Annotated in this window: 197 protein-coding genes and 1 tRNA gene (1 of these 198 cut by a window edge); 94 read left to right on the top strand and 104 right to left on the bottom strand. The window is 63.8% G+C overall.

The features are described 5' to 3' along the window. Positions 1–224: 224 nt before the first annotated feature. On the top strand, positions 225–1,097 hold the full coding sequence (locus tag V6M89_RS03720) for a serine hydrolase (RefSeq protein WP_332851905.1): 873 nt from the start codon (positions 225–227) through the stop codon (positions 1,095–1,097). 27 nt (positions 1,098–1,124) lie between these two features. On the opposite strand, the gene V6M89_RS03725 is transcribed toward V6M89_RS03720, so the two are convergent. The 5 genes from V6M89_RS03725 to V6M89_RS03745 form a co-directional block, all read right to left on the bottom strand. Continuing rightward, on the bottom strand, positions 1,125–1,955 hold the full coding sequence (locus tag V6M89_RS03725; protein WP_332851906.1) for an SDR family NAD(P)-dependent oxidoreductase: 831 nt from the start codon (positions 1,953–1,955) through the stop codon (positions 1,125–1,127). Between the two features lie 80 nt (positions 1,956–2,035). Then, positions 2,036–4,012, bottom strand: a complete 1,977-nt coding sequence (gene recD, locus V6M89_RS03730; protein WP_332851907.1) for an exodeoxyribonuclease V subunit alpha — start codon at positions 4,010–4,012, stop codon at positions 2,036–2,038. Then, positions 4,002–7,769 carry an exodeoxyribonuclease V subunit beta gene (gene recB / locus V6M89_RS03735; RefSeq protein ID WP_332851908.1) on the bottom strand — a complete coding sequence of 1,256 codons (3,768 nt, stop codon included), beginning with the start codon at positions 7,767–7,769 and terminating at the stop codon, positions 4,002–4,004. Before recB ends, recD begins: the two co-directional genes overlap by 11 nt. After that, on the bottom strand, positions 7,766–11,191 hold the full coding sequence (recC, locus tag V6M89_RS03740; protein WP_332851909.1) for an exodeoxyribonuclease V subunit gamma: 3,426 nt from the start codon (positions 11,189–11,191) through the stop codon (positions 7,766–7,768). Before recC ends, recB begins: the two co-directional genes overlap by 4 nt. A 36-nt stretch (positions 11,192–11,227) precedes the next feature. Beyond that, complete coding sequence (locus tag V6M89_RS03745; protein ID WP_332851910.1) at positions 11,228–14,377, bottom strand: CHASE domain-containing protein; 3,150 nt, start codon at positions 14,375–14,377, stop codon at positions 11,228–11,230. A 195-nt stretch (positions 14,378–14,572) separates the two neighbouring features. Between V6M89_RS03745 and V6M89_RS03750 the strand changes: the two genes are divergently transcribed. The 4 genes from V6M89_RS03750 (at position 14,573) to V6M89_RS03765 (ending at position 24,103) form a co-directional block, all read left to right on the top strand. Next, positions 14,573–16,174: a CehA/McbA family metallohydrolase gene (locus V6M89_RS03750; RefSeq protein ID WP_332851911.1), complete on the top strand. Its 1,602-nt coding sequence runs from the start codon at positions 14,573–14,575 to the stop codon at positions 16,172–16,174. Positions 16,175–16,342: 168 nt separating this feature from the next. Further along, positions 16,343–18,235: a putative bifunctional diguanylate cyclase/phosphodiesterase gene (locus V6M89_RS03755; RefSeq protein ID WP_332851912.1), complete on the top strand. Its 1,893-nt coding sequence runs from the start codon at positions 16,343–16,345 to the stop codon at positions 18,233–18,235. A 4-nt stretch (positions 18,236–18,239) separates the two neighbouring features. Next, entirely contained in the window at positions 18,240–23,144 is a 4,905-nt protein-coding gene (locus tag V6M89_RS03760) for a hybrid sensor histidine kinase/response regulator (RefSeq protein WP_332851913.1), read from the top strand. Between the two features lie 8 nt (positions 23,145–23,152). After that, positions 23,153–24,103, top strand: a complete 951-nt coding sequence (locus V6M89_RS03765; protein WP_332851914.1) for a CheR family methyltransferase — start codon at positions 23,153–23,155, stop codon at positions 24,101–24,103. 93 nt (positions 24,104–24,196) lie between these two features. Here V6M89_RS03765 and V6M89_RS03770 read toward each other — a convergent pair whose 3' ends face one another. Next, positions 24,197–24,823: a glutathione S-transferase family protein gene (locus V6M89_RS03770; RefSeq protein WP_332851915.1), complete on the bottom strand. Its 627-nt coding sequence runs from the start codon at positions 24,821–24,823 to the stop codon at positions 24,197–24,199. A 130-nt stretch (positions 24,824–24,953) separates the two neighbouring features. Here V6M89_RS03770 and V6M89_RS03775 point away from each other — a divergent pair, with 130 nt between their 5' ends. From V6M89_RS03775 to V6M89_RS03790, 4 genes are all read left to right on the top strand, one after another. Next, the gene (locus V6M89_RS03775; RefSeq protein ID WP_332851916.1) at positions 24,954–27,620 is read left to right on the top strand and encodes a M1 family metallopeptidase; all 2,667 of its coding nucleotides are present in this window, start codon (positions 24,954–24,956) and stop codon (positions 27,618–27,620) included. A gap of 406 nt (positions 27,621–28,026) precedes the next feature. After that, complete coding sequence (locus V6M89_RS03780; protein ID WP_332851917.1) at positions 28,027–28,701, top strand: YceI family protein; 675 nt, start codon at positions 28,027–28,029, stop codon at positions 28,699–28,701. 114 nt (positions 28,702–28,815) lie between these two features. Beyond that, the gene (locus tag V6M89_RS03785; RefSeq protein ID WP_332851918.1) at positions 28,816–29,388 is read left to right on the top strand and encodes an FxDxF family PEP-CTERM protein; all 573 of its coding nucleotides are present in this window, start codon (positions 28,816–28,818) and stop codon (positions 29,386–29,388) included. 343 nt (positions 29,389–29,731) lie between these two features. Continuing rightward, complete coding sequence (locus tag V6M89_RS03790) at positions 29,732–30,064, top strand: hypothetical protein (protein ID WP_332851919.1); 333 nt, start codon at positions 29,732–29,734, stop codon at positions 30,062–30,064. A gap of 103 nt (positions 30,065–30,167) precedes the next feature. On the opposite strand, the gene V6M89_RS03795 is transcribed toward V6M89_RS03790, so the two are convergent. The 11 genes from V6M89_RS03795 to V6M89_RS03845 all read right to left on the bottom strand — a co-directional run bounded on the left by V6M89_RS03795 (position 30,168) and on the right by V6M89_RS03845 (position 37,352). Then, a complete protein-coding gene (locus tag V6M89_RS03795) occupies positions 30,168–30,626 on the bottom strand; it encodes a hypothetical protein (RefSeq protein WP_332851920.1) in 459 nt (152 codons plus the stop codon). 51 nt (positions 30,627–30,677) lie between these two features. Further along, positions 30,678–31,127 (bottom strand): hypothetical protein, encoded by a 450-nt coding sequence (locus tag V6M89_RS03800; RefSeq protein ID WP_332851921.1) that lies wholly within the window; start codon positions 31,125–31,127, stop codon positions 30,678–30,680. Positions 31,128–31,188: 61 nt separating this feature from the next. Further along, positions 31,189–31,458 carry a hypothetical protein gene (locus tag V6M89_RS03805; RefSeq protein WP_332851922.1) on the bottom strand — a complete coding sequence of 90 codons (270 nt, stop codon included), beginning with the start codon at positions 31,456–31,458 and terminating at the stop codon, positions 31,189–31,191. 93 nt (positions 31,459–31,551) lie between these two features. Continuing rightward, the gene (locus tag V6M89_RS03810) at positions 31,552–31,836 is read right to left on the bottom strand and encodes a hypothetical protein (RefSeq protein ID WP_332851923.1); all 285 of its coding nucleotides are present in this window, start codon (positions 31,834–31,836) and stop codon (positions 31,552–31,554) included. 308 nt (positions 31,837–32,144) lie between these two features. After that, on the bottom strand, positions 32,145–33,182 hold the full coding sequence (locus V6M89_RS03815; RefSeq protein WP_332851924.1) for an IS110 family transposase: 1,038 nt from the start codon (positions 33,180–33,182) through the stop codon (positions 32,145–32,147). A gap of 439 nt (positions 33,183–33,621) precedes the next feature. Beyond that, positions 33,622–34,056 (bottom strand): hypothetical protein, encoded by a 435-nt coding sequence (locus tag V6M89_RS03820; RefSeq protein WP_332851925.1) that lies wholly within the window; start codon positions 34,054–34,056, stop codon positions 33,622–33,624. 50 nt (positions 34,057–34,106) lie between these two features. Then, positions 34,107–34,394, bottom strand: a complete 288-nt coding sequence (locus V6M89_RS03825) for a hypothetical protein (protein WP_332851926.1) — start codon at positions 34,392–34,394, stop codon at positions 34,107–34,109. A 947-nt stretch (positions 34,395–35,341) separates the two neighbouring features. Beyond that, complete coding sequence (locus V6M89_RS03830; RefSeq protein WP_332851927.1) at positions 35,342–35,683, bottom strand: hypothetical protein; 342 nt, start codon at positions 35,681–35,683, stop codon at positions 35,342–35,344. Between the two features lie 239 nt (positions 35,684–35,922). Then, entirely contained in the window at positions 35,923–36,312 is a 390-nt protein-coding gene (locus V6M89_RS03835) for an ExbD/TolR family protein (protein ID WP_332851928.1), read from the bottom strand. 15 nt (positions 36,313–36,327) lie between these two features. Next, the gene (locus V6M89_RS03840; RefSeq protein WP_332851929.1) at positions 36,328–36,504 is read right to left on the bottom strand and encodes a hypothetical protein; all 177 of its coding nucleotides are present in this window, start codon (positions 36,502–36,504) and stop codon (positions 36,328–36,330) included. A gap of 218 nt (positions 36,505–36,722) precedes the next feature. Next, entirely contained in the window at positions 36,723–37,352 is a 630-nt protein-coding gene (locus V6M89_RS03845; RefSeq protein ID WP_332851930.1) for a LysE family translocator, read from the bottom strand. Positions 37,353–37,530: 178 nt separating this feature from the next. Between V6M89_RS03845 and V6M89_RS03850 the strand changes: the two genes are divergently transcribed. Then, positions 37,531–40,395 carry a hybrid sensor histidine kinase/response regulator gene (locus V6M89_RS03850; RefSeq protein ID WP_332851931.1) on the top strand — a complete coding sequence of 955 codons (2,865 nt, stop codon included), beginning with the start codon at positions 37,531–37,533 and terminating at the stop codon, positions 40,393–40,395. A 62-nt stretch (positions 40,396–40,457) separates the two neighbouring features. Further along, positions 40,458–41,117 (top strand): class I SAM-dependent methyltransferase, encoded by a 660-nt coding sequence (locus tag V6M89_RS03855; RefSeq protein ID WP_332851932.1) that lies wholly within the window; start codon positions 40,458–40,460, stop codon positions 41,115–41,117. An 18-nt stretch (positions 41,118–41,135) separates the two neighbouring features. Here V6M89_RS03855 and V6M89_RS03860 read toward each other — a convergent pair whose 3' ends face one another. Then, entirely contained in the window at positions 41,136–44,261 is a 3,126-nt protein-coding gene (locus tag V6M89_RS03860) for an NAD(P)-binding protein (RefSeq protein ID WP_332851933.1), read from the bottom strand. Positions 44,262–44,382: 121 nt separating this feature from the next. Between V6M89_RS03860 and V6M89_RS03865 the strand changes: the two genes are divergently transcribed. Next, positions 44,383–45,024: a phosphohydrolase gene (locus V6M89_RS03865; protein WP_332851934.1), complete on the top strand. Its 642-nt coding sequence runs from the start codon at positions 44,383–44,385 to the stop codon at positions 45,022–45,024. 289 nt (positions 45,025–45,313) lie between these two features. Further along, positions 45,314–45,718, top strand: coding sequence for a hypothetical protein (locus tag V6M89_RS03870; protein WP_332851935.1), 405 nt, complete (start codon positions 45,314–45,316; stop codon positions 45,716–45,718). 59 nt (positions 45,719–45,777) lie between these two features. Here the strand turns inward: V6M89_RS03870 and V6M89_RS03875 are convergent, their stop codons facing one another. Next, on the bottom strand, positions 45,778–47,220 hold the full coding sequence (locus tag V6M89_RS03875; RefSeq protein ID WP_332851936.1) for a pectate lyase family protein: 1,443 nt from the start codon (positions 47,218–47,220) through the stop codon (positions 45,778–45,780). A gap of 339 nt (positions 47,221–47,559) precedes the next feature. On the opposite strand from V6M89_RS03875, the gene V6M89_RS03880 reads away from it, so the two are divergent. Next, the gene (locus V6M89_RS03880; RefSeq protein ID WP_332851937.1) at positions 47,560–47,733 is read left to right on the top strand and encodes a hypothetical protein; all 174 of its coding nucleotides are present in this window, start codon (positions 47,560–47,562) and stop codon (positions 47,731–47,733) included. Positions 47,734–47,851: 118 nt separating this feature from the next. Further along, entirely contained in the window at positions 47,852–48,754 is a 903-nt protein-coding gene (locus V6M89_RS03885; protein ID WP_332851938.1) for a PAS domain-containing protein, read from the top strand. A gap of 264 nt (positions 48,755–49,018) precedes the next feature. Here the strand turns inward: V6M89_RS03885 and V6M89_RS03890 are convergent, their stop codons facing one another. After that, a complete protein-coding gene (locus V6M89_RS03890; protein WP_229211323.1) occupies positions 49,019–49,210 on the bottom strand; it encodes a hypothetical protein in 192 nt (63 codons plus the stop codon). A gap of 166 nt (positions 49,211–49,376) precedes the next feature. On the opposite strand from V6M89_RS03890, the gene V6M89_RS03895 reads away from it, so the two are divergent. Further along, a complete protein-coding gene (locus V6M89_RS03895; protein ID WP_332851939.1) occupies positions 49,377–49,955 on the top strand; it encodes a chromate transporter in 579 nt (192 codons plus the stop codon). Next, positions 49,952–50,539, top strand: a complete 588-nt coding sequence (locus V6M89_RS03900; protein WP_332851940.1) for a chromate transporter — start codon at positions 49,952–49,954, stop codon at positions 50,537–50,539. The genes V6M89_RS03895 and V6M89_RS03900 overlap by 4 nt, the downstream gene beginning before the upstream one ends. 50 nt (positions 50,540–50,589) lie before the next feature. Here the strand turns inward: V6M89_RS03900 and V6M89_RS03905 are convergent, their stop codons facing one another. The 7 genes from V6M89_RS03905 to ssuE form a co-directional block, all read right to left on the bottom strand. After that, entirely contained in the window at positions 50,590–52,362 is a 1,773-nt protein-coding gene (locus V6M89_RS03905; RefSeq protein WP_332851941.1) for an amidohydrolase, read from the bottom strand. 95 nt (positions 52,363–52,457) lie between these two features. Continuing rightward, complete coding sequence (locus V6M89_RS03910; RefSeq protein WP_332851942.1) at positions 52,458–53,024, bottom strand: YceI family protein; 567 nt, start codon at positions 53,022–53,024, stop codon at positions 52,458–52,460. 266 nt (positions 53,025–53,290) lie between these two features. Further along, the gene (locus V6M89_RS03915; protein WP_332851943.1) at positions 53,291–54,100 is read right to left on the bottom strand and encodes an ATP-binding cassette domain-containing protein; all 810 of its coding nucleotides are present in this window, start codon (positions 54,098–54,100) and stop codon (positions 53,291–53,293) included. A 13-nt stretch (positions 54,101–54,113) separates the two neighbouring features. Beyond that, entirely contained in the window at positions 54,114–54,884 is a 771-nt protein-coding gene (gene ssuC / locus V6M89_RS03920) for an aliphatic sulfonate ABC transporter permease SsuC (protein ID WP_332851944.1), read from the bottom strand. Between the two features lies 1 nt (position 54,885). Beyond that, on the bottom strand, positions 54,886–56,028 hold the full coding sequence (gene ssuD / locus V6M89_RS03925) for an FMNH2-dependent alkanesulfonate monooxygenase (RefSeq protein WP_332852183.1): 1,143 nt from the start codon (positions 56,026–56,028) through the stop codon (positions 54,886–54,888). A gap of 16 nt (positions 56,029–56,044) precedes the next feature. Further along, positions 56,045–57,001 (bottom strand): sulfonate ABC transporter substrate-binding protein, encoded by a 957-nt coding sequence (locus V6M89_RS03930; RefSeq protein ID WP_332851945.1) that lies wholly within the window; start codon positions 56,999–57,001, stop codon positions 56,045–56,047. 22 nt (positions 57,002–57,023) lie between these two features. Next, a complete protein-coding gene (gene ssuE / locus V6M89_RS03935) occupies positions 57,024–57,611 on the bottom strand; it encodes an NADPH-dependent FMN reductase (RefSeq protein ID WP_332851946.1) in 588 nt (195 codons plus the stop codon). Between the two features lie 223 nt (positions 57,612–57,834). On the opposite strand from ssuE, the gene V6M89_RS03940 reads away from it, so the two are divergent. Genes V6M89_RS03940 through V6M89_RS03950 form a run of 3 tightly spaced genes read left to right on the top strand, consistent with a single transcriptional unit; the run spans position 57,835 to position 60,183 of the window. Beyond that, positions 57,835–58,650, top strand: coding sequence for a methionine ABC transporter ATP-binding protein (locus tag V6M89_RS03940; protein WP_332851947.1), 816 nt, complete (start codon positions 57,835–57,837; stop codon positions 58,648–58,650). Then, complete coding sequence (locus V6M89_RS03945; RefSeq protein ID WP_332851948.1) at positions 58,643–59,323, top strand: methionine ABC transporter permease; 681 nt, start codon at positions 58,643–58,645, stop codon at positions 59,321–59,323. The genes V6M89_RS03940 and V6M89_RS03945 overlap by 8 nt, the downstream gene beginning before the upstream one ends. Before the next feature lie 14 nt (positions 59,324–59,337). After that, positions 59,338–60,183, top strand: coding sequence for a MetQ/NlpA family ABC transporter substrate-binding protein (locus tag V6M89_RS03950; RefSeq protein WP_332851949.1), 846 nt, complete (start codon positions 59,338–59,340; stop codon positions 60,181–60,183). A 40-nt stretch (positions 60,184–60,223) separates the two neighbouring features. On the opposite strand, the gene yghU is transcribed toward V6M89_RS03950, so the two are convergent. Further along, positions 60,224–61,066 (bottom strand): glutathione-dependent disulfide-bond oxidoreductase, encoded by an 843-nt coding sequence (gene yghU, locus V6M89_RS03955; RefSeq protein WP_332851950.1) that lies wholly within the window; start codon positions 61,064–61,066, stop codon positions 60,224–60,226. Between the two features lie 36 nt (positions 61,067–61,102). Then, the gene (gene epsC, locus V6M89_RS03960) at positions 61,103–62,026 is read right to left on the bottom strand and encodes a serine O-acetyltransferase EpsC (protein WP_332851951.1); all 924 of its coding nucleotides are present in this window, start codon (positions 62,024–62,026) and stop codon (positions 61,103–61,105) included. 150 nt (positions 62,027–62,176) lie between these two features. Here epsC and V6M89_RS03965 point away from each other — a divergent pair, with 150 nt between their 5' ends. After that, entirely contained in the window at positions 62,177–63,361 is a 1,185-nt protein-coding gene (locus V6M89_RS03965) for a multidrug effflux MFS transporter (protein WP_332851952.1), read from the top strand. Between the two features lie 14 nt (positions 63,362–63,375). Here V6M89_RS03965 and V6M89_RS03970 read toward each other — a convergent pair whose 3' ends face one another. After that, on the bottom strand, positions 63,376–63,645 hold the full coding sequence (locus V6M89_RS03970) for a hypothetical protein (protein WP_332851953.1): 270 nt from the start codon (positions 63,643–63,645) through the stop codon (positions 63,376–63,378). A gap of 73 nt (positions 63,646–63,718) precedes the next feature. Here V6M89_RS03970 and pdxR point away from each other — a divergent pair, with 73 nt between their 5' ends. Both pdxR and V6M89_RS03980 read left to right on the top strand, forming a co-directional pair. Further along, a complete protein-coding gene (gene pdxR, locus V6M89_RS03975) occupies positions 63,719–65,152 on the top strand; it encodes a MocR-like pyridoxine biosynthesis transcription factor PdxR (RefSeq protein WP_332851954.1) in 1,434 nt (477 codons plus the stop codon). Positions 65,153–65,206: 54 nt separating this feature from the next. Then, positions 65,207–65,662 (top strand): RrF2 family transcriptional regulator, encoded by a 456-nt coding sequence (locus V6M89_RS03980; protein ID WP_332851955.1) that lies wholly within the window; start codon positions 65,207–65,209, stop codon positions 65,660–65,662. Between the two features lie 2 nt (positions 65,663–65,664). Here V6M89_RS03980 and V6M89_RS03985 read toward each other — a convergent pair whose 3' ends face one another. Continuing rightward, positions 65,665–66,327 carry a GntR family transcriptional regulator gene (locus V6M89_RS03985; RefSeq protein ID WP_332851956.1) on the bottom strand — a complete coding sequence of 221 codons (663 nt, stop codon included), beginning with the start codon at positions 66,325–66,327 and terminating at the stop codon, positions 65,665–65,667. Between the two features lie 145 nt (positions 66,328–66,472). On the opposite strand from V6M89_RS03985, the gene V6M89_RS03990 reads away from it, so the two are divergent. From V6M89_RS03990 to V6M89_RS04035, 10 genes are read left to right on the top strand one after another with little or no spacing between them, the layout of a single operon-like run. Then, entirely contained in the window at positions 66,473–67,489 is a 1,017-nt protein-coding gene (locus V6M89_RS03990) for a TRAP transporter substrate-binding protein (protein WP_332851957.1), read from the top strand. Next, a complete protein-coding gene (locus V6M89_RS03995) occupies positions 67,486–68,043 on the top strand; it encodes a TRAP transporter small permease (RefSeq protein WP_332851958.1) in 558 nt (185 codons plus the stop codon). The genes V6M89_RS03990 and V6M89_RS03995 overlap by 4 nt, the downstream gene beginning before the upstream one ends. After that, a complete protein-coding gene (locus V6M89_RS04000) occupies positions 68,040–69,389 on the top strand; it encodes a TRAP transporter large permease (protein WP_332851959.1) in 1,350 nt (449 codons plus the stop codon). The genes V6M89_RS03995 and V6M89_RS04000 overlap by 4 nt, the downstream gene beginning before the upstream one ends. Next, positions 69,390–71,042: a malonate decarboxylase subunit alpha gene (mdcA, locus tag V6M89_RS04005; protein WP_332851960.1), complete on the top strand. Its 1,653-nt coding sequence runs from the start codon at positions 69,390–69,392 to the stop codon at positions 71,040–71,042. Between the two features lie 11 nt (positions 71,043–71,053). Next, positions 71,054–71,365 (top strand): malonate decarboxylase acyl carrier protein, encoded by a 312-nt coding sequence (mdcC, locus tag V6M89_RS04010; RefSeq protein ID WP_332851961.1) that lies wholly within the window; start codon positions 71,054–71,056, stop codon positions 71,363–71,365. Further along, positions 71,365–72,267 carry a biotin-independent malonate decarboxylase subunit beta gene (locus V6M89_RS04015; RefSeq protein WP_332851962.1) on the top strand — a complete coding sequence of 301 codons (903 nt, stop codon included), beginning with the start codon at positions 71,365–71,367 and terminating at the stop codon, positions 72,265–72,267. The genes mdcC and V6M89_RS04015 overlap by 1 nt, the downstream gene beginning before the upstream one ends. Position 72,268: 1 nt before the next feature. Continuing rightward, complete coding sequence (mdcE, locus tag V6M89_RS04020; protein ID WP_332851963.1) at positions 72,269–72,985, top strand: biotin-independent malonate decarboxylase subunit gamma; 717 nt, start codon at positions 72,269–72,271, stop codon at positions 72,983–72,985. Between the two features lie 10 nt (positions 72,986–72,995). Beyond that, positions 72,996–73,676: a malonate decarboxylase holo-[acyl-carrier-protein] synthase gene (gene mdcG, locus V6M89_RS04025; RefSeq protein ID WP_332851964.1), complete on the top strand. Its 681-nt coding sequence runs from the start codon at positions 72,996–72,998 to the stop codon at positions 73,674–73,676. Next, entirely contained in the window at positions 73,676–74,647 is a 972-nt protein-coding gene (gene mdcB, locus V6M89_RS04030; protein WP_332851965.1) for a triphosphoribosyl-dephospho-CoA synthase MdcB, read from the top strand. The genes mdcG and mdcB overlap by 1 nt, the downstream gene beginning before the upstream one ends. Then, positions 74,644–75,570 (top strand): acyltransferase domain-containing protein, encoded by a 927-nt coding sequence (locus V6M89_RS04035; RefSeq protein WP_332851966.1) that lies wholly within the window; start codon positions 74,644–74,646, stop codon positions 75,568–75,570. Before mdcB ends, V6M89_RS04035 begins: the two co-directional genes overlap by 4 nt. A gap of 26 nt (positions 75,571–75,596) precedes the next feature. Here the strand turns inward: V6M89_RS04035 and trxC are convergent, their stop codons facing one another. The 6 genes from trxC to V6M89_RS04065 all read right to left on the bottom strand — a co-directional run bounded on the left by trxC (position 75,597) and on the right by V6M89_RS04065 (position 82,121). After that, entirely contained in the window at positions 75,597–76,058 is a 462-nt protein-coding gene (gene trxC, locus V6M89_RS04040) for a thioredoxin TrxC (protein WP_332851967.1), read from the bottom strand. 121 nt (positions 76,059–76,179) lie between these two features. Continuing rightward, the gene (locus V6M89_RS04045) at positions 76,180–76,773 is read right to left on the bottom strand and encodes a phasin family protein (RefSeq protein ID WP_332851968.1); all 594 of its coding nucleotides are present in this window, start codon (positions 76,771–76,773) and stop codon (positions 76,180–76,182) included. A gap of 226 nt (positions 76,774–76,999) precedes the next feature. Continuing rightward, positions 77,000–78,574, bottom strand: coding sequence for an ABC transporter permease (locus V6M89_RS04050; protein WP_332851969.1), 1,575 nt, complete (start codon positions 78,572–78,574; stop codon positions 77,000–77,002). Continuing rightward, entirely contained in the window at positions 78,571–79,440 is an 870-nt protein-coding gene (locus tag V6M89_RS04055) for an ABC transporter ATP-binding protein (protein ID WP_332851970.1), read from the bottom strand. Before V6M89_RS04055 ends, V6M89_RS04050 begins: the two co-directional genes overlap by 4 nt. Before the next feature lie 86 nt (positions 79,441–79,526). Continuing rightward, positions 79,527–81,161 (bottom strand): OFA family MFS transporter, encoded by a 1,635-nt coding sequence (locus V6M89_RS04060; protein WP_332851971.1) that lies wholly within the window; start codon positions 81,159–81,161, stop codon positions 79,527–79,529. Positions 81,162–81,251: 90 nt separating this feature from the next. Next, positions 81,252–82,121, bottom strand: coding sequence for a substrate-binding periplasmic protein (locus V6M89_RS04065; RefSeq protein WP_332851972.1), 870 nt, complete (start codon positions 82,119–82,121; stop codon positions 81,252–81,254). 141 nt (positions 82,122–82,262) lie between these two features. Between V6M89_RS04065 and V6M89_RS04070 the strand changes: the two genes are divergently transcribed. The 9 genes from V6M89_RS04070 (at position 82,263) to V6M89_RS04110 (ending at position 90,374) form a co-directional block, all read left to right on the top strand. Beyond that, a complete protein-coding gene (locus V6M89_RS04070; protein ID WP_332851973.1) occupies positions 82,263–82,589 on the top strand; it encodes a flagellar basal body rod C-terminal domain-containing protein in 327 nt (108 codons plus the stop codon). A 49-nt stretch (positions 82,590–82,638) separates the two neighbouring features. After that, positions 82,639–83,793, top strand: a complete 1,155-nt coding sequence (locus V6M89_RS04075; RefSeq protein WP_332851974.1) for an acyl-CoA dehydrogenase family protein — start codon at positions 82,639–82,641, stop codon at positions 83,791–83,793. Continuing rightward, positions 83,793–85,358 (top strand): class I adenylate-forming enzyme family protein, encoded by a 1,566-nt coding sequence (locus V6M89_RS04080; protein ID WP_332851975.1) that lies wholly within the window; start codon positions 83,793–83,795, stop codon positions 85,356–85,358. The genes V6M89_RS04075 and V6M89_RS04080 overlap by 1 nt, the downstream gene beginning before the upstream one ends. A gap of 17 nt (positions 85,359–85,375) precedes the next feature. Continuing rightward, positions 85,376–86,530 carry an ABC transporter substrate-binding protein gene (locus tag V6M89_RS04085; protein ID WP_332851976.1) on the top strand — a complete coding sequence of 385 codons (1,155 nt, stop codon included), beginning with the start codon at positions 85,376–85,378 and terminating at the stop codon, positions 86,528–86,530. Between the two features lie 6 nt (positions 86,531–86,536). Further along, positions 86,537–87,409, top strand: a complete 873-nt coding sequence (locus V6M89_RS04090; RefSeq protein WP_332851977.1) for a branched-chain amino acid ABC transporter permease — start codon at positions 86,537–86,539, stop codon at positions 87,407–87,409. 128 nt (positions 87,410–87,537) lie between these two features. Next, positions 87,538–88,440 carry a branched-chain amino acid ABC transporter permease gene (locus tag V6M89_RS04095; RefSeq protein WP_332852184.1) on the top strand — a complete coding sequence of 301 codons (903 nt, stop codon included), beginning with the start codon at positions 87,538–87,540 and terminating at the stop codon, positions 88,438–88,440. Further along, positions 88,433–89,146, top strand: a complete 714-nt coding sequence (locus V6M89_RS04100; protein WP_332851978.1) for an ABC transporter ATP-binding protein — start codon at positions 88,433–88,435, stop codon at positions 89,144–89,146. The genes V6M89_RS04095 and V6M89_RS04100 overlap by 8 nt, the downstream gene beginning before the upstream one ends. Continuing rightward, entirely contained in the window at positions 89,139–89,840 is a 702-nt protein-coding gene (locus V6M89_RS04105) for an ABC transporter ATP-binding protein (protein ID WP_332851979.1), read from the top strand. Before V6M89_RS04100 ends, V6M89_RS04105 begins: the two co-directional genes overlap by 8 nt. Positions 89,841–89,873: 33 nt before the next feature. Next, positions 89,874–90,374, top strand: coding sequence for a hypothetical protein (locus V6M89_RS04110; RefSeq protein WP_332851980.1), 501 nt, complete (start codon positions 89,874–89,876; stop codon positions 90,372–90,374). 43 nt (positions 90,375–90,417) lie between these two features. Here V6M89_RS04110 and V6M89_RS04115 read toward each other — a convergent pair whose 3' ends face one another. Together V6M89_RS04115 and V6M89_RS04120 are read right to left on the bottom strand one after the other, a co-directional pair. Beyond that, entirely contained in the window at positions 90,418–90,819 is a 402-nt protein-coding gene (locus V6M89_RS04115) for a hypothetical protein (protein ID WP_332851981.1), read from the bottom strand. A gap of 143 nt (positions 90,820–90,962) precedes the next feature. Continuing rightward, complete coding sequence (locus tag V6M89_RS04120) at positions 90,963–91,550, bottom strand: MarR family winged helix-turn-helix transcriptional regulator (RefSeq protein WP_332851982.1); 588 nt, start codon at positions 91,548–91,550, stop codon at positions 90,963–90,965. Here V6M89_RS04120 and V6M89_RS04125 point away from each other — a divergent pair. Continuing rightward, positions 91,549–92,739 carry a serine hydrolase domain-containing protein gene (locus V6M89_RS04125; RefSeq protein ID WP_332851983.1) on the top strand — a complete coding sequence of 397 codons (1,191 nt, stop codon included), beginning with the start codon at positions 91,549–91,551 and terminating at the stop codon, positions 92,737–92,739. The two genes, V6M89_RS04120 and V6M89_RS04125, sit on opposite strands and share 2 nt — an antisense overlap. Before the next feature lie 16 nt (positions 92,740–92,755). Here V6M89_RS04125 and V6M89_RS04130 read toward each other — a convergent pair whose 3' ends face one another. Next, positions 92,756–93,727 (bottom strand): Lnb N-terminal periplasmic domain-containing protein, encoded by a 972-nt coding sequence (locus V6M89_RS04130; protein WP_332851984.1) that lies wholly within the window; start codon positions 93,725–93,727, stop codon positions 92,756–92,758. Between the two features lie 224 nt (positions 93,728–93,951). Here V6M89_RS04130 and V6M89_RS04135 point away from each other — a divergent pair, with 224 nt between their 5' ends. The 3 genes from V6M89_RS04135 (at position 93,952) to V6M89_RS04145 (ending at position 96,757) form a co-directional block, all read left to right on the top strand. Further along, positions 93,952–94,878, top strand: coding sequence for a LysR family transcriptional regulator (locus V6M89_RS04135; RefSeq protein WP_332851985.1), 927 nt, complete (start codon positions 93,952–93,954; stop codon positions 94,876–94,878). 108 nt (positions 94,879–94,986) lie between these two features. After that, entirely contained in the window at positions 94,987–95,964 is a 978-nt protein-coding gene (locus V6M89_RS04140; protein WP_332851986.1) for a gamma-glutamyl-gamma-aminobutyrate hydrolase family protein, read from the top strand. Positions 95,965–96,028: 64 nt separating this feature from the next. Beyond that, positions 96,029–96,757: a transporter substrate-binding domain-containing protein gene (locus V6M89_RS04145; RefSeq protein WP_332851987.1), complete on the top strand. Its 729-nt coding sequence runs from the start codon at positions 96,029–96,031 to the stop codon at positions 96,755–96,757. A 76-nt stretch (positions 96,758–96,833) separates the two neighbouring features. Here V6M89_RS04145 and V6M89_RS04150 read toward each other — a convergent pair whose 3' ends face one another. After that, positions 96,834–97,952, bottom strand: a complete 1,119-nt coding sequence (locus V6M89_RS04150; RefSeq protein ID WP_332851988.1) for a YbdK family carboxylate-amine ligase — start codon at positions 97,950–97,952, stop codon at positions 96,834–96,836. Between the two features lies 1 nt (position 97,953). Continuing rightward, entirely contained in the window at positions 97,954–99,141 is a 1,188-nt protein-coding gene (locus tag V6M89_RS04155) for a cation:proton antiporter (RefSeq protein ID WP_332851989.1), read from the bottom strand. 85 nt (positions 99,142–99,226) lie between these two features. Between V6M89_RS04155 and fghA the strand changes: the two genes are divergently transcribed. Then, a complete protein-coding gene (fghA, locus tag V6M89_RS04160; RefSeq protein WP_332851990.1) occupies positions 99,227–100,072 on the top strand; it encodes an S-formylglutathione hydrolase in 846 nt (281 codons plus the stop codon). On the opposite strand, the gene V6M89_RS04165 is transcribed toward fghA, so the two are convergent. The 3 genes from V6M89_RS04165 to V6M89_RS04175 all read right to left on the bottom strand — a co-directional run bounded on the left by V6M89_RS04165 (position 100,073) and on the right by V6M89_RS04175 (position 101,956). Further along, positions 100,073–100,654, bottom strand: a complete 582-nt coding sequence (locus V6M89_RS04165; protein ID WP_332851991.1) for a DJ-1/PfpI family protein — start codon at positions 100,652–100,654, stop codon at positions 100,073–100,075. A 91-nt stretch (positions 100,655–100,745) separates the two neighbouring features. Further along, the gene (locus tag V6M89_RS04170) at positions 100,746–101,708 is read right to left on the bottom strand and encodes a chemotaxis protein (RefSeq protein ID WP_332851992.1); all 963 of its coding nucleotides are present in this window, start codon (positions 101,706–101,708) and stop codon (positions 100,746–100,748) included. Between the two features lie 172 nt (positions 101,709–101,880). After that, positions 101,881–101,956: transfer RNA gene (locus tag V6M89_RS04175), tRNA-Gly, on the bottom strand. A 115-nt stretch (positions 101,957–102,071) separates the two neighbouring features. Between V6M89_RS04175 and V6M89_RS04180 the strand changes: the two genes are divergently transcribed. The 4 genes from V6M89_RS04180 to V6M89_RS04195 all read left to right on the top strand — a co-directional run bounded on the left by V6M89_RS04180 (position 102,072) and on the right by V6M89_RS04195 (position 106,906). Further along, a complete protein-coding gene (locus tag V6M89_RS04180) occupies positions 102,072–103,706 on the top strand; it encodes a Na+/H+ antiporter (RefSeq protein ID WP_332851993.1) in 1,635 nt (544 codons plus the stop codon). A 49-nt stretch (positions 103,707–103,755) separates the two neighbouring features. Beyond that, positions 103,756–104,832, top strand: coding sequence for a sensor histidine kinase (locus V6M89_RS04185; protein ID WP_332851994.1), 1,077 nt, complete (start codon positions 103,756–103,758; stop codon positions 104,830–104,832). Further along, positions 104,820–105,587, top strand: coding sequence for a LytR/AlgR family response regulator transcription factor (locus tag V6M89_RS04190; RefSeq protein WP_332851995.1), 768 nt, complete (start codon positions 104,820–104,822; stop codon positions 105,585–105,587). Before V6M89_RS04185 ends, V6M89_RS04190 begins: the two co-directional genes overlap by 13 nt. A gap of 98 nt (positions 105,588–105,685) precedes the next feature. Next, positions 105,686–106,906, top strand: a complete 1,221-nt coding sequence (locus V6M89_RS04195; protein ID WP_332851996.1) for an acyltransferase family protein — start codon at positions 105,686–105,688, stop codon at positions 106,904–106,906. Here the strand turns inward: V6M89_RS04195 and V6M89_RS04200 are convergent. After that, positions 106,842–109,256: a penicillin acylase family protein gene (locus V6M89_RS04200; protein WP_332851997.1), complete on the bottom strand. Its 2,415-nt coding sequence runs from the start codon at positions 109,254–109,256 to the stop codon at positions 106,842–106,844. The two genes, V6M89_RS04195 and V6M89_RS04200, sit on opposite strands and share 65 nt — an antisense overlap. An 80-nt stretch (positions 109,257–109,336) precedes the next feature. Continuing rightward, a complete protein-coding gene (locus tag V6M89_RS04205) occupies positions 109,337–110,275 on the bottom strand; it encodes a bifunctional helix-turn-helix transcriptional regulator/GNAT family N-acetyltransferase (protein ID WP_332851998.1) in 939 nt (312 codons plus the stop codon). A gap of 123 nt (positions 110,276–110,398) precedes the next feature. Between V6M89_RS04205 and V6M89_RS04210 the strand changes: the two genes are divergently transcribed. Together V6M89_RS04210 and V6M89_RS04215 are read left to right on the top strand one after the other, a co-directional pair. Beyond that, entirely contained in the window at positions 110,399–110,902 is a 504-nt protein-coding gene (locus V6M89_RS04210; RefSeq protein ID WP_332851999.1) for a GAF domain-containing protein, read from the top strand. Further along, on the top strand, positions 110,895–111,311 hold the full coding sequence (locus tag V6M89_RS04215; RefSeq protein WP_332852000.1) for a response regulator: 417 nt from the start codon (positions 110,895–110,897) through the stop codon (positions 111,309–111,311). The genes V6M89_RS04210 and V6M89_RS04215 overlap by 8 nt, the downstream gene beginning before the upstream one ends. Here the strand turns inward: V6M89_RS04215 and V6M89_RS04220 are convergent. The 20 genes from V6M89_RS04220 to V6M89_RS04315 form a co-directional block, all read right to left on the bottom strand. Next, entirely contained in the window at positions 111,308–112,246 is a 939-nt protein-coding gene (locus V6M89_RS04220) for a LysR family transcriptional regulator (RefSeq protein WP_116988447.1), read from the bottom strand. The two genes, V6M89_RS04215 and V6M89_RS04220, sit on opposite strands and share 4 nt — an antisense overlap. A gap of 56 nt (positions 112,247–112,302) precedes the next feature. Then, on the bottom strand, positions 112,303–113,265 hold the full coding sequence (locus tag V6M89_RS04225) for a glycoside hydrolase family 43 protein (protein WP_332852001.1): 963 nt from the start codon (positions 113,263–113,265) through the stop codon (positions 112,303–112,305). 12 nt (positions 113,266–113,277) lie between these two features. Continuing rightward, positions 113,278–114,267, bottom strand: coding sequence for a galactofuranose ABC transporter, permease protein YjfF (yjfF, locus tag V6M89_RS04230; protein ID WP_332852002.1), 990 nt, complete (start codon positions 114,265–114,267; stop codon positions 113,278–113,280). Next, positions 114,264–115,295: an ABC transporter permease gene (locus tag V6M89_RS04235; protein ID WP_332852185.1), complete on the bottom strand. Its 1,032-nt coding sequence runs from the start codon at positions 115,293–115,295 to the stop codon at positions 114,264–114,266. The genes yjfF and V6M89_RS04235 overlap by 4 nt, the downstream gene beginning before the upstream one ends. A gap of 106 nt (positions 115,296–115,401) precedes the next feature. Further along, entirely contained in the window at positions 115,402–116,943 is a 1,542-nt protein-coding gene (locus V6M89_RS04240; RefSeq protein WP_332852003.1) for a sugar ABC transporter ATP-binding protein, read from the bottom strand. Positions 116,944–116,947: 4 nt separating this feature from the next. Then, positions 116,948–117,910, bottom strand: a complete 963-nt coding sequence (locus V6M89_RS04245) for an ABC transporter substrate-binding protein (protein WP_332852004.1) — start codon at positions 117,908–117,910, stop codon at positions 116,948–116,950. 107 nt (positions 117,911–118,017) lie between these two features. Then, positions 118,018–120,372: a glycoside hydrolase family 127 protein gene (locus V6M89_RS04250; protein WP_332852005.1), complete on the bottom strand. Its 2,355-nt coding sequence runs from the start codon at positions 120,370–120,372 to the stop codon at positions 118,018–118,020. After that, positions 120,369–121,379 (bottom strand): arabinan endo-1,5-alpha-L-arabinosidase, encoded by a 1,011-nt coding sequence (locus tag V6M89_RS04255; protein WP_332852006.1) that lies wholly within the window; start codon positions 121,377–121,379, stop codon positions 120,369–120,371. The genes V6M89_RS04250 and V6M89_RS04255 overlap by 4 nt, the downstream gene beginning before the upstream one ends. Position 121,380: 1 nt before the next feature. After that, a complete protein-coding gene (locus V6M89_RS04260) occupies positions 121,381–122,943 on the bottom strand; it encodes a glycoside hydrolase family 43 protein (RefSeq protein WP_332852007.1) in 1,563 nt (520 codons plus the stop codon). Positions 122,944–122,947: 4 nt separating this feature from the next. Beyond that, positions 122,948–124,495 carry an alpha-N-arabinofuranosidase gene (locus V6M89_RS04265; protein WP_332852008.1) on the bottom strand — a complete coding sequence of 516 codons (1,548 nt, stop codon included), beginning with the start codon at positions 124,493–124,495 and terminating at the stop codon, positions 122,948–122,950. 13 nt (positions 124,496–124,508) lie between these two features. Then, entirely contained in the window at positions 124,509–126,431 is a 1,923-nt protein-coding gene (locus V6M89_RS04270) for a glycoside hydrolase family 97 protein (protein WP_332852009.1), read from the bottom strand. Positions 126,432–126,577: 146 nt separating this feature from the next. Beyond that, complete coding sequence (locus V6M89_RS04275; RefSeq protein WP_332852010.1) at positions 126,578–127,345, bottom strand: SDR family NAD(P)-dependent oxidoreductase; 768 nt, start codon at positions 127,343–127,345, stop codon at positions 126,578–126,580. 20 nt (positions 127,346–127,365) lie between these two features. After that, on the bottom strand, positions 127,366–128,934 hold the full coding sequence (locus V6M89_RS04280) for an aldehyde dehydrogenase (NADP(+)) (RefSeq protein WP_332852011.1): 1,569 nt from the start codon (positions 128,932–128,934) through the stop codon (positions 127,366–127,368). Continuing rightward, complete coding sequence (gene araD1, locus V6M89_RS04285; protein WP_332852012.1) at positions 128,931–129,923, bottom strand: AraD1 family protein; 993 nt, start codon at positions 129,921–129,923, stop codon at positions 128,931–128,933. The genes V6M89_RS04280 and araD1 overlap by 4 nt, the downstream gene beginning before the upstream one ends. Before the next feature lie 115 nt (positions 129,924–130,038). Further along, positions 130,039–131,781: an IlvD/Edd family dehydratase gene (locus tag V6M89_RS04290; protein WP_332852013.1), complete on the bottom strand. Its 1,743-nt coding sequence runs from the start codon at positions 131,779–131,781 to the stop codon at positions 130,039–130,041. A gap of 128 nt (positions 131,782–131,909) precedes the next feature. Next, on the bottom strand, positions 131,910–132,956 hold the full coding sequence (locus V6M89_RS04295; protein ID WP_332852014.1) for an aldose epimerase family protein: 1,047 nt from the start codon (positions 132,954–132,956) through the stop codon (positions 131,910–131,912). A gap of 94 nt (positions 132,957–133,050) precedes the next feature. Further along, complete coding sequence (locus V6M89_RS04300) at positions 133,051–133,998, bottom strand: glycoside hydrolase family 43 protein (RefSeq protein ID WP_332852015.1); 948 nt, start codon at positions 133,996–133,998, stop codon at positions 133,051–133,053. 19 nt (positions 133,999–134,017) lie between these two features. Then, positions 134,018–135,373, bottom strand: a complete 1,356-nt coding sequence (locus V6M89_RS04305; protein WP_332852016.1) for an MFS transporter — start codon at positions 135,371–135,373, stop codon at positions 134,018–134,020. An 82-nt stretch (positions 135,374–135,455) separates the two neighbouring features. Next, positions 135,456–138,341, bottom strand: coding sequence for a TonB-dependent receptor (locus V6M89_RS04310; RefSeq protein ID WP_332852017.1), 2,886 nt, complete (start codon positions 138,339–138,341; stop codon positions 135,456–135,458). A gap of 184 nt (positions 138,342–138,525) precedes the next feature. After that, positions 138,526–140,028: an AMP nucleosidase gene (locus V6M89_RS04315; protein ID WP_332852018.1), complete on the bottom strand. Its 1,503-nt coding sequence runs from the start codon at positions 140,026–140,028 to the stop codon at positions 138,526–138,528. A gap of 137 nt (positions 140,029–140,165) precedes the next feature. On the opposite strand from V6M89_RS04315, the gene V6M89_RS04320 reads away from it, so the two are divergent. From V6M89_RS04320 to V6M89_RS04330, 3 genes are read left to right on the top strand one after another with little or no spacing between them, the layout of a single operon-like run. Then, the gene (locus V6M89_RS04320; protein ID WP_332852019.1) at positions 140,166–144,188 is read left to right on the top strand and encodes a Pls/PosA family non-ribosomal peptide synthetase; all 4,023 of its coding nucleotides are present in this window, start codon (positions 140,166–140,168) and stop codon (positions 144,186–144,188) included. Beyond that, the gene (locus V6M89_RS04325) at positions 144,155–144,769 is read left to right on the top strand and encodes a 4'-phosphopantetheinyl transferase family protein (RefSeq protein ID WP_332852020.1); all 615 of its coding nucleotides are present in this window, start codon (positions 144,155–144,157) and stop codon (positions 144,767–144,769) included. Before V6M89_RS04320 ends, V6M89_RS04325 begins: the two co-directional genes overlap by 34 nt. Then, positions 144,766–145,485, top strand: a complete 720-nt coding sequence (locus tag V6M89_RS04330; protein ID WP_332852021.1) for a polysaccharide deacetylase family protein — start codon at positions 144,766–144,768, stop codon at positions 145,483–145,485. Before V6M89_RS04325 ends, V6M89_RS04330 begins: the two co-directional genes overlap by 4 nt. Here V6M89_RS04330 and V6M89_RS04335 read toward each other — a convergent pair. Next, positions 145,482–146,006, bottom strand: coding sequence for a hypothetical protein (locus V6M89_RS04335; RefSeq protein WP_332852022.1), 525 nt, complete (start codon positions 146,004–146,006; stop codon positions 145,482–145,484). The genes V6M89_RS04330 and V6M89_RS04335 overlap by 4 nt on opposite strands. Positions 146,007–146,035: 29 nt before the next feature. Beyond that, a complete protein-coding gene (gene bla, locus V6M89_RS04340; RefSeq protein WP_332852023.1) occupies positions 146,036–146,923 on the bottom strand; it encodes a class A beta-lactamase in 888 nt (295 codons plus the stop codon). Positions 146,924–147,029: 106 nt separating this feature from the next. Here bla and V6M89_RS04345 point away from each other — a divergent pair, with 106 nt between their 5' ends. Further along, a complete protein-coding gene (locus V6M89_RS04345) occupies positions 147,030–148,559 on the top strand; it encodes an FAD-dependent monooxygenase (protein ID WP_332852024.1) in 1,530 nt (509 codons plus the stop codon). Positions 148,560–148,625: 66 nt separating this feature from the next. Further along, positions 148,626–150,485 (top strand): DUF885 domain-containing protein, encoded by a 1,860-nt coding sequence (locus tag V6M89_RS04350; RefSeq protein ID WP_332852025.1) that lies wholly within the window; start codon positions 148,626–148,628, stop codon positions 150,483–150,485. 27 nt (positions 150,486–150,512) lie between these two features. On the opposite strand, the gene V6M89_RS04355 is transcribed toward V6M89_RS04350, so the two are convergent. Together V6M89_RS04355 and V6M89_RS04360 are read right to left on the bottom strand one after the other, a co-directional pair. After that, positions 150,513–151,376, bottom strand: coding sequence for a hypothetical protein (locus tag V6M89_RS04355; protein ID WP_332852026.1), 864 nt, complete (start codon positions 151,374–151,376; stop codon positions 150,513–150,515). Further along, positions 151,373–152,104 (bottom strand): class I SAM-dependent methyltransferase, encoded by a 732-nt coding sequence (locus tag V6M89_RS04360; protein WP_332852027.1) that lies wholly within the window; start codon positions 152,102–152,104, stop codon positions 151,373–151,375. The genes V6M89_RS04355 and V6M89_RS04360 overlap by 4 nt, the downstream gene beginning before the upstream one ends. 76 nt (positions 152,105–152,180) lie before the next feature. Between V6M89_RS04360 and V6M89_RS04365 the strand changes: the two genes are divergently transcribed. Next, positions 152,181–152,774, top strand: coding sequence for a YdeI/OmpD-associated family protein (locus V6M89_RS04365; protein WP_332852028.1), 594 nt, complete (start codon positions 152,181–152,183; stop codon positions 152,772–152,774). Here the strand turns inward: V6M89_RS04365 and V6M89_RS04370 are convergent. After that, positions 152,771–154,324, bottom strand: coding sequence for an Lcl domain-containing protein (locus tag V6M89_RS04370; protein WP_332852029.1), 1,554 nt, complete (start codon positions 154,322–154,324; stop codon positions 152,771–152,773). The two genes, V6M89_RS04365 and V6M89_RS04370, sit on opposite strands and share 4 nt — an antisense overlap. A gap of 74 nt (positions 154,325–154,398) precedes the next feature. Between V6M89_RS04370 and V6M89_RS04375 the strand changes: the two genes are divergently transcribed. Both V6M89_RS04375 and V6M89_RS04380 read left to right on the top strand, forming a co-directional pair. Then, positions 154,399–155,670 carry a D-amino acid dehydrogenase gene (locus V6M89_RS04375; protein WP_332852030.1) on the top strand — a complete coding sequence of 424 codons (1,272 nt, stop codon included), beginning with the start codon at positions 154,399–154,401 and terminating at the stop codon, positions 155,668–155,670. A gap of 41 nt (positions 155,671–155,711) precedes the next feature. Then, positions 155,712–156,641: a tetratricopeptide repeat protein gene (locus V6M89_RS04380; protein ID WP_332852031.1), complete on the top strand. Its 930-nt coding sequence runs from the start codon at positions 155,712–155,714 to the stop codon at positions 156,639–156,641. A gap of 19 nt (positions 156,642–156,660) precedes the next feature. Here V6M89_RS04380 and V6M89_RS04385 read toward each other — a convergent pair whose 3' ends face one another. Continuing rightward, complete coding sequence (locus V6M89_RS04385) at positions 156,661–157,632, bottom strand: LysR family transcriptional regulator (protein ID WP_332852032.1); 972 nt, start codon at positions 157,630–157,632, stop codon at positions 156,661–156,663. A gap of 111 nt (positions 157,633–157,743) precedes the next feature. Here V6M89_RS04385 and V6M89_RS04390 point away from each other — a divergent pair, with 111 nt between their 5' ends. Beyond that, positions 157,744–158,697 (top strand): MBL fold metallo-hydrolase, encoded by a 954-nt coding sequence (locus V6M89_RS04390; RefSeq protein WP_332852033.1) that lies wholly within the window; start codon positions 157,744–157,746, stop codon positions 158,695–158,697. A 10-nt stretch (positions 158,698–158,707) separates the two neighbouring features. Next, entirely contained in the window at positions 158,708–159,346 is a 639-nt protein-coding gene (locus V6M89_RS04395; protein WP_332852034.1) for a response regulator transcription factor, read from the top strand. On the opposite strand, the gene V6M89_RS04400 is transcribed toward V6M89_RS04395, so the two are convergent. The 4 genes from V6M89_RS04400 to V6M89_RS04415 are packed head-to-tail and all read right to left on the bottom strand — an operon-like array spanning position 159,343 to position 162,609. Continuing rightward, complete coding sequence (locus V6M89_RS04400) at positions 159,343–159,999, bottom strand: YoaK family protein (RefSeq protein ID WP_332852035.1); 657 nt, start codon at positions 159,997–159,999, stop codon at positions 159,343–159,345. The genes V6M89_RS04395 and V6M89_RS04400 overlap by 4 nt on opposite strands. Then, positions 159,999–160,412, bottom strand: a complete 414-nt coding sequence (locus V6M89_RS04405) for a DoxX family protein (RefSeq protein ID WP_332852036.1) — start codon at positions 160,410–160,412, stop codon at positions 159,999–160,001. The genes V6M89_RS04400 and V6M89_RS04405 overlap by 1 nt, the downstream gene beginning before the upstream one ends. After that, positions 160,412–162,340 carry an amidohydrolase gene (locus V6M89_RS04410; RefSeq protein WP_332852186.1) on the bottom strand — a complete coding sequence of 643 codons (1,929 nt, stop codon included), beginning with the start codon at positions 162,338–162,340 and terminating at the stop codon, positions 160,412–160,414. Before V6M89_RS04410 ends, V6M89_RS04405 begins: the two co-directional genes overlap by 1 nt. Continuing rightward, entirely contained in the window at positions 162,340–162,609 is a 270-nt protein-coding gene (locus V6M89_RS04415; RefSeq protein ID WP_332852037.1) for a DUF1427 family protein, read from the bottom strand. The genes V6M89_RS04410 and V6M89_RS04415 overlap by 1 nt, the downstream gene beginning before the upstream one ends. Positions 162,610–162,849: 240 nt before the next feature. Here V6M89_RS04415 and V6M89_RS04420 point away from each other — a divergent pair, with 240 nt between their 5' ends. The 13 genes from V6M89_RS04420 (at position 162,850) to V6M89_RS04480 (ending at position 176,176) form a co-directional block, all read left to right on the top strand. Next, positions 162,850–163,527: a response regulator transcription factor gene (locus V6M89_RS04420; protein WP_332852038.1), complete on the top strand. Its 678-nt coding sequence runs from the start codon at positions 162,850–162,852 to the stop codon at positions 163,525–163,527. A 118-nt stretch (positions 163,528–163,645) separates the two neighbouring features. Further along, positions 163,646–163,915 carry a hypothetical protein gene (locus V6M89_RS04425; protein ID WP_332852039.1) on the top strand — a complete coding sequence of 90 codons (270 nt, stop codon included), beginning with the start codon at positions 163,646–163,648 and terminating at the stop codon, positions 163,913–163,915. A 132-nt stretch (positions 163,916–164,047) separates the two neighbouring features. Then, positions 164,048–166,198, top strand: coding sequence for a TonB-dependent receptor (locus tag V6M89_RS04430; RefSeq protein ID WP_332852040.1), 2,151 nt, complete (start codon positions 164,048–164,050; stop codon positions 166,196–166,198). Positions 166,199–166,249: 51 nt separating this feature from the next. Beyond that, positions 166,250–166,903, top strand: coding sequence for a MarR family winged helix-turn-helix transcriptional regulator (locus V6M89_RS04435; protein ID WP_332852041.1), 654 nt, complete (start codon positions 166,250–166,252; stop codon positions 166,901–166,903). 76 nt (positions 166,904–166,979) lie between these two features. Next, positions 166,980–167,522 (top strand): carboxymuconolactone decarboxylase family protein, encoded by a 543-nt coding sequence (locus V6M89_RS04440; RefSeq protein WP_332852042.1) that lies wholly within the window; start codon positions 166,980–166,982, stop codon positions 167,520–167,522. A 9-nt stretch (positions 167,523–167,531) separates the two neighbouring features. Then, positions 167,532–168,044 carry a redoxin domain-containing protein gene (locus V6M89_RS04445; RefSeq protein WP_332852043.1) on the top strand — a complete coding sequence of 171 codons (513 nt, stop codon included), beginning with the start codon at positions 167,532–167,534 and terminating at the stop codon, positions 168,042–168,044. A gap of 69 nt (positions 168,045–168,113) precedes the next feature. Beyond that, the gene (gene rhlP, locus V6M89_RS04450) at positions 168,114–168,944 is read left to right on the top strand and encodes a rhombotarget lipoprotein (RefSeq protein ID WP_332852044.1); all 831 of its coding nucleotides are present in this window, start codon (positions 168,114–168,116) and stop codon (positions 168,942–168,944) included. Next, entirely contained in the window at positions 168,937–169,470 is a 534-nt protein-coding gene (gene rrtA, locus V6M89_RS04455; protein WP_332852045.1) for a rhombosortase, read from the top strand. Before rhlP ends, rrtA begins: the two co-directional genes overlap by 8 nt. A gap of 117 nt (positions 169,471–169,587) precedes the next feature. Beyond that, positions 169,588–170,808: a sterol desaturase family protein gene (locus tag V6M89_RS04460; protein ID WP_332852046.1), complete on the top strand. Its 1,221-nt coding sequence runs from the start codon at positions 169,588–169,590 to the stop codon at positions 170,806–170,808. Next, positions 170,805–173,201, top strand: a complete 2,397-nt coding sequence (locus V6M89_RS04465) for a TonB-dependent receptor (RefSeq protein WP_332852047.1) — start codon at positions 170,805–170,807, stop codon at positions 173,199–173,201. The genes V6M89_RS04460 and V6M89_RS04465 overlap by 4 nt, the downstream gene beginning before the upstream one ends. Then, positions 173,202–174,605, top strand: a complete 1,404-nt coding sequence (locus V6M89_RS04470; protein WP_332852048.1) for a serine hydrolase domain-containing protein — start codon at positions 173,202–173,204, stop codon at positions 174,603–174,605. Next, the gene (locus V6M89_RS04475; protein ID WP_332852049.1) at positions 174,602–175,537 is read left to right on the top strand and encodes a MaoC/PaaZ C-terminal domain-containing protein; all 936 of its coding nucleotides are present in this window, start codon (positions 174,602–174,604) and stop codon (positions 175,535–175,537) included. The genes V6M89_RS04470 and V6M89_RS04475 overlap by 4 nt, the downstream gene beginning before the upstream one ends. A gap of 63 nt (positions 175,538–175,600) precedes the next feature. Further along, positions 175,601–176,176 carry an NnrU family protein gene (locus tag V6M89_RS04480; protein WP_332852187.1) on the top strand — a complete coding sequence of 192 codons (576 nt, stop codon included), beginning with the start codon at positions 175,601–175,603 and terminating at the stop codon, positions 176,174–176,176. A gap of 4 nt (positions 176,177–176,180) precedes the next feature. Here the strand turns inward: V6M89_RS04480 and V6M89_RS04485 are convergent, their stop codons facing one another. After that, positions 176,181–176,588, bottom strand: a complete 408-nt coding sequence (locus V6M89_RS04485; RefSeq protein WP_332852050.1) for a hypothetical protein — start codon at positions 176,586–176,588, stop codon at positions 176,181–176,183. Positions 176,589–176,685: 97 nt separating this feature from the next. On the opposite strand from V6M89_RS04485, the gene V6M89_RS04490 reads away from it, so the two are divergent. Continuing rightward, positions 176,686–178,221: a class I SAM-dependent methyltransferase gene (locus V6M89_RS04490; RefSeq protein ID WP_332852051.1), complete on the top strand. Its 1,536-nt coding sequence runs from the start codon at positions 176,686–176,688 to the stop codon at positions 178,219–178,221. Here V6M89_RS04490 and V6M89_RS04495 read toward each other — a convergent pair. The 6 genes from V6M89_RS04495 to V6M89_RS04520 form a co-directional block, all read right to left on the bottom strand. Continuing rightward, a complete protein-coding gene (locus V6M89_RS04495) occupies positions 178,198–179,244 on the bottom strand; it encodes a GGDEF domain-containing protein (protein WP_332852052.1) in 1,047 nt (348 codons plus the stop codon). The two genes, V6M89_RS04490 and V6M89_RS04495, sit on opposite strands and share 24 nt — an antisense overlap. A gap of 11 nt (positions 179,245–179,255) precedes the next feature. Beyond that, positions 179,256–182,348 carry an efflux RND transporter permease subunit gene (locus tag V6M89_RS04500; RefSeq protein ID WP_332852053.1) on the bottom strand — a complete coding sequence of 1,031 codons (3,093 nt, stop codon included), beginning with the start codon at positions 182,346–182,348 and terminating at the stop codon, positions 179,256–179,258. A gap of 13 nt (positions 182,349–182,361) precedes the next feature. Next, positions 182,362–183,507 carry an efflux RND transporter periplasmic adaptor subunit gene (locus tag V6M89_RS04505; protein WP_332852054.1) on the bottom strand — a complete coding sequence of 382 codons (1,146 nt, stop codon included), beginning with the start codon at positions 183,505–183,507 and terminating at the stop codon, positions 182,362–182,364. Between the two features lie 42 nt (positions 183,508–183,549). Then, positions 183,550–185,088, bottom strand: a complete 1,539-nt coding sequence (locus V6M89_RS04510) for an efflux transporter outer membrane subunit (protein WP_332852055.1) — start codon at positions 185,086–185,088, stop codon at positions 183,550–183,552. A gap of 192 nt (positions 185,089–185,280) precedes the next feature. Next, a complete protein-coding gene (locus tag V6M89_RS04515; protein ID WP_332852056.1) occupies positions 185,281–185,895 on the bottom strand; it encodes an EF-hand domain-containing protein in 615 nt (204 codons plus the stop codon). A 167-nt stretch (positions 185,896–186,062) separates the two neighbouring features. Beyond that, positions 186,063–187,628, bottom strand: coding sequence for a S53 family peptidase (locus tag V6M89_RS04520; protein ID WP_332852057.1), 1,566 nt, complete (start codon positions 187,626–187,628; stop codon positions 186,063–186,065). 140 nt (positions 187,629–187,768) lie between these two features. Between V6M89_RS04520 and V6M89_RS04525 the strand changes: the two genes are divergently transcribed. The 10 genes from V6M89_RS04525 to V6M89_RS04570 all read left to right on the top strand — a co-directional run bounded on the left by V6M89_RS04525 (position 187,769) and on the right by V6M89_RS04570 (position 202,499). After that, positions 187,769–188,329, top strand: a complete 561-nt coding sequence (locus V6M89_RS04525) for a helix-turn-helix domain-containing protein (RefSeq protein WP_332852058.1) — start codon at positions 187,769–187,771, stop codon at positions 188,327–188,329. After that, entirely contained in the window at positions 188,317–188,835 is a 519-nt protein-coding gene (locus tag V6M89_RS04530) for a GNAT family N-acetyltransferase (protein ID WP_332852059.1), read from the top strand. Before V6M89_RS04525 ends, V6M89_RS04530 begins: the two co-directional genes overlap by 13 nt. Before the next feature lie 230 nt (positions 188,836–189,065). After that, on the top strand, positions 189,066–189,659 hold the full coding sequence (locus V6M89_RS04535) for a VPLPA-CTERM sorting domain-containing protein (protein ID WP_332852060.1): 594 nt from the start codon (positions 189,066–189,068) through the stop codon (positions 189,657–189,659). A 28-nt stretch (positions 189,660–189,687) separates the two neighbouring features. Further along, positions 189,688–193,239 carry a pectinesterase family protein gene (locus V6M89_RS04540; RefSeq protein WP_332852061.1) on the top strand — a complete coding sequence of 1,184 codons (3,552 nt, stop codon included), beginning with the start codon at positions 189,688–189,690 and terminating at the stop codon, positions 193,237–193,239. Between the two features lie 97 nt (positions 193,240–193,336). After that, complete coding sequence (locus V6M89_RS04545) at positions 193,337–195,016, top strand: alkaline phosphatase family protein (RefSeq protein WP_332852062.1); 1,680 nt, start codon at positions 193,337–193,339, stop codon at positions 195,014–195,016. Positions 195,017–195,104: 88 nt separating this feature from the next. Further along, complete coding sequence (locus tag V6M89_RS04550) at positions 195,105–195,824, top strand: PEP-CTERM sorting domain-containing protein (RefSeq protein ID WP_332852063.1); 720 nt, start codon at positions 195,105–195,107, stop codon at positions 195,822–195,824. A 154-nt stretch (positions 195,825–195,978) separates the two neighbouring features. After that, the gene (locus V6M89_RS04555; RefSeq protein ID WP_332852064.1) at positions 195,979–197,499 is read left to right on the top strand and encodes a carboxylesterase/lipase family protein; all 1,521 of its coding nucleotides are present in this window, start codon (positions 195,979–195,981) and stop codon (positions 197,497–197,499) included. 113 nt (positions 197,500–197,612) lie between these two features. Then, positions 197,613–199,982: a M1 family metallopeptidase gene (locus V6M89_RS04560; protein ID WP_332852065.1), complete on the top strand. Its 2,370-nt coding sequence runs from the start codon at positions 197,613–197,615 to the stop codon at positions 199,980–199,982. Then, positions 199,979–200,473, top strand: a complete 495-nt coding sequence (locus V6M89_RS04565) for a DUF6702 family protein (RefSeq protein WP_332852066.1) — start codon at positions 199,979–199,981, stop codon at positions 200,471–200,473. Before V6M89_RS04560 ends, V6M89_RS04565 begins: the two co-directional genes overlap by 4 nt. Continuing rightward, positions 200,415–202,499, top strand: a complete 2,085-nt coding sequence (locus tag V6M89_RS04570) for a TonB-dependent receptor (RefSeq protein WP_332852067.1) — start codon at positions 200,415–200,417, stop codon at positions 202,497–202,499. Before V6M89_RS04565 ends, V6M89_RS04570 begins: the two co-directional genes overlap by 59 nt. Here the strand turns inward: V6M89_RS04570 and V6M89_RS04575 are convergent. The 7 genes from V6M89_RS04575 to V6M89_RS04605 all read right to left on the bottom strand — a co-directional run bounded on the left by V6M89_RS04575 (position 202,496) and on the right by V6M89_RS04605 (position 211,085). After that, a complete protein-coding gene (locus V6M89_RS04575) occupies positions 202,496–203,518 on the bottom strand; it encodes an aldo/keto reductase (RefSeq protein WP_332852068.1) in 1,023 nt (340 codons plus the stop codon). The genes V6M89_RS04570 and V6M89_RS04575 overlap by 4 nt on opposite strands. A 116-nt stretch (positions 203,519–203,634) precedes the next feature. Further along, positions 203,635–205,350: a methyl-accepting chemotaxis protein gene (locus V6M89_RS04580; RefSeq protein ID WP_332852069.1), complete on the bottom strand. Its 1,716-nt coding sequence runs from the start codon at positions 205,348–205,350 to the stop codon at positions 203,635–203,637. A 153-nt stretch (positions 205,351–205,503) separates the two neighbouring features. Continuing rightward, positions 205,504–206,292, bottom strand: a complete 789-nt coding sequence (locus V6M89_RS04585; protein ID WP_332852070.1) for a phosphate/phosphite/phosphonate ABC transporter substrate-binding protein — start codon at positions 206,290–206,292, stop codon at positions 205,504–205,506. Further along, entirely contained in the window at positions 206,289–207,266 is a 978-nt protein-coding gene (locus V6M89_RS04590; protein ID WP_332852071.1) for a fatty acid desaturase, read from the bottom strand. Before V6M89_RS04590 ends, V6M89_RS04585 begins: the two co-directional genes overlap by 4 nt. Before the next feature lie 9 nt (positions 207,267–207,275). After that, positions 207,276–209,564, bottom strand: a complete 2,289-nt coding sequence (locus V6M89_RS04595) for a TonB-dependent receptor (RefSeq protein ID WP_332852072.1) — start codon at positions 209,562–209,564, stop codon at positions 207,276–207,278. Between the two features lie 357 nt (positions 209,565–209,921). Continuing rightward, on the bottom strand, positions 209,922–210,668 hold the full coding sequence (locus V6M89_RS04600; protein WP_332852073.1) for a Crp/Fnr family transcriptional regulator: 747 nt from the start codon (positions 210,666–210,668) through the stop codon (positions 209,922–209,924). Positions 210,669–210,842: 174 nt separating this feature from the next. Continuing rightward, a complete protein-coding gene (locus V6M89_RS04605) occupies positions 210,843–211,085 on the bottom strand; it encodes a hypothetical protein (RefSeq protein WP_116988369.1) in 243 nt (80 codons plus the stop codon). A 222-nt stretch (positions 211,086–211,307) separates the two neighbouring features. Between V6M89_RS04605 and V6M89_RS04610 the strand changes: the two genes are divergently transcribed. Next, positions 211,308–212,354, top strand: a complete 1,047-nt coding sequence (locus V6M89_RS04610; RefSeq protein ID WP_332852074.1) for a PEP-CTERM sorting domain-containing protein — start codon at positions 211,308–211,310, stop codon at positions 212,352–212,354. On the opposite strand, the gene V6M89_RS04615 is transcribed toward V6M89_RS04610, so the two are convergent. From V6M89_RS04615 to V6M89_RS04630, 4 genes are all read right to left on the bottom strand, one after another. Then, entirely contained in the window at positions 212,351–213,547 is a 1,197-nt protein-coding gene (locus V6M89_RS04615; RefSeq protein WP_332852075.1) for a glycosyltransferase, read from the bottom strand. The two genes, V6M89_RS04610 and V6M89_RS04615, sit on opposite strands and share 4 nt — an antisense overlap. Positions 213,548–213,619: 72 nt before the next feature. Then, on the bottom strand, positions 213,620–214,306 hold the full coding sequence (locus V6M89_RS04620; protein ID WP_332852076.1) for a hydrolase: 687 nt from the start codon (positions 214,304–214,306) through the stop codon (positions 213,620–213,622). 111 nt (positions 214,307–214,417) lie between these two features. Further along, on the bottom strand, positions 214,418–215,149 hold the full coding sequence (locus V6M89_RS04625) for a PEP-CTERM sorting domain-containing protein (protein WP_332852077.1): 732 nt from the start codon (positions 215,147–215,149) through the stop codon (positions 214,418–214,420). A 129-nt stretch (positions 215,150–215,278) separates the two neighbouring features. Beyond that, positions 215,279–216,250, bottom strand: a complete 972-nt coding sequence (locus tag V6M89_RS04630; protein WP_332852078.1) for an alpha/beta hydrolase — start codon at positions 216,248–216,250, stop codon at positions 215,279–215,281. Between the two features lie 143 nt (positions 216,251–216,393). On the opposite strand from V6M89_RS04630, the gene V6M89_RS04635 reads away from it, so the two are divergent. Beyond that, entirely contained in the window at positions 216,394–216,855 is a 462-nt protein-coding gene (locus tag V6M89_RS04635) for a cache domain-containing protein (RefSeq protein ID WP_332852079.1), read from the top strand. Between the two features lie 4 nt (positions 216,856–216,859). Here V6M89_RS04635 and V6M89_RS04640 read toward each other — a convergent pair whose 3' ends face one another. The 4 genes from V6M89_RS04640 to V6M89_RS04655 all read right to left on the bottom strand — a co-directional run bounded on the left by V6M89_RS04640 (position 216,860) and on the right by V6M89_RS04655 (position 219,923). After that, the gene (locus V6M89_RS04640; RefSeq protein ID WP_332852080.1) at positions 216,860–217,240 is read right to left on the bottom strand and encodes a GFA family protein; all 381 of its coding nucleotides are present in this window, start codon (positions 217,238–217,240) and stop codon (positions 216,860–216,862) included. 59 nt (positions 217,241–217,299) lie between these two features. After that, entirely contained in the window at positions 217,300–217,665 is a 366-nt protein-coding gene (locus V6M89_RS04645; RefSeq protein WP_332852081.1) for a hypothetical protein, read from the bottom strand. Positions 217,666–217,822: 157 nt separating this feature from the next. Next, positions 217,823–219,244: an ATP-binding protein gene (locus V6M89_RS04650; RefSeq protein ID WP_332852082.1), complete on the bottom strand. Its 1,422-nt coding sequence runs from the start codon at positions 219,242–219,244 to the stop codon at positions 217,823–217,825. Further along, positions 219,234–219,923, bottom strand: coding sequence for a response regulator transcription factor (locus V6M89_RS04655; RefSeq protein ID WP_332852083.1), 690 nt, complete (start codon positions 219,921–219,923; stop codon positions 219,234–219,236). Before V6M89_RS04655 ends, V6M89_RS04650 begins: the two co-directional genes overlap by 11 nt. A 159-nt stretch (positions 219,924–220,082) precedes the next feature. On the opposite strand from V6M89_RS04655, the gene V6M89_RS04660 reads away from it, so the two are divergent. The 3 genes from V6M89_RS04660 to V6M89_RS04670 are packed head-to-tail and all read left to right on the top strand — an operon-like array spanning position 220,083 to position 225,598. Further along, on the top strand, positions 220,083–221,204 hold the full coding sequence (locus V6M89_RS04660; RefSeq protein WP_332852084.1) for an efflux RND transporter periplasmic adaptor subunit: 1,122 nt from the start codon (positions 220,083–220,085) through the stop codon (positions 221,202–221,204). Further along, positions 221,197–224,316, top strand: a complete 3,120-nt coding sequence (locus V6M89_RS04665; protein WP_332852085.1) for an efflux RND transporter permease subunit — start codon at positions 221,197–221,199, stop codon at positions 224,314–224,316. Before V6M89_RS04660 ends, V6M89_RS04665 begins: the two co-directional genes overlap by 8 nt. Beyond that, positions 224,306–225,598 (top strand): TolC family protein, encoded by a 1,293-nt coding sequence (locus V6M89_RS04670; RefSeq protein ID WP_332852086.1) that lies wholly within the window; start codon positions 224,306–224,308, stop codon positions 225,596–225,598. The genes V6M89_RS04665 and V6M89_RS04670 overlap by 11 nt, the downstream gene beginning before the upstream one ends. 7 nt (positions 225,599–225,605) lie before the next feature. Here V6M89_RS04670 and V6M89_RS04675 read toward each other — a convergent pair whose 3' ends face one another. Both V6M89_RS04675 and V6M89_RS04680 read right to left on the bottom strand, forming a co-directional pair. Further along, on the bottom strand, positions 225,606–226,448 hold the full coding sequence (locus tag V6M89_RS04675; protein ID WP_332852087.1) for an alpha/beta hydrolase: 843 nt from the start codon (positions 226,446–226,448) through the stop codon (positions 225,606–225,608). 11 nt (positions 226,449–226,459) lie between these two features. Continuing rightward, positions 226,460–226,876, bottom strand: a complete 417-nt coding sequence (locus V6M89_RS04680; protein WP_332852088.1) for a MerR family transcriptional regulator — start codon at positions 226,874–226,876, stop codon at positions 226,460–226,462. 138 nt (positions 226,877–227,014) lie between these two features. Between V6M89_RS04680 and V6M89_RS04685 the strand changes: the two genes are divergently transcribed. Then, positions 227,015–227,785 (top strand): SDR family NAD(P)-dependent oxidoreductase, encoded by a 771-nt coding sequence (locus tag V6M89_RS04685; RefSeq protein ID WP_442881950.1) that lies wholly within the window; start codon positions 227,015–227,017, stop codon positions 227,783–227,785. An 11-nt stretch (positions 227,786–227,796) separates the two neighbouring features. Here the strand turns inward: V6M89_RS04685 and V6M89_RS04690 are convergent, their stop codons facing one another. From V6M89_RS04690 to V6M89_RS04700, 3 genes are all read right to left on the bottom strand, one after another. Further along, positions 227,797–228,804 (bottom strand): NADP-dependent oxidoreductase, encoded by a 1,008-nt coding sequence (locus tag V6M89_RS04690; protein ID WP_332852089.1) that lies wholly within the window; start codon positions 228,802–228,804, stop codon positions 227,797–227,799. A gap of 29 nt (positions 228,805–228,833) precedes the next feature. Further along, entirely contained in the window at positions 228,834–229,640 is an 807-nt protein-coding gene (locus tag V6M89_RS04695; RefSeq protein WP_332852090.1) for an oxidoreductase, read from the bottom strand. A 79-nt stretch (positions 229,641–229,719) separates the two neighbouring features. Continuing rightward, a complete protein-coding gene (locus V6M89_RS04700) occupies positions 229,720–230,328 on the bottom strand; it encodes a TetR/AcrR family transcriptional regulator (protein WP_442881948.1) in 609 nt (202 codons plus the stop codon). Positions 230,329–230,407: 79 nt separating this feature from the next. Between V6M89_RS04700 and V6M89_RS04705 the strand changes: the two genes are divergently transcribed. After that, on the top strand, positions 230,408–230,686 hold the 5' portion of the coding sequence (locus V6M89_RS04705) for an ArsR/SmtB family transcription factor (RefSeq protein WP_332852091.1). 159 nt of this gene lie beyond the right edge of the window; the window shows 279 of its 438 coding nt (coding positions 1–279); it begins with the start codon at positions 230,408–230,410; its stop codon lies off the right edge, out of view.

Here is a 230,686-nt window from a genome sequence, read left to right on the forward strand (position 1 = left end):
CCCCATTTGAGCATGAGTTCGGCTTGACTAGCCGAACTCATGCTCAAATGGGGGACCTGACCCCGGATTGAAATAAATAGAATCGTGGAGTTACATTCAATAGACGAGAAACCACTTTAATGTTATCTTCTATCCTCAGGAAATATTGCCGCATAGCTAGACTAGTTTTGCGCCGCGTCAACTTCTGACGCCCGATACACTCCTCACTCCCAAGAATACCTAACATGCTCAAGAAAATTGTTGCTGTATTGCTGAGTTCGTTTACTGCGGCTGCGCTCGCGGTGCCGCTCGGCTCGCAGTCGGTGCTGGTCGTCGAAGACGGCACCGGCAAAGTGCTGCTCGAAAAAAATTCCAACGTTCAAGTACCGATCGCCTCGCTGACCAAGCTGATGACCGCGATGGTGGTGCTCGATTCCAAGGCGGACATGGATGCCCCCATCAGCATCGATAAAACCGACGTGGATATGCTCAAGCACAGCACCTCGCGGGTGCCGGTCGGCGCCGAACTGGCCCGCCGCGATGCGCTGCAACTTGCATTGATGTCATCAGATAACCGCGCCGCCGCGTCGCTGGCCCGCACCTATCCAGGCGGCCCTGACGCGTTCAAACTGGCGGTCAACGCCAAGATCAAGGCGCTGGGCCTGACCCAGACCGTGATCGAAGAACCGACCGGCCTGTCGCCGAACAACCGCTCGACCGCGACCGACCTGGTCAAGATGGCAACCGCCGCCTCCGCCTATCCGGACATCCGCCGCATCACCACCGACACCAAGGACATCATCAACATCAAGGGTCGCCAGGTGGAGTACCACAACACCAACCGCCTGGTCGGCGCCAAGGGCTGGGATGTCGGCCTGTCGAAGACCGGCTACACCGAGGAAGCCGGCCGCTGCCTGATCATGCGCTTCAAGTCGGCCGGCAAGAACGCCACCCTGGTGCTGCTCAATGCCAAGGCCAACTCGGCCCGTCTGATGGACGCGTTCAACATCCGCCGCTTCGTTGCCGGCCCGGACGGCGAGCCGAAAGTCATGAAGGCCTCGGTCACCCGCCACAAGAAAGCCGCCAAAACGGCCAAGCGCCACCGCCGCGCGGCATAAACGCCGGCGGCGGCCAGCGCCGCCATGTCAGAACCCCGTCAAGCCGCCGGTGCACATCAGCGTCTGGCCGCTGACGTAATCGGACTCGGGAATGCACAGCATGTACACTGCGCCGGCAGCCTCCTCGGGCGAGCCGCCGCGGCCCAGCGGAATGCTGCGCTCCAGCGTATCGAGCAGGTCGGCGTTGAGGCCGACCTTGATGTCGCGGCCGTCGATATTGGCGGTGGCGGCCTCGGCGGTGCTCGACGTCAGGCGCGTCTTGATGAAGCCGAAGGCCACGCAGTTGACCGTCACGCTCATGCGTCCCCATTCCTTGGCCAGCGTCTGCGTCATGCCGACGATGCCGGCCTTGGCCGCCGCATAGTTGGCCTGGCCCGGGTTGCCGAACAGGCCGGCCACCGACGAGATGTTCACCACCTTGCGCACCACGCGGCGGCCGGCCTCGGCTTCGGCCTTGCTGTAGCCGCGTATCACCGGCTGCGCCGCGCGCAGGATGCGGAACGGCGCCGTCAGGTGCACGTCCATCATCGCCTGCCACTGGTCGTCGCCCATTTTCTGGATCACGTTGTCCCAGGTGTAACCGGCGTTGTTGACAATGATGTCGAGCCCGTTGAATTCGCTGACGGCGGTGCCGATGAAGCGCTCGGCAAAGTCGGCCGCGACCACGCTGCCGACACAGGCGACCGCCTGGCCGCCCGCCGCGCGGATCGCCGCGACCGTCTCCTGCGCCGGCACCTCGTCGAGATCGTTGACAACGATGCGCGCGCCTTCGCCGGCCAGTTTGAGAGCGATCGCGCGGCCGATGCCGCGTCCCGATCCGGTGATCAGCGCGACTTTGCCGTCTAGTTTGGATGTCATGGTGGTTCTCCTCGGTGATTGATGTAATGGGGTCGAATGATACGCTGCAGCGCCGCTACTACAACGGCGCGGACTGTAGGCTAGTTTCCCAGCAAGCCCCGCAAGCCGCTGGCGCGCTGGGTGCGCTGGGCGATGGCGTCGAGCAGCACCTGGCCGTTCGGCGTCAGCAGCGTGAAGTAGTCGCGCGCGCGCGTGATGCCGGTATAAATCAGCTCGCGCGCCAGCATGCCGCCGCCGTCCTTCGGCAGCACCAGCACCGTATGCTGGAACTCCGAACCCTGCGACTTATGCACCGTCATCGCGAACGCGGTCTCGACATTCCTGAGCCGCGTCGCCAGCACGCTGCGCACCTGTTCACCGTCCGAGAAGTAGACGCGCAAGGCGCCGGGACGCGCCGGGTCCGGCAAGGTCAGGCCGATATCGCCGTTGAACACGCCGGTGCCGTAATCGTTGCGGGTGACCATGACCGGCCGGCCGACATACCACTCGCCGCTCCGGCGCAGCAGGCCGGCCGCTTGCAAGCGCTGTTCGATCACGTCGTTCAAGCCGGCCACACCCCACTCGCCGTCGCGCACCGCGCACAGGATGCGGAAGGTTTCAAAGCTGGTCAGCACCGACTTCACCCAGGCCAGATAGCCGAGGTCGTCGCCGTCCGGGCCGCCGGCCTTGATCATTTTCAGGTAAGCCTGGTAGCCGCCGGCAGCGCCGGCCCGGCCTGCCAGCGCCAATTGCAGCAACTCGGACGGCTGCGCCGGATCGATCCAGGCCACCTTGCCATCCTCGCTGTTGCGCAACACCTGGACCGAGGTGGCGGCGTCCCCGGCGTTGACGGCCAGCGCCAACTGGCCGATCGGCCCGCCGAAGCGGCGGCTCTCACGCAGCATCACGGTCTGCTGGGCGATGGGTCCGCCATCGCCGGCGTAGCTGTCGGGAATCTGCTGGCCGGTGCTGGCTTGCACATACGACAGCGTTTCCGCATCGTAGGCTCCGGCCTCGGCGTCGTGGCACAGGTCGCCCAGCACGGCGCCCGCCTCCACCGACGCCAGCTGGTCCTTGTCGCCCAGCAGGATCAAGGTCGCCGTCGGCGGCAGCGCCGCCAGCAGCGCCGCCATCATTTCCAGGTGGATCATCGACGCCTCGTCGACGATCAACACGTCGACCTCCAGCTGATTGCCGGCGTTGTGCTGGAAGGCGCGCGTGTCGGGCCGCGCTCCGAGCAGGCTGTGCAACGTGCGCGCCGCGCCCATGCGGGCCGCCAGTTCGCGCAGCCGCAGCGCCGGGCCGACCTTTTCCGCCAGGTCGTCCAGCGCCGAATCGATCGATTGCTTGAGCCGGGCGGCGGCCTTGCCGGTCGGTGCGGCCAGCGCCACCCGCAAGCCGGACTGGCGCTCGCCGGCCGTGGCGAACAGCAAGGCCAGCAGGCGCGCCACAGTGTAGGTCTTGCCGGTGCCGGGACCGCCGGTGATGATGCCCAGCTTGCCGCGCATGGCGACCGCGCAGGCGATTTTCTGCCAGTCGGTGGCGCCGCCGCGCGGCGCGTGCGGGAACAGGATGTCCAGCCAGTGACGCACGTCGGCGGTGGCGGCCTCGGCATCGAGGGCGATCAGGCCGCCCAGCGCGCGGCCGCGCACGGCTTCCGCGACCAGTGTTTCGTCGCGCCAATAGCGGCGCAGGTAGAGGCGTTCGCCGTCCAGCACCAGCGGTTGTTGGAAATCCAGGTCGCCCACCGGCAAGACCTGGTCGCAGCCAGCCAACAGCGCGCGCCAGGCGTCGGCGTTCCTCGGCCAGGCGCCGGCCGTATCACGCAGCGCGCGCCATTCGTCGCTGGTCCAGCCCAGTTGGACGGAGAGGTCATCCTGCAACTCATCGAGCATCAGGCAACTGTGACCGCGTCCTTCAAGTTCGGATAGCAGCACGCACACCGCCATCAATTGCGGCGAGCTGGCGCCCACCGAGGCAATGAAGCGCGCAAATGCCCCGCTCAGGCGGCGCAGCTGGCCGTTCTCGGTCAAGGCGTCGACCTGATCGAACAGGGCGGCGGACGTTTCAATACTCATGCGGTGCCTCCGCTTGCGCTACGCCGGACTCATCCAGCAACCGATCCAGCCCGGCCAGCAGCTCAGGATCGGGTTCTATCAGGTAACAACCGCGCGTTTGCTGGTTCGCAATACCGCGCAGGAACAGGAAAATCGCGCCGCCCAGGTGCTCGGCCGGATCGTACTGGTCGCCCAGGCGGCTTTGCAGCAGCCGATGCAGCGCCAGCATGTAGATCGCGCCCTGGATGTCGTAGCGATGCTCGGCCATCGCCGCCACCAGCGCCGGCTGGTGATAGGCGGCGTCGCCCGCGCCGAGCGCGTTCGATTTATAGTCCAGCACCCAGAACCGGCCTTCGTGCTCGAACACCAGGTCGGCGAAGCCTTTCAGCATGCCATGCAGCTGACGTTCCGGCAGCGCCGGCCGCGCCACGCCACCCAGCAGATGCGTCGCGCACAGGCTGTCCAACGCACCGGTGCTGAGGCGCTCGCTGGGGAACCAGAACTCCATCTCCGGCAGCGGCGATTCAATCGCGCTCAATGGCGCGCCCAGGTACGGCAAGCTGGTGCCGGCGATCTCGCGCAGCCACGCCAGCGTATCCTCCAGGCGATTGCCCCAACCGGCACGCTCCACCCGCCGCGTCAGGCGCGATTCGAAGTTTTCGTGATCGACGACGGCAAAGCCCTCCTGCCCCATCCACTCCAGCTGCTCGTGCAGGAAGTTACCCGGCACCGAGCCGCGCGGGAAGCGATGCCACGGCGCGTCTTCCACGCGGTTCGACAGCGCGATCGACGGCATGCCGGCGCCTTCCAGCAGGTTCTCCTGCAAGCCGTCGCGCGGCACCGGCAAGGACGATGCGCCGCTGCCGATGGTGCCGGTCGGGCCGGTGCGCCGCGCCAGCGAACTGAAACTACCCACCGACCAATCGCGCTCGAAGCGGCCGGTGTAAAGCTGCGGTTCCAGCAACGGCGGGCGTTGTTCGATGCGGCTCAGGCGCGTGAACTGCTGCATCGCCATCTCCAGCGTCTCGATGCTGATGCCGTCGCAGCCTTTGCAAGCGTGGCCCCAGCGTTCCATCATCAGGTCCGACGGCAGCGCTTCACCGCCGGTCAGCAGATAACCCAGCGCCGATTCGTGCAGCGTGTTGTCGCCCGCCTTGCGCGCGGCCAGCGCCGTCACGCCCAGCCACAGGAAGTGGCGCGCACGCGTCAGCGCCACGTACAACAGGCGCAAGTCCTCCTGCAGGCGCGCGCGTTCGACCAGTTCCATCGCGGTGTCGGTCAGCGCCATGTCGATCTGGCGCACGCCCTCCTCGTCGCTGAATTCGAAGAAGCTGCGGTTGCGCCGCTCCACCTTGCGCGCCGTGACGGCGAACGGCAGGTACACCAGCGGATACTCCAGGCCCTTCGATTTGTGGACGGTGACGACCTTCACCAGCTCCGCATCGCTTTCCAGGCGCAGCACGCGTTCGTCGCCGGCGCCCTCGCCGCCTTCGATCTGCTCGGCGAGCCAGCGTATCAACGCCTGCTCGCCATCGAGCTGACGGCTGGCCGATTGCAGCAGCTCAGCGAGGTGCAGCAAGTTGGTCAAGCGCCGCTCGCCGCCCGGCTGCTGGAGCAAAGTCGCCGGCAATTTCAGCTCGTGGATGAAGCGGCGCAGCATCGCCAGCACGCCCTGCCGCTGCCATACGATGTGCAGCGCTTTCAATTGTTCGACGCGCGCTTCCCACGCCAGTTCGTCCGACGACAGCTGCGCCAGTTCCGCCAGCGGCAGGCCGGTGGTGCGGGTGGCGAAGGCTGCGCGCGCCAGGCCGCCGTCCAGTGGACTCGCGACGGCCGACAACCAGCGCAGCACATCGGCCGCTTCCTCGCTGTCGGTAACGGAATCCTTGTCCGACAAATACACGCTGGCGACCTGGCGCCGTTGCAGCGCGCGGCGTATGGCCGCAGCCTCCTTGCGGTCGCGCACCAGCACGGCGATGTCGGCCGGTTGCAGGCGCACGAAGCCTTTCGGGCCTGCGAAGCCCGCGTTCTCGTCGTTGAGCTGCGCGACAATATGCTCGGCGCAGTGCCAGGCAAAGAACTCGCGGTAGCTGTCCGCTTTCAGATCCTGCGTGGCGCTGCATGCGATGACCAGCGCCGGCACGTCGCCCGCCGCGTTGACCATGCGCTCGCCGCGTCCCTTGGCGCCGACCGCTTCGAACGGCAGCGGATTCACGCGCGTGCCGGGATCGCGGAAGCGGAAGGCGCCGCGTCCGAAGCCGCCTTCCGCAGGCTGGCCTTCGGCGTACATGAACAGGTGATTGACGGCGTCCACCACCGGCTTGGTCGAACGGTAGTTGGTGCCCAGCTGGTAGTGGCGGCCGGTGGTGGCCATGCGCGCGGACAGGTAGCTGTGGATGTCGGCTCCACGGAAGCCGTAGATCGACTGTTTCGGATCGCCGATCAGGAACAGGCCTGTCTCGGCATCGTTGTCCGCCACGCGGTACAGCAGGTTGAAGATCTGGTACTGGTTGGGCGCCGTGTCCTGGAATTCGTCGACCATCGCCACCGGATACTGGTCGGTGATGCGCTTGCGCAGTGCGGCGGCGTTCTCGCCTTGCAGCGCGGCGTTCAGGCGGTCCAGCATGTCGGCGAAGCCGAACTGGCGGCTGCGCTTTTTCAGCTCGGCCATGCGGCCGGCGACGGCGCCCGCCGCATGGCGGTACAACGCGTGCGACAGCGGTTCGATGTCGTCCAGCGCCCGCTTCAGCGGTTCGATGGCGTCGAAGTCGTCGGGGATCGTGGTGCTGTAGCCTTTTGAAAAAGCGTCTTCAAGGCCGTGCGGTGTCAGGCGCTTCCAGGCGGTGTCCGAGATGTCGGGCATGACCATGGCGGGATCTTGCGCCCAGGCGCGCAGGCCGTTGAACCACGCCACCAGCGAATCGGCCCGCATCTTGTTGCCGTTGAAGCATTTGGGCGACAGCACCCGCTCCGTGGCGATCCATTGTTCCATGCGGTTGGCGCGATCCACCCAACCGGCCTTCAGGGCCGCCAGCTGCACCTGCTGCTCGCGCTGGACGGCGGCGATCAGCTCGGCCAGCGATCCGGCGGTGGCGCCCGACACGCTGTGGTCTCCGATGATGTCGGCGCGCTTGACCAGCTCCCGTATCGACTTCTTCAACGCGCCCACGTCGCCCCAGCATGACAGCAGCGCATCCAGCGATACGGCGTTGAGCGGATAAACCTGCTGCCGCCAGTAGTCATGCGCTGCGTCTTCGAACAAGGCTTGCTCGTCGCTGACCAGTTCCTCGTCAAACAGGCTGCCGCTGTCGAAGGCGTGCTCGCGCAGCATGCGCTGGCACCAGGCGTCGATGGTGAAGATCGCCGCCTCGTCCATCGTCTCCGCCGCCAGCATCAGGCGGTGCGCGGCTTGCTGCTGCTCGCCGTGGCTTGGGTAGGATTCGAGGATGGCGTCCAGATAATCGTCGCGCACCACGCCGCTGCCGGCGCCCAGGCCCATCGCCGAGTAACCTCGGAAGTAGGCCGCCGCCTCCACCAGCCGTTCACGCACGCGGTTCGACAGCTCGCGCGTAGCGGCGCGGGTGAAGGTCATCACCAGGATATCGGCCGGCAGCAAGGGCCGGCGATAGGCGTTGTCGCCGCCGTGGCCCAGCACCAGCCGCACGTACAGCGCGGCGATGGTCCAGGTTTTACCGGTGCCGGCGCTGGCCTCGATCAGGCGTGAGCCGTGCAGCGGGAAGCTCAGGGGTTCCAGCGAATTAGCGGCGTTTGTGCTCATGCTGCGTCCTTGCCGCTTTGGTCATCAATGACGTCTATCGTGATGGATTGTTCAAGCCAGTCGGCCAGCGGTCCGTAAAGCGCTTGCGAGACGTCGGCAAAATCCGGTTCGGCGCTGAGCGCCGCAAAGTCCGGCCACAGGCGGGCCAGGCACAGGTCGTCGCTCTCGCCGGAGATCTCGAAACCGCCGTCGTACACATCGCGCGGATCGCCTTCCTGCGCCAGCGCCAGGGCGGTCTTGCAGGCGGTCGGCAAGGGGCGGTTCATGCCGTCGCGCCACAGGCAGACCAGCTCCCGCAAGGCTTCCAGCGCTTCGGCCTGCGCCAGCGGTTTCATGGTGACGATGGCGTCGCGCGCCACCAGGAAGCCCGCGACCGGCATGCCGGCCGCCGCCACCGCCAACTGGCGCAGCCACATGGCGATCAATTTGTCGCCGCGCGGCTTGCCCTGCTTGTCCGTGACCTTGGACGACATCTGCGCCAGCCATACGGTTTCGCTGCCGTTGCTGCGCAGCTGGTCGATCCAGTCGTCAACCTGCACGCCGGCCAGCTGGAGGCTCAGCGCCACCTTCGCCGCCGGCAGCTCGTAGCGCTCGCGCAGCGTCAGCCAGGCGCAGCGCACCGGCACCAGCGCCTGCACCAGCTGGTGTTGGTACTGCTGGCCGATCAGCCCTATCGGCAGCACGCCTTCGCGGGCCAGGCGTTCGGCGCGTTCGGTCATCTTGTCGTAGACCTGGTGGAGCTCTTCCGCCTCGGCGCCGTCGTCCAGCATGGTGTCTTCGAGCAGATAGCGTTCCAGCGCGTTCAGCGAGAACGGCTCCTCGTCCTCGCCCACCAGCGCGGCGTCGCCGAACATCACGCCGAGGCGCTGGCGGAAAAAGAAGCGCACCGGCTGGCGCATGAAATTGGTCAGCGTCGACAGCTTGAGGCGGTACTTGTCGTCGATCTCGTATGGCGGCAGCTCGGTGACGGCGGCATCGCCGGCCTCCTCGCCGTGCGCCTCGCGCCATTCGCGCGCGTAGGTCAGCAGGCCGCCGTCCTCGAAGTAGCGGCGGCTGAACGGCTGCAAGGCGTGCTCCGTGGTGCGCGCGTGAGGATCCAACCGCCAGCCGTTGACCAGGTAATCCCGCAGCTGCGACACCAGCACCGACGGCGGCTGCTCGCTGTTGTCGCGCACATTGCGTCCGACCCAGCTGATGTACAGCTTGTCGCGCGCGGCCAGCAGCGCTTCCAACATCAGGTAGCGGTCGTCGTCGCGGCGCGAACGGTCGCCCGGACGGGCCATGCCCGGCTGCGCCAGCAGGTCGAAATCGGCCTTGGGCGCACGGCGCGGGAAGTCGCCGTCGTTCATGCCCAGCAGACAGACCACGCGGAACGGCACCGCGCGCATCGGCATCAGCGTACAGAAAGTCACGCCGCCGGAGACGAATTGGTGATTCAGCGTCGGCTCGTCGAGTAGGCCCAGCCACGCTTCGCGCAGCACGGCCAGCGGCACGGCTTCATCGTACTGCGCGCCTTCGCAGGTCTCCAGCCAGTTGTTGAGCGCATCGTCCAGATGCGCCAGCGTCAGGCGGTCGCCCTCCTCGCCCGCTTTGAAGAAGGCCACCAGCAGCGCGCGCGCCTGCACGCCCCACTCGGCCGGCGAATGCGATTGCGCCAGCACGGCGCGCCAGTGCAGCAGTGCTTCGACCATCTGCGCCAGCGATCCGGCCAGCGCCGCATCCAGGCCGCCCACTTCGCCATACGCCTCGATGCCGGCAAAAGCCGCATCCTCGCCGCTGGCGTAGCCGAGCAGCATGCGGCGCACGCCGAACAACCAGGAGTTCTGCTCGCCCGCCGCGCCCAGACCCAAGCCGGCGCGGTGTTCGGTATCCAGTCCCCAGCGCACGCCGGCGCCTTCGATCCACAAGCCCAGCGTCGGCAGGTCATCTTCTTTCAAACCGAAACGCGCGGCCAGCGCCGGCACGTCCAGCAGGTCGCGCACCTCGCTCTGGCGGCAGCGCTGCTGCGGCAATCGCAGCAGCCATTCCAGCGCCACCAGCAGCGGATTGACGCTGCGGTCGTTGACGTCGCCGATTTCAAACGGAATGTAGCGCGGATCGCTGCGGCGGTGCTGCGCGAACACCGCGTGGATGGCGGCTGTGAAGGTGTCGATGTCCGGCACCATCACCACCACGTCGCGCGGACGCAGGCCGCTGCCGTCGGCGAACATGGCCAGCAGCTGGTCGTGCAGCACCTCCACCTCGCGCTGCACGCTGTGGGTGACGTGGAATTCGATGGAGCGATCGTCGTCCGGCGGCGGGATCTGCGGATGTTCGGACAGCGGCAGCAGATCGCGGATGGCGGCCTGCACCTGCGAAAGCAACGGGCTATCTCGCCCCGCTCCCTCGCCATCGCTGAACAAATCGATGCGCAGTGGCGCAACATCGTCGTTTTCAGCGGCTGCGGCGGCCGAGGCTTCGTCGAATTCGTCCAGCATGCGGATGAAGTCACGGCCCTGACGCCCCCAGCTGGCCAGCAGCGGATGGCTGTGCGCATGCAGCTCTTCCAGCGGAATCGCGCCCAGGTCCTGGCCATTGCGCAGCTGCTGACGGCGATGTGCGCTGCGCAGCAGCTCGCGGCCTTCGATGATGTCGCCCCAATAGAACTGGCATGGATTGGGCACCGCCAGCAGCACCTGCGTGTAGCGCGACAGCGAAGCGAGGGCCTGCAAGCTTTGATACGGCAGAGCCGAGACGCCGAAGATCACGATGCGGCGCGGCAGGCGGCCCAGCGGCTCCTCGCCGGCGGCGCTGGCGCGCACGAATTCGGTGTGAACGGTGGCGCGGCCCAGCTCCCGCTCATGCGGTTCGACGTCGGCGATCACCGCCCGCCACAACTGGCCTTGCCAGCGCTGGTCTTCCGGCAGCGGATGCGCTTCGTTGCGGGCGTTGCGCAGCTGGTCGCGCCCCTGGGCCCAGTCGTCCAGCCAGTCGGCGCGATAGACCTGGTATTGATCGAACAAGTCGGCCAGGCGCTCGGCCAGTTGCAGCCGGCGTTCGGCCTCGCCGTCGGCCAGGAAATGGCGCAGCGGCGTGAACACGGGATCGGCCAGCAAGGTGGGCAGCAGGCGCATCAGGCGCCAGGTCAGCGGGCCTTTGTCGAAGGCGGAGCGCACCGGCACGCGTTCGCGCCCCAGCATGCCGCGATAGGTTTCCCACAAAAAGCGCGCCGGCAGCGCCACCCGCGTGGCGGCGCAGACCCGCATTTCCTCGGCCAGCGCGATCTTCAGCCATTCGGCCACGCCGTTCGACTGCACCAGGATGGTTTCCGATTCGAGCGCCCCCAGCGGATGATTGCGCAGCCATTGGAACACCGCCGCGCGCAGCTGCTCCATTTGATTACCGTGCAAAATCAGCAGGCCGGGGGTGATGCTCGAATGCATAGGGCTCTTCGTGGGAATAGAGCCCGTATTATCGCTCTAGCCGGGGTCGTAGGCCAGCAGTTCCTGCTCCATGCGCTCGTTCAGCAGCGCCAGCATGGCATGCAGTTTTTGCACCAGTTGCCGGGCGTTGGCGCAATCGGCGTCGTGACGCACGTTTTCCAGCGCCAGGCACAGGTTCCCGAAACGCATAGCGCCCACCGCGCGGGCCGAGGATTTGATGCGGTGCCCCAGTTCGGACAGGTGCGCCAGGTCTTCCTGCGCCAGCGCCGCGTCGACTTCACGCAAGCCTTCGCGGGCCGAGTCCAGGAACAGCAAAGCGTATTTGCGCATCTTGTCGGCCTTGCCGCCGAAGGTCTGGGCCAGTGCGGCGACATCGAGCAGCTCCGCCTCATCGAGCGCAGGAGCCGGCGCCCCGGCGCTCGCCGGTATCGACGGCGCAGCCGCTTCAACCCGCGCCGCAGGCTGCTCCACACCCGGCGCCATCGCCCGCACCTGTCCTTGCAGCGGCGCGGACGCGCCATCGGCCATGGTGAAGTACGACGGCGGAGGCGGCGCCAGCGGCCGCGCGAAGCTGGCCGTGCGCGCCCGTTGGCTCATCCACTTGGACAGCATATTGAACAGCACATTGGGCGCGATCGGCTTGGTGACAAATTCATCCATGCCCGCGCCCAGGCAGCGCTCCTGGTCGTCGCGGCCGGCGTTGGCGGTCATCGCGATGATCAGCGTGGCCGACAATTTCGGATGGGCGCGGATCAGGCGCGTGGTCTCGTAGCCGTCCATCACCGGCATCTGCACGTCCATCAGCACGCAATCGAAGCGTTCCTTGAGCAGCAGGTCGATCGCCTCCTTGCCGTTGTTGGCCACGCAGACGGTGGCGCCGGCATCCTCCAGCAGCTCCTGGCCCACCTGCTGGCTGAAGATATTGTCCTCGACCAGCAGGATGGAGGCGCCGCGTATGCTGTCCAGCACATCCGGCTGCACCGACTCGTCGCTCGGTTGCAGCATGCTGACGCCCTTGGCCAGCCGCGCCGTGAACCAGAAGATGCTGCCGGCGCCGGGATGGCTGTCGACGCCGACGCCGCCGCCCATCAGCTCCGCCAGCTGCTTGCTGATGACCAGCCCCAGGCCGGTGCCGCCGTAGCGGCGCGTGGTCGAGGTATCGGCCTGGTGGAAGGACTGGAACAGCTGCTCCAGCTGGTCCGGCGACATGCCGATGCCGTGGTCCTCCACTTCGAAGCGCACCAGGATATGGCCGTCGCGCTCCTCCAGCGGCCGCGCGCGCACATACACCTTGCCGTTTTCCGAGAACTTGATGGCGTTGCTGGTGAAGTTCAGCAGCACCTGCTCCAGCCGCAACGGATCGCCGCGCAGCTGCTGCGACAGTCCCGGCCAGATCTCGTACACCAGCTCCAGTCCCTTGGCAGCCGCGCTCTCGCCCAGCTGGCTGGACATATTGGACAGCAGCGAATCAAGCGAAAAGTCCAGCACCTCCAGGTCCATCTTGCCCGCTTCGATCTTGGAGAAGTCCAGGATGTCGTTGATGATGCCCAGCAGGTGCTGGCCCGAATGGTAGATCTTTTGCAGGTAGTCGCGCTGCTTCGGATGCGTGACCGATTTCAGCGCCAGGTGGGCCATGCCGATGATACTGTTCATCGGCGTGCGGATCTCGTGGCTCATATTGGACAGGAAATCGCTCTTGGCCTGGTTGGCGGTGTCGGCTTCCTCCTTCAATTGATGCAGCTCGGTGACGTCGGTCGACAGGCCGATGACGGCCGTGACGGCGCGGTCTATCTCCACCGGCACCTTGACGGTCCACAGATGCTGCACCACGCCGTCCCGGCCGACATACTTGGTCTCGCCGGAACGCTTGACGTTATCGGCGAACACTGGCCGCTCCTGCGCCCATGCGGCGTCGGCGACGGCGGTCGGCATCAGTTCGCGATCGAGCTTGCCGACGATCTGCTCCACCGGCAATCCCATCGAGTCGGCCATCTTGGCGTTGACGTAGATGTAGCGGCGCTTCTGGTCCTTCATGTAGACGTGGGCGTCGACGTTGTTGAGCACCGTGTCGAGCAGCACGCCCTGCTTCAGCGCGCGCCGGCGCGAGGAGTACAGCACGAAGAAGTAACTGTACAGCAGCATGGTGCCTGCAAGGCCGGTCAGGCCGGCGACCCACGGGAAATACAGATCGAAGCGCGTCAGCAGCTCGGATTTCCTGACCTGGAACTGCGCCTTCCACAAGCTGCCGTTGAAATCGATCGGCAGCACCGACTCGAAATACTCGCTGCGCGCGCCCATCGGAATGGGCGGCGCCTTCAACGAGCCGTTATCGTTGAACAGCAGGCGGTCGGTCTTCTCGATCACCAGGCGGCGCTGCTCGATTTCCTTGCTGCCGTCTGCATACAGCATCAGGTGCACCTGGCGCACCGTCATCTCGTCGATGGCGCCCTGCACCAGCTTGGACACGCTGAAACCAATGCCGACCGAGCCCAGATAGGCGGCGCGCCGCCCCGCCACATCGGCCACCGGCATATCGCGGCGATAGACCGGCAGGCGGATGCCCAGGCCGATGTGCGGCGACGGTTGCTGGATCACGATCGGCTGGCCGGAAGCGCTGACCTGGCCGCTGTCGCGCGAGGCCGCCACCAGTTTGTCGACCAGCGGATTGGCGACCACGTCGACGCCCATCTTCTCGTCCATCATCGACGCCGGCTCCAGATAGGTCAGCACGGCGTAGTGCGCGCGCCGGCCCGGCGGCTTGATGTCGAAGTTCGGATAGCCCTGCGGCGACATGCTGCGGTCCGCGCGCACGCGGGCGACGAAGGCGTCGCGCTGCGCGTCGGCAACCAGCGGCGCCCAGGTCACCGCTTCGATGGCCGGGAAATGACGCGGAATTTCCAGGCTGGCCACGTACTGGTGAAATTGCAGGCGTGTCAAATCATCGCTGGTCTGGAACAGCGCCACCAGGCCGTGCGTCAGATCGGAATACGATTTGATGCGGGCCGAAATTCCGTACTGCGTGCTGCGCGCCAGGTTCTCGAAGCGCTGGTTGGCATCGTCGTCGACGGTCTTGGCAGCGGTACCATACAGGGCCGCGCCGACGGCCAACGCCAACGCGCCGCCAGCCAGCCAGAACAACAGGCGGGGACTGCGGACCGCTTCCGTCGCGTTACCCGATTTGAGCATTCGCCATCACTTTAGGTCTATAAATTTGCGGAAAATTTTGCATCACAGCAGCATACTATTAATGCCGCTTGGGAACCAGTGAAACAATTGGAGAGAATTCACCAATTTTTCATGCAAAATTCAAGGGAACCATATGCTATAAGGCGCGCTCTAAAGATGAGGTTGGCAATTTTCCGGCACTGCGGGAGACTCATCATGCGCGCACCATCCATGATAGCGGTATTTTTCTCAAGCATCGTCTGCATGCCGATAACGGGTCATGCGACGACTGTTGACCATCACGAATTTGAAGCCTGGCTGGAAGCACCTTTCCACGCCGATACACACGGCGCCCGCACTTTGGCGTTGCACTTTTCCGCGCCGGACCAGCAACCGGGCGACACCCTGCACTGGCGCCTGACCCTGCTGGCGCCGGACGGCCGCACCTTGCGCAGCTGGCGCGGCGCGCATCCCATGGCCGAGCCCACCCACGATGTGGCGCTGCGCTGGCGCGCGCCGTCAACGCTGCGCCACGGCATCTACCGCCTGCGCCTGGACGCCAGCGCGGGCGCAGGCCCCACTGTCGAGCAAAGCTGGAACGTGATGGTCGGCAAAAGCCCAGCGCCTATGGCATCCCTGCTGGCGCCGACAGCGGTGGACACCTTCCCCTACGCGGTCTACCTCGGCAATCTGCACAGCCAGACCAATCACAGCGATGGCGGCGGCGCGCTGGACCATTGCACCGGCGCGCAAGCGCCACAGAGCGCCGCGCTCGGCCCCACGGACGCCTATGCCTACGCCCAACAGCACGGCCTGGATTTCCTGATGACTTCCGAACACAACCATATGTACGACGGTTCGGACGGCACCAACAATGCCGCCGATTCGGCCGCCGCCAGGGCGCTGTACCGGAGCGGACTGCAAGCGGCCGCCGCGTGGAACCAGGCGCATCCGCGCTTTGTCGCCATCTACGGCCAGGAATGGGGCGTCATCAACCACGGCGGCCACCTCAACATCGTCAACAGCGAGGAACTGCTGGGCTGGGAACGCAACGCCCTCGGCGAGCTGCTCGCCGATACGGAAAGTCCAAAAGGCGACTACGCCTTTTTGTACAAATTGATGCGGGAACGCGGCTGGATGGGCCAGTTCAACCATCCGCAGGGCGACCAGTTCGCCATCCTGGGCAAGCCGCTGGCCTGGAACGCCGACGGCGACCAGGCCATGGTGTTGTGCGAAGTGATGAACAGCAGCGCCTTCTCGACCCGCAGCGACGAGACGGAAACCCATCTGAGCAACTACGAAACGGCCTGCAACAAGCTGCTGGAGGCGGGCTACCATGTCGCCTTCAGCAGCGACCAGGACAACCATTGCGCCAACTGGGGCGCGTCCTACAGCAACCGCACCGGGGTGCTGATGCCGCCCGACACGCCGCTGGACGGCCCCAACCTGCTCGCCGCGCTGCGCGAACGTCGCGTATTTGCCACGATGGATAAAAACGCCAGGCTGATGCTGACCGCCAACGGCCACCTGATGGGCGAACGCTTCGTCAATCGCGGCAAGCTGACATTGCAGGCGAATTACGCCAGCACGAGCGGGCGCGGGGCCGCCGCCGTCGCCATCTTCCACGGGGTGCCCGGTCGAAACGGCACGGTCGCCGTGCTCAGCAACAAAGCCCGCAGCGTCGTCAAACCCGCCGCCGGCGAGCATTTTTATTACGCCAGGGTGACCCAGGACGACGGAAAAATGCTGTGGAGCGCGCCGATCTGGGTCAGCCAGCAGGGCAGCAATCGTGCGCGGCAGAATATTGAATTACGATAATATTTTTGCTGGTAAAAAATTTCTGCATGGCGATTGTCATATTGATAAAATGCTGTTTTAACCATCGTATGGTTAAGCGCAATTTTGCTTGACTCCCGGACATACAAGAGTATCTTTTACCTTCCAGACACAGTGCGACAGCCCGATACCTCAACCGTTCAGCCAGCCGTGCCTATCCCAAAAGTCCTCCTCGTAAATGACGATCCGGCGAGCCTGTATGCGCTGGAAAGCCTGCTGTCCGAGGCCGCCGACCAACATGTGTACGAGCTGTTGACGGCGGGTTCCGGCAAGGAAGCCTTGCGCCAGGTGCTGCGGCACGAATTCGCCGTGATCCTGCTCGACGTCAGCATGCCCGGCATGGACGGCTTCGAAACCGCCGAAGCCATCCACTCCCACCCGCGTTCGGCGGGCGTGCCGATCATCTTCATCACCGCGCACTATGCGGACGAGATCAACCGCCTCAAGGCCTATCAAAAAGGCGCGGCCGATTACCTGTTCACTCCGGTGATACCGCAGATCCTGCAGGCCAAGGTGGCGGTATTCGTCGAGATGACGAAGAAGAATATCCAGCTGCGCAAAAAGAGCGAACAGCTGGCGCGCCTGAACCAGGACCTGCGGGTGCAGCGCCTGCAAGACCTGGAGCGCATCAACGCCGAGCTGGAACAGGAAATCAAAGACCGCAAGCAGGCCGAGTTGCGCGCCCACGAGCTGTCCACCCGCGACGCGCTGACCAACCTGGTCAACCGCCGCGCGCTGATCCAGCAGCTGGAGCATGCGGTGGCCACCTCGGACCGCAGCGGCACCGGCTTCGCGCTGCTGTTCCTCGACCTCGACAAATTCAAGCATATCAACGACAGTTACGGCCACGAAGCGGGCGACGAGCTGCTGCGCCAGGTCTCGGCGCGGCTGACGGCGGCGGTGCGCGTGGCCGACGTGGTGGCGCGGCTGGGCGGCGACGAGTTCGTGGTGCTGATCGAAGGCCGGGCGGCGGCGGCCAACGCCGCGCGCGTGGCGCGCAAGATCGAACTGGCGTGCGCCCTGCCCTTCGACATCGCCGGCCACCGACTGAAGACGGCGGCCAGCATCGGCATCGCTATCTATCCACAGGACGGCAACAACGCGCAGACGTTGATGAAGAACGCCGACACCGCCATGTACCACGCCAAGCAGAACGACGCCGGCCCGGTGCAGTTCTTCCACGAAGAGCTCAACGTGCGCGAGCGCGAACGCGGCCAATGGGCGCTGGAACTGCGTAAAGGACTGGCCGCCGGCGAGCTGGAACTGCGCTACCAGCCGCAGATCGACATCGCCAGCGGCCGCACCATCGGCGCCGAGGCCCAGCTGTATTGGCGCCATCCCGACAAGGGCGAACTGGAAGCGGTGCAATTCCTGCCGCACGTGCAGGATCGCGGACTGCTGGACCGCGTCGACGTCTGGGTGATCGGACAGGCCTGTGCGCAAGCGGCCCTGTGGCAGAAGGTCGCCGCGGCCGGCTCCCGTCCACGCGGCAGCGCGCCGCTGTGCATATGGATCAACCTGGCCACGCCACAGCTCAATACCGACCTGCTGCAAACGCTGCTGCCGGCGATGCGCAAACAGCATCTGGCGCCGGGCAGCATCGGCGTGGAATTGAACGAAAAGCTGCTGCAAGGTCCGGCCGAGCCGCTGACCCAGTTGCTGCGGCAATTACAGTCCGGCGGCGTACGCGCCGCGCTGGACGACTTTGGCAGCGCGCGCTCTTCGCTGGCGGCCTGCAAGCGCTGGCAGCTCAACGCGCTGAAGATAGACCGCAGCTTCATCCACGCGATCGGCAACGACGAAGGCGGCACCGACATCGTCGCCGCCGTCATCCACCTGGCGCGCGCGCTGGCCATGCGGGTCGTGGCGATGGGCGTCGACCAGAAAGCGCAGCTCGACGTGCTGCGCGCGCTGGGTTGCGACAGCTGCCAAGGCGAACTGTATTTCCCGCCGCTGACCGCCGCGGAACTGATTGAACACACCGGCGCCAAACCAACAGCGTCCACCACCAAATCCCACTCCCTCCTAAACGACGAGGAATAAGCCGATGAACGATATGACCGACATGGGCGAGCAGATCGACGCCAAGCGACTGCTGTCGACCCTGATGGCGCTGAAAAAAGGCGATTTCACGGCGCGCATGCCGTCCGACTGGACCGGCATGGCGGGCAAGATCGCCGACACCCTGAACGAAATCATCGAGACCAAGGAAAAAATGGTGCAGGTGGTGACGGACGTGAGCCGTGTGGTGGGCCGCGAAGGCCGGCTGACGCAGCGCGCGCAGGTTCCCAATATGTCCGGCGGCTGGGCCACCATTGTCAGCGCTGTCAACGCGCTGATCGACGATCTGGTGCGCCCGACCACCGAGATGGCGCGCGTGATCGGCGCCGTGGCGAAGGGCGACCTGTCGCAGACCATGGCGCTGGAGGTCGACGGCGTGCCGCTGAAAGGCCAGTACCTGCGCGCGGCAACCACCGCCAACACGATGGTGGAACAGCTGTCGTCGTTCTCCTCCGAGGTGACGCGGGTGGCGCGCGAGGTGGGTACCGAGGGTAAGCTGGGCGGCCAGGCGCAGGTGAAAGGCGTGGCCGGCACATGGAAGGACTTGACCGACTCGGTGAACTCGATGGCGGGTAACCTGACCTCCCAGGTGCGTAACATCGCCGAGGTGACCACCGCGGTGGCGAACGGCGACTTGTCCAAGAAAATCACGGTGGACGTGCGCGGCGAGATCCTGCAACTGAAGGACACCATCAACGTGATGGTGGACCAGCTGCGTTCCTTCGCGTCGGAAGTGACGCGGGTGGCGCGAGAAGTAGGTACCGAGGGTAAGCTGGGCGGCCAGGCCTACGTGCCGGGCGTCGGCGGCACATGGAAAGACTTGACCGACAACGTGAACTTCATGGCGTCCAACTTGACGGGCCAGGTGCGTAACATCGCGGCGGTGACCACCGCCGTGGCGAACGGCGACTTGTCCAAGAAGATCACGGTGGACGTGAAGGGCGAGATTCTCGAACTGAAAAACACCATCAACGTGATGGTGGACCAACTGTCCTCCTTCGCATCCGAGGTGACGCGGGTGGCGCGAGAAGTGGGTACCGAGGGTAAGCTGGGCGGCCAGGCGCAGGTGAAAGGCGTGGCCGGTACATGGAAGGACTTGACCGACTCGGTGAACTCGATGGCGGGTAACCTGACGGGCCAGGTTCGTAACATCGCCGACGTGACCACCGCCGTGGCCAACGGCGACTTGTCGAAGAAGATCACCGTGGACGTGAAGGGCGAGATTCTCGAACTGAAAAACACCATCAACGTGATGGTGGATCAACTGAACTCCTTCGCATCCGAGGTGACGCGGGTGGCGCGCGAGGTGGGTACCGAGGGTAAGCTGGGCGGCCAGGCCAACGTGCCCGGCGTGGCCGGCACATGGAAGGACTTGACCGACGGCGTGAACTCGATGGCGGGTAACCTGACCGGCCAGGTGCGCAACATCGCCGACGTGACCACCGCCGTGGCCAACGGCGACCTGTCGAAGAAGATCACGGTGGACGTCAAGGGCGAGATTCTCGAACTGAAAAACACCATCAACGTGATGGTGGACCAACTGTCCTCCTTCGCATCCGAGGTGACGCGGGTGGCGCGCGAGGTGGGCACCGAGGGTAAGCTGGGCGGCCAGGCATACGTGCCGGGCGTCGGCGGTACATGGAAGGACTTGACCGATAACGTGAACTTCATGGCGTCCAACTTGACGGGCCAGGTGCGTAACATCGCGGCGGTGACCACCGCCGTGGCGCGCGGCGACTTGTCGAAGAAGATCACCGTGGACGTGAAGGGCGAGATCCTGGAACTGAAAGACACCATCAACGTGATGGTGGACCAATTGTCCTCCTTCGCATCCGAGGTGACGCGAGTGGCGCGCGAGGTGGGTACCGAGGGTAAGCTGGGCGGCCAGGCCAACGTCTCCGGCGTGGCCGGCACATGGAAAGACTTGACCGAGAACGTCAACCAGCTGGCGGCAAACCTGACCAACCAGGTGCGAGCGATCGCCGAGGTGGCGACCGCCGTGACGCGCGGCGACTTGTCCCGCTCCATTCAGGTGGAAGCGCGCGGCGAGGTGTCCTACCTGAAGGACAACATCAACGAGATGATCCGCAACCTGAAGGACACCACGCTGAAGAACGCGCAGCAGGATTGGCTGAAGACCAACCTGGCGCGTTTCACGCGACTGCTGCAAGGCCAGCGCGACTTGCAGGCCGTGACCAAGCTGATTCTGTCCGAGCTGGCGCCGTTGGTGTCGGCGCACCACGGCGTGTTCTACATGATGGATTCGCAGGAATCCGACGCCCGCCTGCGCATGATCGCCAGCTACGGCTACCGCTCCAGTCGCAAGCTGCCGACCTCCTTCCTGCCGGGCGAAGGCCTGGTGGGCCAGTGCGCGGTGGAGAAGGTGCGCATCTGGCTGACCGACGTGCCGCGCGATTACATCGTCGTTTCGTCCGGCCTGGGCGCGGCGCCGCCGACCAACATCGTCGTGCTGCCGATTCTGTTCGAGCAGCAGGTCAAGGCGGTGATCGAGATCGCCTCGCTGGACCGCTTCACCGAAACCCACCTGTCCTTCCTCGACCAGCTGATGGAATCGATCGGCGTGGTGCTGAACACCATCGAGGCGAACAGCCGTACCGAATCGCTGCTGACGCAGTCGCAATCGCTGGCGCAGGAACTGCAACAGACCAACCAGGAACTGGCCGAAAAAGCCCGCCTGCTGTCCGAGCAGAACATCGAGGTGGAACGCAAGAACCGCGAGGTGGAGCAAGCCAAGCTGGCGCTGGAAGAGAAAGCCACCCAGCTGGCGCTGTCCTCCAAGTACAAGTCCGAGTTCCTGGCGAATATGTCGCACGAGCTGCGTACGCCTCTGAATTCGCTGCTGATCCTGGCGCAGCAGCTGGGCGACAACCCGGACGGCAACCTGTCCGGCAAGCAGGTGGAATTCGCCAAGACCATCCACGGCTCCGGCTCCGACTTGCTCACGCTGATTAACGACATCCTGGATCTGTCGAAGATCGAATCCGGTACCGTGACGCTGGACGTGTCCGAATATCGCTTCCAGAACCTGCGCAACTACGTCGACCGCACCTTCCGCCACATGGCCGAGGCCAAGCATCTGGGCTTCTCGGTGGAGCTGAAGGAAAACCTGCCGACCGCGATGATGACCGACACCACGCGCCTGCAGCAGGTGCTGAAAAACCTGCTGTCGAACGCGTTCAAGTTCACCACGCACGGCCAGGTATCGCTGGCCATTAGCCTGGTGAACAGCGGCTTCTCCAGCGACCACCCCAACCTGCTGCACGCCGACGCGGTGCTGTCCTTTGCCGTCTGCGACACCGGCGTCGGCATCGCCGCCGACAAGCTGCAACTGATCTTCGAAGCGTTCCAGCAGGCCGACGGCTCCACCGCCCGCAAATACGGCGGCACGGGCCTGGGCCTGTCGATCTCGCGCGAGCTGGCGCGCCTGCTGGGCGGCGAGATCCGCGTCGAATCGGCGGTCGGCAACGGTTCCACCTTCACGCTGTTCCTGCCGTATAACCGGGCCGGCTTCATCAACTACGACATGGGTCGCCAGCCGCAGGTGCGCCTGCCGACACCGGCCCCGCAGGTGGTCTACACCGCGCCGCACTACAGCGAACTGTCGCAACCGGAGCACGACAGCCTGAGCGCCATCACCGACATCGAGGCCGACATGGAGCAATATGGCAGCAGCGACGACCGGGGCCTGGTGGCGCCGGGCGATCCGTCGGTGCTGATCATCGAGGACGACGAGCGCTTCTCCAAGATCGTGCTGGACTTCGCGCGCGAGAAGAACTTCAAGGGCATCGTGACGCTGCAAGGCGATTCGGCCTTGAGCCTGGCGCGCGACTATCTGCCATCCGCCATCCTGCTCGATCTCGACCTGCCGGACATCGACGGCTTCACGGTGCTGGACCGCCTGAAACGCGATCCAAGCACGCGCCACATTCCGGTGCATGTGATGTCCAGCCTGCGCGAGCGCGAACGGGCGCTGCGCCTGGGTGCGATCTCCTACCTGAACAAGCCGGTCAGCAAGGCCGCCTTGCAGGAAGAGTTCACGCGCATCCAGAAGTTCCTGCTGGGTGGTAAACGCAGCCTGCTGGTGGTGGACGACGAACAAATGCAACGCGACGCCATCGTCGCCCTGATCGGCGACGCCGACCTGCACATCGTCGCCGTCGACACCGGCCAGGCGGCACTGGACGCGCTGCGCGAAGCGCGCTTCGACTGCATGGTGCTGGACCTGACGCTGCCCGACATCAGCGGCTTCGACCTGCTAGACATCATCGGCAAGGACGAATCGCTGCGCGACCTGCCGATCGTGATCAACACCGCCAAGGAGTTGAACCGCAAGGAAGTGGCAAAGCTGAAGCGCTACGCCAAGACCATCGTCATCAAGGACGCCCGCTCGCCGGAGCGCCTGCTGGATGAAACAGCGCTGTTCCTGCACCGCTCGCAGGCCAGCCTGCCGGAAGCTCAGCGCCGCATGCTGGAAGAGATCCACGCGGCCGACGGCGGCCTGGCCGGCCGCAAGGTGCTGATCGTCGACGATGACCTGCGCAACATCTTCGCGCTGTCGTCGCTGCTGGAGCGCCAGCAGATGCAGGTGTCGTTCGCCGAAAATGGCCGCGATGGCATCGAGGTGCTGGAAAAGGATCCGACCATCGAGATCGTCCTGATGGACATCATGATGCCGGAGATGGACGGCTACGACACCATGCGCGCCATCCGCCGCATCCCCAAATTCAAGTCGCTGCCGATCATTACGCTGACGGCGAAAGCGATGAAGGGCGACCGCGATAAATGTATCGCGGCCGGCGCGTCGGACTACATCACCAAGCCGGTGGACGTGGCGCAACTGCTGTCGCTGATGCGGGTGTGGCTGCACTGATGGCGGTGATGAACTCGTTATTGGCGACGCTGCGGGCGGCGTTGCGGCCCGCCGACTCGGGCGGTACGGCCAGCACGGCCAGCATGACGCCGCCCAAGCCGGTCGCCGGCCCTGCGGATGGTCCGCGCCGCCACTCGCCGTCCACGGTCGAGGAGCTGGAGCTGGAGCTACTGCTGGAGGCCGCGTTCCAGGTCTACGGCTACGACTATCGCGGCTACCAGCGCGACGTCGTCACGCGCCGCGTGCAGGCGGCGATGAAGCAGCTGTCGCTGGCCACCATCTCGGAACTGCAAGCGCGCGTGCTGCACGATCCACATGCCTGGAACGCTCTGCTGCGTGAACTGTCAGTGGAACCGGCGTCGATGTTTGACGATGCGTCGGAAGTGTCGCTGCTGCGGATGTCGCTAGGCGTATGCCTGCACGGCGCCGCGCTGCCGCGCGTGTGGCTGGCCGATTGCGCCGGCGCCCAACAGGCGTGGACGCTGGCCATTCTGCTGGAGCAGGAACAACTGGGCGCACGCACCGAAATCTACGCCACCGTCTCCAGCGACGCGTTGCTGGCGGAAGCGCAGGCGGCAAGCCTGCCGATGGCGCGCTTGGGCGAGCTGCAGGCGAACTACGTGCGCAGCGGTGGCTTGGGCAAGCTGCTCGATTATTTCGAAGTCAGCGGCGACGGGCTGCACGCTGCTCTGCTACCGCAACTGCGCAGCCGCATCACCTGGGCGCAGTACAACCTGGTGACGGACGCCTCGTTCAATGAATTCCAGATGATATTTGGGCGGCGCACCCTGCCCGACTTCGGCCCGGCGCTGCGCCAGCGCGTGCTGCGACTGTTCGACGACAGCCTGGCGCAATCCGGCTTGCTGGTGCTGGACCGTCCGCTGGAACTGGACGACCCGATGGCCGTCCATTATAAGCCGGTGTTCCCACAACAGCCGTGGTACAAGCGGGTGGCCTGACGTCTGTCATTCCCGCGAAAGCGGGAATCCATACGCAGCGGGCGTCTCAGCTCAGCATGGATTCCCGCCTGCGCGGGAATGACGCGCCAACTTCTAGTACGGCGCCGAAGCGCTAGGGCGCTCCGCAATGCGGTCGCGCCAGGCCTGTAAATGCTCCATGCCTTCCGCGCCCGGCCGGAACTTCATCAAGCCGCGTCCGAACTCCAGCGCGCAGAACGCAGTGATATCGGCAATGGTGAAGCGCTGCCCGGCCACGAACGGCTGCGTGGCCAACACGCCATCCAGCCAACGCGCCGTCTCGCGCATCTTCTCCCCTTGCGATGCGCCGAAGTCGGCGAACTGCGGCTGCTCCAGCATCGCCAGGCCAGGATGCGTATGGCGCACGCAGTTGGCGATACCCATGAACAGGTGCAGCTCAACGCGACGGTCGGTCATCTCGATAAAGGCGCGCTCATCGAAACCGTCCCCCATCAGGTTAGGCTCCGGCGCAAAACCTTCCAGCCAGGTGCAGATGGCGCGGGTTTCGCACAGGATGCGGCCGTCGTCCAGCTCCAGCGCCGGCAACCGGCCAAACGGATTCTTTTCCAGGTACTCGGCACTGCGGTGGGCGCCGCCAGCCAGGTCGATCGACACCTGCTCGATACCGGTCAGGCCCTTCTCAGCCATGAACATGGCAACCCGGCGCGGATTGGGCGTGCGCGGCGACGTATAGAACTTCATATCCAATTCCTCTTCACGTGGTGGGTAGATTGACATTGTAACCAGTTGGCCTTAGATTGCTCGTTGGCCCACGAAGCCAATAACGGTTTATATCGTACGCCTGTCGGCTCACCCAACTGAAGGATTTTGCATGCAACGTAGTCTGATTTCGCTCGCCGTGATGGCGCTGCTCGGCCTTACTTCCGGCCTCGCTCCACTGACCGTGGCCGCCGCGCCGGCCGCCAAGGCCGCCAACGCCGTCAACAAGATCACCACGCAGCTTCCCCGCAACGCCGTGCCGACCCACTACGCGGTATCGCTGACGCCGGACGCCGTCAACAGCAGCTTCAGCGCCAGCGTCACCATCGCGCTCGACATCAAACAAGCCAGCAATAGCATCACCCTCAACGCCGCCGACCTGAAATTCAGCACCGCCGCGATCAGCGCCGGTCCCGGCAAGCCGGCGCTGGCCGCCAGCAAGATCAGCGTCGACAACGACAAGCAGACCGCCACCTTCGAGTTCGCCCAGCCGCTGGCAGTGGGCAGCTACCAGCTCAAGCTGGACTACACCGGCGTGATCGGCACCCAGGCAACCGGCATGTTCTCGCTGGACTATCAGAACGGCGGCGACAAGAAGCGCGCCCTGTACACCCAGTTTGAAAACTCCGAAGCACGCCGCGTGATCCCGTCGTGGGACGAGCCGTTCTACAAAGCCACCTTCGCGCTGGAAGCGACCGTGCCGGCCGGCCAGATGGCCGTGTCGAACATGCCGATCACCTCCACCAGCAAGCTGGCCGACGGCCGCGACCTGGTGCGCTTCGCCACCTCGCCAAAGATGTCGACCTACCTGCTGTTCTTCGGCCTGGGCGAGTTCGAACGCGCCACCGCGGTCGAAGGCGGTACCGAGTTGGGCGTCGTCACGCAAAAGGGATCGATAGGCCAGGCCCAGTTCGCGCTCGATTCGTCGGTCGCCGTGCTGAAGGAATACAACGACTACTTCGGCGTGAAGTACCCGCTGCCCAAGCTGGACAACATCGCCGCGCCGGGCCGCAGCCAGTTCTTCAGCGCGATGGAAAACTGGGGCGCGATCTTCACCTTCGAATCCGCGATCCTGCTCGATCCGCGCGTCGCCACGCAGTCGGACAAGGAAACCTCGTTCCTGGTGGCCGCGCACGAAATGGCGCACCAGTGGTTCGGCGACCTGGTGACGATGGCCTGGTGGGACGACCTGTGGCTGAACGAAGGCTTCGCCTCGTGGATGGAATCACGGACCACCACCCGCCTGCATCCTGAATGGAAATGGGAGCTGCGCGCCATCGGCACCCGCGAGCAGGCCATGAACCGCGATGCGCTGGCCACCACCCACCCGGTGGTGCAGCACATCAGCACCGTGGAACAGGCCAGCCAGGCCTTCGACAGCATCACCTATCAAAAAGGCGAGTCGGTCATCCGCATGCTGGAAAACTACGTGGGCGACGACGCCTGGCGCGCCGGCGTGCGCAGCTACATGGCCAAGCATGCTTATAGCAACACGGTGTCCGACGACCTGTGGCGCGAAGTGGAAAAGGCCGCGCACAAGCCGGTGACCGCGATCGCGCACGACTTCACGCTCAAGCCGGGCGTGCCGATGATACGCGTGGCCGATGCCGTCTGCAAAAACGGCCAGACCACCATCGCGCTGACGCAGGGTGAGTTCAGCAAAGACCAGACCAACAAGAAGCCACTGAGCTGGCGCGTGCCGGTGATCGCCCAGACCGTCGGCGGCGCTCCGGTGCGCGCCATCGTCAACGGCAAGGCCGGCATGACGCTGCCGGGCTGCGGCACGGTGCTGGTCAATGCGGGCCAGAGCGGCTACTACCGCACACTGTACGCGCCGAAGGCGTTTGCCGCGCTGACCGACAGCTTCGCCAGCCTGGCCACCATCGATCAACTGGGCCTGCTGTCGGACAGCTGGTCGCTGGGGATGGCGGGCTTGATGCCGGCCTCCAGCTTCCTGGACCTGGCCAGCAAGGCACCGGTGGACGCCGCGCCGCAAGTGTGGGACCAGATCGCCGATTCGCTGGTCGCGCTGCACGACAGCTACGAAGGCAAGCCGGAACAGCAAGCGGCGCTGGACCGCTACGCGCGCAAGCGCCTGGCGCCGGTGCTGGCGCGCATAGGCTGGACCAAGGCTGCGGATGAAGCAGCGCCGGTCGCCAACCTGCGCGAGACGCTGATCCACGTGCTGGGCGCAGTCGGCGACGAAGGCGTGGTGGCGGAAGCGCGCCGCCGTTATGCCGCCTCGGCCACCGACAAGGATGCGATGCCGGCCGCGCTGCGCCGCCCTATCCTGGGCGTGATCGCCACCAATGCCGATGCAGCGACCTGGGACCAGCTGCACGCCGCAGCCCAGGAAGAGAAATCATCCATGATCAAGAGCGAGCTGTATGACCTGCTGGGCACCACCAAGGACAAGGCGTTGGCGCAGCGCGCGCTGGACCTGGCGCTGACCGACGAAGGCGGCGCTACCGAAGGCGCGGCTATCCTGAACCACGTGGCCGGTCATCACCCGGACATGGCCTACGATTTCGCCATCAGCCACTACACCCAGCTGGAGAAAAAGGTCGATGGCAGTTCGCGCAGCCGCTACTTCCCGGGTCTGGGCGGACGTTCTGCCGACCTGGCGATGATAGACAAGCTGCGCGCCTACGCCAAGCAGTACCTGTCGGCCGAAGCACAGGGCGACACCAAGACCGCCATCGCCTCGATCCAGTACCGCGTGAAGCTGCGCACCACCCGCCTGCCGGAAATCGACAGCTGGCTGGCCAAGCACGGCTAACAGGCAAAAAAAAACCAGCGTCATCGTGAGATGATGCTGGTTACGAAAACGCTCGAAAGCGTGGGGATGTCTGTTTGCCCGGCGGCGATGGTGCCGCCTGGGCGGAATTTGTGCCGGGCTTGATGGAGTCCGGCAGCCGGGCGCGGGGCTTAAACCTCGCGCTACAGGTGTTACTTTGCCAGCTATCGGCCGGCATAGGCTTAGGGATTGATTAAGGTGGGAATCGAGGCGGGAATGAAGTCGAATCGCTGTGATGGTGCCGGTGTTTCAGGCCACCGGCCAGCCTGCTGAGTCATGCTTTGTGAATTCCCGCACCGGCTTGGGCACGAGACCAACTGGAGCACGCTGGGACCAGCGAGACGCATCATAATCGGGCAATATGACGGCCAAATGACCATGGTGCGGAATGAAAAAATTATATAATTATCTAAAAATCAGCATGCTGTGCGTGAGCATGGTCGCTTGCACGCAAATGCCCGGCAACCCGCCGCCGGCCGTTGCGCCGGCGGCTCCTGCCGCCCCTATCGTGTATCCGCCGCAGGCTGCGAGCGCGCTAACCATCGACAGCGCCCAATCGCTGATCGCCGTCACTGTACGGCGCGGCGGCTTGTTGGCGCGGCTGGGCCACGATCACCTGGTCGCCAGCCGCCACGTCAGCGGCACCGTATCGCCAACGCAGAACCGCGCCGATTTCCAGTTCCGTCTCGACCAGCTCACGGTTGATGAAGCCGAACTGCGCATCGCCGCCGGCCTTGAAAAGCAGCCCTCCGCCGACGCTATCGACGGCACCCGGAACAATATGCTGACCAGGGTGCTGGACGCGGAGCGCTATCCGCTGGTCACTGTGCACGCCGAGCGCGGCGCCACCGGCCAGCCGCTGCAGGTGGCGATCACGCTGCACGGCGTCACGCGCATCATGGCGATCCCTGCGGAGATCCGCGAGACGGCCGGCGTCATGACCGTCACCGGCAGCGTGAATCTGAAACAAAGTGATTTCGGCATCACGCCGTTTTCGGTGATGGCCGGTGCGTTGGCCGTGCAAGACCAACTGGAACTGCGCTTCACGCTGGTGGCCAAATAGGAACAATACAGTCAAATAGACAATTCCGGCAGGACTTATTGTGCTATTCTTTTTGATGAAATATCGACAACAAGATGCACCTCCCTGCGGCCCTCACTTATGACTGGAACAAGTATGAAAGTCTTCAACAAGGCAGTTATATTTTCCGCGTTGCTTGCCTGCTCCGGACTGATGGCGCACTCCGCCATTGGCGCAAACGTCATCGGTTCGCCATTCAGTCAACAGATCAGCGACCCGTTCGGCGGCTTCACTATAAGTTTTGGCAATAATTTCATCAACAGCGACCAGCACGGCACCTTCGACGACATCATTGGATTCGGCGTCGGTTCACCGTTCGAGACGGGAGGCTCGGTCTCGTCGGATTTCACCTCGACTCAATCGCTGACGCTGGCATCGGTAAAACTGGTGAACTTCACTATCGATATCAATAACAATATCGTGATTCTGTCGTCCCTCAGCGCCTCGCAACTGCTGCCGAACTACTTCAGGTTCCATGCGAACAACCTGAGCCAGGGGCAGTACTATCTGGAAATCACCGGCAGCGTTGACGGCACCAGCGGAGGCGCCTACGGCGGCAGCCTGAACGTTACACCACTGGAAGCCGTGCCTGAGCCGGCAACCTACGGCATGTTGCTGGGCGGCTTGGGCTTGCTAGGCTATGCAGCCCGCCGCAAGAAAACGAGCTGATCCCGGTGCGGCCACTGTGCCGCAGCCATGAAGAGCGCATGTGCCGGCAACGGCCATGCGCTTTTTTTATTTGAAACAAAGTGATTTCGCCGCCCCACATAACTACTGAGCGAATTCAACGATAAACGCTGAAATTGATGCGATGCTAAATCTGGCCACTTCGGCCGGATCGGAGATCGCTCATGTCAAAACACGGACACGCGCTTGCGCAAACGCATGCGCACAAACATCGGACCAAGCAGCAGCCTGCTCACGTCGCCCATTTTGTCGGCCTGCACATAAGATTCGCCGAGGCTATCGCCAGGCGTGAATATGCTACCGATCCAAATCATTAGACAACATCATGAAACTATTTCGATGCTTGCCTGCCCTGCTGTTTCTTGCATCGACGTTGGCGCTCGCCGGTCAAATAAAGACCAAAGATGAAGCAATCAAACTTGCCATCGATGCCATACACAAATACCACCTAACGACGCTGAACGATGAATGCGGCTTGGCCGACATAATCGAGAAACCGTTATACTTTGAAATTGTAGGGCGCGAACGTCACACGAAAAACTGTGGAGGCACTCCAGAAACAGGGCCGCGCCTCTTTAACGTGCGAGTTAGAAAGCATGATGGTCAGCTGACTAGCGATGTCTATGACGGCACAAACTACAAGCTGGTAAATCACTAGCCTGTAGTGGCTAAATAATATGTAGTAGCTCCGAATCGCCATCGCATCTTACATCAAAAGAAACGTCCGTTTCCGCCCCGTTACGGAAGTTCGCTTTAACAGCCTACACTCGCGCCGCTTTAGTGAGAGGCTGTGTGTCCGAGTATTTAGCTATAAACGCACGCTGTGCGCGTTCCGGAAGATTGATAAGTATTGTCGCACTACTGTCCCAGCAAGCGATTTCAAATAGTGCACCTTCTAATTGAGGTGCGGGGTCTTTACCGTCCCAATAATCTGGGTTCCCGTCGACGTATGGCGGCTCCGATACTGTAGGGCGAGTTCCTTTAGGAACAGCGCTAAACACGGCCCAAATGAATTGAATTTCCTGCTTGTGGATGAGAGACGCCAGTTCTTCACCTCGAATCCATTGGTCGCCTACGTCAAATCCTTCGGGCGTGAAGTTGGTTTCGATGTCGCTGACGTACCAATCGTAATCCTGAGGTGCGATTTCCGCTGCCGCAAATACTTCCTTCATGTCTGTAAAGAAGCGAACCTGGTCAGTCTTTTCAAGAATTAAATTCATGGGCAATTGAGCACTCTATTCAAGGAATGGGTCTGCTTCGGCCGCTTGCACTTACCTGTGGATTTTCCAGGTCTGTTCCTGTATGTCAAACGTCAAAAATGGCGCGCCCTGGGAGCCTTCTGGGGTAATGGTCGCGCTGACACCAACAGCATTCGATGCCCCTGCAACAAACTCCAATAGCGCCATATGTTCGGCCTCTGCAATGATTTCGCCCGGATCAACGTCGAGCTCAATTTCGTCAGCTTGGAAGAAATGGCAATTTACAGATACATCACCGATCCAGATCGAAAGGCAATGGCTAGTGTCAACGCGTCGAAACGCTTCGCCCAACCCTGGGAAGACTGCGCCTTCGCCATCAGCTTTATAAGTAAGTTGGTGTGCAGACGCGTATCGAATGAACCGTTCCCATCCGTCAAAGTCGATACCGACGAGATAGACGTCACGAAGTGATCCATCACGCTCCCAGAGTTCTGGCAATTCATCGATGCTCGGTTGATTCATAAGCAGATTAGCCGGTGATAGATTTGTGTGCGTTAGGTGGAAAGACAGCTGCTGACCGGGATTAGACATCGCGGGGTAATTTCGCCAGCCAGCTTTGAACTCGGACCAGAATTGGCCCAATCTCCGGAGCAAACCCATCTTCATCGTGCCACTGAGCGATATCGAGGTCCATAGCCAAATCCTCCATTTCTTTAATCAGAGGGTATGGCATGCCTTCAAGTGCTTTGCCGTTTCCTCGAATCGATTCGGCAAGTGCCCGCGAATCGCCTTGATGTGCCTGAAGTAGTGCAAGACTTGCTTCAATACGAGCGATTAGCGTTTGGTTAGACATGAGCTTGGTGATTCAAAAAATGGCGAAAGAAAAAGTCCAGTGAATTTGTCCGGTCCTGGCCGGTTTGGGTCTCTCTTCTGAATTCGCCTGCCACTACCACACTCTGGCTTTAAAGGACGGCAGGTGCTCCAGCGGAAACGGGAACTTTGGTTCTAGGGAGTTCGCTTTCATCACAGTCATCAGCTTTCTGTATTTCTCCAGAAGGGCCCCACGCGCGCCCCAGTCTTCAGTCTCATCGTCAAGCTGAGGCTCGATGAAGTTTGCTCCATCGCTTTCATCACCAATCATGGCCTTTGTATAGTCCCAGTCATATCGGAAGACCACCTCGAACGCGCCCACGAATTCTTGAAGCGCCTGTGCCATATCATTCTCATTCATATTCACTTTCCAAACACTTCCGGAACAGGCGCTGACGACCGTATATGGACTCCTCCTCGTTTGCAAACATTCCGTCTTTGACTTTTAGGTACGACTGCTCACGTATATTCGGTCTCTAACTGCTTTGCCCGTCATCGGGCAAGGACCATAATGGGCTATTCGCGCGCCGGCTCCCTATCGCTTGTACGGGCTTAAAGGCCACAGACATTCTCGGGTTCTGCCAGCGCCGGTTCGACCTGTTGGCCATCATCGGCATGTTTCGCAATCGTGGTTGAATGCTCCTTTTTACGTACTAACGACTCTACTGTTTAAACTGCAGTTGCTACTGCTCCGGGCTCGTAATCAGTGCCCTTGGTCATCATCGCCCAGGCGATGCGCGCCGTCTTGTTGGCCAGTGCGACCGCCGCGATGTTATGGTGCCGCGTCTCGGCGATGTGCGTCACCCAGCGACTCATCCGATCATTCTTGCTGGCCGCCGTTCGTAATACTGAACGTGCCCCGTGAATCAACAACGTTCGCAGTTGTGCATCGCCACGTTTCGTAATGCCCAGCAATCGCTCCTTACCGCCTGAGCTATTCTGCCTTGGCGTCAGCCCCAGCGACGCCGCCATCTGCCTACCACTGCTGAACTGCTTCGCGTCGCCGACGTTGGCCACAATCGCTGTGGCGATGATCGGCCCGACGCCGCGCAGCTGTTGCAACCGCGTGGCGACCGGATCAGTCGATGCCGCGATTTCTATTTCCTGATTCAGTTCCTTGACTCGCAGTTCCAGGTTCAGCAGATCAAGCCATAAGCCGCGCAGCATGCGACGGAAACGTTGCGTCAATCCGTTCTCCATGTTCTCCAGCCACAATGGAATGGCTGCCCGCAATTGAATCATTTCCCTTGGCGCCACAAGGCCATACTCGCTGCACAGCCCCCGGATCTGGTTGCCCTTGGCGGAGCGCTGACTTACGAGCTCCGCTCTGATCCGGTGTATCGCCTGCAGGTCCTGCTGTTCGACTGATTTGACCGCAACGAAACGCATACTCGGCCGGCTCATCGCCTCGCAAATCGCCTCCGCATCGTTTGCGTCGTTCTTGTTGCTTTTCACGTACGGCTTGACGAACTGCGGCGCGATAAGCTTCACCGTGAAGCCGCGTTTTTGCAATTGCCGAGCCCAATGATGCGCGCCCCCGCAAGCTTCCATGCCAATCTCGCAGCCAGGTTCTGTTTTCTCCAGTAATGCCGGCAGCCATTCTGCCCGGCACAGCTTCTTGCGCCATACAACCTTTTCGCAACGATCAACCCCGTGCACTTGAAAGACGCTCTTGGCGAGATCGACGCCGACGCGGATAATCTTCATGGTGGACTCCTTCTCTCAACTGGTTGTGTCGAAACTCCAGTTTAGGCGCTCAGACGCCGACAGGTGAGGAGGAGTCCATCCCATTGCTTGTGGCCGGAATCGGTCCGGTCATGCTTCATAACCATTGCGCTTTTGCTTGCGTCGAGCCCAGTATGTCCCGAACATCAAAAATGGAGTCTGCATCAAACTTACGATAACAAACATCATGAGGTCGGGAAGCTGGATTCCTTCAGACGTGAAGACTGTCAGAACAACTTTAGTGACTAAATAGACCAATGCGCTTACGGGTAAGCAAAGCACGAAAGGACGCCATTTTCCGGTGACGAACATACCTAGTGCGTACCCGGCTGCAAATGCGAACAATAACGAGATCAAATCAATCCCTCTCTTTTTCTAGTTTTCTATCAGTGTCGCTTCTGGCCGTCAGCCGCATGCATCTTCAATTTAAAGACTCATGGTACTTCTGACGATATACTTCGACCGCAACATCCTCAAGCCTTGGCCACTGCTCCAACAGCCATCGCCTACCATCGGGCGTAGGCTCGACATAAGGTTGTACGTTATTGGCATATGCTAGTCCTTGCGCGATAACATCGTTCTCATCTAACAGTCCGCCTGCAATCATCGCTTCAATTGGATGAGCGATGAGCTGCCGTACCAGGTGTGGGCGCATCGAGCATCCCGGCGCAATAATCGCAAATGATTGCTCGACAAAAGCCGAGCAGTTTGTAGGCCAAAAAGTTCCAGTAATCTTCCGGATAAATTCCGCATCGTCGACCGATGTGGGGTTCGCTTTTACAGCCTCATAGAACTCGCTAAGCTCTGAGAGCCGCCGAGGTGAACTCCATCCTGGGAAATTTTGCGAATTATTCATATATTAATTACACGTTGAAATATTCTGCGTCAAGGTCCGCATCTGGCCGACTACTGCCGATACACCGCAATCCGTTGAACCAACTCGTCGAGCTGGACCTGTTCATCAGTACCATCCCATGCTTCTAATAACTCGGATAGCGAGGTGAGCTTCCAAGCATCCGCGTGCACTGAAAGGGCTTTCATCTTGCGGCAGAGGTTGACCTTCGAGAGCTCACCGAAATCCTGTTTTAACTCCAGCAGGAAAGGCTCGACTGAGACCAAATTATAAGTCGGCCAATCAGTAATCGCAGCGGCCAATGCTGAGCTGATGCGCCGCACATCAGGGGGTATCGACATATCAGTCGCCAGTTCTTCCAACCTGTCCAAGTTAATCAATTTAATACCTCATTGCTCATAGCCACCACCGTCGGCTTCTGGCCGAACTCGGCCGAGTTCGGAAAAAAAATGTCGATAACATCTTACTTAACATCATAATCGCAGCGCCCTGTTGGGCTTGGTGAAGTAAAGCACCCGGGAGCTTGAGACGGCATCAGAAGTTCCGGCGGGACTGGGCACACATCGGGAGATCCTTTCATCAACACGCCGTGTCCGTAAACGCATTTAGAAATTTCCCGCATCGCTGGGTCAGAGGACCATCGGCGCACTGGGTCCCCGTTGACCACTTCGACCAGCCAGGCAATCTGAGCTGGCCCCATGGCTGTTGTCCAAAAGACCGCTTGGCAACCGGAGTAGTTGCTATCTATGTCTTTCGCCCGCGGCGAAACCAGAACTAGATAGCCGTGCCCCGCTTCTTCCCCGGCATCTATTGGGGGCGTAACCAGCTCGCAGTTTCTCCCCTGCGGCTTACCGGGCAATTGCGTTACTTCGCCGCCAACCACGAGAACGGGCAAGCCCACGCTTCCAGCGACCATGATGCTTAAAATAGCAAACTTGATATTCTTCTGTGTCATCGTTATTAATTTTGAAGGGCGGCTTCTCGCCGCACTCGGCCGAAGCCGGTCAGGATAACATCCGGCCCATGCGACAAATACACGAATTGTCACGTACGCCAAGGAAGACCAAGTGCGTACGTCCAGTTGTGGGGTCGCCTGCGAACAGGCGCCTGGCGGCGCTCTGCGAGAACGGGTGGCGGCACATCATGAGAATAGCCGGCGGCGACCTATGAGAATCGGTGGCGGCACCCCACGAGATTGAGTGGCGGCAGCTCATGAGAATTGGTGGCGGCGGTGATGAGAATACTCACCTGCGCCGCTGGGTGGATCATTTCGTCCTTATAGACGACTTCACAGCCCCTCGTGAAACACGCCCGACTCGGTTGACGTCACGTGATCGTCCGCGCCGAAGTGAATCACGAACGAAAGCTCGGTGTCGTAGATAAACATAAATCTTCCGACAATAATCCGCCCATAGATAGCGTGCGTCTTGTCCGAATACATAGACGCGACGCCCGCTCTATCCAGATCCGCCGCCACCGCAGACCTATCCCTGCCGGTGACCGCCGCGACCTTCAGCACTTGTTCGATCCCTCTGATCCGCTCCCTTAATTGATACCTGGCGAATTGTTCAAAGCCGAAAATCGGCGTCAAGACGATCGCAACGACGAGAAAGAATTTTGAAAGGGACATTGTTTACCTTTGTGAGCCAGGTGGCCTTGATGACGCCAGCGCCGCCTTTGACAACAAATGGCTTGGGCCAATGTCGTGCCAAATAATTGATCGCACCAAACGCGTAGGAATTGCTAGTAACGCCACCTGTTCTCACTGACCGCCGCCCCCCTAAAAAATCTCATCGAACGACGCTACTCCTTTTCGTTGAGTGGAGTGTGAATGTCGGCTATTGGCCGGTAGCAGCAAACTTGTTGAAGTCAGACTTCCAAAAGCTTCCCATTGACCAGGATGCGCAATCGTTCACCCGAAAAACCAGCTCGATGGCTTCCGTAAATAGCCTTGCCGATAGCCTCGTAATGAATGGAATCATCTGCTTCTATGGAAACGACCGCATCGGGATTTTCCGCATTCACTTTTTCTAGCGCTTCCGCAACCTCATTTGTCGAACGCAGCTTCACGCCATCTAAATCCACACAAACATTATCAGAAATTCTCAAAACAATTATCTCATTCAAAATCTTTGCTCCAAACGTTTCAGTGTTTCGATTTTTTCCTAGGCCAATCAACGGCCAGTCTTGGCCGTACGCAAACCGGCAATTGTGTCCAGTGATGCCGCTGAATTCTGTGGATTCGAGGTGTCGATTCAACAGTTGACTATGCGTCTAAGCTTCCTTATATGTCGCTGGCTTTGCAGCCAGCACAAAGGGAATCGCAATTGGGCCTAGTACAGCCACCAAAGCTGCTCTGAAACCAGTTGTTTTTACAAACCGGCGCTTGGCAATGACCAGGCAAGCCACGGCCGAAAGTGCCCAAATCAAAGCGGGGATGTATGTACTCATCGTGAACTCCAGATAGTTGTCCGGCCGATAGTGACATGGAAAAGTTACAGCTGCAATCCTGGCTTCAATTTGCGACGGGCAAAAAAAAGCCCGCAGCACAAAGAGGCGCGGGCCAAAAGTTTTCAAATCGGGAGAGACTTGAAAGAGCAAAGCCAGTATTGCAGTGCAACATTACGCCCTGATGACATCGGCGCTGCGAATAGACTTTTTTTGCTCTTTTATCGAGAAATTATCAATTTCAGCCCCAGGCCGACGAAAATCGCACCGGCCACGCGGTCCATCCACATGCCCGCGCCCGGGTGGCGGTTGATCCACGCCCCCACCGCGCCGGAGAAATAGCCCAGCAAACCGAACAAGACCACGCCCTGCGCCGTGAACAGCAAACCCAGCTGAGCGGTCTGCCAGCTGACGTCGCCCCGCTCCGCCACCACGAACTGCGGCAGGAAGGACAGGAAGAACAACACCACCTTGGGATTGACGGCGTTGGCAAACAAGCCCTTGCCAAACAACTTGCCCAGACTCTCGTCCGGCACCCCGCCGCCCTCGACTCGGGCGCCGCCGCGACTGCGCAGCGCGCCGATACCCAGCCAGATCAGATACCCACCGCCCAGCAACTTGAGCGCGCCAAACGCCATCGGCGAAGCCTTGATCAACGCGCTCACGCCCAGAGTCGCCAGCAACGTGTGGCTCAGGCAACCCAGAGCACAGCCCAGGCCGAACACCATGCCCTGGCGCCGTCCGCGCGACATACCAACGCTGAGCACCATCAAATTATCCGGACCCGGCGAAATCGTAATTAGCAAGGCGGCGCTGAGAAAGCCGATGAATTGTTCTGGAGAGATAAGCACGGTCGCATTCCTATGGTGCAAAAGCGCCATCTTACCTGCCTCGACTGGCCATCGCCAAGCATCGGTCTGTGCCACAGGTCAATTTTTGAATAAAACAATAAGTTCTCGTTTAAAATGGAAAAAACCCAACTTATTGAGACCTGCGGCCTTCGGAACACTAATGAGTACAGCATGCAAGATGTCTGACGGTCTACCACGTGGCGTGTTCCTCGTGCTGCTGGCGATGCTGGCATGGTGGCAACTGGCGTTGACCCCGACCACAGCCACGGCTGCTGAGCGTCCGCCGGCTGCGATCAGCGTTAATACCGCAAGTATCGATTTGATGACGACAGGCAAGCTATACCTGGACGAAGGCCAGCCCTTCCCGGTCGATGCCGCCGGCCTGCCCAAGCTGCTGGCCGGGCTCAATCCCGCCTCCAAGGTCAACCTGCTGGGCGGCGGCTACTGGCTCTACGCCGAGCTGCGCAACGACAGTCACCAGCCTGCCTGGGTCATCGATCCCAACGACACGCTGATCGACATGGTCGACATCCAGGTGTTCGGCCCCGACGGCAGCGCGCGCCAGATGCTGACCGGCTACCGCCAGCCGCATTCCTATCTGCTGCACTACGGCAAAGACATCGATCTGCAACCCGGCCAGCGCTACCAGGTGCTGATACGCTTCGCCAGCCCCTACTATGCCCGCACGCCGGTCATGTCGGTGTTGCCGCGCACGGCCTACCAGCAGCTGGTGGCGCGCGAGAACGTGCTCATCATCGGCTCCATCGGCGCCCTGCTGGCGTTGACGGTGTTTAACTTCTTCATCTACTCGATCACCCGCGACAACTCCTCGCTGTACTACTCGCTGTACGTGCTGTGCTACGCCATCGCCTGGGGCATGACCTTCCACATGACGGCCGACCTGTTCGGCTGGCACAACCTGCAATGGCACTACGTGCCCTTCTTCCTGTTGCCGGTGCTGAGCACCATGTTCTACACCAACTTCCTGCGGCTGAAAGAGCATTCGCCGCTGCTGCACCGGCTCAGCCGCATCAACATCGTGCTGCCGCTGGTGACGCTGCCGAGCTGCTTCTTCTACCTGAGCTACGCGCACACCATCGCCACCATCGTCATCACGATCTGGATGACGATGGCGCTCACCAGCGGCATCGTGGTGTGGCGGCGCGGCTACTATCCGGCGCGCTTCTTCGTGCTCGGCTTCGTCGCGCTGATGGTGCCGGGGCTGTTCATCCTGCCGGCCAACCTGGGCCTGATACCGGCCATGATCACCAACGCCCAGCTGTTCACGCTGCTGGGCGGCACGCTGGACGGCGTGCTGCTGGCGTTCGCGCTGGCCGACCAGATCCGCCTGCTGCGCAACACGCTGGAGCAGCGCGTGCAGGAGCGCACCGCCCAGCTGACCGAAGCCAAGGAACACGCTGAAGTGGTCAGCCGCCACCGCATCGACTTCCTGTCGGCGATGAGCCACGACATCCGCACGCCGCTGGCCGGCGTGATCGGCATGATCAAGTTCGCCATGCGCGACCAGTCGGTGCGCGGCCGCACCGAGGAGTACCTGCGCATCGGTTTGCAGAACAGCGAATCGCTGCTGGCCATCCTCAACGACATTCTTGATTTCTCCAAGATCGACGCCGGCCGCCTGTCGATCGAAACGGTGGACTTCGACCTGATCGCGCTGGTCGACGACGCCATCGGCATCCTGCAAGGCCAGGCCGACGCCAAGAGCCTGCTGCTGCGCTGCGACCTGGCGCTGGACCTGCCACGCTACGTGCGCGGCGATCCGACCCGTCTGCGCCAGATCCTGCTTAACCTGCTGGGCAACGCCATCAAGTTCACCGACCGCGGCGAAGTGCGGCTGGATGCCCAAGCCATGTTGACCGTCGACGGCCGCACCAGCGTCAGCTTCGACATCGCCGACACCGGCCCCGGCATCCCTGCCGAGACGCTGCCACGCCTGTTCCAGAAGTTCGAGCAGGCCGACCACTCGACCACGCGCCGCTACGGCGGCACCGGCCTAGGTCTGGCGATCTGCAAGGAACTGGTTGAACTGATGGGCGGTTCGATCGCGGCCGAAAGCCGGGTCGGTGTCGGCTCCACGTTCAGCTTCACGCTGCCGCTGGCGCTGGGTGCGGCGCCGGTCATCGATCCTTCCAGCCTGCCGCGCAAGGAACATCACGCCTACCGCCTGCGCGTGCTGTGCGCCGAGGATGTGCGCACCAACCAGATCATCGTCAGCACGCTGCTGGAGAATATGGGCCACGATATCCGCGTGGTGGAGAACGGCTTGCAGGCGCTGCATGCGCTCAGCACCGCCGCCTACGACCTGGTGCTGATGGACGGCCGCATGCCGATGATGGACGGCGAACAGGCCGCGCGCCTGATCCGCAGCGGCGGCAGCGAAGACTACCGCGTGCTCGATCCCGGCATCCCGATCATCGCGCTGACCGCCAACGCCAGCGATCATGACCGCGCGCGCTATCTGGCGGTGGGCATGGACGGTTTCCTCAGCAAGCCGGTCGACGAGCGCCTGCTGTACGACCAGATCGAGAAGACCATCGCCCAGCACCTGAGCCGCGGCCGGCCGCTGCGGCCTACCGACGCCGCGCGCCTGTCCGCCAACCGCGCGCAGTCGCTGGACGAGCAGTTCGGCGTGGAGCCGGCGATCGAGAAGCGCATCGATCCGGCCACGGTGCAGATCATGCCGCTGGCCGGGCTGTCGCACTCGCACATGCAACGCATCACCCAGGCCTTCCTCGACGAAGCGCCGCGCCGACTGGAGAACGCACGCGCCGCCGTGACGGCCGCCAACGCCCATGCTGCTGCGGCGGCGATCCACGCGCTCAAGGGCAGCGCCGGCTATCTGAGCTCGACCCACCTGCACACGCTGTGCCACGAGATGGAGGCCGCTGCCGCCGCCGGCGACCTGGCCGAAGTCACCCGCCGCCTGCCGGGCGTGGCCGCCGCGCTGGACCAGGCCTGCAACGACCTGCGCCGCGCCGCCAGCAACGACGTGACCATGTCGCGGCAGGAATCGACCACCTGACCCGCGCGCGCAAGCAGCGGTGACACTGCTACACTGGCGGCATCCAACCAAGGAGATGCCGCATGTCCAACCGCACGCTCAACCTCACCGACCCACTGTACGATTATGTGCTGGCGCATTCGCTGCGCGAGCATCCGGCACAGGCCGCGCTGCGCGATGCGACCCGTGGCCACGAACGCGCCACCATGCAGATCGCGCCCGAGCAGGGTCAGTTCATGGCGATGCTGGTCAAGCTGACCGGCGCCCGCAACACCATCGAGATCGGTGTGTTCACCGGTTACAGCGCGCTGTCCGTGGCGCTGGCGCTGCCGGCTGACGGCCGCATCCTGGCCTGCGATATCAGCGACGAGTACACCCGCATCGGCAAGCCATTCTGGGCGCAGGCCGGCATCGCCGATAAAATCGATTTGCAGTTGGGCCCCGCGCTGGCCACGCTGGATGCGCGCCTGGCGGCCGGCGAGGCAGGCCGGTACGACTTCGCCTTCATCGATGCGGACAAGGTCAATTACGACGGCTACTACGAGCGCTGTTTGCAGCTGGTGCGGCCCGGCGGCCTGATCGTGATCGACAATACGCTGTGGAGCGGCCGCGTCACCGAACGCGCCGACAGCGACGACACCGCCGCGCTGCAAGCGCTGAACATCAAGCTGCACCGCGACGAACGCGTCGACCTGTCGCTGCTGCCGCTGGGCGACGGGCTGACGCTGGCCCGCCGCCGCTAGCCGCCACCATCTACCGCGTCAGAAGTCGGTTTCGCCTTCGATCACGGCCGGGTGGCCGCTCATCGCGCGCGAGGTCTGCATGCCGGCCATCACCGCCGCCTCCACGCAGCCGGCGTTCAAGCCGGTCTTGATCCAGTCGCCCGTCAGGTACAGGTTGGAGAAGCCGGATTGGTCGGTCTGCAAGCGGTACTTGGTGCTGTTCACCACCGACATCACGTAGCGCTCGGACGGATCGACGTTGGCGCGCCAGTACTGGGCGTCGAAGCGCGCCACGCCGGTCGCTTCGCTGCCGTCCACCAGCCATTGCCACGGGAAGGCGCCGGCCGGTCCGGCCGCCGACCACAGCGAGGCGATCCTCTTGCTCAGCTGCTCGACCGCACCCTCCTTCGCCAGCGCCGCCATGCGGGCCGGGAAGCCGCTGTCGCTCACCGGCGGATAGCTCGCCACCGGCAGCGCACTGCAGAAGTAGGACACATTGCGCGGGTCCAGCGGCGCCGGCCAAGCTTCGCGGCATAGCAGCTGGTCCATCGGCGCCCAGGTATCGTAAGGTTCGCTGAATCCGCTCAGCACCGGCTGCTGGCCATCGGGCTGATAGTCCCAGCCCATCTGCCTCAAGTCCTTGTCCAGCCAGACCTGATAGGCCTGCGTGGCCACCGTCTGCACCTGTTCGTAGGTGGTGTTCAGCGCCGGGCTTTGCGCCATCAGTTGCGGGCACAGAGGCTTGAGCGAAGCGACCGAGATGCCGAACACCACCTGGTCGAAATCGACGCCGCGCTTGAGCGTCAGCACCGGCAGTTCCTTGTCGAACTGCTGGTGATACAGCTTGGGCCAGTCGCTCCAGTAGGACTCCAGGTTGACGTTGTGCGCCTGGAGCAGCGCGGCTTGCGCCTCATCGATCTGGTCGTAATTCGGGGTGCTGGGCCAGCAGGCCAGGTCCTTCACGTCCACCAACGGATCGTAGGCCGCGCCCTTCAGCGCCACCTGCTGTGTCATGCGGATGCTGCCGATCTGGCGGCCGTCCGGCACCAGCTCCTCGACCTTGTGGAAGAACTTGAACTTGACGCCGCGCGCCAGCAAGGCCTGGTACAGCGGCGTGAACACCGTATCGCCCATCCCCGCCTGCATCTTGAACATGATGCCGCCCTTGTAGGCCAGGCCGATGCGCGCCATCGCCCGCAGCAGCGTGCCGGCTTCGATATTCGGCTTGCCAAAATCGCCGCCCTCGAAGGCGAACACCAGGTCGTAGAAGCCGCGCACCGGCGCCGAATCCACGCACAGCTCTTCGTCGCCGCCATGGTTGCGCAGCCACTGGCGGAAATCGACGTCGTTGATGACGTCGAAGCCGTTGCGTATCACGCCGTCTTCAAACACGCCCTTCATCACGGTCACACCCAGGTCCAGGCAGATGAACAGGCGACGGACGTCATCGCTGGCGTCGCCGTCGGCGCGGTCTATCAGCTTGCGGTAGCGCGAGTGCAGCCGCTGGCGCACGCCCTCCAGCGCACCGGCCAACGCCCGGTGCTCGCCCGCCGTGTGCTGCACCGCGTCGGCCGACAGGTTGACTGCCATTCCGTACAAGGCACTCCCCAGCAACGACATATCCTCCAGCAGTTCGTGCGCCGACGACGTCACGCCTTCGGCCAGGTGGAACAGCCAGTCCGGCAGCATGCCGGTGTGGTGCTCATGCGGCGGCAGTTCCAGTTCGCGGGTCAGGTTGTCCAGGCTCTTGATCCATTTGTCGATCCAGCCCATCATCGCCACCGCCAGCTGCCACAGCGTGATCTGCTCATTGCCCTCGCCCGGCTCGCCCGGCAGCGTCGGGAACACGATGGACCAGTTGTGCCACTGGTCGCCGACCTGCTCCGACAGCGCCACATAATCTTGCTGTTTGAAGGCGTCGCGCCAGGTCGCCAGCGGTGCGCCGGCCGGGCGATCGAGGCTGGTGTAGGCGGCCTTGATCATCTTGAACGCGTTGGAATAGAAGCCGAACCAGATGTGCAGGCCGTGTTCTTCGATACGCTGGCCGTACTGCGCATTGCGTCCGCTGGCTCCCTTGCCGCCCAGGCGCCAGCCTTGCTGGTAGACGGTGATGTCGTAGTTGTTCTGCCAGCCCGGCAGGTCGCTCAGGTAGTAGGCCGCCGTCATCGAGCCGACGCCGCCGCCGAGGATGGCGATCTTCTGCGGCGCGATCGAGGAATTGTCGATCAGCTCCTCGCCCGGCTGCGCGGTGAAATCGAAGTTCAGGTTGTACGGCAGGATGGCAGTCTGCGCGCCCAGTTGCAGGCCCAGTGTCTCGTGCAGTGGGAAGCTGTCGAAGGCGTGCAGCACGCACTCGTATTCGTAGCCCAGCAGTTTGCCGCCGTGGATCTTGTCGATGGTGGCCGGCGCCGCCAGGATGGCCTGGTACACGGCTTTCAGGCCGGCGCTGTCCGGGAACTGCTTGAGGAATATCTGGTCGATGCGCGGATTGCGCAACAGCGAGATGATGTCGTCCCAGCCCGCCAGGTCCAGGTTGAAGAAGTCGGGGATGGACAGGAACAGTTCTATCGCCTGTTCGATCAGATCGAGCACGCTGGTGATGGGTTTTTCGATGCCGGTCTTGCGGGTCGCGTTCACTTCCAGCAGCGGGTGCATGGCGATTTTGGTTTCCGGCGCAAACGGCTGGAAGCCCTTGGCCGCGACCGAGCAGCGCAGCGGTTCGGTGCCGGCCGCCGGGATCTCGTACTCGCACAGATACTTGGGATAGCCGAACAGCTCGCGGCCGTTAATCAGCGCCATCGCGTCGTCGACGAAGATGTGCGCGGGATAGTAGTAGATGTGGGCCAGCTTGCCTTCGTCGTCCATGGCGCCGACCATGATCCAGGTGACGATGTCGATCTCGGTGATCCAGCCCTTGGCATGGTCGACCGGGGCCGCCGAATCGGCGTGGTTGACGCGCGTGAACGTCAGCAGCACGTACGGCGAAATCGCGCTGAAGCGCATGCGCTGGCCGGCCACCTGGTTCAGCGTGTCGTCCAGCGTGGCCTGGAGCTTGGCCAGGTCGCCCTTGACGAAGAAGCCGTACATCTCGGAGTTTTTCAATTGCAGCGGTGAGTGCATCATCACCGAGCCGCCCTGGTAGATATATGAAGGTCTGGTCGCCATAGCTCATTCGTCGAGGGTTGAACAGCGTTCCAGTGTATTTCAAAATCACTGTTCATTGCCGAAAAATAATTCGCCGCCGTGGGTGTAGGATGTAGCCTGAGCCACAGATAAGGAAGACCGCATGGGTCGCGATCATCATGAAACCCGCGCCTGGGTCCGCATGCCGTCGGAGCGCCGGCTGGACCTGCTCGACCCCACCCCGTTCGACTGGGAAGACAGCGACTTGGCGCTGGGCCTGGCGCGCACTTATCGCTGGGGTGGGCATTCGGCGTGGCCGCTGCCGTTGTCGGTGGCGCAGCACTCGCTGACGGTGATGCATTTGCGCGCGGCCGCCTGCGCGGCGGTCGGGCTGGCGTTGCCGCCGCTGGCCGCGCTGCGCGAACTGCTGCACGATGCGGAGGAAGGCTTGCTGGGATTCGATTGCGTCTCGCCGCTGAAGCCGTTTTTGGGTGAGGGCTTCAAGGCGCTGACGGTGCGGCTGGAGCGCGCGGTGTTCCTGCGCTACGGCTTGCATCACTGGACGCCGAAGGAACACGCCGCCCACAAGCTGGCCGACCGGCTGGCAGCGGCCAGCGAAGCGGTGCATGTGGTGGGATGGTCGGCGAAGGAAGTACTGCACACGCTGAAGATCACCGTGCCGCCGCTGAACGACGATCCGCTGCAAGCCATCTACGGCGGTACCGCGTGGGAGCCGTGGCCACCCGCCATCGCCAGCGAGCGCTTCCTGGCCGAGCTCGACCGGCTGAAAGCCCTCAGCGCTTAAGCTGGGTGTTCTCGTCTTTGGGCTTGGATGGATATTTCTTCCGAGTGTCCAGCACTGACCAGATGGAAACGCTTATGCCGACAACGGCTGCGATCCCTAGCAGCAAGTAGAGTACCCAATCTAACGGTTTCATCTCGAACTCCTTTTTAAGAGACGATGGATGATTATAAAACTGAGTATGGTTGAAAGGATTATCAGGCTGTAAACAGCGGTACTGGACTTTTAGCGCATAGCCAATCGCACTGCTGGTGGGTACACTGACGCTTCAAGCTAAACTCGGGAGTAACTCATGGCATTACCGGAAAACGAACTGGCCAACAACGCCAAGCTGACGGCGCTGGCGCGCGCCTTGCGCGACTTGCACAAGCAGTTGATTCATGTGGAGACGCAGTATTTTGGCGCGGTCGGCAGTCCGCTGGAGCTTTTGCAGTTGGTGACCAATCATCCGCATTTCGCCTGGCTGCAAAAGCTGTCGGGGTTGATGGCGCAAATGGATGAACGGCTCGATGAGCCGGAACCGGTCACCGTCGCCGAAGCCAGCGCCTACCGCAAGGCGATCGAAGCGCTGATCGGCCCGTCCGAGAACGGCGACGCCGAGTTCCGCGCCAAGTACAACGCTTTGCTGCACGACGGCACCGAGATCGTCATGGCGCACGGCGCCGTGCGCAAGCTGCTGGCCGGGATTACCGGCTGAGCATATCCAGGCCATCCCCACGGGACGACCCGGAGTACGTCAAGGCCGGCGCGCCGGCTTTACTTCACCGTGATCTTACCGGTCCCTGCATTGCTCAGGACCGAGGCCTTGACCGCCGACGCGTTCAGCAATGGCGCGGAATAAGGCAGGCTCCAGCCGACCGCACTACTGAAGCTGCATGCCCCGCCCGCCGTCAGCGCGCCGCCGTTCAGCAGAGATCCCGCATCGGTGACCGCGCCGGTCTTACTCGACGAACCCGGATTGGTCATGATGTTGGAACAGCTGGTGGCGCCTGCTATGTCAAAGGCGTTGTTCTGCGAAATGATCTTCGCCTTGTACGCCACCCCGATGCTGTACTGATGCGGATAGACCGGGTGCGAACGCGAGCCTTGAAAGTAGTTGTTGTAGATGTGAACCTTACCGAAGCGTACGCGCGGCGCGCGCTCGGCCACGTTCAGGAAGTGGTTGTTGTTGAAGGTGACCGTCAAATGGCCATCGTCGCTGGTCTTGGAATCCGACGAGCCGATCAAATTATTTTTCTCATGTAATTCGAAGCGGTTGTTGGAGACCGTCACATAGTCCGATCCATTCTTGACGTCCAAAGCGCCATCGTGGCATTCCTTGATCTTGCCGTTCTCGATGGGCAGCTGGTCGTCCGTCTTCGGCGCGTCGGTGAAGACATTGTGATCGATCCACACGTTCTTCGATGCCAGGATGGTGACGCCGTCATATTCGGAATTCCAGTTGCCGGCGCTGCCGTCGTTCGGATCCCAGACCGGAGCGATATCGCATGGATTGATGATGTTGATGTTGCGGACGATGACGTTTTGCTTGCCGTTGATGACGATGTTGGCGTTGACCAGCTTGGTATCGCCGCCCATGCCGATCAGCGTGGTGTTGCTGCCCAATTTGATCTGCAAGCGTGCGGCCTGGTCGGTGGTGCTGGTGTAGGGGCCACCGTTGTCCGCGCTCGTAGGATCGATCGTGCCATACAGCTTGATGATCTTCGGATTGTCGCCCTGGGCCGAGATCGCGGCCATCAATTGCGATGCCGAGCTGACCTTGTAGATGGCCGTGGCGGGCGCCGCCGCGCCACCCGTGGTGCCGCCGTTCTGCCCCGCCCAGCCCGTGGTCGGCGCAGCTTCGAATGTGGCGTCGGCTGGTGTCGGTGTCGGTGTCGGTGTCGGCGTTGGCGTTGGCGTTGGTGTCGGCGTTGGTGTCGGTGTCGGTGTCGGCGTGGCCAGCGGACCGACTGCGCACTTCTTGGCCAGTCCCGGATAAGGATCGCTGCCGAAGGTAGCCGTGGCACACAGGACGTCGCCCGACAGGGTGGCTATCACCCACTTGTCCTTGATGCCATAGGATACCTGCCTGCTGCTCGCTCCCGCCTTACAAGTGCCGCCCTCGTCGGCACATTTCGAATACCCGCTGGGCCAATCGGCAGCGGATACAGCGCCGCCGCACAGCAGCGCTACGGCGCCAAAAATGATGGTTTTTTTCATAGCCACAAGTCAGTCTCCTTAAGATAGATATCTGAATTTATTAACCATAAACACACCGCAACCGATGACTAACAAGCAATGTCATCGTACAACGGCGATAGACATCATATGACCTAATGAGAAAAAAGGCTGCGAAACAGCAAAATAATGCCAAATCACCCAACAAAAATGCAACAATATTCATTAAATCTCACGCAGAGATCATATCACTTGGTTTTAAATTAATACAGACACAACGGGACTGCCGCACAGCGCGCATGCAATTCCTGAAGAAAAGCCGCTAAGCGGCCGTATTTAAAGCCCTTTTCACAGATATCCACACCAACTGTGGATAAGGTTGTGAATAACCACCTCTTGACAGACGAGAACGCCTTTAACGGCGCGGGATTCAACAAAATGCCTAATCCACAGGCAGATTTATTCCCCAATAAAATCAATGGCTTACATCGTGTAAAATTCAAGCCTCAAACGTTTTCCGGCCCGCTTGAAAAATATTTTTTTGTGCATAAGTAGGCCGGGAGACACGCCGACGCACGCCTGCCGGGGAATCCTTTGACAAAAGTGCTGGCAAGGAATAGTGTCACTCTGAAGGTCCGCAATTCCCTTCTTCGACTTATCGTGGGATTGATGCATGAACCAGAATGACGACGACACCGATTGGATGATAGAAGACGAAGCGCCGCCGGCCAGTCAGCCGCAGCCAGGCAAGCCTGGCGCAGGGCCGGCGCCCGCCCCGTGGCGGGTGCTGATCGTGGACGACGATGTCGATGTCCACGTGGTCACCAAATTCTCACTGAGTAATGTCTGCTTCCAGGGACGGCGGCTGAGCTTCCTGCACGCCTACAGCGGCGAAGAAGCCCTGACGACGCTGCGCACCACGCCCGACATCGCGCTGGTGCTGCTGGACGTCATCATGGAAACCAGCGACGCCGGCCTGAACGTGGCCCGCCACATCCGCGACACCTTGCACAACAAGCTGGTGCGCATCGTGCTGCGCACCGGCCAGCCGGGACAGGCGCTGGAACACAGCATCATCCTCGACTACGACATCAATGATTTCTGGTGCAAGACCGACCTCACCACGCGCAAGCTGTTCACCACGGTGATCTCGTCGCTGCGCGCCTATTCCGGACTGGAGCAGGCGCACCGGCAGATCCAGGTGCTGCAACAGGAACTGAACCAAGCCAGGACGGTGCTGGCCGCGGTAGACCAGCACGCGGCCATGATGACGCTGGATGCGCGCGGCAAGATTGTCGAGGTCAACGATAAATTCTGCGCGGTGTTCCAGTACAGCCGCGAGGAATTGCTAGGCGCCGATCCGCGCCTGCTGCACGCCCCACCCTATCCGCCGGACCAGTTGGCCGACGCCCTGCAAGCACTGAAGGAAGGTGAAGCCTGGACCGACGTGGTGAGCGCCTGGCGCCGCGACGGCCAGGAAGTGCGGCTGCGCGCCACCGTGACGGCCACTACCGACACTCCGCCGCGCCACATCGTCGTCGCCAGCGTGCTGCAAGCACTCAAAAGGCCGCTGTAACACCGTAAGTCGCGGATTGTTATAGCTCTTTTCAGGATATCCACAGAGACTGTGGATATCTATGTGGATATCACCCCATTGACACCGCAGGGAGGCTTTACCTATGCGGTTTTCAACAAACTGCCCATCCAAAAGGCAAAATTAAACCCCATACAAATCAAATACTTAGCGCGTGACGTATTGTGACAAGAAAATATTTTGAAAATAATTCTTGTCAACATGGTTTGTGCATAAGTAAACGCGGCAGCGCTACCAGTGGCCGTCTCAATGTGGGGATTTTCGACGCTGTTCGGGGTGTAATAACACCCGTTCGATCACTTGCGGATCAACGTTGTGGGATTTCATGTATTCGATCGCACACACGGTATTAAAGCTGGACTGCACCTGAATGCCGCGATTCACTGCGGCACTGCATTGCTCATCACTGCGCTGCTGTAATAGCGAAACGTTCATCATGATCCTTAACAAGAATTGAAGGGTTTGACTTTGATTTGCGGCATGCTAAAGGAGTATGGGCGACGCTAGGCCAAAGTCAATGTCAGCTTCCTATCAATTCCTAATTTAAAACACGCCATGCTCCTGAGTTCATAGACATGCGGCAATACCGGCGCGATAATGGTGCATGCCTACCGATCCGCCCCGCCTCCGCCCCGCCTCGCTACTTGATCTATTCGTCTCTTTCACCATTTTGGCGCTCCAGGGTTTTGGCGGCGTACTGGCCGTCGTGCAACGTGAGTTGGTCGAACGCAAGCGCTGGTTGACCCAGGAAGAGTTCATCGAGGAATGGGCTGTCGCCCAGATCATGCCCGGCCCCAACGTGGTCAACCTTGCGCTGATGATCGGCAACCGCTACTTCGGCTTGCGCGGCGGACTGGTCGCACTGGCCGGCATGCTCACCGTGCCGCTGCTGGTGGTGCTGGTGCTGGCCGCGCTGCATTCCCACTACGCACACCATCCCGGCGTGGCCGGCGCCCTGCGCGGCATGGCGGCGGTGTCGGCCGGCATGATCGCCGCCACCGGCCTCAAGCTGGCCTCCGCGCTCGGCAAGCATCCACTGCCGATGTGGCTGACCGCCACCATCGCCCTGCTGTGCGTGGTGTTCGTGGTGCTGCTGCACCTGCCGCTGGCTTACACTCTGCTAATTTTAGGCAGCATCGGCGTCACGCTCACCTATCGCAAGATGAAGGGGCACCAGCCATGAACGAGGCCCCGCTGCACCTGGTGCTGAGCCTGGGCGACTGGATCAACCTGTTCGCCCACTACATGCTGCTGTCGCTGATGTCGATCGGTGGTGCGATTTCCACCACCTCCGAGATGCATCGTTTCCTGGTCGAGGAACATCACTGGCTGACGCAATCGCAATTCAACGATTCGATCGCCATCGCCCAGGCGGCGCCGGGGCCGAACGTGCTGTTCGTGGCGCTGATGGGCTGGAATGTCGGCCTCAATGCCGGCAGCTACACGGCGGCGCTGGCCGGCGTACTGGTGACGATGCTGGGCATTATGCTGCCGAGCACCACGCTGACTTATGTGGCGGCGCGCTGGGCGCACCAGAACCGCGAGCTGCTGGGCGTGCGCGCCTTCAAGCAAGGCATGGCGCCGGTGGTGGTCGGGCTGATGGTGTCGGTGGGGATCATCCTCGGCAGCGCGCATCACAGCTGGGCCACCGACTGGCCTTTGTGGACCTTGTCGGTGGTGGCAGGCCTGGTGATCTGGCGTACCCGCATCCACTTGCTGTGGATATTGGCATGCGGCGCGCTGCTGGGCTGGTTCCAGCTGGTTTAACCCCCGAGCACAGCGGGGTCTGACCCCGTACGGGGTCAGACCCCAACGGTTCATCGCGGTGCGGGGTTCTGGTAGCCGCCGTAGTATTTCACCGGGCTCCAGTCCGGCTGCACCTCAGGCAAGGCCGGCGCGTACTGCTTGAACTCCTGCGCCGCGTACACCACCTTGCCGTTGACGATAGTCAGGCTGCTTTCCAGGTTCTTGATGCGCTCTGCCGCCATCGAGAAATAATCCTGCGGCAGTATCACCAGGTCCGCATACTGGCCGGCGGCCAGCGTGCCCTTGAGCTTTTCTTCGCCGCTCATCCAGGCGCTGCCCTGGGTCATCAACTTTAATGCCTGGTAGCGGCTCAACACATCCTTGGGCTGCCACACGCTGAGGCCGCCCGCGGTCTTGCCCGTCACCGCCCAGTAGATCGACGGCCACGGCCCGTAGCTGCTGACGCGCGTGCCGTCCGTGCCCAGGCCGACCGGGATCTTCATCTCCAGCATTTTCTTAATCGGCGGCATCTGGCGGGTTTGCGCGCCATACTGCTTCCAGTACAGCTCGCCCTGGAAGTACATGCGGTTCTGCACCGCGATGCCGCCGCCCAGCGCTTTTACGCGCGCCAGCTGCTTGTCGCTGATGGTCTCCGCGTGGTCGAAGAACCAGCGCAGGCCGTTCAGCGGCGTGTCCCGGTTCACTTTCTCGATGACGGCCAGGTCGCGGTCTATGCTCTCGTCATAGGTCGCGTGGATGCGGAACGGCCAGCGGTTCTTGACCAGCAGGCGCAGCACCGGCTCCAGCTCGCTCTCCATCTGCGGCGGCATGTCCGGGCGCGGCTCCAGGAAATTTTCGAAGTCGGCCGCGCTCCACACCAGGTTCTCGCCGCCGCCCTCGGTGTTGTAGCCGTTGGCGTAGAACAGGTGGTCGTTCTTGTCCGGACGGGTCATGGTGAGCCAGCGCTGGTAATCCTCCAGCTCCTTGCCCGGCTTTTGCGCGAACAGGTAGTAGGACGTGCGCACGGTCAGCTTGCCGCTCTTGGCCAGCTCCAGGCTGACCGCGTAGTCGTCGGGATAGGCTTGCCCGCCGCCGCCGGCGTCGATGGCGCTGGTCAGGCCGAGGCGGTTCAGCTCGGTGTAGTACTGCTGCGTGGAGTTCAGCTGCTGCTCGCGCGGCAGCACGTTGGTCTTGCCGAGCGTGGTGTACAGGATCATCGCGTTCGGCTTGGCGATCAGCAAGCCGGTCGGCTTGCCATCCGCGCCCAGCTCGACCACGCCGTCCTTGAACTTGGTGTCGGCGTTGTAGCCCAGCGTGGCAATGCCCTTCTGATTCAGGAAGCCCAGGCCGTACAGGTACAGCAAGAACACCGGTTTGTCCGGCACCGCTTCGTTGATTTCGGCCAGCGTCGGCAGGCGCTTTTCCTCGAACTGGAATTCGTTCCAGCCGCCGACCACCTTGATCCAGGCGCCATCCGGCGTGCGCGCGGCCTGCTCCTTAAGCATTTGCAAGGCCTTCTTCAGCGAGGTCACGCCGTCCCAGCGCAGTTCGGCGTTGTAGTTCAGGCCTTCGCGGATGATGTGCAGGTGGGAGTCGTTGAGGCCGGGGATGACGGTCTTGCCGCCGGCGTCGATCAGCTGGGTGCCGGCAGCCTTGAGCTTGAGTATCCGGGCGTTGCTGCCGACGGCCTGGATCTTGCCGTCCTTGATGGCGATGGCTTGCGCGAAGTCGCCCTCCCTGGTCATGGTGGCGATCTTGGCGTTGCTGATGATGAGGTCAGGTGCGGCCTGTGCCAGGCCGCCACAGGCCAGTGCCGCCGCGAACGCGAGCTGGTTCAATGTCATTGCGATTACTCCTAATAAAAAAAGGCCGGCGCGATGCTGCTTGCATCGCGCCGGCCCACATCAAGAGACGATGAATTGAGCCAGGCTCAGTTCAATCAGTCCTTGATGGATTCGACTGCGAAAGTCAGGGTCACGTCGTCGCCGACGTAAGGTGCGTATTTACCGGCGTTGAATTCGGTGCGCTTGATGGTGGCGGTGGCGTTGGCGCCGCAAGCCAGTTTTTTCAGCATCGGGTGATCCATGCACTGCAGGTGGGTTACCGTCAGCTTGACTGGCTTGGTGATGCCCTTGATGGTCAGGTTGCCGTCGATCGAGGCCAGTTTGTCGCCGTCGAAGTTGAACTTGGTCGACTTGTAGGTGATGGTCGGGAACTTGGCGGTGTCGAGGAAGTCTTCACCCTGGATGTGGCCGTCGAACAGTTTCGAGCCGGTGTCCACCGATTTGGTGTCGATCACGGCTTCAACCGAACCGGTCTTGCCGGCGCGGTCCAGCACGATCTTGGCGGTCGTGTTGTTGAAGCGGCTTTGCTGGGTCGAGTAGCCGAAGTGGCTGTATTCGAAACGGGCGAAGGTGTGATTCGCGTCGGAGGTGAAGCTTTCCGGTGCGGCGAAGGCGGACAGCGAGATACCAGCGGCAACCAGCAGGGCGAAGATTTTTTTCATTAGTAAGACTCCAGAATGTGGGAACAATGTATAAGAACTCGACCTGGCCGATACTAGCCGCCCGGTGCATGTCTTTCGAGTGAACCGATTATGCTCGTCACGTCTAAAGTTGTAAAACGAAAAATTTACCGCCTTATTATCGATAAAATCGATCATAAAGCCGGCGACTCATGTATCGATGATAGCGGAGCGAGCGTAAAAGGGGGATCTGCCAAAAGACCGGTGGCCGCCCTACCCGGCTGGGTAATGGCGGCCACGAAGGGATGTCAGGCCGCGGCGGCGACCACCGCTGGATGATGCAGGATGCGGCTCAGCAGCCGCTGTTCCAGCGCAGCGAACGCCACGCTGCCACGCGCGCGCGGACGCGGCAAATCCACTTTCAGGTCCAGCGTGATGCGGCCCTCCTCGATCAGCACCACGCGGTCGGCCAGGGCCAGCGCCTCCTGCACGTCGTGCGTGACCAGCACGGCGGTGAAGCCGCGCGTCTGCCACAGCGCTTCGATCAGCTGCTGCATCTCGATGCGGGTCAGCGCATCGAGTGCGCCCAGCGGTTCGTCCAGCAGCAGCAACTGCGGCTCGTGCAGCAAGGCGCGCGCCAGCGCCACCCGCTGCCGCTGGCCGCCCGACAATTCAGCCGGCCAATCGTCGGCGCGGTCGGCCAGGCCCACGGTGGCCAGCGTGGCCGCCGCCGCGTTCAGCGAACGGGGCATGCCGATCGCCACATTCTCCAGCACCGATTTCCACGGCAGCAGGCGCGCCTCCTGGAACATGATGCGGATGCTGGCGGCGATGCTGCCATTGCCGACGGCGATGCTGCCGGCATCCGCATTATCCAGACCCGCGATGGCGCGCAGCAGCGTGCTTTTACCGCAGCCGCTGCGGCCGACCACGGCGACGAATTCGCCGGCGCGCAGTTCCAGCCGCACGTCGCTCAGCACCGGCCTGGCGCCGAACGATTTACTGACACCGTCCAGTGCCAGGGACACGCCCTGCCGCCGCACGGGCGCGGGTGCGGGTGCTGTGGGCCGGCGGCTCACGGTATGGTCGATGTCGAATAGAGCGGTCGAAATATACATACGGTTTCCTTCATTAGCGGTAAGCGGGATTCCAGCGCAGGAAGTGCTTCTCCATCCCGCGCGACAGCAGGTCGGCCGCCTTGCCCAGCAAGGCGTACAGCAGGATGCCAACCAGGACCACGTCCGTCTGCAGGAACTCGCGGGCGTTCATGGTCATGTAGCCGATGCCCGCCTGCGCCGAGATGGTTTCGGCCACGATCAGCAGCACCCACACCAGGCCTAGCGAAAAGCGCACGCCCACCAGTATCGACGGCAGCGCCGCCGGCAGGATCACGTCGCGGTACAGCGGCCAGCCGGACAGCCCGTAGCTGCGCGCCATCTCGATCAAGCCCTGGTCGGCGGAGCGGATGCCGTGGAAGGTGTTCAGGTACACGGGGAAGAACACGCCCACCGCCAGCAGGAACAGCTTGGCCGTTTCATCGATGCCGAACCACAGGATCACCAGCGGGATCAGCGCCAGCGCCGGGATGTTGCGCACCATTTGCAGCGTGGTGTCGAGCAGCGTCTCGGCGCGGCGCACGCTGCCGGTCAACAGGCCAAGCAGCAGCCCCGCTCCCGCGCCGATCGCGAAGCCGCTGGCCGCGCGCCACAAGCTGGTGCGCAGGTGCAGCCACAATTCGCCGGAGGCGGCCAGAGTCCAGAAGGCCTTGGCCACCGCCCACGGCTCCGGCAGGATGCGGCTGGACAGCCAGCCCAGTTGCGACGCGGCCTGCCAGCCGGCGATCAGCAGCACCGGCAGTATCCACGGCGCGAAGGCGTTGGGACGGGCGGTGGTGGCGCTCATGTCACGCAGCCTTCTTCGGTAAAATATCGCTGGCCATCACTTCACCGAACGGACCGCTCAGCGACTGCTCACCGGCCGCCTTGCCCTTGCCCAGCAACGGGAACACCAGCTCGGCGAAGCGGTACGATTCCTCCAGGTGCGGATAGCCGGAGAAGATGAAGGTATCGATGCCCAGGTCCACATACTCCTGGATGCGCGCCACCACCGTCTGCGGATCGCCCACCAGCGCGGTGCCCGCACCACCACGCACCAGGCCCACGCCGGCCCACAGGTTGGGCGATACTTCCAAGTTGTCGCGGCTTCCGCCGTGCAGTGCGGCCATGCGCTGCTGGCCCACCGAATCCATCTTGCCCAACGCCGCCTGCGCCTTGGCGATGACATCGTCGTCCAGATGGCTGATCAACTCATCGGCCGCGCGCCACGCCGCCTCATTGGTCTCGCGGACGATCACGTGCAGGCGGATGCCGAACTTCACGGTGCGGCCATGTGCGGCGGCGCGGGCGCGGATGTCGGCGATCTTCTCGGCCACTGCGGCCGGCGGCTCGCCCCAGGTCAGGTAGACGTCCATCTGCTCGGCCGCCAGCGCATGCGCCGGTTCCGACGAGCCGCCGAAGTACAGCGGCGGATATGGCTTCTGCACCGCCGGATACAGCGTCTTCGAGCCCCTGACCTTGATATGCTTGCCCTCGAAATCGTAGCCCGCATCGCCGCCCTCGCCCGACAGCGAGGCGCGCCACACGCGGATGAATTCATCGGAGATCTCGTAGCGCTTGGCGTGATCGGCGAACAGGCCGTCCGCTTCCAGCTCGCCCTGGTCACCGCCGGTGACGACGTTGATCAGCAAGCGGCCGTTGGACAAACGGTCGAACGTCGCGGCCATGCGCACCGCCAGTCCCGGCGTGGTCAAGCCGGGACGGATCGCCACCAGGAACTTGAGCTTCTGCGTCGCGCCGATCAGCGACGACGCGACCACCCAGGCGTCCTCGCAGGATCGGCCGGTCGGCAGCAGCACGCCGTCGTAGCCCAACGTATCGGCGGCGACGGCGCACTGTTTCAGGTAATCGGCATCGACCGGACGCGCGCCCTTGGAGGTGCCGAGATAGCGGCTGTCGCCGTGCGTGGGGATGAACCAGAAAATATTCAGGGACATGATGGATTCCTTAGAGCGCTTCTTTGACCACAATGGCCTTCGGGATCAGCTTCAGGTTGGAGAAGGCGTCCGCCACCTTTTGCTGCTGTTCGATCACGGCAGCGTTGATCGGCTTGACGCCGTAGGCATAGCGCGAGGCGGCCAGCGCCACCACGTCCACGGACAAACCGGTCTGCGCGGCCAGGATGACTGCCACCTCCTTCTGGTTCTTCGCGCCCCACTCGTCCACCTTGGCGATTTCATCGAGCACGATGCGGACGATCTCCGGGTTCTTCTCCGCATAACTGCGCGAGGCCAGGTAGAACTGGTGATTGGATACCAGCCCTTTGCCGTCGGCCAGTACGCGCGCGCCCAGCTGCTTCTCGGCGGCGGCCAGGAACGGATCCCAGATCACCCACGCGTCCACGCTGCCGCGTTCGAACGCCGCGCGCGCATCGGCCGGCGGCAGGTAGATCGCTTCGATGTCCTTGTACGCCAGGCCGGACTTCTCCAGCGCCTTGACCAGCAGGTAGTGCACGTTGGAGCCTTTGTTCAGCGCCACCTTCTTGCCCTTCAGGTCCGACAGGCTGCGAATCTTCGAGTCCTTGGGCACCACGATCGCCTCGCTGGACGGCGACGGCGGCTCATTGCCGATATAAACCAGGTTGGCGCCCGCCGCCTGCGCAAAGATCGGCGGCGCTTCGCCGACGGTGCCGAAGTCGATGCTGCCGACGTTCAGCCCCTCCAGCAGCACGGGGCCAGCCGGGAACTCGGTCCATTTGACGCTGACGTTTTTGGCCGCCAGGCGCTGCTCCAGCGTGCCGCGTCCTTTCAGCAAAGTCAGCGTGCCGTATTTCTGGTAGCCGATGCGGACTTCCTGCTTGGCCTGCGCGTTGGCGGCCGATGGCGCGGCGGCCGCGAATACTCCCGCTGCAAACAGCAGGCCCAGAGTGTGACGGCGCGCCGCGCGTTTTTGTTCGATGCTCATGGTTTTTCCTCTTTTGTAGTGATCAACGTGCCAGGCGTACCGGCTGTAGCGGCGCCACGTACACGTCTTCGGTGCGGCCGGCCAGCGCTTGCAGTCCGGTCGACAAATCCTCCACGCCGGCGTCCACCCGCCAGGCGACGGCCGGGTCCAGCGTCAAGCCGCCATCGTCGCTCCAGGCCAGCTGCTGCGACGTGGCGTAGATACTGGCCAGCACATGGCGCGCTTCCAGCGCATGCAGCACCGGCCGCAACGCGTAGTCCAGCGCCAGCATGTGCGACTGGCTGCCACCGGTGGCCAATGGCAGCACCAGCTTGCCCGCCAAGCCATCCTGCGGCAGCAGGTCGAGAAAGGCTTTGAGGATGCCGGTGAAGGAAGCCTTGTACACCGGCGTGGCGATGACGATGGCGTCGGCCGCCGCCACCGCGGCCAGGGCACGCTTGATCGCCAGGTCCGCCGTATCGGCATGCAGCAGCGCCCGCGCCGGCAGGTCGCGCACTTGCAGGGTGCCGTAGCGATGGCCGTAGATGGCCAGCTTCTGGCCCACGTGATCCAGCAAACGGCCGGTGCTTGAAGGGAGTGCGGGGCTGCCGCCGATCAGAAGTATGCTCATTGCTGGTCCCCGTGTTGTTCATGACTATTCGTGAATGTCCGTGACAACCAGATTAATTCCGCAGCAATCAAATCAAAACGAATAGTTTTACGTTTTGATATGCATTTTCTTCTTTATAATTTTTTGGAATATAGAAAGGGGAAAAACTTCGTTTGCCGCATGAGCAGCTGATGCGATACTTCGCGTACCGGAACCTTACAGCCGGCACCAACCCCAATTTCTGATGACTACACCACTGATTCGCATCGATCATGCGAGTAAAACCTTTGCGCTGCCAGACGGCGGCGCGTTCCACGCAGTACGCGACGTTACCCTGGAAGTGAACGAAGGCGATATCTTCGGCCTGATCGGCAAAAGCGGCGCCGGCAAATCGACCTTGCTGCGCCTGTTTAACCTGCTGGAGCAGCCCGACAGCGGCCGCGTATTTGTCGACGGCCGCGAATTGACCGCGCTGTCCAAGCGCGACCTGCGCGACGCGCGCCGCAATATCGGCATGATTTTTCAACAATTCAACCTGCTGCAAAACGCCACGGTGTTCGACAACGTCGCCTTCCCGCTGCGCATCCACGGCGGCATGACGCCAGCGCAGATCACCGCCCGCGTCAACGACTGCCTGGAACTGGTGGAATTGAGCGGCAAGACGGCCAGCTATCCGGCGCAGCTGTCGGGCGGCCAGAAACAGCGCGTCGCCATCGCCCGCGCGCTGGCCAGCGGCCCTGCCGTGCTGCTGTGCGACGAACCTACTTCCGCGCTGGACGCCGAGACCACCCGCGCGCTGCTCGCCACGCTGCGCGACATCAATCGCCGCCTGAACGTCACCATCGTGATCGTCAGCCATGAGCTGTCGGTGCTGGGCGAGATCTGCAACCGCGTGGCCGTCATCGAAGACGGCGCGATAGCCGAACAATTCGCACTGGACGATGCCGCCAGCGTGGCCGAGCCGCGCAAGACCGCGCTGGGCCGGGAGCTGGCGCAGCACGGCGCCGCCAGCGCGCTCGCCAACATCAACAACGCCAACACGGAGGCAGCCTATGTCTGAATACCTTGCCTCGCTCGACGCCATCATCGCCATGCTGCCGGAGATGTGGACCGCCCTCGGTCAAACGCTGACCATGCTCGGCATCGGCCTGACCGCCGCAGTGCTGATCGGCGGCCCGCTCGGCATCCTGCTGTTCCTGGTGGCCGACGGACAATCGCTGCAAAACCGCCCTGCTTCTTTGATACTGGGCTGGTTCGTGAACACCGTGCGTTCGTTCCCGTTCATCATTCTGCTGGTGGCGCTGGTGCCGTTCACGCGCATCATCGCCGGCACCTCGATCGGGCCGCTGGCCGCCGCCGTGCCGCTGTCCTTCGCCGCCGTGCCCTACTTCGCCCGCATGGTCGAACAGAACCTGCGTGAAGTGCCGCGCGGCGTGATCGAAGCGGCCCACGCGATGGGCGCTTCGGAAATGCAGATCGTATTGAAGGTGCTGCTGGTGGAAGCCCGTTCCGGCCTGGTGCTGGCGCTGACCGTACTGTCGATCAGCTTCCTGTCCTACTCCGCCGTGGCCGGCGTGGTGGGCGGCGGCGGCATCGGCGACCTCGCCATCCGCTACGGCTACTACCGCTTCGAGACCGACATCATGGTCGCCACCGTCGCCATCCTGATCGCCATGGTGCAGCTGATCCAGTTCACCGGCAACCGCATCGCCAAACGCCTCGACAAACGCTAATCAAGGGAACCAACATGAACGCACCTCGCCGCAACCTGCTGCTCGCAGCACTGACCATCGCCCTCGGCATCGCCGCGCCAAGCTACGCCAAGGATCCGAAAGAAATCGTGATCGGCACCAGCGCCGGCCCGTATGCGGACCAGATCAAGCTTGGCATCAAGCCTATCCTGGAAAAGCAGGGTTACAAGATCAAGCTGGTGGAGTTCAACGACTATATCCAGCCGAACTTCGCGCTGGCTGAGGGTTCGCTGGACGCCAACGTGTTCCAGCACATCGTCTACCTGAATGAATTCGCGGCCAAGAACAAGCTGCCGCTGGCGGACCTGGTGAAGATCCCGACCGCGCCGATCGCCATCTACAGCAAGAAGCACAAGACGCTGGCCGAAGTGAAGGAAGGCGGCACCGTCGCCATGCCTAACGATCCGACCAACCAGGCGCGCGCGCTGGTGCTGCTGGATCAACTGGGTTGGATCAAGCTGCGCGACAAGTTCGATCCGGTGAAGGCGTCGGAGAAGGATATCGCCGTCAACGTCAAGAAGATCAAGCTGATTTCGCTGGACGCCGCGCAGTTGCCGCGCTCCCTGCAGGACACCGACTACTCCTTCGTCAACGGGAACTACGCGCTGGCGTCGGGCATGAAGTTGAAAGAGGCGCTGCTGACCGAGAAGATCTCGTCCAACTACATCAACCTGGTGGCGATCCGCAGCGCCGACAAGGACAAGCAATTCGCCAAGGATCTCGCGGCGGCCTACCGTTCGCGCGAGTTCCTGGCCGTGACCAACAAGTACTTCCCTGACTACTCGAAGACCGAAGACCAGCTGGCCCTGGAAGCGGCCGGCGCGACCAAGCCGGGCAAGTAACACCGTCCCCACGCAGCTGACGGGGACGGATGTCGCGCTCTTAGTCCAGATCGGAAGCGGCGTGCCGTTCATGCACCTGCTCTTCCGGTTCCCCGAAGGTCCGGTTGACCTTGCGGCCACGGATCACTGCCGGCCGCGCGGCGATGTCATCGGCCCAGCGGCGGACGTTCTTGTACTCCTGCACCGACAGGAATTCGCCGGCGCCGTAAATCTTTCCGAGTACCAGAACGCCGTACCACGGCCAGATCGCCATGTCGGCGATGGTGTAGTCGTCGCCCGCGACGTAGCGATGATCGGCCAGCTGGCGATCGAGCACGTCGAGCTGCCGCTTGACTTCCATCGCATAGCGGTTGATAGGGTACTCCAGTTTTTCCGGCGCGTAGGCGTAAAAATGGCCGAAGCCTCCACCCAGGAACGGCGCGGAGCCCATCTGCCAGAACAGCCAGTTCAGCGTCTCGGTGCGCGCCGCCAGGTCCTTCGGCAGGAAGGCGCCGAACTTCTCCGCCAGATAAACCAAAATCGAGCCGGATTCGAACACGCGCAAAGGCTGCGCACCGCTGCGGTCCACCAGCGCTGGTATCTTCGAGTTGGGATTGATGTCGACAAAGCCGCTGGAGAACTGCTCGCCGTCGTTGATGCGTATGAGCCAGGCGTCATATTCAGCGCCTGCATGCCCTGCCGCCAGCAGCTCTTCCAGCAAAATCGTCACCTTCACGCCATTCGGCGTACCCAATGAATAGAGCTGCAGCGGGTGCTGCCCGACCGGCAGCTCCTTCTCATGCGTAGGACCCGCAACCGGGCGGTTAATGCTCGCAAAGGTGCCGCCGGATGGCGCTTCGGCCACCCAGACTTTCGGCGGTACATACTTCGATTGATCAGTCATTCAAAACTCCATGCATATTCAAGCCAAAAGCATACCCTAATCGTTGCGCATCTGCGCTTGCGACACATTGCTCCCCGCCGGCACGCTTTGCGTCAGCCATACGTTACCGCCGATGGTGGAGCCGGCGCCGATGGTGATGCGGCCCAGGATGGTCGCGCCGGCGTAGATCACCACATCGTCCTCCACCACCGGATGGCGTGGCACGCCCTTGATCAAGGTGCCTTTTTCATCCGCCGGGAAGCGCTTGGCACCCAGCGTCACGTGCTGGTACAGGCGCACGCGCTGGCCGAGGATCGCCGTCTCGCCGATCACCACGCCGGTGCCGTGGTCGATGAAGAAGCTGCCGCCGATCTGCGCGCCCGGATGGATGTCGATCCCGGTCAGCGAATGGCCGATGTCCGAAATCAGCCGCGCCAGGAACGGCGAACCCAGTCGATGCAGGCTGTGCGCCAGCCGGTAGTACAGGATGGCGATGGTGCCCGGATAACACAGCATGATCTCGGCCACCGACGTCGCCGCCGGATCGCCGGAGAACGCCGCCTGCACGTCCGACACCAGCAGCCCGCGTATGGCCGGCAGGCCGGCCGCGAATTCACGGGTGATGGCATGGGCCTGACGGGTCAGCGCTTCTTCATCCGGCGTGGCATCCTCCAGCGAGAACTGCAAGCCGCGCCGGACCTGCTCCGTCAAACGGTTCAAGGTGGTGTTGAGGGTGTCGCCGACGAAGTAGTCGATGCTCTCGTCGGTCAGGTTGGGCCGGCCGTAGTGCGTGGGGAACAGCACCGCCGACAGACCGTTGACGATGATCGTCAGCGCCTCGCGCGACGGCAGTTCCCGCACCTTGCCGTGATGGCGGATGTTGTGCGTGGCCTCGCGCGACACGCGCAACTGCTCGATCACGTGGTCCAGGTTCCAGTGCGACGGCTTGACGCCGGTTCCATCATAGGTATCGATAGTCATAATGTCTCGAATTATAAAAACGCGGGCAGCATCGCCCATCATCGCAGCTTAATCAGCCGCATCCCCAAAGCGAAGGAATGATTTCGGCCTTGGATATGCGATGACTGCATATCGCGTAAAATGCTCGGTCCACTGAACAATACGCCTTTAATGAATATTTTGCTGACACTGCTGCTGGCCGGCCTCTCCATGGTCGGGCCGCTGGCCATCGACACCTATCTGCCGTCGTTCCCGGCGATCGCCCAGACCTTCGACGCGAGTCCGATGCTGATCCAGCAAACGTTGAGCATGTTCCTGTTCTGCTTCGCCTTCATGATGCTGTTCTACGGCACGCTGTCCGACTCCTTCGGCCGCCGCCCGGTGATCCTGGTATCGCTGGTGGCCTACATCGCCGCCTCCATCGTCGGCGCGATGGCGCCGTCCATCGGCGTGCTGCTGGCCTGCCGTATCGTGCAGGGCCTGGCGGCCGGCGCCGGCTCGGTGGTCGGCCGCGCCATCGTGCAGGACCGCTTCTCCGGCGCCGCCGCGCAGAAGATCCTGGCGCATATCATGATGGTGTTCGGCCTGGCGCCTGCCATCGCGCCGGTGCTGGGCGGCTGGCTGCAGGTGAGCTTCGGCTGGCGCTCGATCTTCTGGTTCCTCAGCGCCTTCGGCATCCTGATGTTCATCGCCGTGCAGCGCGCGCTGCCGGAAAGCCTGCCCGTCAAGGACCGCCATCCCTTCCACCTCGGCGTCATCGCCGGCAACTACTGGAAGGTGCTGTGCCACCACCAGTTCCTGCTGCTGTCGATCGCGGTCGGCATGAGCTTTGCTGGCGTGGCGCTGTATATCGGCTCGGCCGCTTACTTCGTGATGAACATCCTGCACCTGCCGGAGACGGCATTCGCCTGGATGTTCGTGCCGCTAATCAGCGGCATGGTGGTCGGCTCGGCGCTGTCGGGAAAATTCGCGCTGAAGTTCGCGCGCAACACGCAGGTGTGGATCGGCCTTGCCGTCATGATCGCCGCCGGCATCATCAACGTCGCCTACAACAGCGCCTTTGTCGCGGCCGTGCCTTACGCCGTGGCGCCGCTGTTTATCTACTCCTTCGGCCTGGCGCTGGCAATGACGCCGTTGTCGCTGATCGCGCTGGAGTACTTCCCCAACAACAGCGGGCTGGCGTCGTCGATGCAGTCGTTCATCCAGATGCTGCTGTTTGCGCTGGTGTCCGGCCTGGTGGCGCCGCTGCTATTCGACAGCGCGCTGAAACTGGCCTGGGGCGTGCTCGCCAGCCTGGTGGTCAGCGTGCTCGCCTGGCTGCTGGCGCAGACCGGCAAGCCGGTCACGCATGAATAAACTGCACTAAGCCGTCAGGGCCAGGGCGTCGGATTCGCATCGATGTATTGGGCGCCGCCCTGCTCCGGTTCACGGGCATCGCCCTGAGCGCCGGCTGACGAAGGCCGTCCCGGCGCCTGCGCCGGATTGCGCAGGCCCAGTAGCTCCTTGCGGGTCTCGACAAAATCCGCGCTCGACAAGGGATGCTCCCTGTCCGGCCAGTTCTCTTCCGCCCATTGCTGCAATTGTTCATAGCGCTGCCAAAGTTCGTTGACGAACTGGCGGCGCGCGGCTTCCTTATCCATAGTCCCTCCTGTGGTTGTTGCCAGTCTGTGGCAAACTGCCGGTATCGTCCGTTAGGCGCCGCACCAACATATCATGGAACTCCACATCGTCATCGAAGGCAAGAAGGACCTGGGCGGGCAGCTGTACCGCCAGCTGAGCGACTCGATCCGCAGCGGGCGGCTGGCCGACGGCCAGCAACTGCCGCCTACCCGCCTGCTGGCCGAGCAGCTCGGCCTGTCCCGCAAGACCGTCTCCGATGTCTACACCCGCCTGACGCAGGAGCGGCTGGTGCTGGGGCAGGTCGGCAAGGGCAGCTTCGTCAGCGCGCCGGCCGAGGCCAAGCCGCGCCGCCAGCTCGCCAACAACCTGGCCAGCGCCGCCATCGTCGCCAAGTGGGACGCCATGCACACGCCGCTGCGCATCCCCTTCCCGGAAGGCCGTTCCCGCTATGAGTTCGTCGGCGGCTGCGTCACGCCGTCGCTGTTCCCGATCGACGAGTGGCGCCGCTGCATGCTGCACGGCCTGCGCCAGGACGTCAAGGGCAGCGGCATGTACCGCCAAGCGGAAGGCATCGCCGAACTGCGCGCCGCCATCGCCCACCATGCGGCCTTTGCTCGCGGCGTGGTCTGCACCGCCAACAACGTGGTCGTCACCAACGGCGCCCAACAGGCGCTGGACCTGCTGGGCCGCGTGCTGCTGGAGCCGGGCTGCGTGGTCGCCGTCGAGGAACCGGGCTATCCGGCGGCGCGCATGCTGTTCGCCAGCCAAGGGGCGCGGGTGGTCGGCATCGGCGTCGACCGTGAAGGCATGCTGGTCGACCAGATCCCGCAAGGCACGCGGCTGATCTACACCACGCCGGCCCACCAGTTCCCGCTGGGGATGCAGATGAGCGTGGCCCGCCGCGAGGCGCTGCTGGCGCGCGCGCTGGAGATCGGCGCCATCATCATCGAAGACGATTACGACAGCGAGTTCCGCTACGACGGCCGGCCCACCGATTCGCTGCAAAGCATGGACCGGCACGGCGTGGTGGCCTTCGTCGGCAGCTTCTCCAAGGTGATGCTGCCGGAGCTGCGGCTGGGTTACGCGGTGCTGCCGGAGGCGATACTGAACGCGGCTCTCACCGTCAAGCACCTCAACGACTGGCATACCGCCACCGCCAGCCAGCACGCGCTGGCCAAGTTCATCGCCGACGGCTACCTGTCGCGCCATATCCGCCGCTGCGGCGCCATCTACGCGACCCGGCGCGAGCGCCTGCAAACGCTGTTTGCCGATGTACTGTCGCCGTGGTTCGAGCTGGTGCCGGCCAGCGCCGGCTTCCACCTGGCGGCACTGTGCAAAAAAACGCTCGACCTGGACCTGCTGCTGCGGCTGGCGCGGCGCGCCGACGTCGGCCTCTACCCGCTGTCGAACTTCTACGCGTCGACGCCGCCCAAGGCCGGACTGTTCCTCGGCTACGGTGGCATCGAGACGCTGGATATCGACATCGCACTGCTGCGCCTGCGCGACATTCTCGTGCAAATGGAGTAAAGCTTAATCAGCATGTAGAATGGTGGATTGCATTGTAACGACTCCGAGCCAGCCATGCGTCTCACCTCCTTCACCGACTACTCCCTGCGGACCTTGCTGTACCTGAGCGCCCACCGGGACCGGCTGGTCACGATCCAGGATATCGCCGACATGCACTCGATCTCGAAGAACCACCTGATGAAGGTGGTCTATCAGCTGGGGCAAACAGGATTGGTGGAGACGGTGCGAGGCCGCAACGGCGGCCTGCGGCTGGCAAAAGAGCCGAAGGACATCAACATCGGCGCGCTGGTGCGGATGACGGAGACCGACTTCTTCATGGCCGAATGCTTCGACCGCGCAACCGACACCTGCCCGCTCACGCCCGACTGCGCGCTGAAGCACACGCTGAACGACGCCACCAAAGCCTTCCTGGCCGTGCTGGATAAACAAACGCTGGAAGACATGCTGCCGCAGGCCGCGTCCAACGCTGCCAAGCCGGTACGCATCGTCCGCGGCGCTGCCGCCCAGTAGCGCTAGGCCGCGTCCTGCCGCAGCCGCGGCAACGACGCCATCAGATCGGAAAACCGCTGCCCCTGTATCATCACGTGCTCGCGCAGCAGGCGCGCCGCCAGGTCGCCGTCGCCATTGACGATGGCCTGCACCACGCCGTCATGCTCGTGGTAGGACGTGACCAGGCGGTCGCGCACCCGCAGCTGCAAGCGCCGGTACGGCCGCAGGCGCCGGTACAGATTGCGCGTCTGCTCGATCAGGAACTGGTTATGGCTGCCGGCGTAGATCGCCTCATGGAATAACTCGTTCTTGTAGTAATAGACATCCGGCTCCTGCGCATCGCGCGCATCCTGGCAGGCCTGGTGCGCCGCCAACAGGGCCTGCTGCTCCTCGGGCGTCATGCGCCGCGCCGCCAGGCGGCCGCAGGTCGCCTCCAGTTCCGACATCACCTCGAACATCTCCACCAACTGCTGCGGTCCCAGTTCCGCGACGATGGCGCCGCGCCGTGGGCGTATCACCACCAGTCCCATCGACGCCAGCTGGATCAGCGTTTCCCGCACCGGCGTGCGCGAGACGCCGAAGCGCGTAGCCAGCTCGGTCTCGTCCAGGTGCTGTCCGGGTTTGAGCTCGCCGACGGCGATCATCTCTTCTATTTGTTCGCGCAGCGTGGCGGAATGGGTAGTCATGGTGTTTTTGGAGTCTTGTGATTTACAGCTTATGTATAACAAGCTTCATTATAAGCAGTGAATTTAGCTTGACAATGTATTCCAACGATATATTCTTGTATACACAAAAAAGATCGTTGCATATTTGACCCACCTTGGAGGAATTATGAGCGCAATCACCCGCAGGTCCGTACTGGCCGCCCTGGCCGCCAGCCCGTTGTTGCTGCAACCGGCATGGGCGCAGAACACCACCCTCAAGATTTCGCACCAGTTCCCCGGCGGGACGGTCACCGAAGGCGACTTCCGCGACCGGCTGACCCGCATGTTCGCGGCCGAGGTGGAAAAGCGCAGCAAGGGCAGCCTCAAATTCGAGATCTATCCGGGTTCGTCGCTGATGAAGACCAACGCCCAGTTCTCGGCCATGCGCAAGGGCGCGCTGGACATGTCGCTGGTGCCGCTGTCGTATGCGGGCGGCGAGGTCCCGGAAGTGAACATCGGCCTGATGCCCGGCCTGGTGACCTCCTACGAGCAGGCCTACGGCTGGAAGAACGCCGAAGTGGGCAAGGAGTTGAGCCGCATCCTGAACGAAAAAGGCATCGTGCTGATTAGCTGGATCTGGCAAGCCGGCGGCGTGGCCTCGCGCACCAAGCCGGTGATCGACCCGGACGACGCCAAGGGCATGAAGATACGCGGCGGCTCGCGCGAGATGGACCTGATCCTCAAGGCCGCCGGCGCCGCCGTGGTGTCGCTGCCGTCCAACGAAATCTACGCCGCCATGCAGACCGGCGCGATGGAAGCGGCGTTGACCTCCTCCACCTCGCTGATCTCGTTCCGCCTGGAGGAAGTGTCCAAGGCGCTGACCACCGGCCGCGCGGGCGCCTACTGGTTCATGTTCGAGCCGCTGATGATGTCCAAGGCGATCTTCGACCGCCTGACCAAGGAACAGCAGGCCACCATCATGGCCGTCGGCGCCGAGATGGAGACCTTCGCGCTGAACTCCGCCAAGGCAGACGACTCGGAAGTGGCCAACGTCTACGCCAAAGCCAAGGCCAAGGTGGTCGACCTGAATCCGGCGGCGCTGAAAAAATGGCAGGCCATCGCCCGCACCACCGCATGGAAGGACTACGGCGAACGCAATGAAAACTGCGCCAAGCTGCTGAAACTGGCCGAGAAAACGCTATGAGCCACGGCATAGAGCTGGAGCCGCCGCGCGCCGCAGCCCCGCCGGACAACGCCATCGTCGCGATGGCGACCGCATTGCTGGGCAAGCTCAATCATGCGCTGATGATGGTGTCCATGGTGGCGCTGGTGCTGACGGCGTTCGTGCTGACCTACTCGGTGGTGTCGCGCTACTTCTTCCACGCGCCCACCGACTGGCAGGACGAAGCGTCGGTGTTCATGCTGGTCGGCGTGACCTTCTTCTGCACCGCCTACGTGCAATCGCATCGCGGCCACATCGGCATCGAGGCGCTGGCGTCGCTGCTGCCGCCGCGCGTGAATGCCGCGCGGCTGTTCATGGTGGACCTGGTGTCGGCGCTGTTCTGCGCCTTCTTCTCGTGGAAATCGTGGACACTGTTCCATGAAGCCTGGGTCGACGGCCAGACCACCTCCTCCACCTTCGCGCCGCCGCTGTGGATCCCCTACGCCATGATGGCCGCCGGGATGAGCATCCTCACGCTGCAAATCGTGCTGCAAACGCTGGCACGGATGACCAACAAAACGGAGCGCGCGGCATGAGCGACCTGACACTTGGCGCCCTGTACGGCGCCGTTACCCTGGTGGTGATGTTCTCCGGGATGCCGATCGCCTTCGCATTGGGCGTGGTGGCCACCGGCTTCATGTACTTCTGCATGCCAGCCTCCTCGCTCGACACGATCACCCAGAACGTGTACGAAGAAATGGCGTCGATCACGCTGCTGTCGATCCCCCTGTTCATCCTGAAGGGGGCGGCCATCGGCAAATCCCCGGCCGGCAAGGACTTGTACTCCGCGATACACACATGGATGCACAAGATACCGGGCGGCCTGGGCATCGCCAACGTGTTTGCCTGCGCGCTGTTCGCGGCGATGGCCGGCTCCTCGCCCGCCACCTGCTCGGCCATCGGCTCGGCCGGCATTCCGGAGATGCGCCGCCGCGGCTACTCGCCCGGTTTCGCGGCCGGCATCATCGCCGCCGGCGGCACGCTGGGCATTTTGCTGCCGCCGTCGATCACCATGATCCTGTACGCGGTCGCCGCCGAGCAGTCTCTGGGCCGTCTGTTCCTGGCCGGGATAGGTCCCGGCGTGCTGCTGGTGCTGCTGTTTGCCGGCTACGCCGTCTACCGCGCGCACAAGGAATACAAGGCCGCGCTGGTCATCTACGAACAAGGCGGCGCCAAGTCGGCCTACCTGGAAGACGAACACTTCACGCTGGCGCAAAAAGTAGAAATGCTGCCGCGCGTGCTGCCCTTCATCATCCTGCTGATCGGCGTGATGGTCGCGCTATACGGCGGCTTCGCCACGCCGTCCGAAACGGCGGGCCTGGGCGCGCTGCTGGCGCTGGTGCTGCTGGCCGTGATCTACGGCGTGTGGAAGCCCAAGGATCTGTCGCCCATCCTCAGCTCATCGATCAAGGAATCGACGATGCTGTTGCTGATCATCGGCATGTCGCTGTTCTATTCATACGTGATGAGCTACCTGCACATCAGCCAGTCCGCCGCCGCTTGGGTGGTCAGCCTGCACCTGTCGAAGTGGCTGCTGCTGGCGGTGATCCTGCTGATGGTGATCGTGTTCGGCTTCTTCCTGCCGCCGGTATCGATTATCCTGATGACCGCGCCCATCATCCTGCCGCCGCTGAAGGCCGCCGGCTTTGACCTGATCTGGTTCGGTATCGTCATGACGGTGGTGATGGAGATGGGCCTGATTCACCCTCCGGTGGGCCTGAACATCTTCGTCATCAAGAACATTGCGCCCGACATTCCGCTCAAGGATGTGGTGTGGGGCGTGTTCCCGTTCCTGATCCTGATGTTCGTGGCGGTGCTGCTGTTGTGCGTCTTCCCGTCTATTTCCACCGGCCTGCCGGACATGATCATGGGAGCAAAGTAAATGAACTGGAACACCCTTCGGGACAACCGCGATGCGCGCTTGCAACGGGCGCGCACCGCATTGGGCAATGAACTGGACGGCAAGACCCTGCCGTCCGCCCGCATCGCCGACCTGCTGCACACGGTGCTGGAGTGCGGCGACCGCGTCTGCCTCGAAGGGAACAACCAGAAGCAGGCCGACTTCCTCGGCCATGCGCTGGCCAACTTGAACCCGGAGCGCATCAACAACCTGCACATGCTGCAATCGGTGCTGGCGTTGCCGGAGCACCTGGACGTATTCGAGCGCGGCGTCGCCTCGAAGCTGGACTTCTCGTTCTCCGGCCCGCAGGCGGTGCGCGTGGCGCGGCTGGCCTCCGCCGGCAAGCTCAATATCGGCGCGATCCACACCTACCTTGAGCTGTTCAGCCGCTACTTCATCGACCTGCCGCCGCGCGTCTGCCTGATCGCGGCGGAGGCGGCGGACCGCCACGGCAACCTGTACACCGGCCCGAACACCGAGGATACGCCGGCCATCGTCGAAGCGACGGCGTTCAAGCAAGGCATCGTCATCGTGCAGGTCAACCGCATTGTCGATACCGTGCCGCGCGTGGACATACCGGCCGACTGGGTAGACTTCGTCGTGCAATCGCCCCGCCCCTACTACATTGAACCGCTGTTCACGCGCGATCCGGCGCAGATCTCCGAGATCCAGGTGCTGATGGCGATGATGGCGATCAAAGGCATCTACGCCGAGTATGGGGTGCAGCGCCTGAACCACGGCATCGGCTTCGACACCGCCGCCATCGAGCTGCTGCTGCCGACCTACGCCGAGTCGCTCGGCCTGCGCGGTAAGATCGGCAAACACTGGGCGCTCAATCCGCATCCGGCGCTGATCCCTGCGATTGAAGCGGGCTTCGTACAATCGGTGCATTCGTTCGGATCGGAACTGGGCATGGAGGACTATATCCATGCGCGGCCGGACGTCTTCGCCATCGGCCCGGACGGCACCATGCGCAGCAACCGCGCCATGTGTCAGGCCGCCGGCCACTACGCCTGCGACATGTTCATCGGTTCGACGCTGCAGATCGACTTGCAGGGCAATTCATCGACCGCTACCGCCGGCCGTATTTCCGGTTTCGGCGGCGCCTCCAACATGGGCGCCGACGCGCGCGGACGACGTCACGCCAGCCCGGCATGGCTGAAGGCCGGCCAGCAGGCGCGCGAAGGCCGCAACACCATCCCGCGCGGCCAGAAGCTGGTGGTGCAGATGGTGGAGACCTTCCGCGAGCATATGCAGCCCGCCTTCGTCGAGAAGCTCGACGCGTGGGAGCTGATGGAACAGGCCAAGATGGCGATCCCTCCGGTGATGATCTACGGCGACGACGTCAGCCACATCCTGACAGAGGAAGGCATCGCCAACCTGCTGATGTGCCGCACCGACGAGGAACGCGAGCAGGCCATACGCGGCGTGGCGGGTTACACGCCGGTCGGCCTGGCGCGAGATAAGCGGATGGTGGAAAACCTGCGCGATCGCGGTATCATCCAACGCGCTGAAGATCTCGGCATCGACAAGCGCATGGCCACGCGCGACCTGCTGGCCGCCCGCAATATGAAAGACCTGGTGCGCGCATCGGGCGGTTTGTACCAGCCGCCCAAACGTTTCCGCAACTGGTAAGGAGCATGACAATGGAAACCCTGAACTACCGATTTGAACAAGGCACGCAGCGCTTGAAAGCGACGCCGCACGTGGTGGGCGTGGTCGGCTCCGGCAACTTGGAAGTGCTGATCGAACCGGCCGACCTGGCCGGCGCCTGCACCATCGAGATCACCACCGCCGCTGTCGGCTTCGGGCCGATCTGGGAGGCGGTGATGCGCGACTTCCACCAGCGCTGGAAGCTGGCCGATACCCGCATCTCGATCAACGACATGGGCGCCACGCCCGCCGTCGTCAGCCTGCGCATGGACCAGGCGGTGCAGACCATGCTGGGAGTGTCCTGATGAGCCGATCATCCAGCTACCAGGAAGCGAACGCGCGGGAACGCTTGCAGCAGCTGTTCGACCCGGACAGCTTTGAAGAATTCCTGCCGCCGTCGGCGCGCATCGTCAGCCCCCATCTGGGGCAGTTGAACGCGCCGGTGGCGTTTGACGACGGTGTCGCGGTGGGCCGCGCGAAGCTGGGCGGCGTGACCGTCTACACGGCGGCGCAGGAAGGTGGCTTCATGGGCGGCGCGGTCGGCGAGGTGCACGGCGCCAAGCTGGTCGGCTTGCTGCGGCGCGCGGTGCGCGACCAGGTCGCGGCGGTGGTGCTGCTGGTGGAATCGGGCGGCGTGCGCCTGCACGAAGCCAACGCCGGCCTGATCGCGGTGTCCGAAGTGATGCGCGCGCTGCTCGATACGCGCGCCGCCGGCATCCCGGTGATCGTGCTGGTGGGCGGCTCGAACGGCGCCTTTGGCGGCATGGGTATCGTTTCGCGCTGCGCCAATGTGGTGGTGATGTCGGAGGAAGGCCGGCTGGCGATGTCCGGCCCGGAAGTGATCGAGACCGCCAGCGGTGTCGAGGAATTCGATTCGCGTGATCGGGCGCTGGTGTGGCGCACCAGCGGCGGCAAGCACCGCTACCTGATGGGCGATTGCCAGCGCATCGTGGCCGACGATATCGCCGCCTTCCGCGCAGCGGCGCGCGACGCGGTGGCCGCGCTGACCGGCACCCAGGTGGAGTTGACGCTGGAAGCGCTGGAAGCCGAACAGCAGATGCTGGACGAACGCATCGCCCGCTTCGGCGCCCTCACCGATCCGGTCGATATCTGGGCTGCGATGCAGATCCCTGACGCGGCCAATGTTCCGATGCTCGATGTGGACAGTTTTATTACGGTCGCCGACAAGCACCGCATGGGAGTCTAAGATGGACTGGAAAAAACTGGCGGACACGCTGTTCCCGCAAGGGCACGCCATCGTCGAGCAGAACGATTTCCTGTGCGGCAGCGCGCAGGTGGGCGGGCAAGCGGTGGCGGTGATCGGCACCACCGCCCACACGCCAATCGGCGTCGAGATCGCGCTGGCGCAGGCCAAGGCGATCCTCCGCACGGCGCGCGAATTCCCTGGCATGCCGATACTGATGCTGGTCGATACGCAAGGCCAGCGCCTGCGCCATCGCGATGAGATGTTGGGCATCAACAGCTACATGGCGCACCTCGGAAAATGCGTGGACCTCGCGCGGCGCAAGGGGCACAAGATCATCGGTCTGGTGTACGACCAGGCGCTGTCGGGCGGTTTCATCACCAGCGGTTTGATGGCCGACGCCTGCTACGCCCTGCCCGATGCGACCATCCGCGTCATGGGTTTGCCAGCGATGGCGCGCATCACCAAGGTGCCGGAAGAACGCTTGACCGAGCTTGCGCAGAGCAATCCGGTGTTCGCGCCCGGGCCGGAGAACTATCTGCGCATGGGCGGACTGGAAGCGATCTGGGAAGGCGACCTGGCGGCGCATCTGCGCGCCGCGCTCGCGGGGACGGCCGACGGCGACCAGCGCAGCGCATTGGGACTTCAGCGCGGCGGACGGCGTTGGGCACAGCCGGTGATCGACGCCGTGATGACTGACGGTCATGTACACGTTGCCTGAAGCGGAGCAGATGACGCAACCAGGTACCGCCGCGCGCGGTCTTGAGCGGCATATGCTGGTCTGGCTGACAGAATTGGGCTGGCAGGCGGTCATGCGCGCGGCGCAGCCGCAACACAAGGCGGCGCTTACCCTCTGGCAGGGACAGGATTGGCCGGCCGTGGTGCGGCGCTTCGATATCGGCGCGCAGCCGGACGAGGTTTGCCTCGGACTGCCACTGCCGCCGGATGAAGACACCGGCGAGAAGGTGCGCATTTCCTTGCGCGCGCAGGCGCTGGAGATCAGCAGGACGTCGCCGGCGGTGGAACTGCGGTCGGCACTGCGCTGCGCCGGGCCATGGCGCGAAGCGCTGACAACGCTGGAGCGCGAGACGGAACATCTGCACCTGCGCATCTACGGTTCGATGGCGATGCAGGCGCTGACTGGCTTGCTGTATCTGACGCCGACCTCGGACATCGACATCCTGTTCCATCCTCGCAGCCGCGAGGAGCTGCATGACGGCGTGGCGCTGCTGTCGCGGCATGCGGCGCATTTGCCGCTCGATGGCGAGATCGTATTCCCCGGCGGGCAGGCGGTATCGTGGAAGGAGTGGCGCATGGCGATGGAAAATCCGGCCAGGGTGATCGTCAAGGAGTTGCACGCGGTGCGGCTGATCGATACGGCATCGCTGCTGGCGACGTTGGAGTCTAATTGATGCGCACCGCTCTCGCACCTGCACGCCTGCGGACGCTGGCGATGATGAAGCCGCAGCTGAGCCGCACAGCGCAGCACAGCTTTGCGGGCGACGTGGCGCGGCTGGCGGTTCGCAGCCTGCACGCGGAGCTTTGCCTGTATCCCAAGCCAGGACTGGTGTCGCTGGTGGACCCCGGCAGCCATGACGATATGGATGCACAGACCTTCATGCGCAGCCTGTTCTCGCTGCGCCACTACTTCAAGAAAATCTGTTTGGCAGGATTGAACGATGCGCCGTTCGCGCGGCTGAAACAGCTGGGCATCGAAGCCGAAGCCGCGATGCTGAAGGCGACACGCGGGATCAATACCCATCGAGGCGCGATCTTCAGTCTGGGCCTGCTGTGCGCCACCGCCGGCCGCGCGCGCGCGCAAGGAACGCCGATGACGCCAGCCGCGCTGCGCGCCGCCATGCTGATACGTTGGGGCGAGGAGTTGGCCATGCATGCCGCTGCGGCCGCACCATCAAGCTCACCTGCCGGCGCGCCTGTCGCAATGATCGCAGACGCGCCGCCGGCGCAACTCAGTAACGGCCTGCGCGTCGCGGCGCAATATGCGGTCAGCGGCGCGCGGGAAGAAGGCGCGCTTGGGCTGCCATCGGTATTCGAAATCGGCATGCCGGCGCTGCTGGCCTCACGCGCGCGCGGCGCCAGCATGACGCATGCGCGCATCGACGCCCTGTTCACGCTGATGGCCCGCATCAACGACAGCAACGTCTATCACCGCGCCGGTCCGCAAGGTGCGCAGACCGTGCGCGCACACGCCCAGCACTTCATCGATCTTGGCGGCACGGCCAACGCCGACTGGCAGGTGCAGGCGCTGGCCAGCCATCACGCATTTGTGCAGCAGCGTCTCTCCCCGGGCGGCGCGGCGGACTTGCTGGCGGCCAGTTGCCTGGTACACGCCATCGCCGCGATGGAGCAAGACCAGCAATGACGACGTCCTACGGCGCCCCATCCCGTCTGCTGCTGCTCTGCCCCGGCCAGGGCGGGCAGCATGCCGCGATGTTCGACCTGCCCCGCAGCAGTCCGGCCGGCGACGCCGTCGCCAACACGCTGCTGGCAGGCCTGGCGCTGGCCGACGACGCGGACATCTACGCCAACCGCAACGCCCAGCCGCTGATTGTCGCAGCCACGCTGTCGATGTGGGCAGCGATACACGAGTTCACGCCACAGCCAGCGCTGGTGGCCGGCTACAGCATCGGCGAACTGTCCGCCTACGGCGTCGCCGGCGCCTTCACGCCACAGACAGCGATGCAACTGGCCGCACAACGCGCACAGTTGATGGACGACTGCGCCCACGCCCTGCCCGGCCAAACGCTGACGGCGATTTCCGGCCTGGCACTGTCCCGCACCTCGCCCCTGCTTGCCGAACACGCTTTTCAGATGAGTATAGAAAACGGCGACGACGCCTGCATCGCCGGCGGTCCGGCAGCAAGCGCCGAAGCGCTTGAGCTGGCGGTGCACGCTGCCGGCGGCCGCAGCGCGCGCCTGCCGGTGGAAGTGGCCTCGCACACGCGCTACATGCGGGCCGCCGTTGCACCCTTCGCCGCAGCCTTGCAGCGGTCAGAATTCCAGCCGATGAGCGTACCCGCACTGGCGGGCATAGGCGCTATGGCCGTCGACAGCAAAGCGCTGGCGGTGGACCAGCTCTCGCGCCAGCTGGCGGAAACGATACACTGGGCCGCCTGCATGGACGCCGCCGCCGAAGCCGGCATCACCTACGCGCTGGAACTCGGCCCCGGCGCCGCGCTATCGCGCATGCTGCAAAGCCGGCACCCGCACATCAACACCCGCTCCGTGGCCGACTTCCGCACGCTGGACGGCATCCGCAAATGGCTGGACCGCGCCGCCGAGTAGCGGGCGGCAGCCAGCGGCGATACAAATCAAACGCGATTATTCTGCGTGGCCCAAGCGACGATATTGGACGCATCCATCGCGCCCGGCTGCCGAGCCACCTCGCGCCCGCCCTTGAACAGCGCCAGCGTCGGAATACTGCGAATCGCATAGCGCGACGCCAGTTCCTGCGCTTCTTCCGTATTGAGCTTCACCACGCGGAACTGCGGCTCCAGCCGCTGCGTGGCCTGCGCGTAGAACGGCGCCATGGTCCTGCACGGCCCGCACCAAGGCGCCCAAAAATCCACCAGCACCGGAATGTCGCTGCGCTCGATATGCTTGAGGAAGCGCGCAGCCGACAACTCCAGCGGCTGTCCGGTGAACAGCGCCTTCTGGCACTTGCCGCACACCGGCTGCTGCGCCAGCTTGGCGGCAGGCACACGGTTCACGGCGTCGCAATGGGGGCAAACGATATGCAGCGACTCAGGCTGCACGGCGGCGGTATTCGTCATCTTTATCTCCAGGCTGCTTCAAGCCGCCCATGATAAAGCAAGGACAAAAAAATTGCCGCGCTGCGCGATACCAGATCGCGGGCGCGGCGAAGACTAGAACCTGTCAGCTCAGTCGTCGGTCTCAGGTTTCCTTGCGGGCGCCGGTTTGTTTGCCGGATTGAGCAGCTTGAGCGGCAGTCTGGGCCTGGGAGGCTTGCCCACCTTGCAAATTGCCTTCGCGGCTTTCGGTGCCGTTCTGGCCGGCGCTTTGCATGGTCGAGCTGCTGCGCATTTCATTGCCGCGCGATTGGCGCGTGCCGTCGCTATGGCTGATGAACGGATCGGAGAAGCGTTCCACCGCGTCCTGATGGCTGCGCAGTGTTTTTTCCGTTTCTTCCGACGTGACGCGAGCCACTTCGTCGGCCAGGGCCTTGGCGGTGCGGCTGGTTTCCTGCACGTGCTCTTCCGCCACTTTGGACAGGTCGACCTGGGTGTCGGCGGCAATGCGAGACAGATGCTGCTGGTAAGCGCGCAGCTTCTCGGCGGTGGGTTGGGCATGGGCGGCGGCGGCGGCGATCGCCTCCGTCGGACGGTGCGCGGTAATGATTTGCTGGCCCGTCGTCGTGCTTTCTTCCAGCAAGGTTTGTGCCAATTGGATGTTCAGGTCGCTGTACTGCTGAACTGTACGGAACAGCGATTTCGACATGTCGTTAAAGAACGCCAGTTGGGCTTCCATATGGGTTTTGGCTGCTGGGGTGACAGATTGAGAAAATGGATACATAGATGCCTCGAAAAGAAAGTAAAAGATGGCCTGGGGATTGTCGAACCGGTTTCGACGCCGCATAGCAGCGCGAATGCCAAGGCTACGTTAGACAGTCCCGCGACGTCTGATCTAGATCAAACGTGCGTTGCCGCTATCGCAGGAACTCTGCAAACCGGATTAATCCTAGGCCATCCCTTCTTCAGTTCCGCGCGCTCCGCCAGCGTTCATGCCAGAGTCCGCCGGCGGCCAGCGCCAGTCCCAGCAACAGCTGCACCCCGACCGTTTGGGTCGTGGCGACCCCGTTGAAACCGACCACATCCAGCACGGGCACCTTGGTCGCCTGCGTTGCGATGTACAGGCCGAACAGAAACAACGCGAGGAAGGTGCGCGCGCTGCGACTGAGGCCTCCGAGCAAGCTGGCGACGCCGGCCAGCGCCAGCACGCCGGTCGACAGCGCGGCAGCGCGCAACGGCGCAGCCATCGTCCATCGCCACAGCACCGGCGCGGTGAACAACAGCGCCAGCAGGCAGGACGCCAGCAACTGCGCGCCATAGCGCCGCACGGCGCCGCCCGGCGCCGTGCCGCTCATCGCGTCCACGTCGTGCTGGTGGTCGCGCACGCCGATGTCGCTGACCAGGACACCCCAGATGGCGATGGCTGCAATGACCACGCTACCCAGCGCCGCCACCGGCAGCACGCTGCCGACGATCAACAGCACCAGCGCCGCCGCCACCGCGGCCGGATTGGACACCAGCGTCAATGCCAGCACCGCCAGCGCCTGGCCGGCCGTGCCGGGAACGCGTGCGGCCAGGCCGAACAGCGGGCGCACCAGCCGCATCAATGGCCGTAGCAGGCGGTTCGCCAACGCCAGCGGCGACCAGCGGCCACCGCCGGATGCCCGCACTTTGACCCGATCCGGCGCGAAACGATGGAACAGCCGCCAGGCCGGCAGCAGCGGCAGCAAGGCCACCAGCGCGCAACCGACGCGCGTGGCCCCCAGTTCCGCCGACCACAACCAGGTGGGCAGTATCACCGGCGGCAGCGCCGGATTGAAATCGCCGCCACCGATGGCGAAATTCGACGTATGCAGCATCGCCTTCACCGTCAGCACCGTCGCGCCCATGCCGGAGAAATCGAGCAGCAGCAGTGGCGACCATGCGTCATTGCTGTCCGCCGTCAACACGATGGGCCCCGCCAGTTGCGCCAGGTAGAAGATGAAGTACAGCACGTCGCCGCGCCTGCCCATCAGCGGCGCCCATGCATCGCACAGCAGCGCCATCGCGGCGGTGAAGAACAGCAGTGGCAACAACAGCATCGCGAAGGTCTGCAGATAGACCAGCAGCTGTATCGGTCCCTGGCCGCGCAACAAATGCAGCACCAGCATGGTCAACATGAAGATGAGCAGCAACCCGCAAAGGTAGGCCACGCCGCCCAGCCAGCGGCCGAGCAGGAACACGGCGTTGCTCACCGGCGTAGCCGCCAGCACCGCGCCGGCGCCGCTGCGCATGTCCTCGCTCATGCGCCCGCGCACCAGGTAGAAACCCGCCAGCCCGAAAAACAGGCCGCCCAATCCCGCGCTGCCCAAGGCCAGGCAGCTGCTGGTGTAAGCCACGCGCACATTGTCGGCGACGATCATCGCCTGCCCCTTGGCTGGATCGCCCACCATCAGCCAGGTCGCTGCGATCAACGCCAGCACGGCCACCAGAGTACCGGTGCGGCGCATGCGCAACCGCACTTCGGTCAGTACCAATAACTTCAATGCCAGCGCGTTCATGCCGCCGCTTCCTGCACTGCGTAACGCTGCGTCATCAGCGCTTCTTCCAGCGTCGGCTCGGCCGGGACCGCGCCCGCGCATGGCGACGTTGGATGGGCGATGCGCAGGTTGATGCCATGTTCATTGCGCTGCGCCTGCAGCACCTGTACCTCGGCGCGCAAGGTTTCGTAGTGCTGCGCCTCCACCGTGACCGACCATACCTGGCTGCGCGCGCCGCGCACAAAACTGTCCGGGGTATCGAAGGCAACCAGCTTCCCCTTGTTCATGATGGCCAGGTGGCCGGCCATGTTCTCGATGTCGGACACGATGTGGGTCGACACGATCACCAGCTTGCGGAAGCCGATCTCCGACAGCAGATGACGGAAGCGCAGCCGCTCTTCGGGATCGAGGCCGGCGGTCGGTTCGTCGACGATCAGCACATCGGGATCGTTGAGCAGCGCCTGCGCGATGCCGAGCCGGCGCCGCATGCCGCCCGAGAACCCGGCCGCCTGGCGGTGCGCATGCTCGTGCAGGTTGACCATCTCCAGCAGCAGCCGCAGGCGGGCCGGATCGCGCACGCCCTTCAGCGCCGCGAAGTACTGCAGGAATTCCAGCGCCGTCAGGTTGGGATACACGCCAAAGTCCTGCGGCAGAAAGCCCAGCCGCCCGCGGATCGCATCGGGCTTCTTCACGATGTCGGCGCCGTCGAACAGGATCTGGCCGCTGGTGGGCTTGGTCAGCGTGGCGATCATCTGCATCAGCGAGGTCTTGCCCGCGCCGTTATGGCCGATCAGGCCGACCACGCCGGCCGGAAGATTCAAACTGACATCGTCGACCGCCCGCACGTTCTTCGCATAAGATTTGACGACGTTACGTAATTCAAGCATGTGCCAAGCGCTCCTGGAAATGAAAGCGGGGCCGGTCCAGCACCATGCCGGACCGGCCCCGCTTGCGGAAGCCTTATTCTACTGTGTTATTTAAATAACACGGCAGCTTTTTGTACCGTCAGCCACACCCCGATCGCCAGCGGAATACCGACCGCCAGCCAGCCGAAAGCCACCGCCGCCGGGCTGGTCACGCCGTTCGACGCGACCACCGCGCCGCTCGATGCGGCGGCGTCGCGCTCGTGCGCCAGCTTCTTCTCGGCGGCCAGTTCGGCCTCGCTCATGAAGTGCTTGTCGGCCACCGGGCGCACCATCAGGTTGCACAACAGGCCAATCACCAGCAGGCCCGCCAGCACGTACATGGTGATATCGTAGGCCTGCGCCTTCGGCACGCCGTGCGCGATCTGGTACTCGCGGATGTAGGTCACCAGCAGAGGACCGAACACGCCCGCCATCGACCATGCGGTCAGCAGGCGGCCGTGGATAGCGCCCACCATCTGGGTGCCGAACAAGTCCGCCAGGTAGGCTGGCACAGTGGCGAAACCGCCGCCGTACATCGACAGGATGATGCAGAAGAAGCCGACGAACAGCGCCAGCTGCGCGCCATGCGCCATCGATGGAATCAGGCCATACAGCGCGATGCCCAGCACGAAGAAGATACCGTAAGTGGCTTTGCGTCCCAGGAAGTCCGAACACGAAGCCCAGACAAAACGGCCACCGATGTTAAACAGTGAAAGCAAGCCGGTGAAGCCGGCGGCGATCGCGGCGATCTGGCCTTTCTGCGCCAGCGTCAGGTCGTTGAACGCGACGTTCACGCCCAGCAGCTGGCCGGCGAAGATCTCCTGCAACAGCGGCGACGCCATGCCGAGGATGCCAATGCCGGCCGTCACGTTCAGGCACAGCACCAGCCATACCAGCCAGAATTGCGGTATGCCCCACACCTTGCTGGCGTGGACGTGGCGGCTGGTGATCATGGTGTTGGCGCTGGCCTTGGCGGGCGGCGTCCAGCCGGCCGGTTTCCAGCCGTTCGGCGGCACGCGGTACGACAACGCGCCGGCCATCATGAAGACGAAGTAGATCGCCGCCATCACCAGGAAGGTCTGCCACACGCCGACCGAGTCGGGCGTGGCGAAGAACTTCATCAGCTTGTCGGCCAATGGCGCACCAATCATCGCGCCGCCGCCGAAGCCCATGATGGCCATGCCGGTCGCCATGCCGCGGCGGTCCGGGAACCATTTGATCAGCGTCGACACCGGCGAGATGTAGCCCAGGCCCAGGCCGATGCCGCCGATCACGCCGGAGCCCAGCCACATCAACCAGATCTGGTGCTGGTACACGCCCAACGCCGAGATCACCAGTCCGCCGCACCAGCACAGCGCCGACACCACGCCGGCCTTGCGCGGACCGGCGTGTTCCAGCCAGCCGCCGAACAGCCAAGCGGCCAGGCCGAGGAAGACAAAGAACATGGTGTACATCCAGCCCAACATCGAGATCTGCCAGTCGCAGGTGGACGACAGGATCTTGGCCATCAAGTCCATGTCGGCCGGACAGGCCAACGCCTCCTTGATGCCAAGCGCGCGCGACAGCGGCAGCCAGAACACGGAAAATCCGTAGGCCATGCCGATGCACAGGTGAATCGCCAGCGCCGCAGGAGGCACCAGCCAACGATTGAAGCCGGACCCAGCTACCGTCCGTTCCTTCTCCAGAAAATCAAAAATTGCCATATGAAAGCCCCTTTTATTTCATGTAACTTGAGTACATGTTTCCCCAATACAACTACGGGCGGGAGCGTAGCATAAAGCTAGTGGCTTGTCTTATGGATAGCGTTTCAAATCGTCTAACGAGAACCACAACTCTTTGCGGGCCAGTGGCGTTTGCGGGCTCAGCAAAGGGTTGGGAAGCTGGATGACCAGGCGCTGATCGAGCCTGGCGTTGCGCAGCAGGCGGCCGTAATGCAGGTAGAACAGTTGCTCGAAGCTGCCATCGGCCAGCGCCGCTTCCAGGCCCATCCGGACTGCCTCGGCCAGCGCCGGGTTGTTGCGGTTGACGAAGAAATAGTCGGCGGTCGGATAGCGCAGCACGATATGGCTATCGATCGCCAGTTCGGGATGGCGCGCCGCTTCGGCCCAGATCTCGTTGGCCGAGCGCGGCGCCCAATCGATGCGGCCGGCATTCAGCATGCCGAACAGGCCGCTGTACACGGCCACCGGATGCACTTTCAGCCCGCTATGCCGCAGAATCTCCAGGTCCGGCCAATCATGCCCCTGGGCCGTGCTGAAGCGCTTCAAGTCCTCCACCGTGCGTACGTCGCGCAGCAGGTCCTTGTGGTCGGCGCGCACCAGGCCGATGCGCCAGCCGATCAGGCCGCGCGTCATCGGGATCCGCACCGGCAGCAGCGCGGCCTCGCGCTCGGCCGAGGTCATGGTGCCGATGATATCAATGCGCCCCGAGCCGGACTGCAACTCCACCAGCGCCCGGTTCTGCTGCATGCGGGTCGGCGATAGCTCGACCCGGTACTGGCCGCCGGTCTTGGCCAGCGCCAGCTGCAACAGCGCCAGGCCGTATTCGCCGCGCTCGTCGTCGATGCTCTCGGCGCGCGGATAGTGGATCAGAATGGGTTCGGCCGCCGCCGCAGCGGCAAGCAGGATCAGGCAGGCACACAGCAATCGGCGCAGCGTAGGCATGGCTCCGGTTCCACCAAAGTATCTCCATGACAATAGTCACCCAGTTGCCCGGCGGCGTCAAGCCTGCTGAATTTTTAATCAAACACGTGCATTCCACCGCACACAGGTGTACACTTTCAGCACTTGCCGAAGGGAAATATCATGGCCATCGCCGCTCTCAGCTCAGGAATCACCGGTCTCAACGCCTCCGAACGGGCGCTGGGCAACAGCGCGCACGCGATCGCCAACATCGGCACCCAGGGCTTCCAGCCGGCGCAGACCGTATTCAAGGAAAGCGCGCCGGCCGGCAGCGGCGTGTCGATCTCCTTCCAGGCGCAGCAGCTGCAAGCGGCGGACGCGCCCAGCGCCACCAACCTCGCCACCGAAACCACCAACTCGCTGGTCTACAAGGCACAATTCGATCTGTCGGCCAAGGTGATCCAGGCCGCCGACCAGAATATCGGCACGCTAATCAATACCAAAGCTTGACAGGGTCTGGCCGAATCGGCACATTGAAGTCTGCCGAAGAGGGAGACCCATGATAAGAGACCAGGAAACGCTGAACATCCTGCTGGACAGCATCCGCCGCTTCGTGCGCGAACAACTGGTGCCGCACGAGCAGCAAGTGGCCGACACCGACGAAATCCCTCCCGCGCTGGTGGCGCAGATGCGCGAACTGGGCCTGTTCGGCCTGTCCATCCCCGAACAATACGGCGGCCTGGGTCTGACGATGGAAGAGGAAGTGCTGGCCGCGTTTGAAATCACCCGCACCTCGCCCGCCTTCCGCTCACTGTTCGGCACCAACAACGGCATCGGCTCGCAGGGCATCCTGATCGACGGCACCGAAGAGCAAAAGAACATCTGGCTGCCGCGCATGGCCTCCGGCGAAGTGGTCGGCTCCTTCGCGCTGACCGAGCCGGGATATGGTTCCGACGCCGGCTCGCTCGCCACCTCCGCCGTGCGTGACGGCGACCACTACATCATCAACGGCACCAAGCGCTACATCACCAACGCGCCGGAGGCCGGCGTGTTCACCGTGATGGCGCGCACCGACAGCACCCGCAAGGGACCAAGCGGCGTATCGGCCTTCATCGTCGAACGCAACACGCCCGGCATCTCGCTCGGCAAGAACGACAAGAAGATGGGACAGCAAGGCGCCCACACCTGCGACGTGATCTTCGAGAACTGCCGCGTGCCCGCCACCAGCATCATCGGCGGCAAGGAAGGCCAGGGCTTCAAGACCGCGATGAAGGTGCTGGACAAAGGCCGCCTGCACATCTCGGCGATCTGCGTCGGCGTGGCCGAGCGCATGCTGGACGACGCGCTGCGCTATGCGATGGAGCGCCAGCAGTTCGGCCAGCCCATCGCCGAGTTCCAGCTGATCCAGGCCATGCTGGCCGACAGCAAGGCCGAGATCTACGCCGCCCGCAGCATGGTGCTGGACGCCGCCCGCCGCCGCGACAACCGCGAGGACGTCACGACCGAAGCCTCCTGCTGCAAGCTGTTCGCATCCGAAATGTGCGGCCGCGTGGCCGACCGCGCGGTGCAGATCCACGGCGGCGCCGGCTACATGTCGGAGTACGCGGCGGAACGCTTCTACCGCGACGTGCGCCTGTTCCGCATCTACGAAGGCACGTCGCAGATCCAGCAGCTGGTCATCGCCCGCAACATGATCAAGGCGGCCGGGGCCTGATGGAGGTCATAGCCACCGCCCACCTGCTGGCGACGCTGCCCGAGCGCCTGAGCGGCATCCCGCGCCGCTGGGCCGAACGCGCGCCGCAGGCGTGGGCGCTGCGCGACGGCGCGCGCCACTGGACTTACGCCGAACTGGCGGCGGCCGTCGATGAAACCGCCGCCCTGCTGCGCGCGCTGCAAATACGGCCCGGCGACCGCCTGATGGTAGTCGGCGAAAACTGCGCGGCGCAGGTGGCGCTGATCTTCGCCGCCGCCGAGGTGGACGCGTGGATCGTCAACGTCAATGGCCGGCTGTCCGCGCGCGAGGTCGACCAGATCCTCGGCCACTGCGGCGCGCGGCGCGTGATCTACCTGTCGGCGCCGGGCGATGCCTCGACCCCGCCCCCCATTTCACCGGAGACCGCCGCGCACGGCCAGCGGCATGGCGCAGTGCCCGCGCCCTCGCCGTTCGGCGCCTGGATGATAGGCGCGCTCAATCCCGACTGCACGCCGGAACCGGTGCACGCCTCCCCGGCACAGCAGGTGGCGGCGCTGATCTACACCACCGGCACCACCGGCCAGCCCAAGGGCGTGATGCTCACGCACCGCAACCTGCTGTTCATAGCCGCCGTCTCCAGCACCCTGCGCGGCCTCACGCCGACCGACCGTGCCTACGGCGTGCTGCCCATTACCCACGTCTACGGCCTGGCCTCGGTCATGCTGGGGACCCTGTACGCGGGCGCCTGCCTTTACCTGTGCCCGCGCTTCACGCCGGACGCCGTGCTGAAGGCGATCCGCGACGACGGCCTGACCATCCTGCAAGGAGTGCCCGCCATGTATGCGCGCCTGCTGGAGACACTCGGCGACGGCGAGCAAATTAAATCGCAGCTGCGCTTCATCTACGCCGGTGGCTCGCCGCTGGCGCCCAGCCTGAAGGCGCAGGTGCAGCAGCTGTTTGGCCTGCCGCTGCACAACGGCTACGGCATGACCGAAACCTCGCCCACCGTCAGCCAGACGCGCCTTGACCGGCCGCGCGACGACGCCTCGGTCGGCCAGGTCATCCCCGGCGTCGAAGTGCGCCTGGTGGACGCCGGCGGTGACGACGTGGCGCCCGGCGCGGATGGCGAACTGTGGGTGCGCGGCCCCAACATCATGGCTGGCTACTACCGCGAACCGGAACTGACGGCGGTGGCCATGCGCGACGACGGCTGGCTCAATACCGGCGACGTCGCACGGCAGGATGCGGACGGCGCGCTGTTCATCGTCGGCCGCACCAAGGAGCTGATCATCCGTTCCGGCTTCAACGTCTATCCGCTGGAAGTGGAGACGGTACTCAATGCCCATCCAGCGGTGACGCAATCGGCGGTGGTCGGCCGCAACGCCGCCGACGGCAATGAGGAAGTGGTGGCTTTCGTCGAAATCGATCCGCGCCATCGCGTCACGCCCGAAGAATTGCAGCACTACCTGGCGGGCCTGCTGTCGCCGTACAAATGCCCATCCGAGATCATCGCAATGCAAGCCCTGCCCGCAGCGGCAACCGGAAAGATATTGAAAGGACAGCTGCGGCAACTGGCACAAAAATAACCACAAGGGAGACCAGCATGAAAAACACCACAATCGCGGCACTGATCGCGATGGCATTGGCAGGCGGCGCGTATGCCGAGGAATTCACCGTCGGCGCGGAGCTGCCGCTGACCGGCGCATTGGCCCGCGTGGGCTCGGGCATGCAGGAAGGCGTGCTGGTGGCCGCCGAAGTCTTCAACAAGACCAACGGCAAACACAAAATCAAGATCATCTCCATCGACGACGAATCGTCCCCGGCCAAGGCGGTGGCGGCGGTGGAAAAGCTGGCCAGCCAGGGCGCGGTGGCGATCACCGGCGGCTACGGCTCCAACAACATCTCGCCCGCGTCGGACGCGGCCAACAAACTGGGGCTGGTCTACATGACCTCCGGCGGCGTGGACGATAGCCTGGTCAACAGCGGCCGCAAGAACTTCTTCCGCATCAATAACACCGCCGGTTACGAAAAAGCCGTGCAGGGACTGCTGGCCGACATGGGCGCGAAGTCCGTGTCCATCGTGTTCTCGACCAAGGAGGCCACGTCCGACCTGACCAGCTCCGTGCAGAAGGCGCTGACGGCCAAAGGCGTCAAGGTCACCACGCATTCCTTCGATCCGGCCATCACCGATTTCAAACCCATCATCAACAAGATCAAGCTCCAGGACAAATCGGAAGCGATACTGATGGTCGGCTACGAGAACGATTACGTCGGCATCCTGCGCGCCGCGCGCGTGCTCAAGCCGCCGGTCAAGGCGATGATAGGCGTATGGTCGCTGGCCACGCCGAAGATGGCCGCCGAATTCCCCGACCTGATGCCCAATGTGTACGGCACCGCGCTGCTGCCCTTCCCCGCCGTCTTCGACACGGCGGACGGCAAGGCCTTCGCCGATGGCTACAAGGCGCTGTACAAGAAGGAGCCGGACTACCTGGGCCAGTTCGGCTACGTGCAGGCGACGCTGCTGTTCGAAGCCATCGCCCGCGCCGCCGACAAAGGCACGGTGAAGAAAGGCGGCATCGCCGAAGAGCTGCACAAGACCGACCGCGAAACGCTGATTGGCCGCGTGCAGTTCGGCACCAACGGCGACAATCCCAACTTCGTGCACCGCATGGGCCAGCACCAGGGCAAGAACATCGTCATCGTCTGGCCCAAGGAGACGGCGACCGGCAAGATGGTGTATCCAGGCCTGCCCTGGTAAGCCGCCGTGATGGAACTGATAGTCCAGGCGCTGTATTCCGGCCTGCTGCAAGGCGGCTCCTACGCGCTGATCGCGCTGGGACTGGCGCTGGTGTTCGGCACCATGCGGGTGATTAACCTGGCCCACGGCGAGCTGGTGCTGCTGGCGGCCTACATCGCCTACTCGGTGGAATCGGGGCTGGGCCTCAATCCGGCGTGGGCGATACCGGTGGCGGTCGTGGTGGTCGGCGCGACGTCGGCCGGCGTGTACTGGATCGTCAGCCGCATCAAGAAGGACCGCGAGATCAATTCGCTGATACTCACCTTCGGCATCGGCGTGATACTGACCAATCTGATCCTGCTGATCTGGAAGGCCGACGTGCGCTCGACCAGTTCAAGCTGGTTGCAGGAGGCCTTCGTGGTCGGGCCGTTGTACAGCATGCGCAGCGAGTTGATCTTCTTCGTAGTCAGCCTGGTGCTGATGGGCGGCTTGTGGTGGTGGCTGTCGCGCAGCTGGTATGGGCGCGCATTGCGGGCCGTATCCAGCAACCGCGACGCCGCCAAGTTGATGGGCATCGCGCCCGGACGCACGGAGCTGGTCTCGTTCATCGTGGCCGGCATGCTGGCCGGGTTTGCGGGCGTGGCCTTGTACAGCTATGGCGTGATCCAGCCAGCGTATGGCGGCGCGTTGACGGTCAAGGCCTTCATCATCACCGTGCTGGCGGGGATAGGTTCGATCCCCGGCGTGCTGCTGGGCGCAGTGCTGCTGGGCGTGGCCGAGGCGCTGACCGTCACGCTGGCCAGTTCCGCCTTGCAGGAGCTGGCCGGCATGACGCTGTTCCTGCTAGTGCTGCTGGTGATGCCGAATGGCCTGATGGGCGCCGCCCGGAGGCGCGGATGACGCGCCCTCTCAACCCGCACGGCGGCCCGAAGGGGTCTGACCCCGTGCGGGGTCAGACCCCGGCATCCGGGTTGCGGGTTAGCGCTCAATCGAAGTCCGCAAGGATCGCCTACGGCGTCTTGATCGCGATGGCTTACCTGCTCGTTCCCGGTGTTCTGGGCTCGGACCACTACGTCATGAGCCTGATCGTCGCCGCCATGATTATCGGCTGCGTCGCCCTGTCCTGGGCACTGCTGGGAAATATGGGCGGCATGGTCAGCTTCGGCCACAGCGCCTTCTTCGGCGTGGGCGCCTATGTATCGGCCATCGTCACCGTCAAGCTAGGCGTACCGGTGCTGGCGGGGATCGCGCTGGGCGGCGTCGGCGCACTGCTGGCGTCCGTCGCGATGCTGCCGGTGCTACGCCTGCGCGGCCCCTACTTCGCGCTGGCCATCCTGGCATACGCCCACATCTTCCGCATCCTCGCCACCGAATGGAGCTCGCTGACCGGCGGCTCCGGCGGCATCGCCAACATCCCGGTGCTGCCGACCATCTTCGGCTACGACATGAGCGGCAAAACCGGCGCCTACCTGGTGATACTGACCATCGTGCTGCTGTTCGCGCTGGCCTACCGCGCCATCCGCGCCAGCTACTACGGCATCGCCCTGCGCGCCATGCACGACAGCGAAGACGCCACCCGCGTGGTCGGCGTCAACAGCACACTGCTCAAGGGGCTGATGTTGATGGTGTCCGCCTTCATGGCCGGCGTGGCGGGCGCGTTCAACGCCCACTATATCAACTTCCTCGAACCGGACTACGCCTTCAACAGCGTGTGGGTGACGGTGCCCATCGTCGCCGCCATATTCGGCGGCTACCGCACCATCGCCGGGCCGGTGGTCGGCGCGCTGGTGGTGTACCTGCTGGACCAACTGGTGTTCAAGTCGCTGATCCCCACCGGGCATCAGCTGGTGTTGGGTGGACTGCTGGTGGCGATGATCATCTTCAGCCCCACCGGCCTGCTTGCCCTGCTGCGAAGGAAAAACCATGCTTGAGTTGAGCAATCTCTCGGTCCGCTTCGGCGGCCTGACGGCGGTCAACGCGGTCAACCTGACAGTCGGCACCCACGACGTGGTCGGCCTGGTCGGCCCCAACGGCGCCGGCAAGACCACGCTGTTCAACGCCATCTCCGGCCTGGTGCGGCCGACCGGCGGCACCATCCGCTTCGACCGCCACGACGTGATGCGCACGCCCATCTACCGGCGCGCGCGACTGGGCATAGGCCGCACCTTCCAGATACCGCAGCCCATGCACGAACTGACGGTGCGCGAAAACCTGATCGTGGCGCAGCGCTTCGGCACCGGCAAGGTCGACGAGGACAAGATCGCCGAGATTTTGGAGTTCACCAGCCTGTCCGACAAGGCGCACCGCGACGCCGCCACCGAACTGGCGCTGACCGAGCTCAAAGCGCTGGAAGTGGCGAAGGCGCTGGCCACCACGCCCAAGCTGCTGTTGCTGGACGAAGTGCTGGCCGGGCTGGAGACCAGCGGCAAGCGGCGCTTCATGGGCATGCTGAAGGAGATGCACGCGCGCTTCGGCGTCGGCATCATCATCATCGAGCATGATATCGAGACCATCAACTCGTTGTGCCAGCGCGTGGTGGTGCTCAACTTCGGCCAGCTGATCGCGGACGGCACGCCGGACGAAGTGTTCAACGATCCTGAAGTCATCCGCAGCTACACGGGAGCGGCGCATGCTTGAAGTGGACCAGATCCGTGCCGGCTATGGTGCTATCAACGTGCTATGGGATGTATCGCTGAAGGCGGAAGCGGGCAAACTCACCACCATCATCGGCCCGAACGGCGCCGGCAAGACCACGCTGCTGCGCGCGATCATGGGACTGGCGCCGCTGAGCGCCGGCGAGATCCGCCTGGACGGCAAGCGCCTGGACGGCACACCGACGTGGGAAATGGCGGACCACGGCATCGCCATGATCCCCGAAGGCCGCATGGTCTTCCGCGACATGGGCGTGGAAGAAAACCTGATCATGGGAGCCTTCCACAAATCGCACCGCGCGCATGTGAAGCGGCGGCTGGAAGAAGCCTACGAAATGTTCCCCCGCCTGCGCGAACGCCGCACGCAACTGGCCGGATCGCTTTCCGGCGGCGAAGCGCAAATGCTGGCAATGGCGCGCGGGCTGATGTCCGATCCGCGCCTGCTGATTATCGACGAGCCTTCGCTGGGTCTGGCGCCGCTGGTTGTCAACGAACTGTTTGAGATACTGGCACGCCTCAAGGCCGGTGGCCGCACCATCATCCTGGTTGAACAGAACACCGAACGCGCGGTGGCCGTGGCGGATCATGTCTACCTGATGCAAAGCGGCCGAGTCGCCCTGTCCCAACCCGCCGCACAGGTCAGCCTCGACCACCTGCATGAGCTGTACTTTGCCCGATAAGGCATAATGCGTTTTCCCCTATTCAACAGACCGATGAACATGCGACTTCTTGTATCGATTGCAGTAACGGCGGCAGGCGTGGCGCTGAGTGGATGTGCTACCGAGCAGAGCTTTTATGATCTGCCGAATAAGGCTAAAGCCGATGTCTCGACGATACTGGCTGCGAACAACACGTCCATCGCGGCAAACTCCCCTCCAGGATTCATGTTGCTCGGCATCGACGATCACCAGATCAGCGGATTTTCGCCGCTGCTCAAAGCTGCAGTTCTTCCCGGTCGTCACAATTTTTCATTCGGACCTAATCGCTATTTCCCTAAAGGCGAGTTTCGCCGTCCGGCGCAGATTCTGTATATCGTCTCTGCGGAAACCAAGGCGGACTATACTTACAAGGTCATTCCAAAACACGGATTCACTGAGAGCGAATTCGACGTAAACAATTCCGCCGTCTGCCTGGTCGGAGCGCAGAACGGGCAAGCGGATTTCAAGGAAGTGGCGTGCGCCGATCAAGCCACGGTCAACTATCTAGGTAAATAGTCCGGGCTTCGCGAGGCTTCGGGGTCATGCGCGCTTGGCGAGCTTAATAAATCTCGCCTTCATCGCCAAGAACTTTAGCATCGAACTTTGACGCTAATTCCTTCATTTTCTTGATCACACTATCACTTGGATTTTTTACGGAAATTTCACCACGACGGTAGTAAAAATAGTATTTTTCGTTCGTCTTCGGATCAACCCAAGATGCCATTAACGGATTGCTGACTTGGATAATCTCATGTGTTTGAGGGTTGATAGCCACAGCAGTTGTGTCCATTTTCAACAATCCATCAGCAGCGACGGCATTCTTCCATTCCAATTCAGAAATTGGTTTTTGCGAACTCTGTGGCCACTCGGTGGCTTTTGTAATGTGTAAATCGTAACCCATAGCTATAGTTGGGAAAATAAAGAGAAGAAGAACACCGTATCCATTACAAAGTATCTTCATGGTTTTCGTGAGGTAATTCTAAACGTCCTGGCAGCTTCTGGCCGCAGCTCTACGCCACGGCGACTTTCTTTTCCCAGCGCTGCGGGGTCCAACTCCAACACCGCCACGATCTTTACTTTGCACGCTGAAGTGGAATTGTTCAACTACTTTTTGGCGATGCGAACCATGATTCGCTCAAAGATAGATTGCCGCTCCAGAGCGTCGTCGAGCCTGTTTAGCGACGCCACGACGTCACCCGACTCCGCATTCAACTCAAGGGCCGCTTCGTCAAAAGCAGCCCAGATTGGCCGCAGCTTTGCGACCAGTCGCTTACCTTCCGCAGTGAGCATGATCTTCTTCTTGCGGGCATCCTCGGGGTCGGACTGGGACCTCACGATCCCGGCTTTCTCAAGCGACTGCCGCGTCTGACTCACGGAAACATGCGTGATTTTCAGCGTCGCCGCCAATTCCCCCACTGTGGCGGATTCGCTGATGGCTAATTGGTTCAGTACACCAAACCAGCGCTGCTCAAATGAAATTCCCAATGCGGCGTACACCCGCGTCGAGTCACCGTCGAGGCTTTCCGACAAACGCCTTAGTCTGGCGCCGATCGCCGCCCCACCGGCAACCCGCGAATAATCTTGCATGGTCATGATCTTTATATTTTTTAAGTTGACACTTATGTAGGCACCTACACATAATACCATGTAGCTTCCAGATTGCACCACCTCCATGTAGAGCGAGCGAAACATGCCAGTCCATATACCCAACCCTGTGTTCCCGATTTCTCGGCGCGCTTTTCTCGGCGCAGGACTGTCAGCGTTTTTGTTGCCGGCCGTCGCTGCTGAAAAAAATCTCGCACCGCCGACCTCCGATCTGGAGTCATTTATCCGGAACGAAATGCGGACGGCCAACATCCCAGGCCTGGCCGCCGGTTTCGCCCGCGATGGTGTTGTGAAATTTGCTCAAGGCTACGGCATGGCCGATATAGCCACGCGCAGGGCCGTGACCGCCGACACGATGTTTCATATTGCGTCCGTCACAAAGGTAGTGACCGCGACCATGATTATGCGTCTGGCTGAGCGGAACAAGCTGGCGTTGGATGAATCTATCGCGGCCCACCTGGACTTCCCCGTTTTCAATCCGCGCTTTCGCGACACAGCGATCACGTTCCGTCAGTTGCTGACGCACACATCAAGTATTTCCGACGCCCGCTATTACGAAATCGATTTCCGACAGCACGGCCACGATGCCGATCAACCCTTATCCGACTTCCTCAAGCAATATCTCACGCCCGACGGTGTCAATTATTCGGAGGCGAAATGTTTCTCAACCGCGCCCCCGGCGTCAACGTGGCACTACAGCAATGTGGGCTTCGCCTTGCTGGGGCATCTTGCGGGTCGTATCGGAGGGGTGGACATGCGCGAACAGACGCGTAGAGATATTTTCGCACCGCTCGCCATGGATCACACGAGTTGGACGATCAAAGACACCCCAAAATTACGCAGCGCCGAACCGTATGACCTGGTAGATGGGGCACTGTTAGCTGTTAAACCTGTCGGGTTTCCAGATTGGCCGGTTGGCATGCTACGGTCATCGATCGGCGATTTCATGAAGTTCATCGCCGCGTCGGCAAACGCTGGTCATTCGGGAGGCGTTAACGTGTTGGGAGCGTCCGCCATGGCGCAGATGCTGGAGATGCAGACACCGGCCGGACTGCCCACCTGGTTAAGCGGCCAGGGGCTGGGCTGGATGGAGTCCCCGTTGGGCGGACAGGCGATGCCCAATCATTGGGGCGGAGATCCTGGCGTCTTTACCGCCGTCTATTTGAATCCGGTCACGCGCAGTGGCGTGGCGGTATTCACTAACGTTAGCGCATCGGCGGAAAATAAAACCGCCGTCAAGAATATCGCCAATCGTCTTTTCCAACTAGCCACCTAAGAGTTCAAGGCAATTGTCAACGAAGCCTGATGCGGTCGGAAAAGTCTGTTGCCTTGTCGGCCGCGCGTGCCTTGGCGGTGATGTGAGCTTGCTGGCGCAGCGAATCGAAGCCGCCCTGCCCGGCCAGCGCGCCGATGTCGTACAGGTAGCGGTCCAGATATCCCGACGCCAGCAGCCGCCAGTCCACCGGCAAGCCAGGATCGATGCGGCGCGCCATCTCGAAGACGATGGTGGTGCAGTTGGCGGTCAGCGTATTGTAGAAGCGAGGCTCGCGCTTGAGCAGCGCGCCCTCGTCCAGATACGACAGGAACAGCGAGCGCATGATTTCCGGCGGCATCTTCAGGCGATACAGATACATGTCCTCGCCGCGCGCGTTGGTGCGCACGCGCAGGATGTCTCGCTCGTCGGCGGCGATCAGCACGGTTTCAAAGCGCTTGAAGAAACCGGCGATGGCGTCGAAACTCTCGCCGCGCTCCTTGCGGATCTCGATTGAAAACGTCAGATAGCGGCCGTCGGCAAAACCGAACGACACCAGCGTATGCGCGATTGCCGGCCCCATCCAGTAAGACATCGCCACATCGACCGACTGCAACTGCTTCAGGTCATACGAACGCTGCTCCCAGCGCTGCGTGTAGTCGGCATCGCTGCGCCAGTCGAAATTGCGCACCTGGTCCAGCGTGACCAGATTGCCCTCCACACGACCGGTGACCATCCGCACCACGTCGTCCGCCCATACGCGGTCATGACTGGGTTGGATGGTGCTCCACCACCCCATCATCAGCGCGACCGCAAGCGCCCAAGGCAGCAGCACGCGCGCGCTGCGACGACGCCACCACCACACCAGAGTCGCCACGCTGGCGACGCCCCAAGCCACCGCCACGACAGGCGCGGCCTGGAACCACAGCGCGCCGCCGCCCCACAGCGACAGGCAAAGCATCAGTAAGGAAGCGCACAGCTTGCCGGCGAGGGTCAGGTATTTTTTTAACATGCCCGATTATAGGGGCATCAGTCCTCTTTATCGTCGACGCTGCTCCCGCCCCCGATCTGGACGAATATTAGTTTTACTGCAATACTTACGATCACGCCGATTATTCCGATGAGTTCCAACATGGCGGCTTCCGTAGATGGTGAAGAGACGCTTCACTGTAACGGCGCCACGCTTATCAATCCAATATCAAATACGGCGTCCAACTATCTCGAAACGGCATAACGGTGATTTCCCTTAAACAGTTTAAATATTTTGTAGAGATCGTGGAGGCCGGCAGCTACTCGCGCGCGGCGGAGAAACTGTACGTCGCGCAATCGGCGTTGAGCCGGCAGATCAAGGAGCTGGAAGACGAGCTGCAAACCCAGCTACTCACGCGCGACTCGCGCCACATCCTGTTGACACCGGCCGGCCGCCTGTTCTTCGAACGCAGCAAGCGCATCCTCGAGGACATCGACCACACCGTCGTGCAGGCGCGCCAGGTGGGCCTGGGCGCGCAAGGCCTGATCCGCTTGCAGCATTCCAGCTCGGTGATCCTGACGCCGGCGATGACGGCCGCGATGAGCCGCCTGCTGGCGGAGTTCCCCGGCGCGACCTTGGAAATCTCGATGGCGCCGTCGGAAGACCAGACCATGGACATCGAGGAAGGCCGCGCCGACATCGGCCTGATCCGCATGCCGACCCTGCGCAAGTATCCGCACATCCAGGTGCGCGAGCTGACCACGGAGCGGCTGGTGGTGGCGGTGTCGCAGCACTCGCCGCTGGCCAAGCTGGACAACATCGAACTGTCCAGCCTAAGCAAAGAACCGTTCATCTCGATCCCGCACAAGGACCGGGGCGGCCTGAGCTATCTGGTGGCCAATCTGTGCCTGGACCAGGGCTTCTTCCCGACGCCGGCGCGGGTACTGTCGCGCAAGTCGTCGCAACTGAGCCTGATCGAGGCCGACCTCGGCATCGCCATCGTGCCCGAATGCATGCAGTTGATGGCGCCGGCCGGCGTGCGCTTCATCCCGCTGTCGCACGGCGGCCTGATCACCAAGGTCGGCCTGGCCAGCCGGCGCGAAGCCGAGCCTTTGGTGACCGCCTTCGCCGACGCCCTGGTCCGCGAATTAAATCCGGGGTCAGGTCCCCCATTACTTCATGAGCTCGGCTAAATAGCCGAACTCATGAAGTAATGGGGGACCTGACCCCGGGTTGTAGCGGGCGACTGATGGCGCTGGCTTGTGGCACACTGCAATCCTATAGACAGGCACGAGGCAAGCATGAGCGCGGGACCGGACGACAAGAATCCAACACAAGCACCGGAGCATCGACGCAGCAGCGATCGCGACCGCCGCGCATCGCGCCAGGAAATCGGCACGCCGAGCTACCTGGATCCCGGCGACACCGTCTTCAGCCTGTGGGGCCGCGTGCTGATGGCGCGCTACCGCCGCGTCGCCGCCGCCGTCACGCGCCACATCATCCAGCGGCCGCTGCACATCGGCGTCTCGGCCCGCATCTTCCACCCGGAACCCGGCGCCACCGGCCTGCGCAGCAAGAACCTGCAATATCTTGAAGAGTCCATCGCGCAGTGGGTGATGTCGCGCGACGTGCTGGTGTTCATGATCCCGACCGTCAACACCGACGGCCTGCTCCACCCCTCCAACATCCGCCTGCGCGACTACGCCAAACACCTGGACGGCCTGGTGCTGCAAGGCGGCGCCGACGTCTCGCCGCAAAGTTATTCGGAAACGCCGACCCGGCCCGAATGGGGCGGCGACCGCGCGCGCGATATGTACGAGCTGGAGCTGCTGCATGAATTCGTCGAAGCGGGCAAGCCGGTGCTGGGCATCTGCCGTGGCTGCCAGTTGATCAACGTGGCTTTCGGCGGCACGCTGTACCAGGACATCGCCTCCGACGTGCCCGATTCGCTGGCCCACGTCAACGACGACTACGACCGCAACCGCCACGAAGTCAGCTTCCCGGCCGGCTCCTCGCTGGCCAAGCTGTTCAAGGGCAAGGGCGCCGGCCTGGTCAACTCCATCCACCACCAGGCCGTCAAGACGCTGGGCCGCGATATGGCGGTGGAAGCGCTGTCCGTGCCGGACAATATGATCGAGGCGATCCGCTACCGCAAGGCGCCCTTCGTCATGGGCCTGCAATGGCATCCGGAATTCCACCAGGCCGGCGGCGTCGAACTGCTGGACTGCACCGCAATCCTCGACAACTTCCTGCGCGTGGCGCGCGAGACGCGGTTCTAGGAAAACATTGGCCGAGGCTGCTTGCCGGGTGTAAACTCACGGTATACATCCAACGAGGCCTCCCATGACGTGTCTGCGTAGCGCCACCATCATCGCTGTCAGCTGCCTGACACTGCCCTGCGCCGCCGAAAACACGATCAATGTCGCCTACAGCGAACGCCCGCCCTACATGGTGGCCATGCCGGACGGGATGCCCAGCGGCCTGACCGGCACGCCCACCGTCAATGCCTTCAAGGCGGCGGGCATACCCGTCAACTGGCAAAACCTGCCAACCAACCGTCAATTGTTGATGATCCACGACGCCACCGCGCTGAACTGCGCGGTCGGCTGGTTCTGGACGGCGGAACGGGAACGCTTTGCCAAATTCACCAAGCCGATTTACCGCGACAAGGATTGGATGGTGCTGGCCAACACCGCCCTGGCCGCGCGCGGCGACACCTCGCTGCGCCAGTTGCTGCAACGGCCGGAAACCCGCATCATCGTGAAAGACAACTACTCCTACGGCACCGAACTGGACAAACTGCTGGCGCCGCGCAAGGCCTCGCTGGCCGTATCCACGGCCGCCGCCGGCAAGATGGTGCAGTCGATCAGCAAGGGCGTGGTGGACATGATGTTCATCTCCGAGGACGAAGGCAAATACGTCATGGCCCATCACCCCGCCGCAGAGACCAGCAACCTGCGCCTGCTGCACTTCAAGGACATGCCGCACGGTCCGGAACGCCACATCATGTGCAGCAAGAGCGTGCCGGACGACGTCATCAACCGCCTGAACAAGGCGATCGCGCTTAAATAGGCAACTGCCGAAAAATTGGAAGTGGTCGCAAATTGCGACCACCTCTCCAGGCTGAAATTTTCTCTTCCTTAGCCGATCACTCGCCGCGGAAGCGCTGGATCGCCGCGTCGACCATGCCTTCGGCGCTGCCGCTGCGGTCGAACTGCTGGCGCAGGTAGTGGGCGTCGCTGCCCTCGTGCGTGACTTGCACCAGATGCTGCAAGCCCGCCGTGCCGCCCAGCGCAGCGCCATGCGGCTCCATCTTGCGCAGCGTGGTCAAAATATCTTCTCGCAGCGACAGGCTCTCATACGTCTTCGGATGCACCAGCGTGCCGTCCAGGCCGAAGCGGCAGGCCTGGAAGCGGTTGTAGTTGTAGACCAGATAGTCGTCCTCCACCGGCGGCTCCTCGCGGCGCTCCAGCAGATAGCGGCACAGCGCCTGCAGATACACGGCCAGCGCCGCCGCCCGCTCCACCGTCAGCGGCGTGTCGCACACGCGCAGCTCGATGGTGCCGAACTCCGGCTTCGGCCGGATATCCCAGTAGAAGTCCTTCATGCTCTTGATGACGCCGGTGTGCTCCATCTTGGCGAAGTACTCGTGCTCGAAGGTCGACCAGCTTTGCGTGAACGGCGCCCGCCCGCTCATGGGGAAGGCAAACACGGAGTTCAGCCGCGCCGAATTGAACAGCGTGTCGTTCCCCTGCACATACGGCGACGATGACGACAGCGCGATGAAGTGCGGCACGTAACGGCTCAGCGAATGCAGCAGGAACAGCGCATCATCGCCCGAGGCGCAGCCGATGTGCACGTGCTGGCCGAAAATCGTAAACTGTTTAGCCAGATAGCCGTATAGCTCCGACACTTCCTTGAAGCGCGGCTTGGAAAAGATCCTGCGCTCCGACCATTTCTGGAACGGATGCGTGCCGCCGCCGCAGATGCCGATGTTGAGCTGCTCGCCGGCCTGCACCAGCGTGTCGCGGATCACCTGCAGCTGCGACACCAGCTCGCTGTGGTGCGTGTGCACGTCGCTGTTAATCTCGATCATGCTCTCGGTGATTTCCGGCGTGACGTTGCCGGGGAACGGCTTGCGGCTCAACAGATGCAGCAAGTCCGGACTGGACGCGGTCAGGTCGAAGTCCGACAGGCTGACCAGTTGCAGCTCCAGCTCCACCCCCATGGTGAGCGGCTGCGATGATTTAAAGGGTTCCAATGGCATGTTAATGCTCCTCTTTAGCGGCGGTTTCATTCGCCCAGATCAGCGCCCGCTGCGTGATGATGGGGCCTACCACCTCCAACAACAGCGTCATCGCCGCCAGCGCGGCCAGTTCGTCGACCAAAACAATGCCCATGTAGCGGGTCTGTTCCAGCAGCAGCGTGACGAACACAGACATCGGCGCCAGCGCGATCCCGGTCAGCACGCCCTTGCGCCACGAGATGCCGCCGACATGCGCGAACGCCGCCACGGCGGCGGCCTTGACCAGGAAGCGCGCCAGCACCAGCACCACGCCCAGGCCCGCGCCGGCCACCACGCGCTCCCACTCCAGCGTGGAGACGGCAAACACAAACAGCAGCACCGTCAGCAGTTCGCCAATGCCGCCGAAGTTGCGTTCGGTGCGGCTGAACGCTACGCGGCTGTGGCGCGCGGCCAGGCCGAAGGTCAGCGTCGCCAGCACCGGCGAAACGTCGAAAGCATGCGCCAACGCCACCAGCAGCACCACGCCCATGGCGAAGGCCACGGTGCCGTCCTGCGCGATCGCGCCCAGGCGGCGCAGCACGGCCGGCACGATAAAGCCCAGCACCGCACCCATCACGGCCGACATCAGCAGTTCGATCAGGCTGTGCGACACGGCTTGCGTCAAACTACCCGAGGTCTGGAATACCCAGAAGCCCACCACCACCTTGAACACGAACACCGCCAGCACGCAGTTGATAGCCACCAGATGCAGCACGCGTTCGGTCACCTGGCCCGAGCTGTCTTCCTCGTTAATCACGCGCAGCACGCCGGCCGGCGAAGTGGACATGGCCAGCGACGCCAGCAACAGCGAGGTCAGCGAAGGCATGCCGGTCAAATGCGAAATCAGATAGACCACGCCAAAGGTGGCGGCCGATTCGGCCAGCCCGCTGACCGCGATCCAGGGATTAATCCGCAGCCAGTGCAGATTGATGCGATAACCAAATTCAAACAGTATCAGTCCGAAGGCCAGGTTGGCCAACAGGGTCACAGTGCTCGATGCGCCGCTGCTCAGTGCAGTCGGGAAGGCCTGCGCCATTAAAAAACCGACCAGGCCGTACACGCTGATGCGCGGCAAACGGGTCCAGCGGTGTATGAATTCTCCTGACAGCCAAGCCAGAGCAATTGCCAAGGGCCAGCCTAGTTCGGCCATGAAGACCTGAATATCCGGCATGTACTTCTCCTTTTAAAAGATACTTGTACAATTCTGTACAATTACTCGCGTTTTGACTGTGCGCTAAGAAACATAAGGGAGCAACATGCTTGAACTAATCAGCGAACACGCCTGCTTTGGCGGCGTGCAACGCTTCTACCAACACGCATCGCGCGAAATCGGCCTGCCGATGCGCTTCTCCGTTTTCATTCCAGTCAAGGCCGCCGAAGGCCGCGTGCCGGCATTGTTCTACCTGGCCGGACTGACCTGCAACGAAGAGACTTTCATGATCAAGGCCGGCGCCCAACGCGCCGCCGCCGAAGCGGGCCTGATCCTGATCGCGCCGGACACCAGCCCGCGCGGCGCCGGCGTCGATGGCGAAACGGACAACTGGGATTTCGGCGTCGGCGCCGGCTTCTATCTCGACGCGACGCAAGAACCGTGGGCCACGCACTACCGCATGTACAGCTACATCCACGAGCTGCGCGAACTGGTGGTGCAGGAACTGCCGGTGGACGCCGAACGCATCGGCATCTTCGGCCATTCGATGGGCGGCCACGGCGCGCTGACGATAGCGCTGAAGCGGCCGGACCTGTTCCGTTCCGTCTCCGCCTTCGCGCCGATCGCGGCGCCGTCGATGTGCCCTTGGGGTAAGAAAGCCTTCAGCGGCTACCTCGGCGACGATGCCGGCGACTGGGAACAGTACGACGCCAGCCTGCTGATGGCGCGCTTGCACACGCCCTTCCCGGCCGGCATCCTGATCGACCAGGGTTTGGGCGACAAGTTCCTCAAGGAGCAGCTGTATCCGGAAGTGTTCGAAGCAGCCTGCCGCACCGCCGCGCAGCCACTGGAACTGCGGCGGCATGCGCGTTACGATCACGGCTACTACTTCATCGCCAGCTTCATGGAAGACCACATCCGCTTCCACGCCCGCTGTTTGGCCACAATGTAGTTAAAGCTTGATTTCGGTACCCAGGCGCTGCAGGAACTGGCCCAGCCACGCCGGGTGCGCAGGCCATGCCGGCGCGGTGACGAAGTTGCCGTCGGTGACAGCCTGGTCGACAGGAATGTCGGCGTAGTTGGCGCCGGCCAGCTTGACCTCCGGCGAGCAAGCCGGATATGCCGAGATGGTCTTGCCGCGAATGACGTCGGCCGCCGCCAGCAATTGCGCGCCGTGGCAAACGGCGGCGATCGGCTTGTTCGCCGCGGCGAACTGCTGCACGATCTCGATCACGCGCGGATTGAGCCGCAGGTATTCCGGCGCGCGGCCGCCGGCGATCATCAGCGCGTCATATTGCGCGACATCGACTTCCGCGAAGTTGGCGTTGAGCGCGAACAGGTGGCCCGGTTTTTCAGTGTAGGTCTGGTCGCCCTCAAAGTCATGAATGGCAGTCTTGATGGTGTCGCCCGCCCGCTTGTCCGGGCACACCGCGTGCACCGTATGCCCCACCATCTGCAGCGCCTGGAACGGCACCATGGTTTCGTAATCCTCCGCGAAGTCGCCCGTCAGAAACAGTATTTTCTTAGCTGCCACGGTATATCCTTTCGAGAAATGAAAAACAAAAAAAGGGCCGTGACGTCGCCGTCACGGCCCTTCGATAGTACCCTTGTTCGGGTCGGCGTGCTTACGCCGCCGCTTTGGCCAACACGGTGCGGATGGTGCCCGCCAGCTCCTCGGCCGAGAACTTGGCCACGTAAGCGTCCGCGCCCACGCCCTTGACGTGGTCTTCGTTGGTCTTGCCCGACAACGAGGAATGGATCACGACAGGAATCTTGGAGAAGCGCGCATCCTGCTTGACCAGGCGGGTCAACGTGAAGCCGTCCATCTCCGGCATTTCCAAGTCGGTCAGGATCATGGCCACGCGGTCGGTGATCGGCACGCCTTCGGCTTTGGCGCCGTCGGAAATGTGCTGCAGGCGATCCCATGCTTCCTTGCCGGACTTGGTCATGATGAAGTGCACCCCCATCGCTTCCAGGCCCTTCTCGATCAGGTTGCGCGCGACCACGGAATCGTCCGCCGCCAGGATCACGGCGCCCGGCTTGAGGATGACTTTCGGGCCGATGGTTTCAGGATCGACGTCCTTGCCTTCGGACGGCACCAGCTCGCGCAGGATGGTTTCCACGTCCAGCACCTGCGCCAGGCGGGTGTTCTGCACGTCGCCGTCGACGCGGGCGATACTGGTGACCTTGCCGCCGGCGGTGCCTTCGGCGGTCAGTACCTGGCTCCAGTCCAGACGCACGATTTCATCCACCGATTCCACGGCGAACGCCTGGGTGGTGCGAGCGAACTCGGTAACCAACATGATATTCAGACCGGTTTTTGGGGTCACACCGACGATGCCTGGCAAATCCAGCACCGTGATGATTTGTCCGCGCAGATTGACGACGCCCAGCATATGTGGCGGGGATCCGGCCACTGCGGTCACTTCCGGCATCGCGACGATTTCGCGGATTTTGAAGACGTTAATACCGAACAACTCGGAATGTTCGCCGTTGGCGTCGGCGCCAAGGCGGAACAGTAGCAGTTCGAATTTATTGGAGTTGGTCAGGTTACTGCGCTCATCAACTTCCTGCTGAACTGATTTCATAGATTTCGTCTCCGTCGGTGGTAGCTTCGTAGCAAGTATAGCGGCTGCCACTGCCCCCGTCACACTTTGAGAGTAGAGATATTGTTTTGCAGCACGAGATACAACGTTTGTCCGCGGTACAGACGTAAAAAAAGGAAGCCCGCAGGCTTCCTTTTAATGTGCTACCGAATTCTGGAGCGGGAGAAGAGTCTCGAACTCTCGACCTCAACCTTGGCAAGGTTGCGCTCTACCAACTGAGCTACTCCCGCAGAAGACGAAATTATGACAGAAAGATCTCGACATTACTAGTGCTCAGCTTCAACTTTTTACAAAACCATCGATGGTGTAAGCTTGGTAGCGTTTTGCAATGATTAAGGAATGGGAATGGATTCAATTGAAGTCGTGCTGGTGATGCTGTTGGCGGTGGTGGCCAGCGCCTATCTCACCCGCTTCCTGCCGCGAGCGGTGCCGCTGCCGCTGGTGCAGATCGCGCTCGGCGCGCTGATCGCCGCCAAATCCACCCGTGGCGTCGACCTGGAACCGGACATGTTCTTCCTGGTCTTCCTGCCGCCGCTGCTGTTCCTGGACGGCTGGCGCATCCCCAAGAGCGGCCTGCTGCGCGACAAGGGCACCATCCTGGAGCTGGCGCTGGGGCTGGTGATCTTCACCGTCATCGGCGCCGGTTTCCTGATCCACTGGCTGATCCCCGCCATGCCGCTGCCGGTCGCCTTCGCGCTGGCCGCCATCATTTCGCCGACCGATCCGATCGCCGTCAGCGCCATCGCCGCCACCACGCCCATCCCCAAGCGCCTGATGCACATCCTGGAGGGCGAATCGCTGCTGAACGACGCGTCCGGGCTGGTGTGCTTCCGCTTCGCCGTGGCCGCCGCGCTGACCGGCGCGTTCTCGATCAGCACCGCCACCCTCACCTTCGTCTGGTTGGTGGTGGCCGGCATCGGCGCCGGCGTCGCGGTGACGATGCTGGTGACGCGCGCGCAGTACTGGCTGAGCTGCCGCTACGGCGAACCGACCGGCTCGCCCATCCTGGTCAGCCTGCTGCTGCCGTTCGGCGCCTACCTGGTGGCGGAGCGCCTGCACGCTTCCGGCATCCTGGCGGCGGTGGCGGCCGGCATCACCATGAGCTACGCGGAGCTCGGTGGCCACACGCTGGCCAACACCCGCATCCAGCGCTCGGCCGTGTGGGACACGGTGCAGTTCGCGCTGAACGGCATCATGTTCGTGCTGCTGGGCGAACAGCTGCCGGACATCTTCCGCGGCGCCAGCGCCACCATCGAGGAGAGCGGCCATTTGAATCCGTGGTGGCTGGCGGTGTATGCGGTGGCCATCAACGTCGGCCTGCTGGTGCTGCGCATGCTGTGGGTATGGGCTTCGCTGCGGCTGACCATCTACAAGCAGAAGATGCGCAACCAGCCGCGCATGAAGATCAATCCGCGCCTGCTGCTGGCGACCACGCTGGCCGGCGCGCGCGGCGCCATCACGCTGGCGGGCGTGCTGACGCTGCCGCTGGCCATGCCCGACGGCACGCCCTTCCCGGCGCGCGCGCTGACCATTTTCCTGGCCTGTTCGGTGATTTTGATCTCGCTGCTGACGGCCAGCCTGGGCCTGCCGCGCCTGCTGGCCGGCATGACCTTCCCGGCCTCGCCGGAGGAACAGCAGGAAGAAGACCTGGCGCGGCGCGCGGCGGCCAACGCCGCCATCACCGCCGTCGAGCAGGCGCAGATCGCCTTGATGGAGGCCGAGTCCTGCGTCGACCCCGAGGTGTATCCGCAAGCGGCGGCGCGCATCATCGCCTTCTACCAGCACAAGCTGCGGGAAGTCGATCCCGGCAACGACGCCGCCTGGCGCAAGACCGACCACGCCGAAAAGGAACTGCGGCTGGCGGGCATGGAGGCGGAGCGGCACGCGGTCTACGAGCTGGCGCGGCACGACCATATCTCCGACGAGATCTCGCGCAAGCTGGTGCGCGAAATCGACCTGATGGAAGCGCGCTACCGCTAGTCTTTTCAGCTCATTGACGTATTGATAAGAATCGGTAATCATCAGGGCCATGCTACCGAAGCGCACACAAATCACCATCGCCGCCGCCTGGATCCTGTTCTGGCTGCTGATGAACGTCACCGCCGTTCAGGAATACCTGCGCGACCATGAGCACGGTGTGTGGAAGCCGATCCTGTGGGAGAGTTCGTCCGCGCTGACCGGCACCTTGCTGCTGCTGGCCCAGCGCCATTTCACGCGCAAGTATGACCACCTGCTGGCGCAGCCGCTGCGCTGGTTCGCGCGCCAACTGGTGTGGCTGCCGATCTACTGGGTGTTGTTCGTTCCTATCGCTTTCGGCATCCGCGCCGGCGTGTACGCGCTGGCCGGCGAAACCTACACCCACGCGCCGTGGCCGCAAACCTTTATGTACGAAGATGTGAAGATGACGGTGTTCTTCAGCATCTTCGCCACCATCATGTTCGGCGTGCTGTCCTACCACGCAATGCAGAACGAGAAGCTGCGGGTCGAGCGGGTCAACGCTTCGCTGCGCGAAGCGCAGCTGCTGCGGCTTACCCAGCAGATGCAGCCGCACTTCCTGTTCAACGCCCTCAACACCATCTCCTCGCTGATGCACAGCGACGTGGCGCGCGCCGATGCGATGCTGATCCAGCTGGCCGACGTGCTGCGCGCCACGCTCGACGTCAGCGAGCAGCACCAGGTCACGCTGGAGATGGAGCTGCGCCTGCTGCGCGGCTACGCGGCCCTGATGAGCGAACGGTTTTCCGACCGCGTGCACATCGACTGGCGCATCGACGAGGCCCTGCTGGACTGCCAGGTGCCGGTGATGAGCATGCAGCCGCTGCTCGAGAATATCTTCAAGCACACCGTCGAACGGCGCCGCCAGGCCACCGGCATCACCATCTCGGTCAGCCGCGAACAAGGCGAGATGCTGCTGCGGCTGGAGGACGACGGCGGCATGCTGCCAACCGCCGACGCGGCGCCCGACGCGCGCCCAGGCGGCGGCATCGGCGTGCGCAACCTGCGCGAACGGCTGGCGGCCCTGTACGGCTCCAGCGCCTCCTTCGATCTGATCCAGCTGTCGCCCGCCGGCGTGCGGGCAGAAATGCGATTGCCATGCGCATCCTGATCGTCGACGACGAGCGCCCTGCGCGCGACAAGATGCGCCGCCTGCTGGAGCTGGAGCCGGACATCAGCGCCATCGACGAAGCCCGCGACGGCGTCGAGGCGCTGGAACGCCTGCCCGGCTTCGCGCCCGACCTGCTGCTGCTCGACATCCAGATGCCCGAGATCACCGGCCTGGAAGTCGCCGCCTCGCTGCCGGCGCCCGCGCCGCTGGTGGTGTTCGTCACCGCCTACGACGAATACGCGATCCGCGCCTTCGACGCCAACGCCATCGACTACCTGCTCAAACCCTACGACCAGCAACGCCTGCAACGCGCCCTCCAGCGCGTGCGCGAACGCCTCGCCCAGCAGCGCGCCGCCCTGACCGTCCAGCCCATGCCACCAACGCTCATCGAAGAACAAGCCCCAGTCAAATCACATCCGCTGCCCGCCATCAGCCAGCTGCTGATCCCCGAACGGGGCGGCACCCGCATCGTCCGCGTCGAACATATTCAGTGGATAGAAACGGCCGACAACTACGTCGTGCTGCACACCGCCGACGGCCAGCCGCTGATGCGCCAGACCCTGGCCGGCCTGGTCGACAAGCTCGGCCCGCGCTTCCAGCGCTGCCACCGGCGCGCCGCCGTGCAACTGGACTGGATCGCCAGCGTGCAGCACCTCGACAAGGGCGACGGCGAACTGGTGCTGCGCAGCGGCGTCCGCGTGCCCTGCTCGCGCCAGTACCGGGCCGAGGTCATGGAACGGCTGCAAGGCCAATAAACCGGCTCGCCCCACCGGCATCCCGGCTCGCCCCAGCGCGCTGGACGCCGGCCGAGGGGTCTCGCTAGACTGGCTTCATTCAACCTGGAGCCAGCCCTATGAACCCTACCGAGAACAACCGCCTGTACTTCCTCGACTGGATACGCATCTTCGCGTTCTTCGTCCTGATCTTCTACCACACCGGCATGTACTACGTGAGCTGGGGCTGGCACGTCAAAAGCCCGTACGCCAGCGACGCCATCGAACCGTTGATGATGCTGTCCTCGCCGTGGCGGCTTGGCCTGCTGTTCATGATCTCCGGCGTCGCCACCGCCTTCATGCTGCAGAAAATCCGCGTCGGCGCCCTGCTCAAGCAGCGCAGCTGGCGCCTGCTGGTGCCGCTGGTGTTCGGCATGCTGGTGATCGTGCCGCCGCAGCCGTATTTTGAAGTGATCGAAAAGCTCAACTACGCCGGCAGCTACGCCGACTTCATGCGCCTGTACGTCAGCGGCTACCACGGCTTCTGCAAGGACGGCAGCTGCCTCGACCTGCCGACCTGGAACCATCTGTGGTTCGTGGTCTACCTGTGGGCCTACACGATGGTGATCGGCGGCGTGGCCGCGCTGGCCGGCGCCGAGCGCCTGCGCTCGTGGTCCGCCGCGCTGGGCCGCCAGCTGACAGGCTGGAAGATCATCGCGCTGCCGGTACTGGTGCTGTTCGTCGCCCGCTATGCGCTGGTCGAGTACTTCCCAGAAACCCACGCGCTGGTCAACGACTGGTACAACCACGCCCACTACTTCTTCCTGTTCGTGATGGGCGTGATGCTGGCGTTGCAAAAGGGCTTCTGGGCCAATGTGGACAAGCTGCGCTGGACCAGCCTGGGTCTGTGGCTGTTCAGCTGGGTGGTGGTGGTGGTCCTGAACGGGATGCCTGAACCGGTGGCCAATCTGCCCATCATCGCGCAACTGAAGCCGCTGCTGCGCATGATCGTCTGCCTCGGCCAATGGGCGCCGATCATGGCGATCTGCGGCTTCGGCCATCGCCACCTGGCCTTCGACAGCGCCAAGCGCCGCTACCTGACCGAAGCCGTGTTCCCGGTCTACATCGTGCACCAGACGCTGATCGTCAGCATGGCGCACTGGCTCAAGCCGGTGAAGCTGGCGCCCGGCATCGAAGGCGTGGTGCTGGTCGTGCTGACCTTTACCATCAGCTTCGGCGTGTTTGAAGTGGTGCGCCGCATCGCCGTGCTGCGCCCACTGTTCGGCCTCGGTCGCGCTACTTCACAAACGTCAGCGTATGCGCCGCAGGTCCCGGCAACAGCGGCGAGTCCCGCCCACTGAGCCAATCGCTGCGGCCATCCTGGAAGTACGGCGACAGTGGATGGCCGCTCTGCCCGCCCGGCATGTTGAAGATGCCCTGCTCCTCATGGCCCGGCGACACCGTCAGCCGCTCCGACTGGCCGAAGGCCGGTCCCGCCACGCGCGGCATGTGCTGGTCGCCCGACATCATGTCCGGCGCCACTTTCAGGTATTTGCCCAACACCGGCACCAGCGCCGCAAACGGATGCGCGCTGGCCGCCGTATTGCGTTGGCCCCAGGTGGCGCTGGCCAGCGGCTTGCCGTCCTTGGTCAGGTCGCCGATCACACGGTCCAGCGCCGCCAGCTGCAAGGCCTGCCAGCTGGCGTACTGCGGCGGCAGCCAGCCGGCCGGCTGCTGGTCCAGCACGCGCGCCACCACCACCGGCCAGCGCGATGTCACCGCCGCGATGTTGGACTTGGCGTCGACCTTGGTCATTTGCTCGTTGGCGCTTTCGAACAGGATGTCGTACAGCGCGTACATATAGGCGCGCGTGATGCGGTAGCCTACCGAGTCCACGCTGGCCTTGCCGGTCCAGCTGTCCTTCAACAGCTTCAGCGTTTCGGCGCGTTGAGGATGGCCTTCGACGGCCTTGCTGTCCAGCGCCGCGATGGCGCGGTCACGCCATGCGCTCATGAAGATGGCGCGGTCGTCCAGCGTGATGGCGTAGACCTTCTTCACGTCGGTCTTGGCGCCCAGCGCGGTCAGGTCGTCGCGTACCTGGTGGGTGCGCGCGCCGAGATCGAAGCCGCCGTCGCCCAGCAGTTCCGCGCCGGCGTTGGCCAGCTGGCGACTGTTGGCGGTGGCCAGTTGTCCGCTTGCCGGGTTGACGACCTTCGGATATTCCTCCGGCTTGAGCCAGCCGGTCCAGACGCCGGCCTGGTCGTCCGCCGACAGCGGATAGGTGGCGGCCACGCCGGCCGGCGCGCGGCGCGGCAGCGCACCAGCGATGGTCCAGCCGATATTGCCCTTGTCGTCGCCGCCGACGAAGTTCTGCGCCGGGATGCCCATCGTCGGCGCGATCGCCAGCGCCTGCTCCAGCGTGTCGGCGAACTCCAGGTTCTTGGCGTTGACGTTGACGGCGGCGGCCGTGTGCGCGACCCAGTGGATGGCGTAGCTGCGGCCCATGGCTTCGCGGATCGGACCGAGGCTGGTTTCGCGCACGGCCAGCTTGGCGGCCGGTTCGCCTTTGATTAATATCGTTTCCTCATGCAGCACTGGGGTCTCCCAGCCGGCTTGCGTGCGCACCTGGCCGGGCTTGGCCGGATCGGTGTCGAGCGCGATCAGGTCGAGATAGTCGCCGTAGCTGTTGGTGAAGCCCCAGGCCACGTGGCCGTTACTACCGACCACCACCACCGGCGTGCCTGGCAATGTCACACCGACCACGCGGCGCTGGCCGCCCTTCCCGTCGGGGAACTGCAAAGCCGCGCGGTACCAGATCGCCGGCAGCTGGATGCCGAGGTGCATATCGTCCGACACGATGGCGCCGCCGGTGTCGCTGCGGGTTCCGGCCACGGCCCAGTTGTTGCTGCCCACAGTGTTGAGGAATTCCGCCCCCGCCACCTTGGGATCGGTGTGCGACTTTTCTCCGCTCTCTTTCGGCTTGCCCCACCATGCGGGCGGCGCGGCCGGGATCGCGATGTCCGCCGCGGCGATGGTTTGCGCGTCGAGCGGCGCATCCCACTGCGTCGACTCCGGCGCCAGGAAGGCGCGCTGTTCTTCCGTCGTATGGTCGCGGAACCAGCCGCGCGCCAGTTCGCGCGGCTCCTGGCTGCCTTGCAGGTCGAAGTACATGGCCCAGATCACCAGCAGCGAATCGGCCGGCGACCAGGCGCGCGGGGGCATGCCGATCAGCGAGTATTCGAACGGCTTGGTGTTCAGCTTCTCCAGGCCTGCGTTGACGCCGGCCACATAGCGGTCCAGCAGCGCGCGGTCCGCCGCAGGCATGGCCGCCAGCGCCAGTTCGGCGCGGGCGCGGAAGCGGTGCAGGCGATGGGATTTATCCAGCGGCAGTGCGCGCGCGCCGAACAGTTCGGACAGTTCGCCGGCCGACACGCGGCGCAGCAAATCCATCTGGAAGTAGCGCTCCTGCGCGTGTACGAAACCGGTGGCGTAGGCCACGTCCAGCCGGCTGCCGCCGCTGATGACCGGCACGCCGTGTTCATCGCGCGCCACGCTGGCGCCGGTTTCCAGCCCCGCCGCCTGCACCGTGCCCTCCAGCTGCGCCAGGCTGCCACGTAAAAACAACCAGGCCGCCGCGATGGCCAGCACGATCAACCCCACCAATCCGATTACGACACGCTTGGACCACACCGCCAGCCTGTTCTTTTGCATAGTATCCCCACGATTGATTAAATTGCCATGTTGGGGATAGTGCCAGAGAACCGGCCGCTCAGGCAATCAGCTGGTTGATGTCAGAGCTTCAGCTCCCAGGTTTCGTTGACCATGTCCTGGCCGAAGGCGTGCACCGGCTCCTCGGCCACCAGCACATAGCCCTTACTGCGGTAGATCTGGCGGGCTTCCTTTTGCTGGTCCGTGGTCCACAGACGCATGGTGCGGTAGCCGGCGGCACGCGCGTAGCGGTGGCATTCGTCCACCAGTCGCGAACCGAGGCCGTAGCCGCGCGCCGGCTCTTCCACCAGCAGCAGCCGCAGCTTGCCCACGCCCTCCTCGCCGCTGCGCGCCAGCGCGATCGAACCGACCGGCTGGCCCGCCATCTCGGCGATCCAGCACTGCTCCTGCGCAGGATCGAAGTGTTGCGCGAAGTCGGCACAGATCTCGCCAACCAGCGTTTCGAAGCTGTCGTCCCAGCCCTGCTCCGCCGTGTACAGCGCGCCGTGGCGGCGGGTGATCCACTCCATGTCGCCGGGACGGAAGGTTCGCAGCACAAAAGGCTGGGCGTATTTCAAACCGCTGCTGGCGTCCAGCAGTTGCTGGATGGTGTGCATCGCATCGAGCATGCGCAGTTGGTCGGCCTCGCCGAAGCGCCCCAGCAGATCGCCGATTTCGTCGCGTGAACGGCGCTCCAGCGGCTCGTAGACGGCGCGGCCCTGCGCCGTCAGGTGCAGCAGCTTGGAGCGCCCGTCGGTGGCCGATGGCACTTTGGAGACCAGCCCCGCGCTCTCGAACTTGGCCAGGATGCGGCTCAGGTATCCGCGATCCAGACCAAGGTCGCGGCCCAGCACCGCAGCCGGCTGGTCGCCATGCTGGGCCAGTTCGTACAGCACACGGGTCTCGGTCAGCGTGTATTCGCTATGCAGCAGGCCTTCGCGCAGCACGCCGATCTGGCGCGTGAAGAAGCGGTTGAAGGAACGGACCGCAGCGATGCGGTCATCGAAAACAGGAACAGGCATACGACCTCCGGCGAGAACATAAGCCGATTTTGCAACAGATTGTTGACTCAGTCAACATTAAATCCCGCAAGGGGTGCGGCGGTGCTAGAGTCTCAACAACCCTACTTCCCGCGACCGATGCCCATGCAAGCCGCCCCGATCCCCGATAACGACGCCGAGCGCCTGGCGGCGCTGCGCGAACTGCTGATACTGGACACGCCGCCGGAAGAGCGTTTCGACAAGGTGGTGCAGTTCGCCGCCCAGGAATTCGACATGCCGATCGCGCTGATATCGCTGAGCGACGAGAACCGCCAATGGTTCAAGGCCCGCGTGGGCATGGACACGTGCGAAGGCCCGCGCGACACCTCCTTCTGCGGCCACGCGATCCTGCAACCCGATATCTTCGTCATTCCCGACGCCCGCGCCGATCCGCGCTTTGCCGACAATCCCATCGTCACCGGCGAGCCTCATGCGGTCTTCTACGTCGGTGCGCCGCTGACCATGCCGTCCGGCTTCACCATCGGCACCTTGTGCATGCTCGATCACAAGCCGCGCACGCTGGACGCGACCGAACTGGCGATCCTGGCGACGCTGCGCGACCTGCTGCTGGAGGAATTCAGCCAACGCCAGGAGACGCAGCATGAGTGAGATCAGGAACCTGAACATGCTGCTGGTGGAGGAGCAGACGCTGTTGCGTCGGACCGTCGCGCTGACGGCGCGCTCGCTGGGGTTGGGAACCATCCATGAAGCGGCCACCATGGAGGCGGCCGAACGCCTGCTGCGCGAGCACAGGTTCCACGGCGCGGTGATCTCGATCGACTGCGGCTCGCTGCCAGGCTGCACCTACAACCTGGCCTTGCTGGACCGGATGCGCAACGGCATCTACTCCAGCGACTGCGGCATCCCCATCGCGGTCATGGCGGAACACGCCACCGCCGAGCTGCTGAGCGACCTGCGCGAGCGCCACGTCAGCCGCGTGATACTCAAACCGTTCCGCGCCAAGGTGCTGCTGGACGCCTTCGCCAGCTTCGAGCAGCCGGCTTCACACAAGAGTTAGAACATCTCTTTCGCCACTTCGCGCACGGCCTTCAACAGCAGGCTGGCGCCCGGCGACATGATGTGGCCATCCACCGTGATGATGCCGTAGGCGTCCATGCGGCATGGCAGTTCGATCGGCAGGATGTTGAGCACATTCTGCGATTCGTAGTACTTGGCGACGGCGATCGGCATCACGTTGAGCGCGTCCGTCTGCTGCAGCAGCGGTTTAATCAGCAGCACGGCGGTGGTATCGACCACGTTGACCGGCACTTCGAGGCCGGCGCGGCGGAACATCAATTCGCAGCGCGCGCGCAGGATGCTGCCTTGCGGCGGCAGGATCCACGGCTGGCTGGCGATATCGCGCAACGACAGGTTGCGCGCCTTCAGCAGCGGATGGCCGGGACGCACCACCGCGCACGCCGGCTCGTCGCCCAGTTCCTCGTAGCTCAAGCCCTCCGCGCTCTGGCGCTCGGGGATGCGGCCGATCATGAAGTCCAGCCGGCCGCGCTGCAACTGCTCCAGCAGGATGTTGGACTGCTCCATCTCCACGCCGATGCGCAGCTTGGGCGCCTGCAGCTTGGTGCGCGTGATCGCCTGCGGCAGCAACGCTATCCCCGGCGTCATGATGGTGCCGATGTCCACCTGCCCGGACAGGCCGGCCTTGATGGCGACGATGTCCTCGTGCGCCAGCGAGAGGCTGGTCAGCGCCATGCGGGCGTGGCGTATCATCGTTTCGCCGTAGATGGTCGGCTCCATGCCGCGCGGCAGACGGTCGAACAGCTGCACGCCCAGCATCTCCTCCAGGTCCTTCAACTGCTTGGAGGCGGCTGGCTGCGTCATGTGCAGCTCTTCGGAGGCACGGTGGATATTGCGTTGTTCGTCGAGCGCGATCAGCAGCAGCAGCTGCCGCGTTTTGAGGCGCGCGCGCAAGAACCAGTTCGGGTTAGTTTCCATGGAAAAATGATATCACAATCGGTATTGATGTTGATGGTATACCGACTGTTGCGGTATCACTTGCATGCGGCGGAAGGATTGGCGGCAGGGCCTTCCTTGGTCTGCTTGATGAACGGGATGGTGCCGTCGGCGTTGTACTGGAACTCCTCCACCGCGACCGAGCGGCGGTACTCGCTACCGCCCGGCAGTTTGGCGTTGTGATAGAAGATGTAGGACTTGCCGTTGAAGTCGATGATGGCCTGGTGGATGGTCTTGACCTTGGCGTTCTTCGACATGATCACACCGCGATACTGCCACGGGCCGGTGGCGCTCGGACCGGTCATGTACGCCGTCTCTTCCGGGAAGTTGCGGGAATAGGATAAATAGTATGTGCCGTTATGCTTGTGCAGGTAGGACGCCTCGGTGAACATGTCCATGCCAACGGTTTGGATCGGGCCGTCGAATTCGATCATGTTCGGTTTCAGCTTGGCGTACTTCAGCACCGTGTTGCCCCAGTAGAGATAGGCCTGGCCATCGTCGTCCTGGAAAATGGCCGGGTCGATGTCGTCCCAGGCGATCGGCGATTGCAGCGTCATGTCGTTGCTGACCAGCGCCGAGCCGCGCGCATCGACGAACGGGCCGGTCGGGCTGTCGGAGACGGCGACACCGATGGCGTGGCCGGGGATGGTCGCGTGGTCGACGGTCGAATAGAAGTAGTACTTGCCATCGCGCTTGGTGATGTCGGCGGCCCAGGCGTGGCCCTTGGCCCATTTGAAGGTGGAGGCCTGCACCGGCGAGCCGCGGTCGGTCCAGTTCTTCATGTCGCAGCTGGTGTAGACGCGCCATTCATTCAGCACGTAGTCCGGGCTTTTCGGCGTGGCTTCGTCGTGGCCGACGTAGAGGTAGACGGTGCCGTTTTCCACGTACGCCGACGGATCGGCCGTGAACAGCTTGGGGAACAGCGGGTTGGCCGCCTGCGCGGCGCTCAGCGCCAGGCCAGCCATGGCAAGGGCTACGAATTTAGTCAGCTTGATTTTCAAAAGTCTCTCCGGTTATTTTTTATGTTTTGCACCCAGCGCCATCAAGCGCTGCACCACGCAGAATACGAACAGCAGGCCGCCGATCACGATCTTGGTCCACCATGAGCTGAGGGTGCCGTCGAAGGCGATCAGCGTCTGTATGGTGCCCAGCACCAGAACGCCCGACAGCGAGCCGGCCACGTAGCCATATCCGCCGCTGAGCAGGGTGCCGCCGATGACCACCGCCGCGATGGCGTCCAGCTCCGTTCCCTGCGCGTGCAGGCCGTAGCCGGACAACATGTAGAACGAGAACAGCACGCCGGCCAGCGCGGCGCAGAAGCCGCTGAAGGCATAAATCAGCACCTTGGTACGCCCTACCCTCAGGCCCATCATCAACGCCGATTGCTCGTTACCGCCGACCGCATAGATGGCGCGGCCGAACGGCGTGCAGTGCGCGACGTAGATCGCGGCGGCCAGGGTCAGTATCGCGATCAGCGCTCCGGGCGAGATGAAGCCGCCCAGAATCGGCAACTGCGTCTGCGACATGGCGACGTACAGCGGATCGTCGATGGTGATTGAGTTTATGCTGATCAGGTAGCACAGGCCGCGCGCCAGGAACATGCCGGCCAGCGTGACGATGAACGGTTGCAGCTTGAAGTAATGGATCATCGCCCCCATTGCCGCGCCGAAGCCCGCGCCCAGCGCCAGTGAGATAACGATCACGAGCAGCGGCGGCAGGTGCCAGCTTTGCAGCAGCCAGGCGGAGATCATCGTCGTCAGCGCCAGCACCGAGCCCACCGACAGGTCGATGCCGCCGGAGAGGATGACGAAGCTCATGCCTACCGCGATCACCAGCAGGAAGGCGTTGTCGATCAGGAGATTGAACAGCACCTGCAAGGACAGGAAGCCGGGATAGGCCACGCCGCCCGCCGCCAGCAGGACGACCAGCAGCATCACCGTAACCAGCGACGTGAAATACGGCGACGCCATCCAGGCGCGCCCGCGAAGTATCATGGTGCTCATGCTGCGCCACCTTTAGTCCGGGCGCGGAAGGCGCGCCACATGTTCTTGAATTCCGCCGACTGCGACAGGCATACCAGGAATACCACCACCGACTTGACGACCATGTTGATTTCCGGCGGCAGGCCGAGGGAGTAGATGGTGTAGGTCAGCGTCTGGATGATCAGCGCGCCGATTACGCTGCCGGCCAGGCTGAACTTACCTCCCGCCAGCGAGGTGCCGCCCAGCGTGACGGCCAGGATGGCGTCCAGTTCCAGCAGCAGGCCGGCGTTGTTGGCGTCCGCGCTCTTGATGTTTGCGCTGATCATCAGGCCTGCCAGGCCGGCGCAGGCGCTGCAAAACACGTAGACGAAGAAGATCAGCACCGCAGTCTTCAAGCCCGCCAGCCGCGCCGCGACCGGGTTGATGCCGACCGCCTGGATGAACAGGCCCAGCGCCGTCTTGCACATCAACAGCGCGGTGACCAGGAATACCGCGCCGACGATGTAGAGCGAGAACGGCAAGCCGAACAGGTAGCCGCTGCCGAGGAAGAAGAACGGCTTGTAGTAGACGGTGACGATCTGGCCGTCCGTGAACAGCTGCGCCAGGCCGCGCCCCGCCACCATCAGGATCAACGTGGCGACGATGGGTTGCAGGCCGAGGCCCGCCACCAGCAGGCCGTTCCACGCGCCGCACAGCAGCGCCGCGCCCATGGCTGCGCACAAGGCCCAGACCATCGGCGTGTTGGCGACGTATTCGGGTACGCCGTTCTGCATCACCATCGTGCCGCCGATGAGCATCGCGGCGACGGTGCCGCTGATCGCGACCACGGCGCCGACCGAGATGTCGATGCCGCGCGTGGCGATCACCAGCGTCATGCCGAGGGCGGCCAGCACCAGCGGCGCGGCGCGGTTGGCGATGTCGATCAAACTGCCATACAGATGGCCGTCCTTGATCTCCAGGTGAAAGAAGCCGGGAACCAGCAACAGGTCTACAAGCAGCAGCAAGACCAGCGCGGCCAGCGGACGAAATAAGGGATGGCGCACAAACATGGATACAGTCGATGGTGAGGTGGGGCCGGCATTCGGCACTGCGGCAGCGGCGCCCGGGGCGGCACCAGCGGCAACGGTACGTGGCACGGCGATTTCGTTCGATGGACTATTCATGGTGATCTCCTGCGGCGATCACTTGCAGCACCGAGCTTTCGTCCAACGCGCCGCGCGGATATTCGCCGCCAGCTTTGCGGTCGCGCATGACGACGATACGGTCGCTCACGCGCAGCACTTCCGGCAGCTCGGACGAAATAAACAGGATCGCCATGCCCTTGCGGCACAGGGCTGTCACATAATCCATGATCTCCTGCTTGGCACGCACATCGATGCCGCGCGTCGGCTCGTCCAGGATCAGCATCTTCGGCTCGGTGGCCAGCCAACGCGCCAACAGCACCTTCTGCTGATTGCCGCCGGAGAGCGTGCCGATAGGCGTTTCGATACTCGCCGTCTTGATGCCCAACGCCTTGACGTATTCCTCCGCCAGCTGCTGCTGACGCTTGAGCGGAATCGCGCGCAGGATGCCGGTGCGGGCCTGCAGCGCCAGGATCAGGTTCTCGCGCACGGACAGCTCAAGCACCGCGCCTTCATGCTTGCGGTCCTCGGAGCAGAAACCGATGCCGGCGGCGATGGCGTCACGCGGCGAAGCGAAGCTGCATTCCTTGCCATCAATGACGATGCTGCCGCTGTCCGCCTTGTCCGCCCCGAACAGCAAGCGCGCCGCCTCGGTGCGGCCGGAACCCAGCAAGCCGGCCAGACCTAGCAGCTCGCCCTGCCGCAGCTCGATATCCATCGGCGACAGCGCACCCTTGCGGCCCAAGCCGGTCGCGCGCAGGAAGGTCGTCAGCTTCGACGGCGCAACAGCGGCGACGACGGGTGCTGCGTCGCTCTCGCCAGCCGCAACCGCCGCAGGCGCGCCAACCATCTTGTTGACCAAATCAAACCGCGACAATTCGCTGCAAGCGTACTCGCCTTCCCGCTCGCCATTGCGCATGACAGTGATGCGATCCGAAATCGCATAGGTCTGATCAAGGAAGTGCGTCACGAACAGTATCGCCATGCCCTGCTCGCGCAGGCCACGCAATACACTGAACAACAACTCCACTTCCTTCTCATCGAGACTGGACGTCGGCTCATCAAGTATCAGCACCTTGGCCGACACCAGCAAGGCGCGCGAGATCGCCACCATCTGCTGGATCGCCAGCGGATAGCGCGCCAGCGGCAGCGATACGTCGATCCGTATCTGCATCCGCTCCAGCAGCTCCACCGCCTGCTTCTGCATGCCGGCCCAGTCGATGCCGCCGCGCTTGCGCGGATAACGGCCGATGAAGATATTCTCCGCCACCGACAAATTCGGGCAAAGATTCACTTCCTGATAAACGGTGCTGATGCCCAGGTTCTGCGCCTCCAGCGTGGACGACGGCTGTATCGCCCGCCCCTCCAGCAGGATCTGGCCCTGGTCCGGCGCATACACGCCGGTCAGCACCTTGATCAACGTCGATTTGCCGGCGCCGTTCTGGCCCATCAGCGTATGCACCTCGCCCGGATACAGGTTCAACGCCACGCCGCTCAAGGCCTGCACACCGGGGAATGCCTTGCTGATGCCGCGCAGCTCCAGCACCGGAGCGGGCGCGGAAGTTTGGATAGTCATTGGATCAGTATTTACGGTTCGGGAATTCCTTGGCCGCGACTTCGGCCGGGAACACACCTTCTTGAGTGACAACGCGCTTAGGCACCGGCTTGTTGGCGACGACATCGCGCGCCAGCTGCATCAACTGTGGACCCAGCAGCGGGCTGCATTCCACGGTCACATTCAGCTTCCCGGCAATCATCGCCTCGAAGGCGCCTTTAACGCCGTCGATGGAAATCACGACGATGTCCTTGCCCGGCTTCAGGCCCGCTTCCTCGATGGCCTGGATCGCGCCGATCGCCATGTCGTCGTTATGCGCATACAGCACATTGATCTTCTTGCCCTCGGCCTTGAGGAAAGCCTCCATCACTTCCTTGCCCTTGGCCCGGGTGAAGTCACCGGTCTGCGAGCGGATCACCTTCAGCTTCGGATTGCCGGCGATGACTTCCTCGAAGCCCTTCTTGCGGTCCAGCGCCGGCGCCGAACCGACGGTGCCTTGCAGCTCAACGATATTGATAACGGTATCGGGCGTCTTCTTCGCGCGCTCCAGCAGCCAGCGGCCAGCGCGGCGGCCTTCCTCAACGAAATCCGAACCGATGAAGGTGGCATACAGCGAAGGATCGCTGACGTTGACGGCGCGGTCGGTCAGGATGACGGGGATCTTGGCGGCCTTGGCCTCGCGCAGCACGGTGTCCCAGCCCGATTCCACCACCGGCGAAAACGCGATCAGGTCCACGCGCTGGGCGATGAACGAGCGGATCGCCTTGACCTGGTTTTCCTGCTTCTGCTGGGCGTCGGCGAATTTGAGGGTGATGCCGTCCTTCTTGGCCGCGTCCTTGATCGACACGGTGTTCGCGGTGCGCCACTCGCTCTCGGCGCCAACCTGCGAGAACCCGATCACCAGCGGCTTGGCCGCGAAGACCGGGGTATTGAAGGTAAAGGCGGCGAGGAATGCGGCGGCCAGCACGGTTCTGCGATTGCACGTCATAGCGAAGTCTCCAGATGGATTTTTATGTATTTTCTGGATCACATACTATGAGAAACGAGAATATCTATCCAATGACATTTTCTGGCAGTTTGATACCAATTTTGATATCAGCGTAGCAGCCGCAAACCATACAAACCGCCGGCCATCGAGCCCTTGCGGGCGACGAACTTGACCACCACTTTGCCGCCAACCGCCATGGCGGGCGGGATGGCGTAGTCCCTGGTGTAGATCTCCTGCGGCGCGGTGGCGTCCAGGACCACCTCCGCCAGCAGTTGGCCGTTGACGAGGATATCGAAGCGGCGGCCGGCGTCCAGCGTCGAATAAGTCAGCCGGAGTGTCTTCGCTTCGCCCTTCCTGTCGGTCAGCTCGTAGCTGAACCAGCCGCTCGCGTGCCGCCAGTGCAGGCCTTTGTTGATGCCGGCGTCGGCACCCTCGCCTTTGAAGAAATGATCGGATTCCGGCTGCTGTTCGCCCGGCGCCACCTGGTCGATGGTCAGCGCGTCCAGCGCCAGGCGCGCCGCCTCGTCCTGCGCGACCTTGGACTGCATGGACGCCAGGTTGGCCGGCGTCGAATACGGCCAATAGACCACGTAGCGCGAGTCGTGCAGGCGGAAGAACGGAATGAAGGTCACGCTGCCGACATTCTTGCCCTGCACCAGACCAGGCGCCGTGAACGTCAGCGGCTTGCCCGGCACCGGCTTGAAGCGGTCCATGAAGGCCTTGGTGTCGCTGACCAGCATGGGCGCGGATTCGAGCGGACAGACCTGGCCCTGCGCCACATGGCCCATGCGCGAGTCGTCGGCGAGGAAGTTCAGCTTCTCGCCGGCGAAGGGGTTGGTCTTCGCCGCCAGCACGATGGGGCCGTGCAGCACGGCGTAGTAGTTGGACTTGTCCGGCATCTGCTCCAGATGGGTTTTCATCGGCAGCAGGATCTCGACCTTGTCGCCATCCCGCCATACACGGCGCAGGCTGACGTAACGGTCCGTCCCCGCGTCGGCCGCCACCGGCTTGCCATTGACCGTGATGCGCAAAGCCCCACGCGCCACCCACTCGGGATAACGGATCTTCATCGTGAACGCCTTGCTGCCCTTGACCATGATGGTGCTACGGTCTTCGTCCGGGAAGCGATTGGCCTGCGTGATGGTCACGCCCTGATCGCGCCAGTTCAGCGTCGAGGGGATGAAGAGGTTCACGTACAGCTGGTCGCCGCGATGCGCGTAGATGAATTCTCCGTACTTGGCGTGACTCTCGATGCCGGAGCCTACGCAGCACCACATGGCCTTGTCCACCTGCGAGTAGACGCGATAGTGATTGGGCCGCATCGGCGTGAAGTAGACGAAGCCGCCGCTGTCCGGCCGCTGCGAGGACAGGATATGGTTGTACAGCGCGCGTTCGTAGTAGTCGCTGTAGCTGCCTTTGGCGTCGCCGAGGAACAGCAGCTCAGTGAGCTTGAGCATATTGTAGGTGTTACAGGTCTCCGGGCCTTCGACTTCATCGACCATCGAAGAGTAGTCCTTATCGTCGTGGAAGTGCTCTTTGACGCTGTTGCCGCCGATGGCGACGGTGCGGTGATCGTGCACGGTCTGCCAGAAGAATTGCGCGGCCTGCTGCCAGTCGCGGCGGCCGGTGATGTCGCCGATGCGCTTGAAGCCTATCACCTTGGGAATCTGTGTATTCGCGTGCAGGCCGGTGAGCTGGTCCTTGCCCTCTTCCAGCGGCCGCAGGATGGCCTGATGGGAGAAGCGGATCGCCAGGTCCATGTATTTTTTCTGCCCCGTCATCTGCGCGACGTCGGCCAGCACTTCATTCATGCCGCCGTGCTCACTACGCAGCATGGACTGCATCTGCTCTTCGCTCAGGTGTGAGGTCAGTTCCAGCGCCCAGTCGGACATAGCGACCAACATCGCGCGGGCGTCTGCATTGCCGGCGTAGGTGTAGGCGTCGCGCAGGCCCGCATACACCTTGTGCAGGTTGTACCACGGGACCCACTTGCCGTTGACGGAGAAATTGTCGGCATGGAGTTCGCCCTTGGCGATGGCTTGCCATGCGGCGCTGCCGTCCGGGATGCCGCCGATGTAGCCATTGCCGTTGCGTTCCTGGCAGCGCTTGAGCTCCGCCACGAAATAGTTCAGGCGGCGGAGAACTTCGTCGTCGCCGGTGGACGCGTACATCAGCGCCAGCGCGGAAAGATAGTGGCCGCCGAGGTGGCCGTCCAGGCCGGACGATTCCCAGTTGCCGTAGCTGGGCTGCTTCAGCGGCAGGCCGGCTTCGCGCAGGAATGGCGCCAGCAGGCGGTCTGGCTCCATCTCAAGCAGGTAATGCAGGTCCGTCCGCTGGGCTTCCAGGAAGGGACTGTCGCCAAGACGCACGTCGGCCAGCGGGAACAGCTGTAACGGAGCCGCCGCAGCCGATGCACACAGCATCGCGGCGGTGATCAACACCGCCTTCAGTACTCTCTTCATGGCGATGGAAGCTGGTTGCTGCGGTACCGGTTCAGGTCCGCCTGGTCCACCACCGGCCAGCCGCTGGCATCCCACTTCATCTCCATGATCTTCAGCTTTTGCAGGTAGTTATCCGCCGTCTCGTAGGCGTGCAGCACCAGGTAGTCCTTGCCGTCGATGGTATAGGCGCTGTTGTGGCCCAGGCCTTTCCAGTCCTTGTCGCCGGCGATAACGGTGGAGCCGCCGCCCTTCTGCATGTCTACGCCATTCTTGTCCACATAAGGACCAGTAACCTCCCTGGACCGGCCGACAACGACGTGGTAAGTGCTATCGCCCTTGCGGCAGCAAAGCCCGAACGACGCGAACAGATAGTAGTAATCGCCCTTCTTGTAGACAAACGGCGCCTCGATTTCATCCGGCCCCGCCGACTTCTCCGCCACCGACGGCCCGCGCGAACGGCTGGCGATCGCATGCCATTCCTGCGGCTCCGCGAGTCCAGTCCAATCCGCATTCAACTTGACCAGTTTCAGGCCACTCCAGAAGGAACCGAACGCCATCCACGCACCGCCCTTGCCATCTTCAACGATGTTCGGGTCGATAGCGTTCCAGTCGTCGCGCAGCGGCACGGATTGCAGCACCATGCCCTTGTCTTCCCAGCGATAGTCCGGCGAGCGGGGATTGAGCGTCTTGTTGACCGTGACGCCGATACCCGAAGTGTTCTTGCCGAAGCCCGAAACGGAATAGTACAAATAGTATTGTCCGTTATGGAAGTGCACATCCGGCGCCCAGATATGGCCGTCGAAGGTCGGTGCGGCGCGCTTGGCCCACACCGGCTGGTCCTTGAAGATGCGGCCTTCCGGCGTCCAGTCCTTCATGTTCCTGGAGCTGTAGAAGGTGATACCCGGCCCGGTACTGAACACGTACCAGGTATCGCCCTCCTTCGCCATCACCGGATCATGGACGCTGACTTCCTTGGCTGTACAAGCCGACAGCGCCAACAGGCCCAATACAAATATCGCTGACTTCATCCTAACTCCCTGTGCGCGCGCCCCAGATCGACACGCCATCCACCGACTGCGCGGTCCACGTCACCACGAAGGCGCTGGCATTGGTATTCCATTGGCGCGACAGCACGCCGTTGAAGGTACCGGTGGCGCCCAGCGAAATCGTGATCTTGTTGGCGCCATTATGCTTCCAAGTGCCGGTGGCGGCGCCGGAAACCGTGCCGTCGGCCGCCAGCTTGATATTCTGCGAGGCCTTGATCGCCGCCGTGATGTCCTTGCCGTGATTGATCATCTTGTACTTGCCGGCGGCATCGGCAGCGGTCACCTCGGCCGACAGCGCCGTCGAGTTCTTGCTGAGCGGCGCATAGCGGAACGGCGACACGACGATCCAGCCATCTTCGTTGATGAACATCTCGTGCACGCGGATCTGATGGAACTCACCGGTGCCGGGGAAACGCGTGTGAAACACCAGGAAGTACTGGCCGGTCGCCGCTTCATAATATGCGGAGTTGTGGCCTGCCGATACGTAGCCCAGCGGCGTGCCGGTCTCGCCGTCAGCCAGCGCGAACTGGTGGTTGCCCATGATCTTCTGGCCGAACGGTGCGATGCTGGCGTCGTCGAACAAGGGCAGCGCGGGATTGGACTTGACGTTGGCCATGTCGTTGCCCTTGGCGTCCAGGTAAGGGCCGTCCGGGTTCAGCGAGCGCGCCACGCGCATGTTGTAGGCGCCGTTGGCATCCAATCCACCGAAGGACGTGAACAGGTAGTAGTACTTCGACTGCGGGCTGTACATCACGTACGCGCCCTCAATGCGACTGTGGTTCCCGCCCATCAGGTGCTTGCCATAGCCTTGGCCCGGCTTTTGCAAACCAGTGGCAGGATCCATCGCCAGGATGAAGATGCCGCCGGAGTAAGAGCCGTAGATCATCCACAGCTTGCCGTCCTTGTCGAAGAAGGTGTTCGGGTCGACCACGTTGGGCATTGTCAGTGCATCGTAGACCTTGACACCATCCTCGCTGATCTGGCCCCACATGCCGGATTTGAGCATGATCTGCTTGTTGATGTATGGGCCTTCGATCTTGTCCGCCACGGCCACGCCCAGCGCCGAACGGGGCGAGTCGCCCTTGCAGGCGTTGTAGTAGAAGTAGAACTTGCCGTCGCCGAGTTTGACCACATCCGGCGCCCACAGGTCCGTCACCTGCGCCCAGGTGAAGGTGTCCGCCAGCGCGGTGACGACGTTGTTGAACAACGGATTGGCAGCGTTGACGCCGTCCGCGATCTTGGTCCAGTTCATCAGGTCCGTCGATTTGGCGGCGGCCAGATGCGAACCGAATACGTAGTACGTACCATCCACCTTGATCACCGCCGGGTCGTGTACCGATGCATCGCCAAACGTGATGGTGGTCGGCGACGGCGACGGCGTTGGAGTCGGAGTCGGAGTTGGCGTTGGTGTAGGCGTTGGTGCGGGCGTCGGCACCGGTGCGACCGGACTGCCACTCCCCCCTCCACCGCCGCAACCGGCCAGCAGCAATGCTACGCCGCCGGCGATGGCCTTGCGGCGCGAGACCGAGATGTCGTGTTCACTCATGTTCTCACTCCACCGCGACAACGACAACCGCCTTGGCCGGAATCTTCACCGTCAGCTTGCCATCGACTGCGGTAGCGCTGTACGGCGCCGGCTTGATCGTCTGTGGCGCCTGGAAGGTGTTATGCGCATCCATCGCGGTGGCGGTCAGCACGCGCCCTTTGACCGACTTGATCGTCTGCCCCGGCACATTGATCGCCACATCCGCAGCCTGCCCCGGATTGGTATTGACCAGCGCCAGATACAGCTTGCCATCGGTGCCACGCGCAGCCGATGCGCTGATTTCAGGGACGCTGGCGCCATCCAGAGCATATTGCGGATTGTTCGACAACGTCAGCGGCAACGAGGTCGCGCCCTGGAATGGCACGTACATCTCGAAGGCGTGATAGGTCGGCGTCAGCACCATCTTGTCCTTGTCGGTGATGATCATCGATTGCAGCACGTTGACCATCTGCGCGATATTGGTCATGCGCACGCGGTCTGCATGGGCATGGAAGATGTTGAAGTTAAGCGCTGCAACAACCGCATCGCGCAGGGTGTTCTGCTGAAACAGGAAGCCGGCGTTGGTGCCCTTCTCCACGTCGTACCAGGTGCCCCACTCATCGACGAACAGGCCTAGTTTTTTCTCCGGGTCGTTCTTGTCCATCGCGGCGGAGTTCTTGCGGATGTGGTCTTCCATGCGCAGCGTATTGGTCAGCGTGGACATCCACTCCTTCTCAGGGAAGCCGGTGGCGGCGCCCTTCACTTCCCATTTTCCGGTCGGGATGGTGTAGTAGTGGAAGCTGATGCCGTCGGTCTGGCGCTTCAGCTGCTTGCTCAGTACTTCGGACCAGGTCAGGTCGTTGTCGTTGCCGCCGCTGGCGATCATCTTCGGACGGTATTGCTGCGGCGCGCGCAGGAAGGTCTCGACGTTCTTGTACAGGTCCGAGTAGTGCTCCGGCGTCATATTGCCGCCGCAGCCCCATGCCTCGTTACCGATCGCGAAATAGGCGACCTTGAACGGTTTCTCATGGCCGTTCTTGCGACGCAGATTGGCCAGCGTGGATTGGCTGTCGGAGGTCATGTACTCGACCCACTCCGACATCTCCTGCGCGCTGCCGGTACCGAGATTGCCGTTGACATAGGCATCGGCGCCCAGCAGGTCGACCAGGTCGAAGAACTCGTGCGTGCCGACGGCGTTGGATTCCGCCACGCCGCCCCAGTTGGTATTGACCTTGACCGGGCGCTTCTCGCGCGGGCCCAGGCCATCCTTCCAGTGATATTCATCGGCGAAGCAGCCACCCGGCCAGCGCACCAGCGGCACGTGCATGGCTTTCAAGGCGCCGACAACGTCGTTGCGCCAGCCTTTGGTGTTCGGGATCTTCGATTTAGGACCGACCCACATGCCTTCGTAGATGCCGGTGCCCAGATGCTCGGCGAACTGGCCGTAGATGTCCTTGTTGATGACGGCGCCGGGTTTGCCGGCGTCGATGGTCAGGCCGATGGCATCGGCGGCGTATGCACCACCGGAAGCGAGCAGGCAAAGGGAAAGTACGCCTTGTTTGATGTAGTTCATTTTGATCTCCTGTTTATAGTTTTATGACAAAGCCGCCGTGCGGCTTGATCGTTACAGCTACTTTTTTGCCTGATGCGACGTTGCGCTGGCTGAAATCGCGTTCGGCGCTGCCGTCGCCAATGATGACGCCCTGCCTGGCGCCGACGAAGGACAGGTCCAGCGTCAACGCCTTGTCCGCATTGGTGGCGTTGATGCCGGCGATGTACCAGGTATTGCCGGAGCGGCGCGCGATGACGGCGTATTGGCCTGGATAACCGTCGACAAGGCGGCTGTCATCCCAACTGCGCGGCAGCTCCTGCAAGAAGGATTTGACGTAGGCCGGCACGGTGGCCATGCCTTCCGGGATCTCGGCGAAGTGCTGGATGCCGGAGATATAGAGCACCGACGTGGCCAGCTCGAAGCCATTGCTGGAACTGCGCTTGATCTTGGGAATATCGCCGAACACCATCGGCGTGAAGTCCATCGGATCGAACAGGTTGCGGGCGAACGGCAGCATGGCCGCGTGGGTCGGCATCTTGTCCTCGTCGGCCTGCTCGAAAGTCGTGAACTCCATGCCGCGTACGGCCTCCATCGTCATCAGGTTCGGCCAAGTCCGGGTCCAGCCGCGCGGCAGCGTGGCGCCGTGGAAGTTGACCAGCAGGCCGGCATCGGCAGCGTCGCGCAGGATGGCGACGTAGTAGGCGATCATCGATTGCGCGTCGCCGTTGAAGAAGTCGATCTTCACGCCTTTGACGCCCATGTCGTGCAGGCGCTTGAACTCGGCCACGCGCTGTTCATGGGTCAGCAGCTGGCTTTTAGGTGAGTATTCGGTGGAGTTCCATGGACCGGACGAGTTGTACCACAGCAGAATGCCGACCTGTTTCGTCGCAGCGTAGTCGACCAGTTCCTTGATCTTGTCGTAGCCGATCTTGCGATCCCAGTCGGCATCGATCAGGGTGTAATCCCAATGCATGTCGGCGGCGTAGTCGATGAACTTCTTCTGCACATCGTAGACCGTGGCGTCGTCCTTCATCAAGGCCCAGCTCCACGAAGCGTGGCCTGGCTTGACCAGCTGCTTGTCGAAGGCGATGGCCGGCGCGGCCAGGTCGGTGCCCAGCGTGGAGTTGGTCACGGTCTTCAGGGAACCCAGCGCCAGCAGGCGCCAGGGCGATGTCAGTGTGCCATCGACTTCCGCCAGCAGGCCACCGCCCGGATAGATTTCGGCGGCCATCGGATTGCCGATGCTGTATTTTCCGCCTGCGGATTCCGGAGCCAGGCGCGATGCCTGGAAGCTGCCGTCCATGCCGGCCTCGGAGATCGCCACCCAGTTATCGCCGCTCTTGAACAGCGCCGGGAACACCCAGCCTGCCGGCGACGGCGATGCGGTGCCGACCGGGATGTCCATCTGATAGTGCTCTTCGTAGGATGGATTGGTTCTGCCCCACCCGGTTTGTGCCACGGCGATCGGTTGCAGCCAGGCCTTGGCCGCAGGCGGCAAGGCGAAGGTGGTGCGCTCCTGGATCAGCTTTTTGTGCCGCAGCGTAGGCTCGGCGACAATGTAGCGGAAGGCCACGCCATCGTTCGACACGCGAAACACGATGTCCATCGCCTGCTGCTGCGCGTTGTGCACGGTGTAGGTCTGCTCGTTGGCGCGATAGCTGATGCTGCTCTTTTTACCGACAGCCATCTGGTACTGGTCGCTGACGGCGCGGGCCTTGGAGGTGGCCGTCAATGTCAAGGCGGTCGCCAAGTCTGCGCCCTGCAATTGCAGGCCTAGCTGGGAAGCCAGCAGCACCGGCTTGCCATCGCGAGAAATCGAATACGCCAAGCCACCACTAGCAGTCGGTTGCAGCTTGACGCTGATGTGATGATCGGGACTGGTCAGTACTGGCGGCGCAGCGGCCGCCGTCATTGCACTGGCGGTGAGCGCCAGCGCGGAGAAACATGTCTTTGCCATGTTCTTGCCTTTTTTATGGTTATGTATCCCCACCGCCTCATAGGACGGTTGTCTCCGGGGCCAAAATCCGGGGTCAGGTCCCCCATTTGTTCATGAGCTCGTACGTAGGCACGAGCTCATGAATAAATGGGGGACCTGACCCCGGGTTATACCCAGCCTGCGTCGACGATGAACTCCTGGGCGGTGCACATCGCGCCGTCTTCGGCGGCGAGGAACAGCACCATCGATGCCACGTGCTGCGGCAGCAGCTTGGTCGGCATGCACTGGTTGCGTTTGATGTCCTGCTCGCCTGCGTCGTCCAGCCACAGGTCGATCTGGCGCTGCGTCATCACCCAACCCGGCGTGACGGTGTTGACGCGAATACCATGCGCGCCGAACTCGCGCGCCAGCCCGCGCGTCAGGCCGTGCACCGCCGCTTTGGAGGTGGCATACACCGCATAGCCCGCGTTCTTGACGTGCCACGAAATCGAGCCGACGTTGATGATCGAGCCGGAGCCCTTCTTCTTCATGCCTTCCAAAACCGCCTGGCAGGTGAAGAACATCGGGCGCTGGTTGATGGCGATGCGCTCGTTCCAGTAATCCACCGTCACCTCGGCCGTTTCATGACGCTGGTCGTTGGCGGCGTTGTTGACGAGGATGTCGAAATCGCCGACGTTGGCCGCCATCTCGGACATGGTGGCTTGCAGCGCCGGGATATCGGTGATGTCGCACTGACGGAACAAGGGTTCAGGATAGCCAGCCTCCTTCACCCTGCGTATCAAGGCAAGGCTGGCGTCGCGCGCGATGTCGACGAACGCCACCTGCGCGCCCTGCTCGGCGAAGGAAATCACCATCGCCTCGCCGATCCCTGTGCCACCACCCGTAATGAATACACGCTTGTCGCGCAAGCTGCCAAATTTGGCCAATTGGGTCATACAGTCTCCGTTATCTTTTTTCAGCCGCGCGTCAGTTCGCCCTCGCGGCGGCGCCAGGTTGCGGCGCCGTTGTCGCGCAATACCTCAGGCAGCAAGGCTTGCGACAGGTTCTGGTACGACACCGGACGCAGGAAACGCACGATGGCGCCCGTACCTACGGACGTGCTGCGGCCATCGGAGGTCGACGGGAACGGACCACCGTGCACCATCGCACTGCACACTTCCACGCCGGTCGGGAATCCATTGGCCAGGATGCGGCCAGCTTTGCGCTCCAGTACCGGCAGCAGTGCATGCGCCAGATCCAGATCGCCATCGTCCAGTTGCAGGGTGGCGGTCAGTTGGCCTTCCAGGCTTTCGGCGATTTGATGCAGCTCGGCGATGTCCTTGCAGGCGACCAGCAACGAAGCCGGGCCAAATACCTCTTCCGACAACGCATGCTGCGACAGGAAGGCCGCGCCACTGGCGACGAACAGCGCCGGGGCGCCCTTGCCTTCCGATTGCGGCGCCAGCGCCAGCGTCTTCACGTCTGCATGCTCCGCCAGTTGCGTGATCCCGCGCTGGAAGCTACCGGCGATACCCGGCGACAGCATCGCGCATGCGGCGCCACCGGCCAGCGCTTGCGCGGCGGCGTTGGCAAAGCGGTCCAGGTCAGGGCCGCCGACACCGATCACCAATCCCGGATTGGTGCACATCTGCCCCACGCCCAGCACCAGCGAGCCAGCGAAACCTGCGGCGATTTCCTCTGCGCGCGCAGCCAGTGCGCGCGGCATCAGGAACACCGGATTAATCGAACTCATTTCCGCATACACGGGGATCGGTACCGGACGCGCGGCTGCAACAGCCATCAACGCAACGCCACCGCTGCGCGAGCCGGTGAAACCGACCGCCTTGATCGCAGGATGACGCACAAGCTCCTGACCAATGCCGTTGCCGCTGCCGGTCAGCAGCGAGAATACGCCGGCAGGCAGGCCGCAAAGCTCCACCGCCTTGACCACGGCGCGGCCCACCAGCTCGGACGTTCCGGGATGCGCAGAGTGCGCCTTCAACACCACCGGGCAGCCGGCCGCCAGGGCCGACGCGGTGTCGCCACCAGCGACAGAAAAAGCCAACGGGAAGTTACTGGCCGCGAAGACCGCCACCGGACCGAGACCGATCATGCGCATCCGCAGGTCGGGACGCGGCGGCGCCCGTTCCGGCAGCGCCTTGTCGATGCGGACGTCGTTCCACGAGCCTTCGCGCAGCAGGTTGGCAAACAGTTTCAACTGGCCGACGGTGCGGCCACGCTCGCCTTCGATGCGAGGGCGCGGCAGGCCGCTTTCGGCCATCACGCGCTCCACCAGCACATCGCCCAGCGCCATGATCTGCTCCCCGATGGTTTCGAGGAAGACCGCGCGTTTCTCGTCGCTCAGCGCGCGGAAGGTGTCGAACGCGGCGTCGGCCAAACAGCAAGCCTGGTCGATCTGCGCGAAATCGACAGCATGGAACTCAGGCTCCATCGGCTGTTGCAGCGATGGGTTGAAGCCGCGGATCGCACCGCCCGTGCCTTTGACGCCAACGCCGCCTATCAGTGCTTCACCGGTAATGATCATAATGCTTTCACTTTCGCGACTTCGGTTTTGTACACGGTCAGCTTGTTGCGCAGGGCCGGGCCGAATTGCGGTGCTTCGATTTCAAAGGTCTCGCCGGGTTTGACGACGATGTTGTCGGCCACGCTCAGCGTCGCCGTGCCGAAAAAGTGAATGTGCACATCGCCCGGACGCTTGAACAGCGGGTACTTGAAGTGGTGGTGCTCCAGGTTGCCGATGGTGTGCGACATATTCTGCTCGCCGCTGAAGAAAGCCTTCTGCCAGCGGACTTTGCCTTCAACGTCGTAGATGCGCGAGGTGCCTTCGATATGCGCCGGCGCTTCGCCAACCAGCAGCGCCGGGCCCAGGCCGCAAGCGCGCAGCTTGGAGTGCGCGAGGTACAGGTAGTTCTGGCGCTCGGTCACGTGGTCCGAGAACTCGTTGCCGATGGCGTAGCCGACGCGGTAAGGCTGGCCGTCGTCACCGATCACGTACAGGCCCGCCACTTCAGGCTCTTCGCCGCCATCCAGCGCGAAGTCCGGCATGCTCAGGGCTTGGCCGCTGGCGGCGACGATGGAGCCGTCACCCTTGTAGAACCATTCCGGCTGCACGCCGGCTTCGCCCTCGGCAGGCTTGCCACCTTCAACACCCAGGCGGAACATCTTCATGGAATCGCTCAGGGATTCGACGTCGCCGCCGATTTTCTTGTGCATAGCGTCGCGGGTATCGGCGCTGCCCAGGTGGGTCAGGCCGGTGCCGGTGACATAGCAATGGGCGTCGTCGCTGTGGTCCAGCGGCGGCAGCAGGCGGCCCGCCGCGGCGACGGCGTCGAACGCCAGCAAGGAGGCGCCGGCGGACTTCACCGCCAGGTCGGCCAGGCCGATCGACTGGCGTATCGCGGCCTGCGCCAGCGCGTAGGTGGTGTCGTAGCCTTCGATGACGCGGATGGTGTTCTGTTCCAGCACGCCGATCTGGCGCGCGCCTTGTTCGTTCTTGAATTGTACGAGTAGCATAAAATCTCCTTTGCGCCCCCGTCATTCCCGCGCAGGCGGGAATCCATACTGAGCACGCCATCAGGCGTTCTATGGATTCCCGCTTTCGCGGGAATGACAGCGGTCGTAGTGTTGGTTAATGCGAGTGGCGCGGCACGGCCGATCCGCGGTTCCCGACCAGGAAGTCGAAATCGCAGCCTTCGTCGGCTTGCAGCACGTGGTCGATGTACAGCTTCTGGTAGCCGGTCTTGGGACCCGGCGCCGAGCCGGCGACGCGCACGGCCTGGCGTTCCGCCATCTCCGCATCCGATATCTCCAGGTTCAGCAAGCCGCCTGCGCAATCGAGCGTGATCCAGTCGCCATCCTTGACGATGCCCAGCGGGCCGCCGGCCATCGCTTCCGGCGCCACGTGCAGCACCACGGTGCCGTAGGCGGTGCCGCTCATGCGCGCATCCGAGATACGGACCATGTCCTTGACGCCGGCCGCCAGCAGTTTCGGCGGCAGGCCCATATTCCCTACTTCGGCCATGCCCGGATAACCTTTCGGGCCGCAGTTCTTCATCACCAGCACCGAGCTGGCATCGACTTCCAGCTCAGGGTCGACGATGCGGCTCTTGTAATGTTCAAAGTCCTCGAACACCACGGCGCGGCCGCGATGCTGCATCAGTTCCGGCGTGGCGGCCGATGGTTTCAGCACGGCGCCGCGCGGCGCCAGGTTACCGCGCAGGATGCAGATGCCGCCATCCTTCAGCAGCGGCTTGTCCAGTGGGCGTATCACTTCGTCGTCGTAGATAGGCGCATCCTTGCAGTTGTCCCACAGCGACTTGCCGTTGACGGTCAGCGCGCTAGGATGCGGCACCAGGTCGCCCTCGCCCATGCGGCGGATCGCGCCCGGCAGGCCGCCGGCGTAGTAGAACTCTTCCATCAGGAAGCGGCCCGAAGGCAGCAGGTCGACGATGGTCGGCGTGCCACGGCCGACGCGGGTCCAGTCCTCCAGCTCCAGGTCGACGCCGATGCGGCCGGCGATGGCTTTCAGGTGGATCACGGCGTTGGTCGAACCACCGATGGCGGCGTTGACGCGGATCGCGTTCTCGAAGTTCTCGCGCTTGAGGATCTTCGACAACGTCAGGCCTTCCTTCACCATCTCGACGGCGCGAATGCCCGACATATGCGCCAGGATGTAGCGGCGCGAATCGACGGCGGGAATGGCGGCGTTGTGCGGCAGCGTGGTGCCCAGCGCCTCGGCCATGCAGGCCATCGTGGACGCGGTGCCCATGGTGTTGCAGGTGCCTGCGGAACGGGAGTGGCCCGATTCCGCCGACATGAATTCGTGCATGGTGATTTCGCCGGCCTTGACCTGCTCGTGCAGCTGCCATACGGCGGTGCCGGAGCCGATGTTCTTGCCGTTCAGCTTACCGTTCAGCATAGGGCCGCCGCTGACGACGATAGTTGGAATGTCGACCGATGCGGCGCCCATCAACAGCGCCGGCGTGGTCTTGTCGCAGCCGACCAGCAGTACCACGCCGTCCATCGGATTGCCGCGGATCGATTCTTCGACGTCCATGCTGGCCAGGTTACGGGTCAACATGGCGGTTGGACGCAGGTTCGATTCGCCGTTGGAGAACACCGGGAATTCAACCGGGAAGCCGCCCGCTTCGAGAATGCCGCGCTTGACGTGCTCCGCCAGTTTGCGGAAGTGGGCATTGCAAGGGGTCAGTTCCGACCACGTGTTGCAGATGCCGATGATAGGTTTGCCCTGGAATTCATGATCAGGAATGCCCTGATTCTTCATCCAGCTGCGATACATGAAACCGTTTTTGTCTTGGGTACCAAACCACTCGGCGGAGCGCAGCTTCACCTTTTTGTCGTTATCGGACATGCATATCTCCTCAGTATGTTCTTGTACGGGAGCGTGCTTGTCATGCCCCCGCATCGATAAGCCATACTAAGTTGTAGTGAGATATCTTTCCAATAAATTATTATTCGACTTTGATACCCGAATCGGTATCAGTCCTCGACGGAGAAGCGGTAGCTCATGACGGTGGTGTACTCCTCGCCCGGACGCAGTATCGTCGATGGGAATTCAGGGCGGTTTGGCGAGTCCGGATAGTGCTGCGGTTCGAGGCAAAAGCCGCTGCGATGGCCGTAGATACGCCCTTTTCCGCCCATGCCGTCATGCAGGAAGTTCCCGCTGTAGAACTGAATGCCCGGCTCCTGGGTCAGCACTTCCAGCACGCGGCCGGAGGACGGATCGCGCACGCGGGCGGCCAGTTCCAGCGCGCCTGGCGCCGATTTATTCAGCACGAAGTTGTGGTCGTAGCCGGCGCCGTGGCGCAGCTGTTCGTCGTCTTCGTTGATGCGCGCGCCGATCGTGTGTGGCGTGCGGAAGTCGAACGGCGTGCCTGCCACCGCAGGCAGTTCGCCGGTGGGTATCAGGCCGCTGTCGACCGGCGTGTAGGCGTCGGCGGCGATGGTCAGCTCGTGGGACAGGATGTCGCCCTTGCCGGCCAGGTTGAAATAAGCGTGGTTGGTCAGGTTGACCGGCGTCGCTTTATCGCTGATTGCGTGGAAAGCGATACGCAATTCGTTATTGTTACGCAGTTCGTAGATCGCCGTCACTTCCAGGTTGCCCGGGTAGCCTTGTTCGCCGTCCGGGCTCAGGTAGCTCAGGATCAGGCCCGCCGATTTGGGGGTGGCGAAGGTTTCGGCTTCCCACATGCGGCGGTGGAAGCCGTCCAGGCCTCCGTGTAAATGGTTTACACCGTTGTTCACATCCAGCTGATAGCTTTCGCCGTCCAGCGTGAAGCGGCCGTTGGCGATGCGGTTGCCGTAACGGCCGATCAGCGCGCCGAGGTAGTGCGATTCGCCCAGGTAGGCGGCGGCATCGTCGAAGCCGAGGCAGACGTCGGCCAGCTGGCCGTCGCGGTCCGGGGTGTGGATTTCGGTGATCACGCCGCCAAGGTCGCTGATCTTGACGATCATGCCGTTGGCGTTGGTCAGGGTGTACAGGGTGGCTTCTGGGCCGAAGGCGGTCGTGGTGATGGTTGGCTGCATGTGTGCTTTCTACGGCAACGGCGGCCGACGGAATTGGTTCCGGGGCCGCCGCAAATGTTCTATGGATTCCCGCCTGCGCGGGAATGACGTGCTTTTAAGCCATCGAGGGTTTTCCGAATACCGGCATGCCCTGCTCGTCCCACTTCAGCGGTTTGACGTAGGTGTGCCGGTCCGGGTTCCACAGCGGATCGCCGATAATCTCGGTATAGGTGCGTGCATGATAAACCAACATGACGGTCTCGCCATCATCGCCGATGGTGAAGCTGTTATGTCCCGGTCCGTACACGCCATGCTCGTAGCAGGTTTGCAGCACCGGCTGCGGCAGCTTGGTCCACGACGCCGGGTCCAGCAGGTCGGCCTGTTCGTCCGCCCACAACAGGCCCATGGCGTAGTTCTCATCGGTGGCGCTGGCCGAGTAGCTGATGAAGATCTTGTCGTTCTTCTTCAGCACCGACGGACCTTCGTTGACCCAGAAGCCGCGGATCTCCCAGTCGAATTCCGGCTTGCTCAGCATGACCGGCGGGCCGCCCAGCTGCCACGGCGTCTCCATCGGCGCGATGTACAGGTTGGAATTACCCTCGATGGCGACGTCCTTCTGCGCCCACAGGTAGTACAGCTGGCCCTTGTGGCTGAAGGTGGTGGCGTCCAGGCAGAAGGTGTCGATGCCGGTGTCGACCTGGCCCATGAACTCCCACTTGCCTTCCAACGGATTCGGATTGGCGTTGCGGATCGCGTACATGCGGTGCTGGAACAGCTTGTGTTTGATCTCGCGGCTCGGCGCGGCGGCGAAGTAGACATACCACGCACCGTCGTTGAAGTGCAGCTCCGGCGCCCAAACCAGTTCGCTATACGGACCGGTGTCCGGCTTGTACCAGACATCGACCTTGTCCGCATCCGCCAGGCCGGCGATGGTCTTCGCGCGGCGCAGCTCGATGCGGTCGTACTGCGGCACCGAGGCGGTGAAGTAGTAATAGCCGTCGCTGTGACGAATGATAAAAGGATCGGCGCGCTGCTCGATCAGCGGAGTGAGTACATCTTCCATTGCTTCGATTTCCAAAAAATTAGACTGCCACATAGGTTTGAACATTCATCTGATGTTTGACCTGCATGTAATACTCGTCGGTGACGCGGTACTTGAACATCAACAGCCCCATCACCGTATGGAAGAAGCCCGGGATCAGCGTCAACATCAGCACGATGCCGTGCAGCGCGAACGCGGTCTGTTCATGATTCGGCTGGTATTCGAAGTACGTCAGCAGCACGCCGACCAGCGCGCCGGCAATGCCCATGCCGGCCTTCTGGCACACGGAAATGCCGCCGAAGGCGAAGCCGGATACGCGCTTGCCGGTCTTGACCTGGCCGTAGTCGATGGTCTCGGCGATGGCCGACCAGAACACCGGCGCATGCAGGTCCACCACGAACGACAGCAGGAAGTACAGCACAAAGGCCAGCACCATGTCGCCCGGTTTGACCAGGAAGTACATGGCGGCGCTGATCGCGCCGACGCCGATCTGCGTCCAGCGGAACAGCTTGACCTTGCAATAGAACTTGGTGATCCAGGTCGAGGCGATCATCGACAGGATGGCCGCCACCACGCCGGTCGACAGGAAGGCCGACACGGTGGCGGCATCGCCGCCCAGGTAGTACTTGACGTAGTAGATCGAAGCCGAAGCGCGCACCACATAACCGACCGTGCCGGTGACGCAGACGCCGCACAGGATCAGCCACTGGTCGTTCTTCAGCAGCACCTTCAGCTGTTCAAGCAGCGATTGTTTCTGCACCACGTGGCGCACACGCTCGGTGGTGGTAAAGAAGCAGAACAGGAACAGCGCGATGCCGATCACCGCCATCACCGCCATCGCGGCCTGGTAGCCGGTGGCCGCGCTGCCGCCGCCCCAGCGTTCCGACAGGATGGGCACCACCACCGTCACCATGAAGGCGCCGATCTTGGCGAAGAACAGGCGATAGCCGTTGGCCGACAGCCGCTGCTGCGGATCGTTGGTCAGGCTGCTCGGCAGCGAGATGTAGGGTATGCCGACGCCGGAAGTCATCACCGTCATGATGATGTAGGTGGAATAAGCCCAGATCAGCTTTGCGCTGTAGGCCCAATCCGGCGTGGTGAAGACGAAGAATACGCTGACGCCATACGGTATCGCCAGGAACAGCAGGTACGGGCGATAGCGGCCCATGCGGGCGCTGTCGAAACGGTCGGTGATCTGCCCCATCACCAGGTCGGACAAGGCGCCGATGAACTTGACGGCGACGAACAACAGCGCCAGGTCGGAGGTTTTCAGGCCGTAGATATCGGTGTAGAAGAACGTGATGATCAACATCATCGACGAGATCACCACGTTCAGCGCCATGTCGCCGGCGCCAAAGCCCACTTTTTCCAGCAACGATAATTTTTGATTCGACATCGGATACTCCACCAGGTCGTCATTCCCGCGAGCGGGAATGACGTGAACACAATAAGACGGAAACGCTCTTGACCGTCGGGGCTTACATCTTCCAGCGCAAGCCAACCGAGACCGAACGTCCGACCTGGAGTGTACCGAAATTGGTCAGCTGCGCGTTACCCGCATTGCCAAAGTGGTAGTACTGCTGCTGCATTTCGTTGGTCAAGTTGACACCACTGATATCGACCGACATATTGTCGTTGATTTTGTAGGATATTTGCATGTCAACGCTCTTTTCCGGCTGACGCCAGATACCAATCGGATTTGCGAACAAGGCGGCTTCGTTCCTGGCCAGGAAGCCGGAGCGCCAGACATAGGACAAGCGCGTGCTGATCGGACCCTTTTCGTAAGCCAGGGTGGCGTTGTAGGAGCTGTTGGACACGCCGAAGAACGGTGTCTCGAGCTGAGAGACGATGACGCCGGCATCATTGGCGTCAGGCACGTTCTGCGACGAGGTCAGTCGCGTATAGCTGCCCTGGAATCCCAGGCCGTCCAGCAGGCTCGGCAGCCCCTTCGGGAAGTAGATCAAGCCGAGCTCGGCGCCTTTGATCGTGCCGTTGGAGGCGTTGACCGGCGAGTTGATGACGTAGTCATAGCCGTTCGTATGGTCGCCGCCCGAGGTCGAGTTGCGGAACGGGTCGTTCGCCGGATCGACGTGCACCTTGTGACGCAGGCTCACGACCAAACCGTCGATCTTGCGCTTGAACGCCGTGCCGTAGAGTGCGCTGTCCTTCTGGAAATACCACTCGGCCGTCAGATCCAGGTTCTTGGAGTGCGTCGGTTTCAGGTCCGGATTGCCGCCGCTGCCCGAGCCATAACCCACCTTCGAAACGTCGTCACCGAGTTGCAGGACAGGATTCAGGTCACCGAAGTTCGGGCGGCGCAGGGTTTCACCGTAGTTAAAGCGCAGCACTACATCCTTGGACGGGTCGTAAATCAGCGTCATGCTGGGCAAGACCTTGCTGGTCGACTTGCTGGCACCGGACGGCGTGACCGCCTTGGTGGTGGCATCGACCTTATAGAAGGTCATGTCGGTATCGACCTTGACATAGCGCGCGCCGAAATTGCCGCGCAGGCGATGGCCGAACAGCTCGTTTTGGGTATTCCCCATCAGGAACAGGTTGCTCGTCTTTTCTTCGACCCCGAACGTCTTCTGCAGGCTCAGCTTGTCCGTTGTCAGGAAGTTCGGATCAGTCGAGTTAAACAGCTTACGCCAGTCGTCGATATGGTCGCGGATGTAGTAGGCATTGGGCTCCACCCAGGAGCGCGGTACGTCCGAAATGGCCGTGCCGAAGTTCGAGTTGGTGGAGGAATATTCCGAACCCAGCGAGGCGAGGTTGCGGTTCAAGGTGCCCGATTGGTTCCGGTTAGCCTCCGACGCCTTGCGGTCGTCGAAGCGCACACCGAATTGGATCGTCTCCAGCGCACCCCAGTTGGTATCGTAGACGCCCGACAGATTGGCCGTCGCGGCGCTGCCCTTGTTGCGGTTGGCGGTATCGAAGAACTGCGCAACATTCCACTTGGTCGGGTCGGTCAGGTCGGCATCATTGTTGAAATGGAAGGCCGTGTTGCCGCCGCCGGCATTGAAGTCGACGTTGATGGAAGGTGCAACGCGATCAATCCGGGTGGCTGTGAATTCCGAGTGAAAGGTACTGGTTTGGTACGACACGTCGCCTTCCAGCCTCAGGCGATCGCCAAGGTTCCACTTGCCGTTCAGGGCATAAACGTAGGAATCGGTTGCCGACGTGGTGTAGTCGCCGCTGTTGAAGCCATAGACGTTATTGACTTTACGGGTCTTGATAACGTTGGTTCCCGGGTAGGTCGTCATCGTCCCCGCAGGGTTGCTGCCGAGATCCCCCCACCAGTCAACAAAGCTGAACAGCAACTGGTTGAAGGACTTGTCACGATAGCCGTTGTACATCGATTCGAAGGTGTAGACCGAATCGCTGTTCGGCTTCCACTGCAAGGCCACATTGGCGGCGGAACGCTCGCGCTTGCCCTGAAGGTCGCTCTGGAAAACGGCGTCGCGCGCCAGGTAATAAGGATAGGCTTTGCCGTTGAAATCCAGCGTTGAACCCGCGGCCATCGGCAAGCCGGTATGGGTGCCGGGGGTCCAGATATTGTTGTCGAAGATGCGCTGCAAGGGCGTGTAACCTGGCGGAACTTCGGCGGCATTGGGGCTGGTAAATGGCACCATGGCGCCTGGCGTCACGCTTTCATTACGGTACTTCGTCTGGCTGCCCGACAGATTGACCAGGGCGCCGACTTCGCCGATGCCGGTTTCCCAGCGGTTGCTTAACATGCCGCTGAGCTGGGGGTTCGCCTTTTTCGCGGGATCGAGATAGGTTTCGCGCGCCGACAGCGACACTTTCGAGCCCTTGAAATCGAATGGCCGCAGCGACTTGACGTCAACCTGGCCGGCAATTCCGGTGTCCAACTGGCTGGCGTCGCGCGTCTTGTAGACATCGATCTGGCGAACCAGCGTCGAGGGAATATCCTGCAGCGCGACCTGGGTGCCGGACGCTGTAAAGATATTGCGGCCGTTCCAGGTGGTTTGGACATCGGGCAGACCACGAATGGACAAGGTGCCGACTTCGCCGCCGGCGCGGTCGGTGACTTGCACGCCCGTGATGCGTTGCAGCGCTTCGACGACATTGTTGTCAGGCAACTTGCCGATGTCTTCGGCAACGATCGATTCCACGACCTGGTCGCTGGTGCGCTTGATCGCCAGGCTCTTGATCAGCGATGCCTTGACGCCGGTGACGACCACGGTCGCGGCGTCACTCGGTTCCGTCTTGTCGGCGGCCGCTTGCGCCCACACCGAGGCGCTGCTGAGCAGGCCGGCTGCGGCCAGCACCGCGACGCCGGTTTTCAGGACAAGGCGATGCGTCGCCTGGGACTGGGAAGTCCCGGTTGATAGTTTGTTCATACGTCTCCTGTGTTATCTGTTTTATAGTTTTATGCAGCAACCTCGAAATCATCTTAGGGTCTGGCTAAAAAACAAACCAATCAATTTTTTCGGGTTTTCGATACCGAAAAAAGTATCGCCACAGGTGGAGAAAGTGAAAAAAAAGCCCGCACTTTGCGGGCTTATATGCATTTTCCGCATAGTTTTACTGGAACGCGACCTCCGTGAAACTGCGTAACTTGCGGCTGTGAAGCTTGTCCACGCCCAAGGCGCGCAGCAGTTCCAGCGCCCGGATGCCGATGCGTAAATGCTGGTCGACGCGCTCGCGGTAAAACTGGTTAGCCATGCCCGGTAACTTGATCTCACCATGCATGGGCTTGTCGCTCACGCACAACAAAGTGCCATACGGCACGCGGAAACGGAAGCCGTTGGCGGCAATGGTGGCACTTTCCATGTCCAGCGCGATCGCCCTGCTCTGGCTGAAACGGCGCTCCGGCGTGCGCTGCGGCAGCAGTTCCCAGTTGCGGTTGTCGGTGCTGGCGACGGTGCCGGTGCGCATCACGCGCTTCAGGTCGTGGCCGGTCAGCTGCGTAACTTCGGCCACGGCGGCCTCGATCGCCACCTGCACCTCGGCCAGCGGCGGGATCGGCACCCACAGCGGCAAGTCCTCGTCGAGCACGTGGTCTTCGCGCACATAGCCGTGCGCCAGCACGTAGTCGCCCAGCTGCTGAGTGTTGCGCAGGCCGGCGCAATGGCCCAGCATCAGCCAGGCATGCGGGCGCAGCACGGCGATGTGGTCGGTGATGGTCTTGGCGTTGGCCGGGCCGACGCCGATATTGACCATCGAAATGCCGGTGCCGTCGGCGCGGATCAGGTGGTAGCCCGGCATCTGCGGCAGGCGCGGCAGCGGCGCGCCGTGCGCGTCGTTGGCCTGCACCGCCTGGCCGACACGGCGCGTGACCATATTGCCCGGCTCGATGAAGGCGATGTAGTCGTCGCCCGGCGCGCCGGCGGCCTGCCCCATCAGCTCGTGGCCCAGCTTGACGAATTCGTCGATATAAAACTGGTAGTTGGTGAACAGCACAAACTTCTGGAAGTGCTCGCACGAGGTGCCGGTGTAGTGGCGCAGCCGTTGCAGCGAGTAGTCCACGCGCGGCGCCGTGAACAGCGACAGCGGCTGGGCCTCGCCCGGCGGCGGCTCGTGGGTGCCGTTGGCAATGCCGTCGTCCATCGCGGCAAGGTTGGGCAAGTCAAATACGTCGCGCATCAGCAGGCGCCGTTCCGCGCTCATATTGCCTTCGATGTGCTCGTGCTCGGCAAACGAAAAGTGGATCGGAATCGGCTGCGAACTGGTGCCCACCTCGATCCGCAGGTGATGGCTGCCGTGATTCTTCAGCAGCAGCTTGAACTGTTGCTGGTAGTAGCGGGCGAACAGGTCGGGCCGGGTCAGCGTGGTTTCGTAGGTGCCGGGGCCGGCCACGAAGCCGAACGCCAGCGTCGAATCGGCGCGGGCCACGGTGTCGGTATGGACCCGCACAAAGGGGTAGCAACCGCGCACGTGCTCGCCGACATCCTCGCCGGCGACAAAGCGTTTCATGGCATCGCGCAAGTGGGCGACGTTGGCCTCGTAGATGGCCAAAACCTGTTCATAAGCGGCAATCGGATCGTCAAATTGCATGGGGGCGATAAACGGACGGGTCGGTGACATGCGGCTCCTTCGTGACACAGGGGAAGATCCCATATTTCTTATTGTAAAGGCTGTAAGCGGAACTTGCATTCTTCCTCTATTGGAACCCAGAGGCGTACCGTACAATGACAACCGCCAACACAAAATAAAGTTTCAGCATGAACGACCCAGTAACGCCGCACATTCCACAATCGCATCCGGACATTCTTTACGGGAAACCGCAAAGCGAACTGCTGCGCGAGGAAATCCTGGCGGACCTGTTGGAAGCAAGCGCCGCCCGTACCCCCGACCAGACCGCGCTGATCTTCGGCGACCGCCGCCTCAGCTATCGCGAATTGAACGCGCAGGCCGACCTGGTCGCGGCGCGCCTGATCGATGCCGGCGTGCAGCCGGGCCAGATCGTCGGCCTGTGGCTGCCGCGCGGGATCGAGCTGCTGGTGCTGCAAGCGGGCATCGCCAAGGCCGGCGCGGCCTGGCTGCCGGTCGACGAGGACACCCCGGTCGACCGCCTGCAAGTGTGCCTGGACGACGCCGACGGCGCCGGGGTGCTGACCTGCGCCACGCTGGCGCCCCGCCTCGCGGACATTGGCCGTCCTGTTTGGACCGCCGAAGCGCTGCTGGCCGCCCCCGCCGGCGGCGCCACGCTGTCGCGCCGCGGCGCCGTCTCGCCCGACGTGCCGGCCTACGTCATCTACACCTCCGGCTCGACCGGCAAGCCGAAAGGCATCCTGATCACCCAGCGCAGCATCTGCCACTTCCTGCGCAGCGAGAACGCGGTGCTCGGCGTCACCGCCGCGGACAAGGTGTATCAAGGCTTCTCGGTGGCCTTCGACATGTCGTTCGAAGAGATCTGGATCGCCTACCTGGCCGGCGCCACGCTGTGGATAGGCCCGAAGGAAATCAGCGGCGACCCGGAAACGCTGCCGCGCATGCTGGACGAGAACCAGGTCACGGTGCTGCACGCCGTGCCCACCCTGCTGGCGCTGTTCAATCAGGAAGTGCCCAGCCTGCGCCTGATCAACCTGGGCGGCGAGATGTGCCCGGAATCGCTGGTGGAGCGCTGGTCGCGCGCCGGCCGGCAGATGTTCAACACCTACGGCCCGACCGAAGCCACGGTATCGGCCAGCCTGGCGCGCTTGCAGCCCGGCCATCCGGTCACCATCGGCACGCCGCTGCCCAACTACGGCCTGCTGGTGATCGACACCAACGCCATGCCGGCACTGCGCCTGCTGCCGCGCGGCGAGATCGGTGAGCTGTGCATCACCGGTCCTGGCCTGGCGGCCGGCTACCTGGGCCGCCCCGACCTGACGGAGGAAAAATTCCTGGCCAATCCGTGGTCCAGCGGCCAGCACGACGCCCGCCTGTACCGCACCGGCGACCTGGCCCGCATCGACGCCGACGGCGAAGTGCTATGCCTCGGCCGCGCCGACGACCAGGTGAAGATCCGTGGCTTCCGCGTGGAGCTGGGCGAGATCGAAGCCGTTCTGGCGCAGCAGGAAGGCGTGGGCACCGTCGCCGTTTTGCTGCGCAAGGACGACGGCATCGACCAACTGGTCGCCTACATCGTGCCGGAAGCCGGCGTGGAGTTGGACAGCAAGGCGCTGCGCGCCAGCCTGGCCGCCAAGCTGCCGCCATACATGGTCCCGGGCCGCTACGAAATGCAGGAAGCCATGCCGCGCCTGACCTCCGGCAAAATCGACCGCAAGGCATTGAAGGCGATGCCGCTGAGCGCACCGCCGGCCGGCGGCAATGAAGATTCCGACCTGCCCGAAACCCCGGCCGAAGCGGCGCTGTTCGCCGCGCTGGCAGCGCTGTTCCCCGGCCAGCCGATACTGCGCCAGGCCGACTTCTTCACCGACCTCGGTGGCCATTCCTTCTTCGCCGCGCGCCTGGCCTCGGCCCTGCGCGCCGATCCGCGCTACGCCCACATCACCGTGCGCGACATCTACCAGCAACGCCAGATCGGCAAGATCGCTCTGGTGCTGGCGGACGCGCCCACGGCCGCCGAAGTGGAAGCCGCCTGGACGCCGCCCTCCACGCTCAAGCGCTGGACCTGCGGCCTGGCGCAAGCGGCCGCGATGCCGGCGCTGGTGGCGCTGCGCATGGCGCAGTGGCTGGCGCCGTTCTTCACCTACCACTTCTTCACCGGCGATCCGGGCGACTCGGTGGTGCGCGCGATCGCCGCCTCGGTCGGCGTGTTCCTGCTGGCGACGATCGGCGAATTCGGCATCGCCATCGCCGGCAAATGGCTGATCGCCGGCCGCCTGAAGGCCGGCGACTATCCGCTGTGGGGCATCACCTACTACCGCTGGTGGCTGGCCGACCGGCTGGTGGAGGCGGCGCCGGCCTACCTGCTGAGCGGCTCCTCGCTCAGCGCCTGGTGGCTGCGCGCGCTGGGCGCCAAGGTGGGCAAGGACGTCATCATCGGCTCGATGACCTTGCGTTCTCCGGATTTGCTGAGCATCGGCGACAACGTCAGCATCGGCAACGCCGTCAACTTCGAGAACGCCCGCGTGCAGCGCGGCCGCCTGCTGCTGGGCCGGATCACGCTGGAAGACGACACCTGCGTCAGCTCCTTCGCCGTCCTGGAAGGCAATACCCATATCGAGGCGTTGGGCCACCTGGAAGGCCAGTCGGCGCTGAGCGACGGCATGCGCGTGCCGGCCGGCCGCGTCTGGGCCGGCTCGCCGGCGCGCGACACCGGCGCCTTCGACACCACCCGCCTGCCGCCGCGCCCCCAGGTCAGCGTCGCGCGCAGCATGGGCGAAGGCGTGTTCTTCATCTTCGGCATCCTGCTGATCGTCACGCTGTTCTTCATGCCGGTGTTCCCGAGCTTCGTGCTGATCGACTGGTTCGACGAACAGGGCTGGCTGCCGTGGATCCAGGGCGACGACCTGCGCATCCAGCTGCTGCGCTACTTCCTGCTGGCCTTCCCCGCCAGCACGGTGCTGATCGTGCTGACGGCGCTGCTGTCGGCCGGCATCCGCTGGAGCGTGCTGCCACGCCTGCACCCGGGCCGCTCGGCCATCCACAGCAAGACCTACTGCGCCAAATGGCTGGTGAGCCAGATCCAGGAATCGAGCCTGAACGTCCTGCACGGCATTTACGCCACGGTGTTCGCGCCCTACTGGTATCGCCTGCTGGGCGCCAAGGTCGGCAAGGACGCCGAGATCTCCACCGCGCTGGGCGTGGTGCCGGACATGCTGACCCTGGGCGACGAAACCTTCATCGCCGATGCCGTCATGCTGGGCGACGAGGAAATCGACGGCGGCTGGATGATCATGAAGCCGACCGTGATTTCAAACCGCAGCTTCGTCGGCAACGGCGCCTACATCCCGGACGGCACCATCCTGCCGGAAAGCGTTTTGATCGGCGTGCACTCGCGCGCGCCGGACAACGCGCAGATGAAGAGCGGCGACACCTGGCTGGGCTCCCCGCCGATCAACCTGCCCGCGCGCGAACAGACCAGCGGCTATCCTGAAAACCTGACCTTCCATCCGTCGCCGTTGCGCCGCCTGGGCCGCGGCCTGATCGAGGCATTCCGCATCGTCGCGCCGCATGCGCTGGTCATCGCGGTGGGCTACACGCTGGTGCTGGCGGTGATGCCGGCCGCCGGCGCCGGACGCTGGTCCGAAGTGACGTGGGACCTGACCCTGGCTGGCCTGGGCTACGGTATCGGCAATTACTTCTTCGTGGTGCTGTTGAAATGGCTGCTGATCGGCCGCTATCGCAAACAGTCGGAGCCGATGTGGACGCCGTTTGTGTGGCTGTCCGAAGGCGTGACCAATCTGTACGAAGGCATCGCCGTGCCGAACTTCATGCGCTACCTGCGCGGCACGCCGTGGCTGCCGCTGGCGTTCAACATGCTGGGTTCCAAAATCGGCAAGGGCGTCTACCTGGACACCACCGACATCACGGAATTCGACTGCGTCCACATCGGCGACCACAGCGAACTCAATGCGCTGACCTGCCCGCAGACCCATTTGTTCGAAGACCGCGTGATGAAGATCGACCACGTCACCATCGGCAAGGGCGTCTATATGGGACCGCGCAGCGCGGTGCTGTACAGCGCCGTGGTCGGCGACAACGCCCGTCTCGGCGCGCTGACGCTGGTGATGAAGGGCGAGCAGATTCCCGCCAATGGCTATTGGGCCGGCTGCCCCGCCGCGCCGGCAAGATGATGGAGCTGATCGTCCACCCATGGCCCGGTCCCGTGCCGGCGCCGCAAGACGGCCTGTTCGTGATAGCCGTTAGCACCAGCGTGGAGCGGCCACGCGCGCGCGAACAAATCCGCTTGGCGGCGCGCGCCGCGCTGGCCTCGGTGCTGGGCGTCGACGCCGACGACATCCTCATCGACAGCACGCCAGGCCAGGCGCCGCGCATCACGGTGGCCGGCGACCAGAGCACCATCGGCTGCTCATTCACCCACGAAGGCGGATTTTCGCTGGCCGCCATCAACCTGCATGGCGCGGTCGGCGTCGATTTGATGCGGGTGGAGGAAATCTTCGACTGGCAGGCGGTGGCGCGCGATTATCTCGGCCCGGAAGTCTGCGCCACGCTGGCCGTGACGCCCGCCGCCGAACACACTCTCGCCTTCGTGCTCGCCTGGACCAGGCACGAGGCCGTGCTCAAATACCATGGCATTCAACTGGCCGAATGGTCGGAGGAGATCGCGGCGCTGGCGATGCCCACGCGATCCGCCCTGCTCCCAAATAATCTGGTAGTCTCACTGGCTTGCCGATCTTTGGACCCGACCAAATGAACATCGCGATAACATGCCTGCTGATGGCGCTGGCCGGGACAGCCAGCGCCGCCGACTGTGGCGCCGACAAACTAGGCACCGCCCGCACCATCACGCTGAAACGCGAGGCCGCGCTATACGGCGCCTTGCAGCACGCGCCGCTGCCGCTGAAAAAGGGCGAAGTGGTACTGACTTTTGACGACGGCCCGGTGCCGGAAACCACGCCGCTGGTACTGAAGGCATTGGCGGACCAATGCGCGCAAGCCACCTTCTTCATGGTCGGCAGCCATCTGGAGAAATCGCCCGGACTGGCGCGGCGCGTGGTGGCGGAAGGCCATACGGCCGGAGTGCACAGCCAGACACACCCGCATCTGGCTTCGATGAGCGCGCCGGAGCAGCTGGCCGATCTCCATCAAGTGCAAGCGGCCTACCAAACCGTGTTCGGCAAGGCCACGCCGGCCTATCGTTTCCCCTATCTGGAGGAGACGCCCACCATGCTGGCGGCGCTCAAGGAAGCCGGCATCACCGTGATGTCGATAGACCTCGGCATCAACGACTGGCTGCCGGAAGACACCACCGACATCCTGGTGCAGCGCCTCATCAAAAGCCTGGACGCCACCGGCGGCGGCATCATCCTCATGCACGACGTGAACGTACCGACCGCGCAAGCGCTGCCGGTGCTGCTCAAACTACTCAAGCAGCGCGGCTACAGCGTGGTGCATCTGGAGTGGAATTAGGCGGCGGCGTCGAGGAAGAAGATGGCGGTCACTTTGGCCGGGGTCTTTTCGGTAGGCTTGTCGATCTGGACCTGGGCGCAATCTTCGGCCACCAGGCTGCGCCAATTGCCGACGCCGGCGGCGGAAAAGATCGTGTGCGCCTTGGAGCTCATGCTCATGTCGATCGCCAGGCGGGCGTTGCGCTCGCCGGTCTTGGCGTAGTTCACGCCGCGCAGTTCGATGCCGAAGACGGTCAGCCAAGGCTCCCAAAGGCCCGATTCCACACCCTTGACGATGCGGTTCAACATTTCTTCCAGCGTCAGGCCTTTTTTCACCACGGCGCGCAGCAGCGCCAGCGACGGCGCATGGCGCGCATCGGTACTCTGCTTGCCGGCGCCGCTCTCGGCTATCGCCTTGGTTTCCTTGGAAAACGCCGCATCGCGCTCGGTGTAGTCGCGCATGCGCGAGTAAAACTCGGCGTTCAGGAAGGGATTCGCTACCCGGCCCGTAGGCGCGGGCGCTGGTGTTTTTTTGTTCGTCATGGTCAGGCCTTAATGTGTAAGGCCGTAGTTTAACCGACTCGGAACGCTTCGACGACAATCCTGGTCGCCTCGGCCAGGATCTCGCTGCGCGCCTTGTCGTCCTTGCCGGGCTGGGTGAGGTAGATCACCAGCACGATCGGCGACTTGCCCGGCTGCCAAATGATGCCGATATCGTTGGTGCTGCCATAGTCGCCGGTGCCGGTTTTGTCGGCCACCAGGCTGCCGGACGGCACGCCGGCGCGGATGCGGGTGTCGCCTGTGGTATTCCCCAGCATCCAGTCCTTCAGCTGCTTACGCTGCGGCGCGCCCAGGCCGTCGCCCAGCAGCAGTTTGTGCAGCGATTCCGCCATAGAGGCCGGCGTGGTGGTGTCGCGTGGATCGCCGGGCAACGCGGAGTTGAGCTCCGTTTCGATGCGGTCCAGGCGGAACTCCATGTCGCCGATCGAGCGCGCGAAGGCCGTCACTGCGGCCGGTCCGCCTATCTGCTGCATCAGCAGGTTGGCTGCCGTGTTGTCGCTGGTCTGCAGGGTGGCCTCGCACAGCGCCGCCACCGTCATGCTTTTTCCTACATGTTTCTCGGTGACGGGCGAGTACGTCACCAGGTCTTTTTTCGTGTAGCGCACGCGCTTCTTCAGCAGCGCCGGCTCCCTGGCCAGCACGGCGGCGGACAGCATCATCTTGAACGTGCTGCAAAACGGGAAGCGCTCGTCGGCGCGATGCAGCAGCCGGCGGCCGTCGCCCGTATTCAGCGCGGCCACGCCCAGGCGGCCGCCCGATTCGCCCTCCAGCTTGGCCAGCAGCGCCGCCGCCGAATTCGGCGCGGAGGCCGGGGCGGAGTCCAGCAAATCGGCGGCATTAGCGAAGGGAGCGGCGGCAAGCGCCAGGATCAGGGCACGGCGGGTGGCGAAAACAGTCATGGTGCGCAGGTGTAAGTTAAACAATGTTTTGCATAGTACCAGCCGTTTCTTAAGCGCGTATTCAATTGAACGCCCCTCTATTCTGCGCCGGATGTAGACTCGTTGCATGGCCCCTCAAGTCCTCATCGTTGGCGCCGGTCCCACCGGCCTGGTGCTCGCTATTCGCCTGGCGAAGCATGGTGCCGCCGTGCGCATCATCGACAAGAACAGCGGCCCTGGCCAGGCTTCGCGCGCGATGGCGGTGCATGCGCGCACGCTGGAGTTCTACCGCCAGCTGGGCTTTGCCGATGTCGTCGTCAACCTCGGCATCAAGATCGAAGCCATCCACCTGCGCGAAGGCGGCGAAGAGGTCGCCGAGCTGCCGCTCAAGGATATCGGCGCCGGCCTCAGTCCCTACCCCTTTGTGCTGTCCTTCCCGCAGGACGACCACGAGCGCTTCCTGGTCGAGCAGCTCAAAGCCATGGGCGTGGAGGTCGAATGGAACACCGAGCTGGAATCGTTCACGCAGGACGAATGGGGCGTGCGCGCCGTATTGGAGCGCGACGGCGACCGCATCGCCTGCAGCAGCGCCTACCTGTGCGGTTGCGACGGCGCCCGCAGCCGCGTGCGCGAATCGCTGAAGTTCGATTTCAGCGGCGGTACCTACGAACACCTGTACTACGTGGCCGACGTCAAAACCTCCGGCCCGGAGAACCGCGACCTGGTCGGCCACATCGGCGCCAACACCTTCGCGCTGATGCTGCCGGTGCGCTCGCGCGGCATGCAGCGGCTGATCGGCATCATGCCGCCGCAGGCGGAAGCGGTGTCCGAGCCGGGCTTTGAAGACGTTCGCCCGGTGCTGGAGCCGTTGTTGGGCATACAGGTGGAACAGGTCAACTGGTTCTCGACCTACCGCGTGCATCACCGGGTGGCGTCGCAGTTCCGCTCCGGCCGCTGCTTCCTGGCTGGCGACGCGGCCCACATCCACAGCCCCGCAGGCGGCCAGGGCATGAACACCGGTATCGGCGACGCCGTCAACCTGTCGTGGAAACTGGCCCAGGTGCTGCAAGGCCGCGCCGATCCCGCCCTGCTCGACACCTACCAGGCCGAGCGCATCGTGTTCGCCCGCAAGCTGGTGGCCACCACCGACCGCGCGTTCCAGATGATCGTCTCGCAGGGCGCCGGCGGCCAGCTGCTGCGCGGATGGCTGGTGCCGCATGTGTTCCCGGTGTTGGCCGGCTTTGCGGCCGCGCGCCGCGCGCTGTTCAAAACCCTGTCGCAAGTGCATATCCACTATCCCGACAGCCATTTGAGCGGCGGCCGCGCCGGCGATGTGATCGGCGGCGACCGCCTGCCGTGGGTGCCGCAGCAGGATGGCGAGGACAACTTCAGCGCGCTGCAAACGCTGGACTGGCAGCTGCATGTCTACGGCCAGCCATCGGCCTTGCTGAGCGCAGCCGCGCGCGAAGTGTCGCTGCCGCTGCATGTCTATCCATGGAACGACGCCGCAGCGGAAGCCGGCCTGCTACGCGACGCCGCCTACCTGGTCCGCCCCGACATGCACGTGGCGCTGGCCCTGCCGCGCCAGGAACTCGACACCCTGCGCAACCTGGTAGAACGCTATCACCTGCGCTTCACCCCCGGCAAAATTGATTGACACGCTTCCCGGCATCAGGCTAAGGTCGTCCACGCACTAATTCTTAGTCCGACCACAAAGGAAGTCATGAACAATCAGCCTCAGAATTTCTCCCGCCGCGACCTCCTGCTGTCCGCCTTGTCCGCCACCGCCGTCAGCGCGCTGCCCGGCTTTGCGCTGGCGCAGGCAGCACCGGCCGACGCGCAGTTCTCCACGCTGCTGGAAAACTTCGCCGACGAGATTCTGCGGCTGGCGCCGACCAGCACCACCTCGCTGGGGCTGGACAAGGGCGCGCGCGCCGGCCTGAAGGCGCAACTGGAAGACCTGTCCCCGGCCGGCGACGCCGCCTGGGCCGCGCAGGTCAAGTCCATGCTGGGCCGCCTGTCCGCGCTGGACCGCAACGCCCTCGGCGCCGACGCGCAGATCCGCTACGACACCGTGCGCTATGCCGCCACCGAAGGTGTGGCCGGTTTGCGCTTTTCCTTCGGCGGCGCCGCCAGCGGCTTCTTTGGCGGCACCGCGCCCTTCCCCGTCACGCAGCAGGACGGCGCGCTGACCCGCATACCCGAGTTCCTCGATTCGCAGCACCAGATCGCCAACGCCGCCGACGCCGAGGCCTATCTCGAACGCGTGGCCGGCATGGCGCGCATGCTGGACCAGGAAACCGCCCGCATCATCGACCAGGCCGGGCAAGGCATCATGCCGCCGGACTTCATCGCCCGCACCGCCCTGGGCCAGTTGAAGGAATACCGCAAGACCGCCGTCGCCGCGCAAAAGCTGGTCACCTCGATCAGCGAGCGCACCGGGAAGCTGGGCATCGCCGGCGACTGGAACGCGCGCGCCACCAAGCTGGTGGAAGGCGCGGTCTATCCGGCGCTGGACCGGCAGATCGCAGCCTTCGCCAAGGCCACCGCCAAGGCGACCAACATCGCCGGCGTGCACCGCCTGCCGGACGGCGCCGCGTACTACGAATGGGCGCTCAAGCTGGGCACCTCCACCAGCCATAGCGCAAAAGAGATCCACGCGATCGGACTGGAACAGAACAAGCAGCTGCAAGCGCGCATCCACGCCATCCTCAAGGCGCAGGGCATTACGCAGGGCACGGTGAGCCAACGCCTGCAAGCGCTGGCCAAGGACCCGAAGCGCTTCTACGCCGACAACGACCAAGGCCGCGAACAGCTGATCGCCTACTGCAATGAGCGCGTCAACGCCGTGCGCGCGCTGATGCCGAAGATCTCGCACATGGACTTGAAGGTGCCACTGCAAATCAAACGCGTGCCGGTCGATATCGAAGCCGGCGCCGCGCTGGGGTATATGAACTTCGCCTCGCTGGACGGCTCGCGTCCGGCGATCTACTACATCAACCTTAAATCGACCACGCTGTGGCCGAAGTCCGAACTGGCCACGCTGACCGCGCACGAAGGCTTGCCGGGCCACGCCTTCCAGGGCGCCTACCTGGCCGAGCACCACGACGAGCTGCCGCTGATTTCTTCGCTGATGGGCTTTAACGCCTTCGTCGAAGGCTGGGCGCTGTATGCCGAACAACTGGTCGACGAATTCGGCCTGTACGCCAACGATCCGTTCAGCCAGATCGGCTATCTGCAAGCGCAGCAGTTCCGCGCCTGCCGCCTGGTGGTCGATACCGGCATCCACACGATGAAGTGGACGCGCCAGCAGGCGATCCGCTTCCTGGTCGAGAACACCGGGCGCGGCGTGCAGGCAATGACCAGCGAGATCGACCGCTATTGCGCGTCGCCGGGCCAGGCGTGCGGCTACAAGATGGGCCACAACGAAATCCTGCGCCAGCGCGAACGCGCCAAGTCCGCGCTGGGTGGCAAGTTCGACCTGGCCGGTTTCAACGACGCGCTGGTGCAAAGCTGCGGCGTGCCGCTGACGGTGCTGCCGACGGTGGTGGACCGCTACATCAACGGCGCGAAGAAGGCCTGAGTAGAAAAATGAACTGTTTCAGCCATCTCAATTCGAAGCGGGGGGCAAATTCTGTTTAAATTCTGCAAGCAATGAATCAATAGTGCGTTCATATGAAAGCTCTACTGCGCGATTGAATTTCGTACCTGAAAGCAATAGAGATATCAGCTTTTCAAATTTTTCTGGCTGCGTATCGTGCAGATAGTGAATAAACAACGCGCCGACTCTATATAAAAGCCAATTCGCCCTGCCGCTATTGTTGACAGCGTCGCGTGGGTCTTTGGCATTAAACCAGGCATCAACTGCGCCTGATTGATACGCTTCTTTTTCCTCCGAACTGATTTGACGGAAAACATCCTTCTCGCGGGTGTACGCCGCCCCTCCGTTTGCCACAAAAACAGCGATGCCCTCTCTAAACCAGAGCGGAATGTTTTCAATAGAAGACTTCTCGCCCAGGTGGGTATAGAAAAGATAATGGGTCAGCTCGTGAGTGGTCAACTCGGCGAGCGATGACTGGTCGCGGCCGAATGCACCCGGCGACAAGAACAACTTCCCCCAATAAACCGCACCTCTAACATTTACCGACAAGTAAACATATTCATTAAACGTTTCTTGCGTGGCGCAGACATAGACCTCTATCGGTTTTTTGAATTTTGATTTAAGAAGGAGCTCCACACTATCTTGGCTGTGTTGCAGTATTTTTTGTACCGCAATAGCATTTTCTTTTGAGTTTTCTTCATATCGAATCCGTGGATCAAGCGCGAGCGCGATGAAGTTATCCGTAGACTTGAACTTTGCTCTCACCGCTTTCAGCAACATCGGTTGACTTAAAATTGCGGCCGCCGCAAAAACGAATGCAAGAAAAAATACACAGAGAGAGATTTTTACAATTTTCGACCTGGATGCCTTCATAATTTCCCCGCCGCGACCAATAGCATCATGGGCCTGTCCAGCTCTTCAGCCAGGCCCGGGTTGCTGACGATTTGTTCTGCCGTAGGCGCCCATTCCTGCACGTGCCGGATGTTGAAGCCGGCATGGATCAAGGCATTGAGCGTGGTGCCGACGGTGCGGTGGTATTTCAGCACTCCCTTGGCGAGCCAATCTGTTTGCCGCGCGCCTTCGATAGAGTAGCCATCCAGCGGCCAGATTCTGCGGCCTTCGCTGGACCTCGTCCAACCCGGCTGCGCAGGCGCCATATAGATCGGATGCTCGATCGTAAAGACGAACTGCGCGCCCGGCGTCAGCGCCTGATGTACGGTCGCAACCAGCTTGCCGAAGTCTTCGATGTAGTGGAATGCCAGCGAACTGTACGCAAAGTCGAAAGCGCCAGAAGGCAGCGACAGCTGCTCCAGATCGGCGATCCGGTACTCGACATTCCCGGCCTGCGTAGTGGACTTGGCGCGCGCGATCATCTGCTCGGACAAATCCAGCGCCAGCACTTGCGCGGCGCCCTGCTCGCTGGCCCAGCGCGCGAACCAGCCGAAACCGCAACCCAGGTCGACCACGCGCTGGCCCTTCAACTCCGGCAGCATGGCGCGGATGGCCAGCCACTCCGGTGCGCCGTCCAAGCCATGAACGGAGCGCGGCAGCTGGCTGTAGCCGATGAAAAACTCGGGTGTGTCGTAAATATTCTGCGCCATTCGCTCCCTCCGTGCACCCGGCAACGAGCCGGGTATAATTATCTTTTTGCCACTGTTGATTCCATCGAGGTGCACTATGACAGAGAAGACATTGAACGCCAAGGTTGATGCATACGTCAGCAAGCCCGATAAATGGCAGGACGCATACAAAAAGCTGCGCGCCATCGTCCTCGACTGCGACCTGACCGAGGAATTCAAATGGGGTAATCCCTGCTACACGCTCGACGACCAGAACATCGTGCTGATCCACGGCTTCAAGGAGTACTGCGCGCTGCTGTTCTTCAAAGGCTCCTTGATGCAGGATCCCAAAGGCATCCTGATCCAACAAACGGAGAACGTGCAGGCCGGCCGCCAGATCCGCTTCACCAGCGCCGAAGAAATCGCCAAGATGGCGTCGACCTTGAAGTCCTACGTCCACGAGGCCATCAAGGTGGAGCAGTCCGGCGCGCAAGTGGAATTCAAGAAGACCGCCGAATTCGCCATGCCGGAAGAATTCCTGAACCGGCTGGAAGAATCCCCCGAACTGCAGGAAGCCTTCGCTGCCCTGACGCCGGGCCGGCAACGCGGCTACCTGCTCCACTTCTCGTCAGCCAAGCAAGCCAAGACCCGCGAATCGAGAGTGGAAAAGTGCGTCCCGCACATCCTCAAGGGTAAGGGCCTGGACGACTAACGAACCGCCAATGCGTACCCGGCATTTCCCTTGGGGATGTTGTAGACGCCAAAGTCGCAGCTGAACACGCTCCACGCATCGCCGGGGCTGGCCGCATTGATGGAAGAAGTCCAATAGTACTGAAACTGCGCAAAGTTGGAAAAGCTGGCGGGCTGAGAAACAATGCCCGCCGCGGAGCTGTTGAACGACTCGCTAAAATAATCCGCCATATTGCCTTGCGCGCGATCGGCCAGGCTCAGCATTTCTTTCCGGGTCGGCATTCTCCAGGCGCCCGCGACGGAGCCGTCGCTCAGGCCGCACTGGCCGCTCGCCAGCGTGCTGATGGCGCCTAGCGCCGCCGCCCAGTTCTGCTGGATGCAATCGGCTTTCTTCAGCCAGACCAGGCCGGTGACCGTGTCGGTGACCGTGCCGTTGCCATTGTCGCGCATGCGCGGCGCGGGGAGCGGTGCGCCCTTCTCCAGGGAACCGTCGTCGCCCTTGGCGTAGAAAACATAGAACCCCGTCGCCTGCAACCTGCCCGTGCCGGAACTCGTGCCCTTGACCGCCCACACCGCATTCGTCGAGGTCGCCTTGATGTTGAGATTCGAACTGGCGGTGTCGTTGATGTAGCGTCCATCCTGCATGCGGATCGCCCATGCGTTCGGCGAGCCCGCCTGGCCGCCGTAGTAGCTGGTCGACGTCCAGTAGATTCCTGTCGATACGGAAGTGAACGGGTTGCCGGCGGCGAGCGCCGGGTTGCTGGCGGAGACGTCGACCAGGCTTTCAAGTTCCACCAGGTTGGGCAAGCGCCAATCGCCGGCCTTGGATCCATCCGTCAATCCGCACGCTCCGCTTGCCAGCTGGTTGGCCTCGGTCAGCGCGTTCGCCCATAGAGCCGGACTGAGGCAACCAGCGTTTTTCAGCCAGACCAGGCCGGTCAAGTTGTCGGTGACTGTGCCGTCCTGGTTGTCGGTGTAGCGTTTCGCTTGCCCGGTCGAGACGATACTCACCAATGGATTGCTGCCGTCGTAGGCATTGAAGTTGGCGCCGGTGATGGAGTTGTTGATTGACGAGTTCAAATTGACGACGTTGAACATGATGCCGGAACCGCCATCGGGATTCGAAAACGAACCGTTGTAGCCGGCCCGCGTAACGGCGGCGCCGCTGTTGACGTACCAATTCTTGGGCGATGGATCCCACAGATAGGCGGAACGGTCGCCCGGCACATTCGTCGCCATGAAGGGGTTGAACGCGTATCCGGCTTTCGAGGCGAAGAAATGGTAGTTGATGATGCAGGACATGGTGCAGGAAGTCCCCAGGCCACCAACGCTGTAATTGCCGTTGGCGTCGGTGGTGAGGGTTGCGTAGACGCGGTTGCTATTGGTCTCGTAGACCGTCACGGTGGCGCCGGCCAGCGGCGCGCCTTTGAACATGACCGTACCGCTGGCGGTATTCGTCGGCACCGGGACAAAGGGTTGGGTATTGCCCGCTGAACCACCGCCGCCGCCTCCGCCGCAAGCGTTGATCAGGCCGACGCCAAGCACAACCAGCAGCAAACGGATCCGCCCCATGGTGTTCTCCCTGTTTTTTTCCTAGTCTAGTCCGCTTCCAGGGCTGGCGCCACCTTAGATGGTAAACTATTTGGATGAAAACCATAGCCATCATCGGTGGCGGCGTCACCGGCGTCACCACTGCCTACGCACTCGCCAGAAGAGGCTACGCTGTCACGCTGCTGGAACGCCATCGCTACGCCGCGATGGAAACCTCGTTCGCCAACGGCGGCCAGCTGTCCGCCTCCAACGCCGAAGCGTGGAACCACCGCAGCACCATCGTCAAAGGCCTGAGATGGATGCTGAAGAACGACGCGCCGCTGCTGCTCAATCCAAAACCCAGCTGGCATAAGCTCTCCTGGTTCGCCGAATTCATCGCCGCTCTTCCCCACTACCGCGACAACACCATCGCCACCACCAGGCTGGCCGTGGCCGCGCGCGAGCATCTGTTCAGCTGGGCCGCGCAGGAAGGCATAGACTTCAACCACAAGCGCGCAGGCATCCTGCACATCCATCGCGACCGCGCCGACTTCGAACACGCGGCCGAGGTATCCAGGCTGCTGGCGCAAGGCGGCCTGCCGCGCCGCGCCGTCACGCCCGAGGAAATGCGCGCCCTTGAACCGGCGCTGACCGGCCAGTTCTACGGCGGCCACTACACCGAAAGCGACAGCTCCGGCGATATCCACAAATTCACCGCCGGCCTGGCGCAAGCGGCGCAGCGTCTCGGCGTGGAATTGCGCTTCGAGCAGCACGTGAGCAAAGTCCGCGCCGACGCCAACGGCGCCTTCATCACCACCACCCACGACGGCGCCGACGATACCCAGCGCTACGATGCAGTGGTAGTCTGCGCCGGCACCGCCAGCCGCGAGCTGGCGGCCATGCTGGGCGACCGCGTCAATGTCTATCCGGTCAAGGGTTACTCGATCACCGTGCACCTGCACGACGCCGCCAGCCAGGCCGCCGCGCCCAACGTCAGCCTGGTGGACGACGCCACCAAACTGGTCGCCAGCCGCCTGGGCGCGAACCGCCTGCGCGTGGCCGGCACGGCGGAGTTCAACGGCTACAACCGCGACATCCGCGCCGACCGCATCGCGCCGCTGCACAACTGGGTGCAACAATGCTTCCCCGGCATCTGCACGCGCGACGTCACGCCGTGGGCCGGCCTGCGTCCCATGATGCCGAACCTGATGCCGCGCGTGGGCCGCGGCAAGGCGCCCACCGTGTTCTACAACACCGGCCACGGCCACCTGGGCTGGACTTTATCGGCCGCCACGGCCGACATCATCGCCGACACGGTGGTGGCCGCGATGGGCGCTGCAACGCCATCCGTTAGCCAACGCACCGCGCAGGGCTTGAAAATGGCGTAAACTGCCACTATATTCAGCCTGTTCCTACAAGGAGATCTGACATGACGGCAAAATCTTTCGCACGTATGACCCTGCTGGCCGGCGCTTTGGCGCTGGCGATGCCGGCGTTTGCGGCCGAACCCACGATACACGATGTTTATGTAGCCGCAGAAGCAGGCAAGTACACCGACGCCCAGGCACTGATGGACCAGGTCCTGAAAGCCCACCCGAACAGCGCCACCGCGCACTTCGTGGAGGCCGAACTGCTGGCCAAGCAAGGCAAGTTCGCCGCCGCGCAGGGCGAGCTGGCCACGGCCGAGCGACTGTCGCCCGGCCTGCCGAAGGTAAATCCAAGCGCGCTGGCCAAGCTGCGCACGCTGCTGGCCGATGGCCAGAAACCCAAAGCCAATTATTCGCAGCAGCAGCCGGCCCGCAGCAACGCCGGCTACAGCAATGGCAACTACGGCGCACCGCAGAGCAGCGGCATCCCCTGGGGCACCATCCTGATCCTGGGCGGCGGCCTGATAGGCTTTATCTGGCTGGCGACACGCTTCATGTCGCGCCGTAACGCGCAACAGAACGACGGCTACAACAATCCGGCCGGCTTCAACCCCGGCGGCGCTCCGGCGCCCGGCTATGCGCCAGGCGCTTATCCGCAGCAGGGTTATCCGCAGCCAGGCTACGGCCAGCCGCAACAAGGTAGCGGCATGGGCTCGCGCATCATGGGCGGCCTGGCGACCGGCGCGGCGGTAGGCGCAGGTATCGTCGCGGGTGAAGCGCTGGCGCGCCAGTTCACCGGCGGCAACCACGATTCGGGCAACAGCAGCCAGCCACGCAACGACATCGTTTATGACGATCCGTCACGCGACGAACTGCTGCGCCGTGATGACATGGGCGGCCAGGACTTCGGCGTCAGCGGCGGCTGGGATGATTCCGGCGGTGGCGGTGGCGGCGGAGACAGTGGCGGCGGCGGTGGCGGCGACTGGGATTAATCTCAGCTCACATCCCACCTCACGGGGCGCGGCGCTCGCCCGCCCCGGCAGCTTCCATCGCAACATCCCAATACGGCGGATCGCCGAAATACTCCTTCAAATGACGTATCAGCAGCTGGGCCTTGGCCTGGTTGGAACGGCCCGGCATGTGCACCGCGTGCACTGCGGACTCGCGCGGTTCACGCCGGTCCGATGCCGCGCCGCGCTGCACCGGCGCCATCGGAAACACCGGCACCAGCTGGCCGGCGACGATGGCGTCGCTCACCAGCCAGTTCGCCAGATGCACCAGCCCCGCCCCGCCGATGGCCGCATGCAGCAGCGAATCGGTATCGTCGCAACGCAGCTTGCCCTTCACCGCCAGCGGCTGGTCCTGGTTCACCCCATCGAAGCGCCACCAGCCGCGCGGCGCCGAGCGCCCGGTCACGGTCAGGCATTGGTGGTTGAGCAGGTCCATCGGCGTTTGCGGCCAGCCGTGGCGTTCCAGATAGTCCGGGCTGGCGCTGACCACGCGGTTCTGGATCGCCAGCCGTGTCGCCACCAGATCGCTGTCGGGCAGCACACCGGCGCGCACCGCCACGTCGACCCGACGCGCCGACAGGTCGACGATATCATCGCTGACGTGCAGCTCCACCTCCAGCAACGGACATTGCCGCAGGAACTCGGCGATGGCCGGCGCCACGTGCAAGCGGCCGAAGGCGGCCGGCGCCGTCACCGTCAGCAGGCCGCGCGGTTCGCTGTCCAGCTCCTGCACGGCGGCCTTGCCTTCGGCCAGCTCGGCCAGGATGTTGCGCGCGCGGGGCAGGAAGCGTTCGCCGGCGTCGGTCAATAGCATTTGCCGCGAACTACGCAGCAGCAGGCGCGAACCCACTTCAGCCTCCAGCGCGTCCAGCTTGCGCGACACCGAAGACACCGCCATTTTCAACTCCGCCGCCGCGCGCGACAAACTGCCGTGCTCCACCACCGCCAACAGGCACTTCAGGCAATCGATCATTCCACTCCCTCTCTTTGCAATTCACGCAAATATCATTTGCATTATTGTGCATTGTGCCATTTTTTGCAAAGATGCATACTATGTTTAGTAAATTCATTAACGAGGAACTTTATGCAACTCTTACGCAAACTCAGCCCGCTTGCCGCCGCCCTCGCCTTCGCCGTCAGCGCCCCCGCCATGGCGGGCGCGCCGCTGGCCGGCATCAACGCGCCCGGCTTCTTCCGCATCATGCTGGGCGATTTTGAAGTGACGGCGATCAGCGACGGCACCGTCGACCTGCCGATGAACAAGCTGCTGCACCAGCCGGCCGCCAAAACCGATCAGGAACTGGCACGCTCCTACCTGAGCAGCCCCGTGGAAACCTCGGTCACCGGCTACCTGGTCAACACCGGCGCCAAGCTGGTGCTGATCGACGCCGGCGCCGGCAGCCTGTTCGGCCCGACGCTGGGCAAGCTGCTGGCCAACCTGAAAGCCTCTGGCTACCAGCCGGAACAGGTGGATGAAGTGCTGATCACCCACATGCACCCGGACCACGTGGGCGGCCTCGCGGCCAACGGCCAGGCGGCCTTCCCCAACGCCACCATCCGCGCCGACAAGCACGATGCCGAATTCTGGCTCAGCCAGGCCAATATGGACAAGGCGCCGGCCGACAGCAAGGGCTTCTTCCAGGGTGCGATGGCGTCGCTGGCGCCCTACGTCGCCAACCAGCACCTGCAGCCGTTCAATGGCGCCAGCGAGATCACGCCGGGCATCCGCGCGGTCGCCAGCTATGGCCACACGCCGGGCCACATCAGCTACATGGTTGAAAGCAAGGGCAAGAAGCTGCTGGTAGTGGGCGACCTGATCCACGCCGGCGCCGTCCAGTTCGACCATCCGGAAGTGACCATCGGCTTCGACACGGATCCGAAGACCGCCGCCCAGGCCCGCAAGCAAGTCTTCACGACGGCCGCCAAGGAGAATGAGCTGATCGGCGCAGCCCACCTGCCCTTCCCCGGCCTGGGCCACTTGCGCAGCAGCGGCAAGGCGTACCAGTGGGTGCCAGCGAATTACACGCAGTTGCGTTAAACTGGCCGACATGGAAATGCGTGACATCCCTCGCCCCATCAGCGTGCTGGTGGTTGATGACCATCCCTTGCTGCGCACGGGATTGGGCGAAGCCATTGCCAGCCAGGACGACATGCGTGTGGTCGGTGAAGCCAGCAACGGCCGCGAGGCCGTCGAGCAGCACGAGGCGCTGCGGCCCGACGTCACCATCATGGACATCGTCATGCCGGAGATGTGCGGCGTCACCGCGCTGCAAGCGATACGGCGCGCGCATCCCTGCGCGCGCGTCGTCATGCTGACCACCTACAAGGGCGACGTGCAGATCCTGCGCGCCGTGCAGGCCGGCGCCGCGGGCTTTTTGTTGAAGAGTACATTGCGCAAGGAATTGCTGGATACGATACGCGGCGTGCATCAGGGACAGCGCCGCATCCCGCCGGAGATCGCGATGGAATTGGCCGAGCACATGGGCCAGGGGCCGTTAAGCGCGCGCGAAACGGAAGTGCTGAGTCATGCCGCCAACGGCCATTCCAACCGGCGCATCGCCGAACGGCTGTCGATCTCGGAAGAAACGGTGAAGGCGCACATGAAGAACGTGCTGTCCAAGCTGGCCGCGAACGATCGCACCCATGCGGTGACGATCGCCCTCAAGCGCGGCATCATGTCGATCTAGTCGCTGGCCGCGCCGGCCAGCCAGATCAGCAGCACGCATGGCAGTATCAGGCCGTTGAAACCGGCCTGCATGAACGCCAGCGCGCCGCTGATGCAACCCACGGCAAACGCCAGCACCGGCCAGGCCAGCTTCTTCAGGCGTCCATGCGCATCGGCGTCGCCGCGCAGCGTGTCCACCAGGTCAATCACCAGCTGGGTCACGTTGCCGGTCATGACGGTGGTGGCGGCCACCTTCCCCAACAGCAGTTTGCCGTAGGCGTTTTGCACCGCCATCGCTCCCGCGCACAGCATGCCGGTCAACAAAGTCAGCGGCGCGTTGGGTGCTTCGATCGGCGCGCCTGCCCACGCGCAGGCAACGCTGCCCGCCATCAGCAAGGCCTGAAGCAGAAAGCTGTTGCGCAGCTGACGGCTGCCGGCGCGTTCCCAATGCAGTATCAACAAGCGCGCCAGCGCCACGAACAACACAAACACCGGAAACACCAGCAGCTTAAGCAAGACGTCCGGCGACGGCCGCGCTATGGCCCGACCGATCAGCACGAAGTTGCCGGTGACGTGAGCGGTGAACAATCCGAACAGGCCGACGAAGCCCAGCGTGTCGACATAGCCGGCCAGGAAGCCCAGCGCCATGCTTTGTTTAGTCTCGCCACGCTCCATCAGGTCTCCTTTTGAATATCGTGCCACGCCACCAGCAGGAAGGCGCCGGCCAGGCCCAGGTGTTCATAGAAGCCGTTGGCCGCCATGAAGCGTTCCGGCCCGGTGATTTCCCAGTAGCGGTTGGCGACGAAGGTGGCCATCAGCGTGAACGCGGCCAGGTAGCCCGCGCCCAGCCAGCGGTAGTAGCCACACAATATCATCACCGACGCACCCAGTTCGCCGGCGATCACCAGCGCGGCCATCGGGCCGGCCGGCGACAGGCCAAAGTGCCGCATCTCGCCGATGGCCGACGGGAAGTCCATCAGCTTGTTGATGCCGCCTTGCAGATAGGCGGCGCAGATCAGCAGCAGGAAGATCCAGCGCACCCACGGCGCGCCGAATGGTTTGAACAAGGGTTTGAGCAGCGTCGTCATCACACCGCCCAGCAGGCGCAACCCAGCGCGCCCCAGAAACTCTTCAGGTCCGACGTCGGCAGCTTGCTGGCCCACGCGCTGGCGTGCTGGTGGCCATGGACGTTGCACTGGTTGGCGCAACCGCAGGCGGCCTGCTGCTGGCGCAGTTGCTGCTGCTCGCGCTTGCGCTGCTCCAGTTCCTTCAACGCGGCGCGGTTGTTGCCGATCTGCTCGCCCCAGCCGGCATAGCCGCCGAAGCGCCGCACCGGCGACCAATCCGGCATGGCCGGTGGCGGCGGTTCGTCGTAGCTGGCGAATTCGCCGGCGGCGTAGACGATCTTGCCGCCGACGACGGTCAGGCGCGAGGTCATGTCGGCGATCTCGCTTTCGGCGCAGGCGTAGAAGTCCTTGTCCGGCACGATCAGGTCGGCCAGTTGGCCCGCTTCGATGCGGCCCTTCTTGCCCACTTCGTTGGAGAACCAGGTGGTGTTCTCGGTCCACATGCGCAGTGCTGTTTCGCGGTCCAGGCAATTGGCGCGCGGGTACATCTGCATGCCGCCCACGGTCTTGCCGGTGATGAGCCACGCCAGCGATACCCACGGGTTGTACGAAGCCACGCGCGTGGCGTCGGTGCCGGCCGAGACCTTCACGCCCGCTTCCAGTATTTTCTTGACCGGCGGCGTGGCCTCGGCCGCGCCGTGGCCATAACGTTCGACGAAGTACTCGCCCTGGTAGGCCATGCGGTGCTGCACGGCGACGCCGCCACCCAGCGCGGCGATGCGGTCGATCGACTGGTCGGAGATGGTTTCGGCATGGTCGAAGAACCAGTTCAGTCCCGCCAGCGGAATGTCCTGGTTGACGCGCTCGAACACGTCCAGCGCACGGCTGATGGTTTCGTCGTAGGTGGCGTGCATGCGCCACGGCCAGCGGTTCTGCGCCAGCACGCGCACCACGCCTTCCAGATCGTCCTCCATGGTGTCCGGCATGTCGGGGCGCGGCTGGCGGAAGTCTTCAAAATCGGCCGCCGAGAAGGTCAGCATTTCGCCGGCGCCGTTGTGGCGGAAGTAGTCATCGCCCTGCTGGTACTTGACGCTTTGCGTCCAGTTCAGGAAGTCTTCCTTTTCGTGCGCGGGCTTTTGCGTGAACAGGTTGTAGGCCAGGCGTATCGTCAGCTGCTTGGCGTCCGACAGCTGCTGGATCACCTGGTAATCCTCGGGATAGTTTTGGAAGCCGCCGCCGGCGTCGATGGCGCCGGTCACGCCGAGGCGATTCAGTTCGCGCATGAAGTGGCGGGTCGAGTTGACCTGGTATTCCAGCGGCAGCTTGGGGCCCTTCGACAGCGTCTGGTACAGGATGGCCGCATTCGGTTTGGCCAGCAGCAGACCGGTGGGATTGCCGGCGCCGTCGCGCAGGATCTGGCCGCCGTGCGGTTCCGGTGTGTCCTTGGTGTAGCCGACGGCGCGCAAAGCGGCGCCGTTAAGCAGCGCGCGGTCGTACAGGTGCAAGATGAACACCGGCGTATCCGGCGCCACCGCGTTCAATTCTTCGATGGTCGGCAGGCGCTTCTCGGCGAATTGATGTTCGGTGAAGCCGCCCACCACGCGTACCCATTGCGGCGCGGGCGTGATCGCCACCTGCGCCTTGAGCATGGCCATCGCGTCGGCCAGGCTGCGCACACCGTCCCAGCGCAGCTCCAGGTTGAAATTCAGGCCGCCGCGGATGATGTGGCAATGGTTGTCGATCAGGCCGGGCAGCACGCGCTTGCCTTGCAGATCGACCACCTTGGTGCGCGGACCGGCCAGCGCCAGGATCTCGTTGGCGCGGCCGACATGGGTGAAGCGGCCGTCCTTGATGGCGACCGCCTCGGCGTGCGGATTGCTGCGATCGAGGGTGGTGAACAGGCCGCGATGCAGGATCAGGTCAGGCTGCTGGTTCAGGTCTAGTCTCATCATGCTTTCCCTTTGGTTTCGTCATTCTTTTGCGCGGACGGCAGTTGGCCGAAGCAATGCGGCTTGACGTGATCCTCGATCCACGACACTTGCTTGGCCTCCGGCTGCCACAACTGGCGCAGCAGCGGCGGCAACTGCTCGCCCAACAGGATGCCCAGCAGGCCGACCAGCGCCACCACCGGCGGCGCCGGCGAGCGCACGTTCAGGAAGCCATAGATTAATCCAACCAGCAGGCCGACGGCCAGCGACACGATATACATTTTGGACATGGGGGGTTCCTCAGATCAGGGGTGAAACGACATGTCCATAGTTTAGGCGAGCGGGCCGTCTTTGCCATCACCGGTATTGACCCTCATTTGCTCACTCTTTTGGGGTAGGCGCGCTGCAATCACCCTTTCTAGGTAGGCGACACCCCCTGTATCGGGTCGTGGCAAAAGTGTTCAACCAGTTTAATCTTCTGCCGCAGGACAGCAAACGAATTCAATGTCATTTATTCGGGGAGAATTGAGATGCGACTGGATACCAGAAACTGGCCACACACAGCAATTGGCGGCAACCTCGCCAACCAGGACGTCAAGGTACGCGTACTGGTCGCGCACAGCGACGCCATCGTCAACGCCGGCCTGGCCGCGCTGCTGGGCGCCGAGAGCGATATGCAGGTCACGCATGGCGCGGCGCAGCCGCAAGCTTCCCAGGCGGACGTCGTCATCCTCGACCACAAGGGCGCGCTGGAACACATGCGCCAGCAGGCCAACACGCCGTATCACGGCGAGGCGCCGGCGCGCGTGCTGATCGTCACGCAGATGGAGCGCGAATGGGAAGTACGCACCGCCATGATGGCGGGCGTGCACGGCTACCTGCTGCAAAGCTGCGCCGCCGACCAACTGCCGGCGGCGGTGCGCGCGCTGAGCCGCGGCATGCGCTACCTGAGCGCGGACCTGAGCCGCTGCGTGGCCGACAGCTTCACCCGCGTCGGCCTGACCAGCCGCGAGACGGACGTGCTGCAGCTGCTGGCGCAGGGCCAGTGCAACAAGTCGATCGCGCGCGAACTGGGCATCGGCGTCGGCACCGTCAAGACCCACGTCAAGGGCCTGTTCGACAAACTGGGCGCCACCGCCCGCACGCACGCGGTGGTGCTGGCCACCCGCCGTGGACTGGTGGGCGACGGCGCCATCAGCCAGCATTGACTTCATTACGAGATTGTCATTGGCGAACTTCGCAGAAGCCCTGTAAAATCAAGGCATGCATGCACATACACTCTCCGTAGGCACATCACATCGCCAGACGCGCATCCAGCGCGTCCTGATGCTGTTCGTGCTGGTGTTCCTGTCGCTGCAACTGATCGGGGCGAGCTCGCACAAGCATGCCTACACCGACACCCAAAACGATTGCGCAGTTTGCGTCGTCGCGCACATGCCGGCCGGTGTTCCGCCGCCGGCATTGGCGGTGGTGCCGGTGGCGATGCTGGTCAGCCTGCCCGCCCTCGTCCCGCAGCATTCCATCCGGGTCCGCCGGATCGACTTCCTCACCCCGCCCTCGCACGCGCCGCCCGGCGTTGCCGCTATCTCCCTCTGATTCGCTTTTTTCACGATTTTTCGTGCACCTAACACGGTCGCCCTTTTGCGCCCCGTGCGCGTAGCCGCGCGCCTGCCCAACACGATCGCGCAGGCCGGAGGCTAGCCACGCCTGAACATTCAAGGATTTACTATGCAACGCACGCCACAACTCCGCACTCTCCCACTGCTGCTGGCCACCGCCTTCTGCGCCCACCACGCCAGCGCCGCCGACGATGCAACCGCCGATGGCAGCCCGATGCAGCAAGTGGAAGTGACCGCCGCCCATCTGAAGAGCGCGCGCATCGACCTGTCGCCGAATGTCGGCACCACAGTCTATTCCATCGACCGCCACATGATCGAGCAGCTGGGCCGCGGCGACAACACGCCGTTCAATGAAGTGCTGCTGCGCCTTCCGGGCGTGAGCCAGGATTCGAAAGGCTCCGGCTCCATCCACGTGCGCGACGACCACGCCAATGTGCAGTACCGCGTCAACGGCGTGCAGCTGCCGGAGAGTATCACCGGCTTCGGGCAGTCGATCGACACCCGCTTCGTCCAGCAGACCGACTTCATCACCGGTGCCCTGCCGGCGCAGTTCGGCCTGCGCACGTCCGGCATCGTCGACATCCAGACCAAGGAAGGCACGGTCAAATCGGGTGGCCGCGTCGGCGTTCTGGTGGGCGGCAACGACTACGTCGAACCGAGCGCGGAATTCTTCGGCACCCAGGGCGCCTTGAACTACTACCTGTCCGGCAGCTACCTGTCGAACGCGCTGGGCATCGAGAATCCGCTGCCCAGCCGCTCTGCGCTGCACGACCGCACCAAGCAAAGCAAGTCCTTCGGGGCTCTCTCCTGGTTCTTGGACGATCAGACCCGATTGGGCCTGATGTTCGGCACCTACAACGGCCGCTTCCAGATCCCGAACAATCCGGACCAGGCGCCGGGCTTCTCGCTCACCGGCCAAAGCGACGCCGCCGCCGGCACCAGCAAGCTGCCGTCGTCGCAGCTGGACGAGCGCCAGCGCGAGGTGAACCGCTTCCTGGTGCTGTCGCTGCAAAAAAGCCTGGGCGACCTGAATTACCAGGTGTCGGCCTTCCACCAGTATTCGGAACTGCACTACACGCCGGATGCGCTGGGCGATTTGATCTACAACGGCGTGGCCTCCAACACGCTGCGTTCCAACTCCGCCAGCGGCGCCCAGTTCGACGCCAGCTATAAACTGAACGACAGCCACACCGTGCGCGCCGGCCTGGCCTACTCGCGCCAGACCACCCACAGCGACAACGCGGTCGCCGTGTTCGACACCGACGACAGCGGCGCGCAGGCCAGCACCGATCCGCGCACCATCATCGACAACAGCAGCAAGACCGGCAAGCTGTCCAGCTTCTACCTGCAGGACGAATGGCATATCGCCGCGCCGCTGACACTAAACTACGGCCTGCGCTTCGACAAGGTATCGGCCTTCGTCGAGGAGCAGCAATGGAGCCCGCGCGTCAACCTGGCCTACCAGCTGGCCAAGGGCACGGCGCTGCACGCCGGCTACTCGCGCTACTTCACGCCGCCACCGCAGGAACTGGCCGCGCAATCGAGCATCGACAAATACGCCGGCACCACCAATGCGCCGCAGGTGGCGGTATCGGACAACGTCAAGGCCGAGCGCACCAACTATTACGACATCGGCTTGAGCCACCAGGTCAACGAACAGCTGACCGTGACGGCCGACGCCTACTACAAGAAAATCCGCAACATGCTGGACGAAGGCCAGTTCGGCCAGGCGCTGATACTGTCGCCGTTTAACTATGACCGTGGTTATGCCAAAGGCCTGGAGCTGTCGGCCGTGTACAACCGCGCCAACTGGGGCGGCTTCCTCAACCTGACCACGCAGCAAGCCAAGGGCCAGAACATCGTCTCCGGCCAGTCGCTGTTCGGGCCGGACGAACTGGCCTACATCGCCAACCACTACATCTACGTCGACCATGACCAGACCTACACGGTTTCGGGCGGCGCCCACTACCACTGGGGCGCGACGCAGCTGAATGGCGATTTCCTGTACGGCAGCGGCTTGCGCATGACGCCAGACGGCGCCGCGCCGAACTCCGGCACGCTGCCGCACTACACCACAGTCAACCTGTCCCTGACGCACAACTGGAAGAATACAGCGATCGGTAACGTCGAAGGCCGCCTTGCGCTGGTCAACGCCTTCGACAAGACCTATCTGCTGCGCGACGGTTCCGGCGTAGGCGTGGGCGCGCCGCAATACGGTGCTCGCCGCACGCTTTACGCTGGAATTTCGGTCGGATTCTGATTTTAGTTAGGAGTCCTTGTTAAATCGGAATCCCTGTGTATAATGCACAGCATGGACACCAAACCAAACAAGCCGTGGCAGGATACGCCGGATGTATCAGCGCGTATCATCACCTCTATCGGACGCATCGCCAGTGTGATGCGCTCCGGTATGTGGGAGTTCGCCACGTCCGAAAACCTGAATCCGGCGCAGGCCGAGATCCTTCAGCTGCTGCAAGGCCGCAAGCAGGGTGTACGCCTGTCCTGGCTGGCGTCGCAGCTGTCGATCAGCGCGGCCAGCGCCAGCGATTCGGTGTCGGCGCTGGTGTCCAAGGGTTTGCTGTACAAGGCCAGGGCGGAGGACGACGGCCGCGCCACCGCGCTGTTCCTGACCGATGAAGGCATCGCCACGGCGGCCCGCATCGGCGGCGCGTTGAGCTTTGCCGAAGATGCCGCCGCCGCCCTGCCTGCCGCCCAGCAGACCGAATTGTTGACCGGCCTGTTCAAGCTGATCGCGCAACTGCAAAAGACCGAACGCTTCCCCGAGATGCGCGCCTGCCTGTCGTGCCAGTACTTTGAAGCCAACCGCCATCCAGGCAAACCGGCGCCGCACCACTGCGGGCTGGTGAACGCGCCGCTGTCGGTGTCGCTGCTGCGCATGGACTGCCCGGAACAGGTGCCGGCCGATCCCGCCACGCGCCGGCGCAACTGGAAGGTGTTTGCCTGAGATTTTTTTTGACCACAATAGTTAGGACTCCTATTGTTTTTAACCGCAGTACTTTTAACCACTGAAAGGAAATACCATGAACCGTATCCCCCTCGTCACCCCTGCCGACACCACCGGCGAACGCCAACAGCTGCTGGCGCAAATCCACGGCGCGTTCGGCGCCACACCGAATATGTTCAAGGCCGTCGCCAATTCGACCGCTGCCCTGAAGAGCATGTGGGGCTCGTTCGGCGCCCTCGGCGGCGGCGTGATCGACGCCAAACTCGGTGAGCAGATCGCCGTCGCCATCGCCGACCGCAATGCCTGCGACTACTGCCTGGCCGCCCACACGGCCCTGGGCCGCAAGGCCGGCGCCAGCAGCGAGGAGATGAGCGCCGCGCAAGCCGGCCAGTCCACCGATCCGAAGACCGCCGCCGCGCTGCGCTTCGCCATCGCCGTCGTCAGCAATCGCGCGCAGATCGACGATGAGGACGTGGAAGCGCTGCGCATCGCCGGGTTCAACGACGAGGCCATCGTCGAGATCATGGCCCACGTGGCGCTGAACCTGTTCACCAACTACGTCAACGTCGCCTTCCAGGTGCCGGTCGACTTCCCTGCGGTGAAACTGCGCGCCAAATAAGGAGCATCCATGCACGCTATCGCCCCCGAACTCCAGGTTGCGGCCTGGCTGAACACCACGCAGCCGCTGTCGCTAAGTCAGCTGCGCGGCAAGGTCGTCGCCGTCTGCGCTTTCCAGATGCTGTGTCCCGGCTGCGTTTCGCACGGCATCCCGCAGGCCAAGACGATACGCAGCACTTTCGACGAGCAGGACGTCGCCGTGATCGGACTGCATTCCGTGTTCGAGCACCACGACGTCATGACGGCGAAAGCGCTGGAAGCCTTTGTGCACGAGTACCGCATCCAGTTTCCGGTGGCGATAGACCAGCCGGCGCCGCGCGGCGCCATTCCGCTGACGATGGAACAGTATCAGCTGCGCGGGACGCCGACGCTGCTGCTAATCGATCGCCAGGGGCGGCTGCGGCTGAACCACTTCGGCCGCGCCGACGACATGCAGGTCGGTGCGCTGATCGGCCGCCTGCTCGCCGAACCCGCGGCGCAGCCGGAAGTGCACTGCGACGATACTACCTGTAGCATCCGGTAATACTCGGGCGGCGGCGCTTTCACACCCGGGATTCAGGAACGCATAATCCGCAACCACCGGAGAATCCACATGCGTATCCTGAATATCCTGACCATCACGCTGCTGGCGGCTTTGCTGTCCAGCTGCGCCTTCATCAGCTCCGGCCACAGCGTCAAGCAAGCCGGCAGCATCGTCGACTACCTGTACCCCGACGCCAGGGAGGCACCAGCCATGACGCCCACGGTCACGCGCTTGCGGCCGCCGGTAAAAGTCGGCATCGCCTTCGTTCCCGGCGCGGGCTGGGGCAACGGCACCTCGGAAGCGGCGCGCATGAAACTGCTGGAGCGCGTGCGCGATTCCTTCTCCAAACATCCCTACATCGGCAAGATCGAAATCATCCCAAGCCAGTACATGCGCGCCAAGGGCGGCTTCACCAATCTTGAACAAGTGGCCGGCATGTTCGACGTTGAAGTGGTGGCCCTGCTCTCCTACGACCAGGTGCAGTTCAACGACTCCAACGCGCTGGCGGTGCTGTACTGGACCATCATCGGCGCCTACGTGATCCACGGCGACCAATATGACGTGCAGACCATGCTGGACGCATCGGTGTTCGACGTCCGCACCCACAAGCTGCTGTTCCGCGCGCCGGGCACCAGCCAGGTCAAGGGCAGCGCCAGCATGGCCGGCTTCAGCGAAAAGTCGCGCGCCGCGCAGGCCCAGGGCTACAACGCCGCCGTCGACCAATTGGTGCCCAACCTGCAAGCGGAGCTGGACAACTTCCGCGAACGCATCAAGCACGACGCCAGCTACCAGGTCGAAAACAAGGAAGGCTACAAGGGCGGCGGCGCGATGGACTGGCTAGGCCTGGCGCTGGTCGCGCTGCTGGCGGGCCTGGCGTGGCGGCTGGGTCGCCGTGCCTGAGCTGCTGGAATTCGACCGCCACGCCCTGCTGGCCGGCCAGCTATGGCGGCTGTGGACCGGGCACCTGGTCCACTACTCCATGCGGCACGCGCTGATCGACTTCGCGGTGGTGCTGGCGGCCGCCGTCATCGTGGTGCACCTGAGCGCATCGCCGGCCGCCGGCATGCGCCGCCTGCTGGCCGCACTTGGACTGGGCGCGCCGTTCATCTCGCTGGGCATGCTGGCGGTGGCGCCGAACTGCCTGTACTACCGCGGCGCATCCGGCATCGCCGCGATGCTGGTGGTGATGGCCGGCGGCGCATTGTGGCCGCGCGCCGCCCGCTCCACGCGCGCCGCATTGCTGCTGATGGCCGCTACCCTGCTGGCCAAGATCTGCGCCGAAGCCGCCGGCGCCGATCCTGGCCACCAGCTTGGCTGGTCCGACCTGCCGGCCGATGTGGTGGTCGCGTGGCAGGCGCACCTGCTGGGCGTCGTCGCCGCTGCGGTAGCGTTGATGGCCGGCAAGCCCCGGCTGCAACTGGATTAACTACCAATGTAAATCTGACCTGTTTGTGTTTCACAAGCCTCAACATTGCCGTTAATTCTTGTGTATCTGGCATGGATATAGGCATAATCGTTTGGACTTAAACGACCCCGGCCCGAAGTGAATCCTATCGTCTTCGCCATTCCCGTTTTCATGCTGACCATCCTGCTCGAAGCATGGATAGCGCATCGCCGTGGAGCGGCCGCATACGATACCGCCGACGCCCTCACCAGCCTGCACCTCGGCATGGTAAGCCAGGTGGTCGGCCTGTTCGTCAAGCTGGCGATGCTGGGCATTTACACCGCCGTCTACGATCACTGGCGCTTCGCCTCGCTGCCCGCCAACAGCGTGTGGGTGTGGCTGGGCGCCCTGCTGGCCTACGATTTCTGCTACTACTGGACGCACCGCCTGGGCCACGAGGTCGGCGTGATGTGGGCCGCGCACGTGGTGCACCATTCCTCCGAGTTCTACAACCTCTCCACCGCGCTGCGCCAAACCTCCAGCGGCTGGGTGCTGGGCTGGCTGTTCTACCTGCCGATGGCGCTGGCCGGCGTGCCGCCGCTGGTACTGGTCGGCGTCGGCCTGATCGACCTGCTCTACCAGTACTGGGTGCATACCGAAATGGTCGGCCGCCTCGGATGGCTGGACCGGGTGTTCGTCACGCCATCCAACCACCGCGTACACCACGGCCAGAACGACTACTGCATCGACCGTAACTACGGCGGCATCCTGATCCTGTTCGACCGCCTGTTCGGCACCTACGCCGACGAGCGCGCGGACGAACGCATTATCTACGGCGTGCGCACGCCGCTGCGCAGCCTCAATCCCGCCTGGGCCAACCTGCACTTCTACGCCGATTTGTGGCGCGCCTCGCGCAGCGTTCGCGGCTGGCGCAACAAGCTGTACGTGTGGTTCGGGCCACCCGGCGGCTGGACCGGCGAGCCGCTCGGCCATTTCGACGCCACCCGGTTCACGCACTACCGCCCCGCCACGCCGCCGGCCGCCGCCCTCTACGCCATGCTGCAATTCGCCTTGCTGGTGCCATGCGTATCGCACCTGATCGCGATCGCGCCGTCGCTGGCGCTGCCGGAGTTGCTGCTGTATGCGGGCGTGGTCGTCGCCAGCACCTTGTCGCTGGGGGCGCTGTTGGAAGGCCGCCGGTGGGCGCTGCGCGCGGAACAGGCGCGCGCCTTGGGATTGGGACTGGCGTTCGCACTGCTGCCGCAGTGGTTCGGTTACGCAGCGCCGATGGTTGTAAAAGTGACGATCCTGGTGGTCATGGTGATCGCTGTAGTTTGGCTGGACAAAAATATAAAAACTTTCCAATGGAGGACGACATGAGCATCCCTGCCCGCACCGTAATTTCCGCCAGCCTGGCCGCAGCCTTCTTCGTGCCGCCCGCGTGGGCCGCCGACGAAATCCAGTCGGTCGTGGTCACCGCGCAGTCCCGCAAGCAGTTCGTGCAGGACGTGCCGATGACCATCCAGGTACTGACCGCGAAGGACCTCGACGCCATCGGCGCCAAGGACCTGGGCGATTTGAACGGCTACGTTCCCGGCCTGGTGGTGGACGCGGTCGAACCGACCCAGCCCGGCTTCGGCATACGCGGCGTGCAGACGGGCGACTTCGGCATCGCCACCGATTCGCCGGTCGGCATCTATGTCGACGGCGTCTACACCGGCAAGACCGGCGGCGCGCTGATGAACTTCATCGACGTCCAGCGCATCGAAGTGGTCAAGGGCCCGCAAGGCACGCTGTTCGGCCGTAACAGCGCGGCCGGCGCCATCGCCATCACCACCAATGAACCGGGCAAGGAGCTTGACGCCGCCGGCCATATCAAGCTGGGAAAATACGGCCGCGCCAATGCCGACGTGATGATGAACCTCCCGATCAGCGACAGCTTCGCCGCGCGCCTGGTGGCGGTACGCTCCGGCAGCGAGGGCTGGGTCGACAACACGGCCACCGGCAAGAAGTCCGGCGGCGACAAGGACTGGGCCACCCGCCTGACGCTGCGCAAGGACTTCGACGCCGCCAAGCTGGTGTTCGCATGGGAGCACGAGAACATGGAGCAGTACGGCCGCCCCGCTTTCGGCGTCATCAAGGACCCACGTCTGCCGCTGGGCGGCTACGCCGGCGTCTATGACGCGGCCTACACCGCCAACTTCGTCGATCCCTTCAAGGCGCCGCTGCAGAACGACAACCAGGGCACCGAGGGACGAAAGTTCGACGGCGCCACGCTGCGTTTCGAAGCGCCGCTGGCCGGCATGACCTTCAACTCCACCACCGCCTACCGCCGCTTCAGCACCCACAACGTGACGGACAACGATGGCGGCGCCCGCCCCGACCTGTACCTGACCACCCTGGACGCCAAGCGCGCCCACAGCTTCCAGCAGGAGTTCAAGCTGTCCGGCAAAACCGATAAGCTGGACTGGATCGCGGGCCTGAGCTTCTACCACAACAACGAGCACCAGGACGCCGGCGCCTTCGTCACCACCGGCACCTTGGATACCCTGAGCCAGTTCGGCGGCGGCCAGCCGAATTTCGCCATGCTGTTCGGCGGCCTGGGCGCGGCTGGATTGGCGGGCATCGGCCCGGACACGGTGTTCAGCTGGGATGAAACGCACTACAGCGACGTCAAGACCAAGTCGGTCTCGATCTACGGCGACACCATCTGGCACCTGACGCCGTCCACCAACGTCACCGCCGGCCTGCGCTACACGCAGGACAAGAAGCAGATGACCTGGTATGTGCCGGGCCGAGTGTCGCCGCAACTGGACAACTTCCTCAACAGCTTCGGCCCGCTGGCGGGACTGGATGCCTCGGCCTTCCCGTCCAACGTCATCTTCGGCACGGCGGCGCAGCTGGCGTCGTCGCCCGTCACGCGCGAAAAGGACTGGACCGACTGGAGCCCGCGCCTGGTGCTGGACCATAAACTGAACAAGGACACGCTGCTGTTCACCTCCCTGGCGCGCGGCTACCAGGCCGGCGGCTTTAACATCTTCACCCCGCCGAATCCGGCCTCGCCGACCAATACCGGCAAGGACCCGAGCTTCGCGCCCGAGAAAATGACCAACTTCGAAGCCGGTGTGAAGCTGGCCTTCCCCGACCTGCGCGCCACCGTCAACGCCTCGCTGTTCGCCTACAAGTTCAAGAACCTGCAGGACATCCAGTTGTACAGCGTAGGCACGCTGCCGACCTATAACGTGGTGTCCAGCGACCAGAAGGCGCAAGGCCTCGATCTGGATGGCCGCATGCGCATCACGCCGCGCGTGACGGTGTTCGGCGGCATGGAGTATATCGACCAGACCTACACCCGCTACCAGCGCCTCGACGCCGCCGGCAACGTCACGCTGGACCTGGGCGGCCAACCGGTCGGCACGCCGCGCATGACGGCGATGGCGGGCGTGAACGTCAACTGGGAAACGCTGGGCGGCCGCAGCAGCCTGAATTTCCAGGGCACGCATTCGACCGCGCAGCGCTGCAACAGCGACACCGCCAAGCTGCAGTGCCTGACTACCGCGCAGCTGAAGACCGGCAAGGCCACCAGCAAGTTCGACCTGCGCCTGGGCTGGGACAGCCCGAGTTCGCGCTACGGCGTGGCGCTGCTGGTCAACAATGTGTTCGACCAGCGCTACGTCACCAGCCTCGGTGGACAAACGGAGCAATATGGTGCGCCCTACGCCTACCTCACGCCGCCGCGCATGATCGCGGTGGAATTCCGGACCAGCTTGTAGATGGCGAAGGTACTCAAGCTCACCGCCGCAGCGGCTTTGGTGCTGGTGGGCGGCGCCGCGCTGACGCTGGTGCTGCATCCGCCCGAGCTGCTGCGGGTTGGCGCCAGCTACGGCGCCAAGATGGTGTGCTCGAATGTGTTTATCGCCGGCCGCGACGCGCAGGCCGTGCTGGCCGACGACGTGCAGGCGCCCGGCCATCCCATCCTCAAGCTGCTGCAAGTGCGCGTCGACCAGGAACAAAAACTGGTGCGTGCCGACTTGCTGGGCTTGGTCGGCAAGGGCCTGGCCGTGTACCGGCCCGGCACCGGCTGTGCCGTGGTGCCCGACAACGACGTCACGCAGGCCGCACAGTACCAGTTCCCGCCATTGAAGATCTGGTCGCCATCCGCCAACGTGGCGTGGCCGACCGGCTCGCAGCCGGAGACCATGCCGGCGGTGCAGGCCTTGCTGACGCAGGATGCGCTGGCCGGTCCCGGCATGCGCGGCATGGCCGTGATCCACCGTGGCCGGCTGGTGGCGCAGCGCTACGGCGCCGGCTTCCACGCCGGCATGCCGCTGCTGGGCTGGTCGATGACCAAGACCGTCAGCGCGGCGCTGGTCGGCATCCTGATCGCCGACGGCAAACTGACGCCGCAACAAAGCGGATTCTGGCCGAACGCAACTAGCCCAGACCCTGATCCACGCGCCGCCATCACGCTGGCGCAGCTGATGGCGATGAGCAGCGGCCTGCATTTCAACGAAGGCTATGGCGACGTTTCGGACGTCACGCGCATGCTGTACCTGGAACCGGACATGGCGGCCTACGCCGCCGCCCAGCCGCTGCTGCAGAAACCCGGCAGCGCCTTCAACTACTCCAGCGGCACCACGCTGCTGCTGTCGCGGATCTGGCAGCGCGCGGCGGCCGACGCCAAGGCTGCGCCGACATCGGCGGCCGCGCTGTCGCTACCGCATACGCGCCTGTTCGAGCCGCTGGGCATGAGCAGCGCCGTGATGGAGGCGGACGCGCGCGGCAATCTGGTCGGCTCCAGCTATATGTATGCGACCACGCAGGACTGGGCGCGCTTCGGCCAGTTCCTGCTGCAAGACGGCAACTGGCAAGGCAAGCGCCTGCTGCCGGAAGGCTTCGTAACCACCATGCAGCAGGTGGCGCCGGCCTCCGGCGGCCAGTATGGACAGGGCCAGCTATGGCGCTGGGGACCGTCCGGCGCCACGCCTGAAGGACAGGACCCGGACACCCCGTTCAAGCTACCCGCCGATACCTACTGGTTGGAGGGACATGACGGCCAAAGCATCGCCATCGTGCCGTCGAAGCAGCTGGTGCTGGTGCGACTGGGCCTGACGCCGAGTCGCCTGAACTATCAGCCGCAGGCCTTGCTCAGCGCCGTGATCAAGGCGCTGGAATGACGGCGGCCGGCGCCATTCCCTACGGCCTGCTGCGCCACCAGGGCGCGATGATCAGAGCCACCGCCAGGATGCTGCTGCAAGCCGCCGGCCGCTCCCTGCTGTCCCCCCTGGCGCCGCGCACCACGGATGCGCCGCCGAATGCGCCACCGGATGCTCCCTCGCTGCAAACGCACAGCGCCGCACCGCTCCAACGCCGCATCGCCGCCCCGCCGGCGCAGCTGGTCGAACACTACATCCGCTGGTGCGGCGCAGCCGGCCGCTACGATGGCCAACTGCCGCCGCACATGGTGTCGCAATGGAGCTTGCCGCTGGTGAGCGAGCTGCTGATGCAGCTGCCCTACCGCCTCACCGGCATCATCAACCAGGGCGTGTCGATGACGGTGCATGGTCCGCTGCCGCGCGCCACGCCGCTGATGCTGAGCGCCGCGATCGAACAGATCGCGCATGCGGACGGCTGGGCCAGGATCATCGTGGTGGTGGTTACCGGCACGGCGCAGCAAGCGCGCCTGGTCGAGACGCGGCTGCACATGCGCGTGCGCCTGCCCGGCGCGCGCACCGCCCGCAACACGCCGGTCCGGCCGCCCGATCCCGCCTGGCAGACCGTCGGCACCTGGCGCGCCGACGCCAGCGACGGCCTGCGCTTCTCGCTGCTGACCGGCGACTTCAACCCGATCCACTGGTGCGGGCCGCTGGCGCGCCGCTCCCTCTTCGGCGCCAAGGTGCTGCACGGTTTCGGCAGCCTGGCGCGCAGCTACGAAACGCTGGCGCCCGGCAGCTTCCGCGAACTCGATGTGCGCTTCCTGCGCCCGGTCACGCTGTCCGCCCAGGCGCTGTCGGTGCAACTGGCGCAGGAAGCCGACGCCGATGGCTGGCGCGCGCTGCGGCTGGCCGGCGGCGACGACATGATCCACCTCGCAGGCCGGCTACGCTGAGTTGCGTGCCGCCGCCAGCCGGTGTATCGTCTGCGCAGTTCAACCAACTCCAGGGATGTGATGATGGCGCTGCTGATATTGGGTTTGCTGATTTTCCTCGGGCTGCATTCGGTCCGCATCTTCGCCGACGACTGGCGCGGCGCCATGCGCGCGCGGCTGGGCGAGAACGGCTGGAAGGGACTGTATTCGCTGGTGTCGCTGGCCGGCTTCGGGCTGATCATCTGGGGCTACGGCATCGCGCGCCAGCAACCGGTGGTGGTATGGTCGCCGCCGCGCTTCATGGCGCACATCGCCGCGCCGCTGATGGTGCTGTCCTTCATCCTGCTGGTGGCGGCCTATGTGCCGGGCAACGGCATCAAGGCGCGCCTGCATCATCCGATGACGCTGGCCGTCAAGGTCTGGGCGCTGGCCCACTTGCTGGCCAACGGCACGCTGCATGACATCATCCTGTTCGGCAGCTTCCTGGTGTGGTCGGTGCTGCTGTTCCGCACATCGCGCCGGCGCGATGCCGCCGCCGGCACCGTCTACCCGCCCGGCAAGGGCGTGGCGACGGCCGTCACGGTGGTGGCCGGCTTTGCTGTTTCGGTGCTGTTCGCCCACTGGCTGCACCAGATGCTGATCGGCGTGAAGCCGTTCTGACGCCTCAGTTGCATTTGCCCCGTATCACCGCAGCGATCACCCACGGCAGCGAGTAAGGCCCCACCACGGCGATGGGGCCGATCTGCGCCGGTTGCAGTTTGAGCGCGTCGCCGTGCAGGCAGTCGGGCACCTTGGCCTGCTCGAAGGCGGCCGTCATGGTGACATGCATGCTCGGCGCGGTGGTGCCGAAGGCGCCGGCCGCGCGGTTCGCCGTGTCGGCCGGATGCGGATCTTCGACGATGGTCTCGCGCACCGCCTTGCGTATCAACTCGTCGGACAACGCGGGCGGCAGGCTCAAGTCGCGCGCCAGCGGTTCAGGCGGGGTCCGGGCCGGCGCCGGCGGCGCTTCCGGCATGGCCCATGCGGCCAGCGGCGCCAGCGCCAGCCAGCCCGCGACTAGAAATTCCCTCATCCGCTCTCCATTATGTTGCGCGCTACGATATCCATGCACTCATCATAGCAAAAACCCATTAGAATCAGCAGACCCAATTTATTGAGAAGGATGGACTATGACGGACTGGACGAGTGGCTACGTGGCGGATATCGGTTATACCTACGGCTACTATGATTTGTTGAATCCCCTGCGCGCCAAGCTGGCGCTGCTGAAGGCGGGCCTGGTCCAGCCTCAGATCACGACGGCCTGTGAGCTCGGTTTCGGCCAGGGACTCAGCGTCAACATCCACGGCGCCGCCTCCACCACCAAGTGGTACGGCACCGATTTCAATCCGTCGCAGGCAAGCTATGCGCAGGAGCTGGCCGCCAATATGGACGACGGCCCGCAGCTGTTCGACCAGTCGTTCGCCGAATTCTGCAGCCGCGCCGATTTGCCGGACTTCGACTTCATCGCCGTACACGGCATCTGGAGCTGGATCTCCGACGAGAACCGCGCCATCATCGTCGACTTCGTGCGGCGCAAGCTGAAGGTCGGCGGCATGCTGTACATCAGCTACAACACCCAGCCAGGCTGGGCAGCGATGATCCCGATGCGCGACCTGATGACCCAGCATGCCGCCATGATGGCGCCGCCTGGCGCCGGCGTGTTGACCAAGGTCGATGGCGCCATCGCGTTTGCCAACAAGCTGATGACCACCAACCCCGCGTTCGCGGTGGCCAATCCGACGGTAGTGGAGCGCTTGAAAAAACTGGCAAGCATGGACCGCCACTACCTGGCCCACGAATATTTCAACCGCGACTGGCTGCCGATGTCCTTTGCAGACATGGCGGGCTGGCTATCCGAGGCAAAACTCGACTTCGCCTGTTCGGCCGCCTACAGCGAGCTGCTGCCACAGTTGAACGTCACACAGGAGCAGCGGGCGCTGCTCAATGAGATCCCCGATGCGGTATTTCGGGAAAGCATCTTCGGTTTCATGTCCAACCAACAGTTCCGCCGGGATTACTGGATCAAGGGCAAGCGCAGCCTGCAGCCGATCGAATATGCCGAACAATTGCGTGCCCAACGCGTCGTCTTGTGCGAGCCGGCTTCGTCGATCAAGCTCACCGTCAAAACGTTGCTGGGGGACTGCACGCTTAGCGGGGCCATCTACACGCCCATTATTCAGCTGCTGAGCGACCATGTCGACCGCACCATCGGCGAAATCGAACAGGCCTTGAGCGGCCATGGCATCACGTTGACGCAACTGCACGAAGCCTGTCTGCTGCTGGCGGACATGGGGGCGCTGTGCAGCGCCCAGGAACCGTCCGTCGCCGCCCTGCGCCGTCCGCAAACCGATCGCCTCAACCAGCGCTTGCTGCTGCAGGCGCGCGGCGCGGGCGAAGTGTCGTCGCTGGCCAGTCCGGTGACCGGCGCCGGCGTTACCGTCAACCGTTTTCAGCAGTTGTTCATCAGCGCCATCGCCGAGGGCAAGCTGCAGCCGTCGGAGTTGGCCTACCACGCATGGCAGGTGCTCAAGGCATCGAAGCAAACCATCCGCAAGCAAGACGTCGAACTGCTGGGCGACGAGCAAAACCTCGCCGAGTTGACCAGCCAGGCCACCGAGTTCCGCGACCTCCGGCTGCCGCTGCTACGCGCCCTGGGCATCGTCTGACGGCGCCTCGGCGGCGGCCACGCGGACGGCGTTGCGGCCGCCCTGCTTGGCCGCGTACAGCATCTTGTCGGCCTGCATCAGCCAGTCGGCCGGCGTGCGGCGCTTGTCCATGAAGGCCACGCCGATCGAGATCGTCAGCGGATGGCCGTCGATCAGGCAGGCGGCGGCCACGGCGGCCCGCAGGTTCTCGGCCAGGCGGCTGGCCGCGTCCAGCGCCGCGCCGTTGGCGATGACGGCGAACTCCTCGCCGCCGTAGCGGAAGATGCGGTCGCTCGAGCGCGTATGCAGGCGCATCACCTCGCACAGCCGTATCAGCGCCTGGTCGCCGGCCGCGTGGCCGTGCAAATCGTTGACCTGCTTGAAGTGATCCAGGTCCAGCAACAGCAGGCAGGACGGCAGGTGCGGGCGGCGCTCGTCGGCATGGTCGGCCAGCTTGCGGTCCAGCGAGCGGCGATTGCCGACCCCGGTCAGGAAGTCCAGCTCCACCTCGGTGTGCAGCGCCTTGTTCTGCGCGCCGGTGCGGTGGGCGAAGATGTAGGCGAACAGGTTGACCAGGCCGATGGTGACGACGATGGTCATCAGGTTCAGCACCGCCAGCTGCGACAAAAGGATCACCACCAGCGCCGCCAGCGAGACGCTGTTGATCGCCACCGCCACGATGGGCCGCAGCACGAAGTAGCAGGCGATCATGGTCGGATACACCCAGTAGATCAGCGATACGCCGCGCAGGTAGACCGTGGCCAGCATGCCGGCCGAATAGAACAGCGTGACGCAGAAGCTGGCGACCCGGTGGCGGCCGGTGCGCCACACGTGCACGATCACCCCCAGCATGGCCAGCACCAGCGCCATGTCGACCGTGGCCGACATCCACTGCTGCTGCATCAGGCGGTAGATCGCGAACGGCAGGATGCTGGGCACGCCCAGCGCGCACAGCATCATCAGAATGACTTCTTCCATGCTGCGCTTGCGCTGGCCGTTCAGCCAGCCGAAGCGCCGTGCCGTTTCCTTGTCGACGGCCGACATCGCATCCGGCTTCAGGTCGGCTGCCCGGCGGTGTGGACCGGCGCCGCGCCGCCGTGCGGTTCGGCCTGCGGTTCGGCCTGAGGTTCGGCTTTATGCTGGCCGGACAGGAACAGATACATGGCCGGCACCACGAACAGCGTGAACAGCGTGCCGATCGACAGGCCGGTGAAGATCACCAGGCCCATCGCATGGCGGCCGGCCGCGCCGGCGCCCGAGGCCACCACCAGCGGCACCACGCCGAACACCATCGCCGCGGTCGTCATCAGGATGGGGCGCAGGCGGGTGGCGGCCGCTTCCTCGATCGCTTCACGCTTGCTCTTGCCGGCCGCGCGCAGGTGGTTGGCCACTTCCACAATCAAAATACCGTGCTTGGAAATCAGGCCCATCAGCGTCACCAGCCCGACCTGGGTGTAGATGTTGATCGAGGCGTAGCCGAGGAAGATGAAGGTCATCGCGCCGAACAGCGCCATCGGCACCGAGAACAGGATCACGATCGGATCGCGGAAGCTCTCGAACTGCGCCGCCAGCGCCAGGAACACGATGATGACGGCGAACGCCATCGTCACCACGAAGCCGCCCGATTCGCTCATGTACTGGCGCGAGCCGCCCGAGTAGTCGACCGTGTAGCCCGACGGCGCCACTTCCTTGACGGTGTTGCGCAGGTATTCCAGGATCTCGCCCTGCGAGGCGCCGGTGACGCCGGCGATGGTGGCCGAGTTCAGCTGCTGGAAGCGGGTCACCGATTCCGGCTGCACGCTGTACTTGATGCTGGCCACGGTGCTGGCCGGGATCATGGCGCCGCCCGGGGTCTTGATGTAGAAGTCCAGCACGTCGGCCGGGTTCAGGCGGTCGACCTGCTGCACCTGCGGGATCACCTTGTAGGAACGGCCGGAGATCGAGAAGTAGTTGACGTAACCACCGCCCAGCGCCGCGCCCATGGCGTTGCCGAAGTCCTGCTGCGTCAGGCCCAAGGTGGCCAGCTTGTCGCGGTCCACCTCGACGCGCGCCTGCGGCGAATCGATCTTCAGGTCGACGTCGGCGAAGTAGAACTTGTTGTCCTTGCGCGCCTTGTCCAGCACCGCCTGCGCCACCGTGTTCAGGTTCTCGAACGGCTCGGTGGTGGTGATGACGAACTGCACCGGCAAGCCGGAGCTGCCCGGCAGCGCCGGGAACTGGAACGCCGCCACGCGGCCGCCGGCCACATGGCTCCATTTTTCCTGCAAGTCCTGCTGGATCTCGTGCGCCGAGCGCGACCGCTTGTCCCACGACTTGAACAGCACGCCGCCGATGCCGGAATTGGTGGTCGGCACGCCGGTGATCTGGAACATCTGCTCGTACTCGGGCAGTTGGTGCGCGATGTCGAAGATCTGCTTGGCGTAGGCCTGCATCTGGTCCGAGGTGGCGGTCGGCGCGCCGACCACCTGCGACAGCACGATGCCCTGGTCCTCTTCCGGCGCCAGTTCCGACTGCGACATCTTGAACATCAGGCCCAGCAGCAGGCTCAGGATCAGGCCCATGACGATCAGCACCGGCCAGGTGTTGAGCAGGCTGTGCAGCAGGCGCAGGTAGCCTCCGTGGACCTTCTCGAACACCTTGTCGATCGCCTTGACGAAACGCCCTTCGTCCTGCTTGGGGTCGAAGAAATGGCCGCACATCATCGGCGACAGGGTCAGCGCGACGATGCCCGACACCGCCACCGCGCCGGCCAGGGTGAAGGCGAACTCGGTGAACAGCGCGCCGGTCAGGCCGCCCTGGAAGCCGATCGGCACGTACACCGCGATCAGCACCACCGTCATCGCCAGGATCGGGCTGCCCAGCTCGCGCGCGGCCATGATGGCGGCGTCGTAGGGCTTGATGCCCTCCTTCATGTGGCGGTCGACGTTCTCCACCACGATGATGGCGTCGTCCACCACCAGGCCGATCGCCAGCACGATGGCCAGCAGGGTCAGCAGGTTGATCGAATAGCCCAGCATCAGCATCACGAAGAAGGTGCCGATCAGCGACAGCGGCATCGCGATCACCGGCACGATCACCGCGCGGAAGCTGCCCAGGAACAGGTAGATGACGATGGTGACGATGATCAGCGCTTCGACCAGGGTCTTGACCACTTCGTCGATCGAGGTGTTGATGAACTCGGTCGAGTCGTAGACGATCTCGCCGGTCAGGCCGTTCGGCAGCTGCTCCTTGATCGGCGGGAAGGCCTCGCGCACGCGCTTGGCGACGTCCAGGATGTTGGCTTCCGGCGCCACCTTGATGCCGATGAACACCGAGCGCACGCCGCTGAAGGCGACGTTGAAGTCATAGTTTTCCGAACCCAGGGTGACGGTGGCGATGTCCTCCAGGTGGACGATGGCGCCGCCGGCCTGCTTGATGGCCAGCGCCTTGAACTCCTCCACCGTGTGCAGGTCGGTGCCGGCGGTCAGCGGCACGGTCACCATCTGGCCCTTGGTGGCGCCCAGGCCGGCCAGGTAGTTGTTCTGCGCCAGCGCGGCGCTGACCTCGGTCGCGGTGACGCCGTGCGCCGCCATCTTGCCCACGTCCAGCCAGGCGCGCAAGGCGAACTGGCGCGCGCCCAGCAGCTCGGCGGTCTGCACGCCCTGGATCGAGTCCAGTTTCGGCTTGACCACGCGCGCCAGGAAGTCGGTGACGTTGTTGGTCGGCAGCGTGTCGCTGTAGAAGCCCATGTACATGGCGTCGGTGGTCTGGCCGGTCTGCACCGTCAGCACCGGCTGCTGCGCCTGCTGCGGCAGCTGGTTGCGCACCGAGTTGACCTGGGTGGTGATCTCGGTCAGCGCGCGGTTGGAATCGTAGTTCAGCCGCAAGGTGGCGGTGATCACCGACACGCCGCTGTTGGACGACGACGACAGGTAGTCGATCCCCTGCGCCTGCGCGATGGCCGATTCCAGCGGCTGCGTGATGAAGCCGGCCACGGTGGCGGCGTCGGCGCCGTAGTAGGTGGTGGAAATGGTGACCACCGCGTTCTGCGTCTTCGGATACTGGTTGATCGGCAGGCTGAACAGCGAACGCAGGCCCAGCACCACGATCAGCAGGCTGACGACGCTGGCCAGGACCGGCCGCTTGATGAAGATGTCGGTGAAATTCATGGCGCGGTTTCCCTTAGTGTTCCTGCGGCGTCGGATTCGGGTTGTTGGCCGGCTGCACCTTGTTGTCGATCACGGCCGGCGTGCCGTTCTTCAGCTTGAGCTGGCCGCTGGTGACGACGGTCTGGCCTTCCTTGACGCCGGTCAGGATGGCGACCTGGTCGCCGCGCGTGGGGCCGGTGGTGACGAACACCTGCTGCGCCACCAGGTGGGCGTTGCCCTTGTCATCCTTGAGGGTGTCCTTGGCGTCGGCCGGCGGCGGCGCCAGCACGAACACGGTCGAGCCGTAAGGGTTGTAGGTGATCGAGGTCTGCGGCAGGGTCAGGTATTTCTTCTGGTCGCCCTGGTCCAGGCTGACGTTGGCGAACATGCCCGGCAGCAGCTGGCGCTTGGCGTTCGGCACCGTGGCCTGCACCTGCACGTTGCGGGTGGCGGCATCGACTTTCGGGCTGATCGAGGTGACCTTGCCGGGGAAGCCGACGCCCGCATAGGCGTCGCTGGTCAGGCTGAGCTTCTGGCCGATGGACAAGCCGGACAACTGTTTCTGCGGGATGAAGAAATCGATATAAACGGTATCGATGGTTTGCAAGGTCACCAGCTTGTCGCCGGGGTTCAGGTACTGGCCGGGATTGACGGCGGTGATGCCCAGCTTGCCGGCGAACGGCGCGCGTATGGTTTTCTTGTCGACCAGCGCCTGCTGCTGCGCCACCAGCGCCTTGCGGCTCTTCAGGTCGGCATCGTCGTTGTCGAGCTGGGCCTGGCTGATGGCCTGGGCGGCGAATTGCAGCTTGTCGCGCTTGAGCACCGAGGCCGACAGGTCGGCCGCCGCCTGCAGCGAGCGCAGTTGCGCGATATCGGCATCAGCGTTCATCTCGAACAGCACCTGGCCGGCCTTGACCTCGTCGCCCGACTTGAAGTGCACCTGGCGCACCAGGCCGGCGATCTCGGTGGTGACGTCGACGCCGCGCACCGGCGCCAGCGTGCCGACCGAGGTCAGCTGCGGCTGCCACTCGGAGATGGTGGCCTTGATCGCGGTGACGACCTGGGCGGTCGGCTTGGGCGAACTGGCGATCAGTTTCTTAATCTGCAAATACTTGCCGAAGGCCAGAACGACGATCAGTAAAAGGACGCCGCCTATCATGATGAACATACGCTTGGTCATGAATCGTTCTCCTGCTTTTTAGTGTTGTTTGATATGTGCTTCTTACTTGGCGCTGCCGTAGGGCGCGGCCGCCGACACCGCCGTGGCCGCCGGCACGCCGCCGGCGCGGTTCCACCAGCCGCCGCCCAGCGCCTGGAACAGCGCCGCCGTGTCGGCATAGCGGGCCGCCTGCGCCTGCACCAGCGCCACGTGGGCCTGCTGGTAGCTGCGCTGCGCGTCCAGCAGCACCAGGTAGCTGATGCCGCCCAGCTTGTACTGCTGGGTGGCCAGCGCCAGCGATTCGGCCGCCAGCGACTCGGCTTCGGCCTGGGCCTTGAGCGAGGCCGCGTCGGAATCGAGCGCGCGCAGGCTGTCGGCGACGTTCTGGAACGCCGTCAGCACGGTGGCGCGGTACTGCGCCGCCGCCACGTCGTAGGCCGCTTCCGCCGCGCGCCGCTTGGCGCTCAGCGCGCCGCCGTTGAAGATGGGCGCGGTCAGGCCGGCGGCCAGGTTCCAGGCCGTGGTCTCGGCGTCGAACAGCTTGCTGAAGGTCTGCGCCGACGAGCCGTAGCTGCCGCTCAGCGTGAACTGCGGATACTGGGCCGCCGTCGCCACGCCGATCGCCGCGCTGGCCGCGTGCAGCTGTTCTTCGCTGGCGCGGATGTCGGGCCGCTGGCGCACCAGCGCCGACGGCAGCGACACCGGCAGCGATTCCGGCAAGGTCAGCGAGGCCAGTTCGAACTCGGGCATGCCCGCCTCGCTCGGCAGCTTGCCGGCCAGCACGGAGAGCTGATGGCGGCTTTGCGCCAGCGCCTTTTCCAGCGGCGGCAAGGTGGCGGCGATCTGCGCCACCTGGTTGCGCTGGCTGAGCAAGGTGTTGCGCGGCACGGCGCCGAACTGGAATTGTTTCTCGATCACGCCCATCTGCTTGTTCAGGGCGTCCAGCACTTCCTGCGTGGCCTTCAGCTGCGCGCGCAGCGAGGCTTCGCGGATGGCGGTGGTCACCACATTGGCGCTCAGCGCCAGGTAGGTTGCCTCGACCTGGAAGCGCTGGTAATCGACCTGGGCGCGCGCGCCTTCCAGCGTGCGCCGGGTGGCGCCGAACACGTCCGGCGTGTAGGCGACGTTGACCGAGGCGTTGTACAGGTTGAAGACGCCGCCGTTGCCGCCGCCGGACTCGGACACCTTCTGGCGCGCCACGCCGAGCTGGCCGTTCACCGTGGGATAGACCAGGCTGCCGGACTGGGCGTTATAGCTTTCCTGCGCCTGGCGCAGCGCCGCTTCGGCCGCCGCCATATTCGGGTTTTGCTCCAGCGCGCCGCGTATCAGCTGGTCCAGCGCGGGAGAGCGGAACACCGTCCACCACTGCGCCGGAATATCCTGCCCCATCGCGAACTGCTGGGCGCCGCCGCCGACGCCGGCCGAGGCCGCCGTCTGGGCCGCCAGCGGCGTCGGGGTGTAGCGGTCGCCCGCCGAGGCCGGTGCGGCCGGGGTCTTGAATTCGGGGCCGAGGGCGCAGCCGCCCAAGCCCGCCGCGACCAGTGCCGCCGCGCCGGCATGCAATGCCTGCCGGTGGAATTGCCTGAAGTTCTGTTTTCTCACAAAAAACTCCCGCTGAAGGGTCATGCCAGACCAAAAGGTTAACTGAACTGCACTTTTGCCTGACATATTCGCATTTTTTACGTGCTGAGTGTGTTTTTTGTATGACATTCGCGCCACGAAACTTGCTAGGCGAAAAAAAACGGGCTCCGCCGTGAAGGCGAAGCCCGTTTCAGGGAAAACTGTGGGGATGGATCAGGCGGCTTCTGCGGTGGCCACCACGCCGTAAGCGCGGTTGGCTTCGGTCAGCGAAAAGGCCGATGGGCCGTTGACCACCGAATCCGCCGCGCGTTCGCTGCTGCGGTAAGTGATCGGCATCTGGTAGCGGCGCAGTTCGTCGGGACTGATCTTGCCGTCCTTGTTGCTGTCGGCGGCCATGTCGACCTTGCCGCTGCCCAGCACGCCATTTTCATCGACGCCAGGCAAAGGATCGGGCGACACCAGATTGTTCTGGTCCTCAGCGCTGCCGTCGAGGCCGAACTTGGCCTGGAAGAACTGGGTTTCAGGGCGCAGCACCAAACGCTTCAAGCCTTCGTCGAATTGCTTCAACGCCAGCTTCATGCCATCGTCGTCCGACTCCGCCACCGCCTTGACGACGGCGCTGGCCTTGTCGGCCGCGCTGACGGCAGGAGCGGGATCGTTTTGCACCGGTGAGTTGAAGCCAGGCAAGGACAGATAGGCGGCTACCGATGCGCTCAAGTCCGCATTGGTTTCGGCTACAGGACTGGCGTTTTTCTTCGGCTCAAGCGTCTTCTCCGCGACCACGGCCGCAGGAAGGGAAGCACCACCAATGTTGTTCACCATAATCATAATCGACTCCTGTTTGACGACACCTGGAACTGTCGAGCAAAAAAATTTCTACCCCGTCATTCTATCAAGGATTTAGCAACAATCACCATTTTTAGCGGCCTGTAGAGCGAAAAAGTGTCTTTTCCCCATGCAAAACTTGCACCGAAGAATTGTTTTGATTTGCAAAATTAATCACTTAATGCCTGTAATAGTTTTTCGCCATCGGGACAGCCCCAACCCGTGCACGCATCCCATCCCGGCACCGCCTGCTGCGCGCCATTATTGCCATCCGTGACGTCCCTGGTCACGCCCCTGCCCTGCAAGGAACCGTACAGCAATGGATGCAGGAACCCGACCGGGCGGCCTAGCCGTTGGTTGATCAGCGCCAGCAGGCCGGCCCACAAGGGCGCCACCGCGCTGGTGCCGCCGAACACCAGGTTCTGGCCGTCGACCCGCACCTTGTAGCCGCTGGCCGGATCGGCGTCGCCGGCCACGTCCGGCACGCCGCGCGCGGCATGGCCGTTGACCACGCCCTGCTGATAGTCGGGCCGGCCGAAGAAGCTGCTGTAGCCGCCGCCGGTGGCGCTGTTGGGGCCGCTGTTCCACACGGTTTCCACCGCCTGGCCGCCGTCCTGCAGCATCACGCGCGTGCCGCCGCAGGCCAGCGCGTGCGGCGCCGACGCCGGGAAGTCCACGTGCTGGGCGCCATCGCTGACGCCGTCGGTGGAGCCGTTGTCGCCGGCCGCGCACAAGATCGTCACGCCCATCGCGGCGGCGTCGGCAAAGGCTTGTTCGAAGGCTGTCATGGCCTGGCCGGTCCAGGCCGATTCCGGCGCGCCCCAGCTGATCGAGATCACCGACGGCTTGTTGACGGCGTCGTGCACGGCGGCGGTGATGGCGTCGAGAAAACCGCGTTCGGTATTGGGCGCGTAATACACCGCGATCAGCGCGCCCGGCGCCACCGCGCCCGCCACCTCGATATCGAGCATCACTTCGCCATCGGCGCTGTTGGCGGTGGTGGGACGGTTCTTGGCGTGGTCGACGCTGATCGACCTGACGCGCGGCACCGGCAAGCCCAGCTCACCGAAATATATCCTCAGGTCGCGCGGCCGGCTGCCGCCGCCCAGTTCGATGATGCCGATGCACTGGCCACTGCCGTCCAGCCCCTGCGGGAAGTTGTACAGCTGCGCCAGTTGCGGCGGCGAGAACGCGATATTGGCCGCCGCCGCCGAGGCGAAGCCGTCCGCCTGCAGGCGCTGGAACTTGGGCGTGGCCACCGGCCGGTCATCCAGTCCGAACACGCCCTCGACCACGCCGGCCAGCGCATCGGGCACGCTCAGTTCGCCGATCCGGCCGCGATAGCTGCCGTCCGGGTATTCGTACTCTTCCAACTGGACGCCGAAGGCGCCGTTCATCTGCGCGGCCGTGCCGGCCAGCACCACGCGCCGCTGCGCCGCGTTGCTGCTGATCACCGCCATGCCGCGCTGGGTCGCGAAGGCCTCGACCTTGGCGATGTCGGCGTCGCTGGCGCCGTGCGCCTGGGCGAACTGCTCGCGGCTCAGGTACTGGCGCCCGACCGGCTGGGTGTCGGCGGTGGCCGCCTGCAGGTCCAGCGGCGCGCGGTCGGGTGCGGCGCGCAGCCGCACGGTGATTTCTATCGTCTGCTCGTCCGCAACCGGACCCAGCGCGACTGCGCCCTGCAGCGCCAACTGGCCGCTGCCGGGAATGATATGGGGGTTGGATGTCGTGGCCATCGTAAGCTCCTTTTCGATTGGGACTACCGTCAAAAGATACTGGCCGCGATGGCCGCGCGATTGATGCAGCGCAGACGATTGGTTGATAGATCGGCGGATCGGCCTTGCTTGAATCTCATAATGGAGATATATTCCCGTTTATGAGAAATGATATCGAATCCCGCCTGGCCCTGCGCCTGGCCGCCCTGCGCGTGGAGCGCGGATTGTCGCTGGACGAATTGGCCGCCGCCAGCGGCATCAGCCGGGCCACGCTGTCGCGCCTGGAACGCGGTGAGAACAGCCCCACCGCCGCCCTGCTGGGCAAGCTGTGCGCCGTGTTCGGCCTGCCGATGTCGCGCCTGATCGCCGAGGCCGAATCGCAGCCGGGCGAGCTGCTGCGCGCCGCCGACCAGGTGTTGTGGCAAGATCCGGCCAGCGGCTTCAAGCGCCGCATGGTGTCGCCGCCGGCGCGCGGCTACGGCGTCGAGCTGGTCGAAGGCTGGCTGCCGCCGGGCGCCCGCATCGACTACGACAGCGCCTCGGTGCCCGGCATGGAGCAACACCTGTGGCTGCTGGAAGGCGCGCTCGACTACACGCTCGACGGCGTCACCCATCAGCTGCAAGCGGGCGATTGCCTGCGCTTCCACCTGTTCGGCGCAACGCGCTTTTTCTGCCCAGGGCCGTCGCCGGCCCGCTACCTGATCGCCCTATGCCCACCATAAATCAGCTCGATGGCGCCGGCCTGCGCCGCCATGCTTCCGACCTGGCGCAGGTGCTGCGCGACTGCGTGCTGCACGGCGCCAGCGTCGGCTTCCTGCTGCCTTGTCCGCTGGAGGAAGCGCAGGCCTTCTGGCTGGCGCTGGCGCCGCAGGTCGACAGCGGCGCACGCCTGCTGTTCGTCGCGCACGACGACCACGGCGCGCTGTGCGGCACCGTGCAATTGGTGTTGTGCGGCCTGCCCAACGGCCGCCACCGGGCGGAAATTTCCAAGATGCTGGTTCATTCCGGCGCGCGCCGGCAAGGCATCGCCCAGGCGCTGATGCGGCACGCGCTGGAGCGTGCCCGCGCGCTGGGCTGCAAGCTGCTGGTGCTCGACACCTGCACCGGCTTCCCGGCGCAGGGCATGTATGAAAAGCTGGGCTTCGCCGTGACCGGCGTGGTGCCCGACTACGCCGCCCTGCCCGACGGCACGCTGGGCCCGACCACCTTCATGCACATGCGGTTGTGACCGCCGCGCCACCTTATTGGACAGTCCACCTTGATTAATTGGTCAGGCCACCGTAGAATTGGCTGACCAATTGACCACAGCCTCACCCTCTTCCCGCATCACACAGATTTTTGACCACCCGCGAGCTCGGCGTTCCCCACGCCCTCCTCGCGGTGGCACGGCATACGCGAGGTGTGCCGACCGGCGACCGGCGCAGACCGGCGTTCCAACTCAATATCTGGAGACAAAAAATGCACGTCAACCTACTCAAAGCCGTGGCGGCCGCCACGACTGCCGTCTGTATTAGCCTCGCCGGCAGCGCGCAGGCGGCAAGCGATCCGCTGCACAACGCCGTCATCAGCGCCAGCTACAACGGCGACGCGGCCGGCATGCTGGGACTGGACCACGGCTTCAACGCCGAAGCGGGCAGCAACGTCAGCGCCCTCGATCCCAACAATCCCGGCGCGGAATTCCTCAGCGCCGACTACCTGCTGGCCTTCGACTTCGCGCCCAACGGCCACCTGACCATCCTGAACAACGGCGCCATCGGCGCAGGCAGCTACAACGCCACCTTCGATTTCGGCGCCACGCTGGCCGCGCCCATCGCCGGCTTCAGCATCGTCGACAGCGGCGTCACCAGCGGCACGCCGGTGCTGACCATCGTCAACAGCCACACCATCGCCATCGACCTCAGCGCAGTGAACTGGAACGGCGACTTCAACGCGCTGGAAACGGCCATCGTCCTGCAAGCCATGCCTGTGCCGGAACCGGCCGCCGCGTGGATGCTGCTGGCCGGACTGGCGGGCTTGGGCACTCTGGCCCGCCGTCGCCAGCCGCAGCACTAAACCGCCCTCACACCTCAAGGAGCACCATATGAAACGCTACGGTTTCAGGGCGGCGCTACGCCTGTCCCTTCTGATTTCGCTGTGCGCCCAGGCGGCATCGCCCGACGTCGCACTCCAGGGCGCGCCCGCCGACGGCTTTGCCGCCATGGCCGGCGGCACCAACGGCGGCGCCACCGCGCTGTCGTCCAATATCTACACCGCGACCAATCGCGCACAACTGCTGGCGGCCATCAAGCATGGCGGCGCCGCGCCCAAGATCATCAAGCTGAGCGGCACCATCGACATGAGCGAAGGCGTGCCTTACGCGAACACCGGCGACCAGGCGATACGCGGCCTGATACGCCTGCCCAGCAACACCACGCTGATCGGCGACGGCGCGGCGTCGGGCATCGTCAACGGCCACATCGTCGTCGCCAACGTCTCGCAGGTCATCATCCGCAACCTGAAGATCGTCAATCCCTGCGACGTCGGCCCGATCTGGGATCCGACCGACGGCGCGCTGGGCAACTGGAATTCCGCCTACGACGGCATCGGCGTCAGCGGCTCGGACCACATCTGGATCGACCACAACACCTTCACCGACGGCGCCATGACCGACGACCTGCTGCCGGTCGAGAACGGCCAGCCCAAGCAGTGCCACGACGGCGCGCTGGACATCACCAACGCATCCGATTACGTGACGGTGTCGTACAACGTCTTCGGCCAGCACCGCAAGAACAACCTGATCGGCTCCAGCGACAGCGCCACCGCCGACAGCGGCAAGCTGCACGTCAGCTTCAGCAACAACGTGTTCCGCGACATCGTCAGCCGCGCGCCGCGCGTGCGCTACGGCCAGGTCCACGTGTACAACAACTACTTCGTCGGCGGCAAATCGCATCCGGCCTACCCGTACGAGTACAGCATAGGCGTGGGCCAGGCGGCGCAGATCCTGTCCAACAACAACGTGTTCGAGATCGCCGGGGTGTCCCGTTGCGACGACGTGGTCGAGCCGATCGGCGGCACCGTGCCGGGCGCCTTCAAGGACAGCGGCTCGATGCTGAACGGCGCGCCGCTGGCCGGTTGCTCGACGCCCAACAGCGTCGCCTACGCCGTGCCATATGCCTACGCGGCTCGGCCGCTGGCGCTGGTCAAGGCCAACGCGCTGGCGCAGGCCGGCGGCGGCAAACTGAGCACCGCCATCAGCGGCAGCGGCAACGTCACGCCCGACGTCAGCGTGATGCTGACCTGCCCGCCGTCCGGCCTGTATTTCTGCGACGATTTCCAGACCGGCGGCGCGGCCAACTGGGACCTGCTGCCGGTGGCCGGCGCCAACGGCAGCTTCAGCGTCAAGACCGAGAACGTCGGCGGCGCCAATATGGTGATGCAATACACGGCGGCCACCACCGGCGGCGTGCTGGCCTTGGTCAAGCCCGCGGCCATGGGCGGCGTGCCGTCCGCCGACTACTACGTCGAGGCCCGCATCAAGCCGCTGACCAACAGCACCACCGGCAACAAGCAGCTGTACCTGATCACCCGCTACAAGGACGCCACCAACTGGTACGGCGGCGGCCTCAATGTGCAAAGCAGCACCGCCAGCACACAGGTGGAAATCGCCAAGATGCTGGCCGGCTCGCTGTCGCGCCCCAAGCAGGTGAAGAGGCCGATCGCGATGGACGCCCAGTTCTACACGGTGCGCTTTGAAATGATAGGCACCTCGCTGACCGTCTACCTGGACGGCGAAGCGCTGGGCACCGTGACCGATGCCGCCTTCGCGGAGCGTGGCAGGGTCGGCCTGTACACCGCCAACAAATCGTTCCAGATCGACGATGTGCGCATCGGCGATCCGGCGCTCAAGCCTTCGCAGTTGACGCTCAATCCCGCCTCGCTCAGCTACTCGGCCGAAGTGGGCGATGCGCCGCTCAGCATCAGCGTCACCGCCGTCAAGCCGAACGGCACGCTGGACAACTTCAGCGTCAGCTCCAGCAACCCGGCGGTGGCGGCGGTGGCCATCAACGGCACGGTGCTGACGATCACGCCGGTGGGCGCCGGCAGCGCCAGCATCGTCGTCACCAGCGATTCCGATCCGACCTTGCAGCGCACCATCGCGGCCACCATCAGCCCGCAGTTCGTGCAACCGACGCAGACCTATCCGCTGGCCGGCGCCGCCCTGCCCGCGCCATCCGGCAGCGCCAACATCGACGCCTCGCTCAAGCTGACCTTCGACACGCCGCCCACGCTGGGCAGCAGCGGCAGCATCCGCATCTTCCGCAAGGCCGACGATGGTCTGGTCGATGTGATACGCCTGACCGGCGAGACCGACATCCTGGGCTACGCCGGCCAGCCGGCCATCCGCAAGGTCAACACCACGCCGGTCAGCATCAGCGGCAACACGGTGACGATCAAGCCGCACAGTAACAAGCTGGCCTACGGCACCGAGTACTACGTCGCCGTCGCCAACGGCGTGCTCAACGGCGCCACGCTGGGCGGCGTGCCGTTCGCCGGGATCGGCAAACTGGGCGACTGGTCGTTCACCACGCGCGCCGCCGGCCCGGCCGCCGGCAGCAGCAGCCTGACCGTGGGCGCCGCCGACGACGCCGACTTCAACACCGTGCAGGCTGCGCTGAACTACGCGATGAAGGAACTGGGCGCCAACGACCCGCTGACCATCACCGTGCGCAACGGCACCTACAACGAGTTGCTCTACCTGCGCGGCAAGAACAACGTCACGCTGCATGGCGAAAGCCGCGACGGCGCCGTGATCCAGTACACCAACCATGACACGCTGAACACCGGCTCCGGCGCCAGCCAGGCCAGCGGCGACAGCGCCACGCCATCCGGCGGCCGCGCCGTGATGCTGGTCGAAGCGGCCGACATGCTGACCCTCGACACGCTGACGCTGAAGAACACCACGCTGCGCTCGGGCGCCATTTCGGCCCAGGCGGAAACGATATACTTCAATAACGACAGCGGCCGCTTGCTGGCGAAAAACGCCAACTTCTACAGCGAGCAGGACACGCTGAACCTGAAAGGCTACGCCTGGTTCTACCACTCGCTGGTGGCGGGCAATGTGGACTTCATCTGGGGCGGCAGCCGCGCCGCGCTGTTCGAGGAAAGCGAGATCCGCTCGGTGGGCGACACCGCCAACGCCGGCAGCGGCGGCTACGTGCTGCAAGCACGCGTGGCCAACGCCGGCGACAAGGGCTACGTCTTCCTCAACAGCAGCCTGACGCACGGCGCCGGTCCCGGCCCGCTGCATGGCGACGTGCCGGCCGGTTCGACCTACCTGGCGCGCAGCCCCGGCGGCACCGCCACCTGGGACAACGTCGCCTTCATCAACACCAGGATGGACGCGCACGTGGCCACGGTCGGCTGGGCCGGCGCCGGCGTGAACGGCCAGCCTGCCCCGAACCCGGTGACGCCGACCGCCGCCAGCGGCTGGCGCGAATACGGCAGCACCACGCTGGCCGGCGCGCCGATCAACCTGGCGGCGCGCGTCGGCGGTTTCCAGCTGAGCGCCAGCGATGTGGCGGCCAGCTTCGCCGACCGCGCCAAGGTGTTCGCCGCCTACAACGGCGGCGCCGGCTGGAACCCGCAGCCCTAGCAATTGTCATCGAGCCGTCACAAGGATGGGGTAGGATATCGCGGGCGCATGGTAGGCTGTGCGCCGACGATCCTTCCCAACCTGACGACGACCCAACATGACAAAGAAACTGTCCCTGCCCGCACTCGTAATCGCGACCTCCTGCCTTGCGCTGAACGCCGCGCACGCCGCCGCCCCTGCCGCCAGCGCCGCCTCGGCCCAGCCGAAACTGGTGGTGGTGCTGGTGGTGGACGGCCTGCCGAACGAGCAGGTGCTGCGCTATCGCGACCAGTTCGGCCAGGGCGGCCAGGGTGGCCTGCGGCGCATGCTGGACCAGGGCGCGTCGTTCAGCAACGCGCACCAGGCGCACGGCGTCACCGTCACCGCGATCGGCCACAGCGCCATCCTGACCGGCGCCTACCCGTATGTGCACGGCATCATCGGCAACAACTGGATCGACCCGGTCACCAGGAAATCCGTCTACTGCACCGAAGACACCCACTACACCTACATCAACGAAGAGACCAAGCCGAGCGACGGCACCGCGCCGACCCGCCTGAAAGTCGACACGCTGGGCGACCAGCTGCGCTACGCCACCGGCAGCCGCAGCAAGGTGGTCACCGTCTCCGGCAAGGACCGCGGCGCGATTCTGCTGGCAGGCAAAACCGGCACCGCCTACATGTACATGGACAAGAGCGGCAACTTCGCCAGCAGCACCTTCTACATGAAAGCCCATCCGGCCTGGGTCCAGCAATACCAGGCCGGCAAGCCGCAGGACCGCTACTACGGCAAGTCGTGGACGGCGCTGCTGCCGGAATCGGCCTACGCCGGCGACGCCGACCCCGACCTGAACCAGGTCAAGCCGGGCACCCACAACCGCCTGCCCTACGCCTACTACAGCGAAAGCGGCGAGATCGACGCCGGCTACTACAACAGCCTGAAGACCGGCCCCTTCCTCGACCAGCTGACGCTGGACTTCGCGCGCGCCGCGGTGGAAGGCGAAAACCTCGGCCGCAATCCGGCCGGCGTGCCGGACCTGCTGGGCGTGAGCCTGTCGGCGCACGACTACGTCAACCACGCCTTCGGCCCGGAAAGCAAGCTGTCGCACGACCACCTGCAGCGCGTGGACCGCATGCTGGGCGACTTCTTCAACTACCTCGACAAGCGCGTCGGCATGGACAACGTGCTGGTGGTGCTGACCGCCGACCACGGCTTCCCGAACACCCCCGAGTTCTCGCAGACCCAGCACATCGACGCCCAGCGCATCGACGGCGACAAGCTGATGAACGCGCTGGACAAGCACCTGTCCGAAAAATTCGGCGGCGCCAAGCTGCTGAGCGCCTGGTCGCTGCCCAACATCCACCTGGACTACGCGCAGATCGACAAGAGCGGCCTGAAACGCGAAGAAGTGGAAACCACCGCCGCCCGCTTCCTGCTGGCGCAGAACGGCATCGTCGAAGCCTACACCCGCACCCAGCTCGAAAGCGGCGCCGCCAACACCACCCGCATCGCCACGCTGATGCGCCGCGCCTGGAACCGCGAAGCCTCGGGCGACCTGATGGTGGTCGCCAAGCCGTACTGGTACTTCGGCACCGGCACCAGCGGCACCTCGCACGGCTCGCCGTACGCCTACGACACCAATGTGCCGCTGATGATCATGGGCAAACGCTGGATCAAGCCGGGCGCCTACGGCCAGTACGCGGAAGTGGTCGACATCGCGCCGACGCTGGCCCATCTGCTGCAGGTGCGGCCGCCGGCCGGCGCCGAAGGCCGCGTGCTGACCGAGACGCTACGTTAATCGAATGTAATTTGCATATTTGAAATAATTTATTGGCAACATCGCGGAATGATGTTATTTTTTCATCTCTTACAACCGAGATGGGGAAATGATGAACAAAATCGCATTCGCAGTACTCGCTTTGGTCGCCGGCGTTACCAACGCCGGCGAGTTGTATAACAATGGCCCGGTGGTCGACGCCACCGGTGTCTCCGTGATCGGGCCGGACGCCACCACCTTCGGCTTCGGCGCGCAAAGCGGTGTGGGCAATTTCGTGGCCGACGATTTCAACGTCACTGCAGGCAAGACATGGAATGTCTCCAGCCTGAGCTTCTTCGGCTACCAGACCGGCGCCAATGGCTTCAGCTTCACGTCGGCCACCTGGAGCATCGTCTCGGGTAGCGACGTCAATTCGGGCACCGTGGTTGCCTCCGGCACCACCGGCGTCACCAATGGCGGCCTGGCCGGCTATCGCGTCACCGACAGCACGCTCACCAACAAGCAACGCGCCATCTACACGGTCAACGCCGACATCACCGACGTCTCGCTGGCTTCCGGCCACTACTGGCTGACCTGGGGCCTGGCAGGCACCGCGGCTTCCGGCCCATGGCAGCCGCCTACCTCCGACGCGCGCGAAGGCAACGCCGCGCAATCGACCGGCGGCGACCCATTCGCCACCTTGGAAGAATCCGGCAGCGGCCTGTCGGTGGAATTGCCATTCGCCGTCAACGGCACCGTCAGCGCCGTTCCGGAACCGGAAACCTACGCCATGCTGCTCGGTGGCCTGGGCCTGGTCGGCCTGGCACGCCGCCGCGCGCGTCGCGGCTGATAGTTCGCCGCGTCTCAACGGCTTTGCGGGTTCCTGCCCGCAAAGCCGGCCCCCCCCTCAATCAAACTGGTATAGCAGATCGCAAATTAGTTATCGCAGCTGGAAGTGCTTCCAGCTATAGTAGGCGTCGACATTTAACTTCCACGATGACGACATGAATAAATACGGCTTGCTGCTGGCTGCTTTCAGTGTGATCTCCGTTCCCTCCTTCGCGGCCGCGCCGCGCGCCACCACTGCCACCGGCGTGGTCGAGGGCACCTTGGAGGCTTCCGGCGTCAAATCGTATAAAGGGATACCGTTCGCGGCGCCGCCGGTCGGCGACCTGCGCTGGAAGGCGCCGCAGCCTGCGCAGAAGTGGCGCGGCGTGCGCAAGGCCGATCACTTCGGCCCGCGCGCCATGCAGCTGCCGCTGTTCGGCGACATGGTGTTCCGCTCCGACGGCGCCAGCGAAGACTGCCTGTACCTGAACGTCTGGACACCCGCCAAATCGGCCAGGGACAAGCTGCCGGTGCTGGTCTACTTCTACGGCGGCGGCTTCGCGGCTGGCGACGGTTCCGAGCCGCGCTACGACGGCGCCAGCATGGCCGCCCAAGGCATCGTCACGCTGACCGTCAACTACCGGCTCAATATCTTCGGCTTCCTCGCCCACCCCGAACTGACGGCCGAATCGCCGCACAAGGCGTCCGGCAACTACGGCCTGATGGACCAGGCGGCGGCGCTGCAATGGGTGGCGAAGAATATCGCGGCCTTCGGCGGCGATCCCGCGCGCGTCACCATCGCCGGCGAATCGGCCGGCTCCTGGTCGGTCAGCGCGCAGATGATATCGCCGTTGGCCAAGGGCTTGATCGCCGGCGCCATCGGCGAGAGCGGCGCGCTGCTCGGCCTGGAGGCCCCGCTGCCGCTGGCGATCGCGGAAAAGAAAGGCGCCGACTTCGCCGAAAAAATCGGCGCGCCCACGCTGGCCGCGCTGCGCGCCATGCCCGCCCAACAGCTGCTGGACACCCTGAAGCGGCCGGACGCGCCGTGGCTCGCCGACATCCAGGACGGCTACGTGCTGCCCCGCAGCCCGCTCGACATGTACGCCGCAGGCCAGCAGGCCAAGGTGCCGTTGCTGGCGGGATGGAATTCGCAGGAGGGCTACTACAAGCAGGTGCTGGGCGAAGCCGAACCGACGCCGGAGAACTTCAGCAAGATGCTGCAGACGATATACCGCGAGCGCGCCCCGGCCGCGCAGCAAGCCTACAGCGGCGACGTGATGCAGGCCGCGACCGATCTCGCCGGCGACCTGTTCATCGCCCACGGCACCTGGAAGTGGATCGACACGCACGCGCGCACCAGCGGCCAGCCGGTCTATCGCTACTACTATTCGCACCCGCGTCCGGGCCAGACCGGCGCCGGCCACTCGGTCGAAATCGAATATGCGCTGGGTAACCTGCCGTCGAATAAAGTCTATGCATGGAGCGCCGACGACTACGCGCTGTCGACACAGATGCAGGCCTACTTCGCCAACTTTATCAAGACCGGAAACCCCAACGGCGCCGGTCTGCCGGAATGGCCGCGAGCCAGCAGCGGCAAGGGCTCCCGCTTGATGCGGCTGGACCTGCCGTCGGCCGCGATGAGCGCCACCGACGACGCCCGTCACGCGTTCCAGGACCAGCAACGGGAAACCAAATAAGCAAAAATGAAAACTGCCACTTAGTTTGTATTTTATTGTATCGACCGGTAATTCTTTGAAAAGTTGCTATACACTAGCTTCCTTTATTCGGGAAATCATCAGGAATACAAACTATGCGCAAGAGTATCGGCTTCATCACCCTTTGCTTGACGGCGTCCGCCTTTGCAGCGGAGCCATTCGACGACAAGTTCCGCCAGCTGGACGAAGTTCTCCCCTCCGCCAATAGCTACCGCACCGCCTCAGGCGCTCCCGGCGCCGCCTACTGGCAGCAACGCGCGGACTACACGATCCGCGCCTCGCTCGATGAAGCCAAGCGCGCCATCACCGGCAGCGAGCAAATCAACTACCACAACAACTCGCCCGATACGCTGAGCTACCTGTGGGTGCAGCTCGACCAGAACATCTACAAAAAAGATTCCGACGCCCGCATGATGCTGACGCAGCCCTCGCGCGAAGCATGGGCCAAGCCGCGCACGCCGGAAGACGGCTACAAATTCGAAGGCATGCGCGGCATCCTGGCCGGCCGCGAATTCGACGGCGGCTACAACATCAAGTCGGTGGCCGCCGGCGGCCAGCCGCTGAAGTACACCATCAACCGCACCATGATGCGCATCGACCTGCCGGCGCCGTTGAAGCCGGGCCAGAGCTTCGCCTTCAATATCGACTGGTCCTACAACATCAACGAACAGCAGGTGCTGGGCGGTCGTTCCGGCTACGAGCACTTCGAGGACGACAAGAACGACCTGTTCGAAATCGCCCAGTGGTATCCGCGCATGGCGGCCTATTACGACGTGATGGGCTGGCAGCACAAGCAGTTCCTGGGCTCCGGCGAATTCACGCTGGAATTCGGCGACTACGACGTGCAGCTGACCGTGCCGGCCGACCACGTGGTGGCCTCCACCGGCGAACTGCAAAACCCCAACGACGTGCTGTCCGCAGCACAGCGCGACCGCTTGGCCAAGGCAAAGACCGCGACCGCGCCGGTCGTCATCGTCACGCAGGAAGAAGCGGAGAAGGCCGAGAAGTCGGTCAGCAAAGCATCCAAGACCTGGCACTTCAAGGCCGCCAACGTGCGCGACTTCGCCTGGGCCTCCAGCCGCAAGTTCATCTGGGACGCGCAGGGCTTCAAGAAGGATTCCACCAACGTGATGGCGATGTCCTACTATCCGAAGGAAGGCAATCCGCTGTGGGGCAAGTACAGCACCCAGGCCATCATCCACACCATCGACCAGTACAACAAGTACAGCTTCGACTACCCATACCCAACCGCGATCTCGGTCAACGGCCCGGTCGGCGGCATGGAGTATCCGATGATCTCCTTCAACGGCCCGCGTCCAGCCAAGGACAAGAAGACCGGCGCCCTCACCTGGTCGCAGCAGACCAAGTATGGCCTGATCGGCGTGATCATCCACGAGGTGGGCCACAACTACTACCCGATGATCATCAACTCGGACGAGCGCCAGTGGACCTGGATGGATGAAGGCCTGAACACCTTCGTGCAGTACCTGGCCGAGCAGGCATGGGAAGACAACTACCCGTCGCGCCGCGGCGAGCCGCGCAACATCGTCGACTACATGCGCAGCCAGAACCAGGTGCCGATCATGACCAACTCGGAGTCGCTGCTCCAGTTCGGGAACAACGCCTACGCCAAGCCGGCCACCGGCTTGAACATCCTGCGCGAGACCATCCTGGGCCGCGACCTGTTCGACTACGCCTTCAAGGAATACGCGCGCCGCTGGAAGTTCAAGCGCCCTACCCCGGCCGACTTCTTCCGCACCATGGAAGACGCTTCCGGCACCGACCTTGACTGGTTCTGGCGCGGCTGGTTCTACACCACCGACGCGGTGGACATCAGCATCGACGGCATCAGCGAATACGGCGTGAGCACCAAGGATCCGGAAAAGGAAAAGGCATGGAAGAAGGCGCAGAAGGATGCGCAGCCGATTTCGATCTCCGAGCAGCTCAACAAATCGCTGCCGAAACGGCTGGACGCCCATCCTGAGCTGAAGGACTTCTACAACGAGCACGACGAGTTCACCGTCACCAACAAGGACCGCAACACCTACGCCGAAGCGATCGAAAAGCTGGAGCCGTGGGAGAAGAAGCTGCTGGACCAGGGCAAGCACCTGTACCTGGTGGACTTCTCCAACGTCGGCGGCCTGGTGATGCCGCTGATCCTGCAGGTGGAACTCAAGAGCGGCAAGAAGTACATCGAGCGCATTCCGGCCGAAGTATGGCGCTACTCGCCGAAGAAGATCACCAAGTTGATCGTCACCGACGAGCCAATGGTGGGCCTGACCCAGGATCCGTTCTGGGAAACCGCCGACATCGACACCAGCAACAACAGCTGGCCGCGCAAGGTGACGCAGTCGCGCATGGAGCTGTACAAGACCGAGCGTGACCGCAACAACCTGATGCGCGACTTCAATACGCCGCTCAAGGGCAAGGGCGACAAGTCGTCCAAGGACTCGTCGACCGAATGATGCTGCATGCTTTACGCCTGGCCGTGGCTGCCGTGCTGGCGTTCGCCGGCACGGCGGCCATGGCCCATAATTTTCACATGGGCATAGCCGACATCAGCTACAACGAACGCACCGGCAATACCGAGATCGTGCACACCTACACGGCGCACGATGTGGCGCTGCTGCTGACGAATCTCTACGGCCGCAGTTTCGACCTCGGTCAGGCGGACAGCGAAGCACCGCTGCGCCGCTACGTCGAGCGGCAGTTCTACCTGGAAGGCCCGGACCGCCAACGCCTGCCGCTGCACTGGGTGGGCGTGAAGGCGGACGCCGACAGCGTCGTCATCTTCCAGGAAATCGAAGGCAGAAAGCTGGCGCGCGCGACTCGCATCCACAACGCCTTGCTGATAGACTTCCTGCCATCTCAAAAGAACACAGTCAATCTGCAAGCCGATGGCCCCGTCCAGACTCTCATCTTCGATCAAGGCAGCATCGATCAAACCACCCCTTAAATGCCTGCTGCTGTTCGCATTGAGTTCGGCCCAGGCCGACGACCAGATCCTGCAACGGGTGCTGGTCGAAGGCTCGCGCGGCAACCAGCTGGGCGTGGCCGATGCCGCCAGCGCCGGCAGCATCTCGCAGCAGGAACTGGCCGCGCGCACCGTCTACCGTCCCGGCGAAATACTCGAAGCGGCGCCCGGCCTGATCGTCAGCCAGCATAGCGGCGAGGGCAAGGCCAACCAGTTCTACCTGCGCGGCTTCAACCTCGATCACGGCACCGACCTGCGCACCACCGTCGACGACATGCCCGTCAACCAGCGCAGCCACGCGCACGGCCAAGGCTGGACCGACCTGAATTTCCTGATCCCGGAACTGGCGGTGCGGCTCGACTACAAAAAGGGGCCCTACTCCGCAGGCGAAGGCGATTTCGCTTCGGCCGGCACGGCGTCGGTGGTGTATGCCAACCGTTTGCTGCAAGGCGTGGCCAGCGTTTCGGCCGGCCAGAACGGCTACGGCCGCGCGCTGCTGGCCGATTCGCTGGAAGCTGGCCAAGGCAGCCTGCTGTACGCGCTTGAAGCGCTGCACAACGACGGCCCCTACACGCACCCCGACGACTACCAGAAACTGAACGCGGTGCTGCGCTACAGCGAAGGCTATGCCAACAACGGCTACAACGTCAGCCTGATGGCCTACCGCGCCGACTGGAACTCGACCGACCAGATACCGCTGCGCGCCGTGCAGGATGGCCGGATGGGCCGCAACGACGCCATCGATGCTACCGACGGCGGCAAGTCGCATCGCTACAGCCTGTCCGGCGGCTGGCGGCGCACCGGCGAGGACAGCGCCTCCAGGGTCAATGCCTACATCATCGCCAACCAGCTGGACCTGTATTCCAACTTCACCTACTTCATGGACGATCCGGTGCATGGCGACCAGTTCGCGCAGCCGGACAAGCGCGTCACCAGCGGCCTCAATGCGAGCCACAGCTGGCACCAGCACATGGCCGGTGGCGACAGCAGCACCACCATCGGCATCCAGCTGCAAAACGATAATATCTTCAACGGCCTGCTGACCACGCAGGCGCGCCAGCCGCTGGCTGTGGTGCGGCGGGATCACATCGTCGAATCCAGCGCCAGCCTGTACGTCGAAAACAGCACGCGCTGGAACAGCGCCTTCCGCACCGTGGCGGGTGCGCGCCTGGACAGCTACCGCTTCGACGTCCGCAGCGACCTGGCGGCCAACTCCGGCAAGGCCAGCGACCATCTGGTGAGTCCGAGCCTGAGCCTGATCTACGGCCCGTGGCAGACGGCGGAACTGTACGCCAACATCGGCAGCGGCTTCCACAGCAACGACGCGCGCGGCGCCACCATCCGCATCGATCCCAAGACCGGCGCGGCGGTCGACCAGGTGTCGCCACTGGTGCGTTCGCGCGGCATGGAGCTGGGCGCGCGCAGCAGCTGGCTGCCCGGCCTGCAATCGTCGCTGTCGGTGTACCGGCTGGATTTCGATTCGGAGCTGAGCTTCGTCGGCGACGCCGGCACCACCGAGGCGGGACGGCCGAGCCGCCGCTACGGCGTGGAAGTATCGAACTACTACAAGCCGTTGAAATGGCTGTCGGTCGACCTGGACCTGGCCTACGCGCGCGCCCGCTCGCGCGATGAAAAGCTGGAAGGCGCGCCGGAAGGCCACTACATCCCCGGCGCCATCGAAGGCACCGGCCAGCTGGCGCTGACCGTGGACGACGGTGGCCCGTATTCGGGGTCGTTGAAGCTGCGCTATTTCGGACCGCGTCCGCTGATCGAGGACAACAGCGTACGCTCCGCGGCCAGCCTGACCTTGAACGCCCGCTTGGGATGGAAGATCCGCAAGGGTCTGATACTGGAACTGGAAGCCTTCAACCTGACCAACCGCCGCGACTCCGCGATCGACTACTACTACCCGTCGCAGCTGAAGGGCGAAGCGGCGCCGGTCAACGACATCCACTTCCACCCGATCGAATCGCGCTCGCTGCGGGCGACGCTGGTCAAGAACTTCTAGCCACGCTCGTTCAGCATGGGGAAGCCGCGCTGGTGCCATACCGGATAGGCCGGAGACACATCGCTGGCCTGCTCCAGCAGCGCATTCTGCTCGGCGCTCAGGCGCCAGCCGGTGGCGCCGATGTTGTCGATCAGCTGCTGCTCATCGCGCGCGCCGATGATCACGCTGGAAATGGTTTTCTTCCCCAACAGCCAGTTCAGCGCCACCTGCGGGATGGTCTTGCCGGTCTGTTCGGCCACGACATCGAGTGCATCGACAATGCGGAACAGGCGTTCCTCTTCAAAGCCAGGGCCGGTGCCGGCGATATCGTGCGCGCGCGTGCCCGGCTTGGCCGGCTGGCCACGGCGGATTTTTCCGGTCAGCTTGCCCCAGCCCAGCGGGCTCCAGACCATCGCGCCGACGCCCTGGTCTTCTGCCAGCGGCATCAGCTCCCATTCGTAGTCGCGGTTCAGCAGCGAGTAGTAGACCTGGTGCGCGACGTGGCGTGGATAGCCGTAGCGGTCCGACACCGCGAGCGATTTCATCAAATGCCAGCCGGAGAAGTTGGAGCCACCGATATAGCGCACCTTGCCCGAGCGGACCAGCTGGTCCAGCGTGGACAGCGTTTCTTCGACCGGGGTATTGTTGTCCTGGCCGTGCAATTGCAGCAGGTCGATATGCTCGACTTGCAGCCGTTGCAGGCACTGGTCGACCGCATCGATCAGATGCTGGCGCGACGAGCCGAAGTCGTTGGCGCCAGGGCCGGACGGGAAAGTGACTTTGGTGGAGATCAGCAAGCGATTGCGCTTGCCCTTGATGGCCTGGCCGAGGATCTGCTCAGCCAAGCCGTCCGAATAGACGTCGGCGGAATCGAACATCGATACGCCGTGTTCGAGGCAGACATCGATCAGGCGGGCGGCGCCGCCTGCGTCCGTGCTGCCCCAGGCTTTGAAGAAGTCGTTGCCTCCTCCAAAAGTACCCGTGCCAAAACTGAGTTCCGGCACGCGCAAGCCGGATTTGCCGAGACGGTTATGCTCCATCGCTACCCTCCATAGAATGAAAATGGATTGTAGCTTAAAAAGCAACCCCACACCGCCAGCCAGGGGTCTGACCCATTGGGGTCAGACCCCGCCTTGGCTCGGGGGGCGCGTCTTAATCAGAACTCTTCCCACTCGTCCTTGCTGGCGGCCGCGCTGACCTTCAGCTTCTTCGGCGCGGCTGCCGACTGGGCAGCGGGCTTGGGACGCGGGGCCGCAGCCCTGGGCAGCGTCGCGACTACCGGCGCGGCGGCGCGCACCGGGCGCTTCGGCGGTGCGTACGCGGCAGCCGAGGCGTTGATCTTGAACGCGCTGACCACTTGTTCCAGCTTGTCGGCCTGGTCGCGCAGCGTCTGCGCGGCGGCGGCGGTTTCTTCCACCAGCGCCGAATTCTGCTGCGTGGTCTGATCCATCTGCGTCACTGCCTGGTGCACTTGGGCGATGCCGTCGTTCTGCTCCTGCGTCGCCGCGCTGATCTCACCGACGATGTCGGTCACCTGCTTGATGCTGGCGACGACTTCCTGCATCGTCGTACCGGCCTGCTCCACCAGCTTGGTGCCGGAACCGACCTTCTCCACCGAATCGTCGATCAGCGCCTTGATCTCCTTGGCCGCAGCGGCCGAGCGCTGCGCCAGGTTGCGCACCTCGGTCGCCACCACCGCGAAGCCACGGCCCTGCTCACCCGCGCGCGCCGCTTCCACCGCCGCGTTCAGCGCCAGGATATTGGTCTGGAAGGCGATGCCGTCGATGACCGAAATAATGTCGACGATCTTGCGCGACGATTCGTTGATCGATCCCATCGTCACCACCACCTGCTCCACCACCGTGCCGCCCTGCGCCGCCACGTCCGAGGCCGAACGCGCCAGCTGGTTGGCCTGGCGGGCGTTGTCGGCGTTCTGGCCGACGGTGGAAGTGAGCTGCTCCATGCTGGCCGCGGTCTGCTCCAGCGCCGCCGCCTGCGACGAGGTGCGCTGCGACAGGTCGCCGGTGCCGCTGGCGATTTCCTGCGAGGCCGTGCCGACGGCGAGGGTCGACGCGCGCACCGCGTCGATCACGCCGGCGATCTGCTCCAGCAGCTTGTTGAACGCCACCGCCGTGTGGCCGATTTCGTCCATGCGCTCCACCTTGATCTGATGCGTCAGGTCCAGCGACTGGCTCACGTCTTCCAGCGTATCGCGGATCGACGCCAGGCTGCCTTTGATGATGACGTACAGCTGCCACGCCAGCGCGCCGGTCACCAGCAGGCCAAGCACCACCACGCTCACCATCAGGCGGAAGGCGAATTTGTAGGCGGCGTCGCTCTCCTCGCGCACGTCGCTGATCAGCTTATTGTTGTAGGCGATATGGTCGTCGAAGCCTTTCTTGACGGCGCCGGCGGACAGCGCCAGCGGCGTGCCGGCCAGCAGCGTGGCGCGCACCGCATCCATGTCGCCGGCGTGGGCGCCGGCCAGGAACGGAATCAAGGCCTGGCGGTAGGCCGCCATGTTGGCCTTGTCCGCTTCCAGCATCTTGCGGTCGGTGTCGTCGAAGATGCGCTCTTTTTCGTAGGTCGCGATGACTTCGTCGAACTTGGCGTGGGCGTCGTTGTAGGCTTTGTCCAGGGCAGTCTTGTCGGGCAGGTTGGAGAACACCGACAGGCGATAGCCGGCCAGGCGGCTATCAGCAAGATAGCCTTTGGCCATATTCAGGCCGGCGATGCTGGGGATCAGGCGAGTCTGCACCATGTCGAGGCGCTGCTGCGCCCGGGACAGTTGGGTAAGGCCGGTAATACCGACGAAAATCAGCGCGAGTAACGCCAATGACAAAGTCAAGATCAAGCGCTTTGTAATAGTCATGATGACTGCCCATAGAAGTGGAGGAGTGAGGAAAGAGCCAGCCGTCTGTGCGGCCATAGGCCAGTATAGCGGAACGGTATTACCGCAAAATAACTAAGCGAGAATTTACGCCGCATTGCTACTAAAACGCAACGCATGCAATTCGCAACCCCGTCAGGCCAGGTCGGGATACCCGGCGGCCCGCGCCTCGGCCTCGATTTGCAGGATGCGATCGTAGTCGGCCTCACTGCGGTGCTCGAAGCCCCGGATACGCAGGCTGTCGAACAGCGCGCGCAGTGCCGGCGCGGGTTCCAGCAAGGCGGCACGCAGCCGCGCCGTCAATTCCGGCGGCGCCTTGCGGCCTGCAACCCACGGCAATCCCGGCGACGGCACCGAGTGCTGCAACACAGTCAATCCCTGCAAACTCGCGGGGTCTTCCTGCATCAGGTAGCCGAAGGTCACGCAATCGATGGACGCAATCGCGGCCGCGCCTTCGCGCACCATGCGCAGGCTGGCCGCGTGGCTGCCGGACCACTTCACCGATTCGAAGTAGCGTCCATCCAGCGACCAGCGCGCCACGGCGTGCCGCAGCACGTTCATGCCGCTGTTCGAATCCGGATCGTTGACCGCGGCGACGCGCCCGCGCGCGTCGGCCAGGCTGCGGATGCCCCCGCCCTCGCGCGCGACGATGAAGCTGGAATAGTCGCTGCCCTCGCAGCCGGGGAAGTCGAAGCACGGGGTGGCCAACAGGGTCACATGGCCGCGCAGTCGTGTCAAGTAGGGATAACCACAGGTCTGGGTCAGCAGCACGTCCGGCCGCTGCCAGAATGCCGGCAGGTCCGCCGGCCGCACCAATTCGGCGCACACACCCGTTTCGTCAGCCAGCGCCAGCAGCAACGCCTCGTATCCGTGCTGGATGCACGGCGAGACGTTGTACATCGGCAGGGCGAATTTCCAGTTCATGTGTCGGGCATGTTCGGGTGGACCGGCGCGTCGACCGGAGTAAAACCGAAGCGGCGCATCAACTCCCCATAACCGTGCAGATGGAAGCCGCCGCTGCGCGTATTGTAAGCCGCCCGCCGCGCGCGATACACGCGCGGCAGCAGATACCACGGCAAGGACGGCAGGTCGTGATGCACCAGGTGCAGGTTATTGTTCAGGAATAGCACCCGGAACACGAAGCCCGCCTCATTGAGCACGATGCGCTGCTTGTGCTCCGCCGCCGGACGGTGCTCGTAGTAGGACCGTATCATCGTCAGCGACTGCGCCGGATACGAGATCGCCAGCACATAATACAGCGGCGACATGCCGAACGCCGAGTGCACCCACCACAGCAGCCCGCCCAGCATGGCGAAGTGGATCAGCCACATCGGCACGTTGCGCCACTCGCCGCGCAAGGGCTGACGCAGTGCCTCGCTCCACGCGGCGGCGACCGCGATCGCCGGGCCGACCAGCAACCGTCCCCAGAAGGTCTTGTTGAACCAGTACAGCAGCCGCACCGGTTTGCCCAGGCCGGCCCACACGGCGGGCGACACATAATAGCTCTCGGTGTCGAGCGCCGGCATCGTCAGGTGGAAGTCGATGTGGTGGCGCAGATGGCTGTCGCGATACAGCCGGTACGGATACCAGATCGCCAGCGGCGCATAGCCGAACAGGCGGTTGACCGAGGCCCACGGCGTGGGATGGCCGTGGATCAGCTCATGCTGGAGCGACATATACCAGGCGCACCACCAGATCATCAGCAAGGTGGCCGGCACGTCGCCGATCCGGCGCCAGTACGCCAGCGTCAGGAACCAGCCGCCGTAGATCACGGCGATCAGCAGCCAGGTAGGCCACTCTCCCAGCCACAGCAACCGCCTGCGCTCGGCCAGCACTTCAGCGCGCTGAGACGCATCGACGTACTCGGAGCGCTGCTGCTTCAGGCTGGGGGAGTCCATCGCGCTCGGTCAGAAGCGCGCCTTGACGCGCAAGCCCAGCGTACGCGGACGCACCATGAACAAGGTATCCCCCGGCTGGATGGCGATGGTGTTCGGCGTGACGTCGCTGATCTTGGCGCCGTTGGTCAGGTTGGTGCCGAACAGGCCGAACTCGTAGGCGCCCGTCTTGTAGGTGACGGTGGCGTTGACCGTGTTCGACGACGGTATCTGCGCATAGCTGCCCTGCGCCGCCGCGAAGTTGGTGTAGGCGTCGCTGTGGTAGGCGTAGCTGGCGGCGATGCCCACTTCGTCGTTGCCGCGCACGGGCACGGAGTAGCTGGCCGTCGCCGTGGCGGACAGGCGTGGCGCGTACGGCGCGCGGCTGCCTTCCGGGATGTTCTGCGCGGCGATGCCGGTCACCACGGTGCGGGTGGCGTAGGCGTGGTTGTAGGCGGCGCTCAAGCCCAGCGATGCGCGGCGCGTCAGCTTGAAGGCGGTTTCCAGCTCCAGGCCTTCGCTGCGGATCTTGCCGGCGTTCTGCGTGAAGTAGTAGGTGCACGGCAGCTTGTTAAACACCTGCACGTCCTTCCACTCGATCACATAGACGCTGGCGTTGAAGGTCATGCGCTGGTCCAGCAGCGTGGTCTTCGAGCCGACTTCGTAGTTCCACAGGCTGTCCGGCGCGAAGGTGGCCGGCGCGTTCACGCCGCAGAAGTTGAAAGGCACCGGCTGGTTGTTGCCGCCGTAGCGGAAGCCCTTGCCCACCGAGGCATACAGCGTATGGTCCGCATCGACATGGTAGGCGGCGGCGAAGCGCGGGTTGGCGCCCTGCGAAGTGGCGCTGCTGTTGCTCAGTTCCGGCTGGCCGACCGGCGCCGACGGCGTCGCGCCGACCAGGTTGCCGAACAGGCCGGTGAAGCGCAGGTCGAAGTCCTGCGTGCCCTTGAACAGGCGCAGGCCGGCCGTCAGGTCCAGCTTGTCCCACACGGTGTACGTGCCTTCGGCGAACAAGGCCAGCTGGCGCGACTTGGTGTTCTGCGTGCCGGAGAAGAAATCGTTCGGATTGAAGGCCAGGTCGTTGGTCTGCGAGTTATAGCCGGGGAAGTTGTGGGTGGCGGCGAAGCGTTCGTCGAAGCCGGTGGTCGGTTCGTCCTGGCGCGTATTGCGCTTGCCGGTTTCGAAGAAGGCGCCGGCGGTCCACTTCAGCGGGCCGGAACCCTTGGAGTTGAGGCGGAACTCCTGCGCGAAATCGTTGACCGCGTTGCCGATCGTGTAGGCGGCCTGCATCAGCGGCGCCTTGCCGCCGAAAATGAAGGCGGTGGCCGGATACTGGGCCGAGGTCACGTACAGGGTGTCGCGGTGCAGGTAGGACGTCGACGACACCAGCTGCGCGCCGCCCAGGTCATAGCTGACGCCCAGGTTATACAGCTGCAGCTTGTCGTTGCTGGTCTGCGGCAGCAAGGCGATGGTGGTGAACGGCGCCAGTCCGGCATAGGCGTCGTTGACGCCGCCCTTGATGTTGGAGGCGGTGACGCTGGCGTCGATCACCAGGTCCGGCGAGGCGCGCAGGCGCAAGGCGGCGCGGCCCTGGTTGGTCGAGACGTCGTTGGTGGTGCTACCGAAGGTACTGCTGCCAATAAGCTGGTTGCGGATGTAGCCGGAATCGTTGCCGGTATAGGCAGTCAGGCGCAGGCCCAGCACGTCGGCCTTCAGCGGCAGGTTGAGCATGCCGCGCAGATTGCGGTTGGCGCCGCCGAAGCCGGAGGTGTTCGAACCCACCGCCTCCACCGTGCCGAACAGGTCGCCCAGGTCGGGCTTCTGCGTGATCTGGCGCACCGCGCCCGCCATCGCGCCGGCGCCGAACAGCGTGCCCTGCGGCCCTTGCAGCACTTCGATGCGCTCCAGGTCCAGCACCTTCAGGTCGGGATTGGACGATTTCAACGTCACCGGCATGTCGTCGATATACACCGCCACCAGCGACGAGTCCTGCACCTCGGACGGCACGATGCCGCGCACGACCAGCCCGCGCATGGTGATGTTGTTGACGCCGGGCGCCTGCTGCTGCACCGACATGGCCGGCACCAGGTTGGCGATATCGCCGAGGTTGCCTTGGCCGTAGCGCGTCAGGCTGTCCGGCTTCAGCACCGTGATCGCCGCCGGCACCTGCTGCACATCGACCGCGCCGGCCGAGCGCGTGGCGGTGACCTCGACGCGCTCGATCTTTTCCGTGCCCACTTCCGTCTCAGCCGCCTGTGCGGCGGCCAGCGCACCAGCCGACCACAGCGCCAACGCGCAGCGCACTTTCACTTGCTTACCCATCTGTTCCCTTAAATCATGTCTCTCAGGGGCGAAGTATAGCGAGCGGCAAGCGCTTTGCACACGAAGATAATCGCGCTAGTTTATGTGGCGGCCGTTGGACCGGGGTGGCTGCTGCGTGTGCCAACGCACAGCGGCGGCATGGGGACCGGGGCAGAATGCAGGCATGGATACCTCACCCGCACACCGCAAGCCGCCGCCCGCCGCCTACGCCCTGCACCGCCAGATGAGAGCGGTGCAGCGCTGCATGGCGGCGGCAACGGTGGAGGAATCGGTCAGGGCGACCAGATGGGCGAGCGCCTGGTACAGGCTGGTGCAACGCAAGCTGGATCAACTCCAGCATGCGCCCAGGTACAGGCATTAGACGGGGACGTAGCAGCCGCCGGCATGGCGTTCCATGGCGTTGCGGTCGCGTACGATGATGGTGCCGCGGCGGCATTCGATCATGCCTTTTTCTTGCAGCTTGCCGGCGCAGCAGGTGATGCTTTCGCGCCGCACGCCCAGCAGGTTGGCGATCGTTTCCTGGGTTACTTTCAATTCATTCGACAGCGAGCGGTCCAGCCGTTCCAGCAGCCAGCGGCACAGGCGCTGTTCGATGCTGCCATGGCGCGCGCCGGCCACCGTTTGCGCCAGTTGCGCGAACAGCGCGCTGGTGTGGCGCATCAACTGCTGGGCCAGTGCGCCGCCGTCGAAGAAGGCCGAGCGCAGCACCGAGGCGCGGATGCGGTAGCCGTAGCCGGCGCTTTGCACCACCGCCGAGCAGTTGGCGCGTTCGGTCTCGTACATCGACACGCCGACCACGCCATCACGGCCGACCACGCCGATCTCGGAGGCGCCGCCGTCTTCCGTCACGAATTGCAGCGAGACGATGGCGTTGGTGGGGAAGTAGGCGTATTCCATTTTGTCGCCGAAGTCGAACAGGTGTTTGCCTGCGTCCAGCGGCACCAGTTCCAGGTGTTCGAACAAACTGATCAGCTCTTCACGGGACAGTGCGCGCAGCAAGTCGTTCTGCTGGGCGCCGGTCAGGCTGACGATCGGTGCGGATGTTTCTGCCTGCGTGCTGCGCACTGCATGTTGCGATACGGAAGGATGAGTAGCGTGGTACATGGCGAGCCTCTTGGTAGGTTGTCGATCATTGCGACCTGATGAACAACACTATATCCGCGCCATGTGCGGTCGATTATAGGAGCACGTAAGGGCTATATGTAGGTTGGGAACATAGGGCAATGTGGTCCCTGTCCTACGGCGTGTAGTCCACGCCGCCGCCCTTGGCCAGCCCCGTCAAACCTTGAATTTGAAGCGTGACGCCTCTTCCAGCAGGCGCTCGTCGCGGCTGCGCAAACGGCCTGGATTGCGGCGATGTTCCGGTTCGGCAACCACGCGCTGGATCACCGTGTCCGCCACGCCGCGCTGGCTGAGATAGGCGGCCGCGCTGTCCGGACCTTTACGGTCGGCAACTTCAATGCCTGCTTCGACGACTTCGGCGCCGACGTAGTCGGGACGGAAAGTATGGGTGGTCGACATCACAGCCTCCTGGGCGGTAAATGAATGGTGGATACCATGGCCCATTGTATAGCAGCATGGCGGCCCCAGGCAGGATGCAAAAACCACAGACGCGGCAAGTTTCCATAAATACTCACCAATTGTCACGGTGAATTGATAAAATAATGACAAGCTGCATTGCCCGGCTGAATGGACACGCAGCTTGGTCGACGGAATATCATCCATGATCAAACGGAGGCATTCATGCGGACACACGCAGTCTCGCAATACACCCCACTGGCCATAGGCGCGGCACTTGCGCTTCTGAGCCCAGCGGCCGTGGCCCAGGTCAGTTCCATGACCGCGACGGCCACCTACTCGATGGACGGCGGACCGTCCACCACGCTGACATCAAGCTACCCATCACTGACCTACGTGGATGTGCTCGATTTCAGCAGCTCGGCGACCAGCAGCACCGGCCTGCACAGCTACGGCAGCACCTCGGGCAACTTCGGCAGCCGCGCATCCGGCACCGGGACCTATCAGGTGCTGAGCAGCTTCAACATCATCGAATCGTTCACCAACACCGGCCCGACGGCGCAGACCGGCACCTTCCACTTCAGCATCACGCCTGGCATCCTGCAAAACACCATCAATACGCCGCTCACCGGCGGCAACTACGTCGAAGCGGGACTCAGCTTCGATATCAAGCGCGACGGCAATTCCATCTGGGGCAGCGGCGCCACGCTGAAGTCCGACGCCAGCGGCACCGCCTACAACACCGCCGGCGACAGCTCCTTGTATGCCGGCGGCGGCACCATGTACAACGTGCTGGGCGGATCGCACGACATCGACCTGGGCGTGATCAACGCCGGCCAGACCATCCAGCTCAGCTACACGCTCAGCACCTATGCCAACGGCGACGCGCCGGCCGGTCCGCCGGTGCTGGTGCCGGCCCAGACCTTCGTGGTGCCGGACGGCTGGTATATGGAAGGACCATGCAAGGACAGCGGCTATGGCGGCTACGGCAACGGCTGCATGAACCATCATCCCGGCGACGTGGTGGTGATACCGGAGCACTGGCTGAGCGGCAATCCCGGCGGCTCGCAGGCCAGCAGCGGCGATCCCTTCCATGTCGACCTGGGCGGCACAAACTATCTGGTCAACCACTACGGCCAGAACTACCAGGGCTATATTTCGCTGGACCCGGTGCCCGAACCGAACCAGTATGCGATGCTGTTCGGCGGCCTCGGCATCCTCGCCTGGCTGGGACGACGCCGACGCCGACAAGTCGAAACGGAAAACAACTAGGCCAGTTGCGCCTCCAGTGCGTCGACCAGTTGCAGCGCCAGCTGCCGCTGGTCGAAGCCACGGTAGCGCTGCGCGAACGACTGGGCCGCCTGGCGCCATCCGGCTTCGCTCAACAGGCGGCGCACCTGCCGGCGCCAGTCGGTCGGCCGCGCCAGCAGCGCCGCATTGAGGCCGGCGCCATGACGTTCGACCTGGCGCGACATCAGGAACTGCTCAGCCTGCATCGGCAACAACAACACCGGCACGCCGGCCAGCAGCGCCTGCACCAGCGTCGCCTCACCGCCATGGCAGACGCACAGCGCGGCCTCGCGATACGCTTCCTGCAACGACACCGGCGCGCGCGCATAGTGCAGCAAGGGGCTGTTGACCGGCGGCGGCCGTCCGGCGGCGATTTCCGGCAAATAGCACAGCACCCGGCAGCCTTCGGCCACCAGCGCCGCCAACACGGCTTCATGGTCCGGATGCGCGCTTTTCAGATAGGCAAACACCTTGGGTCCCTCGCCCGGCGGCCACTGCGGCGGCTCGCCCGTTTGCGGCAGGAAACTGGGCCCCAGCCAGCGCGTGCCGGCATCCTGGCGAGCGTAGTGATCCAGCTCCGGCCAGGTGCACAGCAGTTGCTGGTCGCCCAACAGCAGTTCGGCGCCCCAGCGGAACGGCGGCGCCCGGTGTTCGGCCAGGATGGCATTGGCGGTTTGCAGCAGCCGCGTCTCCGCGTTGTGCAGACGGGCGGCCGGCAGCGCCTCCCAATCGCGCAGCGGCGGCAAGGCGCGGCCGGCGGGCGGGCTGTAGAAACCGATCCCTACCGACGCCGACGGCAGCCCCACGCAACGCGCGGCCAGGATCGCGGTCGGCGCATAGTCGGCCACCACCAGGTCAGGCTGCAATTGCTGGAACAGCGCGCGCCAGCCGCGCACCATGCCACGCAAGGCGCCGGGGTCGAGGTAGCCGCACAGGAACAGGATCTCGGCCAGGCTGGCCTGCGCCGGCGGCACGCCCATCGCCTGATGCAGCCACACCGGCGCCTGCAGCACCGGCACGTCCAGGTCGGCCAGCACGCGATCGGTTTGCACCAGGTCGCGCAGGCTCATGCTGACCCGATGGCCGCGCTCCTGCAGCGCCAGCGCCAGCATTTTCAGGCGGCCCGCGTGTCCCAGGCCGCCGCCCAGCTCCCAGCATAGATGGATGTGTGCCATGCCGTCGAGTGTACCCGAGATCGCCGGCATCCCGCACCTGATGCGATGGGGAGCCGGCGCTCCCCAGGGGTCTTAGCGGGCCGGCACGGCGGCCAGCGTCTCGTGGCTGGTGGTGGTGCGCTGCGGCGCCTTGTGCACCATGGTGTAGGCGTAGTCGACGCCCATGCCGTAGGCGCCCGAGTGTTCGCGCACGATGGCCATCACGGCGTCGTAGGTTTCGCGGTGGGCCCAGTCGCGCTGCCATTCCAGCAGCACTTGCTGCCAGGTCACCGGCACCACGCCGGCCTGGATCATGCGCTGCATCGCATAGTCGTGGGCTTCCTTCGAGGTGCCGCCGGAGGCATCGGCCACCATGTAGATCTCGTAGTCGCCCTCGGCCATCGCGCACAGCGCGAAGCTGTTGTTGCACACCTCGGTCCACAGGCCCGAGACGATCACCTTCTTCTTGCCGTTGGCCTTGAGCGCGTCGCGCACCTTCTGGTCGTCCCAGGAATTCATCGACGAGCGTTCCAGGATCGGCTTGCCGGGGAACACGTCCAGCAGCTCCGGATAGGTGTGGCCGGAGAACGCTTCGGTCTCGACGGTGGTGATGGTGGTCGGGATGTTGAACACCTTGGCGGCCTTGGCCAGCCCCACGGTGTTGTTCTTCAGCGCCTGGCGGTCCATCGATTGCACGCCGAAGGCCATTTGCGGCTGCTGGTCGATGAAGATCAGCTGGCAGTTGGTCGGCGTCAGTACTTCGAGTTTAGGGTTGGTCATGGTGGCTTCCAGTTTGATGGGTTGAATACGGCGCCCGCTGCATGCAGCGCGGCTGCGACCATCTTAGGTCGCGGCGCCGACGAAAACCACTGGCAAAATGGAGAGGCCGGACTAACCTTTTGCAGGCCGCGCAATCGGCGCCGCCGCGCGCCGGCGCTGCGCCAGCCAGACCAGCGCGGCGGCGCCGCCCAGCGCCAGCGTGCCGGGTTCCGGTATCACGAAGAACGTGCTGCTGAGGCCGGTATCGGTGGTGAACGTCACCTCCCCCGCAAAGACCGGGAATGGTGTCGTGCCGAAGAAATCGAAATGAAAGTACGACAGGTCTATCGGCACGGGAAACAGCTCGGTCATGTCGGGCTGGGCCAGCAGTTCCAGGATCGCGACGCGGGCCTCGTCCGGGGCCAGTTCATCGGCCGGACCGGTGACGACACCCTTCGACGGTCCCGGGTCGGCCGGGTTGGGCTGGCCCGGCAGCAGCAGCGTGCCGATGATCCTCGCCGTTTCGCCGCCTTTGTATTTGATCAGCACCTCCTTGCCTTTCTGGACAGGCGGGCCGTCCAGGTTGCCGCCGATGCTGATGATGCGCTTGGTGGGATCCTGCACGCGGTAACCCGTCGGCGGTGCCGGCGGCACCGGCGGCGACACGTAGAAATGAATGTACAGATCCTTGGTGGCATGCTTCTCGATCCGCCAGGTGCCGGTCACAGGGATATCGACGATAGAGCCTTTGGGGAGCGGCACGCCATCGACAACAAAAACATTCTCGTGCGCGTGCGCGCTTGGGCTTGGCAGGGCAAAAACGATGGGCAGGAACAGCAGAATGGCAGCTAGTTTGGTCGACATGGCGGGCTCCTCACAATTAATCGGTTACAGCGTGAGGGAGCTGTCGCAAATTTCAGACCATGAACTTAAGGTCTTGATTTGCTGGGCGCAAGCCGTCGACCGCCGCCCGCGGTGTAAGGAAAACCGGCGCTAGCGTTGCGGCATTTTGTCGTTCAGGAAAGCGACGATGGCATCGACGGCGGGCTGCAGCCACGGGTCGAACAGCCAGAACGAATGCGGCGTGTTCGGCAGTACGACGGTCTGGCTGGCCACGCCGGCTTGCGCCATGCGCGCCGCCATCTCTTCGCGGCCGACGGAAAAGCGCGGCTGGGCGCTGGCGATGAACAAGATGGGCGGCATGCCCGGCCGCACATGGCGGATCGGCGACGCTTCGGCCCACAGCGTGCTCTTCTCCGCATAACGCCCGCCGAACCAGGCGCCGGCCGCCGACGGCTGCTTGGCCGGATCGTCCTCGTATTTCAGCGCCGCTTCGGCGGTGAAGTCGGACAGGCCGTCGATGTTGACGATGGCTTGCACCGCACTGTCGAGATGGCCGGTGACGCCGGCCAGGCTGGCGATCTGGCCGCCGGCCGAGCCGCCCGCCAGCGCGATGCGTTGCGGATCCAGGTGGTACAGGCCGGCGTTGCCGCGCACCCAGCGCACGGCGGCGCGGGTGTCGTCGATCGCCGCCGGATAAGCCGCCTCGCCCGACAGGCGATAGCTGATCGCCACGGCCGCATAGCCACGCTGCGCCAGCCGCACCGCCATCGGCGCGAACTCGGAGCGGAAGCCGGCGCGCCAGCCGCCGCCGTGCACCAGCACCACCACCGGCATGCCGCCGTCGGCGCGCGCGGCCAGCGGCAGGTACAGGTCGAGCTTCAGGCAGCGCGTACCGACCTGGGCATACGTCAGGTCGGCAACGCGGCTCACGTCCACAGGCAGCGCCGCGCTGGCGATGCGGATGGCGGGATAATCGCGCACCAGCTTGGCGTAGGTGTGCTGCGCGTCGTAGGTGTTCAGGGGATCGGCGGGCGGCTCCACGCAAGGCGCTGCGGAGGCCGCCATATGCAAGCACAGCATGGCGAGCACGCACAGCAAACGGGCGATAGGATCAGGCGTCATAACCGCCGAGTATGCCACACGCGGACACGTGACGATTGCGGCGCATCTGCGGGAATGCTAATGTGCAGTCAGGGCTGAAGCCGATCTCAGACATAAAACCGCCCTCGCTGCAACCTACCATGCCGCACAACCAGGAGACAGACATGACCCATTTTGCCAAGCGCATCGCCACTTTCATCCTTGCGACCATCATTTCCATAGGAGCGAGCGCGGCGCCGGACAAGAGTACGCCGGAGCAGGCCCAAGCCATGGTCAAGAAGGCGGTCGCCTACATGAAGAGCCATGACCGCGAAGCCGCGTTGACCGAGTTCAGCAATCCGAAAGGCAGCTTCATCGACCGCGACCTGTATATCTTCGTGATCGACCTGCAAGGCAAGATGGTGGCGCACGGCGCCCTGCCCAAGATCATCAACAAACAGGTGCTGGAGATGAAGGACCCGGATGACAAATACCTGTTCAAGGACATGCTGGCGGTCGCCAACGGCGCCGGCAGCGGCTGGGTCAACTACAAATGGCCCAACCCAAGCAGCAAGGCGATCGAGCCGAAAACCACCTTCGTTGAAAAAGTGGGCGACCTGGTGATCGGCTGCGGCGTCTACAAATAAACCGTCATCGCACCGGCAGCCAGGCGGGTTTGGTGTCGGTGTGCAGTTCACGCTGCACCGGACCGTCGTACGGCGGCTCCAACGTGCCCAGCGTGACGGCGATGCGGTCCGGCGACTCGGTGCTGCGCCAGAACAGCGTCGAGCCGCAGACCCGGCAAAAGCCGCGCCGGCCGTGCTCGGACGAGGCGTATTCGGTAACCAGGTCGGCGCCGCGTTCGACCACATAGCCGGCGCTGGCCACATTCGCATACGAGCCGGAGGCGGCGCCGTGCTGCTTCTGGCACATGGTGCAATAACAATGGCTGGCGTGGCTGACCGGCTTTTCCGCCCGGTAGACCACGCCGCCGCACAGGCAACTGCCGTGCAACTGGCCGGTTTCATGCATGATGCTCGCTCCCTCGTCATGGCGCCAGCGTCCATGATGCGCGGAGCGCGCGGGCGGCGTCAATCTCGTTGTGGCGTGTTCGGAGTATCCGGCGCGCTGTCGGCCAGCGGTTCGCGCGGGCGGCGCCGGCGTTCCGGGAAAAGAAAGCCCACCGTTTCGCCCACCGCCGAACAGGCGGCGACCAGCTTGAGCGCCTGCATCGGCTCGGCAAACGCCACGGCCGATGCCTGCGCCAGCGTTTTTTCGGTGGTCGGCAATTCCGTCGTGAACATCCCGTCTATCGTCAGGAAGCGCACCGACCGGATCTGAAGTTCGCGCGCGATGGTTTCCTGGCTGGCGCTTTCGGCGATGACGCTGCCGCCGACGCTCAAGGCCATGCTCAGCACGCCCAGCCGCCGCGAAAACACGACTTCTGCGGTCTGCATAAAACTTCCTTCCAAAAAAAGACTGCCTCCGATCAGAGGCAGTAAGGGTAGACCACATCAGTGACTTCAGGAAGCGATCTTGCCAGTTAGAAATTACCGGCGTGTGACATAGACTTGCATTTTAGGATCAAATCGGAATCCTCTTGCGCGCGAGGGATCAGGGTGGCGCGGCGCGCGGCAGATGGACGGTGAACGCGGCGCCGCCGGCCGGCAGGTTGGCGGCCTCGATGCGGCCGCCGTGGCCGTGGACGATGGTTTGCGTCAGCGCCAGGCCGAGGCCGACGCCGGCCACATCGCCCGAGCGGGCCGAGGCGCCGCGATAGAAACGGTCGAACAGATGCGGCATGTCGTCGACGCTGATGCCGGGCCCGCTGTCGGCGATGCGCAAGCAGGCGCAATCGCCGTCCTGGGTGACGTCGATGCTGACCGCGCCGCCGGCCGGCGTGAACTTGACGGCGTTTTCCAGCAGGTTGACGATGATCAGCGTGGCCGCCCCCTCGCCGATGGCGGCACGCACCGGCGCCGCCCCGGCTTGCAGCGACAGGCTGACGTTGCGCTGCTGCGCCATAGGCCGCGCGCGCTCGATGGCGCCGGCGGCGATCTGGTCCAGCGCGGTGGCGGCCGAGGCGTCGCGGTCCTGACCGGCATCGTAGCGGGCCAGCGCCAGCAGCTCTTCCACCAGCAGGGTCAGGCGCTCCACCTCCTCCATGCAGGAGCGCAGCGTGTCGACGTACTCGGCGGTGTCGCGCGGCCGGCGCAAGGTGATCTCGATCTCGGCCCGCAGCCGCGACAGCGGCGAGCGCAGCTCGTGCGATGCGTCCGAAGTAAAGCGGCGCTGGATCTGGAAGCTTTGATCGATGCGGTCCAGCATGTCGTTGAGGGTGTCGACCAGCCGGCCGATCTCGTCGCGGGTGCCGGGATGGGGCAGGCGGTGGTCCAGGTTGGCGTCGCCGATGCGCTGCGCCTGGCGCACGATGTCGTCGATGGAGCGGAATACCCAGCGCGTGATCGAGGCGCTGGCCACGGTCAGCGCCACCAGCAGCACCAGCGCCATGCCGAGGAACATGCGGCTGGCCGACGCCACCACATGCCGCACATCGTCCAGCGAGCCGGCCACCTGCACCGTGTAGCGGAACGGCTTGGTCTGCACCGGCAGCGAAACGATACGCACCGGCTCCTCGGCAAAATGGTCCAGCGTCTGGAACATGGTGTCGCCGGCGGCCATGCGCGCCAGCAGCGCGGGCGGCGCCGGCAGGCTGGCCGCGCCCAGGTTGGCGCTGCGCGCCACTACCCGGCCCTGGGCGTCGACGATTTGCACCCAGCGGTCGAGCCGCGCCAGCGACGGCGGCGTGGCGCCCTGTTCGGCGTCGTGCACCTTGGGCTGCTGGTCCGGCGCGGCGCGCAGCATCGCGGACTCGGTTTCGGCCAGCGCCAGCAAGGCGCCGTCCAGCTGCTCGTTGACCGCGTCCGACAGGCTCAGGTAACCGGCGATGGCCGCCACCGACAGCACTGAGACGATGACGGCGGTCTGCACCAGCGCCAGCCGGCGGCGGAAGTTAAGCCGCGAACTAAGCATCATCGCCGGCCACCTCCGCCAGCCGGAAGCCCTGGCCGCGCACCGTGTGGATCAGGCGCGGCATGCCTTCCGGATCGATCTTGCGGCGCAGGTTGCGCATGTGCGAGTCCATCAGGTTGTCGAGCGCGATCAGGTCGGCGGTCCAGATACGCTCGGCCAGCTGCTGCCGGCTGACCACATGGCCGGCCTGGCGCATCAGCAGTTCGACGATGGCGTATTCCTTGGGCGTCAGGTCCAGCGCCTGCCCTGCCCGCTTGACGGCATGGCTCTGCGGATCCAGCACCAGGTCCGCCACCGTCAGCAGCGCCGGCCGCGCCAGCGTCGAGCGGCGCAGCAGTGCGCGGATGCGAGCCAGCAGTTCGTCGAAGGCGAAGGGCTTGGTCAGGTAATCGTCGGCGCCGGTGTTGAGGCCGGCGACGCGGTCGCCCAGGCCGTCGCGCGCGGTCAGCATCAGGATCGGCGTCAGCAGGCCGCGCGCGCGCAGGTCGGCGCACAGGGTGATGCCGTCCTTGGCCGGCAGCATCCAGTCCAGCACGATCAGGTCGTAATCGCCGGCCAGCGCGGCCGGTTCGCCCTCTTCCGCGCTGTGCACGGTGTCGACGGCGAAGTCCTCCTCCTGCAAGCCGCGCTTGAGCAGGCGGGCCGCCTTCTGGTCGTCCTCGATCAGCAATATCTTGTTCATGGCTGCATTTTACTGCCCCTCCACGGCAAAAGTTGTTTCCTGAAGGAAGATTCAGGATCGACCTGCCCGCTTCTCGCTACACTGCGGCCATTCCTCTCAACCATGGACTACACCGGTGCACTCTGGCGCCATGGATTCCTTTCGCCTTCAGGAAACGTCATGACGAAAATCGACAATACCTTGCTGCTATTCCCCTTGCTCTGCGCCGCCCTCAGCGGCTGCGGCCACGCTCCCGAGACCGACGCCGCCCCTCCCGCCGCCATGGTGCGCAAGGGCGCATCCATCGCCGTGCCGGCCGCCTCGCCGTTGCGCAAGTCGCTGCAAGTGGCCGCTGTTGAAGAACGCAGCGTGGCGCGCAGCATTCCGGTGCCGGCCGTAGTGGAGGCTGATCCGGCCCGCCTGGTGCGCGTGGTGCCGCCGGTGGCCGGCCGCATCGATCACCTGCTCAAGCACCTCGGCGACCCGGTCAAGGCCGGCGACGCCCTGTTCACCATGGATTCGGCCGATGTGGCATCGGCCTACAGCGACGCCGGCAAGGCCCAGGCCGGCCTGACGCTGGCGCGCCGCAACCTGGAGCGCCAGAAGGAACTGCGCGCGGCCGACATTTCAGCCCACAAGGACCTGGAGCAAGCCGAGAGCGATTACGCGCAGGCCCTCAGCGAAAGCGAGCGCAGCAAGTCGCGCCTGACCCAACTGGGCGGCAGCCTGGCCGGTGCGGGTGGCGGAGGCCGCCTGTACACGCTGCGTTCGCCGCTGTCCGGCCATGTGATCGAGCTGAACGGCGGCCAGGGCGGCTTCTGGAACGACACCAACGCCCCGGTGATGGTGGTGGCCGACCTGTCGACCGTGTGGCTGACCGCCAGCGTGCAGGAAAAAGACCTGGCCGCCGTGTTCGCCGGCCAGAGCGCCGACATCGCACTGAACGCCTATCCAGGCGAGCACATCGCCGGCAAGGTCGGCTACGTCGGCGAGGTGCTGGACCCGGACACCCGCACCGTCAAGGTCCGCGTGGCCGTCGACAACAAGGGCGGCCGCCTGAAGCCGGGCATGTTCGCGCAAGTGATCTTCAACGGCGTGGCGCACCAGGGCGTGGTCGTGCCGGCCTCGGCGCTGGTGCAGAGCGGCACCCAGACCCAGGTCTACGTGGAAACCGCCGCCTGGACCTTCGAGGCGCGCAGCGTCGCCACCGGCGTCCACAGCGGCGACCAAGTGGAAATCGTCTCCGGCCTGAAAGCCGGCATGCGCATCGTCGCCAAGGAAGGAGTGCTTCTCAATGATTGATCGCCTGGTTGCCATTTGCTTCCAGCGGCGCGGCATCGCGTGGCTGGTGTTCCTGATGGTCGCGCTGTACGGCGTGTTCTGCTGGAACCAGCTGCCGCTGGAAGCCTATCCCGATATCGCCGACACCAGCTCGCAGGTGGTCACGCAAGTGCCCGGCCTGGCCGCCGAGGAAGTCGAATCGCAGATCACCATTCCGCTCGAACGCGAAATCATGGGCACGCCGGGCATGCATGTGATGCGCTCGAAGAGCACCTTCGGCCTGTCGCTGATCACCGTGGTGTTCCGCGACGGCGTGGAAGACTACTGGTCGCGCCAGCGCCTGCAGGAGCGCATCAGCGGCGTGGCCCTGCCCTACGGCGCGCAGCCGGGGCTCGATGCGCTGACTTCGCCGATCGGCGAGATCTACCGCTACACGCTGGAATCGAAGACCCGCTCGCTGCGCGAACTGTCCGAGCTGCAGTTCTGGAAAGTGATCCCGCGCCTGAAGCAGGTGGCGGGCATCGCCGACGTCGGCAATTTCGGCGGGCTGACCACGCAGTTCCTGCTGGAATTCGATCCGGCCAAGCTGAGCAAGTACAACCTGTCGCTCAAGCAGATCACCGACGCCATCAACGCCAACAACGCCAGCGCCGGCGGCAGCATCCTGACGCGCGGCCAGCAGGGCTTCGTGGTGCGCGGCGTCGGCCTGATCCGCAACCTGGACGACCTGGGCGATGTGGTGGTCGCGCAGAAGAACGGCGTGCCGGTGCTGGTCAAGGACCTGGGCGAGGTGCGCCTGGGCAGCAAGGAACGCCACGGCATCCTCGGCAAGGACCGCAACCCGGACACCATCGAAGGCATCGTGCTGCTGCTCAAGGGCGAGAACCCGTCGCAGGTGCTGAAGGGCGTGCACGAGGCCGTGCAAGAGCTGAACGACCACGTGCTGCCGAAGGACGTCAAGATCGTGCCCTACCTGGACCGCACCGGCCTGGTCGACGCCACCCTGCACACCATCGGCAAGACGCTGGTCGAAGGCATGCTGCTGGTGACGCTGGTGTTGCTGCTGTTCCTGGGCAGCCCGCGCGCGGCGGCCATCGTCGCCGTGACGATACCGATGGCGCTGCTGACGGCCTTCATCTTCATGCACCACTTTCACATTCCGGCCAACCTGCTGTCGCTGGGCGCGATCGACTTCGGCATCGTGGTGGACGGCGCCATCGTGGTGATGGAAAACATCCTGCGCAAGGTCGAGGAAAACCACGGCGCCGCGCTGCGCGGCAAGGATGTGATGAAGGCCACGCTGCAAGTGACCAAGCCCATCTTCTTCGGCATGATCGTCATCATCACCGCCTACCTGCCGCTGTTCACCTTCCAGCGCATCGAATACAAGCTGTTCTCGCCGATGGCGTTCGCGATCGGCTTTGCGCTGCTGGGCGCGCTGGTGGTGTCGCTGACCCTGATACCGGGGCTGGCCTACCAGGCCTACCGCAAGCCGCGCAAGGTGTTCAACAATCCGGTGCTGGTCAAGGCCAGGCAGCTGTATGAGCCGCTGCTGGCCAGGATCGTGGGCAGGTCGCGCCTGACCATCGGTGCGTTCGCGCTGGCCTTCGCCGCCGTCTGCGTGCTGGGCGGCACCATCGGCCGCGACTTCCTGCCCTATCTGGACGAAGGTTCGATCTGGCTGCAGGTGACGCTGCCGCCGGGGATCTCGCTCGACAAGGCGGCCGAGATGTCGGACAGCCTGCGCAGTGCGGCGCTGGAGTTCCCGGAAGTGGCCACCATCGTCACCCAACTGGGCCGCAACGATGAAGGCACCGATCCGTGGACGCCGTCGCACATCGAGGTCAGCGTGACGCTGCATCCCTACGACAGCTGGAAGTCCGGCCTGGGCAAGCAGGAACTGATCGAGAAGATGGGCCAGCGTTTCGCCCAACTGCCCGGCACGCGGGTCGGCTTCACGCAGCCGATGATCGACGGCGTGCTCGACAAGCTGGCCGGCGCCCACAGCGACCTGGTGGTGAAAATCTACGGCAGCGACTTCAAGGAGACGCGCCGCATCGCCGCCGACGTCGAACGCACGCTGACGGCCGTGCCCGGCGCGGAAAGCGTGATCATCGACCAGGAACCGCCGCTGCCGCAGGTGCGCATCGAAGTGGACCGCGCCGCCGCCGCGCGCTACGGCATCAACGCCGCCGACGTGGCCGACCTGATCGGCACCGGCATCGGCGGCAAGCCGGTCTCGCAAGTGTTCATCGACGACCGCCAGTACGACATCGGCGTGCGCTTCACCGACGCCTCGCGCAGCAATCCCGACACCATCGGCGACCTGCTGCTGACCTCGGCCACGGGGGCGCGCGTGCCGCTGGCCCAGGTGGCCACGATACGGCTGGACGATGGCGAGAGCACCATCACCCGCGAAATGGGCAAGCGCCACCTGACCGTGCGGCTGGACCTGCGCGGCCGCGACCTGGCTTCCTTCCTCGACGACGCCAAGGCGCAGATCGAGACCAAGGTGCAGTACGACCACAGCCGCATACAGCTAGCCTGGGGCGGCCAGTTCGAGAACCAGCAGCGGGCGCAGGCACGCCTGGCGCTGATCATGCCGATGGTGGTGGCGCTGATGTTCGTGCTGCTGTTCGCGCAGTTCAAGAACCTGCGCCAGCCGGCCATGATCCTGGCGGCGGTGCCGCTGGGCGCGCTCGGCGGCCTGATCGCCCTGCACCTGCGCGGCATGACGCTCAATGTGTCGAGCGCGGTCGGCTTCATCGCGCTGTTCGGCGTGGCGGTGATGGACGGGATTTTGATGGTATCCAACCTGAACCAGTTGCGCGCAGAAGGCGGCCTGTCGCTGAAGGACGCGGTGCTGAAAGGCGCGTACAGCCGCTTCCGTCCGGTGTTGATGACGGCCAGCGTCGCCGCGCTGGGCCTGCTGCCGGCCGCGCTGGCGCACGGCCTGGGCAGCGACGTGCAGCGTCCGCTGGCGACCGTCGTGGTCGGCGGCCTGATCACGGCCACCGGTTTGACGCTGGTGTGGCTGCCGGCGCTGTACTACCTGGTCGAACGCTATTTCGAGAACAAACCCAAGCCGGCCGACGACGGTCCGGTGCAAGCGGAGCATGCCCATGACATTTAAACTCAACCCTGTATGCGCGCTGCTGGCCTTGTGCGTTGCCCTGCCCGCTACCGGCCAGGTCACGTTCCGCGACTATTCCGCAGCCGTGGCCAAATACAGCCTGGACTTGCAGATGCAGAGCGAGAACGTCAGCAGCGCCGAGGCCGACGTGTCGATCGCCGGCGTGCGGCCCGATCCGGTGTTGACGGCGGGCATCGACTCCAAGGAACTGTCCAAGGCCAACAAGCCAAATGCTTCCACCGCCACCACCATGAATTTGGCGCTGACCATCGAGACCGCAGGCAAGCGCGGCCAGCGCATCCGCGCCGCGCAGGCTGCGGTCAAGCTCGGCGAGGCGACACTGGAAGGCGGCCGCCGCCAGCTGTACGCCGACGCGGCGGCGGCCTATGCTGAAACCTGCCGCGCCCGCAATGCGCTGGTGCGGCAGGAAAAGACGTTGCGTTCATTGAGCGATATCGTCAATGCCAACGCCGTGCGGCGCAAGGTCGGCGATATCGGCGGATTGGAACTGTCGCAATCGCAGGTCGAACGCGACCGCTACGAGGCCGACGTGGTGATGGCGCGTGCGCGGGTGCAGACGGCGGCCGAGTCGCTGTCGATTCCGCTGGGACGGCGCTACAGCGAGGTGTTCGGCAGCGCCGAACTGGCTTGCGATGCGCCGGCCGGCAACGGGCTGGAGGATGTGGACCATTTGGTGCGCCAGGCGCAGGATGGTCGCGACGACATCCGCATCGCCCACGCGGCGCTGGACGCGGCGCGGGCATCGGCCGACCTGGCGCAGGCCAACCGCTGGGTCGATCCGGTGGTGAACGTCGGCCTGAAGAACACGCCGTCGGTGCATGCACTGACGGATGCGGGCGGCAATGTGACCAACTCGCCGGCGCAGCGTTCGCTGAGCCTGGGGCTGACGGTCTCGGTGCCGATTCCGCTGTCGCGCACGCAGCGCGGCGAAGTGTTGCAGGCGCAATCGGCGGTCACGCAAGCGACGCTGGCGCTGCGCTCGGCCGAACTCAAGGCGCAGACCGATGTGCGGCGCGTACACGCGCAGTTCCGCGCGGCGCAGGTCAACGAACAGCGTTACCGGGAATCGGTGCTGGTGCAGTCGGACAAGGTGGTGGAAGGCATGCGCCTGTCGTACAAAAAAGGCGCGGCGTCGCTGCTGGAACTATTGTCGGCGCAGCGTTCGGCGGATGAGGTTTACCTGGCCTGGTTGCAGGCGTCGGCGGACCTGGCGACGGCCACGGTGCAGTTGCAGCTCGCGGTCGGCGCCAGTCCCGATTGATCCTGCGTCAGTTGGGCTTGAACATCATACGAAATGCCTGCAGCGCGGCCGGCTGGTAGATCGTCGCATGGGTTTCGGCCGGCATACTTTGGTACAACCAGCGCAGGCCGTCCGGAGCGCGGGCCGTCAGCAGTGCCGACAATTGGCCGGCCCCCTGAACGATGCCTGCGTTGGAGCTGCTGGCGAAATACAGGGTTTGCGGTTTTGCTGCGCGCTTGGCCAGCAAGGCCGGTGCTTCGGCTAGCAGCTTGCTGTCGTTCCACCACAGGCTGGGATCGGCCGCCACGTAGTGATCGAATAGCTGCGGGTCGCGCAGGAAGGTCTCGACCACGAACAGGCCTGCCAACGATTCGCCGATCACGGCGGTTTCGCCGGTGGTGCGGTAGCGCTGCTTCACTTCGGGCATCAGTTCTTCACGGATGAAGCGGCGGAACTGCGCCGAGCCGCCGACCACCGGGGCGATCTTCTTGTCTTCCGCGTTGTCAGTGGGGCCGGTCATGTCGCGGCGGCGTTGGGTGTTTTCTATGCCGACCAGCATGAACGGGCGCATGGTGCCGTTGTCGACCGACACTTGCAGCAGGCCGGCGATGTGCAGGAAGTCTTCGCGCAGGCCGCCATCGGGCATGTAGAGCACAGGCAGCGGCGCATCGACCGGCAAGGCGTAGCCGCGCGACATGTAGACATTGATGTGGCGCGTTTCGGCCAGCACCTTCGATTCGATGTTAAAGCTTTCGCCGATCACCAGCGGCGCGGCGGCCGATGCGACCGGCCCGGCGCGCACCGGGCCACTGACGCAGGCGCCCAGCAGCGCCGCTGCCAGACACAGACTTCCGTGGAATTTATTAAACATAACAATATGCTTCATTTCTGCCCTTCGAGTTGTTGTCCCATCATTTCTGTGTGTCGCGCCGGATCTTCATCGCTGCAGCCGCTTTCCACTTTATCCAAGGCTTCCGACAGTGCGACGCGAAGTACCGATAGCGAGTGCGCTTTCTTCTCCACTTCAAGAATTTTCTCATGAAGCAGCAGACGCTTCTTGCTCGGCGCCAGCGCCTCCTGCTCCCACGCGGTGATCACACCAGCGATCTCTTTTAGCGTAAAACCCAGCGCCTTGGCGTGGGTAATGAGTTCGATGCGGCGCAGGGCCAGCGCCGAATACTCCTTGTAGTTGTTGCTCAAATGCGGCTGGGCTGCCTCGTTGAGCAAGCCCATGCGTTCATAAAATCGGACCGTATCGCGCGATACGCCGGCCCGCGATGCAATTTCACCAATGCGCATTACCAGTTTCCTTCCCATCGAGACGCAGACTGTTGAAGAGAATGATTGACCGTGGACCATGGTCCACGCTTTACATTCAGCACTCTCTCAACCAATCATTTCACCATGCGACCACTCAACTATCGCAACACCACCATTATGGTAACAGGCGCCTCATCCGGAATAGGGCTGGCATTTTCCCATGCGCTGGCCGCACGCGGCGCGAATTTAATTCTTGTCGCACGGTCAAGGGACAAGCTCACCAGCCTGGCGCGGGAGCTGGAGCACCGCCACGCCATCCGGGCGCACGCTCTGGCGGCTGACTTGACCGAAGCCGGCGCCGCCAGCGACGTCCATGCAAGGGCAAGCGCACTTGGCCTGGCGCCGAACATCCTCATCAACAATGCCGGCTTTGCGACGCACGGTCATTTCGATGCCTTGCCGCTGGCGCGGCAGCTCGACGAGATATCGCTCAATTGCAGGGCGGTGGTCGAGCTCAGCCATGCCTTCTTGCCGGCCATGCTGGAACAGGGCGAGGGAGCCATTATCAATGTGGCCTCGACCGCCGCATTGCAGCCCCTGCCCTACATGGCCATCTACGGCGCCACCAAGGCTTTCGTGCTCTCTTTTTCGGAAGCGTTGTGGCAAGAATATCGCGCGCGCGGGGTGCGCGTGCTGGCGGTGTGCCCAGGCGCCACCGATACCGCTTTCTTTGACGTGGTCGGCGCCGAAGAGGCTGGGGTCGGCGCAAGAATGGCGGCGGAGACTGTCGTCAACATCAGCCTGCGGGCACTGGATCGCGGCCAGAGCCATGTCGTTCCCGGCGGCGCCAATCGCATGCTTGGGTGGCTGCCTCGGATGCTGCCGAGGCAAACGATATTACAAATCGTCTCGAACATGCTTCGCCCTCGTCAGCGGCTCGCGGATTGAGGATGGGCAGGTCAGGTGGCCACCATCTGCACCACGACCTTGCCTTTGGCGCGGCCTCGCTCCAGATATGCCAGCCCATCCTTGGCTTGAGCGAACGGAATGACGGCATCGATCACCGGACGGATGCGCGATGCCTCGATGAGCGTGGCAATCTCCTTGAGCTGCCGTCCGTCCGGGCGCACGAACAGGAACGAATATCTCGCTTGATGTTTGCCGGCGAGGCGTATGATTTTGCGGCTCAACAGGCCGAATACAAAAGTCATGAGGAAATTCATTCCGCGTGCACGCGCGAAGGCGGCGTCCGGCGGGCCGATGAGCGAGACCACCGTGCTCGATGGCTTCAGGATGCTGATCGCCTTCTCCAGCCCGTCTCCCCTCGTCGTGCCCAACACGGCATCGTAGCCTTTCAGCACTTGCTCAAACTCTTGTTTCGTATAGTCGATCACCTCGTCGGCGCCCAGGCTGCGCACCAATTCGACGTTGCCGGTACTGGTGGTCGTCCCCACCTTGGCGCCGAGGTGCTTGGCCAGTTGGATGGCGAACGTCCCTATGCCGCCGGCGCCGGCCGGGATGAACACCTTCTGCCCCGGTTTGAGCCGGAGGCGTTCATTGAGCGCTTGCCACGACGTCAGTCCAACCATCGGAATCGAAGCCGCCTCCACGAAACTGAGATTGACGGGTTTCAGCGCGGCGACGGATTCGGGAACGGCGGCAAATTCGGCCAGAGAACCGGAACCCAGGTCAAAGACGCTGGCGTACACCGCGTCACCCACCTTGAAACGGCTCACGCGGCTGCCGGTTTCCACCACGATGCCGGCCAGGTCGCTGCCCATCGTGGCCGGTAGCCGGAACTTCAGGATGGGCTTGAACAACCCTTTCGGTATCATGTAATCGATGGGATTGAGGCCGGCCGCATGCACCTGCACCAGGATCTCGTCCGGCTTGATGGTGGGACGGGGAATATCGGCGAATTCAAGCTGGCCGGTCTTGCCGTAGCGTTTCAAGATAAGTGCTTTCATGATTGCCTTCTATATTTTTCGTGATGTTGTCATGCCAGCCGCAGATCCTTGCGCATGCCCGCGTCCATGACGCCGGCTGGCGCGAAGGTGCGCAGCAGACGCAGGCGCTTGGCCAGGCCGCCGGAGGTGTAGCGCAGTTTCGGCGTGTGGGCCTGGGCCGCTTTCAGCACCGTCGCGGCCACCACCTCCGGCCCGTCCGCGACGGCCATCACTTCCTGGACGCGCCGGGTCACGGCGGTGCGCACATCGCGGTAGATGTCCAGCTTGGCGTCCGGCGCCAGCATGTTGGCGTCGAACGGCGTGCTGGTATAGGCTGGTTCGACGACGACGGCCCGGATGCCCCAGTTGCGCAGTTCGTGATCCAGCGATTCCGTATAGCCTTCGACGGCGTGTTTGGTGGCGGCATACAGCGCACCATAGGGCATCGGCAGGAAGCCGAGCACCGAGCCGATGTTGATGATGCGGCCGGCGCCCTGCGCCCGCATATGCGGCAGCACGGCGCGGGTCATGCGTACCAGGCCGAAGAAGTTGGTGTCGAAGATGGACTGGGCCTGCTCGATCGAACTTTCCTCCGCGCCGGCCGGCGCGACGCCGACGCCGGCGTTATTCACCAGTAGATCGATGCGCCCTTCGCGCCGCATCACCTCGGCGACGGCCGCCGACACCGATGCATCGCTGGTCACGTCCAGCGACAGCATCTCGTATTGCAACTGCCCCGCCTGGGCGCCGCGGCGGCTGCTGCCGTACACCTTGAAGCCCGCTTCGGCCAGTTTCTTTGCCGTGGCGGCCCCGATGCCGGACGAGGCGCCGGTGACCAATGCAATCTTGCCGTTCATGGTGTTCCTTTCTAGTGACTGCCAACACAAAATATGATGATCGTCATATTTTAGTGCAAAAAAACGCCCGCCCATCGATTCAGGCGGCCGCCGGGGTGAGTTGTTTCAGGGTCGCAGCGCGTAGTGCGGCCGACAGTTTTGGATCGTCAACCGCGCGCGCGACCATGGTGGTGCCGATCAGCGCGCAGACCAGCGCCATCGCCTGCTCGTGCGCCTGCGGCTGGCCCCAATCGGGCAACTGGCGGGCGAACAGATCGATCATTTCCTTGATGTGGATGGTCGCGGCGCGCCGCACCTCCGGCGCCTGGCGCGGCATTTCCGAGCCCAGCGCGGATACCGGACAGCCGGTCTCGATAGCGTCGATATGCTCTTGCGACAAGTAAGCCTGCATCATGACTTGCAAGGCCTGCCCTGGCGGCGCGGACGCGGCCACCCGCGCCGCCAAGGCGACCGACTCGGCGCCAGCGCGGTCGCCGGCTTCGGCCAGCAAAGCGTCGCGGGATTCGAAGTGCGCGTAGAAGCCGCCGTGCGTCAGGCCCGCCTCTTTCATGATGTCGGCTACGCCGGTACCGCCGTAGCCGCTGCGACGGATGGCGCGCGCCGCCACTTCCACGATACGTTCGTGGGTGGCTTCCTTGCGGCTGACCGCTGCGCGTTTGCTAGATTTCGATTCCATGATGACCATCATATCCCATTTTCTGCAATTGTGCACACGGCCGCATAAAACCAGCTTGACAAGGCCATCGCCTTCGCCAATACTATACCTTATGGTTAACTATAAAGATCCCCAGCTGGACTTGATCTTCGCGGCACTGTCCGATGCCACGCGGCGCGGTGTGCTGGCGCAATTGGGCGACGGCAGTTGCACCGTCACGGAACTGGCGCAGCAATATGAGATGTCGCTGCCCGGCTTCATGAAACACCTGGCCGTGCTGGAAACGGCCGGCCTGATCGCCCGCTCGAAGGAAGGACGCGTGGTGCGCTGCGAGCTGCATGCCGCGCCCATGCAGGATGCCGCCATGTGGATCGCCCACTACCAGCGTTTC

Source organism: Duganella sp. S19_KUP01_CR8, from assembly GCF_036688705.1.
In the GTDB taxonomy this organism is placed as follows: domain Bacteria; phylum Pseudomonadota; class Gammaproteobacteria; order Burkholderiales; family Burkholderiaceae_D; genus Rugamonas.

Excerpts from the sequence above, each read along its gene's own strand:
- V6M89_RS04515 (WP_332852056.1), bottom strand. The coding sequence starts at position 185,895 with ATGATTATGGTGAACAACATTGGTGGTGCTTCCCTTCCTGCGGCCGTG.
- V6M89_RS04630 (WP_332852078.1), bottom strand. The coding sequence starts at position 216,250 with ATGACGCCTGATCCTATCGCCCGTTTGCTGTGCGTGCTCGCCATGCTG.
- V6M89_RS03875 (WP_332851936.1), bottom strand. The coding sequence starts at position 47,220 with ATGAAAAAAACCATCATTTTTGGCGCCGTAGCGCTGCTGTGCGGCGGC.
- V6M89_RS04425 (WP_332852039.1), top strand. The coding sequence starts at position 163,646 with ATGCTGTTCGTGCTGGTGTTCCTGTCGCTGCAACTGATCGGGGCGAGC.
- V6M89_RS04660 (WP_332852084.1), top strand. The coding sequence starts at position 220,083 with ATGACGAAAATCGACAATACCTTGCTGCTATTCCCCTTGCTCTGCGCC.
- V6M89_RS04210 (WP_332851999.1), top strand. The coding sequence starts at position 110,399 with ATGCAAGCCGCCCCGATCCCCGATAACGACGCCGAGCGCCTGGCGGCG.
- V6M89_RS04190 (WP_332851995.1), top strand. The coding sequence starts at position 104,820 with ATGCGCATCCTGATCGTCGACGACGAGCGCCCTGCGCGCGACAAGATG.
- V6M89_RS04240 (WP_332852003.1), bottom strand. The coding sequence starts at position 116,943 with ATGACTATCCAAACTTCCGCGCCCGCTCCGGTGCTGGAGCTGCGCGGC.
- V6M89_RS03910 (WP_332851942.1), bottom strand. The coding sequence starts at position 53,024 with ATGAAAAAAATCTTCGCCCTGCTGGTTGCCGCTGGTATCTCGCTGTCC.
- V6M89_RS04140 (WP_332851986.1), top strand. The coding sequence starts at position 94,987 with ATGAGCGCGGGACCGGACGACAAGAATCCAACACAAGCACCGGAGCAT.
- V6M89_RS04375 (WP_332852030.1), top strand. The coding sequence starts at position 154,399 with ATGAAAACCATAGCCATCATCGGTGGCGGCGTCACCGGCGTCACCACT.
- V6M89_RS04185 (WP_332851994.1), top strand. The coding sequence starts at position 103,756 with ATGCTACCGAAGCGCACACAAATCACCATCGCCGCCGCCTGGATCCTG.
- mdcB (WP_332851965.1), top strand. The coding sequence starts at position 73,676 with ATGCGCACCGCTCTCGCACCTGCACGCCTGCGGACGCTGGCGATGATG.
- V6M89_RS04680 (WP_332852088.1), bottom strand. The coding sequence starts at position 226,876 with ATGCGCATTGGTGAAATTGCATCGCGGGCCGGCGTATCGCGCGATACG.
- V6M89_RS04180 (WP_332851993.1), top strand. The coding sequence starts at position 102,072 with ATGGATTCAATTGAAGTCGTGCTGGTGATGCTGTTGGCGGTGGTGGCC.
- V6M89_RS03745 (WP_332851910.1), bottom strand. The coding sequence starts at position 14,377 with ATGCTCAAATCGGGTAACGCGACGGAAGCGGTCCGCAGTCCCCGCCTG.
- trxC (WP_332851967.1), bottom strand. The coding sequence starts at position 76,058 with ATGACGAATACCGCCGCCGTGCAGCCTGAGTCGCTGCATATCGTTTGC.
- V6M89_RS03870 (WP_332851935.1), top strand. The coding sequence starts at position 45,314 with ATGGCATTACCGGAAAACGAACTGGCCAACAACGCCAAGCTGACGGCG.
- V6M89_RS04045 (WP_332851968.1), bottom strand. The coding sequence starts at position 76,773 with ATGGAAGCCCAACTGGCGTTCTTTAACGACATGTCGAAATCGCTGTTC.
- V6M89_RS04250 (WP_332852005.1), bottom strand. The coding sequence starts at position 120,372 with ATGAAGAGAGTACTGAAGGCGGTGTTGATCACCGCCGCGATGCTGTGT.
- V6M89_RS03800 (WP_332851921.1), bottom strand. The coding sequence starts at position 31,127 with ATGAATCAACCGAGCATCGATGAATTGCCAGAACTCTGGGAGCGTGAT.
- V6M89_RS04440 (WP_332852042.1), top strand. The coding sequence starts at position 166,980 with ATGAACCGTATCCCCCTCGTCACCCCTGCCGACACCACCGGCGAACGC.
- V6M89_RS04065 (WP_332851972.1), bottom strand. The coding sequence starts at position 82,121 with ATGCCTACGCTGCGCCGATTGCTGTGTGCCTGCCTGATCCTGCTTGCC.
- V6M89_RS04295 (WP_332852014.1), bottom strand. The coding sequence starts at position 132,956 with ATGCAGCCAACCATCACCACGACCGCCTTCGGCCCAGAAGCCACCCTG.
- V6M89_RS04530 (WP_332852059.1), top strand. The coding sequence starts at position 188,317 with ATGCCCACCATAAATCAGCTCGATGGCGCCGGCCTGCGCCGCCATGCT.
- V6M89_RS03950 (WP_332851949.1), top strand. The coding sequence starts at position 59,338 with ATGAACGCACCTCGCCGCAACCTGCTGCTCGCAGCACTGACCATCGCC.
- V6M89_RS04205 (WP_332851998.1), bottom strand. The coding sequence starts at position 110,275 with ATGCCTGTTCCTGTTTTCGATGACCGCATCGCTGCGGTCCGTTCCTTC.
- V6M89_RS04330 (WP_332852021.1), top strand. The coding sequence starts at position 144,766 with ATGAACATCGCGATAACATGCCTGCTGATGGCGCTGGCCGGGACAGCC.
- mdcE (WP_332851963.1), top strand. The coding sequence starts at position 72,269 with ATGGACTGGAAAAAACTGGCGGACACGCTGTTCCCGCAAGGGCACGCC.
- V6M89_RS04470 (WP_332852048.1), top strand. The coding sequence starts at position 173,202 with ATGGCGAAGGTACTCAAGCTCACCGCCGCAGCGGCTTTGGTGCTGGTG.
- V6M89_RS03790 (WP_332851919.1), top strand. The coding sequence starts at position 29,732 with ATGAAACTATTTCGATGCTTGCCTGCCCTGCTGTTTCTTGCATCGACG.
- V6M89_RS04345 (WP_332852024.1), top strand. The coding sequence starts at position 147,030 with ATGGCCCCTCAAGTCCTCATCGTTGGCGCCGGTCCCACCGGCCTGGTG.
- V6M89_RS04445 (WP_332852043.1), top strand. The coding sequence starts at position 167,532 with ATGCACGCTATCGCCCCCGAACTCCAGGTTGCGGCCTGGCTGAACACC.
- V6M89_RS04085 (WP_332851976.1), top strand. The coding sequence starts at position 85,376 with ATGAAAAACACCACAATCGCGGCACTGATCGCGATGGCATTGGCAGGC.
- recB (WP_332851908.1), bottom strand. The coding sequence starts at position 7,769 with ATGAGCACAAACGCCGCTAATTCGCTGGAACCCCTGAGCTTCCCGCTG.
- V6M89_RS04070 (WP_332851973.1), top strand. The coding sequence starts at position 82,263 with ATGGCCATCGCCGCTCTCAGCTCAGGAATCACCGGTCTCAACGCCTCC.
- bla (WP_332852023.1), bottom strand. The coding sequence starts at position 146,923 with ATGACTGTTTTCGCCACCCGCCGTGCCCTGATCCTGGCGCTTGCCGCC.
- V6M89_RS03825 (WP_332851926.1), bottom strand. The coding sequence starts at position 34,394 with ATGTCGATACCCCCTGATGTGCGGCGCATCAGCTCAGCATTGGCCGCT.
- V6M89_RS03775 (WP_332851916.1), top strand. The coding sequence starts at position 24,954 with ATGCAACGTAGTCTGATTTCGCTCGCCGTGATGGCGCTGCTCGGCCTT.
- V6M89_RS04245 (WP_332852004.1), bottom strand. The coding sequence starts at position 117,910 with ATGACGTGCAATCGCAGAACCGTGCTGGCCGCCGCATTCCTCGCCGCC.
- V6M89_RS04620 (WP_332852076.1), bottom strand. The coding sequence starts at position 214,306 with ATGACCAACCCTAAACTCGAAGTACTGACGCCGACCAACTGCCAGCTG.
- V6M89_RS04500 (WP_332852053.1), bottom strand. The coding sequence starts at position 182,348 with ATGAATTTCACCGACATCTTCATCAAGCGGCCGGTCCTGGCCAGCGTC.
- V6M89_RS04585 (WP_332852070.1), bottom strand. The coding sequence starts at position 206,292 with ATGAACTGGAAATTCGCCCTGCCGATGTACAACGTCTCGCCGTGCATC.
- V6M89_RS04370 (WP_332852029.1), bottom strand. The coding sequence starts at position 154,324 with ATGGGGCGGATCCGTTTGCTGCTGGTTGTGCTTGGCGTCGGCCTGATC.
- V6M89_RS04120 (WP_332851982.1), bottom strand. The coding sequence starts at position 91,550 with ATGTTTCGCTCGCTCTACATGGAGGTGGTGCAATCTGGAAGCTACATG.
- V6M89_RS04000 (WP_332851959.1), top strand. The coding sequence starts at position 68,040 with ATGAGCGACCTGACACTTGGCGCCCTGTACGGCGCCGTTACCCTGGTG.
- V6M89_RS03905 (WP_332851941.1), bottom strand. The coding sequence starts at position 52,362 with ATGACATTGAACCAGCTCGCGTTCGCGGCGGCACTGGCCTGTGGCGGC.
- V6M89_RS04110 (WP_332851980.1), top strand. The coding sequence starts at position 89,874 with ATGAACATGCGACTTCTTGTATCGATTGCAGTAACGGCGGCAGGCGTG.
- V6M89_RS04300 (WP_332852015.1), bottom strand. The coding sequence starts at position 133,998 with ATGGAAGATGTACTCACTCCGCTGATCGAGCAGCGCGCCGATCCTTTT.
- V6M89_RS04610 (WP_332852074.1), top strand. The coding sequence starts at position 211,308 with ATGCGGACACACGCAGTCTCGCAATACACCCCACTGGCCATAGGCGCG.
- V6M89_RS04485 (WP_332852050.1), bottom strand. The coding sequence starts at position 176,588 with ATGAGGGAATTTCTAGTCGCGGGCTGGCTGGCGCTGGCGCCGCTGGCC.
- V6M89_RS04155 (WP_332851989.1), bottom strand. The coding sequence starts at position 99,141 with ATGCCGGATATTCAGGTCTTCATGGCCGAACTAGGCTGGCCCTTGGCA.
- V6M89_RS04350 (WP_332852025.1), top strand. The coding sequence starts at position 148,626 with ATGAACAATCAGCCTCAGAATTTCTCCCGCCGCGACCTCCTGCTGTCC.
- V6M89_RS04075 (WP_332851974.1), top strand. The coding sequence starts at position 82,639 with ATGATAAGAGACCAGGAAACGCTGAACATCCTGCTGGACAGCATCCGC.
- V6M89_RS04665 (WP_332852085.1), top strand. The coding sequence starts at position 221,197 with ATGATTGATCGCCTGGTTGCCATTTGCTTCCAGCGGCGCGGCATCGCG.
- V6M89_RS04150 (WP_332851988.1), bottom strand. The coding sequence starts at position 97,952 with ATGCCATTGGAACCCTTTAAATCATCGCAGCCGCTCACCATGGGGGTG.
- ssuE (WP_332851946.1), bottom strand. The coding sequence starts at position 57,611 with ATGAGCATACTTCTGATCGGCGGCAGCCCCGCACTCCCTTCAAGCACC.
- V6M89_RS04395 (WP_332852034.1), top strand. The coding sequence starts at position 158,708 with ATGGAAATGCGTGACATCCCTCGCCCCATCAGCGTGCTGGTGGTTGAT.
- V6M89_RS04380 (WP_332852031.1), top strand. The coding sequence starts at position 155,712 with ATGACGGCAAAATCTTTCGCACGTATGACCCTGCTGGCCGGCGCTTTG.
- V6M89_RS04690 (WP_332852089.1), bottom strand. The coding sequence starts at position 228,804 with ATGAAAGCACTTATCTTGAAACGCTACGGCAAGACCGGCCAGCTTGAA.
- V6M89_RS04545 (WP_332852062.1), top strand. The coding sequence starts at position 193,337 with ATGACAAAGAAACTGTCCCTGCCCGCACTCGTAATCGCGACCTCCTGC.
- V6M89_RS03760 (WP_332851913.1), top strand. The coding sequence starts at position 18,240 with ATGAACGATATGACCGACATGGGCGAGCAGATCGACGCCAAGCGACTG.
- V6M89_RS04255 (WP_332852006.1), bottom strand. The coding sequence starts at position 121,379 with ATGAAGTCAGCGATATTTGTATTGGGCCTGTTGGCGCTGTCGGCTTGT.
- V6M89_RS03830 (WP_332851927.1), bottom strand. The coding sequence starts at position 35,683 with ATGTCCCTTTCAAAATTCTTTCTCGTCGTTGCGATCGTCTTGACGCCG.
- V6M89_RS04700 (WP_442881948.1), bottom strand. The coding sequence starts at position 230,328 with ATGATGGTCATCATGGAATCGAAATCTAGCAAACGCGCAGCGGTCAGC.
- V6M89_RS04130 (WP_332851984.1), bottom strand. The coding sequence starts at position 93,727 with ATGTTAAAAAAATACCTGACCCTCGCCGGCAAGCTGTGCGCTTCCTTA.
- V6M89_RS03990 (WP_332851957.1), top strand. The coding sequence starts at position 66,473 with ATGAGCGCAATCACCCGCAGGTCCGTACTGGCCGCCCTGGCCGCCAGC.
- V6M89_RS04565 (WP_332852066.1), top strand. The coding sequence starts at position 199,979 with ATGATGCTGCATGCTTTACGCCTGGCCGTGGCTGCCGTGCTGGCGTTC.
- V6M89_RS03980 (WP_332851955.1), top strand. The coding sequence starts at position 65,207 with ATGCGTCTCACCTCCTTCACCGACTACTCCCTGCGGACCTTGCTGTAC.
- V6M89_RS04200 (WP_332851997.1), bottom strand. The coding sequence starts at position 109,256 with ATGCAAAAGAACAGGCTGGCGGTGTGGTCCAAGCGTGTCGTAATCGGA.
- V6M89_RS04260 (WP_332852007.1), bottom strand. The coding sequence starts at position 122,943 with ATGAGTGAACACGACATCTCGGTCTCGCGCCGCAAGGCCATCGCCGGC.
- V6M89_RS04465 (WP_332852047.1), top strand. The coding sequence starts at position 170,805 with ATGAGCATCCCTGCCCGCACCGTAATTTCCGCCAGCCTGGCCGCAGCC.
- V6M89_RS03750 (WP_332851911.1), top strand. The coding sequence starts at position 14,573 with ATGCGCGCACCATCCATGATAGCGGTATTTTTCTCAAGCATCGTCTGC.
- rhlP (WP_332852044.1), top strand. The coding sequence starts at position 168,114 with ATGCGTATCCTGAATATCCTGACCATCACGCTGCTGGCGGCTTTGCTG.
- araD1 (WP_332852012.1), bottom strand. The coding sequence starts at position 129,923 with ATGCTACTCGTACAATTCAAGAACGAACAAGGCGCGCGCCAGATCGGC.
- V6M89_RS04575 (WP_332852068.1), bottom strand. The coding sequence starts at position 203,518 with ATGGAGCATAACCGTCTCGGCAAATCCGGCTTGCGCGTGCCGGAACTC.
- V6M89_RS04615 (WP_332852075.1), bottom strand. The coding sequence starts at position 213,547 with ATGGCACACATCCATCTATGCTGGGAGCTGGGCGGCGGCCTGGGACAC.
- V6M89_RS04495 (WP_332852052.1), bottom strand. The coding sequence starts at position 179,244 with ATGTCGGCCGTCGACAAGGAAACGGCACGGCGCTTCGGCTGGCTGAAC.
- epsC (WP_332851951.1), bottom strand. The coding sequence starts at position 62,026 with ATGACTATCGATACCTATGATGGAACCGGCGTCAAGCCGTCGCACTGG.
- V6M89_RS04490 (WP_332852051.1), top strand. The coding sequence starts at position 176,686 with ATGACGGACTGGACGAGTGGCTACGTGGCGGATATCGGTTATACCTAC.
- V6M89_RS03815 (WP_332851924.1), bottom strand. The coding sequence starts at position 33,182 with ATGAAGATTATCCGCGTCGGCGTCGATCTCGCCAAGAGCGTCTTTCAA.
- V6M89_RS04605 (WP_116988369.1), bottom strand. The coding sequence starts at position 211,085 with ATGTCGACCACCCATACTTTCCGTCCCGACTACGTCGGCGCCGAAGTC.
- V6M89_RS03900 (WP_332851940.1), top strand. The coding sequence starts at position 49,952 with ATGAACGAGGCCCCGCTGCACCTGGTGCTGAGCCTGGGCGACTGGATC.
- V6M89_RS03965 (WP_332851952.1), top strand. The coding sequence starts at position 62,177 with ATGAATATTTTGCTGACACTGCTGCTGGCCGGCCTCTCCATGGTCGGG.
- mdcG (WP_332851964.1), top strand. The coding sequence starts at position 72,996 with ATGACGCAACCAGGTACCGCCGCGCGCGGTCTTGAGCGGCATATGCTG.
- V6M89_RS04035 (WP_332851966.1), top strand. The coding sequence starts at position 74,644 with ATGACGACGTCCTACGGCGCCCCATCCCGTCTGCTGCTGCTCTGCCCC.
- V6M89_RS04060 (WP_332851971.1), bottom strand. The coding sequence starts at position 81,161 with ATGGCAATTTTTGATTTTCTGGAGAAGGAACGGACGGTAGCTGGGTCC.
- V6M89_RS03930 (WP_332851945.1), bottom strand. The coding sequence starts at position 57,001 with ATGAGCATCGAACAAAAACGCGCGGCGCGCCGTCACACTCTGGGCCTG.
- V6M89_RS03785 (WP_332851918.1), top strand. The coding sequence starts at position 28,816 with ATGAAAGTCTTCAACAAGGCAGTTATATTTTCCGCGTTGCTTGCCTGC.
- V6M89_RS04335 (WP_332852022.1), bottom strand. The coding sequence starts at position 146,006 with ATGACGAACAAAAAAACACCAGCGCCCGCGCCTACGGGCCGGGTAGCG.
- ssuC (WP_332851944.1), bottom strand. The coding sequence starts at position 54,884 with ATGAGCGCCACCACCGCCCGTCCCAACGCCTTCGCGCCGTGGATACTG.
- V6M89_RS04055 (WP_332851970.1), bottom strand. The coding sequence starts at position 79,440 with ATGCTTGAATTACGTAACGTCGTCAAATCTTATGCGAAGAACGTGCGG.
- V6M89_RS03720 (WP_332851905.1), top strand. The coding sequence starts at position 225 with ATGCTCAAGAAAATTGTTGCTGTATTGCTGAGTTCGTTTACTGCGGCT.
- V6M89_RS04365 (WP_332852028.1), top strand. The coding sequence starts at position 152,181 with ATGACAGAGAAGACATTGAACGCCAAGGTTGATGCATACGTCAGCAAG.
- V6M89_RS04670 (WP_332852086.1), top strand. The coding sequence starts at position 224,306 with ATGACATTTAAACTCAACCCTGTATGCGCGCTGCTGGCCTTGTGCGTT.
- V6M89_RS03865 (WP_332851934.1), top strand. The coding sequence starts at position 44,383 with ATGGGTCGCGATCATCATGAAACCCGCGCCTGGGTCCGCATGCCGTCG.
- V6M89_RS04390 (WP_332852033.1), top strand. The coding sequence starts at position 157,744 with ATGCAACTCTTACGCAAACTCAGCCCGCTTGCCGCCGCCCTCGCCTTC.
- V6M89_RS04100 (WP_332851978.1), top strand. The coding sequence starts at position 88,433 with ATGCTTGAGTTGAGCAATCTCTCGGTCCGCTTCGGCGGCCTGACGGCG.
- V6M89_RS03915 (WP_332851943.1), bottom strand. The coding sequence starts at position 54,100 with ATGTATATTTCGACCGCTCTATTCGACATCGACCATACCGTGAGCCGC.
- V6M89_RS03855 (WP_332851932.1), top strand. The coding sequence starts at position 40,458 with ATGTCCAACCGCACGCTCAACCTCACCGACCCACTGTACGATTATGTG.
- V6M89_RS04675 (WP_332852087.1), bottom strand. The coding sequence starts at position 226,448 with ATGTTTAATAAATTCCACGGAAGTCTGTGTCTGGCAGCGGCGCTGCTG.
- V6M89_RS04525 (WP_332852058.1), top strand. The coding sequence starts at position 187,769 with ATGAGAAATGATATCGAATCCCGCCTGGCCCTGCGCCTGGCCGCCCTG.
- V6M89_RS03885 (WP_332851938.1), top strand. The coding sequence starts at position 47,852 with ATGAACCAGAATGACGACGACACCGATTGGATGATAGAAGACGAAGCG.
- V6M89_RS03985 (WP_332851956.1), bottom strand. The coding sequence starts at position 66,327 with ATGACTACCCATTCCGCCACGCTGCGCGAACAAATAGAAGAGATGATC.
- V6M89_RS03810 (WP_332851923.1), bottom strand. The coding sequence starts at position 31,836 with ATGAATGAGAATGATATGGCACAGGCGCTTCAAGAATTCGTGGGCGCG.
- V6M89_RS03725 (WP_332851906.1), bottom strand. The coding sequence starts at position 1,955 with ATGACATCCAAACTAGACGGCAAAGTCGCGCTGATCACCGGATCGGGA.
- V6M89_RS04600 (WP_332852073.1), bottom strand. The coding sequence starts at position 210,668 with ATGTACCACGCTACTCATCCTTCCGTATCGCAACATGCAGTGCGCAGC.
- V6M89_RS04505 (WP_332852054.1), bottom strand. The coding sequence starts at position 183,507 with ATGACCAAGCGTATGTTCATCATGATAGGCGGCGTCCTTTTACTGATC.
- V6M89_RS04475 (WP_332852049.1), top strand. The coding sequence starts at position 174,602 with ATGACGGCGGCCGGCGCCATTCCCTACGGCCTGCTGCGCCACCAGGGC.
- V6M89_RS04590 (WP_332852071.1), bottom strand. The coding sequence starts at position 207,266 with ATGGACTCCCCCAGCCTGAAGCAGCAGCGCTCCGAGTACGTCGATGCG.
- V6M89_RS04115 (WP_332851981.1), bottom strand. The coding sequence starts at position 90,819 with ATGAAGATACTTTGTAATGGATACGGTGTTCTTCTTCTCTTTATTTTC.
- V6M89_RS04535 (WP_332852060.1), top strand. The coding sequence starts at position 189,066 with ATGCACGTCAACCTACTCAAAGCCGTGGCGGCCGCCACGACTGCCGTC.
- V6M89_RS04550 (WP_332852063.1), top strand. The coding sequence starts at position 195,105 with ATGATGAACAAAATCGCATTCGCAGTACTCGCTTTGGTCGCCGGCGTT.
- V6M89_RS03860 (WP_332851933.1), bottom strand. The coding sequence starts at position 44,261 with ATGGCGACCAGACCTTCATATATCTACCAGGGCGGCTCGGTGATGATG.
- V6M89_RS04280 (WP_332852011.1), bottom strand. The coding sequence starts at position 128,934 with ATGATCATTACCGGTGAAGCACTGATAGGCGGCGTTGGCGTCAAAGGC.
- V6M89_RS04625 (WP_332852077.1), bottom strand. The coding sequence starts at position 215,149 with ATGTCGACCAAACTAGCTGCCATTCTGCTGTTCCTGCCCATCGTTTTT.
- V6M89_RS04360 (WP_332852027.1), bottom strand. The coding sequence starts at position 152,104 with ATGGCGCAGAATATTTACGACACACCCGAGTTTTTCATCGGCTACAGC.
- V6M89_RS04650 (WP_332852082.1), bottom strand. The coding sequence starts at position 219,244 with ATGATGCTTAGTTCGCGGCTTAACTTCCGCCGCCGGCTGGCGCTGGTG.
- V6M89_RS04435 (WP_332852041.1), top strand. The coding sequence starts at position 166,250 with ATGGACACCAAACCAAACAAGCCGTGGCAGGATACGCCGGATGTATCA.
- V6M89_RS04685 (WP_442881950.1), top strand. The coding sequence starts at position 227,015 with ATGGTAACAGGCGCCTCATCCGGAATAGGGCTGGCATTTTCCCATGCG.
- V6M89_RS04580 (WP_332852069.1), bottom strand. The coding sequence starts at position 205,350 with ATGACTATTACAAAGCGCTTGATCTTGACTTTGTCATTGGCGTTACTC.
- V6M89_RS04430 (WP_332852040.1), top strand. The coding sequence starts at position 164,048 with ATGCAACGCACGCCACAACTCCGCACTCTCCCACTGCTGCTGGCCACC.
- V6M89_RS04310 (WP_332852017.1), bottom strand. The coding sequence starts at position 138,341 with ATGAACAAACTATCAACCGGGACTTCCCAGTCCCAGGCGACGCATCGC.
- V6M89_RS04520 (WP_332852057.1), bottom strand. The coding sequence starts at position 187,628 with ATGGCCACGACATCCAACCCCCATATCATTCCCGGCAGCGGCCAGTTG.
- V6M89_RS04105 (WP_332851979.1), top strand. The coding sequence starts at position 89,139 with ATGCTTGAAGTGGACCAGATCCGTGCCGGCTATGGTGCTATCAACGTG.
- V6M89_RS03765 (WP_332851914.1), top strand. The coding sequence starts at position 23,153 with ATGAACTCGTTATTGGCGACGCTGCGGGCGGCGTTGCGGCCCGCCGAC.
- V6M89_RS03770 (WP_332851915.1), bottom strand. The coding sequence starts at position 24,823 with ATGAAGTTCTATACGTCGCCGCGCACGCCCAATCCGCGCCGGGTTGCC.
- V6M89_RS04195 (WP_332851996.1), top strand. The coding sequence starts at position 105,686 with ATGAACCCTACCGAGAACAACCGCCTGTACTTCCTCGACTGGATACGC.
- V6M89_RS03940 (WP_332851947.1), top strand. The coding sequence starts at position 57,835 with ATGACTACACCACTGATTCGCATCGATCATGCGAGTAAAACCTTTGCG.
- V6M89_RS04050 (WP_332851969.1), bottom strand. The coding sequence starts at position 78,574 with ATGAACGCGCTGGCATTGAAGTTATTGGTACTGACCGAAGTGCGGTTG.
- V6M89_RS04635 (WP_332852079.1), top strand. The coding sequence starts at position 216,394 with ATGACCCATTTTGCCAAGCGCATCGCCACTTTCATCCTTGCGACCATC.
- V6M89_RS04645 (WP_332852081.1), bottom strand. The coding sequence starts at position 217,665 with ATGCAGACCGCAGAAGTCGTGTTTTCGCGGCGGCTGGGCGTGCTGAGC.
- V6M89_RS04320 (WP_332852019.1), top strand. The coding sequence starts at position 140,166 with ATGAACGACCCAGTAACGCCGCACATTCCACAATCGCATCCGGACATT.
- V6M89_RS04015 (WP_332851962.1), top strand. The coding sequence starts at position 71,365 with ATGAGCCGATCATCCAGCTACCAGGAAGCGAACGCGCGGGAACGCTTG.
- V6M89_RS03840 (WP_332851929.1), bottom strand. The coding sequence starts at position 36,504 with ATGAGTACATACATCCCCGCTTTGATTTGGGCACTTTCGGCCGTGGCT.
- pdxR (WP_332851954.1), top strand. The coding sequence starts at position 63,719 with ATGGAACTCCACATCGTCATCGAAGGCAAGAAGGACCTGGGCGGGCAG.
- V6M89_RS04385 (WP_332852032.1), bottom strand. The coding sequence starts at position 157,632 with ATGATCGATTGCCTGAAGTGCCTGTTGGCGGTGGTGGAGCACGGCAGT.
- V6M89_RS03795 (WP_332851920.1), bottom strand. The coding sequence starts at position 30,626 with ATGAATTTAATTCTTGAAAAGACTGACCAGGTTCGCTTCTTTACAGAC.
- V6M89_RS03995 (WP_332851958.1), top strand. The coding sequence starts at position 67,486 with ATGAGCCACGGCATAGAGCTGGAGCCGCCGCGCGCCGCAGCCCCGCCG.
- V6M89_RS04270 (WP_332852009.1), bottom strand. The coding sequence starts at position 126,431 with ATGGCAAAGACATGTTTCTCCGCGCTGGCGCTCACCGCCAGTGCAATG.
- V6M89_RS04555 (WP_332852064.1), top strand. The coding sequence starts at position 195,979 with ATGAATAAATACGGCTTGCTGCTGGCTGCTTTCAGTGTGATCTCCGTT.
- V6M89_RS04220 (WP_116988447.1), bottom strand. The coding sequence starts at position 112,246 with ATGGAAACTAACCCGAACTGGTTCTTGCGCGCGCGCCTCAAAACGCGG.
- V6M89_RS04145 (WP_332851987.1), top strand. The coding sequence starts at position 96,029 with ATGACGTGTCTGCGTAGCGCCACCATCATCGCTGTCAGCTGCCTGACA.
- V6M89_RS04170 (WP_332851992.1), bottom strand. The coding sequence starts at position 101,708 with ATGAAATCAGTTCAGCAGGAAGTTGATGAGCGCAGTAACCTGACCAAC.
- V6M89_RS04315 (WP_332852018.1), bottom strand. The coding sequence starts at position 140,028 with ATGTCACCGACCCGTCCGTTTATCGCCCCCATGCAATTTGACGATCCG.
- V6M89_RS04355 (WP_332852026.1), bottom strand. The coding sequence starts at position 151,376 with ATGAAGGCATCCAGGTCGAAAATTGTAAAAATCTCTCTCTGTGTATTT.
- V6M89_RS04695 (WP_332852090.1), bottom strand. The coding sequence starts at position 229,640 with ATGAACGGCAAGATTGCATTGGTCACCGGCGCCTCGTCCGGCATCGGG.
- V6M89_RS04415 (WP_332852037.1), bottom strand. The coding sequence starts at position 162,609 with ATGTCCAAAATGTATATCGTGTCGCTGGCCGTCGGCCTGCTGGTTGGA.
- V6M89_RS03780 (WP_332851917.1), top strand. The coding sequence starts at position 28,027 with ATGAAAAAATTATATAATTATCTAAAAATCAGCATGCTGTGCGTGAGC.
- V6M89_RS04560 (WP_332852065.1), top strand. The coding sequence starts at position 197,613 with ATGCGCAAGAGTATCGGCTTCATCACCCTTTGCTTGACGGCGTCCGCC.
- V6M89_RS03895 (WP_332851939.1), top strand. The coding sequence starts at position 49,377 with ATGCCTACCGATCCGCCCCGCCTCCGCCCCGCCTCGCTACTTGATCTA.
- V6M89_RS04095 (WP_332852184.1), top strand. The coding sequence starts at position 87,538 with ATGGCTTACCTGCTCGTTCCCGGTGTTCTGGGCTCGGACCACTACGTC.
- V6M89_RS04215 (WP_332852000.1), top strand. The coding sequence starts at position 110,895 with ATGAGTGAGATCAGGAACCTGAACATGCTGCTGGTGGAGGAGCAGACG.
- V6M89_RS03820 (WP_332851925.1), bottom strand. The coding sequence starts at position 34,056 with ATGAATAATTCGCAAAATTTCCCAGGATGGAGTTCACCTCGGCGGCTC.
- fghA (WP_332851990.1), top strand. The coding sequence starts at position 99,227 with ATGCTTGAACTAATCAGCGAACACGCCTGCTTTGGCGGCGTGCAACGC.
- yghU (WP_332851950.1), bottom strand. The coding sequence starts at position 61,066 with ATGACTGATCAATCGAAGTATGTACCGCCGAAAGTCTGGGTGGCCGAA.
- V6M89_RS03945 (WP_332851948.1), top strand. The coding sequence starts at position 58,643 with ATGTCTGAATACCTTGCCTCGCTCGACGCCATCATCGCCATGCTGCCG.
- yjfF (WP_332852002.1), bottom strand. The coding sequence starts at position 114,267 with ATGAGCACCATGATACTTCGCGGGCGCGCCTGGATGGCGTCGCCGTAT.
- V6M89_RS04595 (WP_332852072.1), bottom strand. The coding sequence starts at position 209,564 with ATGGGTAAGCAAGTGAAAGTGCGCTGCGCGTTGGCGCTGTGGTCGGCT.
- recD (WP_332851907.1), bottom strand. The coding sequence starts at position 4,012 with ATGAGTATTGAAACGTCCGCCGCCCTGTTCGATCAGGTCGACGCCTTG.
- V6M89_RS04655 (WP_332852083.1), bottom strand. The coding sequence starts at position 219,923 with ATGAACAAGATATTGCTGATCGAGGACGACCAGAAGGCGGCCCGCCTG.
- mdcC (WP_332851961.1), top strand. The coding sequence starts at position 71,054 with ATGGAAACCCTGAACTACCGATTTGAACAAGGCACGCAGCGCTTGAAA.
- V6M89_RS03850 (WP_332851931.1), top strand. The coding sequence starts at position 37,531 with ATGTCTGACGGTCTACCACGTGGCGTGTTCCTCGTGCTGCTGGCGATG.
- mdcA (WP_332851960.1), top strand. The coding sequence starts at position 69,390 with ATGAACTGGAACACCCTTCGGGACAACCGCGATGCGCGCTTGCAACGG.
- V6M89_RS04480 (WP_332852187.1), top strand. The coding sequence starts at position 175,601 with ATGGCGCTGCTGATATTGGGTTTGCTGATTTTCCTCGGGCTGCATTCG.
- V6M89_RS04640 (WP_332852080.1), bottom strand. The coding sequence starts at position 217,240 with ATGCATGAAACCGGCCAGTTGCACGGCAGTTGCCTGTGCGGCGGCGTG.
- V6M89_RS04235 (WP_332852185.1), bottom strand. The coding sequence starts at position 115,295 with ATGTTTGTGCGCCATCCCTTATTTCGTCCGCTGGCCGCGCTGGTCTTG.
- V6M89_RS04410 (WP_332852186.1), bottom strand. The coding sequence starts at position 162,340 with ATGAGACTAGACCTGAACCAGCAGCCTGACCTGATCCTGCATCGCGGC.
- V6M89_RS03890 (WP_229211323.1), bottom strand. The coding sequence starts at position 49,210 with ATGATGAACGTTTCGCTATTACAGCAGCGCAGTGATGAGCAATGCAGT.
- V6M89_RS04405 (WP_332852036.1), bottom strand. The coding sequence starts at position 160,412 with ATGACGACGCTGCTCAAACCCTTGTTCAAACCATTCGGCGCGCCGTGG.
- V6M89_RS04540 (WP_332852061.1), top strand. The coding sequence starts at position 189,688 with ATGAAACGCTACGGTTTCAGGGCGGCGCTACGCCTGTCCCTTCTGATT.
- V6M89_RS04400 (WP_332852035.1), bottom strand. The coding sequence starts at position 159,999 with ATGGAGCGTGGCGAGACTAAACAAAGCATGGCGCTGGGCTTCCTGGCC.
- V6M89_RS03970 (WP_332851953.1), bottom strand. The coding sequence starts at position 63,645 with ATGGATAAGGAAGCCGCGCGCCGCCAGTTCGTCAACGAACTTTGGCAG.
- V6M89_RS04265 (WP_332852008.1), bottom strand. The coding sequence starts at position 124,495 with ATGAACTACATCAAACAAGGCGTACTTTCCCTTTGCCTGCTCGCTTCC.
- V6M89_RS04080 (WP_332851975.1), top strand. The coding sequence starts at position 83,793 with ATGGAGGTCATAGCCACCGCCCACCTGCTGGCGACGCTGCCCGAGCGC.
- V6M89_RS04290 (WP_332852013.1), bottom strand. The coding sequence starts at position 131,781 with ATGTCCGATAACGACAAAAAGGTGAAGCTGCGCTCCGCCGAGTGGTTT.
- V6M89_RS04125 (WP_332851983.1), top strand. The coding sequence starts at position 91,549 with ATGCCAGTCCATATACCCAACCCTGTGTTCCCGATTTCTCGGCGCGCT.
- V6M89_RS04420 (WP_332852038.1), top strand. The coding sequence starts at position 162,850 with ATGCGACTGGATACCAGAAACTGGCCACACACAGCAATTGGCGGCAAC.
- recC (WP_332851909.1), bottom strand. The coding sequence starts at position 11,191 with ATGCATTCGAGCATCACCCCCGGCCTGCTGATTTTGCACGGTAATCAA.
- V6M89_RS04305 (WP_332852016.1), bottom strand. The coding sequence starts at position 135,373 with ATGTCGAATCAAAAATTATCGTTGCTGGAAAAAGTGGGCTTTGGCGCC.
- V6M89_RS03805 (WP_332851922.1), bottom strand. The coding sequence starts at position 31,458 with ATGTCTAACCAAACGCTAATCGCTCGTATTGAAGCAAGTCTTGCACTA.
- V6M89_RS04275 (WP_332852010.1), bottom strand. The coding sequence starts at position 127,345 with ATGACCCAATTGGCCAAATTTGGCAGCTTGCGCGACAAGCGTGTATTC.
- V6M89_RS04570 (WP_332852067.1), top strand. The coding sequence starts at position 200,415 with ATGGCCCCGTCCAGACTCTCATCTTCGATCAAGGCAGCATCGATCAAA.